Consider the following 230,686-nt stretch of genomic DNA (forward strand, 5'->3'; position numbering starts at 1 on the left):
TATCGTATCAGTTGGATAGATAATCAGGCCGCCTTTTTTCAGCACTTCAACCACCTGTTCAATGGCCTTTTGATTGGGGTTTTCGGGATAAATCTTAATAAGCATAGTGTAAAAATAACAATTTAATACGTTTGTTGTTTAAATAACATTAATCTTAAACATTCTAAATATGTACAAATAATTGTACAGTTTTTTTATTATCTTTAATTTTGAATATTATTGATATCATATGGAAATCACAAATTATACCTCATTCAGGCAAAGTTTAAAGTCTTATTTAGATAAGGTTTTTACGAACCATACCCCCTTATTTGTTACGCGGGCAAAAGGAGAAGATGTTGTTGTGCTATCTAAAGCAGATTATGATAGTATGCAAGAAACCTTTTATTTGTTGAAAAGCCCAAAAAATGCCATTAGGCTTGAGCAAGGACTAAAAGACTACGAGAATGGTTTAGCCAAGGAGCAAGACTTGATCGATAATGATTAAATTGTTTCTCGATGGTGCATGGGAGGATTATCTCCATTGGCAATCGGTCGATAAATCGGTTTTGAAGAAGATAAATGCCCTGATAAAAGAAATCGAACGCACACCTTTTGAAGGTACCGGAAAACCCGAGCCACTAAAACATCAATATTCCGGATGGTGGTCGAGGAGGATTAATTTAGAACATAGACTTGTTTACAAAGTAGAAGATAACAAAATTATCCTCCTACAGTGCAGGTATCATACTTAACATTAACAACATGAGAAAAGCTTTCGTTGCCATTGCGGCATTTTTAATTGCCCTAACCATTATGCTGGGCCTTTATCATCCTTTTTTATGGTGGACTTTCATTTTTACGGGTCCTTTTGTATTGCTCGGTATCTACGATTTATACCAGCCTAAACACAGTATTGTAAGGAACTACCCTGTTTTTGGCCGCTTAAGGTATTTTATGGAAGAGTTAAGGCCTAAGGTATATCAATACTTTGTAGAAAGTGATACCAACGGAACGCCTTATAACCGGTTAAACCGTTCGCTGATTTACCAGCGGGCCAAAACCGATAATGATACGATTCCATTCGGAACTCAGTTAAATGTATATGAGAACGGTTATGAGTGGTTAAGTCACAGTATAGCGGCTATTTCGCACCACGAATTAAATTTAGATCCGCGGGTTACGGTTGGCGGACCGGATTGTAAGAAACCGTATTCTGCCAGTATTTATAATATTTCGGCCATGAGCTTTGGTTCATTAAGTCAGAATGCCATTCTGGCTTTAAACGGTGGCGCCAAAATGGGCAATTTTGCCCACAATACGGGCGAAGGTGGCATCAGCGATTACCACCGCCAGCCCGGGGGCGATTTGATCTGGCAGATTGGTACGGGTTATTTTGGCTGCCGTAATGAGGACGGTACTTTTAATTACGATGCTTATGCCGAGCGGGCACAAACTGATCAGGTAAAAATGATCGAGATTAAACTTTCGCAGGGGGCTAAACCAGGACATGGTGGTATGCTGCCAGCCAAAAAGGTGACACCAGAGGTGGCCAGGATCCGTTTGGTGCCTGAGGGTAAAGATGTATTATCTCCACCGGCACATTCGGCCTTTAATACCCCTATTGGTTTGCTGGAATTTGTCAAGAAACTGCGCGATTTATCTGGTGGTAAACCTGTAGGATTTAAACTGTGTATCGGCCGTAAAAGCGAATTTTATGCCATCTGTAAAGCTATGGTAGAAACCGGTATTTATCCTGATTTCATCACCGTTGATGGGGGTGAGGGTGGAACAGGTGCCGCACCGCAGGAGTTTTCGAATTCGGTAGGTATGCCATTGCGCGAAGGTGTGGCTTTTGTGTATGATGTTTTAAATGGTTTTGACCTTAAAAAGCATATCAAAATTATTGCCTCAGGTAAAGTGGCCACAGGTTTCGACCTGGTTAAAAATATAGCCCTTGGTGCGGATATGTGTAATGCGGCCCGCGGAATGATGTTTGCCCTGGGCTGTATCCAGGCTTTGGAATGTAACAGCAATACCTGTCCAACTGGGGTAGCAACGCAAGACCCCAGCCTGATGAAAGGTTTGGTAGTGGAAGATAAAGCCGTTCGCGTTAAAAATTTCCATAATCTTACCGTGGCTAGCGCAGTGGAGCTGCTCGGTGCTGCAGGTTTAAGAGAAACACATCAGTTAACCCGGGCTTATATTAACAGGCGCGTAAGCCCGAGTGTGATGCAAAGTTATCTGGAGACTTTCCCGTATATTCCGGCGGGTAGTCTGTTAAAAACACCTTATCCAACGCGTTACGAACTGGGCATGGCGCTAAGTACGTCAAAAAGTTTTGCGCCTACCGATTATAAGGTTTCGGCGGTAGATTATTCGCATGCCAATCCGTACGGAGATACCATGCATGAGGATGGAAGATAGGTTCTTTGGCAAAGTTTTAAAGGGCATAAGGCTATGTAAACCGGAACGCCAGCGTTTGGTACAGGCATAATTTTTTTTGAAAAGCAGGGGCAGCAATACTTAGGATGGTTCAGCTCCTGCTTTTTGCTGCAAGTCCTCACTACGCTCCGGGCTTTTCGCGTCAATCAGGTTTAGGTGGCTACAATAGATGGGGGATTAAAGGTTTAAATCACCAAACGTTCCTACGGAACGAAACGCCAATTTTACAATTGGCTACCCGTGAGGTGTGCCGATGAGACGGCCATGATTAAATTCCAAAGGTAAAACTGTTTAACCTGAGTTCGATTAATGTTTATGTATTCAAGTATTTAGCTATAAATACAGTTTTGTCAGCCTAAATATTCGAAGATTTGCAATAGTCAACAATAAGAATTTTTAATTAAAAGCTTGCCCATTACAGCTGTTAAAATCAGCGTCATCTAAAGCGGAGCAACGCATCCTGGAGAGATCTTTAAACATCTTTGAAAGATCTCTCCGCTACGGTCGAGATGACGATTTATATTAAGTTTATTCAACTACTTAATTTTAACTAAAACTGTTGCGTTTCCCTGTAGTCTGGAAGTAGTTGGTTAGTGACATTATACAAAAGGGTTCAAATTATTATAATTCAAACCCGTTAGTGGTACAATTTGTTTACCCTAAACCCTAAACCCTAAACCCTAAACCCTAAACCCTAAACCCTAAACCCTAAACCCTAAACCCAAAGGCTAAAATTCTGCGTTTTTCGGGAATCTCGGGAAAGCAATCACGTCGCGTATATTGGTCATTCCGGTTACGAACAACACTAAACGCTCAAAGCCTAAACCGAAACCGGCGTGTGGTGCCGTACCAAAACGACGGGTATCTAAGTACCACCACAATTCATCTTGCGGAATATTCAGGTCTTCCATGCGTTTGGTTAAGCGGTCTAAACGTTCTTCACGTTGCGATCCGCCGATCATTTCGCCAATACCGGGGAATAAGATATCCATTGCTGCCACTGTTTGTCTGCCTTCTGCATCCTGCTCATTCTGGCGCATGTAGAACGATTTAATATCAGCTGGATAATCCGTTAAGATTACCGGTTTTTTAAAGTGTTTTTCTACCAGGTAACGTTCATGCTCACTCTGTAAATCCGCTCCCCACTCATCAATCAGGTATTTAAACTGTTTCTTCTGGTTTGGTTTAGAAGATTTTAAAATCCTGATGGCTTCTGTATAGGTTAACCGTTCAAAATCATTCGCCAAGCAAAAATCAAGTTTCTCTAATAAACTCAGCTCGCTGCGCTCGTTTTGTGGTTTTTGTTTATCTTCCTCAACTAAGCGGTTATTTAAAAACTCCAATTCCTCTTTGCAGTGATCCAAAGCATATTTGATCACATACTTCATCATGTCTTCTGCAAGCTGCATGTTGTCTTCCAGGTCGGCAAAAGCAAATTCCGGCTCAATCATCCAGAATTCGGCCAGATGGCGTGTGGTATTTGAATTTTCAGCCCTGAATGTTGGTCCGAAAGTATAAATTTTACCAAAAGCCATAGCTGCCAATTCTCCTTCTAACTGACCCGATACGGTTAAGTTGGTGGCGCGGGCAAAAAAATCCTGCGAGAAATCAACTTTACCATCTTCCGTACGTGGCGGGTTGTCGAAATCCAAAGTGGTTACTTTAAACATTTCGCCTGCACCTTCCGCATCACTGGCTGTGATTACCGGGGTGTGCATGTATACAAAGCCGCGTTCGTTATAAAACTGGTGGATGGCGAAAGCCAAAGCGTGGCGTACCTTAAATACAGCATTAAAAGTATTGGTACGGAAACGCAGGTGCGCGATTTCGCGTAAAAACTCTAAGCTGTGTTTTTTAGGCTGCAAAGGAAATTTTTCAGGATCGCTATCGCCAAGGATTTCTACAGTGGTAGCTTTAATCTCAACCGTTTGGCCTTTGCCCAACGATTCGATCAGTTTGCCTGTTGCAGAAATGGCTGCACCGGTTGTGATTCTTTTTAACAGCTCATCTGGTAAATTATTAAAATCGATCACCACCTGGATATTGCTCATGCAAGATCCGTCGTTTAAGGCAATAAACTGATTATTGCGGAAAGTTCTCACCCATCCCATAACCGTTACTTCTGTGTCAAATGCTGTCGACTTTAATAAATCTTTAATTTGCTGTCTCTTAATCATATTGTTATTTGTAAAAGGCGCAAATTTAGAAAAAAAAAACGTATCAGTTGGCAGTTTTCAATACACAGTTTTCAGTTTTTTAGTGAGTAGTTTACGCCAAACTCCAAACGCTCCACTCCAAATTACTGTTGCTGTTGTTGCTGTTGCATGGCTTCCATATATTGCTGATAGCTGTTCTTTGTTCTGGCGCTGCTTATGGTTGCTGAAGGTTTGCTGTAATTCACTTCTTTTGGCTGGAAGTAGGTTTCCTGATCGTTTAAATCTTCATCATTATAACCTACCGATACATTAACTTCCATAACGTGTTCGAAGCCTCCTTTATAAACCCCTTTTACGGGTGAGCAATCGGCAAAGTTGCGGCCTACGGCCAGGCGGACATGGTTCTCGTTAGCGATGCAGTTATTGGTCGGATCTAAGCCCAGCCAGCCGTATTCGGGTAAATAGGCTTCGGCCCAGGCATGCGTAGCACCTTCACCGCGCATGCCATCTCTGTTGGGACAGATATAACCGCTTACATACCGTGCAGGGATCCCGGTTAAACGCAGCATGGCGGTCAATACATGGGCAAAGTCCTGACAAACACCTGCTTTAAGGTTCAGAATTTCATCAATGGTGGTATCAACTGCTGTTATGCCTTTAATGTATTCGAAATTGTTGAACACGTGGGCGCAGTATTTTATAGCGGTTTGGTAAGGGGTATCGTCAGTTCCTTTTATATCCATAACTGTTTCCTTTAACTGGGTTATGCCGTCAAAACTTTCCTGCCGTAAATAATCGATATAGGGTACTTCAAATTTTAAATTGTTTAAACTGTTCCATTGCTCGCTACTGAACATATCATCCTGTGGCAAGGGTTTTGGAAAAGTTTCTACGCTTACTTTCGAGTAAATTTTGAGTTGGGTATGCGGTTCGTTTTGGGTAAAAGTACCCACCTCGTTCCCATAATAGTCAATAAAAATTTCAATTTCAGGGCTGCCGGATATATTCAGGTCGTGTTTAATTACTTTCTGAAAATCGTCTTTAATCGGAAATAAAATAATCTGGTTCGCACTATCCCGGACAGGCGATTCATATTTGTAATTGGTGATATGTTTGATTTTGAAAACTGGCATATGGGTTGTAGTTATTTATATGTTATCGCAGCTAAACAGGATAAACACAGATGTGAAATCAGTAAAAAATGGTTGTGTTAATCTGTGGGTAAACATTTAGTTTATGAATTTGCGAAATAATACTCATTTAAAAGATTTCCGATCCCGAAGAGTTCGGCCCTGATTTCGGTCAGGTAGTGGTGTAACTGCTCCTCGTTCATGGTATTGACCGAACTATATGTAATCATACTCTTCAGGCGCCCGATTTTGAACGACAGGCTGTTATAATGTTCGATATTGCTTTCGCTCTTTAGCCGGTTAAAGTATCGTTCTATATTATTCATAGCATACAATGCCGAACGCGGAAAATCGTTGTTGAGCATTACCAGTTCGATGATATTTTTTGCATCAAACCCTTGCCGATAGGTTTTCAGGTATAATTCATAGCCGCCTAATGACAATAACAAATGTTTCCAATAGGAAATATCGGTTAAGAGATCGGGGTTGGTGCTCACCGAACTGAATTTAATGTCGAGGATATCAATAGATTGGATACTTCTTTCCAGGTGCTTGCCGATTTTCATAAAACTTCTGCTTTCTCCACGTTCCATTACACTGTCGGCCGTTCCGTGATAGAGCATTATCTGTTTGATCAAAATGTCCAGTGCGGTAATGGGATCATCCTTTTGTACGTACCACAATAATTTCTCGTCTTTAACCGCATGGTAATATTCATTTAAACATTGCCATAAATCTTTTGGGATGTGTTCCTGAACGCTCCGTGCATTCTCACGCGCAAGCGTAACGATGTTTAAGATCGAATTTGGATTTTCCCGGTTTAACAAAAGGTATTCGATCACCGCGCGGCTATCGTGCTGGATATTCAATAGTTCGTTTTCGTCATCAGAAGAAAAAATCCTGATTACGGGTTTCCAGGTAAATTCCTGTATCGTATCCTGTGAGGAAGCGTAATTTATTTTCAACATGCGCAGCATACCGTCGCTGCGCTCAACATATCTGCTTAACCAATATAGGCTTGATGCTACTCTGCTTAACATATTGTATATTCTAAGAAGTTAAAACCCAGGTATCTTTACTGCCGCCGCCCTGCGAGCTGTTTACCACCAGCGAACCTTCTTTTAAGGCCACCCTGGTTAAGCCTCCCGGTACAATTGAAATACCATCTGGTCCGTTTAACGCAAACGGGCGGAGGTCAATTCTGCGCGGAGCCAGTTTTCCATTGATAAAGCAGGGCGCGGAAGACAGACTGATGGTAGGTTGGGCAATAAAGTTGCGTGGATCTTTTAAAACCTCAATTTTGTACGTTTCAATTTCCTGCTCGCTGGCTGCGTGGCCCATTAACATGCCGTAGCCACCACTTCCATTGGTTTTTTTAATGACCATGGTATTGATGTTTGCAAACACGTAATCAAGCTCATCCTGATCGCTGAGCTGGTAGGTAGGTACATTCTTTAATATAGGTTCTTCATTCAGGTAATACCTGATCATATCGGGTACATAGGTATAAACGGCCTTATCGTCGGCTACGCCATTGCCTACCGCGTTGATAATGGCTACATTGCCTTTTCGGTAAGCACCCATCAGGCCAGCTACTCCCAGTACGCTGTTCGGATTAAAAACCAAAGGATCAAGATAGTCATCATCTACACGGCGATAAATCACATCCACCTGCTGCAGCCCGGTAGTGGTTTTCATAAATACCTTTTGATTTTTAACTACCAGGTCGCGGCCTTCTACCAGTTCTACCCCCATGAGGCGGGCGAGGGTAGTATGTTCATAATAGGCTGAATTATACATTCCCGGACTTAACAGTACAATGGTAGGATTGGAAACTGCCCTTGGTGAAAGGGCCATCAGATTTTTGTACAGGATGGCAGGATATTCGGTTACACTCCTTACACCACATTGCGGAATCAGATCGGGGAATAACCTTTTGGTAATTTCCCTGTTTTCGAGCATGTAACTTACCCCCGAAGGCGTACGCAGGTTATCTTCGAGTACATAAAATGTTCCGTCATGATCTCTGATCAGGTCTATCCCTGCAATATGGATGTAGATATCGTGCAGTACATTCACATTATGCATTTCCCTTAAGAAATGTGGACATGAATAGATAACATTTATGGGGACAATTTTATCTTTTAAGATAAATTGATTGCTATAGACATCTTTTAAGAAGAGATTGAGCGCTTTTAAACGTTGTTTTATTCCTTTTTCTATAAAACTCCATTCAGAAGAGGTGATTATCCTGGGAATAATATCAAAAGGGAAGATTTTTTCGATTCCTTCGCCACTATCATATACAGTAAAGGTGATGCCTTGACTCATAAATAACTTTTTAGCAAGTTCTTCCTTTTTGTTTAAGTTTTCGAGAGACTCTTTAGAGAAATTATTGATGAAATTTGTATAGTGATTTCTGTAATTTTTACCATCTAAGAACATTTCATCGTATGTTTTAGGGTGGTTAAAGTAATTTTTTATAAAATCTTCTATCATTTCGGTTAAATATTTCTTTAAATTATCATTTTTAGTATAAAATAAACAACTTTTTCATGTTAATATTTAATATTCATGCTATTTCTGTCTGAATTTATTGCATTTTATGTCTAAAATTTAGTTTTTTAATCCTTTTTTGATGAAAAAAAAATATTTTTTACTCAAAATACTTGCTATTATGGATAAATTTTGTACTTTTGTAATGCTCGTTAATTATTATTATATATTTGGTTTAAAAAAAGCGCTGGCAACGGCGCTTTTTTTATAAAAACTACAAGACTTATTCATAATCAACATAAACCAAACAACCTAAACCAAGAAAGCTCCGGAAAACCGGAGCTTTTCTTTTTTAAAACTTTCCTAACTGATAAATGGACTGAGGTTAAAGGGAGAAATATTATTATTTCGGTATAGGGATATCGTCATCCCCGCGAAGGTGGAGATTTAATACCATAAGCTAATCATCACTTTTAAAGCTTTCTCTCCGCCTGTACGGTCAGACCTGTCCGCACAGGCGGCATTGGGACCGGAATAACGAAACTTCGGAATTATAGCAATCGTGATCCTCGCATATTCATTTGATTATGATGCTTTAGCATATCATTGCTATTGAAAAAAAATGAAATAAAAAAAGCTACCCAATTCGGATAGCTTTTTAATATATGTTTTGTTGTTGTTATTCTTCTGAATAGGAGATTTTATTAACATGTTTATCAATTTCCCATCTTCCGGTACCTTCTTCACCGATTACTTCGAACAATTCTAAGGCTCTGCGTGCTTTATATTCTTCTTCGCGTTGCTCTTTCAGGAACCAGTTCAAAAATTCCATGGTTACGAAATCCTGTTCTTTGTGGCATCTGGCTGCAATATTTTTGAAACTCTGAGTGATCGCGATTTCTGCTTCCAACGCATCTTCGAAAACTTCTCTGAAACTTGCGAAATCTGTTTTGATTCCACTAACCTCCGGAGAGACGGCGTTTCCGCCCATGTCCAACACATATTTGAACAATTTAAGTTGGTGTACCCTTTCTTCTTCAGATTGCTTTAAGAAATAATCTGCCGAATAATCGAATCCATTTTGGTCACACCAAGATGACATGGATAAATATAGTGATGAAGAATGAGCTTCTTTTTTGATTTGCTGATTTAATAATGTTTCGATATCCTGGGATATTAAACATTTGATACGCATTAGATCTTTCATATTTCTGTACTTTAATAACAATACAAATGTAAACTGAATTTGTTCTGAATGCTAATTTATTTGCAATATGAAATTAGTCTAAATTGCTGATAATTAGTTATTTGTAATCAGTTTAAATAACAGATTAGTGAAACGAGATTGGCCGTATTAATGACGGGATAACGCCAAACGGATAATGGCTGGAAATCAACAGGATGACAGACGGTTTTCAGTTGGCAGTTTCAAATGCAGTTTTCAATTTCCCTTGAGGTCGTCATCCTGAGTTTAGTTCAGGATCTCTTTATACAGATACTGAAGCAAGTTCAGTATGACATGCTGAATGAAATTGATCGAAAACGGATGTAATTGATACAATACAATTTCCAATTGGCCATATCCAGTACAAAAACATCTTTTTCCTCTAATTTATCATCCCGAATGCAATGATGAATCTTTTATGATGCCAGAAAGATCTCCTTATTATCGATCATTAACAATTAAACAAGTCATTTTAACTCAGCAATCAAATTCAGGAGGAAGTGATGTATAGAAAAATCAATTAATGGTTAACTTGATATACCAATAAACAAATGACTAATGAACCAATAACTAGCAAACCAGTCTATAAAGACAGTCGCTAATGATGTGATTAAGCTTGAACATGGTAAAGGTACCTTGCAGTAAATCTTTTAAAGCAATAATTTCGAGTGCACTTAATAAATAGATGTGTTCGCAACCGTTAAAGGTAACCAATTCGAAATCTGCTTTATGGGTATTTAAAAGGAGAGCTTCAACATCAATCTGTTCTACTACAGCTTTTAATTTTTGAAGCGAAAGGCAATTGTAACGTGCAAACTTGCCGCCAAAATCTACATAAAAACAGTTTAATCTATCTGATTGATAAATTGAACCATGGGTATTTGAGAATACGTTAACGAGTTGATTAATATCTATACACGCTTTTTCCATCGGTTACAAAAATTGGTATTATTTAGATTAAATACAAATAAAATGCGAAAAAAATGTTTAGTTTTTGGTGGGTAGCGTCTGGTGTTAAGAAAAGCGTGATCGATAATAATAATGTTGATTGCGATAGGGGGAAAGGTTTGCGTGGACTTTCTCAAGTTTAATTTCAGCTATTTATGATTTTTGCGATCTGTGAATTGTTTTCTTCTGACTTTTAGTTGAGTCTGGATTGATAATTCGCTTGCGGTTTAAATATCAGGTGATAATAAAATCCGCCCATAAATTCTTTTTCATTTTGGATTATAAAGCCCATTTGCTGGTAGAGCTTCAGGGCACGCCCGTTATTTTGTTCAACCAATAAAGCAATCTTTTGATGGCCTGATTGTTCTCCCCAGGCCAGGCCTGCTTTAATGAGTTGTTTGCCTATGCCTTTGCCCTGGGCACTGGCATTTACACTTATGCTATCGAGATAAAACTCGCCAATTTGAGTTTCTGTGCCTGAATCGGTAACATCCGCATCAGGCTGATTCAGATAAGATAAAAAGGGTTTTCTAAGTTCAATCAGTTTTGCGCCATCATAAGCGGTTATTGAACCAAGTACTTTTCCTGCTTCTTCAAAAACTAAGGTATTTTCATAGCTATACTGGTTGCCCTGCTGTTGAAAGAAATGCTCAAAGATGTCGTATATGGTTTCCTGATCTTTGGTTTGGGTTAACTTTGGTGCGAGCTCGCCCATCGCCTGGAGTAACAAAGGAACAACTTGCGAGGCATCTTCCGGTTTGGCAGGCCTGATCATTATATCTCACTTAGTTTAAAAGTTTCTGCCACCCGAATGCCTTTTTCCGTACGTTGTAAGGTACAGCATTCGTTAACGGGATCATGCTCAAGATACAAGATGTAATTGTTTTCTACCGCTTCTTCCAAAAAAGCTTGTTTTTCGGTTAAGGTTTTTAGCGGAAACATATCGTAGGCCATTACATAGGGCAGGGGCAGGTGACCTACTGACGGTAAAAGATCTGCCATATAAACAATGGTTTTACCTTTATAATTGATTTTAGGCAACATCATGGCATCGGTATGGCCGTAAGCGAAAGTGATATTGATATCTTTCTGCCATGCTATATTCTCTTGTTCAGCCACAAAATTAAGCTGTCCGCTTTCCTGAATGGGTAAAATATTTTCCTTCAAAAATGAAGCTTTTTCTCTTGCATTGGGTTCTACCGCCCATTGCCAATGTTTTTCATTGCTCCAATATTTAGCATTTTTAAAAGCTGGTGAAAGTTTTTCGCCTGCTCTAACAATGGCACCTCCAACATGGTCAAAGTGGAGGTGTGTCAGGAAAACATCAGTGATATCTGTCGTTCCGAAGCCCAGCTTTGCCAGTGATTTTTCCAGGGAATCGTTGCCATGCAGGTAGTAATGGCTAAAAAACTTCTCATCCTGTTTATTTCCGATTCCGGTATCCACTAAAATTAACTGATTGCCTTGTTCTATCAGTAAACAGCGCATGGCCCAGGTGCAAAGGTTATTTGCATCAGCCGGATTGGTTTTTTGCCAGATGACCTTGGGTACAACGCCAAACATGGCACCACCATCTAATTTAAAAAAACCGGTATCTATAGTATGTAATGTCATCGCCGTTGATATAATAATAGTAGGCGCTAAATTTATGATGTTTTAGGCGAAGGGCGAAATTGTTCTGCTAAGATGATTTGTCTGGTGTGACCAGTTTTAAACCTACAATAGATAAAATTAAAAGGCCGATGAAGAAAATCCGCCAGAAATTAGCGTCTTCTTTAAAATAAAATATGCCGACCAGAACTGTTCCGACGGCACCGATTCCCGACCATATGGCATAAGCGGTACCTAACGGAATTTGTTCAATCGCTTTGGTTAGAAAAACAAAACTGATGATAACACAAACCACGAATCCTGCAGCCCATTTCCAATTGGTAAAACCATCTGATAATTTTAATGATGTGGTGAAACCCACCTCGAAAAGCCCGGCAATAACTAGTAAAATCCAATGCATAATATATCCCTTATTTAAATAATCATTTATTAGCTAATTACCGAACACATAGTCGCGTTAAATGTTTTAGGAATATAGTAGGTCGTATTTATATTGATCGGCAGAAAGGTCGCAGCAGACGGTGCCCAGCCATAAAATTGTTTAGTGGCTGCAACGAAAAAAGCCCCAAAATCTTCGGGGCTTTTCAAATTTTTGTTAATTATAATTACAAATGGATCACTTCTCCGTAAGCATCAGCTGCAGCTTCCATAATCGCTTCGCTCATGGTTGGGTGAGGGTGAACAGATTTGATCATTTCATGTCCGGTAGTTTCTAATTTACGGGCCACAACAATTTCGGCGATCATTTCGGTAACGTTGGTGCCGATCATGTGTGCACCTAATAATTCTCCGTATTTAGCGTCGAAAATTAATTTGACAAAACCATCTTTGGCACCGGCAGCACTTGCCTTACCTGATGCAGAAAACGGAAATTTACCGATTTTTAATTCATAACCAGCTGCTTTAGCCGCTTTTTCGGTATAACCTACCGAAGCAATTTCAGGTGTGCAATAGGTACATCCCGGGATATTGTTGTAATCTAAAGGCTCAGCATGCTGACCGGCGATTTTTTCTACACAAATAATTCCTTCTGCAGAAGCTACGTGTGCCAGTGCCTGGCCACCTACCACATCGCCAATGGCATAGTATCCTTTAACAGAAGTATTATAGAACTCATCGGTAACAATTTTACCTTTTTCGGTTTTGATACCTACTTCTTCTAAGCCAATGTTTTCGATATTGGCCACGATACCTGCTGCAGAAAGGACAATGTCGGCTTCAATGGTTTGCATGCCCGAAGCTGTTTTAACAGAAACCTTACAGCCCGCACCGCTGGTATCAACAGATTCAACACTTGCCGAGGTCATTACATCGATACCAGTTTTCTTTAAACTGCGTAACAACTGTTTTGAAACGTCTTCATCTTCAACCGGAACCACGTTTTCCATAAACTCTACAATGGTTACTTTGGTACCCATGGTCGCATAGAAATAAGCAAATTCTACGCCGATGGCTCCAGAACCTACCACCACCATGCTTTTTGGTAATTCAGGAAGTACCATGGCCTGGCGGTAGCCGATAATCTTTTTACCATCCTGTTTCAGGTTAGGTAATTCCCTTGAACGGGCACCGGTAGCAATGATGATATTTTTGGCACTTAGTTCTTTCTGGGAACCATCTGCACCCCTAACTTCTAATTTGTTTCCTGGTTTTACCTTACCGGTACCCATAATTACGTCAATTTTATTTTTTTTCATTAAAAATTGAACGCCTTTGCTCATACCATCGGCCACACCCCGGCTGCGTTTTACCACAGCAGCAAAATCTGCCGTTGCACCGGCCGTTGTGATTCCGTAATCAGCAGCATGATTAATATATTCGAAAACCTGAGCACTTTTTAAAAGTGCTTTAGTAGGGATACAGCCCCAGTTTAAACAAATACCACCTAATGATTCACGCTCAACAATGGCAACTTTTAGTCCCAATTGAGAAGCTCTGATCGCAGCTACATAACCACCGGGGCCGCTGCCTAAAACAATAACGTCGTAATTCATCTGTTTTTTTTAATTTGTTATTTATCTTTCAGATGGAGTTTGCCATTACATCATGAATATTAATTGTAGGCTGTAATTCCGTTCTGCTTAAAGATATTTGTTTCTTAATGTTCTGTATTTATAAGTGATGTAGGTAATCTGTATATTTCAATCTTAATCCCTGACCTGAACTTTAACATTACCAAAAATTAACGGAGACTGCTCCGTTAACCATCGTCCAAAACTAAAAAAAAAATGTCAATTGGCTAAGTCAATATGCAGATCGCTGTTAAAATTTACAATGGTTGAATATTGTTTGGGTTTCCCGCCAAAAAATGAAATCTAAAATTATGTCAATTTGCAAAATTATATATGGAAAAGCAGATTAAAAGTTGAATAATATCGATGTTATTGTTCAAAAAATAATTGTTGATATGTATTATTAGAAAAATACCAATGTTAATTTAATTTTTATGTTGAAATAATAAGCAATTATTGGTTTTGTTGTTAAAAATTTAGTTTTCCAATCAATGTGTTGATAAACTGAAAGTTGTAATTAGTACCTGATGTGTTAAATGTTGAAAAATTATGGCCGACTTAATAATTATTTAACATTGAATGTTAAAATGTGTTAAATTTTATTAGGACATTTGCAGCTATAAAATCCCTTTGAATTATCATTTTAAAAAAAAACATTTAAAAATCAAAGTATGAAGAAATCTTTACTTTTAAGATTAGTACTGGTTATTGTTGCATTCGTAGGTATTACTTTTGGTGCGGATGCACAGGTAACCACATCATCAATGACGGGAACAATTAAGGATGCCAAAGGCGCTTTGCCTGGTGCTAGTGTTAAAGCGACCCACACACCTACGGGGACTGTTTATTCTGTTTCTACAAACAATGACGGTCGTTTCACCATCGGTGGAATGCGGGTTGGTGGTCCTTATACCATCGAGGTTAGTTTTGTTGGTTACAGGCCTGAAAAACAAACTGAAGTTTATTTGAAATTAGGTGAACCTTATGTTCTAAATTTAACGCTAACCGATAACAGCTCAACTTTAGCAGAAGTTAAGGTAGTGGGTCAAAGTGCAAGTGCCATTTTGAATTCTAATAAAAATGGAACTTCAACAGTCATCAATAAAGATCAGATTCAGTCTTTACCAACTATTTCACGTAGTGTTAACGATTTAACACGTTTAACACCGCAGGCTAATGGTACGGCGATTGGTGGTGGTAACTATCGTTCTAATAACTTTACGGTAGACGGTGCTAACTTTAACAACCAATTTGGTATTGGTCAGAACATTCCAGCTGGTGGTTCACCAATATCAATTGATGCATTGGAGCAAATTTCGATCAATGTAACGCCTTATGATGCTCGTCAAACTGGTTTCACCGGAGGTTCTGTTACTGCTGTGACGCGTTCTGGTACCAATAATTTTTCAGGTAATGCTTTTTATACTATGCGTGGAGAGGAGCAGCAAGGAAAAAGAATTGGCGAAACTTATAGAATTCCTGTTTTACAGAAATTGGATGAGAAAAATTATGGTTTTAGCTTGGGCGGTCCCATTGTAAAAGATAAATTGTTTTTCTTTGTTAACTACGAAAAGAAACATACCATTCAGCCTGGTACTCAACGTGTAGCTGCAACCGCAGCAGTGCCTTATAGTTCTGCTAATCCAAATACCGTGCAGGCTACGGAAGGCTTTTTAAACCAGGTAAGTTCTTACCTTCTATCAAGATATAATTATGTGACCGGTCCTTACCAAGGTTATTCAAATATCAGCGACAATGAAAAAATGTTTGCTCGATTAGATTGGAATATTACTAAGAACCATCGTTTCAGTGTACGTTATAATCAGGTTGAAAGTAAAACTCCTGCTTCTGCTAGTACATCAACCGGTGGTTCACCAATTGGAACAGTTACTGGTTATTCATATTTGAATTCTAGATCTGGAACCCTTAGAAATGCTGGTTTACCTTTCGCAAATACCAATTACTATCAAGCAGCAAATTTATATTCTGGCGTTGCTGAGTTAAATTCCAATTTTGGCAGCAAAGTAACTAATGTTTTAAGGGCTACTTATTCTCATCAAAACGATCCCCGAACTACAGATGGATCTCCATTTCCTTTAGTTGACATCCTTGATGGTACCGGGACAAGCGCAAACTTAGGTAATGTTTTAACATCTTTTGGTTACGAACCATTTTCTTATGGCAATTTAAGAGATGTAAGTTCTTATACCTATAGTGATGATTTAAGTTTAGCTTTAGGTAAACACAACTTAACTTTAGGTGTTCAGGCGGAATACAGCACGACCAAAAATGGCTTTCAACGTTTCGGAACAGGTTTTTATACCTTTAGATCATGGAATGATTTTGTCACAAATCAGAGGCCTGCTCAATACACCGTTACCTATCCTTTAACTGCTGATGGTTCTCAGGCTTATCCAAGCTTTAAGTTCGCGCAATATTCTGCTTATCTTCAAGATGAATTTACTGTTTCAGACCGCTTAAAGTTAACCGCAGGTTTAAGGGTAGAGCGTGCCAGTTATCCTGATGTGACTGAAATTAAAACTCATCCTTTAGTGGCGGGATTAAATTTTGCAGGTCAAAAAGTGGATACAGGAGTTTTACCTGAAAATAAAATTTCTTTCTCACCTCGTTTCGGTTTCAATTGGGATGTGATGGGCGACCGCTCATTCCAAGTACGTGGTGGTACAGGTATTTTTACAGGGCGTATTCCATTTGTTTGGATTGTTTCTCAATCGGGTGATGCTGGTTTATTGCAATATACTCAAAGTTATGTGGGTAACGCAACTCCGTTCTTTAACCCGAGCATTGCTCCTCAATTAACTACCACCGCTCCTCCGGCAGGAAGCTCTATTCCATCTTCTGGAGTTAGTGTGATGGCTCCAAATCTTAAATTTCCACAAACATGGAAATCAAGTTTAGCATTTGATGTTAAACTACCATGGGGAGTAGTTGGAACCATCGAAGGTATTTACGGACGTGATCTTAATGTCGCTTTTGCTAAAAATTTAAATTTGGTTAACCCAGCTATACAAATTACAGGTTACGGGGATACTAGATTATTCTATCCGGCTGCAAATACAGATAAATATTATAATCCTATCAACGCCTCAGGTTTACCAGTTGCGCAAGGAACTCCAAATGGCGGTGCTAATGGTAACATTACAGGATTTAATGCAATTCAGATGACCAATGTTAAAGGTGGTTATAACTGGATGGCTACGGCTCAGTTAACTAAACAGTTTAGAAGTGGTTTATCGGCGATGATCGCTTATACCCGTTCAGATCAACGCAATTACGGTGATCAAAATGGTGACCAGCTAGCTAACTTGTGGTCGTTGCCACAAACTTCTGTTAATCCTAATACTCCTACACTAAGTTATTCAAGTAACTTAAATCCAGATCGTATAGTAGCCAATATTTCATATAGAAAGGCATATTTTGGCAATTTGGCAACATCATTCTCGCTTTTCTATGAAGGAACTCAACAAGGAAGGTTCTCTTATACTTATAATGGAGATTATAATCGTGATGGTGTATCTGGAAACGATCTAATTTATATTCCTAAACAGGGTGAATTTACTGCAAGTGATTTTTCAGCCATACCTGCAAATACCAACGGCTATGCGAGAGCATACAGCGCACAAGAGCAAGCTGATTTATTTGAAGCTTATATCAATCAAGACAAATACTTAAGTCAGCATAGAGGTGAGTATGCAAAACGCAATGGTGGAACTTCTCCTTGGAGAAATCAATTCGACTTTAGGTTAACACAAGAGGTTTTCAAAGATTTTGGAAAAACTAAGAACTCTTTCCAATTCACAGTTGATATTTTTAATGTTGGTAACTTGTTAAACCGTAAATGGGGAAATCAAAACTTTGTAAACAACGCTGCAATTCTTGTTCCTCAAAATATTTCATCAATTGCTGCTGGAACGAAGCCATTATTTAGATTGGCTAATTCATCAGGCGATATTGTTAAAGAAACTTTTGGGACAACTCAAACTATATTATCTACTTATTATATGCAGTTTGGTGTTCGTTATAACTTTAATTAACACTTAAACGGTAATAAATATTAAAGCCCCGATCAAAGCGATCGGGGCTTTTTTTATTTTATAAAAACCATTTCCACCTGAACGCGATTTTATTGTTAGTCTATTTATTTAAAATTAAATTATAAAACAATGAGCGGTTCAAAACAAACCCATAACCATGCCAACATTAGAGCATGGGCTGAAGAACATGGTGGTGTACCTGCTATAGTTGCAGATACAGATAAAAAAAGCGGAGGAGGTGTTTTAAGGATACATTTTCCTAAACATAGCGATAACAAATCCGATTTAAAAGAAACAGATTGGGATACTTTCTTCAAAACTTTTGATGAGCACAAACTTGATTTCCTTTATCAGGAAAAGAAAGCTGATGGAGAAGAAAGTACCTTTCATAAGTTCGTAACGAGAGATTAAAAACAAGAAGCCTGATCTATAAATCAGGCTTCTTGCTTTTAATAGTAAAATTTTACTTGGGTAATTTTTTATTTCGCTGGCTCTATTTTACCGTTATGGCAGGTTATACAGGCGATTTGGGTAATCGTTTTCCCTTCCTTCATGGTATTGTGAAAATATTTTTTATTGATCTTGGCGGTCATACGCATCATTTCGCGGGCAGTTTCCTTTTCAGGTTTTTCATCGCTGGCAAAATCCAGCTTTCTGGGATTGTCTTTCATTGGCGCATGGCAATGGCTGCATCGCACACCTAATGCAAGCTTAAAATCGTCCATTACCTTATCCAGTTCTTCCTTACTGATATTTTTTGGCAACACCTTCAAATTCTTTGCTTTCGGTTCTGGTTCGGGTTTAGGCATAAAGGCACTGAGGATTAATATCAAGCAAGCCATTAAGCCCATTACTATGGTCTTTTTATCATTCATGTTCTGTTAATTGGTATAACTAATATAAATCTTTTTTCAGGTGGAAAATGATTTTTACAGATTGTAATAAATTTATTTCAATCATACTCATAAAAAGAAACCCGTTTAACAAAAAAAGCTTCGGATTTTTTATCCAAAGCCTTTTATATTTAATATGACGAAGATATTTAATGGTAAACAAATGTGCCTTTTTCGCTTTCAATGGTTACCTGTTTCTGATTACCTTTTTCTACGCGGCCAATAATCTGGGCATCGATATTAAAACTTTTTGAGATTTCGATAATCTTCCCGGCAATTTCCTGTGGCACATACAGCTCCATTCTATGTCCCATGTTAAACACTTTGTACATTTCCTTCCAATCGGTACCCGATTGTTCCTGGATCAGCTTAAATAGTGGCGGAACAGGAAATAAATTGTCTTTTATGACATGGATATCATCATTAATGAAGTGAAGCACTTTTGTTTGTGCACCACCGCTGCAGTGTACAATACCACTAATCTGATTGCTGTATTGCTCCAAAATCTGTTTAATTACCGGGGCATAGGTACGGGTAGGAGAAAGTACCAGTTTGCCTACGGTTATTTTACCGTAACCTTCGATTTCGATTTCATCGGTTAATTTTTTGCCACCCGAGAAAACCAGATCAAACGGCACCGCCGGATCGAAGCTTTCCGGGTAGGTATTGGCGATTGATTTTTCGAAAACATCATGACGGGCGGAGGTCAAACCATTCGAGCCCATACCGCCATTGTATTCGGTTTCGTAAGTAGCTTGTCCCGAAGAGGCTAATGCTACAATGACATCGCCAGGTTTAATGTTATCGTTGCTAATAATGTCTTCACGCTTCAAACGACAGGTAACTGTAGAATCGACAATAATGGTACGTACCAAATCGCCCACATCGGCTGTTTCGCCACCTGTTGAATAAATGGATATGCCTTGCGCGCGTAAATCGGCCAGAATTTCTTCTGTACCGTTAATTACCGCTGCAATTACATCGCCCGGAATGAGGTTTTTATTGCGGCCAATGGTTGATGACAAGAGGATATTATCGGTAGCACCAACGCAGATCAGGTCATCAATATTCATGATAATGGCATCCTGCGCAATACCTTTCCAAACCGAAATATCGCCGGTTTCTTTCCAGTAGACATAAGCTAAAGATGATTTGGTGCCGGCACCATCAGCATGCATAATATTACAATATGCCTGATCACCACCTAAAATATCGGGAATGATTTTGCAGAATGCTTTTGGAAAAATTCCTTTATCGATGTTTTTGATGGCATTGTGCACATCTTCTTTTGAGGCAGAAACGCCACGTTGATTGTACCTGTTATCACTCATGTTGCCGCAAAGATAGTTGTTTAAGGTGGAAGGTAAAAGGGGAGAAGATAGAAAGTCTGAAGTCGGGAGTCAGAAGTCCGGAGTCTAAAGTCTAAAGTCGGGAATCGATTGTGCAAAGTAAATAATCAGATGTGGTTTTGGAAGTGAACGGTCGCTTTCCATGGCGGTTTGCTGTCCCGCTTTCTTGCTGCCGTTTTAAAACTGTGGAATAGAAAAAAATAACGGATGAAACGGCATTCGTACATCCGATACCTATCGGCTGGGGCTTAGGGTACAGCGTTTGGTTCGTTTTTTTGGGGGGCTTGCACCGTCTTTTGTTAAATAAACCTGATTGAATGGATGCTGTGGAAGATGAATTTAGTTTAAGAAAAATTTCACAGCAGGAAGGAAAGCAGGACTATCTTAACCGAGGAGCAGGGGTATTGCTTTCTAGAAAATAGACGTAGTTGATTATTATGGACTGTAAGATCCTCCGGTCGGTCGGGTGTATCAGGATGACGATAAGATGGGAGTTTATAGTTTTTAATTACCAGGTTTCAGTTATCGACTTTAATACCAAGGAACCAATGATAAATAAACCAATGAATTAAGAAGCAAAAAAAGGGCGTAAAGTTAAACCTTACGCCCTATACTTAAACCTTATGGCTTAAAATCTATTTCATGAATAATAACTCTCTGAATTTTGGTAAAGGCCAAACGCTATCGTCAACAATTTGCTCTAATTTATCTGCGTGGTAGCGGATGGTATCGAAGTAAGATTTAACCTTCTCATCGTAAGCAATCGCTTTTTCGCGGGTATCTTCCAATTTGTTGGTTACTTTACGTTCTTCCAACATCGCATCGATATTGGTTTTCACGATATCTAAGTGCTCAGATAGTTTTTTAGCAATTTCTAAAGAAGATTTACTTTCTATACCAAGCTCTTTTAATCCTTTAATGTTTTCGATTAATGAGTTTTGATAAGCAATTACAGCAGGAATGATAGATGTATTGGCTACTTCGCCCATTACACGTGCTTCGATCTGTAATTTTTTGTAGAAGTTTTCCAACATGATTTCATGACGGGCATGAATTTCACGTGAACTGTAAATACCGGTTGTTGCAAATAATTCAGCTGATTTTTCAGTCAGATAAGCGTCTAAAGCTTTTGGTGTGGTTTTGATGTTTGATAAACCGCGTGTTGCAGCTTCATCTTCCCACTCCTGGCTATAACCATTACCTTCAAAACGGATTGATTTAGACTCTTTAATGTATTTTTTGATCACTGTTAATAAAGCAATGTCTTTTTTATCACCTTTTTTGATCAATTTATCTACCTCAGCTTTGAATTTAATCAACTGCTCAGCCATAATCGCGTTCAAGATCGTCATCGGAGCAGAAGAGTTTGCAGAAGAACCTACCGCTCTTAACTCAAATTTGTTACCGGTAAAGGCGAAAGGAGAAGTACGGTTACGGTCGGTATTATCCAATAAAATCTGAGGGATTTTAGGGATACCTAACCAAAGCGCGTTATCTTCTTTGATTTTTTTGCTGATACGTGAGTGTTCAATCTCATCTAATACATCGTTCAATTGTGAACCCAGGAAGATAGAGATAATGGCTGGTGGCGCTTCGTTGGCACCTAAACGGTGATCATTGCTTACCGATGCAATACTTGCACGTAATAAATCGGCATGCTCGCTCACTGCTTTAATGGTGTTCACAAAGAAAGCAAGGAACATTAAGTTGTTTTTTGGCGTTTTACCAGGTGCCAATAAGTTTTTCCCGGTATCGGTAATTAACGACCAGTTGTTGTGTTTACCTGATCCGTTGATACCTGCATATGGTTTTTCGTGTAATAAAACACGGAAGTGGTGACGACGGGCAACTTTTTCCATCAAATCCATCAGCAATTGATTGTGATCGATAGCTAAGTTGATTTCTTCATAAATCGGTGCGCACTCAAATTGAGAAGGGGCAACCTCATTGTGACGGGTTTTTAAAGGAATACCTAATTTCAGGGCTTCGTTTTCGAAATCTACCATGAAAGTGAATACACGCTCAGGGATAGAACCGAAATAGTGATCTTCTAATTGCTGACCTTTGGCAGACATGTGTCCGAATAAAGCACGACCGGTTAACAATAAATCCGGGCGGGCATTAAATAACGACTCATCAACAAGGAAATATTCTTGCTCAATACCTAAAGAAGCATTTACTTTAGTGATGCTTTTATCGAAATACTGGCATACATCAACGGCAGCTTTATCTAACGCAGCTAATGCTTTTAATAAAGGTGCTTTATAATCTAAGGCCTCGCCTGTATAAGATACGAAAACGGTAGGAATGCAAAGGGTTTTACCTGCTTTACTTTCCATAATGAAGGCTGGAGATGAAGGATCCCAAGCCGTATAACCACGTGCTTCGAAAGTATTACGGATACCACCGTTAGGGAAACTCGATGCATCTGGTTCTTGCTGAACTAAAGCGCTACCTGAAAATTTTTCGATTGCACCTTCACCGCTAGGCTCAAAAAACGAATCGTGTTTTTCGGCTGTAGTACCGGTTAAAGGCTGGAACCAGTGTGTGTAGTGGGTTGCTCCGGCAGCCATTGCCCATGATTTCATGGCAGTAGCAATCTGGTTCGCGTCGTCTGCATTAATTAACTCACCTTGGTTGATAGATGAAATTAATTTCTCATACACGTCTTTAGATAAGAAATCTCTCATTTTTTTCTTATCAAATACATTAGCGCCAAAAAAGTCAGAAATTTTATTAGAAGGAGATTTAACTTCAGGTGAAATTCTGTTTTGAGCCTCTTTTAATGCGATGGTTCTTAAGCTTTTCATTAATTCGTTATGTTTTTTGTCAAAAATAGCATATTTTATCAATTCAAATAAAATAATAGCAAAATTTATAGCAATTTTATTGAAAATGAAATAAAAAAATGTTTTTCGGAAGGAAAATTTCATTTTTTGCAATAAAAATAGATTTTTTGGTAGCGTTATGGAATTGCAGATTTTGTTGCATCATGGTATAAAAATGAAAGCTATGTTCAACTCTTCAATTAACGTATACAAGACCGAGTGGCTCGATCTTGTATTTGCAGACCGCAACAAAAACTACGGCGCTTATGATTTAAGATCCAAATCATCGTCGATTATGACCAGGGTGCTTTTTATATCCGGTAGTTTATTTGTGCTCGCCTGTTTCTCCCCTTTAATTTATAATAAGTTGGTCCCTAAAGAAAATGTGGTTGAAGAAAAAGCCAAGGTTATTGATTTAACTCAGGTGATCCACCAAATGAAACCAAAAACGCCTGAACCGGAGAAAAAGATTGAACCTGCAAAAGCTGATCCGGTTAAGGTGAAAACAATTGCGCTTCCATCACAGGTGGTTGTGGTAAATAAAGTAGATCTTCCCGATCCGCCAACCATTAAAGAAATTGAAAATGCAGTGATCAGCGATCAAACACAAGATGGTGTTGTTGCACCTAATCTGGTCATCAGCGATAATAAAGGCAGTGGAGATGGTACAGGTACAGCCCAAAATGGCGAGGGTACCGGCGATCCGAGTGCGGTTATCGATCTGGGCGGAGTGGATGAATACCCGGAATTTAACGGGGGTGCAAAAGCCTGGTCTAAATATATGGAGCGTAACCTGAGGTATCCGTATCAGGCACAGGAAGATGGGATACAGGGTAAAGTATTTGTGAGCTTTGTGGTGGAGAGAGATGGTTCGGTTACCGATGTTAAAGTGCTGAGGGGGCTGGGTTATGGCTGTGACGAAGAAGCCATCAAAGTGATCAAAAAATCACCGCTGTGGAAACCTGGCAAAAACAAAGGTGTTCCGGTAAGGGTGAGGTATAATATGGCGATTAATTTTCAGATTGCTAATTAAATTTAATTGCGATATCCATGAAAAAGTATGCTTTAATTTGGTTAACGCTATGTTTGATTTCTGGACACTTAAGTGCGAAACCATTTTTAATTGCTGATGGTATTAAAACAGAAAGCGTTAAACAGGCCAATGCCGATATTAAAAATGGCAGGCTTAAATTCCTGATTCGGGGCGGGATTGTAGCCACCCGTGTTAAAGGGCAAGAGCTGTTTGAGCAAAAATACGGCGTGGTGTATTATGATTTTGGTTGTGTAGGGCCTTCAGCCATCAGGATTGAAGATTACAATAAAGTAGTCGCCTCTTTTATGGACAAAAAATATGGTAAGGGCTGGAGAAGAGAAGTGAGAAAGGATGTGCAGGGGATATGAAGAGATGAATGATGTTGGATGGAAAATGGATGACGGGAAATTACAATAAAGAGATTGAAAATGGTGATGGTTATCCTTCCATCTTACCCTGTACCATCTTCAACTATTAACGCTCTTGGTTTTTAGGTAGATGTAGGGTTAGGTAAAACGGTTTGGGCATTGCTCAGGCCGTTTTTTTTGTTCGCCTTGCTGCCGATAATATCCGGATATATACATCCTGATCATCTTTTGGAAAGCAGATACAGTGCTTTTCGGTTCCGGTTGCCCCGCCCTTTGTTTCAAATCCTCGCCCTCGTGCCTCTGGCTGCGGGTTTTCCACTTCGGTCGGGTTTAGTTGGCGTGGCTGGTAACCGTATTCATGGTATATCGCCAACGCACAAACAGGTTTTGTATCAGCTAACCGGCTTTTGTTCAATAAACCCGACAGAGCGGTTAGCCCGCAGTGGAGTGCAGCGAAACGAGGACTATGAGCGATGGCGGGAGTACAGTTGCGATGAAAAGCAAAACGCTCATTTCCTAATAAAAAAAATAGGATTTAGTGTTAGCAGATGATCTCCAGATTTTTATCAGTATTGAGCATCTTTGGGCCTAATCATCTTTTGGAAAGCAGATACAATGCTTTTCGGTTCGGATTGCCCCGCCCTTTGTTTCAAATCCTCGCCCTCGTGCCGTTGGCTGCGGGTTTTCCACTTCGGTCGGGTTTAGGTGGCGTGGCTGGTAACCGTATTCATGGTATATCGCGAACGCATAAACAGGTTTTGTATCAGCTAACCGGCGTTTGTTCAATAAACCCGACAGAGCGGTTAGCCCGCAGTGGAGTACACCGAAACGAGGACTATGAGCGATGGCGGGAGTACAGTTGCGATGAAAAGCAAAACGCTCATTTCCTAATAAAAAAAAATAGGAGTTAGTGTTAGCAGATGATTTCCAGATTTTTATCAGTATTGAGCATCTTCGAGCCTGATCATCTTTTGGAAAGCAGATACAGTGCTTTTCGGTTCCGGTTGCCCCGCCCTTTGTTTCAAATCCTCGCCCTCGTGCCGCTGGCTCCGGGTTTTCCACTTCGGTCGGGTTTAGGTGGCAGGGCAGGTAATGGACGAAGTTAAAGTTTTAACGCTTGTAGCTGTTCTGCAAGTGCCGGGTCTGATGGCCGTTTGGCATTATTGTCAACAATTAAACCATCAGCATCAATCAAAATAAACCTCGGAATTGAATTTACTCCAAATTTTTTAATAAAATCAGATTCAAAATCCTGATCAGCCATTAGCTGAATACCTGATAAATTATTTTTTGCGACGAAATTTAACCAATCCTCCTTTTGCGCCTTCTTATCCACAGAAATGCTAACAAAATAAATGTTCTTATTCCTGTATTTTTCCTCCAGCTTTTTTAGTTCAGGTATCTGTGCGATACAAGGTGCGCACCATGTTGCCCAAATATCGATGTAAACGTATTTTCCTTTAAGGCTCTTTAAACTGACCATGTTGCCGGTGGAAGATATAAAGTTAAAATCTGGTGCCTGAACATGGTTTACGGTGGCTACCAAGTTTTGGTAACTGGAAGTTATCTCGGAAATATATTTTTGGTTTTTTGAATTCTTTACGAACGAATCATATATAAAGGTAACTTCAGCGGGCTGTTTTGCTTTTCTGATAGCCCCATTGCTATAGATATATGTGAAATATTCTTTTATGAAAGTGTTATTTATTAAATTATTAGTGATTTTTAATTTAATAAGATCACCATTTTTTATTGAGTCCCTGATATTTTGATACGCTGGCTGGGTGGACAGGTAATCGATCCGATAGCTGATCATCGTTTTGTAGTAGTTTGAGTTTTTATAAAATATTTCATTGTTTACATCCCAGCCATCATAAATAGTTTTGTTTAATAATTCTTTTTCTTCAGCAGATAACCTTTTAGAGAATTGAGCTTGGTAAGCAGCAAAAAGGTCTTTTTTATAATTCTCGTTGCGTTCTGCAATTGGAATAGTCAGCACTTTTCTCAAAGTAGCCATTCTTGACGAGTCCAGGCCGTAAAATCTTGAGTAAGCATACAGTACGTATCTCTTGCTAAAAGCCGCTTCTGACCGAATAAAGTCTTTAAAAAATTTATTATTCGATTTTTCTGATTTTGTACTGATCACTTGAACGTAGTCATCAAGCATTGGTATAAAAGTAGCTGGTTCGGTTATCAAATATTTAAAATTAACATCATAGCCCGGATTGCCTAAAAAGGTTTGCAGTCTTTTTCTTAAGTCTGTCAGAATATTATTTTCCAGGGCACCATCACCTTTTATCTGATACCTTTCATCAACGAAATCGACGGTGGTTTTGTACGCCGGGGCCAGAAAGATTTCCCCCATGTCGCCAAAATTATAGATGCCAGGCTGCAGGTTGCTTATATCCAAATTGAAATAGCCATTTTTATCGCCTTTTATTTTTAGATTGACGCCTGCCTTGTTGCTTAAAGTCCATGCCGTATCAGCGAGCGATGGGATTTTACCCTGTAGTTGTGCATTTGTTTTGAAGGCAATCAGTACCAGCAAAAACAGAATAGTTTTCCTTAGATTTTTCATTAACTAAAAATTTAGTTAAATATACAAAATAACTAATTAAATAGTTTTATTTATGAAAAATATTTGAAGCAAACGGACTATTTATGGTTTGATCAACAATAGACACGAGGTCTGTAAAGACTAAACTCCGCTTATTTATACCCGGCGATCAGTACTTTTAAATTTCAAGGGTTTAGCTGTGAGATGTATTTTATGGTCTCCGATTTGCTGAGACCATTTGAAATGGAAGTAGTTTTAACATCGCAAAAAAAATGGATGACGGTTTTTTAATTCCATCATCCATTTTATATCTTCCATCCAAATATTACCCTTGGTTTTCAATCCATTTACGGGCATTTACAAAGGCTTCCATCCATGGCGAAACTTCGTCTTTACGGCCTGCCGGATAATTTGCCCAGTGCCATTGGAACAATGAACGCTCAATATGTGGCATCATCACCAGGTGACGGCCGGTTTCATCGCATAACATGGCGGTGTTGTAGTCAGAACCGTTAGGGCTGGCCGGATAGGTTTCGTAAGCGTATTTGGCTACAATTTTGTATTGATCTTCTGCATAAGGTAAGGAGAATCGTCCTTCACCGTGCGATACCCAAACCCCTAAAGTGCTGCCGGCGAGACTCGATAACATCACCGAATTATTTTCCTGTAGGGTTAGTGAAGTGAAAATGCTTTCGTGTTTGCCACTTTTGTTGTGTAGCATTTTAGGTTTATCAGCGTGATTTTTATTAATTAAGCCCAGCTCGACAAATAGCTGACATCCATTGCAAATCCCTACTGATAAAGTATCCGGGCGGGCGAAGAATTTTTCTAAAGCAATTCTCGCTTTCTCGTTATATAAAAATGCACCTGCCCAACCTTTTGCCGATCCTAAAACATCAGAGTTAGAGAACCCACCCACCGCACCGATCAACCGGATATCTTCCAAAGTCTCTCTGCCGGTAATTAAATCGGTCATGTGTACATCTTTTACATCAAAGCCGGCTAAATACATGGCGTTTGCCAGTTCCCGCTCAGAATTACTTCCTTTTTCGCGGATGATAGCTGCTTTTGGTCTTGGTTTGGTTTCGTCGATTACCGGTTTTTTACCATCAAAAGTAAGCGGGAAACTGTAATTTAAAACGTGGTTTTTATAATTATCGTAACGCTCTTTGGCTAACCCGTTACCGGTTTGTCTGCTATCTAACAAGTACGAAGTTTTAAACCAAACATCGCGTAGATGGTCGATATCAAAACTAAAGCTGTCGCCAGCATTTTTGACTTCAAGCGTAGCTGAAGGGGTTACTGTACCGATTTTATGGAAAATAACGCCATTTTCGGTCAATGTAGCTTCAACAGCAGCATCAGCCTGGAAAACAATGGCAATATTCTCGGCAAAAAGCAATTTTAGGCTATCCTGCTCTGCCAAGGCCGATAAGTCGAGTTGAGCACCTAAATCGCGGTCGGCAAAACACATTTCCAGCAGGGTTGTAATTAAACCACCGCTACCAATATCGTGTCCGGCCTGGATCTGGCCTGCTTTAATTAATTGTTGTAAGGTATTGAATGCCTTTTTAAACTGTGCTGCATCTTTTACGTCGGGTGTTTCGGTACCTACCTTATTTAAAATCTGTGCGAAAGATGAACCGCCTAATTTATAGCTGTCGTTTGATAAGTTGATGTAGTAAATGGCACCACCATCTTTTTGTAATACCGGCTCCACTACCTTGGTGATATCATCACAGTTGGCGCCAGCAGAAATGATCACTGTTCCGGGAGCAATCACATCGCCGTTGGCATATTTCTGTTTCATCGATAAGGAATCTTTCCCGGTTGGAATATTAATGCCCAAGTCGATTGCAAAATCAGAACAAGCTTTTACGGCTGAATATAACCTTGCATCTTCGCCTTCATTTTTACAGGCCCACATCCAGTTGGCAGAAAGTGAAACACTTTTCAAGCCATCTTTTAAAGGTGCCCATACGATGTTAGAAAGTGATTCGGCTATGGCGTTACGACTACCTGCAGCCGGATCTATCAGTGCTGAAACTGGCGAATGGCCAACCGAAGTGGCAATACCTTCTTTACCCTGAAAATCTAATGCCATTACACCGCAGTTGTTTAACGGCAATTGTAACGGACCCGCGCACTGTTGCTTGGCTACGCGGCCACCCACACAACGGTCTACTTTATTGGTTAACCAATCTTTAGCAGCTACGGCTTCTAATTGAAGCAATTGTTCCAAATAAGTATTCAACTGGCTGGCATCGTAATTCAGCTCGCTATATTTACGGTCTACCGTATGATCTTCCATTACAATTTTCGGTGAGCTGCCAAACATGGCTGCCAACTCCAAATCCATGGGTTTTAAACCGCTATTGGCCGATTTAAAAGTGAAACGGTGGTCGCCGGTAACTTTGCCAACGGTATACATCGGTGAACGCTCGCGGTCGGCAATTTTTTGAAGGGTCTCGATATGCTCGTTACCGATTACCAATCCCATTCTTTCCTGCGATTCGTTACCGATAATTTCTTTGGCCGAAAGGGTAGGGTCGCCTACCGGAAGTTTATCCAGATTAATCAAACCACCGGTTTCTTCAACCAGTTCTGATAAACAGTTTAAGTGACCACCTGCACCATGATCGTGAATGGAGATAATCGGGTTGTGATCGCTTTCTACCAAACCACGAACGGCATTTGCCGCACGTTTTTGCATTTCAGGGTTCGAACGCTGAATGGCATTTAACTCAATGCCGCTTCCGTGCTGCCCTGTATCAGCGGACGAAACTGCTGCACCACCCATTCCAATTCTATAATTTTCGCCACCTAAGATCACGATATTATCACCTTCCTGTGGTTTAAGCTTCTGCGCCTGGCTGGCTTTGCCATAACCAATACCGCCGGCCAACATAATTACCTTATCAAACCCCAGGGTGCGGTTATCTTCTTCGTGTTCGAAAGTTAAAACCGAACCGGTAATGAGCGGCTGACCAAATTTATTACCGAAATCTGTAGCACCGTTTGATGCTTTGATCAGGATATCCATTGGCGTTTGGTACAGCCATTGTCTTTCTTCCACACCTTGTTCCCAGGGGCGGTTTTCTTCCAGACGGGAAAGGGCAGTCATATAAACTGCCGTTCCGGCCAAAGGTAAAGATCCCTGGCCACCCGCCAAACGGTCTCTGATTTCGCCACCTGATCCTGTTGCAGCACCGTTGAAAGGTTCAACAGTAGTTGGAAAATTATGTGTTTCTGCTTTTAAAGAAATTACCGAATCGAAATCACTTAAGGCATAAAAATCAGGCTGATCGGCACGTTTTGGTGCAAACTGCTGTACTTTAGGCCCTTTAATAAAAGCGACATTATCTTTATAGGCTGAAACAATATCGTTCGGGTTTTCTTCAGAAGTTTTCCGGATCAGCTTAAATAATGAAGTAGGCTGCTCTACACCATCAATTACAAATTTTCCGTTAAAGATTTTATGGCGACAGTGTTCTGAGTTGACCTGCGAGAAGCCAAAAACTTCTGAATCAGTTAATGGTCTTTCTAATTTTTGCGCTAGAGTATTTAAATAGTCAACTTCTTCATCACTTAAAGAGAGTCCTTCCTGTTTATTATAAGCGGCAATATCCGTAATTTCTAAAATTGGTTCAGGCTTGATGTTGATGGTATAAATATCCTGGTCAATTTTATCATATTTTTGAGAAAGCATCGGGTCGTAATCTGAAAAGGCTTCGTCAACCTGTTTAAATTCTTCGATCCTGATGATGCCCTGCATGTCCATATTCTGGGTGATTTCTACTGCATTGGTACTCCAAGGGGTGATCATAGCTGCCCTCGGACCTACAAAAAAGCCCTTTAGCGCTGTTTCCTGCGAGATTTTGGCCCCACCAAATAACCATTCGAGTTTAGTAATATCAGTTGTAGAAAGCGTTTTGTCTGTTTGTAAAACAAAAATCGTCTGCGATTGCCCTTCGACAGGCTCAGGATAACTAGAGAAGAAATGAATCATGCTTTTTTTTTGAAGTCGCAAATTTAGCGTTTTTAAATTTAATGAGTGAAGGAATGAAGGATTGAATGATAGAATTTTGAACGATTTTAAAATAATGGCCGAATGATAGAATTTTGAATTAGAGAATGCAGAACTTTGCGAATCATTCAATAATACACTCATTCTTCAATTCAATCATTACTTATGCTACGAATCCACCACATTGCCATTATATGTTCTGATTACGAAAAATCAAAAGATTTTTATGTAAATAAACTGGGCTTCACGGTGCTTGCTGAGGTTTACCGGGCAGAACGGAAATCGTACAAGCTGGACCTGGCTGTGAATGGCATTTATCAGATCGAACTTTTCTCTTTCGAAAATCCACCGGCAAGGCCATCGCGGCCCGAGGCACAGGGGTTGCGCCATCTTGCCTTCGAGGTAACCGATATGGAGCAGGAGATTGAGCAGTTAAATAAACAGGGGATTATCACCGAACCGATCCGCATTGACGAATTTACGGGTAAGCGTTTTACCTTTTTTGCCGATCCGGACGGTTTACCATTAGAATTGTACGAGGTTTAGCATGAGTATTTTTAAATTCAAGCAGTTTAAGGTCGATCAAGACGGTTGTGCCATGAAAATTAATACCGATGGCGTTTTGATAGGCGCGACTGCCAATCACCATAATCCTAAAAACATCCTGGATATTGGGGCAGGTACAGGTGTGATAGCCCTGATGTTGGCGCAACGTTTTCCTGATGCAAAGATACATGCGGTAGAAATCGATGAACAAGCTGCGAAAACTGCGGAACGGAATTTTCAAGAATCGCCATTCAATCGTCGTTTAAACATTAGCAATATAGCAATTGAACAATATCATTCTCCCGAAAGATTTGATCTGATTGTCTCCAATCCACCTTTTTTTGTGAATGATCTTAAAAATGAAGAGATTCGGAAAGGCATTGCCAGGCATGCCAAAGATGGTTTTTTTAATCTGCTGGTAAAAAAGATCAGTGAGTTATTGACTGCTGATGGCCAGGCCTGGCTGATCCTTCCGGTAAAACAGGCCGATGAGGTGGTTGTACAGGCTGGGTATTATGGAATGGAGTTGCTGGAAAAAATACATGTTCATTCCGATCGTTCTAAAGCTGCTTTCAGGCAGATGATAAGTTTAGGGAAAATTAAAACGGCAATACAGGAAAGTGATTTCTATCTATATCAAGATTTGAAAGTGCATACAGCTGAATATAAAATACTACTTAAAGATTTCTTTTTAGCCTATTGATTTAATGTTGAAATAGATATCAAGATTGTACGTTCAAAATAGGGTATTTTGCCAGGTGATTAAAAGCTTTTTGCAACTATTTTTTGCTCCTATGTAGTTGTTTATTAAATTTTATGCTTTTACTGTGGAGATTATCCTGTAAAATAAACACACCATTAAGTTTGCCTGATGAAAAAAATAGGATTGATTTCAGATACCCATGGTTTTTTAGATGATGCAGTTTTCAAACATTTTGACGACTGTGATGAAATATGGCATGCTGGCGATTTCGGACCCGGCGTTGCGGAGCCGCTGGCTGCATTCAAACCCCTGCGTGGGGTGTATGGAAACATCGATGATGCCGCGATCAGAAACGAATTTCCCGAACACAACCGCTTTAACTGCGAAAATGTACCGGTCTGGATGACACACATCGGAGGTTATCCCGGAAAATATTCAGCTTTGGTAAAGCCGGAAATTTACACTAACCCTCCGAAATTGTTCATTACAGGGCATTCGCATATTTTGAAAGTGATGTTCGATGAAAAGCTAAAATGTTTGCATATAAACCCTGGTGCAGCAGGGAAACAAGGTTGGCACAAAGTACGAACGTTGATCAGATTTTGCATTACTGACGAAAATATTCATACCTTAGCGGTCATAGAATTATCAGGTAGATAATGTAAAATATACACTAAGTATGGTTTGTGGCGTCAAGACATTAGGACAATTTATTATTGAAAAACAGGCGGATTTTCCCTATGCAAAGGGTGAATTATCCAGGCTGCTGCGCGATATTGGCATTGCCGCTAAAATCGTAAACCGGGAAGTAAACAAGGCGGGGCTGGTTGACATTTTAGGAGACGTCGGAAGCACGAATGTGCAGGGAGAAGAACAAAAGAAACTGGATGTTTACGCAAACGAGCAGTTTATTGCTGCCCTGGCCAGTGGTGGGGAATGTTGTCTGGTTGCTACAGAAGAAGAAGATGATGTGATCCACATCGAATCTGCGGTGTCGCAAAATGCAAAATACATTGTCTGCATCGACCCCCTCGACGGTTCATCCAATACGGATGTAAATGTTGCGGTGGGTACCATCTTTTCGATTTACAGACGCAAATCGACGGAAGGCCGGGCAAACCTGGACGATGTGTTGCAGAAGGGCACCGCCCAGGTGGCCGCTGGTTACATCATCTATGGTTCGTCGACCATGCTCGTGTACACCACAGGCAAAGGCGTAAACGGTTTTACGCTGGATCCATCGATAGGGGAGTTTTGTCTGTCGCACCCTGAAATGAAAATGCCCGAAACAGGTTACCTGTACTCTATCAATGAGGGAAATTATGTGCATTTTCCGGATGGCGTAAAGAAGTACCTCAAATACTGCCAGGTAGAAGATGATGCTACCCGGCGTCCTTATACTTCACGGTATATTGGTTCGATGGTGGGCGACATCCACCGGAACCTCATCAAAGGCGGAATTTATATATACCCGACCACCTCCAGGTCGCCAAAGGGTAAACTAAGGCTTTTGTATGAGTGCAACCCCATGGCCCTGATCATTGAACAGGCGGGGGGAAAGGCCTCAACAGGCTTTGAACGCATCCTCGACATTAATCCTACCGAACTGCACCAGCGGGTACCCATTTTTATTGGTTCTAAAAATATGGTGGAAAAAGCGGAGGAAATGATGCGGTTATATACTGTCGTACCGCAAGCTGATGTGGAAAGTATTGAGGCAAAACTGGAAGGCCTCGGCATTATCAGTGGAATAGATTGATTTTAATGATTGGCGACCAACATCGCATCAGCTATTGTACCTAAAGTAGCTAATGTACGTTCAAGGAGTTTTTCATCCGCATGTTTTTCCGGAATTCCCTCGCTAACCAAGGCGCCAGCCAGCTGGTGATTATTAAGAATCGTGGCCGCAATGGTACCTGATATCACAGTATAAAACATGAATACATCTATCTCTTTTTTAAAGTGTCCTTTTTGTTGACCTGTATTGATAATTGCCTGGATATGATTGAAAATACTAACCCTCAGTTTATAAAAGTCTTTAAGTAAATCATCTGCCGCATTTGAGGTTTCGAGCTGGATCAGCAGTTTGTGGAAATCCTTAAATTTGAATGCTTTATTCACAAATGTATCCAATATCTGGCATATTTGCTCAAAAGGGGTGTTATTCTGGTATACCTTATTGAGCAGTAGTTTTTCCAGATCTGCAGTCCGGTAATTTATAATCGCACGCAGGAGATTTTCCTTGGAATTAAAATAATAGTTTACCATTGATGAGTTGCTGCACACTTTTTTGGCGATATCGCGGATGCCGGTTAGCTGATATCCATTATCTGCAAAGAGTGCCTCTGCTTTCTCTATCATTTCGATTTGTTTCTCCTTTAACATCATAATTGCTTTATTTCAGTTTAGGTATTTCATCTGTTAAATTACTGCTGCTCCGATTTCGAGCAGTTCGCCAGATTTTTTGTCAGGTATCCGATAACCGTCCAGGAGCTCTCCCTTAAACCGCTTGCGAAAAATAATCAGTTTTCTATGCGACATCCTTTCAAAAGGATGTAAAAGCACGAAAAACAGTATCATTATGCCTGCCAGGGCAACATAACCGAATAACTCTTTGATGGCGGCCAGTATGGCTTGTGGCTGTGTGGCTGAAAACAGCTGTATTCCTGCTCCGCGCAAATTAATTAATGCGTCGTTTGCATCCATACCTCCCGATAGGGTATTGAGACTGTCCCATTGTAATTGGTAAGCTGCCCAGGACAGCAATGCGGTAAAAAAAGCTGAACCGATAAATGATCGGACACACACGGCAATACCAATGGTTGACATCATTTGTCCGGGCGAAAGTTTGCTGGCAAAGTAGAATGAACCACCGATATATACCAGGCACATTCCGGCACCTTTTAGTGCCTGAGGCAGTATCAGGTCGCTTATTTCAATTACCGGCGCGATTAAAAAATACATGATCAGCGTGTTTGCCAAGAAACACGAAAATGCAATGAAGAGCATTGATTTTATAGACCAGTTTCGTTTAAACCATTGTGAAGCAATTACCGCCCCAAGCAGCACACCGGGTATCATGGCCAGGTTTAAAGCTGCATTGGTTGGTGCATCGTATTTCAAAAGTGCTGTGAAAGTGGATTGCAATGCCGAAGTTGCCAGAAAGAGGCCCATTAAAAAAATCACTATAAGCGCTGATATGACACTTCTTTTTTTGAAGATCCTGATATCGATAAATGGTACTGCCAGGGTAAGCTGGCGCAGGATAAACAAGAGCCCGCAGATAAGAAAGCCCAAAGCAGAAAATACGATAGTTGATGAGCTTAACCATCCTTGTTGTTTGGCATAAACCAGTACATAATTTGCCAGAAGGAGGGAGGTGGTTAACAATAGGATACTTATCCAGTCTGGTTTACCGAAAGATTGCTTTTTGCCTGCTCTTTTGTTATGCATCACCACCAGGGCCAGTAAGCTGCAAAACAGTAATAGTATTATTATTAGGGAATATATTTCCTGCCAATTGTACTGGTAAGCTATATGGGCTGCCAAAAAACCTGATAACTGACCCAGTATGATGCTTAAGGGATAAAAAACAGCATAAAATTTACCCCTGTCGCCTGTGGGAGAAATGATAACCATCAGTGGTAATAACAATTCGACCATCCCAATTAATTTGATGAACCCTATGGCAGTGCTTAGTATGGTTATCCAGAAAATATTTTGTGAGATAGAAATAAGCGCGATACAGCTTGTAAGCAGCAAATAAGCGGTTATCAAAATTTGTTTCCCGGTAAAGCAACCCTTAAACTTAAACACAAAACTGATGGCCAGTACCATTCCTATTACTGATGCATTATTGGCAAAAGACAAATCTTCCGACAAGACGCCGATTCCAGAAAACATATCGCCCAGCGTGGTGGTGTAGATCGGACTAATTCCCAACAAAGGAAGTGTCATTACTGCCATCAGCAACAATCGTAGTTTTTTGGGTACCCTATCTTTGAACAAACCTTGGTTGTATAGCATGTTAAATGATTTTTATTTCTACATTCATACCGGCTCTTAATTGTTTAACCGCTTCAGTTGAATTGTTTTTGGTAAATTCTATCCGCACCGGAATACGTTGCTGTACCTTGACAAAATTCCCGGTAGAGTTATCAACAGGTATACTGGAATACTTTGCACCGGTAGCTTCGGATATGGCTGTGATTTTACCTTCATAAGCCTTTCCGTCCAGCGCATCAACAGTGACTTTTACTTTTGATCCAATTTTAACTGCATGCATTTGTTTTTCCCGGAAATTTGCAACTACCCACTTTTTGTCATCGGTTACCAGTGTCGCAATTTGTTGCCCGGCCTGTAAAAGCTGGCCTTCGTTAATTGTTCTTCTACCAAGTACACCATCATTTGCTGCGGTAATTACCGTGTACGACAGGTTAAGCTTTGCCATTTCCAGTGCGGCAGCAGTTCTTTTGATTTCTGCTTCATTGGATTTGATCCTGGAACTGGCTTCTACCACAGACAGACCGGCCGTTTTGCGTTGCCTAAGCAGTGACTGATATTGTGCATTTTGTGCATCATATTCGGTTTTAACCTGGTCATATTGCTGGCGGGTTACCGCCTCATCTTTAAGCAGTGTTTTATACCTGTTATAATTCTCTTCGGCATTCCATAAACGGGCTTTAGCTGCGGCAATATTCGATTCCATAACGGCCATATTATTGCTGATTGTGTTTACTGTAGCGGAACTGACATTTTTACCTGCCAACGCATTTAAGTAGGCTGCTTCGGCCTGCTGTACCTGGGTGGCGATTTCCCGGTTATCCAGAATAACGAGGGTATCACCTCTTTTTACCTTCTGATGTTCTATGAACCTGATTTCTTTAATGTAGGCTGATACCCGCGTATTGACAGGATTAATGAAGGATTCTATCTGCGCATCATTCGTATAGGTTTGCTCTCCAATGTGGAGGTAGCGGAGCAGACTCCAGATTAGGGCTACGGATACCAGAATAAATATTATACTGTTTATTAATACTAATTTGCGGTGGTTTTTGCCACCTTTGCGTTGTGTTGATTTTTCTGCCATTTTTTTATTTCATTGTAAGATTACAAAGTGCCCACTTCTTTTTGTAGCTGATAATAGGTGTAAAGTATATTGATTTTTGAATTGATAAGCTGCAGTTCAGCATCGAGTTTGGCATTGGTTGCATCCAGCACATCAATAAGTAAAGCGAGTTGATTGAGGTATTTTTTTTCCGTTATCCGGTAGTTTTCGCCGGCTAGGCGTACGTTTTCTGTTAACGTTTCACTCAGGCTGATAGCCTCCTGGTGTTTTATAAAAGCCGCATTTACGGCAATATTCCTATTGTCTCTTGTAAGCTTTTCGTTTTCTTCGGCCTGTTTAAGCTGAATTTTGTTCAACCTGACCGTTTTTGGAGCGGTGTAAATAGATGCAATATTAAAAGATAAACTAAGTCCGGCTTGCCAGCCATTGGTATATTTATCGAGTGGTGGCAGCGCTGTTGTAATGGGACGGGCAAGATTATTGCCTGCATAAGCCGAAAGTGTGGGAAGGCGGTCGGCCTTTGCCATTGCCACACTGTGTTGCGCAATAGTAACTCCTGTTTGTGCTGCGCGAATAGCCGGGGCGTTATTTTGTGCCTGGTCCCTGTATACAGTATAATTGTTCAACACTGGTTTCCTTTCCAGGATGCTGGTATCCGGTAGAATAACCATATTTTCATTTAAGCCGGTTATGGTGGTGAGCTGTTTATTGATGATGTTATAATTATTATTTAGTATGGTGATGGCCATGCGGATATTCGCAATCTGTAGTTCGGTACGAATCACATCATTTTTAGTTACCATACCTTGATGATATAGCACTGTGATCTGTTTAAGCCGCAGTAAGGCCAGGGATAGGTTTTTTTCATATACCTGACGCTGGTTGTATAGTTTAAAGATGTCGAGGTAGTTGCCAATGACCAATAATTTTGCTCCCATGAGGTTTTCCTGGAAGCCAATCACCGATAGCTGTTCCTGTAAGGAAGTTATGCCAATGGCATTGTTAATGGCATTTCCTTTGAAAATAACCTGGCTAGCCTGTAAAGCAAAGGTATTGCTGAAGTGCGGCATCGGAATTGTTTTTGCGTTACTGAAGTCGGGATCCAGAATGGTGGCGTTACCCAGATAGCCACCCATAACCGTCGCGGAAGCACCCGGAAGGCGTTGAAGCTTTGCCACTTCGACCCGCTGACCAGCCAGATCTACGGCGAGTCTGGATACTTTGAGTGCCCGGTAATTTTCTTCGGTCATTGTTAAAATCTCCTGGATGCCTATTACCCTGTGAAGCGTATCCTGGGCTTTTGAAGAGGTTATCTGTAAAAGGGTTATTAATATGACCAGCAATCGTTTATTATTTTTCATTTTATGGTTAAATATTATACGGTTAAATATCAAACTAAATAGGCAAAAAATATCAGCTGATATTGTTCTGCATTTTTTTTAACAGTATAGTTACCTGTTTTATTTCCTTACCACTAAGGCCCGTATGCAAGGTGTGATAAAATTGATTGAGCAATGGAAAAATCTGACCTTCCTGTTGTTTACCCTCGTCGGTTAAGGATATGATTTTATTTCTTCTATCAACAGGGTCTTCGGTTCTGATAATAAAGTTTCGTTTTGCAAGGTTATCAAGCAAGGAAGTCAGGCTGGCTTTATTTTTCTGAATTTTATCTGCAATATCCTGCTGATTCATTTCTCCACTCGTCCACAGTACCGCTAATACCTGGAGCATTTCATAGGTGAGATCGATCTTATCTTCTCTGATTTTTTTTTGCACATATTGCTTCATGCTCATCCGAAGGTTTAGAATGGCATCAACAAACTGTTTCAATTCTTCTGAATTTTCCATTACGTTCACAAAGATAAAAGTAAAATAGTTAAATATCAAACTATTTTTGAAATATCGGACAGATCATATAGGTTATCGTTATTTGATGACATGTAAACGCTTCAGTTCATCCGTCATGTTATAATGTTATCAACATTTTCAGTTCCAGAAAAGGTGATGATGTGTTTTCTTTTTTTGTGATTGCAGGGGCTATTAAAGGAGTTTATTTCGCTCCGCTTCAAAAACACTATCTATCGCTAAGTTTTGCTTGTCTTGAGAGGCAAATACTGCCAGTCGGTCGCAACGCTCGTTTTCCGGATGGGCGTTGTGGCCTTTAATCCAAACGAATTTCACCTTGTGGAGTTTGTAGAGTTCGAGGAACCTCAACCAGAGGTCTTTGTTTTTCTTGTCTTTAAAACCTTTGTTCACCCAGCCGAAAACCCATTTTTTCTCTACTGCATCTACCACATATTTCGAATCTGAATAAACGGTTACCTCCTGGTTTAAACTCTTTAATGCTTCCAATCCTTTTATTACAGCCAATAGCTCCATACGGTTGTTAGTGGTCATTCTAAAGCCTCCACTCAATTCCTTATAGTGTTGCCCAGCCCTCAAAATGGTACCCCAGCCACCTGGTCCGGGGTTGCCGCTAGCTGCTCCGTCTGTATAAATTTCGATCATAAACGGGGTAAAGTTATGTTTTTAGGTTTAAAATCGCCCATTTTATCTATTGTCGAATTTTTTTTTTCAAATTCAAATAATTGAATGTTAAGGAATTAAAAATTTGTTATCAAAACATTAAAAAAAATATTTGCAGGGAATGTTAAAAGTCGTACTTTTGTGACATCAAAAAATACGGTGGATGTAGCTCAGTTGGTTAGAGTATTGGTTTGTGGTGCCGAGGGTCGTGGGTTCGAGCCCCATCATCCACCCCGTGAGTCCTTTAAGATATCTTAAAGGACTTTTTCGTTTTAGTGGTTTTTTAAATCGTTGAATTTAGGATCAAGCGGAAAAGTTGGGGGCTGGGATTAAATTTTTAGTTTAGCCTTTTTTAGCAGAATTGCCTTGGAGACCGAACTACTTAAATTATTATTACCTACTGATCTTATAGCTCAATTTGAACTTATCCGTATTAAAACAATGGACGATGGTTACCACTTATTTTTAGATCAGCGGAACCAGCCCACTCTGGAAGAACGATCTCTATTTTCGATAAAACCGAAGCTAATTGATTTCTTCTCGCCAAAAATATTTTGCTTGTAGCGACTTTTTATTAATAAGCTTGCAGATGATTAGAGATTGGCGAGAAGAGATCAAAAAAGTTGGTTTGTCAAGTTATACCATACCTCTCCAAATAGCCGTTATCATTAAGTTAAATCTTGATGTTATGAATTCATTTATTAAATCTGGAAATATCAACGAATTGAAGAGTTGGGTGCCAAAAACTTTGGCTACAGTACCCTGTTTGGCACAAGATCCTTTCGTAACCCATTGCTATCACAGCGGATGTAGATTTTTGAATAGCTATCCTATAAATTATTTCGAGCGAAGGAGCGAAAGGACTAACAGGAGGAGAGATTTTACCCACTTTAAACTAACAAAATCGGGATGGCTCTTGCCTGTTAATCCATATCAAGAGGAAACACCTGAGAGAAGTAGTTTTGAATTATTCAGGCAAACCTGGGGGGAGATCAAGTTTGTTGGCAATATACCTTTAAGAGATACCTACCATAGGGATGAAATATCATTTAAGTATATTTCTATTTTAAAGCTTTGGATCGATCCCGAAAAAGATTTGGATGCTCTGGAAGTTACGAAATATGAGGATATTGATGAGGTAGCGTATTATAATGGGCCAATCTGACCTCTCAACTCTTCAACTCAAGTATTTAAATAACACCACAGTTAATAAAAGATAAGTAATGAGCCTTACTTGTGTATTTCGGGAATACTATCCATCCCTATAAGTTCCAAACTGTTCAGTAGATACTCCGGATTTGCGGCCTAACGCTTACCCCTCGGATCTGCTCAGAGATTACCAGATTCCACTTTCTGAATTAGGTTTTTCCCAATCCCTTTGTAATTTTATTTAATTTCTGATTTTTTCCAAGAAAGGCTATGAACTCCGGTAAATTTTCTGGATTGAAAAACGCACCACACACGACCGCTACCCAATGAAAAAAAATGCTGACTAGTCGTCTGGTTTCGGACATTGGAGAAAATAATTTTGAGCAAAGCGATTAAAGATTTATCTTTCCTACAATTATGTTTTTTCAACTGTTACGCTCAAACACATGGTAGGAACCCTGGCTCAGCTCATCGCAATGGTCGGATATGGAAATCAGTGCATCGAAAACCCTCGAAGCCATCCCAATTTCTTTAAACAGAACAGCACTTTTCAGTATTGCAATCAGGTCTTTTTTACCGCTGAGAAACGAAAGACCTTTTTTCCTTCGACAAAAATCACCACCGTTGCTGAAAATCCGCTGGAATGGTACACTTACTTAAGCCATGAAGGCTGCCAGGCACTTCGGTTGTATTATGAAGGTTCAGAAAGCAGTTCGAATAACGCTGACTACCAAATGGCTGGAATGGTCGGAGGCGGAGGAACCTGGGGCATCGAAACAATTTATCCTAAATACTCAGATATGTGGTATGCTGGCTGGAAGGTAACCAAAGAACCAGGCGGCGATAACCGGATCTGGTCTGTGGAATACCGAAAGGTTGAGTACAAGATTCAGCTCAGAAACCTTCAGCTCGAACTGGAAACCCGGCGGAAGCTACTTTCCGGAACGCTACTTGCCATTACGGATTTTGCAAACCGTATTGGTCGGGAAAACTATGTGTCGGTTTTTCTTAAAGCCCTGGAAACATTGAACGATCCAAATCCGGAAGCTAGCTTTTATCATCCTGACCTCTTGCCTGAGCTAGTATATAACCTGGAAGAACGGCAATTGCTTTTTGCCGCCAGCCGAGCATGGGTATTCGGGGGCATGGGATCATGGAATGATATGGTAATGGATGACGGGGAGCTGGACAAGGAATATCAACACCTGTCTTCCGCATTATATTCTGCTATCAACCAAGCCATCATTGCTGCCTTGAATGCCCGATAGCCTCTCTAATAGGTCATTAATTCTTTTTAAAAAAAGTTCAAAAAAATTAGCTCAAACCCATCGTGAACCACTATCAAAAAATCAACAACAAATATACCGTGAAAAAAGCGCTACTAATTATTGTGCTGATACTGTTTGCCAAAGTTATACTGGCACAAAGTTTATATTCCGAAAAATTCGAAGACTGCAAACTTTCCTCATTTTGTCTTGACTGCGGCGACCCGCAGGCCCAACCGCCAAAAACGGTCATCCAGAATATTCTTAGGGGTATAGGACAACAGCAACTGGCCACTCTAAAAGGAAGCCTCGAAATGCAGATCCTTATCAGCCAGGATGGCAAACCCTGCCTACTAAGTGTGGAAAATAAGACCGGGATCAGTTCTGAATTGCTGAGCTTAAAACGCTCGATCAATGCCACAGAAAACTGGACGCCCGCCATGAACGGCAATAAAAAGGAGAGCAGTTCAATATCACTTATCCTGGAGTTCGAAGATGGCAAGTTTCGGGCCAAGCGCAGGATATTTAATTTTGCCAACCAGTCCAATATGAAGGCTGCGGGCACACCCGACAAAAAGGGAAGCGAAAAATCCCAGCTGAGCGAAAGTTGGAAAGTTTATACCCAAAACAATTCAGAACTCCCTTGGGACATGTCGAGGGCAGTAGCTTGCGATAAAAAGGGAGATGTATGGATTGGCACGGACAATGGCATTGTAAAAATCACCGATGGCAAGTGGTCACATTTCAATGCTTCCAACACAGCAATAGGCGCAACCTCATACAACAAGAACCAGACGCAGTCCGTGAGGGATATGGAGGTTGACCGAAAGGACAACAAATGGTTTGTGATCGGTTATGATGTTTACCGCTATGACAACAGGAGCTGGACCAAATTCGACTCTGTAAACTCGCCCATCAACTGGGCCAGAAAGATTTTTGTCGATCGGCATGATAATATACTTTTTACTTCCTGGGAAGGGGTGATTAAGTTTGATGGTCGTGGATGGTCAGTGATGAACAAGAAGAACTCCAAACTTCCGTCAGACAAGACATTGGGCGCGTTCGTGGACAGTAAGGACCGCACGTGGATTGGTACTTTCGAAGGAAACGTCATGATAGAAAAGGGAAAAACAATTGTTCTGAACGATACTACCTCACCGCTTTCAAGAGCATATATATCCAAAATGCAGGAAGATAAATCAGGAAACCTGTGGTTTTCGTTATACAACGAAAAAGGTACAGCAGCCGGAATTTATAACTACACTCCTGATGGAAAATGGCAACGCATGTGGCAGGAGGACGAAAAGATGTTTGCAGCCAATAGTATTAACGACTTCTTTCTCGATGAAGAAAAAAATGTATTGTGGCTCAGCCAGAATAATGTCGGCATCATTAGATATGACATTTCTTTAAAAAAGACAGAAATATATACCACTGAAAATTCCAGCGTACCCAGTGTAAACGTTGAAAGGATTGCGAAAGACAAGAATGGTGCGATATGGGCAGCAACTTTTGCAGGCGTCATTAAGACCGAACTAAAATGACCCTACTAAAGAGAGTATTAAAAGATCTCTACCAGGGTCTACTAAAAAAAACAGTAGAGAAATGACAAAAAATCCTAGCATACCTGATCGGTAAGCTCCGGTGCTAAGTGAGTTTTGGAAATATTGGGATCTACCATCATTAGTTTGTCATGAAGAGTGGCTAATAGCGCTAAATCAGCGTTGAAGGCTTCTTAAATTTGAATCTCGATTTAACCCGGGTTTTAAAGCAGTTCTGAAAAGAGCTGCTTTTTTTTAAGGGATTTTCCGATCTGCCTCAGGTGGCTATTCTTCTGACCTGGCCGTTCAACAATTTTTCTATTCAACTTGTTTAGTTAATATGGACATCGCTTTTGAGAACTATTACTCGGGTACCAGCGGATTACTGTTGCCCGTTCCCAATAAATTGCACTACCCCAAAGAATTTCAAGAGAAGAGCAGGCTGTGCTATTACGCCTCGCTGATGGATTCTATCGAGATCAATTCTTCCTTTTATAAAATACCGCAGGCTTCCACGATGAAAAAATGGGCTGCTGATGTGCCTGAGAAATTTCGGTTCACTTTTAAGCTTTTTAAGGAGGTGACCCACAATAAGGACCTGGCCTTTGATCCGGAGGTCGTATCCAGATTCTTTTCAGTTATTTCGCATGTGGAGGAAAAAAAGGCCTGTCTTTTGGTGCAGTTCCCCCCGAGCGTCAGGATTTCTCATTTTGCGCAACTGCGCTTTCTCATGTCGGTGCTTAGAACTCATGATCCTTTTTTTGAATGGAAGATCGCTTTTGAATTTCGGCATCCCTCTTTATATATAGATGAGGTGTATGAACTTTTGGAAGAGTTTGGGCTTGGTATGGTGATACATGATAAGTCGCCAGCCAGTTCTCCGGTAAGGGAAAGCCATCCTGGTTTTATCTACCTCAGGTTTCATGGTCCGGGAGGAAACTATAGGGGAAGTTATGCTGACGACGTATTGTACGAGTATGCAAGTTATGTGACCGAATGGCTGTCAGAAGGCAAAAAGGTATTTGTGTATTTCAATAATACGATGGGAGAGGCACATGCCAACCTGAATATGCTGCGCCAGATCGTTAGGGATACCTATTAGTATCTGCTGCGGAGCAGGTCTAAACTTTTCGGGCATGAACAATGTTTCAATCCTGCAAACCCATCACTGAGTTCGGTAAGAAGTATAAAAATGGGCGTGTTTAATCTTAAAAAATGTTATGGCTGAACTACCAGACTTAGAAGTGTTTGCGCAGATCCTTTCTCGTCGGTTTAAAGGGAAAACCCTAAAGGAACTGGAAGTAAAAGTGACCAAAAAGCTAAACGTGACTGCTACCCAGCTCCGGGCCAAGCTCGAAGGAAAAAAACTTTCGAAGGTTTTACGCTACGGAAAAACTTTGCACTTTCATTTCGGTAAGGAAATTCTACAGGTTCATCTGATGCTTAGGGGCGAACTGGAGGCAATGGATAAAGATTCGGAGCTGCCAAAATACACTATACTTGCTTTTCATTTTTCAGGGGGTGAAGGCTTTGCTATACTAGATAGCTTGCGTGCGGCAACACCTACCTTAAATCCCGACGCTGCAAAGGCACCAGATGCGCTTGAAATGGATGAAGATTATTTTGCCGGGGTGCTGTGCAAGAGCAAAAAAATGGTTAAGGAGTTGCTGATGGATCAGAAGAAGATGCGAGGCATCGGTAATTCATATGCAGATGAGATCCTGTGGGATGCCAGAGTATCCCCGTTTTCGATCAGCTCGGCCATACCGGAAAAAATTGTCAAAAAATTGTTCCATAGTTTGAAGTCTGTCTTGCAGGAAGCCATTACAGCTATCGCAAAAGAGAACGGAGATGAGCTTCGCGGCGAGCTGAGCGACTTTATGAAAGTACATGGGGCAAAGCTGGAAAAATCTCCTTCCGGAGCAGTAGTGAAGTCAGAAAAGATCAAAGGAAGGGCCAGTTATTATACCGATGAACAGCGACTATATTCCTAAAAAGCAATCCTGAAATCTTACCAGACAAATTTTGCTTTAATTCTGGCGACATTTGAATTTGCTATCCCAGCCGTTTTTTCCAGTCTGCCTTCATCGATTTGTAAATCGGATGGGCCTCTGCTAATTTATAGGTGGCGTAGAATATTGCTGCGGATTTTGCTTTCTCTGCGGATCCGGTGCCACGTTCAAGTGGCGTATAATCCTGGTTTTTATCGTATTTCTTCCCACCTTTATAATTGGCGTATCGCCTGGCGCGGGTGTAACCCATCTGCAGGTATTTTCTTGCCATGTCTGCCCCAACAAAATCATTTTCTCGTGTATAGTTAAGGAACATTTTAAATATCTTTTCACTGCTTTCTTTTGCAACCTCTGGTGTCCTGAACCTCCAGAATTGGCCAATCTCAGACTTATAGGGCTCGCAGATCAGAACGCCTTGTTCTCCCTTGCCAACCCGGTATTTTTCAGGATAGTCTCTATAATCGACATCCCGCTTCCATGGATATGCTTCGTTATCAAAATCAAGATAAGATGGTTTTCTTGCTGCCGGCATAGCTAAGCAACATATTGGCTTATGTTTATGTTTTATCGCTATGGGATTTTGCTGTTATCAGGTGGTTGGCGGTGTTAGCGGCAATAAGGGGCTGTTCAGATTGGATTGATCTTATCGCTTTTTTCAAGCCTGGGTTGGGTAACGGCATTTTGCTTACGTTTTTTTTCAGCAGCTGTTCTTTTTGACGATTTGTTTAAGGGCTTTTCTAACGAAGCTTTCTTCTTTCGTACATTTTTGATACGGTATTCAAGCAGATACAGCCTGGTTTGCCATTTTTCGACGGTGGCGTCATGGTTTGCTGGAAGGCCCGTTGGTTCTAAAATACCTAATATATGGGCCAGTTCCCGTGTGCTTTCCGCCTTGTCCTGGTTTTTTTGAAGCCAATCTTGTTGTTTAGTTTCGTATGATTTCCGGTATTCGGCTATGGCCGTTTTGATGAGCTTGGCCTCATCTTCTTTTGATTTAGTTTTGCGAAAAAGTACCATCTGCCTGTTCCAAGCGTGGGAATTAGCAGGATCTGTCGTGGCAGATTTCTGGTAAAGTTTTAATGCGGCAGCGTGATCACCCGCTCTTTCCAGCTCAAGCGCAGCAGCAAACTGCTCTTTTGACCGTATCTGTTTTCTTTTTGACATGACTGATTTGGAACAATCAGCTCGGGCTATTGTTTGCTAAAGGACAGTAGTGGTTATGACTACAGGATGACCCTTGCACTTTACGAGTAATGCTAACTTTGGATTTCGTAATCAATAAAATGAAGAAGATAGGATTTTTATCGTTCGGGCATTGGGCCGAACATCCCTCATATCAGGCACGTACCGCTAGCGATACCTTGCTGCAGTCCATTGACCTGGCTGTTGCGGCCGAAGAGATCGGTCTTGACGGAGCATATTTCAGGGTACATCATTTTGCAAGGCAATTGGCATCACCCTTTCCGCTGCTTTCGGCCATTGGTGCAAAAACTTCGAAGATCGAAATCGGAACAGGCGTTATCGACATGCGCTATGAAAACCCTTTATATATGGTTGAGGATGCTGGCGCAGCCGATCTGATTTCTGGTGGCAGGTTACAGCTGGGCATTAGCAGGGGTTCGCCTGAGCAGGTGACGGAAGGCTGGCGGTATTTCGGTTTTTCACCAAAGGATGGTGAAAACGATGCTGATATGGGCAGGCAAAAGGCTTTGGAGTTTCTGGAAAGATTGAATGGAGAAGGTTTCGCAAGGCCGAATCCAAATCCAATGTTTCCTAATCCTCCTGGACTGTTAAGGCTGGAACCCTATTCGGCAGGACTTCGCGAACGCATCTGGTGGGGAGCTGCTTCCAATGCTACCGCGGTTTGGGCGGCAGAGAACGGCATGTACCTGCAGAGTTCCACTTTGAAATTTGACGAGAATGGCAAGCCCTTCAGTGTCCAGCAGGCTGAACAGATTAGGGTGTATAAGGAAGCCTGGAAAAAAGCCGGACATGATCGCGAACCAAGGGTGTCTGTCAGCCGGTCTATATTTGCGCTGATGAACGATCAGGACAGGTATTATTTTGGACAGCAAGGGAAGGCGGCGGATAGTTTTGGTTATATCGAGCCCACCCAACGGGCGGTTTTCGGTAGGGGATATGCCGCTGAACCCGATCAGCTGATCAAGGAATTGGCTGCTGACGAAGCCATACAGGAAGCGGATACAGTATTATTGACCATTCCTAATACCCTGGGTGTTGATTATAATATTCATATCTTAACCGCCATCCTGGAACACGTTGCACCGGGGCTTGGATGGAGATAGATGAATCTGGATTTTTTTTTATTGCGCCAAACATATTGCCGGTAATGGTGTTTATATACTGAGAGCGTTAATTTAGATAAGCGGGAAGAGCCTTTGGTTTTTTCCGCTTTTTTTATGCTAACCGCCATTTCATATACCGTAACTTACCAAATCTGTTTGTTCTTCATCAACAACCTGCTGTTTGATAAAAAGGATATTTTATCGGCACTTTAAACTGAATTGTATAAAGTTCTCGGAAATCGGAGTCTCAATTTCATTAAGAATTCCCACTCTGATAAAAGCCTGTGAAAAGTAGGCCTTGTACTATTGCTTACGACCATGAGCATGTGGAGCTGACTTATCCTGCTAAATCTTAAAACTTTCAGCCGGTTTAATTGGTTGTAACACCATGCAGATTTTATCCTCCACGGCTGCGCATGGGTCAGCAAAAAAATTATATCCCTATCAGCAGTATGCGATAGAAACCTTGTTTCAAAAAATGCAGACCGGCACTGATCAGCTGCGTTTGCTTTTCCAGTTGCCTACAGGCGGTGGTAAAACGGTTATCTTTTCTGAAATTGCCGATCGTTTTATCAGGCAATACGGAAAAAAGGTCATTGTGCTTACCCACAGGCAAGAGTTGTGCAAACAGACTTCACTTGTCATGAAAAATGCTGGCGTTTTTAATAAAGTGGTAGACAGTAAAGTTAAACGGATAGCTAAAAAAGACTATTATCAATGTTATGTAGCCATGGTCGAGACCCTTAAACATAGGATAGATGATGGTCTGATTGATACTAAAGGGGTAGGCCTTGTAATTGTAGATGAGGCCCATCACAATTCCTTTCATAAACTGCTTAAAAAATTTCCGTTCGCCAGGATAATCGGCGTTACGGCCACACCTTTTTCGGCAGATGCAGCGCTGCCGATGAAAAGCTTTTACACCGAGCTGGTGCTTGGAGAGCAGATCAATTCACTGATCGAAAAGGGCTTTTTGGCAAAGCCAAAGAGTTTTGCCTATGAGGTAGAACTCAACACGCTGAATAGGGGCATACATGGTGATTTCACGGTGAGCAGTTCCGATGAGCTGTATTCATCAAAAGTAATGCTCGATCTTTTGGTCCACGCCTACAGGGAACACGCTCTTGGGAAAAAAACCTTGATTTTCAATAACGGCATATTTACCTCCCGAAAGGTATTGGAAGTTTTTCAGCAGGCTGGTTACCCCATCCGCCATTTAGATAACCAGACAGAAAATGCGGAACGGATTGAAATATTAAAATGGTTTAAAAAAACAAAGGGAGCAATATTAACCTCAGTATCTATTTTAACTACAGGTTTTGATGAACCGTCTGTGCAGTCGGTTATGCTCAACCGTGCTACTACCTCACTTACGCTTTATCACCAGATGATCGGGAGGGGAGCGAGGCGTTTGCCCGGTAAAAAGACTTTTACTATTATAGACCTCGGCAATAATGCAGAAAGGTTTGGAGAATGGGATGAGCCGGTAGACTGGCAGCATGTATTCGAAAACCCTGAAATCTATCACCAGATACTGGCAAAGGCCAGCGATGATATTCACCAGATGCCTGCGGAAATGAGAAACAGTTTTCCAAACAGCACGGAAATCGCATTTGATGTACTGGCCGCCTATCAAACAGCAATGGATAAAGGGGAAAAAGCAAAAACTGTGCTCCGCAATTCCATCAGGCAACATGCCACGATGTGCATTGACAATGCTGACACGGTGAGCAACGCCTTGGCATTGGCAACTGAACTTGATAAAGAAATCGATTGGAGGATAAAACAATACAGTAAATGCCTGGGTTCGGTAACCAAAAACTATATCAAATGGTTGGGCAGCGACTACCGGAGCCGTTTACACGGCCTGATCGAGAAAATAATGTCGAGGCGGGCGGCAATGCGTACTGCAGTTTAAGTTTAAATGATAAGATTTATTAGATGGGTTCCTTTTAAAGTTAACTTTTTTGAGTTCAGATTTTAAAAAACGAAGCCCCGGCTTTTCAAATCCGGGGCTTGTTTTTATATTTTCACCAGTAGCTGTTCCGCAGGTTCCGGAGAAATATGGGTAGGCTGCTTCGTCAAAATTTTTCCCGGTTTCTTTTTCTTAAACTTTCGGCCATACCATACCAAAAATCCGGTAATCGGTAAACTGGCGCCGATGAGTGAGGCGAGGAAGGCCAATACCTTTCCCGGAAATCCTAAAATACTGCCTACATGGATATCGTAATTCATCTTTCGCAATTTCTGCCCGAAAGAAGCTTGCGCATAGGCCACCGAATAGGCATCGTCCCGCTTTAGTTCTTTCAGGTTGTGCTGGTCAAACGTGTAACCCTGGCTATTGTAAAACTGCCCTTTATTTGGGTATACGGTGATGTTAATGGCGGCCTTGGCATCAGCCGTATCGGCAAAGTTATAATAAAAGCCCATTGATTTAGGGTGTCGGGCAATGACCTTGTTCCAGGCGATGTCCATCGCTTTTTCCGGCATGTAGCCCGTTCCTTTTCGCGTCGAGTCTGAATCCAGGCGTTTGTATTCTGCCAGCTTTTCGCCGCCTGATGTAACCCAGTACATACCCTCACTATACCATTTAATACCATATACCATCCCCGTAAGGGCGATGGCCAGTAAAAATAATAAAGCGTAAAAGCCGAGTACGTTGTGCAGATCGAGATTTACCCGTTTAAAAGATGCACCCCATTTGATTTTAAAACTTTTATCACGCGTGGATTGATTCCATTTTTTGGGGTACCACCAGATCAGCCCGGTAATCAGCAAAACAACAAAAATCAGGGTGCCATAGTTAACAATTGGCCGACCGATTTGAGGCGACATCCAGAGAAAACGGTGTCCGTTTAAAATAAACCTGAAGAAATCTGATTCGCCCGGTTTATGCACCTCAGTACTGATCACTTCGCCCGTGTAAGGGTTCACTTTCAGGATGGTATTGCCCGTACGGCGATCCTTTGGACCAGCATGAGCAGCCCGTAAGTTTAAATTAATGGCCCGGCCTTGCTGGTAGTTGGCATACGAGGGTACTTTCTCCGGGTAAAGCTTCGCTGCAATCTGCATCAGTTCAGAAGGTTTAACCACAGGCTTATTCTGCCAGGCGACTTTTGTGTCTGGCTCCAGTATTCCGGTGATTTCCTCATTAAATACCCAAATGCAACCCGTGAGGCACACGATGAGTACAATGACGCCAGATATCAATCCTAACCACAAGTGTAGCCAATTGTTGATGCGCTTTAAAAGCGTGTCTTTTTGCTTCTTTTTTCCTTGATTTCGGGTCTTGGTCATGGTGCCTGTTTTATTGATCGGATATTGATTATTTAAACCGGTAGGTAATGCTCAGTCGTGCATTGCGCGGAACCTCATAGATATAGGTATAATACGAAACGGATGTTGCTGTTTCAGTAGCCAGCTTCGTATATGATCCCTGTGTCAGCAGTCTGCGGTCTAACAGGTTATTCACTAACGCGGCAATGGTAATTTTACCTTTTTCGTACGAAACGCCTGCATCAAAACGATAATAAGCCGGTAACATCAACGGAACTGTAGTAGACCCGGCATAACGATCCAATTGGATCTGATATCCTGCACTTAATCCAAAACCGTTTAACAAGGCCCCTTGCTTCTGGTAGCGGTAAGACAACCAGCCATTGGTAATGTGTTTTGCCGAGTTAGGGGTATGTCTGCCTACCAGTTCTGGTTTAGCATCTTCACTTACTGTGGCATCCGTTAACGCATAATTTAATACCACATTTAATCCGGGAGTAATTTCGCCGTTAACGTCCAGTTCAATACCTTTTGAGATGATACCCCCTAATTGGATCTGTGCGTTAGGATTCATGGCCAGGTGTGCTGGATCGAGGTCGGCAGTTAACACATTTTTCTTTTTGATACGGAAGGCGGCAGCGGTGACGTTCCATTTACCGTCAAAGAAATCTTTTTTAAGGCCCAGTTCGATATTATTGCCTCGGATTGGTTTAAACGGATTCCCGGCATAATCCTGACCGGCAACAGGCAGGAAGCTTTGGTCATAGAGGGTATAGGCACTAAAATCTTTTGCCAGGGTTACGCTCAAACCGGCCCTTGGGCTAAAAACATTATCAGAGATCTGTGTGAGGTTAGTTTTGCCCACAGTTACAGCATGTGTAAAACGGCCGGCTAATGTTAAACGAACCCTGCCATCCAGCATGCGGAGCTCGTCTTGTAAATAAGCGCCGGTATAGGTGAGGTTAGTGGCATATACATTAGATCCTGAACGGTTCTGAATGCTTCGCGAACGATCAAAGAAAGGAATATTGTTAAAGGGAATGCCATAAACCGGGTTATAAATATTAAAGGTAGCATCGTTTGCCAATTGCAGATCTGATTTCGTTACGCTGGAAAAATCGCCCCAGGTTTTCAAATTGCCCATATCAAGTCCGCCAAGTATACGGTGCATGATCGGCCCGGTAGTCAGGTCGCCCATTAGGCTTACCTGGATGTTTTTATTAATGGCCAGTTCTTCGCTGATGTTCAGATAACGGCGCATATCACCATTTGCTGCAATTTTCGATGGCCATGGAGTTCCGCCATCTAAACCATAACGGAGATAAGCCGCCTGGGCATTGATTTTCCAGTCATTATTTAAACGGTGGCTCACATAAACGGTGGCATTATGGTCATAAAGCTTTGCGGGGTCAAGTGCCGGATCGCCAAGAAAGAAACTGGGATCGGTATCTCCAAATCCTTTTGGCGAGAATCCGTATGAACCTAACGCCTGTGCTTCTACATGCTGGGTAGTATATTCAGCGGTAATTACGGTATTGCTATCTATCTGGTAGCTGATTACGGGAGCAATAATGTATTTATCGGTGTAGTTGTATTTGTTGTAACTGTCTTTGGTTTGTGCAGCTACGTTGAGGCGGAACAGTAACCGGCCATCGCGACTTAATTTACCATCCAGATCAGCAGCTATGCGGCCCAGGTTGTAACCTCCGCCAGCTACACTTACCGAACTGCGGTTTTGACCGGTAGGCTTTTTGGTTACCACATTATAAATACCGCCGGGTTCACCGTTGGCCATCATAAAGCCGGATGGGCCTTTTACAAATTCAATGCGATCGATAGTTGCGGCATCATCAGCCAATGGCCCCCAGGGCATTTTTTGGTTCATGCCGTTCCGGAAGGCCGGAATGCTGGTGCCACGCATAAAAATATTGGCATATTGGGCATCCCAATGGCCTACGCGTATGGTACCACTCACATTTCTGGTTACACCATCAACAATATCAAATACCTGTTGGTCTGCCAGTATCTTGCCGGTTACCACCTGGATATTCTGCGGTACCTCAATCAGGGGAGATTGCAACCGTAATGAAGGAGACACTTTATCTACCTTATATCTTTTTTTATTCGTGCTGATCTGTACCTCATCTAATTCAGAACGGTTTTCTTTCAAAGAAAAATCAGCAATCACGGTACCACGTGCTGACACCTGTATCTGCTTTTCTTTTGGATAAAGGCCAACCGCCGAAACCACCAATGTATAATCGCCAACCGGCACACGCCTGATCTGGTAAAATCCGTCTTCGTCAGTTACCGAGCCATAACGAGTGCCTTTCAGCACAACACTTACACCAGCAGCTACACTACCATCGGCAGTGGTGATTCTTCCTCTCACTACACCCGTTTGTTCGTCATTGCGGTGTTGAACAAGGCTATCTGAAGGATTTGTATAATTTCCTTTTAGTGAAGTAACAGAACTGGCGTGAGCTGCAAATATTCCGGTGCAGCACACACCTAAGAATAAAATTTTCTTAAATTGCATTTACTTTTAATTAGACGTTAAAGGTATCCGGATTAAATCCGGTAATGCCACACGGAGTTCAGGTCCCGCTGTGGCATTTTTTTTGCAAAGGTATATTTATTTAGAATAAATCCAAATAGATTTAATCATTTGATGTTTTATCATGAACGAAAGGTATACCTGCCTTAGGATTTCATGATTACCGTTCTGCAAAACGGGCGCAGGTTCTGCAACTAAACGCTTATCAGTGGAAGCATTCCTGGCGCGGTCACTCAGGTTTGATAATGAAATAATTGTTGCCACAAGAATTAAGCATTTTTACCGTTATGCCTATTTACTGATGTACGTTTAATTTTTTCAGCATAATCAAATGGACGCAATTTAGTATTGGCCAAGCATTTTCCCGTATTTTTATGAAAACCCCGGCTCTGGCAAGGAATGCTTCAATTGTACCAGCAGGTTTCTTTAGGTTAAATCCGTATCGGACTTTTTCGCTTCGAGCGATGATTTGATGGTAAAAGTTGTATTACATTATCAAACAGATTGCAGATTGAAAGTTCGATCCCTAAATTTATTCCCGCAAAAAGATAATCGAATATCAAGATCTGAAATTATCGGAATTTAGAAAATCTATGTCAAATGCAGTTTTATTTGGCCTTCGCCAAATCCTATCTGAAATACTTCACCTTTCTGGATTTAATCAATCAAGTCCTGATATCTGTTTTGCACTTTCAGTTTTATTACAAAAAAAGACAGGTAGAAAAATCAGCGAAACCACGCTCAAACGGCTTTTTGGGTTTGCAAAATATAATTTTCGGACATCACGATACACTTTGGATACCTTAGCCTCGTATTGTGGTTTCGAAAACTGGAGTTTATGGCAGGAACATGTTCGCCAGGAACAGCAAGGCCATCATTTAAGTTTGGGGGAGCAGTCCTCTCCATTCAGCAAGCTTTTTTATTATAGCTTTGATCCCATGTGGGTGTTTCAAATATCAACTTTGAGTTTTCTCGAAGTGAATGATGCTGCATGTAAGATTTATGGATATTCAAGGTCTGAATTTTTAAACATGACTATTGTTGATATCCGGCCGGAAGAGGATTATGCTTTGCTCGTGCAGACCCTTAATAGTGCAGGTGAATTTTGTATCCATAGTCCTTTCCGTCACATCTTATCGAATGGAGAGGTGATTATGGTAGATCTCCGTAGTTACGAGATCAGGTGGAACGGTGTTTCGGCCCGGTTGGTAACCGCATTTCCACTAAATGGAACAGGCTATAGTGCTAAAATATTGAAGTAAGTATTTTTTAAACGAAATTTACTTCATTTTTCAGGTTTAGTCGGGGCCAATATGTTCCCATTTGATGATTCGTGCAGTTCGCTGTTAAGAAAGCAGCTATGGCAACGGCTATATCCTGATAATCGGATCTGATTATCTTAATTAAAACTTCCGGTATTTACCCTGTAATTTCTAAATTTGGAACACGGCTTTCAAATGATTAATGTTTATTAATAAAATCTACTAATTTGTAGACTATGCGTGTTGTCAAAGATTCAGAAGCTGAACTGGTGCTTAAGTTGAAAAACGGCAGCGAGACTGCTTTTTCTCTTCTTTATGAAAGACATGTAAAAAGGACTTACGCATTTGCACTCAAGATTTTAAAATCTCCTGTACTTGCAGAAGATGTTGTTCAGGAAGTATTTGTAAAATTATGGGAAACCGCTGCTAAGTTGGAACCTAATTTACCCCTCCAGTCTTATTTGTTTACCATCGCCAGGAACTTATCATTGAATGTGATCCGTAAAGCAGCGAAGGAAACCATGATTACGGAAGAGATAGCCAGATATGCGCTGGACCGGGATGATAATGGACTTGCTTTTGCGCAGTATAAGCAAACGAAGGAATTTGTTTCCCGTGCTGTAGAGTTGTTACCCCCACAACGTAAAAAAATCTATGAGCTTTGCCATGGATCGGGCTATAGTTACAAACAGGCAGCTGAAGAACTTGGCTTAAAAGATGCAACCATCAACAGTCAAATGGTTAAAGCCATCCGCTCGATTAAAAAATACCTGCTCAGGAATGGAGCGCTTCTGTCCTGGTTTTTCTAGCCCGGTCTAAATTTCAATCGATATTTTCCTTTTTTGCGGGATATCAGAAAAAATAAAAAATATTTTCTTTTCGGGTAAATGTACCATGGGCTTTAAGTGTTATGATATAAACAGCAAGCTATTTTGGAACAATCGATCAAGCAACTTTTTTTAAAGTACATCCGAAATCTGACATCACCTCAGGAAAATGAGCAGGTGCTTTCGATGATGCAGGACGGTAGCCATCAGGAAGAGTGGAGACAGGCTTTAACGGAATTTCAGTCTGAATTTGAAATGGCTATTGAAGAAGCTGAACTGGCTGATCAGCAGGCAGTTTTTCACCAAATAAAAAATCGCACAACGTTAAAGCAGGCAAAAAAGCCTTTATACTGGATTGGGTATGCGGCATCGGTGCTATTAATTTCTACAATTGCATTTCTTGTGTTTAAACCGGTAACCAGGCCTGTTATCGCGGCAAAAAATAAAACAGCTAAACCAGCCAAAAATGCTGAAGGGCATCAATGGATCAAGTTGCCAGACGGAACTTCTGTGCAGTTGAACAACAATAGCCGTTTGGTATATGATCAGAATTTTAAAGGAAAGAAAAAAAGAGAGGTAACCTTATTTGGTGAGGCCTTTTTTGATGTGGCACATGATGCAGCACATCCCTTTGTTATCCATGCCGGCAAAATCACGACAACGGTACTGGGTACCGCCTTTAATATTTCTGCTTACGATGATCAGAAAGCGGTAACCGTAACGGTTGCCAGGGGCCGGGTTATGGTACAACGGGCCGATGAAACCCTGGCCATATTAACACCAAACCAGCAGCTGAGCTGGAAGCTGGGCCAGGTTGATCAGGGCAAGCAGACGGTAAATGCCGAAAAGGTAACCGCCTGGAAAGAACAGGATCTGATTATGGACGATATTACCCTGTTGCAGGCTTCGGAGCTGATTGCAAAGCGTTACGGCATAGAAGTTTCGTTCAAAAGTGATCAGGTAAAAACATGCCGTTTTACCGCTGCTTTCTTAAGGCGCAATAACCTGAGCGAGGTTACAGAAGTGCTTAGCGCGATTACCGGAGCTTCTTTTGAACGCAAAGGCAACCTTTTGCTGATTGACGGTGCAGGATGTGAAAATTAATAAACCAACCAAAAAATAAAAATCTGATGAAGAAAAAAGTATCACCAACATGATATAGGAACGAAATTAAGTAAACCCCGGCCGCCACCGGGGCTTACAACAGTTTTAAATTATATATCGAACAACCTAAAACTATTGCAATGTATTATAAAAATACACCTTTTGCAAGTCAATTCCTATTGACTTATCACTACACTATTATCCAAAAATTAAGATTTTTCATGAAGGTAAACGCGATCTTATTGGTTATTTCATTATTTGCGATCAGTAGCCTATATGCCGTTAATAGCTCAGCCCAGAGCCTGCAGGATGTCAATGTTTCTTTAGGCTTTTCTAAAGAGAACTTACAGGCGGCTTTTGCAAAAATAGAGAAACAGACCGATTTTCGTTTTGCTTACAAAAAAGAGGTTATCTCGGGGATAAAAGCACCTCGGCTTGAAATTAAAAACAGGAGCGTAAAACAGACCCTTGATGAGCTTTTGCAGGGCAGTGGGTTAAAATACAAACTGCTCAATAACAGCATTATCATTTTTAAGGAAAAAAGTGCTCTTACACCAGGCATTAGCTTAAGAGAAGAAATTAATGGTGTGGTAAAGGATGAAAAGGGCAAGGAAATGCCCGGCGTTTCTGTTAAGGTAAAAGGCAAAACCATTGCTGCCATAACCGATAACAATGGTGCATTCAAGATCCAATGCTCAACAGATGATATCCTGATCTTTAGTTATATCGGTTATGCTACTATAGAGCAACCTGTGCAAAGTGCTAAACCGATGGAGGTATTCCTGGAGCTGCAAAGCGGAACATTGGATGCTGTTGTGGTTATCGGGTATGGAACTACGACCAAAAGAACCAATACGGGTTCGGTAACCACGGTCGGTGCTAAACAGATTGCCAATCAGCCTGTAGGAGATCCGGTTGCTGCCTTGCAGGGCAGAGTGGCTGGTCTGGATATTTCGTCGGTAACCGGTTATCCAGGGTCAGCTTACAATGTGCGTTTGAGAGGCCAAAATTCGATTTCGGCAGGTACCTCGCCCTTATATATTGTTGATGGTGTTCCCTTTATTTCAGAAAGCCTGAGCCAGTTTTCGGGTGCAAACGGGAGCCAAAGTCCGCTGGCCAGTATCAATCCTGCCGACATTGAGCAGATTGATATCTTAAAAGATGCAGATGCAACGGCAATATATGGTTCGAGGGGAGCAAACGGAGTGATTTTAATTACTACTAAAAAAGGAAAATCGGGCAAGCCGGAATTTACAGCGAATGTATATTCCGGAATTTCTACAGTTGGTAAGCGTGTGAAGATGCTAAATGGTGCAGCATATCTGGCCATGAGACGTGAGGCTTACGCCAAGGACGCGGTTACGCCCACAGAAGCGCAGGCACCTGACCTTTTATTATGGGACCAGAATCTTGAACAGAACTGGCAGGACCTGTTGATTGGAAATTCAGCCAGTCTTTCTGAACTTCAGTTGGGGTTAAGCGGCGGTACCGAGCAAACCAAATACCTGATCAGCGGAACTTACCGGGACGAGAAAATAGTTTTGCCCGGTAATTTAGGGTTTAAAAGAGGGGCATTGAACATGTCGCTCAATCATAACTCGGTTGATCAAAAATTTCAGTTCACCAGCTCTTTTAAATATACGCTCGATGAAAACAACACCTTACAGAGTGATGTAACCGGCTTTTTCAACCTGGCGCCAAATTTTCCGATTTATGATGCACAAGGCAATTATTACTGGATAGGAAACGAGCAGAACCCCATGGCTTATTTTGAACGTACAAATGTGAGCAATACCAACAACATTTTTGCCAATACCACTTTGAGCTATCAGTTTTTGAAAGGTCTTACCGCTAAAGTAAGTGCAGGTTTTAACAGGATGGATATGAAACAAACTCAAACCCTTCCGAAATTAGGTTTCAACCCGGTCAATTATACCGGGAGCAGCGCGAACTACGGAAACGGAAATTTAAGTTCATACATTGTGGAACCTCAGTTAACCTATAATGTAAAACTGGGAAAAGGTAGTTTGTCTGCATTGTTGGGCGGAACCTGGCAACATAGCCTGAGAGAAGGACAAGGTGTAACCGGAAGCGGTTATATCAGCGATCTGCAACTGGATAACATTAAGGCAGCTACATTGATCACGCCAAGAAGTTATAGTTATACCAAATACCGTTATACATCAGTTTTTGGAAGACTTACCTATAACTGGGACGAGAAATATATCGTAAACGGTACTTTCAGGAGGGATGGCTCTTCGAAATTTGGTCCGAATAACCGTTTTGGTAATTTCGGTGCCATGGGGGCAGCCTGGCTGTTCAGCAATGAGACTTTTATCAAAGACAATCTTCCTTTTCTGAGTTTTGGTAAACTAAGAGGAAGTTTTGGTACGGTAGGGAATGACCAGATTGGTGACTACCAGTTCCTGGACAGCTGGACGCCCACCACTTATCCATATGGTGGCATAGGAGGAATATCGCCTAGCCGTTTTCCAAACCCCAATTACAGTTGGGAAGTGAACAGGAAGCTGGAAGCTGGTTTAGATCTTGGTTTTTTTAATGAAAGGCTATTACTCACTACAAATTTCTACCGCAACCGATCTGATAACCAGTTGATCGGAAGCACACTTTCCTCGCAATCTGGATTTACCAGCTACCAGGCCAATTTACCAGCCTTGGTAGAAAATAAAGGCTGGGAGTTTGAGCTGAATTCGATCAACCTCAGAAAAAAGGATTTTTCATGGAATACTTCCTTTAATCTTACCGTGGCCAGAACCAAACTGCTGGAATATCCAGACCTGAAAAATTCGGCAAATGCGACCAGGTATGTCATCGGCCAGCCTTTATCGATCGTGATGGGTTTTGATTTTCTTGGGATAAATCCACAATCAGGTGTGCCTGAATTCAGGGATCTCAACGGAGATAAGGCCATTACCGATCCAGCGGATCTGATCGTGATTGGAAATACGATGCCTAAATTTTATGGAGGCATTCAGAACAGTTTAACTTACAAAAACTTTAGTCTTGATTTTTTCTTCCAGTTTGTAAAACAGGAAGGACCCTTATTAAACTATGGGTATTTAAGTTATGCCAATGGTTATGCGCTCAGAAACAAGGATCTTAGTGCGCTGGAAAGATGGACGACACCAGGTGTTCCGGCAACGATACCGGGAGCAAGTGCCACTGCAGGTAAACCCATCTATACCGCATACCAGAACAATTACAGGCTTTCTAATGCGGTTTGGGGCGACGCTTCATTTATCAGGATGAAGAATGTTTCGTTGAGATACAACTTCAAAGACCTGCTCAAAAGCTGGAAATTTAACAATATCACCATGTATGTTCAGGGGCAGAATCTCTTTACTATAACGTCGTACGATGGCTTTGATCCCGAAACAAAAGGGTATTCAATGCCTCCTGTAAGTGTTTATACCGCAGGTTTACAGCTTTCATTTTAAATAAATTAATTCCGATGAAAATTATCTATTATATATTATCACTTGCCTTGATGAGTACAGGTCTGTCCTGCAAAAAATATGTAGAAATCGAAGATCCCAAAGATCAGCTGGCTACGGGAACGGTTTTTACCACCGATGCTACCGCAACTGCCGCAATGGTGGGTATTTACAGTGATATGAATGCATCTAATTACCAGTTTGCTAATGTGCTTACCAGCTTTACCTGTGCCATGGCGGCTGATGAGTTTGTGTATGCTTCTGTATTGGCCAACTTTGATGAATTTAAGAACAATGCCCTGACATCTGGAAATACCTATGTAGGGATCATGTGGGCTTCGCCATATAATTTTATTTACCGGTCTAATGCTGTTATAGAAGGTGTTACGGCTTCCACAACGCTTACACCGTCGGTTAAAAACCAGCTATTGGGCGAGGCCAAGTTTATGCGTGCCTTCTGCCATTTCTATCTGGTCAATTTATTTGGCGATGTACCGCTTATCCTCAATACCGACGTGTTGAACAACAGCAGCAAGGCCAGAAGCCCCAAGAGTGAGGTTTATGCTGCAATTATACAGGATTTAAAAGATGCAAAAAGCTTATTGGTAGCCGCTTACCCCGGAGCGGGTGAGCGCACACGGCCTAATAAAACAGCAGCTACATTGCTACTGTCTAGAGTCTATTTATATACTGGAAACAATGCTTTGGCAGAGGCAGAAGCCAGTGAAGTAATTGCGAACTCCACGCAGTATTCCATTTTAAAAAATGCCGACCCAAATGACGCCGGACACATGAACAAGGTGTTTCTGAAAAATTCAAACGAAGCCGTTTGGCAGCTTCAGGTAGTGAATACGCTTGGCGGTAGAAATACATGGGAAGGTAATACCCTGGTGCCAACAGCATCTCCACTTTACAGGCTTACAAAGGGAACATATGGTCTGGAAACTGGTTTCGAAGCAGGAGATAAACGTTTTAGCAATTGGGTAGGCAGTTACAGTACCGCTACGGCACCTGTTGTAACGCATTATTATCCTTTTAAATATAAAGTTAGGGTTGGAGCGGCCGGTGCTGCAGTAACCGAATATTCCATGATATTACGATTTGCCGAAGCCTACCTGATCCGTGCAGAAGCAAGGGTAGGACTAAATAGGCTGGCTGAGGCTAAAGATGATCTTAATGTACTTCGTGCCCGGGCCGGATTGACACCGCTGGCGGTTGCAGCAAGCCCGGCACTTGCCATGGCACAGGTTGAACAGGAAAGAAGGGTGGAACTGTTTTCGGAATGGGGACACCGTTGGTTCGATCTTAAACGTTGGAAAAGCCTTTCAGGAGATCCGTTAAAATCCCGTGCAGATGATATTCTTCCATTAACCAAGCCGGCCTGGAAATCCACCGCAGTGCTTTTTCCTATTCCTGTTGAGGCCATGCGCACCAACCCGAACATGGTGCAGAACCCAGGTTATAATTAATCGACTCCCGATGAAAAAAATAATATTCAGCTATATACTCCTCGTATTTGCCGTTATGCAGGTACGGGGACAAAGTGTAACCATTAAGCCAGAAAAAATAAAGAGAGGGGATACCGTTACCATCAGTTACGACCCTGCAGCTACCTATGCTAAAATAACACCAGACGCCCCTTCTCTTACTATCGTTTTTAGTTATTCTACTTTTTACGACCTGCCCTGGAAAATGCCCATGGTAAAAAAGGGAAAAATATGGACAGCTTCTTTTGTGGCCGGTAGGTTTGCAACATTTGCAGCCTTTTATATTCAAAGCGGAGAACAGATTGATCAACCTGCTGTCGATCAGCATTATGCTTTACGTGTATTTGATGATGAAAAAAGAGTAAAAAGTAGTTTTTTGCATGAATCGTATAGCCTGTCTGCCCAGATGCCTAAGTCTGCAGATCTTCAGGCCAAAAAACTGGCGCTTATTGGTGAAGAGCTCAGAAACAACCCGGATAATTATGAGGCCAAGATAGCACAGCTTAATACGAGGATGACCATGGCTAAAAGCCCTGAAGAAAAATTGAAGTTAAGGGAGCAAGCCAGGAAAATCATTGCTGCGAAATTTGAAGAAAACCCTACCATACCGGGCAATGTGAACCAGGTTACAATGGGTTATCTGATGATTGGCGAAAAGAGCAGGCTCGATTCTTTGCGGAGGGTAATTATGCAGCGTTTCCCCGATGCAGATATTTCCCGAGACCTTCGCGCGACAATGATCGCTAAAGAGCAGGATACTGCAGTCAAAATTGCAAAACTGGAAGCGATGTTAAAAAAAAGTGATCACACTGGCGAAGAAGGATCTGAAAGTATTCATAAAATGCTCTTTGATCATTATGCTTCGGTAAGAGATTCTGTAAAAGCATTGTTTCATGCCTCAAAACTGAATGTAAAAGTTAATCCTTACACAGCACAGGCATTTAAGGAAATTGCAGCAACGCTGACCAAAAATAAAATTGCTCCGGCTGCGGCTATTAAGTATGCAGACCGATCGTTAAAAATATCGGGTACCTGGCCGGTAGGGATTATCCGATATTTTCCTGAATTCGGTTACATTCCATCTTATGTTCCGGATAGTACCAGAAAACAGGCTATAGCAGAAGCCAGGTCTGCGCTGCTTTCTATCAAAGCACTTAATTATTTCGACTTACACCAAACCGATTCGGCAAGACTACTGGCGAACCGGGCGGTAAAACAATCAGCGGGAAGGGAAGGTTTGATCAACAGTGCCGAAGTTTTTGCCAGGCTTAATGAAAATCAGCAGGCTTTTGATATCCTCTGGAAGCTGCTGATCAAAAATCCAACAGATTCAACTGTAATCAAAAGCGCAAAAATCAATTTTTTAAAATATAATCCTTCAGAAGCCGCTTTTAGCGCAAAACTGGCAGCGCTGGAAGCGTTGGAAATCGCCCGGCTAAGGGCTGAAACTAAATTGTTGATGATGGATAAACCCGGTCCGGAATTATCGGGACTGGTTGACCTGGAAGGCCGGCCGGTTACCGCAGAAATGATGAAAGGAAAAATTGTGATCCTTGATTTTTGGGCAACCTGGTGTGTACCCTGCATGCAGGAAATGCCTTATTTCCATCGAGTTTTCGAGAAATACCGTCATAATAAGGACGTGATGTTCATGGTGGTAAACAGCGGTGCCAATAACACCATTGAAGACGCAAAAAAATGGGCAAAACAGAATCCACAGTATCAGTTTCCTGTTTATTTCAACAACGACAAAAATATAGGCGAAAAAGTAGGCTTCACGGTAATTCCTACCATTGCCGTTCTCGATCAGCAGGGAAAAATGCAATTCAGGACCATTGGATTTGAGGGAGAAGTTCTTCAGAAAAAACTTGACGTAGAAATCGCCATTTTACTTGAGCGAAAGCAGAATGGCAAATAGTTTGCCAGTTAGAATTTTTTGTCGCCGCTAAATTAAATCCCTGTCGCTAACCTTGCCTTACCTAAAATGAGGCTGTTTTCTTTCTTTGGGCGATAACGGCAAAACATCAGAAATACCATATCACATCAGCTACCTGGTCTGGGTTAAAACCGGACCAGGTGTGTTGATGAATTTAAGGGTTCATCAATAATTGCTCAGGGCAGTAACTGCGGATAATGCGACACCCGCCAGGTAGCTTACATCTGGCGTCTGGCTAGGTCAACCACTTTTTGTTTATTTAAGCCTGTGGCTACGGTTAAAAAAAATCAGTGATTTGGTTAATTTGTACAAAACTGAACCATTTCCGTACAAAACTGAACCCCTCCTTAAGCACAAGTAGCTAGTTTTGGAATCTCCAAATATGACAGCTATAAATTATGAGATCAATGGGCGGTATTCTCCGCAAAGTTTTTTGGGTAACCTTCTATCACAGGGGATGCCGATAGCAATCTTTGCGAAAATTAAAGGTAATTTAACAGGGGGAGTTTACGCTTTTTTACTGATGATTTTGCTCCTGGCGGCTAATATACCTTGCTCCGCTCAGGATGGATGCTACAGTCGCCTCGATCAGGACACCCTGACCATAGGCAATCAATTTATCGAGCGCAAATTTATATGGAATAAGGGGAATGTGATTACCCACAGCCTAAGCGATAAGAAAGGCGGGAAAATTTGGCTTAACAAACTCAAGAACCCCGATTTTTACATTCAAGCTGGCACTGCCACTCAAAATGGGCATTATGAAGTGTTGGTCAGGAAAGAAGATGCCATTCGCATTGCTACACAGGAAACCATTATTTCTTTCTCTACAGGCGCACTTGATGTCAGACGGATTTACCGGATAAATGCTCAAAGCGCTTCCATCGCCTGTGAAACCTATCTGAAAGGGCAGTTAGCTGGGATCGCAGGGGGACAAGCAACCAACGTCGCTGATCAAAAAAATATTGAGTTTGCTGAAGATATGAAGGTTGGTGGTGCCGCCGCGGTTTTAGATCAGTTCAAGCTGGAGGGTTTCCACTGGCAGGCTAAGGCGGTCGAGTTTTTTGACGTAACCGATTGGAACAACAATCTGGTGCTGGAAAATAAGTTTATCCCCTATAGAAAAAAAGGTTACCGGGGCAACCTGCTTTTTGCACATAACCAGGAAAAAGATGCCGGTTTTTTCTTCTTAAAGGAAGCGCCAGGCGCTGCTACCCAGCTTGCTTACGGCGGTCAGGATTTTACAACTGAATTTGGCCATTTTGCCGTGAACGGATTGGGACTGAATTCGGTCGATATTCGTAAAGACGAATGGCGCAAAGCCTATACGGTGGTGTTGGGTGTTTACAGTGGGCAGACATTTGAACAGCTGCAAGCCTTACGCACCTACCAGAAAACCATCCGTAAAAATGAGCCACGGCGGGATGAAATGGTGATGATGAATACCTGGGGTGATAGGAGCCAGGATGCTAAAGTGAATGAAAGGTTTAGCCTATTGGAATTGGAAGCTGCAGCCAAGCTCGGTATTACCCATTTTCAGATCGATGACGGATGGCAACAGGGAAAAAGTCCGAATTCTGCCTTGGCCAAAGGCTCTTTTACCAATATTTGGACTAACGCTAATTATTGGAAACCCGATACAGTAAAATATCCGAATGGACTCGGTCCGATCGTAAAAAGGGGCAAAGCAATGGGTATTGAGATTTGCTTGTGGTTTAATCCAAGTATCCAGCATAACTATGCAGACTGGGAGAAAGACGCTTCGGCAATGGCCGAATTATACCGGATGTACGGAATCAGGACATTTAAAATTGATGGTCTCTCCATTCCAAATAAGCAATCGGAGATTAACCTGACTAAAATGTTTAATAAGGTATTGAATGAAACAGGAAACCAGGCTGTTTTCAATCTCGATGCCACTGCGGGCCGCAGGGGTGGCTACCATCTCTTTACCGAATACGGTAATATTTTTTTGGAGAACCGTTATACCGATTGGCAAAACTACTATCCTTACTGGACACTCCGTAACCTATGGCAACTTTCTAAATATGTACCGCCGGAAAAATTGCAGATCGAATTTTTAAACAAATGGAGAAATACAGACAAGTATGGCCATGATCCTTTCGCTCCTTCCTGCTATACTTTTGAATATTTATTTGCCACTACCATGGCTGCCCAGCCACTGGCCTGGTTTGAAGGCACGGGGCTACCTAAAGCAGCATTAGCACTGGGAACATTGATTAACAAGTATAAAGAGGTGCAGCACGACTTCCATCAGGGAACCATTTTACCGATTGGTGAGGAACCTTCGGGCAAATCATGGACAGGTTTTCAATCGATTCAAAAAGATAGGGGTTATTTTATCGTGTTCAGGGAAAACACACCTGATGAAACGGGTGTACTGGAAACCTGGTTACCCGAAAAGGTCAAAATACAGTTAAAACCGCTACTGGGTAGCGGGAAGCAGGTGATTCAAACAACAGGTAGGAAAGGCAGTCTGAAAGTAGCTTTACCTGCTGTAAATGATTTCGTGATGTACAGCTACACCATTATAAAATAAACCAATGAAGCAACATATATTAAATTTATTACTGTTAACGTTTCTAAGCATCCCCGCAATCGCCCAAACGAGGCTGAGTGTGAAGTCTCCCGATGGGAGGTTGCAGGTGGATGTAAGCATTGCTGATAGTATCCGTTTTCAGCTGGCACATGATGGTGAAAGGGTACTCCATTCTGGCGCCATAGCGATGAAACTAGACAACGGTAAAACCTTTGGCATCAGATCTCACTTGAAACAAAGCAAAACCATTACCGTTAAACAGGAAATCCCTGCCTATTTTTATAAAAGAAACCATATCAATGATGAATATGCAGAATTGATAATGGATTTCAGGGAAGATTTTAAACTCATTTTTCGAATTTATAATGAAGGCATGGCTTACCGATTTGTATCTATGGCTAAGCAGAATTTCATCGTAAATGAAGAGCTGGCCACTTTCCATTTTTCAAAAGATTTTAAAGCGTACATTCCTTATGTAAAAACCAAAGAGAAAACAGTTGAAGGACAATATTTCAATTCGTTTGAAAATACCTATACCTATGGGCCTTTGACTAAAATGGATAAGCAGAAGCTTGCTTTTTCTCCATTGGTGGTTGAATTGGATCAAGGTAAAAAAGTATGTTTGGCCGAAGCTGATTTGCAAAGCTATCCGGGTATGTTTCTTTTCAATCCTACCGGAGGAACTCTTCTGGAAGGCAACTTTTCTACTTATCCAAAAGCTACCTTGCAGGGTGGACATAACCAACTGCAGCAAATCGTCACCTCGCGCCAGCCTTACCTGGCTAAAAGTAAGGCAAAAGCCAGATTTCCCTGGCGTATAGCCATAGTAACCACCAGCGATAAAGCCCTGGCTGATAACGATATGGTTTACAAGTTGGCCGAGCCTAACCGATTAAAAAATATTTCGTGGGTAAAACCAGGGAAAGTGGCCTGGGAATGGTGGAATAACTGGGGCCTGAGTAAGGTAGACTTTGTTTCAGGTGTGAATACGGAAACCTATAAGGCTTATATAGACTTTGCCGCCAAAAATAAAATTGAATATGTAATTCTGGATGAAGGCTGGGCGGTAAGCCTTAAGGCAAGTTTGTTTGAGGTTGTACCAGAAATTGATCTGAAAGAACTGGTTGCTTATGGGAAATCCAAACAGGTAGACCTGATATTATGGGCAGGCTACTATGCCTTTGCACGCGATCTGGAACAGGTTTGCAGGCATTATTCTCAGCTGGGGATAAAAGGCTTTAAAATCGATTTCATGGACCGAGATGACCAGGAAATGGTTGATTTTCATTACCAGGCAGCAGAAACAGCCGCTAAATATAAGCTGATGGTTGATTTTCATGGTACTTATAAACCCACCGGGCTAAACCGGACTTTCCCGAATGTCATTAATTACGAAGCCGTAAATGGCCTGGAGCAGATGAAATGGACCGGGCCGGAAATGGACATGGTTACCTACGATGTGACCATGCCTTTTATCAGGATGATTGCCGGGCCGGTAGATTATACGCAGGGTGCCATGCGTAACGCCACCAGGAGTAGCCATAGGGGAATAAATGATGAACCCATGAGTCAGGGGACGCGCTGCAGGCAACTGGCAGAATATGTGGTCTTTGAGTCGCCATTAAATATGCTCTGTGATAGTCCGGACAGTTATGCGAAGGAGCAGGAATGCACCGATTTCATCAGCGAAATACCAACGGTTTGGGATAACACCATTGTGCTTAATGGTGAGATTGGGCAATATATTACCACCGCCCGTAAAAAGGGCAATAACTGGTATTTGGGTGCTTTAACCAACTGGGAGGCGCGCAAACTTGATCTCGACCTCAGCTTTCTTGGCAGCGGGGATTATGCTGCAGAAATTTATCAGGACGGCATTAATGCCAGTAAAATCGCTACCGACTACAAAAAGAAGCGGATAGAGATCCCTGCCGATCGAAAGTTATCTGTCAATATGGCTCAGGGTGGTGGTTTCGCGATGAAAATCTTTAAAAAGTAAACACAATAGGCTATGAAATCAATCAGAACTATTTTTAATTTGCTTGTGCTGTTGTGTTGCTTTTCGTCTGAGCTTTCGGCACAGGAGACTTTGATTAATGTATATGGCAGAGCGATACAATCCCTCAACGGTAAATGGGAAGCGATTATAGACCAGTACGACCAGGGGCGGAAAAATAAAATTTACCTCAATAAAAAACCAGCCGGAAAGACAGATTTTTATGAATATGCCTTTGATGGCGGCTTAAAACTGAACGTGCCTTCAGACTGGAACAGTCAATTGCCCGAACTCAAATACTACGAAGGGACGGTTTGGTATGCCAGGCGTTTTGATGCACCCAAAGCACATCATGGACGGCTGTTTATTTACTTTGCTGCGGTAAGTTATCGTTGTAAAGTTTATCTTAACGGAAAAGAAATTGCGGCGCATGAAGGTGGGTTTACACCTTTTCAGGTTGAAGTAACCGATCTGGTGCAGCAAGCAGACAATTTTTTAGCCCTGGAGGTAAACAATACCCGGACTGCAGATGCCATTCCGGCGAAATCATTCGATTGGTGGAATTATGGGGGCATTACCCGTGATGTAATGCTGGTATCAACCCCAAAAACATTTATTCAGGATTATTTTGTTCAGCTGGATAAACAGCGCAGTGATCAGATCAATGTGAGGGTTAAACTGACTGATATTCAGAATCATATTCCGGTAACCATTGAAATCCCGGAACTGAATATCAGGCAAAAGCTTATTACCGATGGGCTGGGGATGGCGAGCATGTCGATCGCGAAGGTAAAAAAAATACAGCGTTGGTCACCGGTTTCTCCCAAACTTTACCAGGTGGTCATATCTACCGCGACAGATCGTGTAGAAGAAAGGATTGGTTTTAGAAACCTGATGGTAAAAGGAACTCAGATTTACCTGAACGGGCAGCCGATTTTTCTAAAATCTATTAGTTTTCATGAAGAGATTCCACAGCGCAAAGGCAGGGCTTTCTCCGAAGTAGACGCCATGATGCTTTTATCTGAAGCGAAGGCACTGGGCTGTAATATGATCCGTTTGGCACATTATCCGCAAAATGAATATACGGTGCGTGCAGCCGAAAAAATGGGTTTTTTATTATGGGAGGAGACACCTATATGGCAAGGCATCGATTTTGAAAATCAGGAAACCAAACAGAAAGCCGGAAATATGATCAGGGAGATGGTGATGCGGGATAAAAACCGATGTGCCATCTCTTTCTGGGGTATGGCCAATGAAACGCAGCCATCTGCTGCCCGGAACGATTTCCTGAAATACCTGATCAGATGCACCAAGGATATTGATAGCACCCGTTTAATTACGGCTGCATTTGATCTGGTTCGCTTTAATGCAGATAAGCAACGCTTTATAATGGACGATCCGTTTATTAACGAAATAGACGTGGTAGCCATTAATAAATATATGGGTTGGTACCATCCCTGGCCCGTTACACCAAAAAAAGCCATTTGGGAGGTAGCCAGTCATAAACCTTTGATCATTTCAGAATTTGGTGCGGAGGCTTTGTATGGTAAAACCGGTGATGGTGATGTAGCCGGTTCATGGAGTGAAGACTATCAGGCCCAACTGTATAAGGATAACCTCGAAATGTTTAAAAACATCCCAAATCTCAATGGAATCTCGCCATGGGTACTGTTCGATTTTCGGTCGCCATTCCGCTTTCATCCCACCTATCAGGATGGCTGGAACAGAAAAGGACTGGTTTCTGATCAGGGATTTCGTAAAAAAGCCTGGTATGTGATTGCAGATTATTACAAAAACATCAAATAAAATTTATGAGGAGATATTTTTTAGCACTGTTGTTAACAGGGGTATTATGGAGCAGCTTTGCAAATGCGCAGCAACTGAAAACCGTTGTTGATAAAGCCCTGGCTTTTGCCGAACAGCAAAGTTTATTGATGGCCAGGAAATATGAGCATCAGGCTGGCGTATTACCAAGGTCATTCGAAGCGGGAAAAAGTACCGTATCTGATTCACGTTGGTGGTGTAGCGGATTTTTTCCGGGTTCGCTTTGGTATGTTTATGAGCATAGTAAAAATCCGGAACTGTTAGCCTTCGCCAAATTATACACGGCAAGGGTAGAACGCGAAAAATTTACCACGGATAACCACGACGTCGGTTTTATGCTCTATTGCAGTTTTGGCAATGGCTTACGTTTAACCGGCGACGCCGCTTATCAGGCTGTTTTGCTCAAGGGCGCGCAATCGCTGGCTACCCGTTTTGATCCTAAAGTGGGTTTGATCAGGTCATGGGACCATAATAAAGCCATCTGGCAGTATCCGGTCATTATCGATAATATCATGAATCTCGAATTATTATTATGGGCCAGTAAACAATCAGCAAATCAGCAGCTAAAAAAAATGGCACTTTCGCACGCCGATAAAACCATAGAACATCATTTTAGACCCGATTTCAGCTCATACCATGTGGTTTCCTATAACAGGCAGACTGGCGTTCCACATCAAAAGCAAACCCATCAGGGTTATGCTGATGATTCTGCATGGAGCCGGGGACAAGCCTGGGGTTTGTATGGTTATACTTATCTCTATCGTGAAACCAGCGAAAAACGCTACCTGGATCAGGCCATGCATATCGCCAACTTTCTAATCAATCATCCAAAAATGCCCAAAAATTTTATTCCGTATTGGGACTTTGATGCGCCAATACGGGCTAATACACCCAGAGACGCTTCGGCAGCCTGCATTATGGCCGCTGCGCTTACTGAATTGAGTGACTTTGTAAATACTGACATCAAAAAGAAATACATGGAGGTGGTAGAGAAGCAAATCCTGACACTCGCCTCTGATGAATACACGGCAAAGTTGGGCGAAAACGGAAATTTTATCCTGATGCACAGCACCGGTGCATTCCCGTTTAACTCTGAAGTAGATGTACCATTAACCTATGCAGACTATTATTACCTGGAGGCGCTGAGTCGTTTGAAGAGAAGATTGTAAGCCTGGTATTAGAAGATATGGGATTGGCATTCTGATGAATAACTTGTTGCCTGAACTCGATTAATAACATGCCCTAAAGATTTTCTGCAGACATTTTAAACTCGCCATCGTCACCCTGAATTTATTTCAGGGTCTATCTGGCAGGAAAGATGCTGAAACGAGTTCAGCATGACGATCGTGTTAAGAAAAAGAGACAAAAAATGATCATTAGCGTGCAAATATTAATCGGACTAAAGTTTACTGGACAAAAATTAATATGAAGAACAGTAGCACTTAATGGAAATACCCCTGGAAAGTTCGTCATCGCGAGAAGTCTTTTTCAGCCGACAGCTAGCCCCGACTTTTCGGGGAAGTAATCTTTATATTAAGAATCACTTACACTATAGATTGCAACCTGTTGCCGGTAGGCTTTGCCGTCCCTCCTCGCAGTGACAATTTTTTTGAAAGTCTGTTTATGGTAATTATAGCTAAACTCAACGTAACAAATTCGAAATGGATGGCAATTTATGAAAGATGCGCGTAACCGTGGCGATGAGAACCCTTATTTTAGCTGAATCACTGTGGCTATGGATATCCATCAGATGGAAATGGAAATAAATTGATAGAAAATTTAAATGATGTTTAGAAAACCTGTTTATGCATTTTAACCTTAGGGATATCCGGAAAACGGCTTATTTGCTGTTATTTTGTTGTGCATTTTTGCTGAAAAATGCGGCTGCGATTGATATTTCCAGGTATCGCTTCCATGTTATGCCTGAAACATCGTATTACAGCGGTATTCAGAGTATCACCAAAGACAGTTTGGGGCGCATGTGGTATACCGGGCCAGATGCTGTTTTTATGTATGATGGCAATAGTTTTTATCAGTTAAATGAACTGGCCTCCAGGAGTGACCCCAAAGTGAAATGGGCTTACGGTACGCTGGTGAGAGATAAAAGGGGTGGATTATTTGTGGCCACTAATCACGGCTTATTAAAGTTTAACTATGGACAATTTAATTTTGACCTTGTTCTTCCCGGAAAAATCCGCTCCATCTGTCTACATGATGACGGCAAGCTTTACATGCTCTCAGGCGACAGCCTGTATATATCCGGACGGGAAAAAAAGGTTTTTAAGCAAATCAAGCTTCCCACCAACAGGTATTTCGATAGTGTGATCAGCTTAAATGGAAATATTTATTTATCTCAGGAAAATTTACTTTACAGGTTCGATACCAAAACAGCTCGCTTTGCGGTTTTTACCAATCTGGGCCAAACTTCCTTTGTGGTGAATGACGCGGTAGCCTATCATGGTGATTATTATTTCCTTACCCAGCGGGCGGGCATTTTCGTGACGGATGCCAAAGGTGTCATCAAAAAAAATATCCCGATTAACGGTCCGGGCGTCCAGACTACGATGGCCAAAAAAATCTTTATCGATCAGGCGGGCATCATGTGGGTAGCTACACAAGCTGGACTGTTGCTCTATGATCCGCAAACCCGGACCAGCAAGCTGCTCAAAATGAATCCGAACGATGCGTTTTCATTGCCTAACAACTCGATATGGACCATTTACGGCGACCCAGACCAGGGCGCGTGGATTGGCACTTATGGGGGTAAAATTGCTTATTGTTCACTTTATGATGCCTATGTCCGCTATTTTACAGCTAGCCCCGGTGGACTTAATCATCCCATAGTAAGTGGTTTTCAGGAAGATGATATGGCTAATGTTTGGATTGCTACGGAAGGTGGTGGACTCAACTATTGGAACCGGAAGGATGATAGCTTTCGCCATTTTACCAAGGCCGAAGCCAATTCCATCAATTCTAACATGGTTAAACGCTTAAAATTTGATTCTGATCGGAAAAACCTTTTTATTTCTTCATTTAATGGAGGTATTTCTGCCTATGAAATGGCTACAAAGCACTTTAGTAACCTCAATATCCTTTTACCGGGAAGCAGGCAGCCTTTAACGGTTTATGATTTTGTACGGGATGCCGGAGGAACCTGGTGGATGACCGATCCTGATAAAAACTTTTTCCACCGGAAGAAAAACCAGGCAACAGAAACAGAAATGGTTAAACTGATCGCTGCAAACGGACAGGCGCTGGATGTGGAGATAGAGGCCATTTCACTTGATCAGCAGCAGCATCTTCGTTTGGTTACCCATCAGGGGCTCTATATCGCAGATCCCCTGACGCTTAAAGTACTGCAGCACTATGTGATCAAAAATGGGCCTTACGCGGTTAATCGCCTTGGTTGTTATTACGAAGCCTCAAATGGAGATCTCTGGCTGGGTACGTCGGGAAGAGGTGTCAACCTTTTAAAGAAGGATGGTCGCTACCTTAATTTCAACAGCACCAATGGTTTTGCTCCTAAAATCGTTTTTGGCATTCTTGAAGATGACATTTCAGGAAATATTTGGTTCAGTACAAACGACGGACTTTACTTTTTCGATCAGAAAGCGCAAAAGTTTGCAAAAGCCAGATTTTATAAAGAAAATAGTTGTGGCTCATTTTATTTAAGGTCGGCCTATAAAACTAAAAAAGGAGAGATGTTGTTTGGGGGGACTAACGGATTTGTACTTTTTGATCCGCAATACCTCAATAAAAACATCCAGAAGCCGAGGGTGTTTTTTACCAGCTTATTAATTAACAATCAATTGGTAAGCAATGTAACGCAGGATTCACCTTTAACCCAAGATATTTCTACATTAAGCAATCGCGATGAGGGTAAGATCACACTTTCCAGTGACCAGTCGAATATCGAAATCCGTTTTTCTTCAAACAGCTATTTATCGGCAGATAAGAATCAATTTTCTTATCGCATGCTTGGCTTAAACGATAAATGGATGAAGCTAAACTCCAATCAACATGCTGTTCAGTTTTTTAATTTAACGGGTGGCGATTATGTTTTTGAGATTAAGGCATCCAACAATGATGGGCTCTGGGGCGGCGAAATTTCAAGGCTTTATTTTCATGTCAATCCGCCATTTTTCTTATCCTGGTGGGCCTACTCCGTTTATACCTTAATTATACTAGGCTTGTTGTTTTTCGTGATGCGGTATTATACCAATAAAAAGGTTTTTAAAGAACGACTGGCATTAGAAGCGCTCAAAGAACAGAACATGCGGGATTTAAACCAGGCAAGGACTGATTTTTTCACCAATATTTCCCACGACCTGAAAACCCCGCTCACCCTGGTGCTCGAACCGCTGAAGCAGTTAAAAGAAACCGTTCAGAAAAATGACCATGCGGCGGGCTATATGCAATTAATTGAGAAAAATGTGGCCCGCATACAGCGTTCAATTAGTCAATTACTGCGTTTTAGGGAAATAGAAAGCCAGAAAGTTACCCTCAACCCACAGGTTGGCGATTTTATCAGTTTTGTACATGATGTTTTTGGGCTTTTTGAATTATATGCAAACAAAAAAGAAATAGAAACCAATTTTACTGCTCATGCCGACCATTTGTTTGTGGCTTTCGATTATGATATTATTGAAAAAATTCTGACCAATCTTTTTTCGAATGCCTTAAAATATACCTCTAACAAAGGTTATGTGGGGGTCAGGATTTATCAGTCTTCGGCCGGGGAACAATCGAGGTTGACTATTGAACCCGATCATCTTGAAAGGGAGTACATTTCGGTAGAAGTGTTAAATACCAGTATAGGTTTTTCTGAAGAGCAGATTGCCACATTATTTACATCTTTTAACCGCTTATCGTCTTATCGGCCAACTTTTGAAGAAAGCTCAGGCCTTGGACTTGCTATAGTAAAGGAACTGGTAGACGCCATTGGAGGAGAAATATGGATGGTAAATAAAACCAATAAAGTTTCTTTTACCATGATGCTCCCGTTAAAAAAAGAAGCCGGATCGGGCGATATGCAGTCGAACATATACGATTATACCATCTCCGAAATTGACGAAATCCTTTTAGAAGCTGAAGAACCCGATCTTTCACCAAAGCATGCCAGAAAATCGACCAGTATTTTATTAATTGACGATGACCCTGACCTTCGGAACTATCTGGAACGGCGCTTGTCTGAAAAGTACAATGTTTATTTGGCCAGCGATGGTCAGGAGGGCATTATTAAAGCTGAAAAAATATACCCTCAACTGATTATTACCGACCTGATGATGCCGAATACCAATGGATTTGAGGTATGTAACCACCTGCGGCAAAACTTTAAAACCAGCCATATTCCCATCATCATGATTTCGGGCATGGGCGATGTAAACCAGAATAAAACCAGGGCGCTCGAACATGGTGCAACAGTTTTTATTGATAAACCTTTTGAAGTGGAATACCTGATTCAACAGATAGATACCATTTTAAAAAACCAGCAGGAAATGAGGGAAATGTACAGCAAACGACTGGTGGTTGATCCCGCTAAGGTAACCATTACTTCGATGGATGAGGAGTTGCTGGTTAAGGCCATGAAATTTATTGAACAGCATATGGCTAACCCGAATTATTCGGTAGACGATTTTGTGTCTGATATGAATACCGGAAGAACCATTCTGTATCAAAAGATTAATGATATTGTAGGCATGTCTATCAAAGAATTTATTCTAAACATCAGGCTTAAAAGAAGTGCCTACTTATTGGAACATGCAGATTTAACAGTAGCAGAGGTGGCTTATCAAACCGGATTTAACAACGCCAAGTATTTTAGTGTATGCTTTAAAAAACAATTTGAAACCAGTCCGTCTGAATATAAAAAGCGGTATAGTACAGAAATTTAATTAAGCCGTAACATTAGTTTATCTGTAAAGGAAGCAGTTGCGGCATTAAAACGCACATCATTAACCAAATAAATCTATGAGCCATTTGAAATTCTTTCTCATCATTTTATTTACAATTGCCCTTTTGTGTTTAATGCCAGGGCAGCAAATTTTTGCTCAGCATCAGCTTAAGGGAATGCACCCGCAACAGCAGATTGATTTTGTTACAAAGCAAATCAAAGCTAGAAAAGAGCCGTATTTATCAGCCTATAAAGCCTTATTGGGTAAGGCAGATTCGGCACTGTTGATCTCACAACATGCGGTGGAAGACTTCAGTATTCCCGGTTTTTATGTTGATAAAGAAACCCACCGCCGAACTTCACGGGCGCTCCAGGTAGATGGTTTTTCGGCGTACAGTTGTGCCCTGGCTTATCAGTTGAGTGGCAAAACAAAATATGCAGAAAAAGCCATTTATTTTCTCAATGCCTGGGCATCGGTCAATAAAAAATATTCGCAACTGGATGGCTCACTGGTGATGTCTTATGCTGGTACCGCTTTAATGATCAGCGCAGATTTGCTTAAAGGTTATAAAAGGTGGCAGCCCGAAGAGGTAAAGCAGTTTAACTGGTGGACTAAAAATGTATTTCGTGCGGCTGCAAACAGCATCAGGTACCGTAAGAATAACTCTGGCGATTGGTCTCGTTTGGCTTCTATCCTGGTCGATACTTATTTGGAAGACGAGGAAGATATGCAGCAGAATATTAGCCTGATTAAAAAAGATCTTTTTGATAAGATTGCAGCAGATGGCCACCTGGTTGAAGAAGTAAAGCGGCAGGGGAAAGGCATTTGGTACACCTATTTTTCTTTAGCACCACTTACCGCTTCCAGCTGGATTATTTATAATCAGACTGGTGAAAACCTCTTTACGGCATCCCGGGATGGGGCATCATTTAAAAAGGCGCTGGATTATTTATTTTACTATAATCAACATCCCAAAGAGTGGAAATTTTTTAAAAATCCGGATACAGGAAGTGTACATACCGCAACAGGTTTCTGGCCAGCCAACTTGCTGGAGGCGATGAATGGCATTTATCCTTCTCCGCAATTTAATGATTACCTGGCACCCTATCGTCCCATCATGTATACCACACATGATTATGCCTGGACATTTCCAACGCTCATGCCTTTACGATTAAATGGATATCAATAAATTTTTCCGCATGAAAAAATATGTATTCAAATTATTATTGCTGGCCTGTGTTTTATGCATCAACTTATCCGGAGCAGCCCAACAAACAAGGCATTCCAAACCGCCGGCCCTTTATTCAGGTGGTTACAAACTGGTATGGGCAGAAGAATTTAACAATGACGGTGCAACCGATCCGGCTAACTGGACGTATGAGCTCGGCTTTGAGCGCAACGAAGAATATCAATGGTACCAACGGGAAAATGCGAGGTGTGAAAACGGAAAGCTAATCCTGGAGGCCAAACGAGAAAAAAAATCAAATTCTGATTTTAAGGAAGGAAGCAGCGACTGGAAAAAGAATAGGCCGGAAGCGGATTATACTTCTGCCAGTATCAAAACACAAGGATTGCACAGCTGGCTTTACGGCAGGTTTGTGATGCGCGGTAAAATTGACATCCGGGATGGCATCTGGCCAGCCTGGTGGACCTTGGGAACCAAAGGATCCTGGCCGGCAACTGGTGAAATTGATATGATGGAATATTACCGGAAAAAACTGCTCGCCAATATCGCCTTTATGGGAGCAGACCGAAAAGACGCCTGGTTTAGTACCGAGAAAAATATCGATTCCATGGGTGGTAAGGCCTGGGCAGCACGGTTTCATATCTGGCGAATGGATTGGGACGAAAACAGCATTGCGCTTTATGTAGACAACAAGCTTTTAAATCAGGTTCCATTAAACCAGCTGGTAAACCAGAATGGAACAAATATTAATCCTTTTAAACAACCACATTATATGTTGCTCAACCTGGCCATTGGAGGCAAACAGGGGGGAGATCCCTCTAAAACTACCTTCCCGGCAAGGTTCGAAGTAGATTATGTGAGGGTGTATCAAAAATAATCAGTTAAGAAATGAACAATATGAATTTAAAACAACTGCTTTTGGTTTTACTATTGAGTAACTATAGCGTACTGAATACTTTTTCGGCTCAAACACCATTGAAAAGAGATTCCACTTTGGCAACCGCAAATATTTTTAAAACGATGCAGCGGGTTGCAGACTGGCAGCTGAATACCTGGAAGAACAAAGGCTTTAACCATCGGAAAGCGGATTGGACGAATGGTGCCTGTTACACCGGTATTTTCGCTTTTGGCAATTTGCGGGGCAACGAACGCTACCTGAAAACGCTGATAGATATTGGAAACGAGCTGGGTTGGAATACCGGACATTTGCGCTCTTATGCCGATGATTATTGTGTAGGACAAACTTATGCGCAGCTTTACAGCAAATTTAAGCAGAAAAAGATGATTGCTCCTTTTATTTTACAGGCCGATAGTATCATCAGCCAGCCACACGACGAACCTTTGAACTGGAAAAATAATATCCAGAAAAGGGAGTGGGCCTGGTGCGATGCACTTTTTATGGGTCCTCCATCCCTGGCTTATCTGAGTACGGCGACGAAAGATGAGAAGTACCTGAATACTGCTATCAAGTTGTGGTGGAAAACAACCGGATTTCTGTATGATCCCGAAGAAAAATTATTTTTCAGAGATGAGAGTTTTTTTGCCAGGCGGGAGAAAAACGGACAAAAAATATTCTGGTCGAGAGGCAATGGATGGGTGCTGGCCGGACTGGTAAGGGTATTGGAGAATATGCCAGAAAACCACCCAGACAGAAAGAAACTGATTGCGCTTTATCAGGATATGGTATCAAGGGTAGCCGGATTACAGCAACCAGATGGCAGCTGGCATGCCTCATTATTAGATCCTGCAAGTTTTCCGGTAAAGGAGATGAGCGGAACCGGCTTTTTTTGCTACGCGATGGCCTGGGGCTTAAATCACGGTATTTTAGAAAAGCAGCAATACCTTCCTGTGATAGAAAAATCATGGAAAGCTATGGTTTCTGCTGTGCATGAAGATGGTATGCTGGGTTATGTACAGCCGATCGGCGCAAGTCCGGATGCGGTAAATGCCAGCAGCACCGAGGTATATGGCGTTGGTGCATTTTTGCTGGCAGGAACCCAATTGTTTGAATACCTTAAAAAGCAAAAATAAACGAATTAGAATAATAAAAATGAAGATTAATATTAAATTACAGTTCCAGAATTTGATTAAGCTGAGCATTTTTTGTCTTTTGCTGCTTGGCTTCGCTCTGGATGTTTTTGCTCAAACTGGTCAGGATACCTTACGTTTGTTTATTATAGGAAATAGTTTTTCTCAAAACGCATCAGCCTTTTTGCCACAGCTGGCAAAAGAAAGGGGGAAAACGCTCATTATCGGACGAGCTGAACTCGGCGGGCATTCTCTTGAGCAGCACTGGAATTATGTGGAAAAAGCAGAAGCTAATGCTAATGACCCCGCCGGGAGACCCTACCATGGAAAATCATTAAAAATGTTATTAGGGCAGGAGAGATGGGATATTGTTACCATTCAACAGTATTCTTACCTTTCAGCAGATTCCTCAAGCTATTATCCTTATGCCAATAAACTCGTCGCTTATGTTAAATCATTGCAACCCCAAGTGCGTATCGTTGTCCATCAAACCTGGGCTTATCGTGCGGATGCGAAAAAGTTTGGGCGTACCGCCGAAGGTAAAGTTGCAATAAGTCAGCAGGAAATGTGGCAAAAATCACGTGCGGCTTATCATCTCCTGGCAAAGCGGATCAACGCCCGTATTTTGCCTGTTGGTGATGCTTTCCAGGTTGTAGCCAAGGATAGGACATATGGTTATAACACCGATCTTTCTTTTGATTATGAACATCCCACAGCCCCAAATCTGCCCGATCAGACCCACTCCATCAATATCGGTTACTACTGGAATAAAAAAGAACTTGTATTCGATCCTAACCATGCCAATGATGCGGGGAAATACCTGGGCGGACTTATCTGGTATGGCATCCTGTTTAATGATTCTATTAAAAATATCAGATTTAAACCTGAAACGGTCTCTGAAGCGTTTGCCCAATACCTTCGTAAAGTGGCTGCTAAAACGATAGCAAAAACGAACCGATAAAATCATTGCAGATGCTAAACTTTAGTCCTCACGGGCTATTTTGATTTGTAAAATACAGACTTTCTTAAAATAAACTGCAAATATCGGCCATCCGTACAAAAACAAACCATTTCCGTACAAAAGTGAACCCTCTGAAATAGATAAGCATATAGATTTGTGTTAACCAAATAATAAACCTAAATATTATGACAACCTATTTCTTAACCATTCCTTTTATTGCAAATCAGGGAAACACAAAAACCGGATTACGAGCGATAACATTAAAAATGCCTTTCTATTCAATAGGAATTTCTCGGAATCAGGTTTAACTTAAAATCTTTAAACCAGACGCTTTTTGATGCTTTCCCATCTCCATTTTTAATTCAGCCGTAAAACCTACACCCTTTCTCGGGAATTGATGAGGACACCTGCGCGGTGACCTGGAGACCTGTTATGCGCAAAAAATCAGAAATATCTAAAATATTATAACTCTAACCATATCCCAGATAGATGATAAAAAAAATAAACCTAAGGTCCAAAGGCTGGCTTCTTGTGGTTGCAGCATTTTGGTGTAAGGCACAGGCATTGCCGGCCAGGCCGATAAAAATCGCCAGCAGCTTCGTTGCCAAACACCCTATGTTACGGTTTCAGGAAATAACCGGAACCGTTAAAGATGAGAAAAATCAACCTATACCTGGTGCAACCATCAGAATAAAAGGTACCCCTACGGGCGTTCAGACTGATCTGGACGGAAGATACAAAATCAATGTTAACCCTGGTCAGGTGCTTGTTTTTTCGACCATTGGTTTTGAAAGCAAAGAAGTTACCATAGGCGCTGCCGGCGTGATCAACATCACGCTGGTCTCTGCAAGCAGCTCGTTAAGTGAAGTTGTGGTAAACGGTTATTCTACACAAAGAAGATCGGCCGTAACCGCTGCCATCAGTACCGTTTCTGGTCAGGATTTATTGAAGGCACCCGTTACTAATGTGAACAATGCATTGGCCGGCCGCGTACCTGGCCTGGTGGTTCAGCAAACCTCCGGTCGTCCGGGAATTAACGGTGCCGCTTTATATATCCGCGGACAAGTTTCGCCCTCCGCCACAGCGCTTATCATTGTGGATGGTGTGGAACGGACTTCTTTCGGTGATATTGATCCCAATGAAATTGAAAGTATAAACATACTGAAAGATGCCTCATCTACTGCGCTATATGGGTTGAAAGGTGCAAACGGCGTATTTGTAGTGACCACTAAAAAAGGAGTGGAGGGACCGGCAAGGGTAACATTTTCCGGTAATCTGGGCATCATCAGTGCAACCTCCCGTCCAGAGATCCTTGGTGCCTATGAGAGTGCCATGCTGTTAAGCGAAGGGCAGCGCAACGTGGGTGAATCCCGGACCTTTACCGATGAGGATTTGGCGATCTTTAAGGCCGGAAACGGTAATCCATTACTTTATCCGGACGTGCAGTGGTACGATGAACTGGTTAAAGATCATTGGATGCAGAACCAGCAAAACCTAACCATATCAGGCGGTAGTGACAAGGTAAAATACTTTACTTCATTTAGCCACATGCGTGAGGAAGGAAATTTTAAGGAGTTTAAAACGCCGTTGGATTATTCTACCTCCCCGAGCTACAGCCGTTACAATTTCAGGGCCAGGGTTGGCATCGATCTGACTAAAACCACCAATTTTGAGGTTAACCTTGCAGGCAGGAACGAGCACCGTTATAGTCCGGCAGGTATGAGCGAATATAATGATCCTGCGGGGGTAGTGAGTAACGGTATTGAAGGGTTGGTGGGCCGTGCGTTGAAAATGCCATCATGGGCAGCCCCGTTTTTTAAAGAATACATCAATTCTGATGATCCCAGGATTATTGCGCTGGATGGAAACTATAACCATATCGTAAACTATGGGCTGGGCGGGGTAAATGCTTTCAATCCTTACGCGTTACTCACCTATGGCGGATATGCCTTTACCGATAATAATATTGCCGAATCAATTTTCACTGTAAAGCAAAAACTTGATTTCTTAACCCAGGGCCTCAGTTTTAAAGCGCAGTTTGGTTACGATGCCACACAACTATCCGGAAAGTTGCAGCGTGGAAGTATCGGCTACCTCGAACTCAACAGGGCCACTCTGGCGCTAACACCTGTGGGTGGTACCTATAATGATTTTTTTGGGGCGCCCGCCTATTCCAGAAGTGGCTTTACCAAAACAAATCTGCAGTTGTTTTTAACCTATGGCAGATCATTTGGAAAGCATAACATCAGTGCCAATCTAATCGGTCAGCGCGAACTTCAGGGCTCGGCTGCGGCTGCCGCTCCTTACGCCAACCAGGGCGTCATTTCGGAAGCTACCTATAACTACGGAAATAAATACTTTTTAACAGCCAGTGCAACTTACAATGGTTCAGAAAATTATGCCAAAGGTTATCGTTACGGGTTTTTTCCGGCAGCAACGCTGGGTTACAACCTGGCCAACGAGGAATGGATGAAAAAATTTACCTGGATCAGTATGTTTAAATTCCGTGGCTCAATTGGAAGGGTAGGGATACCCAGTCCGGGTACAAGCCGTTTCTATTACCAGAACAGGTTCGGAGCGGGATCAAACGTAGTATTTGGAAACCCGAACAGCAACTTCAGCGCACCAACTTATACGCAGTTACAATATGGCAATCCGTTTATCACTTTTGAGGTATCATTAAAACGAAATATCGGACTTGATCTTTCTTTATTCAAAGATAAGCTGAACATCACCGCTGACCTTTTTGATGACGAGCGCTCAGATATTTTAACCACCCGTTCGGCGACGAGTTTTGCAACCTACGGTGCTACAGTGCCAAGCACCAATTATGGCATTAATTACAACCATGGATATGAGCTTTCGGTAACTTACCGGGATAAAATTAAAGATTTTACCTATTCCTTTACGGGTAACCTGAGTTATGCCAGAAACGAGCGGAGGGTACTGGATGAAGCACCTGGTCTTGCAGAAAACCTGCGGGTAACAGGCAAGCCGATCGGTACCTATTTCGGATACCATGTGCTTGGTTTTTATACCGATCAAAAAGATATCGATAGCAGTCCGCTGAACAAAATTACGGCCTACCCATCTATACCAGGCGATTTTAAATATCAGGATGTTAATGGCGACGGCATAATTAATAACCAGGATGTAATCGCTATCGGGCATCCTAATATTCCGGAATACAATGCAAGCCTTAATATGCAATTTGGGTATAAGGGATTTCAATTATCGGCACTTTTTAATGGGGTGACAAATGTGAGCTCCAATGTCGTATTTCAAAGCGGTGGCCTCAACCAGTATTATGCACCAATGTTAAATAGATGGACACCAGGTAATACCAATGCAAGCTGGCCGGTAATTCGTCCGGGCCTGAATGCAAATCCTAATGAAAGCCTCAACGATTTCATCTTGCAAGACGCATCTTATATCAAATTACGAAACGTGCAGCTTAGTTACAGTTTGCCTAAAAAATGGGTAAACAGGCTCCGGTTAAATGGCCTTACCGTATTCGTTAGCGGCCAGAACTTAATTACCTGGACAAATTTTTATGGCATAGATCCTGAAAACAGCTTATCGGGAAATGCTTATGCCTCATCTATCGCCACTATACCGACTACTAAAGTTTTCAATTTTGGCCTCAATTTATCACTCTAATTAATGGTTACCGTCATGAAAAAAATCATATATCTTTTGTTTTTATTTATTGTCTGTATGGCTTATTCCTGCAAAAAGGATTTTTTACAGCGTGATGTGGGCATCCAGAGCAATCTTGAAGAAGTTTTTAAAGACCCTTTAACGGCTTCCCGTTTTGGCGACTTTACCTATACTTTTTCTATCTCAGATTATGGCCGCCTGAGCGGATATAAGGGAATGACCTCGCAGTTTACTGATGAGTCTATTGCCAATAATGGCCAGATTGAGGTGGCGGCCATGAACAGCGGTCAGTTTTTAGATCCGGGGGCTGCTGACGTTGCGGGCATTTACACCCAGATGTACCGAGGAATCAGAAATGCAAACCTGATGCTGGCCAATATGGATAAGGTGCCCTGGACCGATCTTTACAATCCCGGTTACATTAAAGGTGAGCAACTTTATCTCCGTGCTTACTTCTATTTCGAGCTGTTGAGACGCTTTGGAGGAGTAGTCCTATTAACCAAGCCACAAGACTTTACAGAAGCTTCTACAGATCTTCCACGCAGCAGTTATGCAGAAACATTTACGTTGATTTTAAATGATCTGGAACAGGCCTTTACGCTATTGCCATTAACCAATGCCGACTGGCCTAACCCGGCAGCACAATCTAACCGGGCTACGGGGGCTGCAGTCATGGCGCTTAAAGCAAGAGCATTGCTCTTCGATGCCAGCCCGTTAAATAATCCTGAAAATGATTTGGCAAAATGGAAAAAAGCCGCAGAGGCATCAAAGGCAATTATAGATTTGAATAAATTTTCACTGGAGCCAAACTATGCCAATGTACTCACGGTAGCCAACTCTAATGAATATATCCGGATCTGGCCCCGTGGCGGCCGTGGATTTATTGGTACCTACTTAAGCGATTTTTTGATTCCTACCAGCTATGGAGGGGCACAATCTAATCTTTCGCCTGTTCAGAATCATGTTGATCTGTATGAAATGGCCAATGGCAAACCCATTACCGATGCCACCTCGGGATACAATCCGCAAAATCCTTATCTCAATAGAGATCCACGCTTTTATATTAACATTTTGTATAATAATGCCACCTGGCAGGGGCGGGCAGTACAAACCTGGCAATCTGAACCCAATGCGCAGGGTATTATCACCTATGGAACGGATATCAGTACGGCTACTTCCATAACCAAAACCAGTTATTACCTGAAAAGACTCTGGCCAGAGGCTTCACGTTCGGGCTCAACTGCATCGGCCCTGCTGAACTATGTTTTTTACCGATATGCAGAAGTGCTGATCAATTATGCCGAAGCTTTAAATGAAGAAACAGGGCCGACTGCCGAAGTGTACAATGCCGTAAATGCCATTCGTGTGCGGGCTAAAATGCCGGTTTTGCCAGCTGGTCTCAGTCAAGCTGAAATGCGCGAACGCATCAGAAACGAAAGGGCCGTCGAGTTCGCTTTCGAAGATATGCGCTGGTGGGACATCCTTCGCTGGAAAAAAGGGCCTGAAATTGTGGCCCAGCCGATGAAGGGCATGAAAGTGATTAAAAATGCCAACGGCACTTTCAGCTATAACGTGATAGAATTGCCGGCATTTAAAAAAGTATTCCATAACAACATGTATTTGTACCCTATTCCACGGGCAGAAATGAATAAAACCAGTGGTGCATTGAAACAGAATCCGGGCTGGTAGTGATTGGGTTGTATATAAATTTAAAAGATAAGAAATGACAAGATATATTAAATGTTCAGGCGTTATGCTGTGCATCATCAGCTATCTGTTAACCTGCACGGCTTTCGCACAAACTACTGGTAAGCAGGATACCGTTAGAATTGTGAAAGCTAACCATACAGACTCTACAGATAAATTAATAGAAATTCCTTTTGCTACGCGAAGCAGAGAAGAACTGAATTATGCCCAGAGTTCGCTCCGTTACCATCAGCTTACACAGGTACCGATCAGCAACCTGTCGGGTTTACTCGCCGGAAGGTTAAGTGGCTTTTTGTTCAGATGGACAGGCAATCAGCCAGGTGGTGGAAACGTGTCCTATCAAATCCGCGGAAAATCATCTTATGCGCAAGGTGCTACGCCAGCTTTTCTGGTAGATGGAATTGAACGTGATTTCGAAGATATGGATATCACTGAAATAGAAAGTGTAACGGTATTAAAAGATGCTGCCGCTTTAAACTGGTACGGCTTAAACGGGGGTAATGGTGCAATCCTGGTCACCACAAAAAGAGGTAAGATAGGGCGGAACCTGATTTCTTTTGATGCGCAGGGTGGTTTTCAATCTGCCAGCAACCTGATCAAACCTTTAAATTCATTTGATTTTGCCACTTTATATAATCGGGGTTTAACCAATGTGGGGCAGGCACCGGCTTATAACGATGCAGCGCTTGAAGGTTATAAAAACCATACCAACCCTTACCTCTATCCAGACAATAATTACTTGGATCGCTTTTTGGGCAAAAGGGCAGCTACACAAAGATATGCACTTACGTTTAGCGGAGGGAGCAACAGGGTGCGTTATTTCAGTTCCGTGAGCTACTTTAATCAGCAAGGGCTTTTTAAGGAAACAGAAACGCCCAACTACGATTCTAATTATGGCTATAAACGTTATAATTTTCGCATCAATTTAGACTATGATGTGACCAAAACACTTACGCTGACCTTGTTGGCAGGTGTAAGGAGTGAAGTACGCAATGATGTTGGTGATGGCACCAGCACGGTTTTGAGTAACTTGTACAACTTACCGCCAAATGCCTTTCCGATTTTAAATGCAGATGGATCTTACGGCGGAACTTCACTCTTTCAAAGTAATCCCCTTGGCCAGTTACAGGCTACAGGATTTTCGAGAACCACTACTAATATTTTGCTGGCCAGTATCATGGCCGATCAGAAAATGGATTTCATCACCAAAGGCCTTTCGGCTAACTTATTCTTTTCTTATGATGGCTATGGTAATTATGGCGACGGGTTATCTCAGAATTATGCCGTTTTCAATCAAAACGTCACGCCTGTACAAACTTATCGTACACCTGCGGTTATTGCCTACCGCACTGCAGCTTTCCAAACCAATACCAAAAATAACGAGCTTTGGTTTGGCTTAGATTATAACAGGACTTTTGCTACAGATCACCAGGTAAAGGCAAATGTACGGGCGCAGCAATATGTAAGTGCTGCGGTAGATCGGCTGGATTACCGTTCCCGGATGATTGTAGGGCGGGCAGATTACAGCTTTAAGCAACGTTATCAGTTGGGATTTACAGGGAGTTACTCCGGATCTGAGAATTATGCGCCTGGAAGACGTTTTGGCTTTTTTCCGGCAGTTTCAGCCGGCTGGTTAATATCCAAAGAAGATTTTCTGAAAGATGCTTCCGTGATCAATTACCTGAAATTGCGTGGATCCTATGGTCGCTCGGGCAATATTGGTCCCACTTACGATGCTAACGGTAATGTGGTCAGGTTGCCATACCGTACGTTGTTTACCAGAGATGCCGGACCATTTCTAGGATCAACTTTTTCCACTTCAACCACAGCCAGACTGGTGAGCCCTGCCGGTAATCCTTTAACCACCTGGGAAAAAATTGACCGGTTGAACCTGGGTACAGATGTAGATTTTTTTAAAGGTACACTTTCTTTCTCTGTTGATTATTTTGACGAAAAACGGATGGACATCCTTGGCCCTGCAAACCTGCCAGGCATCGTTGGTATTGCGATTGCGCAGGTAAACTCGGGCAAAGTAAGCAGTAAAGGATTCGATGCCAGCGGAACTTTCAACAAAAAAATAGGTGAAGTGCTGATCGGTACGAATGCCAACTTCACCTCTGCTAAAAATATTATTTTGGAAAGAACGGAAAACGTATTGCCCAATCAATCTACCATAGGCCGGTATGTGAATGGCGGAAATTATTACATTGCTGAAGGTATTTTTCAGAGCCAGGCAGAGATTAATGCCAGCCCGAAGCAAACCCTTTCGAGCCTTGTGGTGCCGGGAGATCTTAAATACAGGGATGTGAACAATGATAACATCATCGATGCAAACGACGCTGTTTCCAGCAATTACACTGATATCCCGAAAATATATTATGGCTTTGGCTTTAATATCCGATACAAACAGTTTGATCTCGGGGCGCAGTTCCAGGGCGTTGCTGGCAGAACAGTAGATATCTCTGATATTGTATATGCAGGTCCGAACGGGTTAAATCAATTAAGCTTAGATACCTGGACGCCTGCCACAGCGGCTACGGCAAAATATCCCCGTATCGGGATATCAGATAATGGCAACAATACGGCCAACTCTACCTTTTGGTTGTATTCAGGAGATTTTTTAAAACTCAGATCTGCGGAGATTGGCTATAGTACGCCACAAAGCTTGAACCAACGCTTACGCTTCAAAGGTGCCAGGATTTTTGTAAGTGGTAATAATATCTTTTCAATCTCAAAACTCAATGAGCTCGATATTGATCCGGAAACACCCAATGCAGGTCGTTTTTCGTCTTACCCTTATGTAAAAACCTTTGCAGTAGGCTTAAATGTTAAATTTTAATTCAAAATGAAGATGAAAAAGAATTTATATGGTATGTATATCGTTCTGGCGATTTTGCTCCTGAGCATTAGCGCTTGTAAGGACGAGTTTTTCGAACCTTCATACAGTGAAGGTCCTGTTAATGAAGAAGCAATATGGAATACCGACAGGCGTGTTCGGGAGTATTTAAACAACGGTTATAATTATATGCTGGCCAGGTATAATATTGATGGCTCAGGTGCATTAATGGCCAGTGGAAGTGATGAAGCGGTAAATTCGAACTTAAACAGCAACGTAAACCTCTTTAATAATGGTAACTGGAGCAGTTTAAGGACTTTTGATGAGCAGTACACCAATCTTTATAATGGTTTGTGGGTAGTCAATACGTTTCTGGAACGATCGCCCACGGCGGTCATTTTTCCGGCAAGTGATCTTCGCGGATTAAGAGGAGAAGCATTTTTTCTGAGGGCTTTATTCCACTATGAGTTGTTTAAAAGATATGGGGGCATCGTTCTTGCCACCCGCTCCTTTTCGCCGGTTGAAGACCTGAATATTCCCCGAAATACTGTTGATGATGTTGTTAAACAAATTGTTAAGGATTGCGACTCGGCCATCAGTCAGATTCCTGCAGCCTCCACAAAAGATTGGGATGCTTCAAATTACGGCCGTGCCACAAAGGCTGCAGGAATGGCATTAAAAGCCAAAACCCTGTTGGTTTATGCAAGTCCTTTATACAACACGGGCAATGATCTGCAACGCTGGCAAAATGCTGCCAATGCAGCGAAAGATTTAATCGACTTAAATAAACATAGCTTGTTGAGTACCGCCTTATTTCCAAACTTGTGGGATTATACCAATGCTGCAACCTCTTATAACAATGAGGTGATTTTCGCCACGCCTGCAAGCAATACCAACGCTATTGAAGCCAATAATGCGCCCATTAGTTTCACCGGTGGACTGGGCAGAACAAACCCCACGCAGAATTTGGTAGATGCTTTTGAAATGACCAATGGCAGGCCTATAACCGACCCGGCATCTGGCTACGATCCGCAAAACCCATATGCGAACAGAGATCCGCGTTTAAATCAGTTTATTGTGTTTAACGGCGCAAATTTTAAAACCGGAAGCCTAAGCAGGGCGGTAGAGACTTACGAAGGTGGACGTGATAATGTTCCTTCCAACGTAAACAGTACAAAATCTGGTTATTACCTGCGGAAGTTTTTAAGCGGTAATGCTACTTACAACATCACAGGTACCACGAGTGTGAGAAGACCCTGGGTATTGTTTCGTTATGCAGAAATTTTACTCATTTATGCAGAAGCGCTTAACGAATTTGGAGGTCCGAATACGGAAGTCTATAACGCGATAAATGCGGTACGCAACCGCGCCGGAATGCCTGCACTGGCCGGATTAACACAATCGCAGATGCGCGTTAGAATTAAAAATGAACGCAGGGTGGAATTGTGTTTTGAAGAACAACGGTTTTTTGATGTCCGCCGCTGGAAGGATGGCGAAAGTAATTTTAACGGAGCGATTAGGGGAATGAAGATAACAAAAGTAGGCACTGCGTTAACCTATAGCCCTTTTGTAATTGAAAACAGAACCTTCACCAGTAAAAACTATTGGTATCCTTTTCAGCAGTCAGAAATTAATAAGGCCAATAAACTCATTCAAAATCCAGGTTATTAAGTATGAGGAAGAGATTAAAATCCTTTGTTCAACAATGCTCATGCTTTAATAATTGCATGAAAAGCGCATTGGTCTGCTTAATTGGTCTGGTTTTTTTATCGGCCGGATTATATGCGCAGAAAACAGATCGCTTTATGGGAGAAATTGTCAATTATGATGAAAGTGCCGTGCCCGCTTATATATTGCCCGATATATTGATTACTGCAAAGGGCAAAAAGATTAAAAATGTCTCCAACTGGCAGAAGCAGCGCCGACCGGAAATTTTAGCCCTGTTTGAAGAATATGTGTACGGAAAAACACCAGCTCGTTTTGATAGTTTAAAATTTGTGGTAACCAATGAAAATGCGGTTGCCATGGCGGGAAACGCACATTTGAGACAAATAACAATCACGGCCTGGAACGGCGGCAATTCAGTATCTTTTCCGGTAGTGCTCTTCATTCCCAACAAGCGGACAAAACCTGCCCCGGTATTTTTACTCATTAACAACCGCAGTAGCAGAAATACGGATCCGACCAGAATAGAAAAAAGTACTTTCTGGCCAGCCGAAATGGTCATCGACAGTGGTTATGCCATTGCTGCCTTTCATCATTCAGATGTGTCGCCAGATCGTAAGGACAGCTACCAGAACGGCGTGTTAAAACAGCTGTTTCCTGCAGAACTCGAAAAAGATAATGGCATGAAAGCTATTGGCGTATGGGCCTGGGCGGCAAGCAGGGTCATGGATTATTTCAAAACGGATAAAGACATCGATTTTAACAAGGTAGCGCTGATAGGCCATTCACGGGGTGGTAAAACAGCCTTATGGGCGGCCGCCCAGGATCAACGTTTCGCAATGGTGTTGAGCAGTTGTTCTGGCAGTACAGGTGCATCGCTGGCCAGGCGTAAATATGGAGAAACGATAAGCCTGATTAATAAGCAGTTTGGTTACTGGTTTAACAATAATTACAAAAAGTATAGCAATGATGTAAACAGCTTGCCTGTTGATCAGCATATGCTTATCGGCTTGATTGCGCCAAGGCCGGTTTATACCACCAACGCTACTGAAGATCGCTGGGCAGACCCTTATGGTTCTTTTTTGTCGTTGCTAAATGCCAAACCTGTTTATGATCTATACGGCAAGACAGTAACGCTTCCTGAAAATATGCCTGATGTGAACAGGCCCTTCATCCATTCGGCTATGGGTTATCATTTCAGAGAAGGAAAACACGACCTCAATGTTTATGACTGGACAAATTTTATCCGCTTTGCCAATCTCCATTTTAATCTTTGAGTTTTTTTTGCGCATGGTTCTCAGTTTCAATCAGGTGCTGAATTAGCTAAAAACATTTAATCTAAAATTTAATCTAACATTTAATATTTATTACTATGAAAAAACTCATTTTCGGGTGGACCGGGAAGGTAACGCTGCTTGCTCTTCTGGGTCTGCATTCACTTTCCTGTTCCAAAATGGTGGAAGAAAATCTTTCAGAAACCTTTAATAAAGGTCCCCAAAAAATGGCTGTTATCGCCAGTAATGTGGTGATTAACCCTGTATATAACAGTACGGCGGTGTTAAGGAATCCACTAAACGGGTGGGTAATGTATGGTAAACGTGACGCTACTGAAACGTATTGGGATAGTCAGTTTTTTGTGCCGGAATTGGGTGCCAATGTAAAGGCGATCGATTATGCCTCAGCCTGTTACATTAGAACCAGCTGGAGATCACTTAATCCAAGCCCTGGTGTTTATGCCTGGAGAGATCCCAATTCGCAAATCGGTAAACTCATCAACGGTGTTAAAACCAGAGGTTTACCTATTGCATTCCGGATTGTGGTAGATGGACGCGACCAGGGAGAAAATACTCCTTCTTTTGTATTTACGGCGGGTGCTCAATATTGGTTATCGAACCCCGCAGTACCAGCGCAGAAAACCCCTTTTCCCCAAGACCCAATTTTCAGGCAATATTATGCCACATTTATTGAAGAACTTGCCAAAGACTTTAATGATCCGGTCCGCACCTCTTTTATTGATGCCTATGGTTTAGGCAAATGGGGTGAAGCCCATAATACCGTGTATGCTGCTCCCGGGGTATTAACGGCCGCACAAACAGAAACCGTAAAGGAAGAGGTACTGGATTGGATCATGGCGCTCTACAACAGGACTTTTACTAAAGTTCCGCTGGTGATCAACTATCACAGGCTAATCGGCCATCCAACGAGCTGGGGTGCAGCCAACCCAAACAGCAATCAGTTACTGGTGAAAGCAATCAATCAAGGGTATAGCCTGAGGCATGATGCTTTTGCAATGACCGATTATTACCAAAGCTGGGAGAAAAACTTTGCCGCAACCTGGAAACATAAACGCCCGATTATTATGGAGGGAGGATGGATTGTAACCGGTACACATCGCTATTGGATCGATTCAAGCGGCCAATACCGGGAAGGGCATCCTGAAGACGTGAGAAAAGCTGAATTTGACAGGTCAGCAGAAGCTGCCGTAAATATGATGGATTTTAGGGTTGGCGAAGTGGCTTCCTGGTTTCAAACCAGTTTTCCGTTGGTACAGCGTTTCAATGCAGAGGGAGGCTACCGCCTTTATCCTGATCAGGTATCATTACCCAATGAAATCGCTAATGGGGCCACCGCTACACTGAGCCATCGTTGGAAAAATATGGGCTGGGGCTACTGTCCTAATAACATTCCGCAGTGGAACTATAAGTATAAAGTAGCTTTTGCCATCCTGGACAGTGCTGGTGCGGTTAAAAAACTTTTTATTGATGAAAATGGTGAACCTTCTAAATGGATAAAAGATAACCCTATGAGTTACAACTTTACCACAACGGCAATTAACCTACCGGCTGGCAGTTATAAATGGGCGGTGGCCATCATCGATAAAACAAATGCCAACAAACCTGGTATTGCACTTGCCGTAACCGGGACTTTTAAAAACGGTTGGCTGGAATTGGGTAATCTGCAAATACAGGCCGAACCTCCTATTGGTCAGATGATTAAACTAAAAGGTTCCAATAACCTGTTTGTGTCTGGCGAAAACGGTAAAGTAGCCATGAGGTGTAACCGTGCGAATGGCTCTGACTGGGAAACCTTTACCGTTGTTGATGCAGGCGGGGGAAAAATCGCACTGAAAAGTAAGGACAAATATGTATCTTCAGAAAATGGCGCTGCAACCGGGATCACCTGCAACCGCTCAAGCATTAGCGATTGGGAAAAATTTGACTGGGTGGTAAATGCTAACGGAAAAATTTCCCTTAAAGGAAATAATGGCAAGTACATTTCTTCAGAAAACGGGCAATCGGCCATGAAATGCAACCGGGCTACGATTTCTGGCTGGGAAACTTTTTCGCTGGAATAATTACTGAGGAAATGCTTTCAGGCAGCTGAAAGTTTAAAGATAACAGGGTTGCTCTTGCGGGGGCAACCCTCATTAGATTTTTTTGGAAGTTTGAAAACTATTTTCAATCAATTCATCCACGAAATGGTTCGAATTACGTAATGGGACTAACCCGTAACAGGGCAAGACTATTAAAAGAAATATATATAATAATGCTTAGATAAGTGTCATTTTTGATGGGAAAAAGCATAAAAATGGAAAGATTTTTGTGATGCTAAAATAAATAGATTTATATTTGTATAGTAACAAATTAGTATGGCAGATTATCACAAACAGGCACCGAAAGGTGTTAGATTAAAATGGGCTCCATTGAAAGATGCGAGAAGTGTCAGCTTTTCCCGTGATTCTGTGCAAGGCACTTGGGTAGTGCGATCATCTGAAGCGGAGCATCTTGTAAAACAGTCAGATACAGCAAAATATTCTGTAACAGAGTCGTCGAATAAAAACTATTTAATTCCTTGAGATTTGACGTTCCCGGATATCCATTAATTTTTATTCAAAAGGAACTTTGTAAAGACACATCAGCTCACGAGTTTACATACATTTATAAATTTCGTTCACCAGCTACAAGGTATAATTACATTCTTCGTGCAGATTACCACAACGAAGATGTATTCGGTATTAAATTTTACGCACAGCCGCATAGGCATAGCGATCTGAAATATTCCAAAATTACCAATAGAGGTGATGTACCGAATATCCTAGTGAGTTGCTTAAGTGTGGTGCCTATTTTGTTAGCCCAACATCCAACAGCTTCCTTTGGCTTCATAGGTGCTAGAACTGTTGACAAGGCGTCGCAACGCATTGAAGGTCATCAAAATACACAACGCTATCGAATCTATAAAGAATTGGTCAAGGAGAAAATTGGAGAATTAACTTTTGAACATGTTGATTATGAGCAGCTCAGTGGTTACTTATTACTCAACAGAGCGGCAGGAAATCTAAAAATAAAAGAAGCAGCAATTATTGATATGTTTACTGAAACATATAACAATCTACTGGATGTTTAATCCTTATCAATAACTGGCAGGAACTTGAATTATCCGAAGGCTTGAAATAGCGAAGCTATGGGGGGTGTATATTTTTGAAAAACGGCCAGTTTGCAATCAAGTTGTTAACCGATGATTTGGCCGATACGCCCTATATAAACTCATACGTCTTTACGCTCCTGAATAATCCTGTACAATTCCGGCCAGATATTTTCTGCCGCGATCTGGTAGCCCTCTTTAAGCGGGTGAACACCATCGTACATATTCAGTGTGCGTATGCCTGCTACATTTTTTAAAAATGACGGCACCAGTGAAATTGCGTTTTTTTCAGCCAATGCCGGAAAGATACCAGAATAATCACTTTGATGCCAGCCGGTTGCCCAGTTTGGTAATTCGATGCCCAACAAGAGTATGGATGCCGACGGACAGTTAGATTTAACTTTGTTGATGATGAGCTGTAAGTTAGATAGGATCAGCACCGGACTCATGCCTCGCAGGAAGTCATTGGCGCCCAGTTCAAGGATAAAAATCGCTGGTTTTTCGTTCAGGACCTGGTCAAGTCTGGCCAGGGCAGAAGCCGTAGTGTCACCACTCACGCCGGCATTGATTACGCTGTAATTTAGGTTCAGCTGTTTTAGTTTCGCACCAATGAGTGCCGGAATAGACTCGTTTGAAGGGTCTTTGAGTCCATATCCAGCCATCAGGCTATCCCCGAAAAAAACAATTTTGTGCACCATTTACCATTTTCTTTTAATGAGTAATGCACTGAGCAGCAGACCTGCCCCTAGGGCCACATATTTACGGTGCGCTTTGGGTTTTCCGGGAATTCCCCATCCTCCATGAACCGAATTACCATAGGCTACCGGACTGAAAATATTGCCATTTGTAGGGGCAATAGCTTTTGCATGTTTGAGGTAGGTACGGATCACGCTTCCTGCGATCGCAGTGGTCAGGCTCGGGAATAGGACACGGGATAAGCGCATCAATATCGAAAAACTGCCCACCATTTTTTCAGATTTCGGATTTAGCGAGAGTTTGAAGATTTCATGGGCAAGGCGGTTAGGGTCATAAACTACAGGCCCTGGTTTTAGCACTTTGCCCGTATAATTGGCCGCATGCTGCATGCCTGGTGTATCCAGAAAGCCGGGGAAGGCATCACATACATGAATGCCTGGATATTCCCGAAGCTCGGATTTTAATGAGGCAGAAAAGCCGCGAAGACCAAACTTAGCGGCAGAATAACCCGCACCAAAGGGTACAGGCAGGAACCCGCCGATAGAGATATTGTTGATCAGGATTCCGAAACCCTGTTTTTTAAAATAAGGTATTACCGCGTGGGTACCATGCATATAACCTAAAAGATTGGTTTTGATTACCTGCTCACTAACTTCCATGGGTGTTTGGTCGAAACTGCCAATAGCGAGTACACCTGCATTATTGACCCATACATCAATACCGGTACCAATATTTGCAGCTGTTGCCGCCAGGTTGAGTACCTGGTGATAATCAGTGGTGTCACATGCAACGCATTCTGCCACTCCGCCAAGACTTTCGCATTCTGCCCCGAGGTCTTTCAGCGCATCGATATTCCTCGCAGAAATCACTACCTGGTCGCCGTTTGCGGCAAAAGCCAGTGCGATGGCCCGTCCGGCACCACTTGATGCACCAGTGATAACGACTGTTCTGGCCGCTGTTTTTACATTTTGATCCTGTTCCATATCTACCAAACTTTCTTTAAAAGGTGAATGTTTGCGTAGATTTCATTTTTGGCGCGAATTTTTTTTCTATTCTCTATCAGTGGCAAAAGTTGTCAGTATAAATAGGGAACAGTCGTTATGACTGTAACTCCTCGGTTTCTTTCCTTATCTATTGATCTGCTATGGTAAAGTCCGCACATTTATCAGCATACCTAAAAAAACTCATTTCAGTATCTTTTGAAAGGAAAGACTTTTACTGTTGCCGAATACAACTTTTATTCGTTCGATAACAGGCAGAACGTTCGATATCGGGCATTTTAAAATTTGTTTAAAAACATAATAACCTGATTTTTAGTTCTTTAAGACTGGCATTCCGCTTGTAAATGCTTGTCCAAAAAATGTTTAAATGGACAAACTTATTGAAGAAGAAGTTTTAGCTAAAAAGAAGAAAAAAACCTATTTCCTGATTTCTATCATCCTTATTTTGCTTATAGCTGGTATCTGGTTTGTACGGTTTTATTTTAAAGCTTCGCTTACAGCAGCTGATATCACGACGGCAAAAGTGGAAACCGGAATAATCGAAAATACGATTAATGCTACGGGTGAAGTGTTACCTGAATTTGAAGAAGTATTAACGAGTCCGATAAGTGCATTAATTAAAAATGTATTGATGGATGCCGGAAAGAAAGTGAATAAAGGACAATCGATTCTGTTGCTGGATAAATCAGTAAGCCAAACCGATTATGGAAAGCTACAATTCCAGATGGAGTCCAAACAAAATGAAATAAGTAAGCTGAAGCTCGATTTAGAAAAAAGCTTTTTCGATGTTAAATCGAGCAACAGCATCAAACAGTTACGGATCAGCAACCTTAAAGATGCTGTTTCATCGGCGAAACGATTACTTAAAGCCGGTGGTGGAACCAAGGAGGATGTAGAGCGGGCTGAGCTTGATTTAAAGGTTGCCGAACTGGAGAAGCTACAGCTTGAAAATGAAATTAAAAGTAAGCAGCAGACCATGAAAATCGAAATCAGGGAGGCTGAAATTGCACTGGCCATTCAAAAAAATGATCTGGATGCATTGAAACGGAAACTCGATCTGGCTGAGGTAACTGCAACCAGGCCCGGGGTAATTACCTGGGTAAATAAAAATATTGGCTCCAGCGTACACGAAGGTGATGCCCTGGTGCGTATAGCCGATTTAAGCGGCTTTAAAGTCGCAGGTAGCATGTCTGATAATCTACTGGATAAAATCCACCATAATATGGCCGCTATCATCAGAATTGGTGATACGCAACTGAGGGGTTCAGTGGTAAACATTTCGCCCGCAGTAACCAATGCCACAGTCTCGTTTGATATCCAGTTAAATCAAAAAGACAGTAAAGTATTAAGGCCTAATCAAAAAGCTGATGTTTTTTTGGTTACTGATACCCGAAATGGTGTTTTAAGAGTGGCAAACGGACCGGCATTTAACGGCTCCAATTTGCAGGAGATTTTCGTATTGAAAAACGGTATTGCCGAAAAGCGTACCGTGAAAACAGGTTTAAGCAACTTTGATTATGTTGAAGTTTTGAGTGGATTAAAAGCTGGAGATGAAATCATTACCTCGGATATGGGCGATTTTAAAAACTCGGAAAAAGTAACAATAAGCCATTAAGATGAAGAAAATTATACTTATTGGATTAGTAATTTCACTTAGCTCAGTAAATGCGGTATTTGCGGTTGCCGATACGCTTAAACTCAGTCTGCTAAAGGTAGTTGAAATGGCCAGGGCCAATTCTATTGCGGCAAAACAGGCCGCAACGGTTAAAGAAACGAAATACTGGGAGTGGCGTACTTTTAAATCAAATTACCAGCCGCAGTTGGCTTTAGAAGGTGTTTTACCCGGCTATACCAAAACTTATACCCAGGTACAGCAACCTAATGGAAGCATTCTTTTCCAACCTGTACATTATGATAATTCCTCCTTAACACTAAATTTTAGCCAAAGTATTGCCGCAACTGGCGGTACCATTTACGGAACTACCCAATTGCAGCGGTTTGATGATTTTGATAGAAACAGTGTGCTCTATAATGGTATTCCTTATGGAATTGGTTATACACAACCGTTATTACAGTTTAACAGCTTAAAATGGGACAAAAAAATTGAACCGTTAAAATACAGTGAGAGTAAACAGGTTTTTATCGAAACGCAGGAAAAAATATCAATTACTGTTACCGAATATTTTTTTGATTTACTGTTGGCACAGGTTAACCTCGATATTGCCGATTTAAATTACGCGAACACCAAAAGAATTCTGAGTATTGCAGATACCAAATTTGAATTAGGAAAGATTTCAAAAAATGAGATTCTCCAACTTCAGCTGGAGGTACTTAATGCCCAAAAAGCTGTTGGAACGGCTAAAAGAGATGTAGAAGTGGCCACGCTGAACCTTCGCAGTTACACGGGCATTGAGGGAGATGACAGGATAAAGTTGGATATGCCACAGGCGGTTGCGCAGATGACGGTGGCAACCGACAAGGTTTTGGCCGAAGCCTTTGCAAATCGTTCTGATGCGATTGGTTTTGCCCGCCGGTTGGCAGAAGCCAGAAGAGATGTGGCCAAAGCAAAGGGCGAAAACGGACTGAAAGCCACATTAAGGGCAAATCTGGGTTTTTCCAATGCCGGATTAAGCGCTTTTGATGTTTACCGGAATCCGAAAAATCAGCAAACCGTAGAACTGCAGTTATCTATTCCGGTGATGGATTGGGGCAGATCTAAATCGAGAACAAAAACGGCACAAGCGAACGAGCAATTGGTAACTTATGCAGTTGAGCAGGATAAGCAAACTTTCAAACAGCAGATTGTAACGCAGGTAACGCTTTTTAATATGATGAAAGAACAGATTAAGCTTACAGATGCCGCCGAAAAAATTGCTGCTGAAAAATATAAGATAGCTAGCGAACGGTACGTTTTAGGCAACCTGAGTATTACCGATTTAAGCATTGCCTTTCAGGAAAATGATGCTGCAAAACGCGATTACGTTTCTTCGCTCCGCGATTTTTGGGGCGCTTATTATCAGCTTCGCTATCTTTCTCTTTACGATTTTGAAAAAAACACTAAAATAACTTATTAATAAATCTTAATTACTATTTATACATGATGATACGCTTAAAAAATATTGAAAAAGTTTACCGTACGGCAACTGTGGAAACGCTGGCGATAAACCGTATTAACCTCGACATTGCAAAGGGCGAATTTCTTTCCATTATGGGGCCATCGGGCTGCGGAAAAAGTACTTTGCTAAACATTATGGGCTTGCTCGATGAACCATCTAAAGGGGATATTACCATAGATGATCAGGACATTCGCAGTTTTTCTGATAAAAAGCTGGCCAATTTCAGAAATGAGAAGCTTGGATTTATTTTTCAGAGTTACCACTTGATTAATGATCTGCAGGTGTTGGATAATGTAGAACTACCTTTATTATACCGCAATTCATCTGCGAGAGAAAGAAAGGCCCTGGCAACCGAAGCCCTGGAAAAAGTTGGTCTGAGTAACCGTTTAAAACATTTCCCTACGCAGCTCTCAGGAGGGCAACGCCAGCGTGTTGCCATTGCCAGGGCCATTGTCGGGCGCCCTCAGATTATCCTCGCTGATGAGCCAACAGGAAACCTTGATAGTGCCATGGGGAATGAGATTATGGATATCCTCATCAATCTGAACAAAAATGAAGGTACAACAATCGTGATGGTTACACATGACGAAAGCATGGCCCATAAAACACACCGATTGGTTCGTCTCTTTGATGGTTCACAGGTTCAGTAAATTTCAGCTATGTTAAAAAATTACTTCAAAATAGCCGTAGCTGTTTTAAAAAGGCGGAAATTTTTCACCTTCATCAGCTTATTTGGCATCAGCCTTACGCTCACCATCTTAATGGTAGCCACTGCACTTGCAGATAAAATGTTTAATCCGGGATATCCTGATTACAACCAAAATCGTTCGCTTTATGTAGAACGTATAGAAATAAAAAACACCAGGGAAGGCTGGATGAATATGAGCAACCTGTCGTTTTATTTCTTCGAACATTATGTTTCCAGGTTGAAAACGGTTTATAAAATGGCCATTTCATCCGCGCAGAAATCATCAAATGCTTATTTGAACAATAAAAAGCTGGTAATAGGTTACAAGTACACCAATGCAGATTACTGGAATGTTTTATCATACAGGTTTTTAGAAGGCAAACCTTATGGTGAAAGGGAAATTAAAAACGCAGAACGTGTTGCCGTGATTTCTAAAAAAACAAAAGAGGCTTACTTCGGTGATAAAAAATCGGTAATCGGTTTATACATTTCTGCAGACAACATTAATTATCGTGTAATTGGAGTGGTTGATAATGTTTCAGGTGCTGCCCGCAATTTTGCCGGCGATATGTATCTGCCTTATACGCTTGCTAAAGATAGCAAAAATACAGAATTAATGGGTTCCTATAATGCGGTGCTTTTAGGCCGTACGGCAAATGATGTGCCCAGGATGAAAAAAGAATTTATGCAAATGGTTAATAAACTGCCAATCCCACCAGATTTTGATAAGATTTATTGTAATGCAGATGGATTTAAAACCAGCATTGCCCGTAGAATGGCAGGAGATTCGACCAATGACGGGATCACAAAAGTAATCACAATAGGCGGAATTTTTGTACTCCTGTTTTTATTGCTGCCAACCATGAATTTAGTCAATATCAATATTACCAGGATCATGGAGCGTTCATCTGAAATCGGCGTCCGTAAGGCTTTTGGTGCGTCATCAAAAACCCTGGTTTACCAGTTTATCATAGAAAACCTGATTCTGACTTTTATTGGTGGCGTGATAGGAGTCTTTTTATCCATGCTGGTTATTTACCTCATCAACGAATCAGATTACATCTCAAGCTTCGATCTCACGATGAATTTAACGGTATTGTTTTTTAGTCTGATTACCTGTTTTTTCTTTGGGTTAATATCAGGAGTTTACCCCGCATGGAGAATGTCGAAATTAAATATTGTTAAAGCATTAAAGGCTTAACGCCTCAAAATAAAATACGGTTATGTATAAACATCTGTTTAAATTAATATGGAATAAAAGGAGACAGAATATCCTTTTTCTGTCTGAGATTTTGATTTCTTTTCTTGTTGTATTTGCTGTTTTTTCTTATTTAACCTATTATTATAAGAATTATATCAAGCCACTTGGATTTGATTATGATAGGGTTTGGGCAGTTAGCTATAATAGTGATCAATTATCAAAAAATGCTGATTCCCTGAGCATCTTTTACGACAATCTGAACAAGGCATTAAAATCAATGCCTGAAATTGAAGCCATAAGTTTTTCCAGTTCGAATTATCCCTATTCATCCAGTTTTATGAGTACCGGATTAACACAAGGAGGAAAGAAATTTAATCAAATCAGCGATTTCAATGTCGGAAACGATTATCAAAAAGTTTGGAATATCAAACTCATTGACGGGAGATGGTTTTCTCCGGAAGACTTAATCAGCAAAAATAAAGGAATTATTATTAACGAAACCTTTAGCAAAGAGATGTTCGGAACCGCAAAGGCTGCAGGCAAGCTGATCGGCGATTTTGACGATAAGAGAAAATTTAAGATTATTGGTGTCGTTAACGATTTTAAGGCCAACGGCGATTTTGTTCCTGCCAACAATCTGATGTTTAGCCAGCTGGATACAACAAATTTGAAGTGGGCGAGTACACTTTTAATAAAGGTACGGGAAACTGCCGGTGCCAGTTTTGAAAGCAAGCTATATAAGTTTATGGCCACAACGATGCGCAGTGCAGTCGAAATTCAGCACGTTGATGAAATGCGCGATGCCAGAAACAAGGAAACTATTATCCCGATGTTATTGTTCATCATCGTTGCGGGTTTCCTGATTATTAATGTTGCCCTTGGTCTTTTCGGTGTGTTATGGTACAACATTAATAAGCGGAAAGGCGAAATTGGCCTGAGGCGGGCAATTGGTGCAAGTGGCGTTTCCGTGTCTACGCAAATGGTACTCGAATCGGTAATCTTAGCTACAATATCCGTCCTCATCGGCTGTTTCTTTGCTGTTCAGTTTCCTTTATTAAATGTTTTTGACGTTCCGGCAAGTGTTTATATCATCGCAATACTGCTAGCTATGCTTTTTATTTATGTTTTAGTATTTATATGCTCCTTATATCCGGGCAGGCAAGCTGCTGCAATTCATCCGGCCGTTGCTTTGCATGAAGACTAATTGATTAACTTCGTATATGATTTTAGTAGTTGATGATGACATTGCCGTTAGAACTTCCATTTCGCTTCTCTTAAAAGGGGCGGGTTACGAGGTGGTAGCTGTTGATAACGCTGTGCAGGCTTTTGAAGAGGTAAAAAACCAAAAGCCTGCACTTGTGATACTGGATTTAAATTTTTCTATCGATACCTCGGGGGAAGAGGGCATGAGTTTGCTGAAAAAAATCAGAACTGTTGATAGCGGTGTCCCGATTATTTTAGTTACCGGCTGGGCGAGTATAGAACTTGCTGTTCAAGGGATGAAACTCGGTGCAAACGATTTTATCAATAAACCCTGGAACAATCAATATCTACTGCAGTCGGTAGCAACTTTATTGGAAATAAACGGTAAAAAACCGCGTTCAGGCAGCAGAAAGGAACTGGATAAGAAATATAATTTTAAACAGATCATCGGTGAAGATCCGACCTTGATCAATATACTGGAAACCATTGGCCGCGTGGCTTCAACAAATGCATCAATATTGATTACCGGCGAAAGCGGAACGGGTAAAGAACTGATAGCAGAGGCCATTCATGCAAACAGTAACCGCTCTGGCAAACCTTTTGTCAAAGTAAATCTGGGCGGAATCTCTTCTTCGTTGTTCGAGAGCGAAATGTTTGGTCATGTTCGCGGAGCTTTTACTGACGCCCGTTTCGACAGGGCCGGCAGGTTTGAAATGGCGAATAAGGGAACCATTTTCTTGGATGAGATAGGCGATCTGGAAGCATCAGGTCAGGTGAAATTATTAAGGGTTTTACAAGACCGTACGTATGAAGTTTTAGGCAGTAGCCGTACTAAAACAGTAGATACCAGGGTGGTTTGTGCAACAAACAAAAACTTAAACGAAAGGGTAGCCTCTGGCTTGTTCAGGGAAGATTTATTGTACCGCATTAACCTGATCACTATTCATCTGCCCGCGTTAAGGGAAAGACCGTCTGATATTCCATTACTGGTTAACTTCTTTATCAATAATCTGAAAGAAATTTACGGCAGGGAAGCGTTATCAATTGCACCCGGTGCCTTACGTTGGTTACAGCAACTGCCTTTGCCCGGTAACATCCGCCAGCTTAAAAACCTGGTTGAGCGAACGGTTTTGATCAGCAGTACAAATGAATTAACGATTGATGATTTCCAATCACAGTTAAATTTATCACCATTAAAAAACGATAAGGTCAGATTGCCGGGGGTAGGTACCATGACTTTAGACCAGATGGAAGCGGAAATGGTTAAACAGGCCATGAATTTCCATAAAAACAGAATTACAAAAGCTGCGGCATCATTGGGAATTACCAGAAATGCCCTTTATCGCCGTTTGGAAAAATATCAAATTCCATTTCATGAAACTGAAGACTAAGTATATCCTGTTTATCGTTATTCTTCACCTGGTCTGCCTGGTGATGAGCTATTTTATTTTTGAAAAAAACAAGCTCATATTTATGCTGGCGGAGGCATTTATAATCATTTCTGTTGTTATATCAATTAGCCTCTATAAGCAGCTGATCAGCCCGCTTACTTATTTAAAACAAGGCATTGCAGCCATAAAAGACAGGGATTTTAATGTTAAATTTTTATTGACCGGAAAAAAAGAGGTAGATGAGCTGGTAGATGTTTATAACCGTATGATTGAGGAATTAAGAACCGAGCGAACAAAACAGGAGGAACAGCATTTTTTTCTCGAAAAGCTTATTCAGACTTCGCCAACGGGAATTATTATTCTTGACTATGATGGGCAGCTCAAGCAGATTAATCCAAAAGCGTTGGAAATTACAAAAGAGAATCCTGATTTGCTCGAAAATCAGATCCAGGGTATGAAAACCGGAACTTCAAAAATGCTTCGGACGGATGGACTGCATACCTACAAAATTCAAAAGTCGAGATTTATGGACAGAGGTTTTGAGCGGATTTTTATCATGATGGAGGAGGTAACGGCAGAAATTTTTTCGGCGGAGAAAAGCGTTTACAGTAAGGTGATCAGGATGATGGCACATGAGGTGAACAATACAGTTGGTCCCGTAAATTCAATCCTTAACACGGCGTTGGCTCAGGATAATTTATGGCTGAGAGAGGAAGAGCAACTATTGAAAAATGCCATGAAAATTGCTGTTGAACGTAATCAGAACCTAAATGTATTTATCCGGAATTTTGCCGATCTGGTGAAACTTCCGGCAGCGAACAGGAAGAAAACAGATTTGGCAGAACTTCTCAGATCGGTATCAGAATTAATGTATTTCGCTGCAAACGAAAGAGAAATCAGGTTTGAACTCGACTTACCAGCGTCATCATATTTTATTTCTGCCGATGTTGAACAAATGGAACAGGCCCTGATAAACATTCTTAAAAATTCAATTCAGGCAATAGAAAAAAGTGGTGTTATTCAGATAGAACTGAATGCTGCTAAACATCAGCTCAATATTTACGACAACGGAGAAGGTATTTCTGAAGAAAATGCATCACAAATTTTTAGTCCTTTCTTCAGCACAAAAAAAGATGGGCAGGGGATTGGTTTAACGCTGGTTAGAGAAATACTACTCAACCATGGTTTCGATTTTTCTTTGAAAACAACTAAACCATCTACCGTATTTACCATTCAACTTGCTGGATAATCGTTAGGCCTATCAAAAATAGTTACATTCCCCGAACAGCACTGTGAACAGGCCTATGTAAAATTTCGACTAATTGATACAGGTCTGCTAAAACCTGAATTACTTGTGCTGAACTTCCAGCGGCGAAACCTGACAAATTCAAGGTGGATTACGATTAAGGAGGCAGATTTTTTCTAGCCAACATCAACGGCCGGCTTTTCCAAATAGGAAAACTTCATCGGTCATAAAATATCAAATTATATTTATCCTATCTGTATGGTACGCTAATAATGTATTGATATCATTCATTTGTAGTTCAAAATCGCCCATTATAAAATAAATTCGGTATGGATTGATCAAATTCAAAACAATCATCCTGTTTAGCAGGTATATCCACTACTAAATTCATGAAAAAAATGAAAAATCATACAATGTTACAGTACTTCGAATGGTACTATCCTAATGATGGCAGCCTTTGGAAGAAGGTTCAGCAAGATGCTGTTAAACTAAAAGAAATGGGGATAGATGCCATTTGGCTGCCACCAGCGCACAAGGGCATGGATGGCAAAGATTCAACCGGTTACGATTCTTACGATTTATACGATCTTGGCGAATTTGATCAGAAAGGAAGTATTGCAACAAAATATGGTACCAAAGAAGAATATCTCCAGGCAATAAAAGCTGCGCAGGAGGCCGGTATAAATGTTTATGTAGATATTGTGCTGAACCATCTTGGCGGAGCAGAAGATCATGAACCGGTTATGGTACGCAAGGTAAACCCAGAGAACAGAAATGAATTTATTTCAGAACCTTTTGAGATAGATGCTTATACCAAATTTACCTATCCGGGCCGCGGCGGAAAATATTCTGAATTTAAATGGGATTTTCAATGCTTTACCGGTGTAGATTACGACGCCCGTACCCAGGAGTCGGCTGTGTATAGCATTCAGAACCAATATGGATCAGGATGGGAAAATGTACTTGATACTGAAAACGGAAATTATGATTACCTGATGCTCACCGATATTGATTTTCGGAATCCTGCTGTAAGAGAGGAACTTAAACGATGGGGGATATGGTTTTATCAAACCACTGGTTTTGATGGACTGCGTTTGGATGCCATCAAACATATGCCGGCTGATTTTTATAATGAATGGCTAGACTATCTTCGGGCTGAAACAGGCAAAGAACTGTTTACAGTGGGAGAATATTGGTCGCCATACGATCCGCAGGCGATGCTGGATTATATCGATGCTACGCAGGGCCGTATGTCGTTATTCGATGCCAGCCTTCAGGCTAATTTCTCCCGTGCCAGTAAAGAGGGCGAACAATATGACCTGAGTACCATATTGAATGGATCACTGGTTTCATCCAGACCGGAACTGGCTGTAACATTGGTTGAAAACCACGATACCCAACCACTCCAATCGCTGGAACAGACAGTAGAACCATGGTTCCGGGCACATGCTTATGCAATCATTTTACTTCGAGAAGCTGGTTACCCTTGCGTTTTTTATGCAGATGTATATGGATCGGCCTATACCGACAAAGGGGATGATGGAAAAGACCATGAGGTGACTATGGCCGCACTTCCTCAGCTGGAGGCATTGTTACAATTGAGGAAAACATTTGCCTATGGTTTTCAACGTGATTATTTTGATCATTCGAGTTGTATTGGCTGGACACGCTCGGGAGATGAGGAACACCAGGGGTCGGGCCTTGCGGTGATTTTATCAAACGGTGAAGCGGGAAATAAGCGTATGGAAATGGGCGTTGAGTTTGCCGGCAAAACTTTTAGCGATTATCTGGGACATTGCGACAGAGAAATTACGATAGACCAGGATGGATGGGCAGAGTTTTACTGCGAAGCAGGTTCTGTGTCAGTTTATACCCTGAAAGCAGATTAATAAATCTTCAGATCTGAAATTTCTCATTGATTTAAAATCTAATAATAAATTACAGCATGAAGTGTTTTACACCCCTCCTTATTGAGGAGGGGTGCCCGTAGGGCGGGGTGGTTAATTAGTTTTACATTTTGTGTTTATGAATCTTCAGATCTGAAATTTCTCATTGATTTAAAATCTAATAATAGATTACAGCATGAAGTTTTTTACTCCCCTCCTTATTGAGGAGGGGTGCCCGTAGGGCGGGGTGTTTAATTAGTTTTACATTCTGTGTTTATGAATCTTCAGATCTGAAATTCTTATTGATTTAAGATGTAGGAATAGGTTACAGCGTTTTACGCCCCTCCTTATTGAGGAGGGGTGCCCGTAGGTCGGGGTGTTTAATTAGTTTTATAGTCTGTTTTTATCACAACTAATCATCTTTAAACGTGTAATTTTTAACATCTTAATTTCCACATTGTGAAGTGATCATAAAGATCCATTTTTAACTTTCTCCTCCAGCATCTGGCCTCCCGCACGCCATTGCTCAAATGCTTTTATGGCTTCTCCTGGCATAATCCTTTCAAATGATACCGGTTGTTTCTCTATTGGTTCCTGTAAGGCGTCTAAAATGAACTGATCACCAAAGCCTGCCCATTCCGCATCTGTTCTGGTATTTCCATAGTATACCTGCTTAATATTGGACCAGTATATGGCACTTAAGCACATCGGGCAGGGCTCGGCGCTGGTATAGATCGTACAGCCTGAAAGGTCGGCTTTTCCGATTTTTTTTGCTGCCTGCCTGATTGCATTTATTTCTGCATGGGCCGTCGGGTCACAGTCCTGCGTAACTGAATTTGCCTCAGCACTCAGGATTTTACCGTCGCGGACAATTAATGCCCCAAACGGTCCTCCTTTCAACGATCGCAGGTTCTGCTCCGATAGTGCAATGGCTTTAGCCATAAACTTTTCATGTATTTCCATCCTTAAACAACAGTGATTTTAACTATTGGTTTTGGCTGTCATATTTGTCGTAACACATACCGATAACCTTCCTGCCTGCAAATGCTGTATAAAGCTTTAGATACGGCTGTCAAACGCTCTGACTGATCAGCAGAATTCTGTTCAGATTCCCGGTTAAAAGCATACATGCTGGTTGCTAACTGTTCATTTTATTCATTAAGATACTTCAGCAATCCATGCCAAACTTTGTTCCGTTGATACACCTTTCAAACCAAACTTCAAGCTTATCATAATGAAACAAGTACTCTCTTTAATTTTTTTAATCTTATGCTGTTCATCGTTATACGCCCAGATTCCGCCTGCCGGAACAGGATGCTACTTTAACGGAAGGCTCTATTATCATAATGTCCAGGCCACTCCAACCTTCGGTTTAAATTACCGCTACCAATATGATTCCAATTATTATTACGAGTTGACTTGTACGGATAATCAGTATGCAATTCTTGGAGGCGCGCTGACCACAGGCTTTTTTAATACACCGGTAAACTGTGGCACCAGCAGCAGTTATTTTGCCAATACCGGAGTGATGTATTATTACAATGTGGTAAACTGTGGGCTTGATTATCTTATACCATTTTTATTGCTCCCGCTTTCGGTAGCTGGAGCGGTTTTTATTAAAAGAAGTGTCAGCGTAACGGTTCCTGTGGGGAGCTAGGCTTCCTCTAACCTTCGGTGCGGCTAAATTTTATAGCTCAACAACAATGACGTCCATGTTTTTTTCTTTACAAAAAAGTTATAAGGTAATTGCCAAAGTTGAGACAAATCGACAAAATATTGAACAGATAATAAAATCAGTAATCCTTTACTTTGATTTCAATTAACCAAATAACAAACCTTACTGCAATTCTTCAATAGGCAACACATGCTTTTTGCAGTTTCAACATGTATTATGAGAAAACAGATATTTATTTCAGACAGCTGATCATCAATACCTTAATATATTACTAACCAGGGAAAGGAAAATTAAATTGATATGATGCTCAACACTTACCTATTTATTCTAAACACGTTTATTGTTCTGTAAAACGAAAACCTCATCGGCTAACCACCAATGACGTCGGTTTATGGCCTAAACAAATCATGCTAAAATTATTTCCAGGCGCAAGTCAATGTTAATTTTTTGATCATTATCAAGTGGTAATTCTCATGTGGTAACGCAAAGAGTTTGTTTTGTAAAAACGTTTTAGTGCTTTTTGAGATTCCTGCTGCAGTATAGTCATCATACTGTAGCAAGATGCAATCATTATCAGGCAAGATCAGCAGGTTCAATTTATACCTGCCATCGGCACCGTATGGATGGCTGACAGGGATTTCTTTGTCCCAAATTTCAGCCATGCAGTTTTAGGCTGCTTCCTGACCGGCTCTCAGTAATATTAAACAATAGTTTCCTGAAATCTCCCTGGTAAAGGAGATAGCTAGCATCCCTCAATCTATGGAACCCATGTACCAAAAGTGGTTAACAATTTAATTATGCAAGCCGGTTTAATCCGGAAAAAGCGATAGGTATATATGAAAACAAAAAAAAATGTAAAAACCATGCACTGGCAGATCCAATGGATATTGCTCGGGCTGATTGCACTTTCGTTAACGCGGTGTAAACAAGAAAAACTGCAGCAGGAGGATGTTTATGATCCGTCAAAGGAAGTGCTGATTAATGATTTTTACCCAAAACAAGGTGGAGTAGGGAATAACCTGGTTATTTATGGCTATAATTTCGGAAATGATATCTCAAAAATAAAGGTTACCATTGGCGGAAAAGTGGCTAAAGTGATCGGGGTAAATAACAATAGTATTTATTGTGTTATTCCCGAAGAGGCTTACGATGGCGATATCAAAATCACCATCCTTGATGGAAACAACCAGCAGCTCGCCCAGGCCATATCAAAAGAAGCCTTTTCCTATACCCGTAAATTGCTGGTTTCTACATTTTTAGGTAAGTACTATCAGGTGGCTTCAAATTTTGAGGAAAAAGAAGGCCCATTTAATGATTGTGGGGCGTTTAAAGGCATTACCTGGCTTACCCTTGACCCGAAAAATCCAAATCGCCTGTACTTTTCAGCCGATGTGAACAGTTGCCGTCTCGTCGATTTCGAAAAGAAATATGTGAGTTATTTCAGGACAGATCTTGACAGGGTATCCATCATTAATTGGAGGATTGATGGCAATCAGGACATGATTGTTTCGCACAATCACTCCAGTGATACCAAATATGGTAATTATATTTTTAGCCGCGAATCCAGCTTTCTGCAAAAGAAGGCTATCGAAGTTTACGCCCGCGGGGTAAATGGTACTATGATACATCCTCAAAATGGCGAACTCTATTATTCAAGGTTCAGGGCAGGGGATATCCGCAGGTACGATTTTAATACCAAAGAGGATAAACTGGTCTTCTCCAATCCTTACAGCGCTGTAGCCGTTTACATGGTAATGCACCCTTCGGGAGATTATGCCTATCTGGTTGAATACGATAAGCATTTTATTATGCGTACCGATTATGACCGCACCACCAGGACTTTTAAAACCCCTTATACCATTTGCGGTGCTGCAGGTACTGCCGGATATGCCGATGGAATTGGCACCAATGCCCGGTTAAATAACCCGGTACAGGGTGTATTTGTAAAAAATCCAGATTATGAAGCTACCGGGGGAGATCAATACGATTTCTATTTCTGCGACAAAGCCAATCATGCCGTCCGCACTTTAACGCCACAGGGGAGGGTAAGCACCTTTGCCGGGCGCGGTAACAACGGCACAAGCGGTTACGCGGATGGTGATTTACGTACAGAGGCCCGTTTCAATAATCCACAGGCTATTACCTATGATGAAAACAGGAAATGCTTTTATATCGGCGATACAGGCAACTGGCTGATCCGCAAAATTGCTAAAGAAGAATAACTGATAAATACACAATATAATGATGAGATTTATTTTATTGACCTACCTTTTGGTGCTTGGGATTTCCTTTAATATCCTTGCCCAGGAGTTGATCGTTAAAGGTACCGTAACCGATGAGAAAAAGCTGCCGATTCCGGGGGTGAGCATCTCGGTAAGTAACCTGCCCGGATTAGGGGCCATTACCGATGGAGATGGAAGATACACCATTAAAATGCCTGCCTATCAAACCCTTGTGTTTTCTTACGTGGGTTACGAAAAGAAAGAAGTTCTGGTGAAAGAGCAACGCCTGGTAGATGTTACCTTAAAAGAATCGGATGCCAGTGTACTTAACGAAGTGGTGGTAACGGCTACCGGTGCCGAAAAAAAGATTGCCATTACAGGTGCCATTACCACCGTAAATGTTGATCAGCTCAAGTCCAATCCGTCCACATCAATGGCCGATGCCCTGGCCGGCGTGGTACCGGGTATACAAGCCATGCAAACTTCGGGGAGGCCAGGCAGTATTTCCGAATTTTGGGTGCGCAGTATTTCTACTTTTGGAGCCAGTAATGCTGCTTTGGTATTGATTGATGGTTTCGAGCGTGATATGAACGAAATCAATGTAGAGGATGTAGAATCCTTTTCGGTATTAAAAGATGCTTCCGCAACTGCTATGTATGGCAGCAGAGGTGCCAACGGGGTAATCCTGATCAAAACCAAAAGGGGGAAGGAAGGTAAGGTGAATATTAATGCCAAAGTGGAAGGTTTTTATAACACACTCACTAAACTTCCACAGTTTGTAGATGGCTATACTTATGCCTCAATGGCCAATGAAGCCAAGATTGTACGTAATCAGGAACCGCTTTTCTCGCGTTCGGAACTCGAAATACTACGTTTAGGGCTTGATCCGGACCTGTTTCCGAACGTAGATTGGATGGATGTAGTTCTTCGTGATGCGGCCAGGAGCCAACGAAGTATGCTTAACCTGAGCGGGGGCGGAAAAACGGCCCGCTATTATTTATCGGGCAGTTACCAGAACCAGCAGGGGATGTACAAGGTAGATGATGCTTTAAAAGATTATAATACCAACGCCAGTTTCAATAAATATACCTACCGTTTAAGCGTAGACATGGACATCACCAAATCTACCCTGTTAACCGTTGGAGTATCTGGCTCACTGCGTAAACAGAACGACCCTGGAGTGGGCAGTGATGCCATCTGGACAGCGCTTATGGGTTATAATGCCATCACTTCACCGCTTCGGTACTCAGACGGAAAAATCCCTGCCAGTGATGACGGCGACAATAATCCGGATAATGATATGGATCGTTTCAACCCTTGGGTACAAGGTACCATGACAGGCTACAACGAAAGCTGGAGCAACAATATCCAAACCACACTAAACCTGAACCAGGGACTCGATTTTATTACCAGAGGACTCCGTTTTGTGGGCCGTTTCGGGTATGATACCTACAACAACAATTACATTAAACGTTATAAATTTCCTGAATTATGGAGTGCCAACCGTTACCGGAATACTGCAGGCGAACTGGTATTCAAGCGGATTAAAGAAGAACAGAAAATGACGCAGACCGCTGGTTCTGATGGTAACAAAAATGAATTTTTTGAATGGGAAACCCATTATAACCGAAGCATTGCCTCGCATAATTTTGGTGCTGTAATCAAATACACGCAGGCCTCCAGGGTATTTACCCAGAATATTGGTACCGATCTCAAAAACGGAATTGCCCGCCGCAACCAGGGAGTTGCAGGTCGTGTGAATTACAACTGGAATTCACGCTACTATGTAGACTTTAACTTCGGCTACACCGGTTCTGAGAATTTTCATAAAGATTACCGGTTTGGTTTTTTTCCTGCCATTTCGGGTGCATGGAATGTAGGCGAGGAACCCTTGGTAAAGAAATTGGGCTGGGTAGATATGTTTAAAATCCGTTATTCATATGGAAAAACCGGGAATGATAATTTAGGTAATATCAGGTTTCCTTATCTCTACAGTTTGGAACAAATGTCGGCAGGTGGTTACAATTTTGGGGATTTCGATTCTTCGAATCCCTGGACGGGGATCCGTTATTCTTCTGTAGCGTCCCCAAATGTAACCTGGGAAGTAGCTACCAAACAGGATTTAGGGATAGATTATGCTTTATTTCATGATAAAATCAGCGGGACGGTGGATTATTTCAGGGAAAGACGTGACGGCATTTATATGAGCCGGAATTTCCTGCCGGGGTTTGTAGGCCTGGAGAACAATCCATCAGCCAATGTTGGTGAGGTAAAAGCCCATGGATTTGATGGCAGTTTTACTTTTAAACAGAAGATCAATAATGTCGATTTGACCCTGAGGGGCAATGCCACCTATAGCAAAAATGAAATTATTGAACGGGATGAAGAAAACACGATTTACAGCTATAAACTTCAGGAAGGACATCGTGTAGACCAGGCGCGGGGACTGATCGATTTAGGCCTGTTCACTGATTATGATGATATCCGTAACAGTCCGCGGCAAAGCTTTGGCGAGGTGATGCCGGGCGATATCAAGTACAAAGATGTTAACGGGGATGGTATAATTGATGATAACGATATTGTGGCCATCGGTGCAACCACCCGCCCTAATTTTACCTATGGTTTTGGTATTTCAACAAGCTGGAAAGGACTGGATATCAATGTGCATTTTCAAGGAGTAGGAAAGTCTACTTATTTTATCAATGGCTCTTCGGTGTATATGTTCAGCTTAGGCCAGAACTGGGGCAATATCTTAAGTGATATTGCCGATAGTAACCGTTGGATGTTAGGGGTTAACGAAGATCCCAATGCCGATTATCCGCGTTTAACGTATGGTCCGAATGCCAATAATTACAGGGCATCAACATTCTGGCTAAGGGATGGTTCCTACCTGCGTTTAAAAACATTAGATATTGGTTATTCATTACCCAAAACGCTGGTCAACAGGGCACATTTAAACAATGTCCGGTTCTTTTTGATCGGTACCAACCTGCTCACTTTCAGTAAGTTTAAACTCTGGGATCCGGAGTTAGGAAGTTCAACCGGGAAAGTATATCCATTGAGCAAAACATTATCATTAGGTGTATCAGTTAATTTATAAGCAATGAAGAATTTGAAAAAAACGGTGATGGCATTAAGCCTACTGATCGCTGTTACCATCATTAACGGATGTAAAAAATTTCTCGATTCCGATTATCTTTTTGATGAAAGGCTAACCACAGAAGAGGTTTTTACCAACCCCGATTACGCAAACCGGTGGCTTGCACAGGCATACTCCTTTTTAGGCAGCAACTACATGCAGGATGTAAGCAGCAAAAAAGCCGTTCCTTTTAATTTTGCAGATGATATGTATTATGGTGACGAAAGTGACGGATACAAAAGATGGAAAAACGGACAGTATACCGAAAACGGGCTGAACGGTGAAAGCAAGGAAATATGGAATACCGCTTATAAAGGAATCAGGCAGGCTTCTATTTTTATCAATAACATTGATATCAACACCAAATTTACAGCAAAAGAAATTGCGGATCTAAAAGGGCAGGCCCGCTTTTTAAGGGCTTATTTTTATTGGATATTGCTGCGTACCTATGGCCCTGTACCCATTATAGCCAGCGAAGGCATCGATTATACCAAAGAGTATGATGATATTGCCCAACCACGAAATTCTTACGAAGAATGTGCGGTTTACCTGGCTAACGAGCTGGCCGAGGCCGCCAAAGGGCTGTCGGTTCAACAGGGTATACAACAGATTGCCAGGCCTACCCGTGGTGCCGCTTTGGCACTGCGGGCCAGAATATTGTTGTACGCAGCAAGTCCGCTTGCTAACGGAAAAGCGCCTGCAGAAGTAGCGGCGGCAATGGTGACCAAAGATGGGAAGCCCTTACTTTCGCGCAGTTACGATGAATCAAAATGGGCAAGGGCAGCTGCCGCGGCAAAAGATGTGATGGATTTAGGGCAGTACCGCTTATATGTGGCCTATAAAAAGGCAACGGGTGATGCCGCTTACCCGGCAACGGTAACCCCACCGTTCGATAGTAATTTCTCTAACAGTGCCTGGCCTTCCGGCTGGAGCGATATTGACCCTTTCGAATCTTACCGCGCATTGTTCAACGGAACGGTTCCGGCTTACCAAAATCCGGAACTGATTTTTACCCATGGTCAAAACCAGGGCGGGGAAGGGATTAATGTACTCGTATTGCACCAGTTACCGCGCCTGGAGGGGAAAGGTTATAACTCGCACGGCATGACGCAAAAACAGGTAGATGCCTATTATATGAACAATGGTAGTGATATACCGGGTATGAATAGCATGTATGCCGGCAGGCCGGGTTACGAGGGGCGTTACAATTCGGCACCGAGGGTATCGGGTTATGTAAAACAGGAAGAACTGGCCAGTTACCCGGAATTAGGTCCGCTGGGCGTGGGTGTAAACAAACAGTTTGCCCGTCGTGAACCCCGGTTTTATGCTTCGGTTTCGTACAACGGCTCTACCTGGAATTTATTGAATGCCGAGAGCGTAAAAGACGAAAAGAGTAATATGCAGATATTTTATTACAGGGGCGATCCTAACGGCTACAAAAATACTTCTTACTGGCCCCGTACAGGCGTTGGCATCAAAAAATATATACACCCGGACGATATCAGTAATGTAGCTGTTACTGCTTACGATCAGAGCAGGATGAAGCAAAAAGTTGATCCTGCCATCCGTTATGCAGAAGTATTGCTGATTTATGCAGAAGCCTTAAATGAGCTGAATGGTTCTTACAATATCCCGTCATGGGATGGTAGCCGGACACATGCCCTGTCGCGCAACATTTTAGAAATGAAAAAAGGGATACAGCCCATCCGTATCCGGGCAGGGTTGGCTGACTATACCAGCCAGGTATATGCTGATCCGAACCAGTTCCGCATAAAATTAAAAAGAGAACGGCAGATCGAATTTTTTGCAGAAGGGCAACGTTATTTCGATTTGCGCCGCTGGACGGACGCTCCTTCGGAAGAATCTGCACCGGTTTATGGATACAATGCTTATGCCACCAAAGCACAGGCAGACCTTTTTCATACGGTTGTAGAAACGCCATCTCTGCCTTCCATCTTTACGCTTAAAATGTGGTTCTGGCCTATTCACTATGATGAATTAAAACGGAATAAATACCTTACGCAAAACCCTGGCTGGACAAATCCTGAATAACCGATTAGCATTTACAACAATGAAACGTATATATCAATTAATTTTCATGGTAACAACAGTAATATGCTGTTTATCATGCAGTGATGAGTGGAAAGAAGAGCAATTCGTCCAGATGGCATCATTTAAATCAAACCCAACTGCCCAGGGCGTAACCTGGTGTTACATCCGTTATAATGCTCAGGGGAGATTAAGATTTAACTTACCGGTTATTATCAGCGGCTCTACCGCAAATGTTAAAGACCGTACAATCCACATCGGTTTGGATCCTGATACCCTGGCCAAACTGAACCAGGAACAATATGGCCACCGGCAGGAACTGTATTTTAAGCAACTGGATAAAAATTATTATACTATGCCACAAAGCATAATGGCACCTGCAGGGGTAAGTACGGTAACCATACCGATTGATTTTACTTTGGGCAACCTCGATCAGGCGGATAAATGGGTTTTGCCGTTGCAGATTTTAAGCGATCCTTCTTATGATTACCAGGCGAACCCAAATAAATATTACAGAAGAACAATGCTCCGCATTACCCCATTTAATGATTACTCCGGCGAATACGGCGGTACCTTGTACAAAATATTTTTGGAGGGAGATACTGAACCTTTAACCTTGAATACCCACAGGACGTTTGTGGTAGATGATAAAACTGTTTTTCTCTACGCAGGGATCAGGGATATAGATTACCTCGACCGCAAAAACTACAAGGTCTTTATCAAATTTACTGATGAAAAAATAGATCTTCAAAAGAAAAAACTGGAAATCTGGAGCGACAACACGGTGAATAATAAATTCAAGGTAGGGGCAACACAATCTTATTACACCAGGGATGAGGCCATGGATCCGAAACTTCCTTATTTAAAGCATGTTTACACTACCCTTTACCTGTCGTACGAGTTTGAAGATTACACTACCGTACCTGGACAACGACTGAAATATAAAGTAGAGGGAACTTTGTCCATGCAGCGTGACCTGAATACGCTGATACCGGATGAAGATCAGCAGATTCAGTGGTAAACTACCTTAATTAGGTACATCTGGTGGTCGGTGTGGCACCGACCACTATAAAAAAATATATCTACTGGTTGTTTGGTGGACACCAACCAATAGAAAGCATAACTAATTATTGATTAGCTTAAAGCTACTAAAAGTCCCTGTCTGAGAAGGGTCTCCCTTCACCACAATGCCAGCCCGGTAGCCCATTCCCCAGGGTACATATTTGCCAGCTAAAAAATCCGTACGATAAAAACTAAGCCACGCTGTTGCCGGTTTTTTATAGAAAAACTCGATCTGTTTGCCATCATTACTGATCTGCATTTTCAACTGAACCGCTCTGGTTAAACTTTCTGTCGATGCTTTAAGAACGTTGTAAGTACCTTCAAAATTATCAAAAACAACAAATCCATCTTTCGAGGCTGTAATGCCTATGCCGCCAAGTTCGCCAGGCCATTTACTTTTAAATATGGCTCCCCCAAGGCAAATGCCGGTTTTTGCTTCCCCGGGATTTACCTCTGCACTGATGCTGAAATCTACCGTTTTAATGTACTGACCTAAAAAGGTGCCAAGTGCGTGGTTTTCATCAGATGCCGACAATTTCAGGCCTTTATCTAAAAACATCAATGGTCTTTGCGATTTGGAAGGCCACTGCCAGGCGAGATCAAGTGTTTGATCCTTTTCAAAATTATCGGTAAAATCAAGATCAGCTTTTGGACGGTTGGGGAGGGTGGCATTATGCAATACGGGCCATCCATCAGCCCCTACAATCAATTCCTCAATAATGCCTTCCCGGCCAACAAAAACATCATAGTTTTTGTTAAAAGCGTGGTAAAGCATAAATAGCCTGTCATCGGCAGTTTTTACTACTGTGCCATGGCCGGGGCAGTTCCAACGATCATTGCTTACCATAATCGGGTTTTTGCCGTATTTCTCCCATATGCCGCTGTTTAAATCTTTTGTTCTGGCAATGCCGGTTTTATAATTGCATTTTGCATCACAACAACCTCCAACCGAATACAGGCTATATACATATTCTCCCAAAGTAAAAAAACAGGCCCCTTCCACAAGTCCTGTTTCCCATGGCTGGCTATTGGTAAATACTTTGCTTTTTTGCCCCAGCAATTTGGTACGGCTCCCGTTAATTTCCTGTTTCCAGATCCAGCTTTCTTTGCCGCAACCATTACCATCGTTTTTCCAGAAAGCATAAATTTTGCCGTTTTGCTGTAATTCAAATGCATCTATGGCACCGCATTCATCTTCAATAATCACAGGGCCATTGTCGGTAAATTTACCCGTTTCAATTTTATCTGCATCAATCCATGCCGTTCCGCACTGTAAACCCGGGTTACCTTTTGTTTCCCTGTTATGTGCTGTATAATAGGCATAAATCCGGTTCTGTTTTTGATCATAAACCAGTTCCGAAGCCCAGAAGTTATTCTCACCCCACTGATTTTTCATATCCTTAAATCCATCCGGGAAAACGTGATTAATCAGTTTCCAGTTCTTAAGATCGGTTGATTTATAAATGGTGAAATACGGAGCCCACTCGTTGGTGGTAGAAGTAGCATAATATGTTCTTCCGATCCTGATGATAGAAGGATCCGGATTATCGCCGGGTAAGGCAGGATTTACCAATACGTGTTGTTGAAGTTCGGTATCCGGACTAACCGATTGCGTTTTTTTTAATCCGCAGGAAAAGAGGCAAAAGCTGATCAGCAAAACAGCCAGACAGGTGCCAAATGGTTGAACCATAAAAGTATAAGGCTCTTTTGAAACTGGATTTTCTTGATTTGGTATGTGCTCCATACCATTTGGATATGGATTAAAGAAGGTAGATAATCGAAAATTGAGCATGTATATAAGGGTATAAATTGTCTTGTTGCTTATTTGGTTATTTGTCCGAAAATAAACAATTATATGATGACAGAAAGGTTGCTGTAATGGAATGAATATGGTTAAATGCATCATTTCTTATTGGTGAAAGCCACATTATTTATCCTTTTTTAATTTCTTTTTAAGAAGATTTTTTTATTGTAACAAATTGATTTTTAGGTTGTTGATTTTATTTGTTAGCATTTTATTATATTTTGTGTAAGCCGTTTTTAAACCGGATACTTTGCTCCATTTCTGTTTTTTTAACAGGCAAAATGAGACGAATCAACAATAAATTGAACATATTTTACAAAGTTCATTGGCTTACTTTGGCAATAGAACCAATTATAAACCTATCCAATGCATCAACTGTAAATATTTATGGCCATTATCAAGGATAATTATGACGTCGGCTCACCTGGCTGGCTTCATTTAGAATAGGCATCAGATCTGCCCTCAAAGCTAACTACTATAAACACATCAATAAATACAATAATTCAATTCAATGAAAAACTACAGGTTAATTTACATGCTAATATTAGGCATTTTTGCCATAAACCTAACTTACGCTCAAAATGTACTGAGCGGAAGCGAAAAAAAAGAGGGCTTTAAATTGCTATGGAACGGTAAGGATGCACATGGCTGGCGTGCCATATTCAAAGAGCAGTTTCCATCCAAGGGCTGGGAAATGAAGGATGGAGTGTTAACGGTATTGGCGTCAAACGGGCAGGAGCAGGGTTCCGGGGGCGATATTGTTACCCGTGATGAATTTTCGGCCTTTATTTTAAAATTTGATTTCAAACTTACCCCAGGTGCAAACAGCGGGATCAAATATTTTGTAACCGAAGAAGAAAAAACAAATCTTTCAGGCATTGGTCTCGAATTTCAGGTATTGGATGATGAAAAACACCCCGATGCAAAACTGGGCAAAAACGGTAACCGTAAACTGGCCTCTCTATACGATCTTATTCCATCTAACAAACCTGCTTCGGTAATTAAACCGATTGGCGAGTGGAACAGTGGCGAAGTGCGGGTTTATCCGAACAACCATGTAGAGCATTGGTTGAACGGCGTAAAAGTAGTGGAGTACGAACGTGGATCAGAAGACTTCAGAAAACTGGTGGCCGGAAGCAAGTATAAAACATGGAAAAACTTTGGCGAAGCTAAAAAAGGCCATATACTCATTCAGGATCATGGCAACACAGTTTCTTACCGAAACATCAGAATCAAAACACTTTAATAACCGGAAATGATGGAAGAATCGAGAAGAAACTTTATAAAAAAGGCTGCAATTGCGGCGGCGGGTACTTATGTTGGTACCTTAGGGATGTCGGCCAAGAGTTATGCGAATATCATTGGTGCCAACGATCGGGTTAGGGTTGGGGTGGTAGGGTTTTCCGACCGTTTTAAGGATACGCTTTTTCCCTGCTTTTTAAACCACCATAAGGAACTGAACTTTGATATTGTTGCCCTTTCCGACCTCTGGAATTACCGCCGCGCCTTAGGTGCTGAGCATATTAAAAACAAAATTGGCCATGGCATTACTTCCTGTAAAAACAATGATGAGCTTTATGCCCTGAAAGATCTTGATGCCGTAATTATCAGCACGCCGGATTTTGCACATGCCTTGCACGCCATTGAGGCGGTTAAAAATAAAAAGGATGTGTATTGCGAGAAACCTTTTGCTGAAACCATGGATGATGCCCGCGCTGCTTTAAAGGCGGTAAGGTCTTCTAAACAGATTCTCCAGATCGGTTCACAACGCCGCAGTGGACAGAATTATGAAGCCGCTGCCGATTTTATTAAGGAAGGGAAGTTTGGTGATATTACCATGGTAGAACTGAGCTGGAATGTAAACCAGCCGGGCCGGTGGCGCCGTCCTGATCTGGTAGCCAAATTGAAAGAGGAAGATACGGATTGGAAACGCTTTTTGTTGAACCGCCCATACGAAACCTTTGATCCGAGGATTTACCTGGAGTACCGTCTTTTCTGGCCTTATTCTTCCGGTATGCCCGGCCAATGGATGAGCCATCAGATAGATACGGTGCATTGGTTTACGGGTTTGCCGCACCCGCGCAGCGTAACTGCCAACGGCGGCATTTATCAATGGAAAGATGGTCGCCGAAACTGGGATACCACCACCGCTGTTTTTGACTATGGCCCATTAGATGACCTTACCAAAGGTTTCCAGGTGGTATTTAGTTCCAGGATGCACAATGGCGACGAAAAACCCGCAGAGATTTATTATTCCAACGGCGGTGAGCTGAACCTGATTACCAATACCATTTCGCCACATGGGGGGTTAACTGAAAGGGCTGCAGCGGCGATGAGAATGAAACCAAACCTATTGCCTCAAATCAAACTTGCAGCCCCATCTGCTGCTGCCGCATCGGCCAATACAGGTGCCGATGTGTTAAGCTCCAACCACATGCGTAACTGGCTGGAGTGTATCCGAAGTAGAAAAGAACCTAATGCCCCGGTAGAAGCAGGTTATCAGCATTCCATTGCAAACATTATGACCAATGCCGCAGTACGAACCGGGGGGAAAGCCACCTTTGATGCCACCCGCCAGGAAGTAATGGTTGGAGGGAAAGTTTTTAAATATTAACAGCCTCAACAACAAAGTTCCAAGGTCTGTGTCTCCACAGACCTTAATTAAACTATTTGCCTTTAGTTTTTACCATATCAGACATTTAAAGGGGCAAATAAGCTGGTATGTTCTCATATTTCTTACATGGCGAAATTGCGTACAAAATCTGTCCTCAACACTATTGCTGAAAAAGCCTTTTCGTGATCACCAAATTAGTCACCTAAGCTTGGTAAGTCAGCGAAGGTCTGTGTCCTCACAGACCTTTCACATAAAACTTTAAGCTTATTAGCTACTCCAATACCAGATTTTATTCCCTGGTATCTTTACTCAGCGAATTCATGTACTCTTGTGGCGTTACCTTAAAATACCTTTGAAAATTTTTGTTGAATAAACTTTGAGAGCTATAACCCACCATTTTGGCAATCTCAAAAAAAGTGAATTCGTTTTGGGCAATCAGCTTGGTTGCTTTTTTGAGCCGGGTTACATCAATGAGTTCTTTAGGCGATAGCGCAGAAATAGCTTTTATCTTACGGTAAAGGGTTGGACGGCTCATGTGCATGTGTTCGGCCATCTGGTCGATATCCAGATAAGGATCCTGAATGTTTTTACGGACATATTCATCCAGCCTTTTTAAAAAAGCTTCTTCAATTTTAGAATTGGCTACCACCCTTACATCCTCAAAAGGAGAACTGGCAAAGTGGGCCTTTATTTTTAAACGGTTCTGAAGCAGGTTTGCTACCTGTACCCGTAACAATTGTGGCGAAAATGGCTTTTTAATGTACAGATCTGCACCCACTTCCAATCCTTCAATATGCGCTTTATAGGTATTTTTTGAGGTCAACAGGATAATGGGGATGTGGCAATATTCTACATTCGATTTGATGAGCCTGCAAAGTTCAAAACCATCAATGCCGGGCATCATAATATCCGAAATAATCAGGTCAACGATTTCATTATCCAGAATTTCCTGAGCAACCTCGCCGTTAATGGCCAGATGCAATTTATAGGTGTTTCCGAATACCTGCGTTAAAAACTCGAGGATATCTTCGTTATCGTCGATAATTAAAATGCTTTCCATCATGGCTGTTTTATCTTTTTCCAACTGCTCAATTTAAATTCAAACTTTTGGTGTATAGGTAAGGTCAATTCAAAAACTATCTTGTCTGCATCGCTTTCCGATAAATGCAGTGAGCCATTATGCAGTTCTGCCAACGATTTTGCCAGCGAAAGCCCAATGCCTGTACCTGGTTTATCTTTGCCGTATAACCTGAAAAATGGTTCGAAAATCTGAGAACGGTACTGCAGGGGGATTCCTTTTCCGTCGTTACTGAAAGTAACTGTAAACTGGCCGTTGATTTCATCGGCGTTCAGGCGCACGGTTACCTCACTTGTTCCATATTTTATGGCATTAGAAATTAAATTGTTATAGATCTTGATCAATGCTTCACGATCGGCAAATGCAATGATATGGGTTTTAGGCAGTTCGAGATCAAGTGAAATATTGCTTTTCAAGGCTTCCTGTTTAAAAGCATTCACCTGTTCTTTTAAGAGCTGGTTAATATCAGTATTCACAAAGTTTAAGCCGAACTGGTCCATCTCCGTCTTACGAAAATCAAGCAGTTGATTGGTGAGCTTGGCCAGGCGGTTTGCATTTTTTTCAACCATCAGCAAACTGCTTTTGAGGGGCTGTTCCTGTGCTTCTTCCAGCATCATCTCCACCGGACCTAAAATCAGCGTAAGTGGCGTTTGTATTTCATGGGCGATATTGGTAAAAAACTCAATCTTGGCCTGATAAATCTCTTTCTCCTTTTCATGTTCGAATAATTGTAATTTATTAAGGTTTTTGCGCCCGATATAGCGATGATAATACCGAACGGACAGAAACAGGCCTGTTGCAATCATCAGCAGGTAACAAATATAAGCCGTAGTACTTTTCCAAAATGGCGGGAGAATCTGAATAAAAAGACGACGTTCTTTACCCGTCCAGCTATCTATATTGCTTTTTGCCCTAACCGAAAAAATATAGTTGCCCGGAGATAAATCCGTAAAATAGGCTTTTCGGTTATTGTTAAGATAGGTAGTGGCCTGGTCTACACCCTTCATTACATATTCATATCTGGTAACCTCTGGAGAAGAAAAGTTGAGCGCAGCAAATTCGATACTAAAATTATTCTGATTATGGGCCAATACAATGGTATCAGTATAAGAAATGGATTTGCTCAGCGGGCTGTTTTCAACATTGGGAAGAACTTCCTGATTATTGATCTGAAAACCGGTGATAAAGGTAGGGGGGGCAGGGTCTTTGAGTTCAAAATCTTTGGGGTCAAAAGAAATCATTCCCCTTACCGATCCAAAATACATTCTGCCGTTTGGCGCTTTATAGGCCGAACTGAAGTTAAACTGATTGGTAATCAATCCATTTGATTTGGTATAGATTCTAAATTTTTCGGTCTTCAGATCGAAACAGATCAACCCTTTGAGCGAGCTGATCCATAAACGTTTTGAATTGTCTTCTAACGCCCTGAACAAGATGTTGGTGGGTAGTCCGTTTTCAGTTGTAAATTTTTTCATTACTTTACGGTCTGCACTTAACCTGATCAGTCCACCGCCCTCTGTAGTAAACCACATGGCATTATTGCTGTCTTCCATAATGCCGCATACCGGAAAATCATGGATTGTCTTATTGTTAACCTTTTCGCCAAAAGAAATGTTGCCATGTTTACCCGTTTTAGGGTGAAAATAAAATGCCCCGCGTGAAACGCTGCCAGTCCAGATATTGCCTAGCCGATCCTCCCAGACATCGTATACATATGAGTTAACAGGAATCTCTTTAATCCTTCTAAATGTCTTCTTCTTTTGGTTAAAAATAAATAGTCCCGAACCCATATTATAGCCTGTACCTACGTAAATGGTGCTATCTTTAGCTTGGTGGATGGAAAGTACAAAATCGCTCGTTTCTTCATTTTCTTCGCCAATGGTTTTAAAACGTTCAATTACTTTTCCCTTATCCATATCCATAATTTCCATGCCGTGTAAAAACGGCCCAACCAGCAATTGATTACCCAAAGCGAGCAGACCGTGAATATTTGGGTACGATAGATTGCCGTCCTTGCCGTTGGCTTTATAATTGGTAAAAAGCCCGGTTTTTGGGTTGAATTTGTTTACACCAGCATCTTCAGTACCGATCCATAAATTGCCTTTCTGATCAGGGCAGATTTCCCTCACTGCATTTCCGGAAATAGAATTGGTACCCAACAGCGGATAATATTTTTCGAACCGTGCATTGTTCCGGGAGAAATAACCCAGTCCCCCGAAATAGGTGCCGGCCCACATGCCACCTTCATTATCCTTACAAACCGTATATACAGCGTTATCAGGAATGGAATAGGGATCACCCGGTTGTTTACGCAGATTGATATTGGTATTGGTGGCCAGGTTATAGATATAAATACCCGATTCTGTGGCAATCCAATACTCGTTTTTTTCACCTACGGTGATGTCACGTACATAAATATCTGTATTGTCGCTATTTTTAAGGATCAGCGATCTGATCTTACCGGTTTTGGTATTATAACTTTTCAATCCACGCTTAAAACATCCTACCAGTATATTATCGTTGTCTGTTGGAAATATTTTACTGATTGACCGAAGGTTTGCCGGTACATGCTCTCCGATAATTTTTACAAAGGTCTTTGATCCATCCCCTGGGTTGTAGGTAACCATTTCACCATTATCAGTGCCAACCAGAATGTTCCGATGTTCATCAATGGCCATGCAGGCTGCACTTATTTTTAAGTCTATGATCTTATTATCTTGCTGTACATATTTAAACAGGGCTCTGTTTGCTAAAAAGTAAAGGTTGTTTTCATGATCGACCAGGATGGCATTGATGTATTTTTTTACGTCGGGCTTGAGCGGCGTAAACAACTCTTTAATGGGGTCATATTTAAAAATACCACGACCGGTACCTACCCATAATATGCCGTTTTTATCTTCAGCAAGGCTAACAATAATGTTGTTGCCGATGTTTCCGAACCTGCTTTTTTCATCTTTAAAGGTTTTAAAAGTATAACCGTCAAAGCGGTTTAAACCGCCCCGGGTACCCACCCAGATCATGCCTTTTTTATCCTGTATAACCGTATTCACTGAATTATGCGCCAATCCATCATCGGCCTGGTACTGCCTGAAATAATGGGATTGCCCCTTGCAGATAGAAATTGCAAAAAACAGATTCACTGACAGAAAAAATAATACAAATCGCATATTCAAGTAATCTCAAATATATATAAATCCAATTGTGGTGTAATCCATATTTAGGAACCTTTTTACCAGTTTTTGAAAAGCTGGTTTTCTAATATCTGATTATCAGTTGTTTGTGTAGTTTGGTAAAGATGATTTGAGACATATCGACAAAAAGATGAACAAATTTTACAACTATCATTTCTTTACTTTGATAGGATTTAACCAAATTAATAACCTTACTGCAAATCCTTCTACCGGCTTACCACGCCTTTGCAGTTCTAACATTTTACTATGAGAAACAACTTATTGATTCATCTGGCAACCGCGCTGGTTGTTTTAACCACTTCTTGCCAGAAAGGTCCGTCAACCGAAGGTGCTGATGTAAACCAAATCGAAAAACTGTCTGCCTTAAATGTAATTGCCGCGGCACCGCCACTGGGTACTTTGATTGATGGGGCAATATACCGCATCCGTGGCACTTCATCCTTGCCCAACGGGCCTGTGGTGGAAGTTACCGGTAACTCCACGGCAGAAAATGCCGCTATTCAGCAATGGTCGTGGTTTCCCAACAATGGCCAAAAATGGAAACTGGTAAAAATCGATGCCACTTATTACAAACTGGTGAATATGACGAGCAGTAAATGCCTTAAATCGCCATCGGCTACATCGGGCGATATTTTGCAACAGGGTACTGATGATGGAAGCGATGCGCAGCAATGGGCTATTGCTTATACCGGCAGTAACAATGTATACACGCTTACCAACAAGGCCACCGGGATGAAAATGGCTGTCGATCCCGAAAGCAGTACGCCTGGTACCAAAATCAGGCAGAAAACCACGCTAACCGGTACACAGGGGATGTTTAATTTTCATGATACCAATTTCCAGAACCCGCTTATTAATGCGAGCAGAGCCGATCCTTATGTTGCTCAAAAAGATGGTTATTATTATTTCATGTATACCCGTGGCAGTAATATTGGCCTGAGGAAAACCAGAACCATGTCTTTGCTTTCTACGGCAACTGAAACAGTGGTATGGACTCCTCCGGCAGGTGCAGCTTATTCTTCTAATATCTGGGCACCCGAATTGCATTTCCTCTCCGGAAAATGGTACCTCTACTTTGCCGCAAATGATGGGGGCGATGTTACCCATCGCATGTATGTGCTTGAAAATTCCAATGCCGATCCTACTACGGGTACCTGGACATTTAAAGGGAAAATCAGCGATCCCAGCGATCAATGGGCGATTGACGGATCAGTTTTAACCGTTGGAACTTCAAACTATTTCATTTGGTCGGGATGGGAGAACGTAGCTACTAAATACAAGCAATACATTTACATTGCTCAGATGTCTAACCCATGGACAATAAGCAGCGACAGGGTAAAAATATCATCGCCAACCAATAATTGGGAAAAATATGAACCGAGTGGCGCTTTGGGTGCGGGTGTTAACGAAGGCCCCATTATGCTCAGAAAAGATGACAGCAGTCCGGTATTTATTATTTATTCTGCCAGCCGCTACAGCAGCGATAATTATTGTTTGGCGCAGATCCAGCTAAAAGATGGGGGCAACCCGATGGTAGCAGGCGATTGGATCAATAAAAAACAGGTGTTTGTTAAAAGCGATGCCAATGGCGTTTATGGCCCTGGTCACAATGGTTTTTTTACCAGTAGCTACACTGACCCTAATGGTGTGCTGCATAGCGAAAACTGGTTTATTTACCATGCCCGCAGCGTAGCCAATACCAGCAATGGATCAAGAACACCAAGGATGCAAAAACTGACCTGGAATGCAGATGGCTCACCAAACTTTGGAACGGCCACAGCTACAGGGGTGAATATTCCGGTACCGGTGGGCGAATAAGAGGTTTGAACAATACCCATCATGCTCATCATCCCTATCATTTTGAGATAAAACGACAAAGGAATGAACATTTTTTGTAAACAGCATTTTTTTACTTTGATACCAGGAAACCAGATATAAAAACCTTGCATCACCGCTTTGTTGATTTCGCTAAGCCAATAATGCCCATTTACAATGGTTTCGTACATTCAATAATTTTAACCAAATATGAGATATAGAATTCTACCCAAAAGAATTATAGCCATCATTTTTTTGCAGATCCTGGTATTGGCCTTTTCCACAACAGCAAACGCCAGCATTGCAACTGTGTTGCTAAATAAAAAACCTGAACTTGCTGTCCTCAGCCAGGTCGATATCAGCATCACAGGCAAGGTAACAGACGAAAAAACGAAATCACCGATACCCGGAGTTTCGGTTAAGGTAAAAAATGGAACCACCACTGCTGTAACCGATGAAAACGGTATGTACAAAATCAGTGTACGTGATGCGCAAACGGTGCTGGTATTTTCTTATATCGGGTACGACGTACAGGAAGTAGCGGTAGGTAATCTTAAAAATATCAATGTGGTGTTAAAGTCGGCACAGGCCAATCTGGAAGAGGTGGTGGTGGTTGGTTACGGAACACAGAAAAAAGCAGATGTGACCGGATCGGTTGTGCGGGCAAATCTCGACGATTTCAGAAATTCACCTACTACCAATGTAGCCAACCTTTTGCAGGGAACGGTACCAGGATTAAATGTGGGGCAGGTAAACCGTGCTGGTGCCACACCAGGTATCAGCATTAGGGGGCAAAATACTTTGGGCGGCAACCAGAACGTATTGATTATTTTGGACGGGGTACAATACAATGGCTCCTTAACTTCTATCAATCCGGATGATATTGCTTCTATTGATATCTTAAAGGATGCAAGTGCCACTGCGGTTTATGGTGCACAGGCCGCGAATGGTGTAATCCTCATCACCAGCAGAAAAGGGGCCATCGGCCGGACGAGAATTTCTTTTTCTACTCAATACGCCACTCAAAAACCTAATATCGATTTAAAGCCCATGGCGAGGGATGAATATTTAGATCACATTAGATATTTATATTATGATGAGGCTTTTCTTGCCCCAGATTTTACAAAGCCTAATCCGGCCTTCGATCTGGTGAGCAAGGTAGATGCCTCTATGAAAGATGCACAGGGAAACCTGTTGCCAAACGATTTTAGCTGGTATGATGAAGCGACTAAAACGGGTTCGATAGTGGATAATCAGCTCAGTGTATCAGGTGGAACAGACAAAATTAATTACTTGTTATCGGGCAGTTTAACCCGGAATTCAGGTTTTATCAATAATGATATTTTTAAAAGGAAAACCATCAGGGCGAATATCGAAACCAAAGCCACAGACTGGCTTACCATTGGCCTGCAATCGTTTGGTACTTTTGTAAATGAAGATGGCGTAGAACCAAATTTTGTAGATATCAATCTCATGTCGCCGTTAATTTTGCCCTGGGACAATAATGGGAACCTGAAAATCAATCCTTTCAATACCAATGTGGTAAACCCCTTACTAAATTACCAGGCAAAAGATTACGACCGCCACAATTATTTCTTTGCCAATGTTTATGGTAACGTTCAACTGCCTGTTAAAGGCCTGAGCTATAGGATCAGTTTTGGCAATAATTACCGCCTCGATTTTAAAAACATTTCAAATATGTACGATGCCAACCTTACCGGGCAGGCTTCGAAAGAAAATACTACTTATTATGATTATACTTTTGATAACCTGTTAACTTATAATAAGGTGATTGGTAAACATAATTTTACCGGAACTTTGCTTTACGGTGCTATAGAACGTGATAATAGTTATACCAGGGCTTACTCCACAGGTTTTTCGAGGTTAACCCTGGGTTACGATAACCTGCAGCAGGGCACCAACCGTTTTGCGATATCCAATGCCTGGAAAGAAACCCTGAATTATCAGATGTTCCGTCTCAATTATAATTTCGACAGCAAATACCTGTTTACCGGTACCATTAGGAGAGATGGGTTTTCAGGCTTTGCAGAAAACAATAAATACGGTATTTTCCCGTCGGTATCAGCGGGTTGGGATATTTCTAAAGAACCTTTTTTCAAAGTTAACTGGGTAGATAACCTGAAGCTGAGGATAGGGTATGGCGTTGCCGGAAATCAGACGACCAGATATTCATCACTTGCCAACGTGGGCGTAAGTGCCTCTTATGTTTTTGGAGATGGCGGTTCTACACAGTTTGGCCAGCAGGTAAATTCCTTATCCAATCCGGATTTAACGTGGGAGCGAACTACAGGCGCCAATGTGGGTCTTGAATTTACCCTGTTTAAAAACAGGTTATCGGGTGTAGTTGAGTATTACGATACCAAAACAACCGATCTTCTTTATTCGGTAAACATTCCGGTAATTACCGGTTTTAGCAATATCCTCACCAACATCGGCCAATTGAACAATAAAGGCCTGGAAGTTTCTTTAAACTCAAAAAACATCAATAGCGGTGAATTTAAATGGACATCTTCGTTAAATTTCGCAAGGAATGTAAACAAAGTGGTAAAGCTGTTAGGTGATCGTAACGGTGATGGTGTGGAAGACGATCTCCCTCAGAGTGGCCTTTTCATCGGTCAGCCTACTGCTGTAATTTACGATTACCAGGTAAATGGGATCTGGCAGGTAGGCGAGAAAATTCCAACCGGTTATTCTCCGGGCACTTTCCGTATTGTAGATCAAAATGGCGACGGGGTGATCAATGCAAGCGACAGAGCGGTATTGGGGTCATCAGCCCCGGCCTATAGGATTAGTTTGCTGAACAATTTTCAGTACAAAAACTTCACCTTAAGCATATTCTTAAATTCAGTTCAGGGGGGAGATAAATCTTACCTTGCCGGCAATACCCCAAGACTGATCAGGGATGATAATTCCATCCGGAACAATTACCTCAGCGGCATAGATTTCTGGTCGCCAGATAACCCCGATGGTAAATATCCCCGATCTATTGTTTCTGCAACTTTAAACCCGCCACTTTTCCAAAACCGCAGTTTTGTGCGGTTACAGGATGTTTCACTTTCCTATAAATTCAGCGGGAAGCTGATTGAGCGTATGAAACTGCAGAACCTGAATGTATTTGTAAGTGGAAGAAACCTGGCTACCTGGACCAAATGGGATGGTTGGGACCCGGAAACAAACCAGGGATTGACCAATGATGGGAGGCCTGTATTCAAAGGCTATTCTTTAGGTCTCAATGTTACATTTTAAATCAAAAACAATGAAAAAGATAACCTTTACGATTATAGCTGCTGCTCTGGTCATGACGTTTTTCTCCTGTAAAAAATCTTTTCTGGATGAAGAACCACTGGATTTTTTAAGCACCACAAATGCCTACAATAATATTAAAGACTTTAATGCTGCCGTAAACAATTTATATAGCCGGGTTAGAAGCGAGTTCTATAACAGTGGCGAGCAACGGCCTTTCGATTATGTGTTTGGTTGCGACCTGGTTTTTGATGGTCAGCCGTCCACTACCAGGCACACCAATATGGTTGCGGCCTATTCGCCGCTGAGTACCGAAATTCCTTTAATTCATTGGACGTCTCTTTATAAAATTGTTGCGGAGTCGAACACCATTATCGATCGTATTCCTGCTTCTGCATTGTCTCCAGCAGATAAAACCTTAATGGAAGCCAAAGCTAAATTTTTCAGGGGAATGGCTTTCCGTACACTTGCCTATCTATACGGTGGTGTACCTTTAAACACAACCGAGGTGGTATCGCCCAAAACAGATTATGTACGGGCACCGAAAACCGCGGTATTGGAGCAGGCCATCAGCGATCTTAAATTTGCATCATCCAACCTGCCTGCCATCAATGTGGTGCAGGACGGGGAAATTAATAACCTTGCCGCATATCATCTCCTGTCGGAAGTTTACCTGGCGGCAGGGCAGTTTCAAAATGCGGCAGATGCCGCTTCAACGGTGATCAGTAACCCCAATGTTGGCCTGATGACGACCAGGTTTGGGGTAAAAGCGTCGGATGCAACAAAAAATGTGTATTGGGACCTTTTTCAGCGCGGTAACCAAAACCGGAAAAATGGAACGAACCGGGAGAGCCTCTGGGTAATCCAGTTTGAAACTGATGTACCTGGAGGTGGAGCTGTTTCTACAGGAATTGGCGGTTCTTACCAGATGGAGCGGCATTTTGCCCCACAATTTCTTACATTCAGGCTTGCTGGAAGCAGTATTCAGCCATTTTTATACCCCATCAGCGATTATACCGGCGGTAGGGGAATCGGTTGGGCAATACCCACCAGATATTTCTCGGACGTAATCTGGCAGAGCGATTTTAATAACGATCTCAGGAACGCACCATTCAACTTTGTGCGCGAATTTAAAGTAACCAATCCTGCGCATCCACGCTTCGGTCAAACCATATCCACCATAAACCCTCCTGCAGGTATTACCGTACCAAGAAGAGATTTTTATGCTTTTCAATCAAAGGTAACTACCCCTGGCGATCACCCTGATGGCATGTTCCAGGATAAATCGCAGCTGTTGCTTAAGGCAAGTGCAGGCGGAACCTATGCCGACCAATACATGTTCCGATTGGCAGAAACTTATTTGCTCAGGGCCGAAGCCTATCTGGGTTTGAGTCAGTTGGATAAGGCTGCGGCTGATATTAATGTGGTACGCGGGAGATCAAATGCATCTCCTGTATTGCCAGCGAATGTGAATATTGATTATATTTTAGACGAACGGATGCGTGAGTTGGGATCGGAAGAAAAAAGAAGAATTACCCTCATGAGGCTCGGCTTAGTTTATGATCGCGTAAAGAAATGTAATCCTTATTATAACGATATACTAACCACTTATAACCTATGGCCTATTCCTGCTTCCGAAATTGAACGTAACAACGGTGCTAAGTTGGAACAGAACCCTGGCTATTAAGCATTGCTGGTTCATTGTAGAAAAATATCCTGAAGGCAGGACAGAAGTGTTTATAATCAAAGCATGGTATCTGATTTCATTTTTTTAACCAAATTTTTCCACTGAACATGCTTTTAATCAAATTACAAATCAATATGTATAGAAAATCAATTATCTTATTTTTATTCTTAATTCCCGGTAAGTTTCTGTTTGCCCAGAAAAATCTGCTAAAAGATTTTCCGGCAGGTTTTGGACCAAAGGAAGTGGGAAAACGCCTGGCATACCGCTTTCCTGACAGAAAACACATGCTCCATGCAGGTAAATGGATCAGCTATCCTGAAACTTTTAACTGGGCAGGGGCGCTTCGCTACGCCAAATTAACAAAAGATAAAAAGCTCCTATCACTTTTGGAAGAAAGGTTTAAGAAACTTACTTCACAGGAAAAACAGCTGTTACCGGTTATGAACCATGTTGACCTGAACATGTTTGGCAGTTTACCATTGGAACTTTATCAGATTACCAAAGACAAACGTTATTTCGATCTGGGTATGCCTTATGCGAATACGCAGTGGACGCTCCCTCCTCGTGCTGATCAAAAGCAGAAAGAATGGGCAGATAAAGGATTTTCATGGCAAACCCGCCTATGGATCGATGATATGTACATGATTACCATTGTGCAGGCACAGGCTTATAAAGCCACCGGCGACCGGAAATACATCGATCGCGCTGCCCGTGAAATGGTACTTTATCTGGATGAGCTACAGCGACCGAATGGCCTTTTTTACCACGCACCCGACGTACCTTTTTATTGGGGACGTGGCAATGGCTGGATGGCTGCAGGCATGACCGAACTGTTACGTTTACTGCCTAAAGACAATAAAGACCGCCCTCGGATCCTGAAAGGTTATGAAATAATGATGAGAAGTTTGAAAGATTATCAAAGGCCCAGTGGCATGTGGAACCAGTTAATTGATGAACCAGATTGTTGGGCGGAAACATCGGGATCGGCCATGTTTACCTATGCGCTGATCAGCGGGGTAAAACAAGGGTGGCTGGATAAGCAGGAATATGCACCTGTGGCCCGGAAGGCCTGGCTGGCATTAGTGCCTTACATCAACGAAAAGGGTGATGTTGCAGAAGTATGTGTAGGTACAAATAAGAAAAATGATAAACAATATTATTACGACCGCCCTAGAAACGTGGGCGATTCGCATGGGCAATCTCCATATTTATGGTGTACTGCTGCCCTTTTGGAAAAGTAAAGTTTGGTGTGCCGTATTTGGTAATATACAGCCCCTCTCATAGGCTGTTTGGTGCACATTCCGATAACCCTGGGGCCTAGTCTCCAGGGTTCTTTATTTGGATTTTCCATCATCAGTTCCGGTTTTTCCCGCTTTCAGTAGATTGGTAAAGCTGAAGTATGATTGGTATTATTAATGCTGTCAACCTGAAACTATTTAAAATTCCTGGCTCGAGGGAATACTGTTCCATCTGCCTGCTCTCTTTTCTGTGTACGTTTGTTTTCTGTAGGATAGGGCATGCGTTCGTCTGACCTTGAAAGGGTTAATAAAGGGAGTTCTTCCTGTCCTGTATCGGTAAGTCCTTTCAACAGTTTGGTCAGATCGAAACAGCGTTTAACGATGATGTGCACCACCTCACCCTCACGCTGTAGTTTTCCTTCTACCATCAGAAGCCTTGCACCCAGAATCTCCTTTCGGTACTTTTCAAAAAGATGTTGGAAAACAACCAGGTTAGCTACACCTGTTTCATCTTCAACCGTAATAAAACAGACTCCACCGGCAGTTCCAGGTCGCTGGCGTACCAGCACCAGGCCTGCAACTTTCACCAATCTGCCATCCCAGGATGCTGCGGTTTCTTTGGTAGAAAGGATATTAAGTAAACTCAGCTTTTCACGTACAAAACTCACGGGATGTGCTTTGAGCGATAGTGCCGTTGTGGCATAATCATGTACTACATGTTCAGAATTACGCATTAGCGGGAGTGATAATTGTGGCTCTTTTTCACTTTCAGAAGCTTGTTTTTCGAATAAGCCAACAGGGCGGTCTGCCAATGCCGAAACTTCCCAAAGGGCCTGCCGCCTGTCCATTCCAAGTGAACGAAAGGCATCAGCATCAGCCAAAATTTCCAGCGTGTGCTGTGATACGCCGGCATCCATAAGTTCATGTATCATTTTATAGCAGGCCGTTCTTCCTTTAATAAGCTGTTTCATTTCTTCTGTGGCGATCCCCTTGATCTGGCGAAAGCCCAGGCGAATGGCATGGTATTTTCCAGTTTTTTCCTCAAGTATATTGTCCCATTCCGAATAATTAACATCTATCGCACGAACCTCCACGCCATGGTTCCTGGCATCAATCACAATCTGTGCCGGCTGATAAAAGCCCATGGGCATGCTGTTGAGCAATGCTGCCCCAAAAACATCCGGATAATAACATTTCAGCCAGCAGGACACATAAACTAATAGTGCAAAGCTCGCGGCATGGCTCTCCGGGAAACCGTAACTTCCAAAACCCTCTAACTGTTTGAATATGCGTTTGGCAAAATCTTCACTATAGCCGCGTTCCAACATCCCATCGATGAGTTTTTTTTCAAACTGGTTTACCAGACCCTTAAATTTGAAAGTGGCCATGCTACGCCTTAAAGCATCTGCTTCGGCCGGCGAAAAACCTGCTGCTACAATGGCAATTTTCATCGCCTGCTCCTGGAACAAAGGCACACCTTTTGTCCTCCACAATATTTCCTTCAGTTCGGGCGAAGGGTATTCAACAGCTTCTTCATTATTCCTTCTCCTTAGATAGGGGTGCACCATATCTCCCTGAATAGGCCCCGGACGTACAATGGCCACTTCGATTACCAGGTCATAAAAACACTTGGGGCGTAAACGTGGCAGCATCGACTGTTGTGCACGGCTTTCGATCTGAAAAACACCAATGGTATCTGCATTGCTGATCATCTCATATACCTTGGGATCATCTTTTTCATTGATATTGGCCAGGGTTAAATCGAGGTTGTAATGCTTTTTCGCCAGTTCAAATCCTTTCCGGATACAGGTGAGCATGCCCAATCCCAGCACATCAATTTTCAGAAAGCCCAATGCATCAATATCGTCTTTGTTCCATTCTATATTGGTGCGGTCTGCCATACGTGCATTGATGATGGGGCAGAGGTCTGTCAGTTTTCCTTGTGTAATCACAAATCCGCCAGTATGCTGGCCTAGCTGGCGGGGAAAGCCCATCATTTGTCCGGTGAGCTGCAATACCTTTTTTAAAAGCGGATCCTTTGGATTGAGGCCCGCTTCCAGTATCCGCGCTTCTTCAAACCATTCATCGGTAAACTCCCAGATTGCACCAGATAATTTAGCCAGGGTATCTACCGAAAGTCCCATGGCCTTACCCACATCACGTATCGCACCTTTTTGATGCTGCTGGGTTACGGTAGCCACAATGGCTGCCCGGTCGCGGCCGTATTTCTGATAAATATACTGGATCACTTCTTCTCTACGTTCATGTTCAAAATCCACATCGATATCCGGCGGTTCATTTCTGGCCGAAGAAATAAAGCGCTCAAATAGAAGGTCGAACTTGGTGGGATTAACCGAAGTAATGCCCAGGCAGTAGCACACCGTAGAATTGGCTGCAGAGCCGCGGCCCTGGCATAGAATACCCTTTGAACGCGCAAACCTGACAATATCATATACAGTAAGAAAATAGGAAGCATAGTTCATTTCTTCCATGAATTTAAGTTCATACCGAATGTTGGTTGCAATTTTTTCGGGGATTTCTTCACCAAACATCTCTTTGGCACCTTTCCAGGAAAGATAGCTAAGTTCCTCCTGCGGCGATCTTCCATCCGTAGTAATTTCTTCCGGATACACATATTCTAAACTATCGAGTGAAAACTGGCAGGATTCAGCCAATAAAATACTGTTATTTATAGCTTGTGGATATTGCCTGAAAAGCCTCATCATTTCTGCCTGATCCTTTAAATGCCGCTCTGCATTTTGATGGAGCAAAAATCCGGCGTTCTGGACCGTGCATTTTTCACGGGTACAAGTGAGTATATCCTGCAGTTCACGGCGATCAGGATGATGGTAATGTACATCATTGGTGGCAATGAGCGGAATATCCAGCACCTGCGATAACTGGTTTAGCCTGAACAGTCTTTTGTGGTCATCTCCGGTATAACCCATGGTTGCAGCTAAAAACAGATTACCGCCCAGTTTTTTTCTGAAATCTGCCAGTTGAGCTTTAAAGTTTTCCTGGTAATCGAACATGGAATTCATTTCATCAGGGGGAATTACAATAAACTTTATTCCCTCGCTGTATTCAAACACATCAGCCTGATAAAGGTGGCAACTGCCTTTTTCTGCCCGGCTATTGCCCAGGCTAAGCAAAGCAGAAAGGCGGCAATAGGCTTGTCTGTCTGTTGGATAAGCCAATAACGATGGCCCATCCAGTAAGTCGAGCCTGCAGGCTGGTATCAGCTCGATAGCGTGGTTTCTGGCCGCTACATGTGCACGCACAATCCCTGCCAGGGTATTGCGATCGGTAATAGCCAGCTTGCGGTAACCCATGGCTGCCGCCTGATCGATCAGTTCTTCCGGGTGTGAAGCCCCCCTGAGGAAACTAAAATTACTGGTTACCTGAAGTTCTATATATTCCATTTCACTAAGCAAAAAAACCGTGTATAAACCACTGAGAGGCTTTCTCTGAACTATAATGTCCCGATCTGAAAAGCCAGTAGCGTTTTCCTTGTGCATCTTCCAATTGATAGTAATCCCGGTGCTCACCTTCCTCCAGCCACCATTCACGTTCAATTCGCTCCGGCCCGTCTGCCTTTTTCACCTGATGGGTAACGCCCTGATAGCGAAAGAGCATGGGCGGATAATCAGGGATAGGTGCAGTAACCTGTACAGGCTCTGGTACTTTAAGTAGCTGTACCGGGCGCAAGCGGTCGGTACGCCAGGGTAAAGAAAGCGGCTCGGTAATTGAATCCACTTTTTTGAAGGATCGCTCCGGCCAGTGATGAGGCTGTGGCAGATAGCGCTGAATAGCCTGTGCACCCAGTTTCCCGGCTAACCTGTCCAAAAGTTCAATGACCTTTTGATTGCCCATATTTTTTTCTGTTATCCATAAAGATTCCTGGCCTGGATCCAGCTGATCAAAGCTTACCGCATCCATGGTGAAAAGTTCGATGCCCATTTTAGGCTCAATGTTATCGATCTGGAGTGAAAACAGCTTAAAAAGATGGCTCGTATTAGTACTTGGGCAATTGGTTCCGATCTGGGTTTTAATTACCCGTCCATCTATCCGATAGCTCTGCAACAGGGCCGAACGGAGGCCCATTCCATCCCTTTGTAGTTTGGCACAAAGCAGCAACAGCAGTTTTTCGATGGCGATTTCAATTCCTTTTCGTGTTCTGATCGGCTCCAAACTGGCCAATCTTTCGCTATAAACTTCGGGGACCGTAATCGGTAGAAAAAATTCTTCCTTTTGTCCTAAAACCTGTTCTATTCTTTCCATACTGTCTTCGCCAATCCTTCTGCGCAGTACCGATCGTGGCATGGTAATAAAACTGCCGATGGTCTTTAGCCCGAGCTTGATCAATTTTTGACTGGCCATATGCGAAATGCAGAGCGCCATTGGCGGTAGGGGCAGAAGCGCATTCAGCTCTTCGCCGCTTTTAATGATGGGAGAAACCCTGCCATAACGCGATACGGCCCAGGCGGTACCCATGGTATCTGAAATCGCAGCCCTGACCTGATAGCCAAGCCCTCGTAGGCGGTTAACGATTTCGCGCAGATATTCCCTTTCACCTCCCCACAGATGGACACATCCGCTGATATTCAAAATCAGGCCCTGATCTTCTTCCACAGCCACTAATGGCGTATAACGGATGCACCATCTGCCAAGTGCCTCTAGTAGTTTTTTTGATTTGTGATATTGGTTTTCAATCACTTGCAAATCAGGGGCAATCGCTCTGGCATCAGCCAGCGGCATTCCCAAATGGATGCCGAGCAAAGTAGCTTCTTTACTGGCAGCGGTAATCACCATCCGGTTACCGGCCTTATCTGAAAAAACAAGCGGCAAATCCCTTAAGGCTGGTCGCTTGATGCGGATCCAGTCGGTAAGCAAGGTAGAAAACCATATAGACATATATCTTTTTTGCATCACACCGCCTTTCTGATTTTCAGATCGTTAAAAGGTACTTCTTTTACCGGTTTAAAAACTCCGGCTGCATATTCGATCATCCAGCTGCCCGGTATTCCATTTTTAACCTTAAGCAGTTCAACGTGCCACCTGGCGAAGCCTAGTCCGGGTAATCCATCAATGGTCCCACTGGGCATGGCAGATATGCGCCACCTGGCGGCTGCCAGGGTAGAGCTGAGTTTTTCAGCATTTTTTCGGATCACAAAGGCGGTAACCCTGCTTTTTTCGATCACCAGTTGGAGCCTTCTGCTTTGCGCAAAACTCATTTCATCCAGTTCGGTTACTACTGCAGCCAGGCTTTCGCACTTTAGAGCCTCCTCACTTGCCCATAATACATCCTTTTCTTTTTGCAGATCAATAAAAATGATACGTTCTGGCGACAGGCCAAAAGTGATGAGTGAAGGTGGAAATATTTTGCGTTGTGCACTGATCCACAGGCAAACACCATTCTTTTTCATCAGGGTAGAAAGCAGTACGGATATAAAACCGCCGCTTGCAGCTGCATCTTCCGGATTTGTGGCTAAAAATTCGTGCAGGGCAGCCAATGGAAATACATTACCCGGGAAAGCACTAGAAATTATGCCCAGTCCAAAGTCTATCGCATGAGCATTCCTTCCAGGCTTAACGCCCTGAAGATTCAGGATCTGTTCCTGAAGTTTGCCTATAATATCCTTTTTAACAGCCGCCATATCCTTTTGCCAGAGCAAGGGAAAATAATCTCGCTACCACCCTTGCAAAAGTAATACTAAAAATATTAGTATTATTAAATTGTGAACAAATTTATCTGATTGTGGTTTTAAATAATTCCAATTGCACTTTTGCAATCAAAAAATGTTAATAAATGCTAATTTATTTAGTATAAATAATTATATTTGATCTTTAAAAAATAGAAAAGGATCTTTTTTATGACGGAGTTGGAATATTTTTTTGAGGATGAAAATGGCATATCAGTGGTTTATCAATTGATCCGTTTTGGGGTTGGAGAGCCTTGGAAGATTGTGCTGGATGGTGAACTGATTGGCAGTATGAAAAAATGGGAAGGTACATGGAAGCTACAAAGCGGTGATGAACTTAGCGAGGATCTGCTGATCGGTCTTACCGGTCATATTGACGCACAGCATTTTAACTGCCTTCCCCAGGAGATCAGTTCGCGTTGGCCAAATCTGGTAGAAAAAGTGGTATTAAGGTCTGATACTGCTTATATGATTATTTGCAAAGAGGGGATTAATTTTAACAGCTTTCAAGGCATATTTTCGAGATTTGTGCCAGGTCTGCTTAAGGATGAGTGGGCGGTAAACTTCCAGGTATTCAACCATGATTTTTCGGATGATTTCTCCTTGCATGCAAAGCCACTGGTTTATAAAAAAGAATCATTTGGATGGGAAGAGGTGAACAGGTAACCGAACAATTGAGTTTTTTTGCTCCTAGCGGGCAATCTGCTGGACTACCGCAAGATGTGCTCGAATACCGTGCAGGTTTTATCGATCAGGATCAAAGCGATCTCTTGCTTACTGTGCTTATTCAAAATACACCATGGCAGCAAAGGCTTGTAAAAATGTACGACCGGGAAGTACTTACACCCAGGCTTACTGTCTGGTATGGAGATATTGCGGGCATCAACTATGGAGCGCTTGGCAAATCTACGCCGATGGAATGGACAGCCTCACTTTTGGAACTTAAAAGATTGGTAGAACCCATTGCTGGAATTACCTTTAATAGTGTTCTGCTCAATTATTATCGTAATGGCAATGATTCGGTTGCCTGGCATAGTGATAAGGAAACGGTGATGGGATCGCATCCGGTTATCGCTTCTGTTTCCTTTGGCGCAGTGCGGAGTTTTGATATCCGGAAAAAAGAAAACCACCGCGAGAAATATGCCGTAAGGTTAGAACATGGATCTCTTTTGATCATGAAAGGTGATTTGCAGGCAAAATGGGAACACCGGATTGCCAAGACCGCTCAACATATCGGACCAAGGGTAAACCTGACTTTCAGGCGAATCATCAGTACATCTGTGTGATATGATTATATAGGTAGTGAAGTTTAAGATTTAAACAACCAAATCTGTGTGTTCGATGTTTATTGCTTATAATATCCACAAACACTTATTATAGTACCTGGGCAAGATAAATTTTGAAACTTAAAAATACCGAACGTTACATCATCAAAACAGATCAATTTAGTTATGCCGCAAGAGTTACCCCCGAAAAATATAGAAGCTACAAGACGCGTTTTGCCCATGATACTGGCAACTGCTATTTTTATGCAGATGCTCGATTCAACCATACTCAATACATCGCTGCCGGCCATTGCAAAGGATCTTCATCAATCTCCATTGAATATGCAAAATGCCATTATCGGTTATGTATTAACACTCGCGGTGTTTATGCCGGTAAGTGGTTTCCTGTCTGATAAATTTGGGACCAAAAAAGTTTTTATTCTTTCATTAGTACTTTTCAGTGCGGGATCACTTTTTTGCTCGCTCTCTGGAAATCTGACTCAACTCGTCCTTTCAAGAATTATACAGGGGGTGGGCGGAAGTTTGATGACACCGGTTGGTAAATTAGCACTGGTGAAGAGTTTTTCAAAGAAAGATTTATTGAAAGCGATGAATTTTGCGATTATACCTGCGCTCATCGGGCCAGTTTTAGGTCCGCTCGTTGGAGGGTATATGGTAGACTATTTATCATGGCATTGGATATTTTTAATTAATATACCAATGGGAGTTTTAGGTATTGTGCTCAGCTTGCGTTATATGCCCGATTACCGATCTGATGTAATTGATTTCGATTTACATGGTTTTCTAATATTTGCTGCTGCATCATTATTACTCTCCATTTCTCTGGAACTCCTTGGAGATGCAGTTTACACTACGCCCGCCCTGGGTATTTTATCACTTGGTGTATTGATGCTTTATTTTTATTATCGACATGCCGTAACTGACAATAATCCTATTTTTCCACTTAATTTATTTCAGGTAAGAACATTTAGGGTGGGTATACTTGGCAACCTTGCCACCCGGTTAGGTATCAGTGCAATACCATTATTGTTGCCCATGATGATCCAGATTGCTTACGGCCAATCTGCAGTAGTTTCGGGTTGGATCATCGCCCCTATGGCACTAACTGCTATTATTGCTAAATCGCAGGTCATAAAAATCCTGAACAGGTTTGGTTATAGAACCACATTAATGGCCAATACTTTTATCATCGGATGCCTGATCTGTTCGATGGCGATACCTGCCATCAGTTCGTCCATTTATTATTATGTACCAATTATTGTGGTGATGGGCTTTTTTAACTCCATTCAATTTACGGCAATGAACACCATTTCAATTGCCGATCTGCGCGAGTATCATACCAGCAGTGGTAATTCTTTAATCTCCGTCAATCAGCAACTGGCGATTGGTTTTGGTGTTGCCTTTGGACTTATCATTTTAAAAATATTTCGTGGAGATGTGAAACTCATCCATGATGATATCCATAATGCATTCAGATATACCTTTCTTGTAGTGGGTGTTTTGACTATACTGTCGGGTTTTGTATTTAGGCGGTTACATTTCAAGGATGGTGAAAATTTAAAATAACTGCAATAAGAGAATTTATACGGGGCACCTTTTTAAAGATTAGTTTTGACTGACAGATGCTGATTTCAGTTCAGAGATAATTTCACTGACCTTGCTTTCAGAAGATTTATCTAAAAATCTGTTATTGTACCAGCATTCCAGTTTTCGATCATCTGATGGAGATAGATAAATGAACGATTTTATTGATGCTATTCGATTTTTTATATCTTCTGCATCGGTATCGTAGATTTCAGCTTGTTTTGCCCCAACCGTAAAACATGAGGCTTATAGGATATGGTTTTGAGAAATCATTAACCACTGGATGAGTAATGATTTTGGTAAACATGAAGACTTATTAACGCTTTTTTGTGTTTAGTTAGTTGATTGCCAGTTTGATGGCTTTTAGGCTATTGAATTGTTAATATTTTTTCGAGGCAAGGGGTCAAACAAAACCCCCGTCAGATAAGTTTGCTATGGTAAAATCATAACGCTATGAATAAAATGACACAAACATCTGATATTGAAAAATTCATTGAAAAATTTGAACCTTCTAAGTTCAAACGCTTATCGAGGGGAATAGAGATCCGTGGGATAAAGGATTTAAATAAAAGCATCATTTTTGCAAATGAGGTGATCGAAAAGTTAAAGCTAAAGCTTTCAGTAGCTCATAGTGCTGAAATGGCCATGTACGGAAGTTTCGAAGTGGTGTATAAGAATGCGGGTTAAAAAATAAATCTATCCTTACCATTTTTAGTACCACTAGCAGCATAAAAACGTCTGTCGATTTTTCGGCAGACGTTTTCGTTTATAGAAGTTTATTTATCGATTTACAGCAAATATGGTGTCATATATCGACTCTTTATTTTTCAACGATTTCCAAATCGTTGCGAACGTTAATTTTTTTTGATCTGATTGTAAAAGTAAAGGCGCTCCCTATGCCCGGGGTAGACTGAACACTGATCTGTCCACCAAGTTTCTCAACCAAAAGTTTTACAGTAGCAAGGCCGATTCCTGTCCCGCTCTGGGCGAAACGGTCAGATGTATTTAGGGTTACATTTCTCTGGAAAATACGCTCCAGCTCTTCTTTTCTGATACCCATCCCGTTATCAATAATGGTGATTTGGGCCAGGTCGTCGATAATTACACAATCGATGTGGATCAGGCAAGTCTGTTTGTCATTGTACCGCACAGAGTTGGTTAACAGGTTGATCATGATCTGCTGCAATGCGATTGACGAAGTGCTGATCTCGATCTTTGCTTCCGGATAACTGATGTTTACATTTTCCGGGATGCTGAGCATAGATACCGTTTTGCGCAGAAAGCTATTAAGCTCGATGAGTTCGTGTTGGACTGTCAGAATTTCGGGCCTGATGGAATAATCGAGCATATCGTTAATCAGCTTTCTGAGGGCTTTTATACCATTAAGGCTGGTTAATGCTAATTTATGTCCTTTTTTATCACCGCTATTGTCCAGGTGTCTGGTTAACAATTCGGCACTCATCGAAATGGTCGTTAACGGATTTTTAATATCATGGGCAGCAGTTGTGGCAAACTGCTGCATAAACTGATTGGTCTCAGCAAGACGTCTGTTCGTTTCACAGAGCAGCGATAGTTTTTTTCTCAGTTCCATTTGAGCAATCACCTGTTTGCCCAGTACCTTTAGCGACCATAGCTGCTGCTCGTCCAGCGTTCTAGGAATGGTATCTATCACGCATAGCGAACCTAGTGGCATCCCTTCCGGGGTCAGTAGTGAAATTCCGGCATAAAATGCAATGTTTGGATCGCCGGTAACCAATGGGTTTTCTGCAAATCGTTGGTCTTCCCTGGCATTACTCACTACCATTACACCGGTTGGATCAATAATGGTATGTGCACAGAAAGCATGTGTCCTCGGGGTCTGCTGTACATCGATGCCCAGTTTGCTCTTAAACCACTGGCGCGAGCTGTCTACCAGGGTAATCAGCGCAATCGGCGTTCCACAGATCTGCGAAGCCATTTTGGTCAGCTCATCGAAATCCTCTTCCGGCAGGCTGTCCATAATCTGATAAGATTCTAAGGCCTCTAGCCGCTGCTTTTCGTTTTCGGGAAGTTTTGCTATATCGTTCAAATCGTTTTAAATGTAGCGTTAATTTATTGGTATTAGTTTCTTATTGCCTTGAGCTTTCCGCTTTTTTGATACTGCTGTGTTTTAATGTTTTCCCACATAATCAGCTTATCCTCGATTCTGGAAAATACACGGATATCTCCATCCTGGGAAATCACGATGCCCAAACTGCCCGTGTGTGCCCAGCAGTAGGCAATCATGGAGCGGTGCCGGGTACCAAAGTGTTTAGGATCTGTCGGGATCAATGATTTAGGGGTTGCAGTGGCCGTGGATGAAATATAGATTTTTCCTGGCATCTTTTTCGAGCGGATTACGCCTCCAAACCCCCTTGCCACCATATCCTGGCCAAATAACACCACACCATCCACGCAGCTTTGAGAGGCGATGAAACTCACCGAACCTTTAATTTCATTGGCCACTTCCGTTTTGGCAAGCAGGGCAATAGTTTCCTGCTCATAAAGTGATTTTGTTACCGTTTGTTTGCCAGCCGCCAGCCGCTGGTCGATCCTGTTTTCTGTAACATAGCTGTTGATGGCTTGCTTCAGGTAGCTACTGATGGCCAGTAGCAATCGTTTATAGTTCACCGCATATTTGATATCAACATCAGTGCTATCTTCTGAGATCAGCACCGCCCCGCCATGATGGTAGTTTTGGATTTTTAACAATAACCTGGACAGTGTCTGGGTCCATATACTATCTACAAATTCTTCCCAATCTGCAAAATCCTCCTCAGGATGTGATACAGATAGGAACTCTTTGATTTCTGCCCTGATTGCACCGGCATTTTTTCTGATGATTTTGGATACCGGTCCGATGGTAAACACATCCAGGTAGCGCGTAACCAGTACGTTTTGTTTTAAAGTAGCCAGCAGTTCGTAGTCGAACATCACTTTAAGTGTGGCAATATCATCAATAAATACCTGAAACAGGCCGGGCTGTTCGGATCCTGATTCGGATTCGTAATTCAGAAAACTCTGGTAGTGCATGGCCTGATCAATCATTCCCCAGATGAAGAGTTTTCCATCCTGATCATAATAAACGGCAAGAGAGGTGCCGGATGGATCGGCTGCTTTTGAGAGCTTGGCCAAAGACCTGATATCAAGAGAAAGATGTTGGGCAAATTCTACACAGCTCCACCTTTCAGAAACAATTTTCCTTGGCGGAGTGGGATCTGGATTGGCAGGATCAATGAGTGTTACGGCTACCTTGGTCAGCTCGCCCTCTTCTGTTCTCATAGAGGTGTAGAAAAGACACTCGAAAAGTTCTTCGAGAACGACTAAAGGGGGAGTAGCCATCGCCAGTCTGCTGTGATTCAGCTTGGCATGGATATGCGCCGCAAGGTCCGTTGTTTTTGATTTTTCCTCAATCATTGCCTGATAGCGCTCGTTATGTGGTTGGATTTAGAGTATACAACAGTAAATGGATGTAATGTGTTTTTTTTAATGACGCTTTTTTTTATTTTGTTGATATCCAGTTAATTTTTTTTTCGCTTCCGGGCCTGCGATGTGATACGATTCACTGATCAGACTTTTTCATCAATTATTCCTTTCCCCGGAAAAACAGGTATTGTTGAGCATCCCGTCAGAAGCTTAATATAGCGTTAACATGCACGCTGTATTTTTGTATAAATATTTTTGGCCAATCTAATTCTTCATGGTAAAGCATCAATTTCAAAACGACCCGTTGTACAATAGGGATGTTTTCGATCAAATTTACAAGGAGTACCATAGGATAAATGACAGGATAGGTGGGCGGCATCCATATTGTGATCTGTTTAGGACAGGTACAGCCATTTCGGTCATGAATGCCTGGTTTGCCACGCAAAATATAACTATGGAATTAATGAACGCGACCTCCTGCCACCTCTTCCGCAAGACCAGATTGATACAGATCCGGCAATTAAAACAAAATCCATAATCATTATCTAAATCTTAAATAAAAACGAAATGAAAACTATTATGCTGCAAATGTCCATCTTATTTATTGCTTTAAGTGGGTTTGCTCAACCAGGACCAGAAGCTAGCTTGAAAGAAGTATTTAACCCGGATAGTAAAAGGGTATTGGTTACTGCTCATCGTGGAGACTGGCGCAATACGCCGGAAAACTCTATTCAGGCGCTTAAAAACTGTATAGCTTTGGGCGTAGATATTATGGAACTGGATCTGAAAAAAACAAAGGATGGATATCTGGTTATTATGCACGATCAGAACATTGATAGAACTACCACTGGAAAAGGCAAAGTTTCTGACTATACGCTGGCCGAGATCAAAACATTTTTCTTGCGCTCAGGTACAGGACACCCGACTAAACACCATGTGCCTACCTTTATGGAGATACTGGCCATCGCGAAAAATAAAATTATTATTGATGTGGATAAAGGTTACGATTATTATCCGCAGGTAATTAAAGAACTGCGCGAACAGGGAATGATCGGGCAGGCTATTGTGAATGTAAAGGGAAGCACACCTCTTTCCGTAATAGAACAGGAGGTAGGTAAAATTGAAAAAGACATCACCATTATGCCCATAGTGGATATGAAAAGAGCCGATGCTTCAGACATTATTGCAAGTTATAAGATTCATCCGAAAACCATTATCCAGGCCAACTTTAGTACCGATACCTTGTCGGTTGTAAAAAATATCGCTAGCCTGAGGAAAAACTATGGCTTATGGATCAACAGTTTATGGCCAGAGCAAAATGGTGGTCATGATGATGACATGGCTGTTGAAGAAAATAAAAAAGATGAAAGCTGGGGTTGGCTGATCAGCCACAAAGCCAACCTGATCCAGACCGACCGGCCAAAAGAACTGATTGAATATTTAAGGATCAAAAAACTTCATCATTAGTTTTGGCCGGCTCTTTTGCTTATGGTTGTACAGCAAGGGGCAGAAATTCTGCCTCTTGCTTAACTCAGATTAACTTTTTTTATCCAATTTGGATATGAAGAAAAATTAATTTCTTTTTAATCCTATACTCATTGAGCGCAAGTATATTTACCGCATAAATGTGGTAATTTTTTAGACTGAACCAGCCACCAGATGATTACTTCGTATGCCAAACCAGCGCTTTCTATTTTTAATAAGGATATTTCCGGCTTATTTGATGGTTGTGACCTGTTTTTGCGCGTCAGTTTATGGTCAAACCTGTCCGGAGAATATCGGTTTTGAAAAGGGCAGTTTTTTCAACTGGAAAACGTTTACGGGTTCGGTTTCACTCTCCGGAGGGAAAAATACGATGGTGTTAAGGCCGTCGGCTGTTATGGAGGGGCGGCATACAATTATGACGTCGGCTACCTACCGTGATATGTACGGAGGATTTCCAGTATTATCGCCCAACGGAAGTGGACATGCCGTTAAACTGGGCAGTAATACCAATGGTAAACAAGCCGAGGGTATTTCCTATTTAATCAATGTTCCCGATCAGGTAGATCATTTTACGATTACTTATCAATATGCAGTCGTTTTTCAGGCACCCAACCATACCGACGAACAGCAGCCCCGGTTTGATGTAAAACTACTTGATGTGAGTAGCGGAGCATATATCGAATGTTCCTCGTTTAAATACATCGCAACATCCGGAATCCCGGGTTTTAAAACCTCCACCATCGATCCAACCGTTATTTACAAGGGATGGACACCGGTTACCATAGATCTGAGCAGTTACAAAGGTAAAACGTTATCGCTGGAGTTCACCACCGCAGATTGTACCGAGGGCGGACACTTTGGTTATGCCTATGTGGATGTGGATGAGCGGTGTGAAAGTGTTATTGTCGGAAATGTAAGTTGCGAAGGCGCACAGTCAACCAGGTTGAAAGGGCCAAGTGGATATCAATATTACAAGTGGTATAACGAAGATAAAAGTACATTATACGGCGAGGGCGAAATATTAGAAATGAACCCGGCATTGCCTTCAGGGACGAAAGTATTGCTGGATCTAAGCCCCTTTGCGGGGTTTGGTTGCCCTAATACCGTAACCACTACCATTTCTACCTATAATTTTCAGCTTGATTTGGTACCAACGATCAATTCCTGCGAAAATGAAGTGGTCGATTTAACAAGTAGCCAGTTCATACTGAACAAATCTGATCAGGTGAGTTATGCTTACTATGCTGATGATGCCCTGCAACAGGAGATTGCTGACCCTCAAAAAATTGATGTTTCCGGAGTATATTATGTGAAAGCAATATCCCAGGATGGGTGTATTTCTACAAAAAGTGTAACCATCACTTTTCATCGTTTAGGTGCATTAGAGGTATTGCCGGAGTTTTCTGTCTGTGGTAAAACCCTTGATCTCACCTCAGACCAGATTCAAAAAAAAGTGCCCGAGAATGCCAGCGTATCTTATTTTAGCGATATATCGCTGCAAACACCGGTTACCGATCCCAGGCAGATATCAACATCCGGTGACTATTTCATAAGATACCAGTTTCCGTATTGCGTAATTATTAAAAAAGTTGCTCTGGAAATCAATCCTTTGCCCAATTTAAAAATTACTAATCCCGCTGTGGTATGTTTGCCGGAAGGCATTGATTTAACAAAAGCTATAATTACGGATGGGAGCGACCCTGGTCTGACCTTCAGTTATTATATGGACGCAGATTGCACAGAAGCGATCGCAGATCCTACTAAAATCAAAAAAAGTGGGGTGTATTATATCAAGGCCATAAATGATAGGGGCTGCAGTGTTGTTTCAGCGGTAAAAACGATCGTTAACCCCCCATTAATATTAATTGTTGCCAATCCTGAACCCGTTTGTGAACCAGAAACAATTGATATCACAGATTTAAATCTATACCAGGGGAGTGATGATGGGTTGAGCTATCAGTTTATGGATGCTGCCGGTGCAGTTGTAAATGATGCCCGACATGTGGCTAAAGGCGGTACTTATTACATATCTGTTAAAAATGATGAGGGCTGTACTCTTACAAAACCGATAGAGGTAATCATCCATCCAATGCCTAAGTTAGTGATCACTCAGCCCGGAAAAGTATTTATCTCAGAAAATGTAGATCTCACAAACCCAGGCATTTTAAAAGGAAGTAGTGGCTATACCACGATTTCCTATTGGAAGAATGCAGCTTTAACGGAGGCTCTTGAACACCCCGAATCGATATCCCAGTCAGGCAGATATTATATCTCGTTGCATAATGCTTCAGGATGTTTCAGCTTTGGGGCCCTGGATGTTGTAATGGTGCCAAGGCCAAAGGTTGATGTACCCACTGTGTTTACCCCGCTCAAAGAAAAAAATAATACGCTTTTTCCTTTTTATGAGGGAATAAAAAGACTAAATAGCTTTAAGGTGTTTAACAAGTGGGGAAATCTGGTGTTCGAAACCAATTTGATGGACATGGACAAAGGATGGAATGGAACCTATAAAAACCAGTTGCAACCATTTGAAACCTATACCTGGTTTGTTGATGCCATCAACGAATTAGATGAACGTTTTACCAAAACCGGGAAAACAATATTACTGCCATGAGGAGAAACTATCTGTTGGTTTTGTTGGTGGTATTCGGAAAAACGGTGTTTGCACAAGACCCTAAATTTTCACAATATTTTGCGTCGCCATTAACCTTGAACCCGGCAATGACCGGCTATTTTGACGGAGATTACAGGTTGGCCATTAATAGCCGCCAACAATGGGGGAATATTGGAAATCCCTACAATACCTATAGTGCCTCAGGCGAAATAAAGTTGCAGGATGAATATTATTATAATGATATTTTCACAATTGCGGTAGGAGGATTGCTGGAGGAATCTTTCCATAAATTCATTAAGTCTTATACTTATTCTGCCGGTATTTCCTATTACCGGTATTTTGATGCTGATCATAAATTCAGGTTCGGACTTTCGCCCCAGCTTTCTTATGTTTCAAGGCGACTTAATTACAATGCCCTAACGGTTGCATCACAGTATCAGGATGGCGCTTTTAATACAGCACTGCCAAATGGTCTTGATTTGCAGTCAGGTCATTTTTCCTATCTTGATTTAAATTTAGGGATAAATTTCGGTATCACATTAGATCAGATCGCTGCAAATATCGGCTATGCAGTATATCATTTAACACGTCCGCAGGATTCCTTTTTTAAGAACAATCAGGTGACTTTGCCTTATCGGCATACGGTTAACGCTGGGTTCAGGTACGAATCAAATGATCTCCTGGACCTTAACCTGAGTGCACATTACCTGATCCAGGCAGGAAGCACGGATTTGGTGGCGGGTGCTGTACTGGGCTTTAAACCACATGTCGAATCAAAGCTTAAGTTAAGTTTTGGTTTGTGGAACCAGACTAACGAAAAAGCATTTATTCCGTTTATAGGTTTTGATGTAGATAATATTGCCATCGGAATGAACTATTCTTTGTTTACCAATAATATAGCCACTTATAAACCGCGTACCTTTGAAGTTTCACTGATCGTTAGGGATAAAAACTTCACTAAATTTAAAAATACCTGTAAGTTTTAAAGTTCGTTTGCTCATTCATCACTGGTTATCAATGTTTGCAATTGTTGCTTTTTTTGGTGAGTTTTATTTCTGGCTTAAATTTAACTGCTTTCCATTATCTTTGCCGCTGATTTAATATTCCCGATTCGTGATCAATGTAAATAATATCTCCGTTTCATTTGGCGGAACTACGCTTTTTAGCGATGTAACTTTCTCCATAAACGAGAACGATAAAATCGCCCTTATGGGTAAAAATGGTGCAGGTAAATCGACCATATTGAAAATAATTGCTGATGTGGCCAAGCCTACTTCTGGAAGCGTAACTGGTCCGAAAGAGGCTGTAATAGCGTATCTGCCACAACATTTGCTCACGCAGGATCATGTTACCGTTTTTGAGGAAACCATGAAAGCCTTTGCAGAGGTAAACCAGATGCAAAAAGAACTCGATGAACTTAATGAACAGCTCACCATCCGTACCGATTACGAAAGCGATGATTATATGAAGCTTATTGAGCGTGTATCGGAATTGAGTGAAAAATTTTATTCCATTGAAGAAACCAATTATGATGCAGAAGTAGAGAAAGTTTTAAAAGGTTTGGGTTTCGAGCGCAAAGACTTTAACCGTCAAACTGCTGAGTTTTCAGGTGGATGGCGTATGCGCATTGAATTAGCGAAGATTTTATTAAAGAAGCCTGATCTGATTCTATTGGATGAGCCTACCAACCATATGGATATTGAAAGTATCCAATGGCTCGAAGATTTCCTGATCAATTCGGCTAAGGCTGTAATGGTCATCTCACACGATCGTACCTTCGTGGATAACATCACCAACCGTACCATTGAGGTAACTATGGGAAGGATTTACGACTATAAAGCTAAATATAGCCATTATCTTCAGCTACGTGCTGACCGTCGGATCCATCAGTTAAAGGCCTACGAAGAGCAACAACGTTTTATTGCCGATAACCAGGAATTTATCGATCGTTTCAGGGGAACTTATTCTAAGACTTTACAGGTGCAATCTCGCGTAAAAATGTTAGAGAAACTTGAAATAATCGAAATTGATGAAGTAGATACCTCAGCATTGCGATTGAAATTTCCACCCTCGCCACGTTCAGGTCAATATCCGGTAATGGTAGAGGAGTTAACTAAAACCTATGGCGATCATGTGGTTTTCGAAAAGGCATCCATGGTCATCGAACGTGGAGAAAAAGTGGCATTTGTGGGTAAAAATGGCGAAGGTAAATCGACTATGATTAAAGCCATTATGGGGGAGATTGATTTTGAAGGGAGTTTAAAGGTTGGGCATAATGCTAAAATTGGCTATTTTGCCCAAAATCAGGCTGCTTTACTTGATGAGAACCTAACAGTTTTCGAAACCATCGATCAGATTCCGTTAAGCGATGGCTCCATAAAAATTAAAGACCTTTTGGGTGCCTTTATGTTCAGTGGCGACGATACCACTAAAAAGGTTAAAGTGCTTTCTGGTGGCGAAAAAACGCGTTTAGCTATGATTAAACTGTTGTTAGAGCCTGTAAATGTATTAATCCTGGATGAACCGACCAACCATTTGGATATGAAAACCAAAGACATTATCAAAGATGCATTGAAAGATTTCGATGGAACCTTGATTTTGGTATCGCACGATCGTGATTTCTTAGACGGACTGGTACAAAAGGTATTTGAATTTGGCAATAAACGGGTTAGGGAACATTTTGAGGATATCAAAGGATTCTTAGCTTATAAAAAAATGAATAGTCTGAAGGAAATTGAGCAAAGCTGATCAGGTTTCCAAATACTGAAATTTTAAAGAGACTGTATCATCAATTGTATTGCAATAAAATTTAGTCGTCATCTCGAAAGGAGCCACGCGAATTGACTGCCCGTACAGGCGGGGGGGCTTTGTACTAAATTATCGAAATCAGAAAGATCTGGATTAGCCGCGCCTTTGGGTTCTACACTGTGCTATAGGCGGTGTTTCGGGTCCATTTAGCTTTTTTATCAATTTGTTGATATGCAATAAATTATGCCTGAGATGACAATCCGGTATGATGATACAGCCTTCTGTTGATTTAAAGAACAATCGCGGTAATTTCTTCCGGGGCTGTTTCTACGTGTCTGACAACTGTTTGGGCAGAAGCAAAACCATCGATGGTTAACCTAGTGGCTTTACCCATAACCAAAGCATGATGATCGGTACTTCCTTTTAATTTTAATGTACTGCTATCAAGAATTTCAGTATATAAACCCTCACTACTGGTGTCTATAGCTGCGAAGGCGTTGTCTTTAAGGATAATCTGGAGAAACCTGGTATTCAGCTTCGCTGCTGTTTTCACTACTGCATTTCCATTCGCCTCAATGCGATAGAGATCTTTTACATAAATGACCAGTTTACATTTTTCTTTACCAGAGTTGGTAATGTGTAGTGCTTCACCTTGTTGGGTAACTTTCACATTTCCGGTATTATCATCTGCATAAGATACACCAACGGTTGGTTGCTGAACCAGCATCACTTCTACATTGCCCTCGATCATGATCTTTCTAAAGTTTTGAATCTGATGAAATATCGTTCTGTTTTTTTCTGCAGCCCTTAAATGGTTTGGGTAGGTAAGTGTTAAAGTTATGGCTCCGCATACCATGGTGATCAGTGTTTTAATAGCGTTTTTCATCTTTTGTTTTATTAAATTAAATGTTAAATTTTTTAGTTTAAGTTTAATCGCTAATGCGAATCAGTTCGCAACCGTGTTATTCTGCGGTATGCTTAACCAAGCGGATGCCAAAATCTAAAAGTGCCTTTAATCGGTTTTTAAGCAATGTTTTTGCCTTTTACTCGTATGGAGCTGTTCATTTCCGAACAGTAGCTGTGCAACAGCGAACAGTTTTAATTAAAAAATCTTTTTAATGTTTTGACGATTTTAAACAGCGGGAAATTGGCATGAAGAATGTTTGCCATCTTAGCTTGAGCCAATCAATTTACCCCTACAGCATTGCTCAATGGTCAGATTTTATCTTATCTTTAACAGGAATACCCAAAATAATCCGAATGGTAATTTAACTTTATGGCGACCGCAGGGAAAATTTTGGAATTTGATTTTCTAACCCAATATTTCAAATAGCATGAGAAGCAGGAAACACAGTTGTCAAACTTTTTTAATCTGCCTGATTTATTCCCTGTTTTGTGGTTTTATTTCAGATAAACAGGTTTATCCGCGTTTAGGTATTGTATCTGGTTTGGCACAAGATAGTTTAGCCTATGCTTCAGGTTTTAACATAATTGGCGAATCGGTTCCCAGGTTACTTTCGCCTGCAGTAACAGCTGAACAATTCGATGCCATCTTAAAAAAACTTAGAACGGCAAAATGTAAGGTGTTGAGCTGTAATCTTTTCTATCCTTCGGATATGAAAATTGCTGGTCCTGAGGTAAATGAAGCAAAAGTTTTAGCCTATACCGAAACGGTGCTTTCAAGAGCGGGACAAGCAGGGGTTAAGTTTATTGTTTTAGGCAGCTCAGGTGCGAGGAGCATTCCTTCAGATTATCATATGGGTAGGGCAAAATCCGATTTTGTTGGTTTATGTAAAAAACTGGCTCAAATTGCTGGGAAATATAAGGTTACGATTTTATTGGAAAATCTGGAAACTACCGAAACCAATTTTATCACTTCGTTAAAGTCGGCAGCAGAGATCGTAAGGAAGGTTGACCATCCGAATTTCAGACTCAATGCTGACATATTTCATATGATGCGTGAAGGAGAATCTCCCGATGAAATTGTTGAGGCCGGTAAATTGATTGGATTTTCGGAAGTTGCTGAAAGAGAAAACAGATCATTGCCTGGGGTGATGGGCGATGATTTTAAACCTTATTTAAGGGCATTGCACAAAATAAATTATAACGGTTTTATTTTTATAGAAGGCAGCATCAAAAATGCGGCTACCGAAATGCCTCTTGCTTTTAAATACCTTTCTGCTCAGATTGCCGAAGTATATTCAGAAAAGAAAATAAATTGATAATTTTTCGCCGCTTACCAATAAACCTGGTATTATTTCGATAATGATACCAGCGATTGCATATCTGATTTTTTTACTGCTTTATTGATGTTTGGTAAACGCATTTTAGCCACATTTGCTTCAATTGCTAATGCTGGGTTTTCGCTTTTGGTAAATGCAGCTATATCTCTTACCGTGCTCGTTAGCATTTTAAGTGTAAGCATAAATTGACGGTCTATGTACCAGGCCTTTTGAAGATCAGTGCTTGGATTAAGGTATTCATTATTTAAACGCTCAGTTTGATTGAACTGGATGCTGTCTAAAAGAACCAGTTTCGCTGTAATTTGGTTCAATACGGAATCTGAAAGATTTAGGCCTTTGATGCCGATTAAACGGTTATTTTTTACATAGTAATCTAACCCATTAAAATTAATGATGGTGAAATTACTTCTGTTGATGATATATTCTGCTTTTGGAAGATTATTTTTCGAAGGGTTTTTGTTGAATGAAATCCGCTGATCCGCGAGTCGTGCAATCACATCATTCTCATTTATTTTTTCAGTCTCTACACTGGAATCCGATGGTCGTGTTTGTTTTTGCTGGGCATTAACAACTGAAAATATTGAATATGAGATGATTATCAGGAATAAAAGAACAATTGATTTGCCGGTTTTCATGCCGCAAAGGTAAAAAAATATTTCGAAAAATATTTTTTTTGTCTGTTTAATATTACGTTTTAAAGATGCTTTTGATATTTATTAGCTGGTAAATATCAATTTTGTTTTTACTGTTATCACAGATGGTTTGGTAACACAACTCCAGCGCAGGAATGAAAAGCGGTTATCATCCTAATTCAGAAATGGTCATTTTTATTGATTAGTCTGATTTTTATACGTTTCAAAGAAGTTTGATTATAAAATAGTTATTCAGCCGGGATAGTGTGTTCAGTTTTTTTAATTTTAGGCGCTTTGCTCAATGCGTTTAAAGAAATGCTGATATTTAAAGTATAAAAACCTTCCTCATCCATTCCAGCAATCATTTCGGCATCTTGATGGTAAGCATATTTTAACCGGTTGCTGATGTTATCCATCCCTGAGCCAAAGCCTGCTTTGCTTTTGATCAATCTCGGTAAATTACGGCTTTCAATATGCAGTTTGCCATCAAAGGTGTAAACAGCAATTGTTGCTTTATTTTCTATATCATGAAGATTTCCATGTTTAAACATATTTTCAAGAATGGTGAGCAAAACCAGTGGGATTAGTTTAATTTCATCAAGATCAGGTGCGCTGGCCAGTTCAATATAAATTGTACCCTGAGTTATCTGGTGCAGAGCAATCAGGTTTTCGCACTGCAAAATTTCCTCACCCAGATATACAAATCCCTCATTATGCTGTGTATTGGCCGCAAAACGCATCATATCTGAAAGGTAGAGCATTACTTTGGCATCTTCCGGAGCGTAAGTATTTAATTTTTGGTGCACAAATTCAAATGTATTAAAAAGCAGATGTGGATTGATCTGTGCTTTCATAAAGGCGTTTTTAGACATGGCAAGTTCCTTCTCCATTTTTTCCTTCTCCAGAAGCGTTTGAAAACGTTGTTTCTCTATACGGGATTTCTCCGTTTTTTCTCTAATGAAACGCTTTAAGAAATAATAACCTGTAGAAAAAATGAGAAAAAATGAGCCTCTGTAAAGCACCTTGGCTATTCTGATTCGAAGACTTGGCAGTTCTCCAGGTAAAATATTGGTGTATGTATTTAGTAAAATATCGACGCCAGTAACTATGCCCAAATAAATAGAGATGGAGGATATCACAACTATTGGAACCTTCCATAACGCTCCTTTAGGGAATCCTGTCGCTTTTTCCAATAAGAAAGCATAGGTATAGAAAAAGGTGATATTAATTATATAATGAATGGCATAGTTACCAAATGTACCGAGCATACCTACCCAGTAAACAACCACCACTGTTTCCCAAAATATAAATACAGACCAAGCAATTATATGTATCCGGTAAATATATAGCCGGTTTTGCAAAATTCTCATGCTCCTTTTTAATCTATTCATAAAGACTTATTTACTATCTGTGTAACAACTAAAGTTATAGGGTGCCGCCGCCGCTAGTTTTCGAAAAAAAAACAATATGAAGACTCAAAAACTAGCTAAAAGAACACTTTTTGTATTTAAAAAAAAACTTGGTAGAGAGATTAATACCCCAACAACGGTTTCTGATCCAACTACTGTAACAGTTTCTACAAGTACGGGTGTTATTTTATAATTGAATGTTGTTATCGGTAGCCGTTATTTTTTGCGGCTACTGATGATTAACCTTTCTGAGATAAAACTTTTAAATTCCTGATGATAAATATCACCTACGGTAAAGCTAAGGTGGTTATTCATCGTGATCCTATTGCCATCTATGTACAAAATCTTATCAATCGCCACAATATAACCACGATGTAATTGTATAAAACCTTTTTTAATACTAAGCTGTTCCCGAACATCTTTTAAACTTAAATAAGCAATAATTACTTTACTTACCGTATGTAATTTAATGTAATTATGAAAACTTTCAAAGGCAATAATATCTTCATATTTAACCATTACCGCACGGTGTTCCTCTTCCTTATTTTTAACCAAAAAATAATCTTCGTTGGCACCACCCGTCATTTCATGCCCAAAAAGCCTGGTAATGGTTGTAGCAAATTTAGCATAGCTATATGGTTTAAGCAAATAAGCGTCGCCTGCGGCCTCAAACGCGTCAAAAGCGTATTGCTGATGTGAAGTGGTAAAAATGAGTTTTCTGGTTCTGAAGCGGATGGCTTTGGCCAGTTCCAGTCCGGAAATTTGTGGCATTTCCACGTCCATAAAAATTACATCAACCGTTTCCAAACTGGCCAGTTCCCTTAAAGCAGTAATGGGATCGGTAAATTGCTGCACAAGCCGCATGTTTGGCGTATCTTCTATATATTTTTGTAGCCCTGCTAAGGAACTGTACTGGTCATCTATGGCTATGCACTTAATCATCTTCAAAATATCTGGTTCTCTTATAACGAAATTACGCCTTTTTGTAACGAAAACGGTACTATCTGTACGCAATAATTTTAAGTCTTGTTCTTATTTATTAAACTAACGTAAATGTTTGTCAATTAGGTTTAATTGATGCGTGTAATAGCTATAATCCATAAAACATTCTAGAATAAGGGTATGCGCAACTATTGATTTTCTAATCAATATATAATTTTAATTGAATTAAGAGCATATGCACATCTGTTTTGTTACCAGAATATACAAACTCCTACGGCCGTGTAATAAGGACTGTCTGATTAGGCGAATTGTCTTTTATGTTGGCTAAGCGTCATATGTATTCATTTAAAGCAGACTTAGGTTTTATTAAAGATATTTTTGCAATACACTTTATCCTTTTAACTTATGTCACATCCCTTATTGAAAAATATATCTTATTCCGTACTCGATCTTGCAACCGTTTTAGATGGGTTTACTGCAGCAGATACCTTCAGAGCCAGCCGTGATTTAGCTCAACAGTCTGAAGCTTTGGGTTATACCCGTTATTGGTTTGCCGAGCATCATAATATGGCTGGTGTGGCCAGTTCGGCAACGGCAGTGCTTATTGGTCATATTGCCGGTAACACCAGCAGTATCCGTGTAGGTTCCGGAGGCATTATGTTGCCGAATCATGCGCCCTTAATTGTGGCAGAACAATTTGGCACATTGGCCTCACTTTATCCTAACCGTATTGACCTGGGTTTGGGCAGGGCGCCCGGAACCGATCAGGTAACTGCAATGGCCATCCGTGGCGAAAATTTTAATGCCGCTCACAATTTTCCGAGGGATATTGAGAAACTACAACAATTTTTCTCTTCCGGTAATAACCGCGCCAGTGTAAGGGCCATACCAGGAGAAGGCCTGGATATCCCAATCTGGATTTTGGGTTCCAGTACCGATAGCGCACGCTTAGCAGCAGAAAAAGGACTTCCTTATGCGTTTGCCAGTCATTTTGCCCCAACTTATTTCGAACAGGCGGTTTCGATTTACAAAAATAACTTTAAACCATCTCAATTTTTGCAGGAACCTTATGTAATGGCTTGTGTAAATGTGGTTGCTGCAGATACCGATGAGGAAGCAGAACGTTTATCGAGTTCGGTAAAACGGATGTTCCTCGGGGTAATAACCGGTAAAAGAGAAATGCTCAAACCAGCTGTTGATGATGTGAATGTATATTGGGACCGTATGGAAAAAGAAGCCGTTGAGCAGATGTTATACTACTCTTTTATCGGTAGCGCCGAAACCATTAAAGAAAATTTAGCAGCTTTCGTTTCAAAATATGGTGTAAATGAGGTAATGAGTACCTCGCATATATACGATCATCAGGCAAAAATGCGTTCAAATGAAATTTTTGCAGGTTTGTTTAAAGATTAACTCAACGCTGTCCGTAGTGTTAAGCGCAGCGTCACTGCGGACTACTTATATTAAATTTCAACAGGGAGTCGGAGACTTTTTTCTTTTAGCTAATCCGTAGAGCCCTTTGGAACTCTACGGATGGATACGGTTGCAGTGTGCACTGACTTTTGTTCCTAAACCCGATTAGAGTGAAATAGCCCGGATCCCGATTTCATCGGGAGAGGACTATAAGCGGAAGCGGGGCTGCACACCGCCAGGAACCACCGGGCGTTCATTTCCTAATTCTATAAAATTATTCCTATCGGTTGGTGAAACAACAATTAATAGGACAATTAACATATAAAAGATACTGCTGACGGGCCTGGTGACTGATTCAATTTTCCGTCGCCCATTTTACATTTCCCATCATACATTGTCCATATTACATCTTCTTCTTTCTTTTTCTGTTTAAGATTTATTAATAATAAGGGAATATTGAGCTGGTAGCTTTGCTGCGAAAAAAGCAGTATCCCTTGAGCGAAACTTTACTTTCATCTTTACGGTGCGGAAGCCATCAGGCCATGGCAGAAATCTACCAGCTATATTGGGAAGATATTTTTGACGTTGCGCTAAAAAAAACGGGTGATGAAGCCCTTGCACAAGATATTACCCAGGAGATTTTTATTTCGCTATGGGAAAACCGTAAAACGATTAATCTTTTATCAGGTTTGGGTGCTTACCTGCATGGTGCTGTAAAGTATAAAGTAATCAACTCTTTCAGATCAGGTAATCTTAAAGCGCACCACTATATGGCGCTTAGCGCACTAACGGATGAAAAAGATACCATTACTGCCGATAATAAACTGATGCTAAAAGAGCTTCATCTTGAAGTGGATGCTGCTATTGCATTACTGCCCGAAAAAATGCAACAAGTTTTTTCCATGAGCCGAAAACAGGATAAATCGATCAAAGAAATCGCTTCAGAAATGGATATCTCTGCCCAAACCGTAAAAAACCAGATTTCTGCTGCTTTAAAACTGCTCAAAAAAAGCCTTTCTTATATCTTATTAATGGCTGTATTGATCGGCTTAACATAAAGTTAATTTACTGATAACATTTTTGGTTAGTACCGATCTGCTTTTCAACTGACATGTATTTAAATGACAGAAGAACAGGCAAAAGAACTGCTGCAGAAATATCTCGATCAGCAGGCGAATCAGGAAGAACAAAAAAAGGTTGAGGAGTGGTATGCCACACTCCATGTAAAAGATACGGCCATACCGGCAGGCCGTAAAGCCGCGATTGGGGCAAAAATGTTTGCACATCTTCAGGTTGCTATGCGCAATGAGCCGAAAACAGGCCAGGTATTGAAACTCCGGTCTTTTATCAGGACGGCCGCCGCTGTACTCTTCATGGTTGCCGTAGGGATAACGATTTGGATACTGAACCCTAAAATGCCGCCTGATAATCAGCTAACCCTGGTTACCGGAAGCCAACAGAAGCGAATCATTTTATCTGATGGTTCTGTGGTGTTGTTAGGTCCGTCAGCAAAACTCTGCTATCCTAAAGTATTCGCTTCAACTAGCCGTCAGATAGAGTTAAAGGAGGGAGAAGCATTTTTCGATATTGCCCATCAGGAAAAGAGACCATTCACCGTGCATACCAGCGCTGGAGTTACCATTAAAGTTTTAGGTACCGCTTTCAAAGTTAAATCTTATCAGGCCAGTAAACAGCTTGAAGTTGCCGTGGTTACGGGTAAAGTTGCGGTAAGCAATCAAAAAGGTAACCTGGGTACACTGGTTAAGGATGAGTCTTTAACTTATGATAAAAATGCCGGCAGTGCCGCCATCCGTAAAATCAAAGCACCTGCTTTTATCGAATTTACTTTTGATGGAGCAAGACTGGATGAGGTTATTACCAAACTGCAATATGTTTACAGCATTAAAATTCTATTAAAGGATAGCGTTTTAGGTAAACTTAAAACTACAGGATCTTTCAGTAGCAGGCAATCGCCTGAAGAGATTTTGGATATTATCTGCAGTCTGCATCACCTCAGGTTCAATGCATCAAAAAATCATAAAACATTTAATATATACCGATGAGATAGAGATAGGATATAGAAATTTTCTGCGGTACCGATCAGATCGGTTGCTCCAATTTTTCTTCCTGGCATAAGGCCAGTATAATTAAAGCTTTACAAAATAAAATCAAACAAATTAAGCAATGAAAACAACCTCCGCCAAGCGGACACCAGCTCTTTACAAAATCATGAAATACTCATGTTTAACATTTACCATCCTCTGCATTTTTTGCAGCTCTATCCTCGCTTCAGCAGGTATGGCCCAAAAATTAGAGAAAACCACCGTTAGCATTACCATCAGTAAGGGCCGTAAGCTGACCGAGATCATCAAAGAGATCGAATCCCGTACCGGACTCAGTTTTGTGTACAATCCAGATCAGTTGCAACAAAAAAATATGCTGGTAAGCGGCAATTTTACCACCGAGCCTGTAAGATCACTTTTAGATCGGCTTGGTTTACAGGTACTGGAGAAAGGCGGATATGTAATTTTGAGTAACGCCGTAATGAACAAACCAGATCGTATTGTTACGGGTATCGTGCGCGATACCACAGGCTTGGTTCTTCCGGGTGTTTCGGTAAAAGTATTGGGTACACAAAGTGGAACCATTACTGATGGAAACGGCGCTTATCGAATCGCAGTTGGCGATGATGCTGTGCTTTCCTTTTCGATGATCGGTTACCAGACCAGGGAAGCAAGAGTGGGTGAAGAGCAGGTGATCAACATGGTTTTAAAAGAAGAGCGCTCTACACTTGCAGATGTAGTGGTTGTGGGTTACGGTACACAGAAAAAAGAAACCTTAACCGGCGCAATCAGTATTGTTGGCCTCGATAAACTTTCTTCACGTTCATTAAACAGTGTTGGTGAGGTACTGGCCGGAAAGTCACCAGGAGTGATTGTAACTAATGAGGGGGGCGATCCAACTTCTGCACCACGTATCAACATCCGTGGTGCTGGCGGTATTAATGGAGAAAATGTACTTTATGTAATCGACGGATCCATATTTTCAGGTACGCCACAACTTAACCCTAACGATATTGAATCAATATCCGTACTCAAAGATGCGTCTGCGGCCATTTACGGTGCAAGGGCTTCGGGCGGTGTGGTATTAATTACCACCAAAAAAGGCAAAAGCGGAAAAATGCAGATCAGTTTTGACGCCAAAGCGGGCCAGCAAAGCGCCTGGAAAAAACTGGAGCCTTTAAATGCACAACAACGTGCACAGGTGGCGGCAACTGCTGCAAAAAATGGCGGTACTAATCTGTTGCCGGCTTTTGACCCTGTAAAATATCCCGATGGACAAATTACCCGTACCAACTGGATGGACGAAGTGTTCAGAGATGGATTATTGCAGGATTACAATGCAGCGATAAACGGTGGTAGCGAAAAATCTAACTATTACCTCAGTTTTAACTACCGTAACGCGGAAGGTATCGTCTTAAATACCAAAACCAAACGTTATAATTTCAGGATCAATACTGACCATGAGGTAACCAATTGGTTAAAAATAGGCGAAAACCTTTCGTATAGCAGCACCAATGGAAATGGAGCTAACACCAGCAGCGATTATACAGGTGCTTTACTTTCTGCCATTTATTATCCAACCAATGGTACACCTTATAATGCCGATGGCAGTTTTGCAGGTTTGCCAGGACCATATGCCGGAGATTACGGGGATATTATTAACCCGGTTGCAGAATTAATGCGTATTGATGTCAACCATCCGGTAAATGTGCTGGTGGTTAATCCTTATGCTAACCTTAAATTGGCCAAAGGTCTAACTTTCAGATCGAATTTAAGTGTTACCAAATCAGATGCTGCCTTTAAAAGCTTTACACCAAAAAGACCAGAGGTTGGAAAACCGGTGTTAAGCAATAGTTTGGTAGAAAGAAGCGATAAAGCAACAGACTTTTTAGCAGAACAGGTTTTAAATTATAAAACATCTTTCGCACAGCACCAGTTAGAATTTACCGGTGGTTATACTTTTCAGAAAACGAAAAGCAGCGGTTTGTATGCGTCAGCTTCGGGTTTTGATGACGAATCAAAACAATACAGGTATTTGGCCAACGGAACAATACCACAACCTTCTTCCAGTTATTTTGATGCAAAAGCGCTGTCATCATTGTTTTTCAGGGCGAATTATAACTATGATGAAAAGTATCTTTTATCGTTGATCGGTCGCCGCGATGGATCATCTATGTTGGCCAAAGAAAACCGGTTCAGAAATTACGGATCTGTTTCTGCAGGGTGGTTAGTGAGTAAAGAAGATTTCTTAAAAGATACACGCTGGTTAAATGAGTTTAAACTAAGGGCCAGTTATGGTATTTTAGGGAATCTGGGCAGTCTTTCACCTTCTGCAGTAAATCCGTTATTAAATCCCACACAGAGTTACTTCGGACAATCGCCCGCTTTACAGAACGGCTATATACAGACTGTTCTGGCCAACAAAAACCTCACATGGGCCGAATCCAAACAAACCAATATCGGGCTTGACTTAACGGTTTTAAACCGATTGAGTTTAGTGGCTGATTATTTTATTAAAGAAACCGATAAAATGATCTTGAACAGAACCCTGCCTGGAACAGCTGGTTTAAACATCCAAACCATTAATGCCGGTATAGTAAAAGATAAAGGTATTGAGCTGGGTTTAACCTATAACAGTGATAAAAAAGCAGCTTTTACTTATTCTGTAAATGCTACCTTAACAAAGGTTAACAATAAGATACAGGAGCTTATCCCTGGTATAGAAAACCAAACGGTATCTACTAATTTCAGAAATGAACTTGCCCCTTTAACCAATAGGGTAGGACAGCCGTTGTATAGTTATTTTGTATTAAAAACTGATGGTATTTTCCAAAGCCAGGCAGAAGCCGATAACTACAAAAATGCTAAGGGACAAAAGATACAGCCAAATGCAAAAGCAGGCGATTTTAAATTTGTAGATATTAACGGCGATGGATCAATTGACAGCAAAGACCGTTATTTTGCAGGCAGTGCTTATCCTGATTTTTCATACGGATTAAGTTTCAATGCAAGTTATCAAAACTTCGATTTCAATATTTTTGCACAGGGCGTACAGGGCAATAAGCTGTTTAATGCCGTAAAACGTACTACCTACAGTGCTAGTGGTCCTTCATATAATAAATTGGTTGGCATTTTAGATGCATGGTCGCCAGAAAATCCAGAGGGCAAAGTGCCGGTTATTTCAACCAGCGATGCCAACGGAAACTTTGCAGCTTCTGATTTTTATATAGAAGATGGTTCTTACCTGCGTATCCGTAACGTAACCTTAGGTTACAGTTTGCCAAAACCCATCGCTAATAAATTAAAAACAGGTGGTGTAAGGATTTATGCTACGGCAAACAATCTTTTCACCATTACCAGATATTCTGGTTTTGATCCCGAAATCGGAATGGACAACAACGGAGTGGATGTTGGTCGTTATCCTCAGGCCAGAAGCTTTATCCTTGGTTTAAGCGTAAATTTATAATCACAAAAACAATGAAAAAGAATTTAAAATATATGGCATTTGCCGCCCTTGCTGTTTTCTCTTCCTGCACAAAACAGCTTGATATTATACCGGAAGGCTCTCCATCGGCACAGAATTTCTGGAAAACCAAAGAAGATGCCTTGAAAGCTGAAGGCGGAATGTACGAACTCTATAATGCTGAAGATTTTTATGGACGTGGGATGTTCTGGTTTATCAATGCCAGCGATGATATGGTTACCGGCCGTAATAAACCAGAGGCCGATAACATTAAAAACTTTAACCGCACTTATATAGGTGGCGGTTATACCGAATCGCAATGGAGTATGCGTTATGCCGTTATCAAACGTGCCAACGATATCATTACCAATGTGCCCAACATCAACATGGACGAAAGTTTAAAGAAACAGATTGTTGGCGATGCTTATTTTAATGCCGGTTTGGTGTATTTTCAGCTGGCGGCCAATTACGGAAACGATAAAGCGGGTGTACCGATTGTTAAGCCCGAAACCGATGCGTCACAGCCCATTCCCCGTGCTAACAATGTAAACGAAAACTACGATTATATTATTTCGCTTCTTTTAAAAGCTGCAGATAACCTTCCGTTTTTTTCGGCAATGAAACCTGCTGATTATGGTAAAGCGCACAAAACAGCTGCATGGGCTTATTTATCTAAGGTATACCTGTTCAAAAAAGATTATGTCAATGCCGTTAAATATGCCGATATGGTCATTAATTCAGGGCAGCATGATTTAATCAGTACGGGTTTTGCCGATGTTTTTAAGGCTTCAAACAATTGGTCTAAAGAATATATCTGGTCGGTAGTTTGTACACCAAGCGGTGGCGGAACAGGATGGGGAAGCAAGCTTCCTGGCGTAATGTTAACCAATAAAGCATGGGGTATTTATAATGGATGGGGTTATTATCTGCCAACAAAAGAACTTTACGATTCTTACGAAGCCGGAGATCAACGCCGGGAAGCCACTATCCTGAAACCTGGCGATAAATTTATGTTTTTTGGTGCCGAGCGTAGCTTTACCAAAGATGGAGGCGCAACTTCAAATTACCAGTTTAAAAAATACATGGAGCCGTTTTCTTACGCTAACCCGATTCCAACACATGTTAATCCAAACGGGGATAATGGAACGACTGATTTAAATGTGCCATTAATGCGTTATGCCGAAGTATTGCTGATCAAAGCAGAAGCTGCCATCAACCTGAGCGGTGCAGGCGCGGGCGATACCGAACTGAACAAAATCAGGCGACGAGCCGGTTTAGGTGCTAAAACCGGAATGACTATCGATGACCTTAAACGCGAACGTAGAAATGAGCTTGCCGGAGAATGGGCAGATCGTCACCGCGATTTAGTGAGATGGGGCGATGCGCAAGCCACATATGCCAAACCTTTGCACGATTATGATGGAAGTGTGATTTGGCCCGCAAGAACTTTCAATCCTCAGGTACATGACGTTTGGGCCGTGCCGCAAAGAGAAATTGATAACAGTGCAGGTGTAATTAAACAAAATCCAGGATGGTAAAAAAAATAGGGATCAACTTTGCGGCGCTGGCCTTTGTGCTGGGGCTGCAAAGCGCATCTGCCCAGGTAAAGCTAAATGCAAATCATGGGCATAGCCATAACGATTATAAACAGGAAATTCCGCTTCTTACCGCATATTATGCCGAAATGGGGTCAATTGAGGCAGATGTGTTTTTAAAAGATGGCGAATTGTATATTGCCCACGAGGCATCAGAAATTAAACCGGATTTTACACTTAAAAAAATATATCTTGATCCGTTAGCCCGGTTTTTTAAAGCAAAAGGAAATCACCCTTATACCAATCCGGCTTTAAAACTTCAATTGGTGGTTGATGTAAAAGAAGATTACCAGCATGTACTGCCTGTATTATTAAAAGAACTTGGAGCTTATGGAGAGGTGTTCGATCCAAAAAAGAATGCCAATGCCATTAAAGTGGTGGTGAGTGGAGATATGCCTGCTCCGGCCAATTTTAAAGATTACGATGCGCAATTATCTTTTGATGGCAGGCCCGCAACGGTTTATACCGATGCACAATTGGCAAGGGTAGCGATGATCAGCGATGATTTGAAAAATCATACCGTATGGAATGGCAAAGGCAACCCGACCAAAACCGATGAAGCGAAGATGAGAGCCACGATAACACAGGCACATCAAAAAGGCAAACCTTTTCGCTTTTGGGCTTCGCAGGATAGTCCGAACACCTGGATTGTACTCGAAAGGCTTGGTGCAGACTGGATTAATACGGACCAACCCACCAAATTGAGAGATTTTTATCTGCATCAGGATAAATTGATTTACACCAATCCAAAACCCTATACACCTTATACGCCAACTTACAAAACCGACGGACAAAACAGGGCGCCAAAAAAAGTCATTCTGTTGATCGGCGATGGGATGGGACTAGCTGCCATCCACGCGGGTTTGATGGCCAATTATGGCGATCTGAACATGGCAAAGTTCCATTACATCGGCTTTTCTGAAACCGCTGCTGCGGATGCCGGAAATACCGACTCGGCTGCGGGTGGCAGCGCAATGGCCATAGGTTATAAAACCAATAACCGTTACATCGGAATTGGACCAGATGATCAGAATAAAACCAATTTGGTTGATACTTTATCCACCTTCGGTATCAAAAGTGGTATTATCACTGCGGGCGATCTGACCGATGCGACACCAGCCGTATTTTACGCGCATCAGCTCGATCGTTCTTATAATGGCGCAATTGCGAATGATCTGTTAAGTAGCAAGGCCGAAGTTTTAGTTGGCGCTAACCGCAAAGCTTTCGAGCAGAATAAAAATAGCAGGCTTTTGGCAGATCTAAAAGCTAAAGGTTTTCAGATAACCCATAATTTAACTGATTTTGAAAAGCAGCAAGAAGGTAAACAACTGGTTTTGCTGGATGATTCGGCTACCAGACCGTTTATAAAAGGCCGGGGCGATATGCTTAAAAAATCCTTATCTCATACCCTGCAGATTTTATCAAAAAACAAACGTGGTTTCTTTATCATGGCCGAAGGTGCCCAGATTGATTATGGTGGTCATGCTAACGACCTGCCTTATCTGATTACCGAATTGCTTGATTTCGATCGTACCATTGCTGAAGCACTCCGCTTCGCCGATCAGGATGGAGAAACTTTGGTTATCGTAACCGCCGATCATGAAACAGGCGGATTGACGCTTTTAGACGGTGCTGCCGAAAAAGGAATGGTAAGGGGCGAATTTAGCACCAACGATCATACGGGGATCATGGTTCCGGTTTTTGCCTATGGCCCAGGTTCGCAAAATTTCAGTGGCACTTATCCTAATAATCAAATCTTCCATAAAATCATTAAAGCTTATCATTTGTTAAAGGCTCAATAAATAAAGCGAATATACCTGTATAGCGGCGCCTGGACATGCCACGGCACCGCTATATTTTGTTATGTTGTGTAATAATGAGGGTATAGTTTCCATTTAAGTTAAGGATGAATGAACACTAATTCAGATCAGGTTATGTATCTATTTGTGTAGCCGTTGCCTTTGTCATCCTGAACGCAGTGAAAAGTCTTTTCCGGACAGACAACGCATATAGGAAATGTTCAACTAATTTGGTGAACCAACAAAGTAGATTTAACTAAAACTATGGAGAAATTAAGTCACTGATTTCAATAGGTGATGTGTTTGTATCTTATCAACAAATACATAAGTCAGCGTTACTGTCTGATTAGTAAGTTGAATGTTACCGTAATTTTACCTTTTTTATGTCTTTTTGTATAGATTCAAATTAAGATATATTAAGTTTGGTGTAACCTATCTATATCCGCTTATGTATTACAGTTGTGCAATTGTTGACGATGAACAGCATGCCATTGATGTACTTCATGATTATATTGAAGACACCCGTTTTTTAAAGCTGTCTAACACCTTTGATAATCCCGTTGATGCATTAAAAACAATTAGTGCCGGCGATCAAATCGATTTCCTTTTTTTAGACATCGACATGGATGGAATGAAGGGGACTGAACTGTCTCAGCATCTCCGCTCCAAAGCCAGATTTGTGATCTATGCATCCTCCCATCTTGAAAATGAGGTGAGGAAAATAGATTCCAACTTTGAATGTTACCTCGGCAAACCGATCTCAATGAAGCGTTTCGCTGGTATAATCGATAAACTGATACGACTTAATAATCTGCCGATAAATAATTGAAGTACCCTATGATCCAACTTAATTATCGCTTTGAACAGGAATTTTCAGCAGATATACCTTATCAGCTGATGCGTGCAGGTATGACCGATCCATGGTTGGTGCTGTCTGGATGTAAGATATTAGGTATTATTGATGAAGTTGAAGGGATCTGGACCCAGATTGTTGGTGAAGATATTCCCCCCGTAGCTATTGGAAAGATGGGTGATTTAATTAATATGCAGCAGTTTAGCTGGTTGCCAGATCTGATTAAAAAGCAATGGCCAAAGTATGTGCTTGACGTGATTGTAGAAAACATGCATCGTTATGAAATAATTTGCCATAAAGAAGCTTGTACCAAGCGATTTAAACAACGCTTTACATTAGGAATACACGCCTTGGCTGAGCGGGAATCCGCCCTTGTCTTTAATGTACGGTGCTTTCAGCAATCAGAATCATATGAGGTAATCAAAGCTCGGGCAATTGACCGCTATGCTTAACATCTCATAATATTTTCACCTGTAGACCTGAACTCGAGAATGATATAACTAAAATACTGTCTTACTTAATGATAAAGGATGCGTCCCTGGCCGATTCCGAGTCTATCGGATTTATTTTACCAATAGAAACAACCGTTTCAATGGCGTTGTAGCAACTCGTGGCTGGCATCTTATTAACAGGAAAACCCCTCAAATGGCATTACCTGCGGTGAACACGCTAAGGCGCTGTACAGGGTAAAGGCCGCTTGTTAAAAGCCTGTATAAGCCAGACGCAATATTGATAATCCAACTCAGGTTAAAGAATAATAATTTCTAATGCTGTAGCGGCTCTGGTAGTGTCGTGCTTTTATTGATTCTGGTTTTGACAAAAAATAATCTAAACATCATGTATTAATCCCGCTTTGTTTTAAGATGTCAGTGTAATATTTAAATTTGACCCGATAAAACAAATTCTGACATGACCTTTGTAGAAAAATTGCAGGCCCTACGCCAGTTAATGCTTGCTCAACAAGTAGATGCTTATATCATTACCGCTGCAGATCCGCATATCAGTGAGTATTTACCTGAACATTATAAGACCATTCCTTTTGCTTGCGGATTTACAGGTTCAGCCGGTACACTGGTCATTACTCAGGATTTTGCAGGTTTGTGGACAGATTCGAGATATTTTACACAGGCCGAAGCACAATTGATCGGTACTGGTTACGAATTGGTAAAGCTGAAAGTGCCGCACACACCAGAATATATCAGTTGGTTATCCGAAGTGCTGCCAAGGGGAGCAAAGGTGGGTTTTAACCACAAACTCATTACAGTGGCATTGGCACAGGAAATGCAGCATAATTTAGCCCAGCATGAAACAGTAATAATTGATGTTGATTTTATCGGTACCATCTGGCACGATAGGGTAGGGCTACCTGTAGAAAATGCCTTTTTAATTGATGAAGAAGCTGCAGGACTTAGCATTTCGGCTAAAATAAGTGAGGTAAGAAAAGTTTTAGAAATAAATAAAGCTGACTATCATTTTATTTCATCACTTGACGACATTGCCTGGCTATTTAATTTAAGGGGCAAAGATGTAGACTATAATCCGGTAACGCTAAGTTTTGCTTTAATAACACCTGAAGAGGTAAAACTCTTTATAGACGAACAAAAGCTGTCGCAAACAGATATAAGGACTTTAAATCAGCAGGGAGTAACACTGCATTCCTATGCTGAAGTGGCTAAAACACTAAAAAATCTACCAGAGGATATACAGATTTTTATCGATCCAAAACGTACCTGTTTCGGCCTGTTTGAATGTTTGCCAAAAAGTGCTGCAACAATTTTCGGTACCAATCCAAGTACGCATTTGAAAAGTTTAAAGAATGATACTGAAATAAATCATATCCGCAAAGCGATGTTGCATGATGGGGTAGCTTTAACGAGGTTCTTTAAATGGATGGAAGAGTGTTTGGGCAAAGAAAAGATTACGGAAAGGTCTGCAGCAGAAAAATTGGCTGCGTTTAGAGCGGAACAAAAATCTTTTGTGGGTTTGAGTTTTAATACCATAGCGGGTTACAATGCCAATGGTGCATTGCCACATTATAGCGTAACAGCCGAAAGCAATCAGGAAATTTTAGGAGATGGTTTGTTTCTTGTCGATTCAGGAGGTCAGTACTTGTACGGTACAACCGATGTAACCAGGGTAATGCCTGTTGGCAATTGTTCTGCAACTCATGCTGATGATTATACTTTAGTGCTAAAAGGCTTAATCGAAGGTTCTAAACTTGTTTTTCCTGAAGGTACCAAGGGTTATCAGATCGATTCCATCTGTAGAAAACCGCTATGGGAACACACCATAAATTTTGGCCATGGAACAGGACACGGCATAGGCTTTTTTCTGAATGTACATGAAGGACCTCAGAATATTAGTCCGGCTAATGTAGATGTAGCTTTTAAACCAGGTATGGTAACTTCCATAGAGCCTGGAATTTATCGTCCGGGCAAACATGGTGTGCGTATTGAAAATCTGGTTTTGTGCGTGCCTAAAGGAAATAGTGAATTTGGCAATTTTCTCTCTTTTGAAACCCTGACTTTATGTTTTATCGATACTGCAATCATCAATAAAACACTTTTAGTGTCTGATCAGATTGTATGGCTAAATCAATACAATCAAATGGTGTTCGAGAAGCTTCAACCGATGTTAACTCAGGAAGAAGCTAAGTGGTTAAAAGAGAAATGTGAACCTATTTAAAATTCAGATGAATAAATCTGATTTTTAACGGTAGCGCGTTCAATAAATCTCCCAAATAATTGTCATCCGGTATCGGATGCGGGGGGGCTTTTTCAGCTGGCAGCCATCTCACTCTAGGGGGAGCAATCTTTATTGCAAGGCTAAAACTATCACATTAAGATGGCACCGTACCTCGCCATGATTATCGTTTTTTGTTACGATTTATCATTTTTTGGGCCTGTTTGCTTTATACGTTATTAATCTGCGGTAAATTTGCATCAGGTTGTGCTAAAATATCATCTTTGCCAGTCTGAACCAGTCGATGACATCACTGAATATAATCTGAACTTAAATAAGTTTGTTTCGATTGTATGGGAATAGCTGATATAACTAACTGTTTCTCTTCACTAGATCCCACTACTGACATTTTATTCGACTTCCCATAAATACACCAATTCTTTACCGATTTTGCGCAATTGTTAACTTCAATGCCCGCTTTGTCTTTTAAATTTTATTTTTGATTTCACTAGATACATAAACCCTTTTGTCGCGATGATCATCAAATCAAAAAAGAATATTGCTTTATACGTAATAACTTTTAAAGCAATATTTTGCTGTATTTTAACTTTAGTAAATATACAGGTTGCCTATGCCCAGTCACCGTGGCTTGCCTTAAGTAAAAGGCCCTCAACTTTAGGTTTAGAAAATGGTTTTTCAACCTATGATGCCGGTGCCTTTAATCTAAAGCTTGTTAAATCGTCCCAAACTGTGGCAGGGCTCCAGCCTAAAATGGTTAAAGATTTTGATTTTGTGCCCAGTGATAGTTTAAAGGTGCGTAGTTCGGACGGCTTGTATCATTTAGGTGACATCAATTTAAAACTACGCGATGTTGGAGAAGCAAGCTGGAAAAGCTATAGCACCGCGGCAAAACGAAGTCCTGTGAAAAATATCGCAATGGGCAAAAAAATACTCGCTGCTGCTGATCTCGCGGCAACACTTCCAGCCGATATTCCACTACAGGTTAAACGGATATGGGAAATGGTGAACGGAAAGCTTGTACTGCGCTTTGAACTGAAAAATAAAACCAATAAAAATATAGAAATCGGCGCATTGGGGATTCCGATGATTTTTGACAATATTTTAGAAGGTCGTACATTGGAGCAAACGCATGCCAAAAATGTTTTTTATGATCCTTATATCGGTAAAGATGCCGGATATCTGCAGGTTACCCGCTTAAGCGGACATGCGCCTTCTTTATTGGTTGCACCACTTGAAAATACACCATTTGAGGCTTACAACCCGCTTAACGACGATCGGACACCACGAGGAATTGCTTTTGAAGGCTTTTATGAATGGATGGTGTATAGTAAAGCTTATGCTGAAAACGAATGGAAGAATGCCGAGCAATGGAACACGCCGACTTCAACGGTATTAAAACCGGGCGAAAGCCGTAGTTATGCCCTTCAGTTTATCCTCTCAGGTACAGCTAGAGATATCGAAAACAAACTGATTGAAAATAAGAAACCAGTAGCGATATCGGTTCCAGGATATGTACTGCCTAAAGATGTAGAAGGAAAACTGTTTATCAATTATCCCAAAAAGATTAAAACCATTCAGGTTCAGCCCGAGAATGCTTTGAAAATAGTTACATCAGGTTTAACCAAAAACGGTTGGAAAAGTTACTTGATAAAGGGCAATACCTGGGGAAGGGCAAGATTATCCATTACTTATGAAGATGGTTTGGAGCAAACTATCAATTATAAAGTGATTGAAGCGGAGAGTGATGTAATTGCGAGTTACGGTAATTTTTTAACCACCAGGCAATGGTTTAACCAGCCCGATCCTATTTTTAAAAGAAGTCCTGCTGTGATCACCTATGATAATGAAAAGCATCAACAGGTAATACAAGATAACCGGGCCTGGATTTCGGGTTTAAGTGATGAAGGCGGTGCAGGCTCGTGGTTGGGCGCTATGATGAAGCAACTGGTGCAACCCAAAAAAGAGGAGGTTGATAAGCTGAAACAATTTGTAGATAGCGTAATGTTTGGGAGGATACAAATTAACAGCGGCCCGCAAAAGTATGGCGTAAAAAAGAGTTTGTTTTATTATGCGCCAGATTCTCTTCCTAAAGGTACTTATGATGCTAACATCAACTTTAAAGTATGGTCTGCATGGCCAAAAAAAGAAGCTGATAACCTGGGCCGATCTTATAATTACCCGCATGTTGCTGCAGCCCACTGGGTAATGTACCGGTTGGCCCGTAATTACAGGGGCCTTATGGAAGAACAACAATGGAAACAACATCTTATTGATGCAGCCGAAACAGGTATGGCGATGGTTAATATTGCACCTTACTATGCAGAGTTCGGCCAAATGGAGGGTACAGTGTTCTATCTTATCTTAAACGATCTCAAAAATGAAGGCTTAACAGAAGAAGCTACCCGTTTAGAAAATGAAATGAAAAAACGGACCAACCACTGGCGCTCCTTGCAATATCCCTTTGGCAGTGAGATGCCTTGGGACTCTACAGGTCAAGAAGAAGTTTATGTATGGTCGAGTTATTTTGGTTACCAGGATAAAGCCAATGTAACACTTGATGCCATCCTGGCTTATATGCCTGTAATGCCACATTGGGCTTATAATGGGAATGCCCGTAGGTACTGGGATTTTCTTTATGGAGGTAAACTTTCCCGTATCGAACGCATGATCCACCACTACGGGTCAGCGCTTAACGCCATTCCGGTATTGATGGATTACCGTAAAAATCCTGGCGATTTTTACCTTTTACGTGCTGGCTACGGAGGCTTATTGGGTGGGATCTCTAATATCACCCGGGAAGGTTTTGCGCCGGCAGCATTTCATGCTTACCCATCAACCTTAAAAAATGACGGTATTACCGGCGATTACGGATCTGGCTTTTTTGGCTATGCGGTTAATACTTCCACCTACATCGTTAAGCATCCTGAATTTGGCTGGTTAGCTTTCGGAGGTAATCTGAACAAAACTGGCCAGGTGATTAATGTTAAATTGACGACGGCAGCAAAATCATCCGTTTACATCGCACCTGCAGGGCTCTGGATCAGTCTTGATGCCGGAACCATTGACCAAGTAGCTTATAATATTACAACTGGTGAAATCCGGTTACAGTTAGCTAAAGCAAATGAATATGCCCCTAATGCTTTGTTAAGGTTGTCGCAACCTGCAAAAGTTAATGGAGCTACTGTTTATTCAGTAAAAAACAAAGCAATGGAGAAGAGGGGAGGGTACGAGTTCCAGCTTTCAAAAGCTCATACTACTGAAATTGTTCTTCAAAAGTAATATTGATCTGTCTTCAATCTACTTCAATCTATCCGTAGAGTTCCGGAAGGCTCTACGGATTTTTAGAATACGGGCAGCATCTGCCGCTCATTATTCAGTCTTAAAAATCAATACGATTTCGTAATCCGTAGTCCCGCTGCACTCAACATCACAGATAGAATAATACTAAATCACCAGTCGAGATATTGACAATTTATTTAATAAGAAAAACTTATTTAAATTCATGATATTTTGATTAACAATATATTATAAGTATTACATCTCAAATTAATTTATAATTATTAGTTATAACTACTGTAAATCAGTTCGTTAATTTATCTATTCGTATTTTTTATTAATAAAAAAGTGTTTAATAGTTTGTTTCTTATCTTTATAAATAATTTAAATAAATTTTATAATTGTCTAAATAAAAGAGATATATATTATAATTTATAAATTTTATCTTTGAAATATTAATAAATTGAGCTTGGTAAACAGATTTTATATTCTTTTTCGTTAAAATGAAATTTATTGTGACTTTTATGCCGCATTAGTAGCTTATAATTTGCAGATACCTCCCATATTTTAGCTATTACATTTAATTATTGTCGAATAAAATTAGCTTTTGGGATATTTGCTTAACGATTAAAAATATGTTTGAAAAGAAAGTTTACCTCCAGAGAAGAGCAACATTAAAATCAAAGGTAAATTCAGGAATATTACTCTTTTTGGGTAATGAAGAAAGCCCGATGAATTATAAGGATAACACCTACCATTTCAGGCAGGATAGTACCTTTTTATATTATTTTGGTATCAGTGAACCATCTTTAGGTGCTATTATCGATTTGGACGAAGATGATATAATACTGTTCGGTGACGAAATGGGAATTGATGACATTGTATGGATGGGCCGACAGAAAACACTCGAAGAAAAGAGTTTGGATGCTGGCCTGACCAAAGTTCTGCCCTATGCACAACTAAACACTTATATTAAAGAATACTTAGACAAAAAGCGTGAGGTTCACTTCTTACCTCCTTACCGTTCTGAGAATAAAATTAAATTGGCCAGCTGGCTTAACCTGTCCATTGATCAACTTAAGGAAAAAGCGTCCTTAAGTTTTATTAAGGCGGTAGTATCACAACGGTCTGTTAAATCTGTTGAAGAAATTGAAGAATTGGATCGTGCAGCAGCAATATCTGCCGATATCCATTTAATGGTTATGCAGCAGGCAAAACCAGGTATGTATGAGCGCGAACTCGCTGCTAACATTCAAGGTGCTGCATTGGCTTCGGGTGGTAATCTGGCCTATCCGGTTATTTTAACAGTTCGCGGAGAAATTTTGCATAACCATTATCATGGCAATCAACTCCGCGAAGGGCAACTGGTTTTAAACGATTCTGGTGTAGAAACTGCTTTGGGTTATGCCGGCGATCTAACGCGTACTTTTCCTGTAGGCAAGAAATTTACTGCGGAGCAAAAAGATGTTTATGATATTGTATTGAATGCGTATACCCATGGCAAAGATATGCTGGCGCCGGGTGTAAGGTATTTAGATGTGCATTTGGCCTCGTGTAAAATGCTGGCGCAGGGTTTAAAGGATATTGGCCTGATGAAAGGTAATATAGATGATGCCGTACAGGCGGGTGCGCATGCCATGTTCTTTCAATGCGGAACCGGACATATGATGGGCTTGGATGTACATGATATGGAAGATTTAGGAGAGCAATATGTAGGCTATACGGATGAGCTGACTAAAAATACCACTCAGTTTGGGCTAAAATCTCTAAGATTGGGCAAAGCGCTGGAAACCGGTTATGTATTAACGGTAGAACCAGGTGTCTATATCATTCCGGAACTGATAGATCGCTGGAAAGCCGCCAACCAGTTTGCCGAATTTATTAACTATGATAAACTGGAGCAGTTTAGAAACTTTAGCGGCATCAGGGTTGAAGACGATTTTCTGATAACCGAAAACGGAAGCCGGATGTTGGGAAAACATTTGGCCATTACTACTGAGGAAGTAGAAGCGGTTAGAAGCGAAGCTTATTAGCAAGCACAGTTATTGAAGGTCTGTTTTTTGGAGCGCAGGTCTACCGCTTTTCTTAAAGCCGGTTCCTGCCATTCGCTTTATTCCGATCAAAACCTGTGAAACAAATAAGCATACCAAAGTACAATACAAACAGGTGCTTAATGGGGATGCCCGCTCCTGTCAGGGCTAATAACGATAGGCTGATACACGGAATGAAAACCGGATAGTCAGCAGGAAACCAGGTTAACTGATCCCCCGCCTTGCAACGGGCAGGTGATAGAACGGATGCTCCCGATACTTCATCGGAGCAGGAGGGATAGCAGGACTGCCTTAAACGATGAAAAGCTGTATTTGCTTTGCAAATTATTGATATGCTATTACAAAATAACCAGCAAAAGAAATGAAAAAAATAACCTCCTTAACCCTACTATTCTCAATATTTAGTATGCTGCTTTTTGCGCAGTCAGCAAAAAAGGTTTACACCTTGGCCGATACTTTAAGGGGAAGCCTAAATGCCGAACGGAACTGGTGGGATGTACAGCGTTACGAACTCGCTGTTAAGCCTGATTATAATGATAAAAGCATAACCGGTTCAAATAAAATCGTTTATAAAGTAGTGCAGCCCAATAATGGTAATACCCGCATGCAGATCGATTTGCAGGAACCCTTAATTATTGATAGTGTTGTATATAATGGCCGTTCAAAGTTAAAATTTGAGCATGTTGGCAGTGTTTGGTATTTACATGTACCGGCACAAAAGTTATCGGCGTTAAATAATGTCCATATTTTTTACCATGGAAAGGTTCACCAGGCCAAAAAAGCCCCCTGGGATGGTGGTTTTATTTTTACTACCGACTCGCTTTCGCGCCCATGGATGACAGTGGCCTGCCAGGGCTTAGGTGCCTCAGTATGGTACCCAAATAAAGATCATCAAAGCGACGAGCCTAATCTGGGAGCTTCTTTAACCATGACTGTTCCGGATACTTTGGTAGCGGTGGGTAATGGACGCCTGGTATTTAAAAAAGATAACCATGATGGGACGACAACCTACCAGTACAATGTTAAAAATCCGATCAGTAATTATTGCATCATACCTTACATTGGCAAGTACGTAAATTTTAAGGAGAAATATGCAGGCGAAAAAGGCCCGCTTGATGTAAATTATTGGGTGCTTGATTACAATTATGCAAAGGCGAAAACTTATATGCCCGATCAGGTGCATAAAATGATGAAAAGTATGGAGTACTGGTTTGGACCTTATCCTTTTTATGAAGACGGTTATCAGTTAATAGATGCTTCGCATTCTGGTATGGAACATCAATCGGCAGTTTCTTATGGCAATGGATATAAGTTTGGTTATAGAGGTAGAGATATGTCGGGCAACGGTTGGGGGCTGAAATGGGATTTTATCATCATTCATGAAAGTGGACACGAATGGTTTGGCAATAACATTACCAGTAACGATCTGGCCGATATGTGGGTGCACGAAGGATTTACGAACTACAGCGAAACACTTTTTGTAGATTACACTTTTGGTACCAAAGCCGGAAACGAATACAATTTTGGCATTAGAAAAGGCATCAGAAATGATAGTCCTATTATTCCACCTTACGGTGTAAATGCGCAAGGCAGCGGCGATATGTATCCAAAGGGTGGCAACATGCTGCATGCTATCCGGCATAGTTTAAATAACGACCAACTTTTTAGGGCTATATTGCGCGGACTAAACCAAACCTTCTATCATCAAACGGTAACAACTGCACAGATTGAAAATTATATTTCTAAAAAAGCGGGTTTTAATTTTTCAAAGGTTTTTGATCAATATCTGCGTACGGTGCAAATTCCCGTTTTTGAATATTACCTTAAAAACGGTAAAGCTTTTTACCGGTATAGCAACTGTATCAATGGGTTTAATTTGCCCTTAACGCTGAAAAAAGAAGGTGTTAAAACACTTAAAATTGTGCCTTCACAAAACTGGCAGGAGGTTACTTTGGCCAAAGGGCAGGATACACTTTTTACAAAGGAGGATATTGAATTTATGTATTACCTCCAGGTGAAAAACACCAGATAAATTATTGCAAAATTGGATCGGTAGTAGCTTTTTCTATCTGACTGATTCAGAGGTGTTCTTATTGTTAGTAACACCTTTTTTACTGATGTATGTTCACTTTAACACATGGATTTTGCTTTTTCAGGTCAGATTTGTCGGTTCGATTGGCGTATTTACGACCAATATCGGTTAAAATCCAACAATATTGCTGCTTAGTGATTACCTAACTTTGAATATCTTTTATAGGCATTTATTACCGGTAACTGAATAGATGATGTCTGCCAGTGGATCTCAGCTTATGGGAAAATGGCCGGATAAATTTTTGAAAATATTTATAAACATAACATTACAATGAGTATCAAATGGACTGGGGTTTTCCCGGCTGTAACCACTAAATTTACAGCAAACGATGAGTTAGATTTTCCAGCTTTCGATTTAAATATCGAAGCACAACTAGAAGCAGGTGCTGAAGGAATTATATTAGGTGGATCGCTTGGCGAAGCCAGTGTACTAACCGATGAAGAAAAATTTGGTTTGTTATCACACACCTTAACCGTGGTAAATGGCCGGGTACCGGTTTTATTGAACATTGCAGAATCGACTACAAAAAAAGCAATTGAAGTGGCTAAAAAAGCCGAATCACTTGGTGCGCAGGGCTTAATGTTGTTGCCGCCAATGCGCTACAATGCGGCTCCTGATGAAACTCTAGCCTTTTTTGGTGCTATTGCAGAAAGCACAAGCTTACCGATCATGATTTATAACAACCCTGTTGATTATAAAATCGAAGTAACCCTGGATATGTTCGAGGTTTTAACCAAATACGATAACATACAGGCCATTAAAGAATCAACAAGAGATGTATCAAACGTAACGAGATTGATCAACCGTTTTGGCGACCGTTTCAAAATCTTTACCGGGGTAGATCCATTAGCGATGGAAAGCATTGTGATGGGCGCACACGGTTGGGTTGCGGGTTTAGTTGATGCTTTCCCAAGAGAAACTGTAGCTATTTTCAGATTGGTTAAAGAAAACCGCATTGCGGAAGCGTTAAAAATTTACCGTTGGTTTTTACCTGTGCTTGAATTGGATATTCATGCAAAATTGGTACAATACATTAAACTGGCAGAGGTTGCAACCGGATTAGGAACCGAAGCGGTTCGTGCACCGCGCTTACCATTAAGTGGTGCAGAAAGAGAAAAAGTGTTGAAAATTATTAACGATGCACTAGCTGTTCGCCCGGAATTACCTGCAGGTAGCTGGGGCAAATAGTTTAAAAACCAAATATGAACGGAAAAAATATTGTAGCCAGCACTTATGTTGAAGTTAATGAAGGAAGCCTTAAAGCTGTTAATCCCGCAACGGGATTAACGCTTGACGGTGAATTTTTCAAAGCTAACGAAAAACTGGTTGATGATGCCTTAACAGCAGCAACATCGGCTTTCCAAAGCTATAGAAACCTAAACAAAGATATTAAAGCCACTTTTTTGAATGCCATTGCCGATGAAATTGCTAATCTTGGCGAGGAGTTGGTAAACAGGGCTTCAGCAGAAAGTGGCTTACCTTTAGCGCGTTTACAAGGCGAGTTGGGCAGAACAACCGGACAATTACGGTTATTTGCCAACTTAGTTGCAGAGGGCTCCTGGGTTGATGCCATTATTGATACGGCATTACCTGATAGACAACCTTTGCCTCGACCAGATATCAGGAGAATGCTGATTCCCATCGGACCGGTAGTGGTTTTCGGGGCCAGTAATTTTCCGCTTGCATTTTCAGTTGCAGGCGGCGATACCGCATCAGCACTAGCTTCTGGTTGTCCGGTGATAGTTAAAGCACATCCTGCACATTACGGAACCAGTGCTTTGGTAGGCGGTGCCATTGTTAAGGCTGCAGAAAAAACGGGAATGCCTAAAGGTGTTTTCTCTTTGTTGTATGATGATGGTTATAGCATTGGTGCCGGCCTTGTTCAACACCCTTTAACCAAAGCCGTAACTTTTACAGGTTCTTTTAAGGGCGGCATGTCCTTAATTAATCTGGCTCAACAGCGCGAACAACCTATTCCGGTTTTTGCTGAAATGGGTAGTATTAATCCGGTAATTTTTCTTCCGTTAGCCATAGAAAACCAGGCAGAAGAACTGGCCAAAAAATATGCTGCATCTATAACCCTGGGGGCGGGGCAGTTTTGTACCAACCCGGGCTTATTGTTAGCCGTACAATCGCCGGCGCTCGAAAATTTTAAAGCCGCGTTAAAAGAGGCCATTTCAACTGTTCCATCAGCAACAATGCTTACCGAAGGTATTGCCAATAACTATGGCAAACTTTCTGCTGAAGTGGTAAACGAAGACGGTGTTGTACTTTTATCGGCATCAACGGTGAAAAATACGGAACTTCAAAATCAATCGGAGGCAAAAATAGCTCAGGTAAGTGCCGGCGATTTTATTAAAAATCCAACACTTCGTGAAGAAATTTTTGGCCCATACTCGTTATTGGTTGTTGCAAAGGACCATGCTGAACTGGAGCAGGCCATTGAAGTGCTTGAAGGTCAACTTACCGTTACCTTAATGGCCGAAAAGCAAGAGCTTAAGCATTACCAGACCCTGGTAAACAAATTAACCGATAAAACCGGAAGAATTATATTGAATGGTGTGCCTACAGGTGTAGAAGTTTGTGCAGCCATGCAACATGGCGGGCCATTTCCGGCAACCAACGATAGCCGTTTTACTTCTGTTGGTTCTAACGCCATTAACCGTTTTGTCAGGCCTTTGGCTTATCAGGATTGGGAACAGGAATTATTGCCAGATGAATTAAAAGATGGTAATCCATTGGGTATTTTCAGAATGGTCAATCAGAAATTAACGAAATCCCATGAGTAAGACTTTTTTTTGTGTAGATGCACATACCTGCGGAAATCCGGTAAGGTTAGTGGCTGGTGGAGGGCCTCAGCTCATTGGCTCGAACATGAGCGAAAAACGCCAGCATTTTCTGAAAGAATTTGATTGGATCAGAAAAGGCCTGATGTTTGAACCACGTGGGCATGATATGATGTCGGGCAGTATTTTATATCCACCTCACGATCCGGCTAATGATGTAGCGGTACTTTTTATTGAAACCAGTGGCTGCCTGCCAATGTGTGGGCATGGTACCATCGGCACCATTACCATTGCTATCGAAGAAGGACTCATCCAGCCGAAAGTGCCAGGGCAGATCAGAATGGAAGCGCCAGCCGGACTGGTGCTGATTGAGTATAAGCAGGAAGGAAAAAAAGTAAAGTCTGTTAAGCTGAAAAATGTGGCATCTTACCTGGCTGCTGAAAATCTTCAGGTTGAATGCCCTGATTTGGGTATGCTTACTTTTGATGTAGCTTATGGAGGTAATTTCTACGCCATCGTAGATCCGCAGGAGAATTTTGCGGGTTTGGAAAACTATACAGCTTCGCAATTGATTAACTGGAGCCAGATCATCAGAAAACGGATCAACGAACGGTATAGCTTTGTTCATCCACAAGATCCTACGATAAATGGATGTAGCCACGTTTTGTGGACGGGAAAAACCCTGGATCCTACATCAACTGCCAGGAATGCGGTTTTTTATGGCGATAAAGCCATTGATCGTTCACCTTGCGGAACAGGTACTTCAGCCCGTTTGGCACAGTGGTTTGCCAAAGGAAAACTAAAACAGGGAGAGGATTTTATCCATGAAAGTTTTATTGGCAGCAAGTTTATTGGAAAAGTAGAAGAAGTTGTTGACCTGAACGGAACACAGGCCATTATACCGAGCGTAGAAGGCTGGGCAAAAGTTTATGGGTATAATACCATTAAAATTGATCCTGAAGATGATCCATATGCATATGGTTTTCAGGTGATTTAAGATTTTTTTAAAAAAAGATATCAGCAGTATAAATAAAAAGCATGTCGAAAGTATTAATTATAGGTGGTGGAATAGTGGGGCTAACGTCAGCATACTATTTACAGAAAAGGGGCTACGAAGTAACAATTTTGGATAAGGGAGATATTACCGACAACTGCTCATTTGGTAACGCAGGGATGATTGTGCCAAGCCATTTTGTCCCTTTGGCAGCACCAGGGATGATACAGCAAGGGATCCGTTGGATGTTCGATAGCAAAAGTCCTTTTTATGTTCGCCCTTCTCTAAATGCAAACCTGATTAGTTGGGGCTTAAAATTTATGAAATATGCCACTGCAAAACATGTAGACCAAGCGGCAGTGCCATTACGTGATTTATCTTTACTAAGCAAAAAACTATATGAAGGCCTGGCCAAAGAGCCTGATTTTGATTTCGAGTTAACTAAAAATGGCATTCTCGCATTTTATAAAACCGAAAAAGCTGCGGAAGAAGAAGGACATTTAGCTGCAAAGGCAATAGAACTTGGCCTGGACATGGCTGTACTAACTGCCGATGAATGCCGTGCTTTACAACCAGATTTAAAATTAGATGTTTTAGGAGCGGTACATTATCGTTGCGATGCGCACCTTTATCCAACAAAATTGATGAATGCTTTACTTACGTATTTATCAAACAATGGTGTTAATATTGTACGTAACAAAGAAGTGGACAAAATTGAAACCTCAGGTAATCGCATTACAAAGGTTTTTACAGGGAATACCGCCTGGGAGGCAGATGAGTATATTTTAGCGGCTGGTTCATGGTCGCCGGCAATAGCCAAAATGGCTGATGCTAAAATATCTTTAATGCCCGGTAAAGGTTACTCTTTTATGGAACCTGAACCTCAACAGCGTTTAACCATCCCGGCATTACTATGCGAAGCCAGGGTGGCCATCACACCAATGAATGGTCAGCTTAGGTACGGCGGCACAATGGAGTTAGATAAGATTAACACCCGCATTAATATGAAAAGGGTTAAAGGCATCGTAGAATCGGTTCCGGCATATTTCCCCGATTTAAAGCCAGCAGTTCCTGTAGAAAAAGATATCTGGTATGGTTTCCGCCCTTCGTCACCTGATGGTTTGCCATACATTGGCAGATGCAAAAAAAGAGAAAATCTGATTATCGCAACCGGCCACGGCATGATGGGGTTAAGTTTAGGGCCTGCAACAGGTTTGTTGGTTAGCCAGATTGTTTCTGGTATAGCAACTGATATCAATATACAACCATACGCATTGGTTCGATAATTTAATAAATATTTGGTTTCTTTGCCCAGTGCCGGGATTTGTAATCCCGACACTGGGCATTCTCCTATGGTTTACTAATCCAGACCAGCCATTCTGTTAGCCGTAATTTGTAATCCCGGCACTTTTTAAGTACTTAGGTTGCTTACCAATCCAGACCAGTACCTTCCTAGGCAATTGTTTTTTCTCCTCTTCCGGTATATGGTTATAATCTTTATAACTATATTGATAGTAGCCAGATTACTGATTAAATCCGTCATATTTTATCAAATTATAGCAGTATTTTAACCTTATATAGAATTTATTGGTTTATTTGAGTTAATATTCATATATTCAATTCATAATCAACAACCAAACTTAACTAACTGGATTATGAAAGTATTACCATTTACCATGCTTGTTCCTGATGATAAAAGTGTGATATCGGAACAAATTGAATCGCCTTATTTTTATCAATACCTGCACCGCCACGATGAATGGCAGATCACGTATATAGAAAAAGGAGAGGGGACGTTACTTGCAGGAAATGATATGCATGCCTTCCGGCCAGGAGATGTTTTTTTAATTGGAGCCAAACTTCCGCATCTGTTTAAAAGCAATCCCGAATATTTCGCTGTTGATAGCAATAAAACCATTAAAGCATGTTCTATTTACTTTAATCCGAACGGTATTTTAGCTGCTTTATTTAATCTTCCTGAAATGAAGCTGGCCAGTGCGTTTTTAGCAAAAAATAAGCATGGTTTCAAGGTTCCGGATGCATTTGCTAAAAATATAGTAAGCAAAATGCTCAATGTACACCAGGCAGCGGGGGTTGATGTATTGTTTAACTTTCTAAAATTGGTTAACAGTCTTCAGGATTTAAATGAAAATGTGGAACCGTTATGTTCTGATATGTATTCATCTAACGTAACAGAAAATGAAGGGATGCGTTTAAGCAAAATCATCAACTTCATCACCGAAAACTATAATAGTCAAATTTCATTAGAAGATGTAGCCAATGCTGCATTTATGACGCCACAGGCATTTTGCAGGTATTTCAAAAAACATACCGGCCATACTTTCGTTTCCTTTTTAAATGAAGTAAGAATCAATGATGCCTGCAAAAGTCTGATATCAGGAGAAAAAGCCGATTGTATTTCAGGCGTGGCTTATAAAGCTGGTTTCAATAGCATTACCAATTTTAACAGGGTATTTAAAAGCATTATCGGTCAATCACCAAGGGCATATATCGATACCTACAATAATGTAAGCAGGGTAAGCTATATAGGCGCTTAAGCAGTAATTGTTTCATATAAAAAGTTAACCATTTTTTTAAATGGAGGCAATGCTATTTGCCTTTTTTAACCGAACCGCATGCCAAACAAATTAAACTTTTTTGCCCTTTTGTTATTAGTGGGCCTGTTATCCGGTCATTTTGTATCCGCCCAAAGTTCAAATGAAAGTTTGTACGAACAAACCAGCGAAATGGGTACGCTGATTGTAGGTTATCAAAGGGATGTTGATGCCATTAACGATTTTTACTACCCTTATTCCACCGGAGGTACATATTCTTATCCGATGGCCACTTTTAAAAGTCCGGCGCAAAGAAAACGCCTGCAGGATCTCAATAACGATTACCTAAACAAGTTAAAAACTGCCCGGTTTGAAAACTTTAGCATTCATGGCAAGGTAGATTATATTCTCCTAAAAAAAGAGATCGAATCGTCAGTCTGGCTTTTAAGTAAAGAAACAGCAGATTATAATGCCTTATCAAAATATTTTACTTTCGCCAATGCCATTTATGCGCTCGAAAATCTAAGAAGAAGAGGTACTTATAAAGATGGTGCTTTGTTGGCAGGAGAGATAGAAAACATTGCAAAACAAGTTGATTCACTAAGTCTGAATTTCAAAAAAGGAACACTAAAACCCGATCAGAATAAAATGGCAGCAGCCATCTGCTTGAGCTTGAAATATCGTTTAAAAGGCTTCTACCAATTTTATATGGATTACGAGCCGGGTTTTACCTGGTGGGTACCTAAACCTTACGAGAAGTTAGACCTTGCCTTAACCAGTTATGCTAAACTTTTTACTGACGATGGGGACGCTGTTCTTGCCGTAAAATCAAATAAATCTGAAATTAAAGGAAACCCAATTGGTAGGGAAGAACTCATCAGGCAACTGAATGCTGAACTTATTCCGTATACCCCCGAAGAACTGATCAAACTTGCCGAAAAAGAATTTAAGTTTTGCGATGAAGAGCTTTTGAGGGCTTCAGCCGCTATGGGTTTTGGCAATGACTGGAAAAAAGCACAGGAAAAAATCAAAAATAGCTATGTGCCATTGGGCAAGCAGCCAGAATTGATTGTGAAATTACAGGATGATGCCTTGAATTTTATTAAAGCTAACGATCTGATCAATATCCCTGAACTGGCAGAAGAAACCTGGGGAATGGTGATGATGTCGGCCGAGCGGCAATTGGTGAATCCCTTTTTTACCGGTGGGCGCGAAATCAGTATTTCTTATCCAACCAATACGATGGAGGAAGATGATAAGTTAATGAGTATGCGTGGTAATAATCCGTATTTTTCAAGAGGAACGGTACAGCATGAACTCTTACCCGGTCACCATTATCAATATTTTATGAATAGCCGTTATAAAAGCTATCGAGATCCTTTTAAAACGCCTTTCAGCATAGAAGGTTGGCCTTTATATTGGGAACTTCTGCTCTACGATAAGGGTTTCGCCAAAACACCGGAAGAAAAAATGGGCATGCTTTTCTGGCGGATGCACCGTTGTGCCAGGATTCTTTTTTCGCTGAACTTCCATCTGGGAAAATGGACCCCTCAGCAGTGTGTTGATTTTTTGGTCGACCGTGTAGGGCACGAACGGGCCAATGCAGAAGGCGAAGTACGCCGGTCTTTCAAAGGCGACTATAGTCCTTTGTATCAGGTGGCCTACCTTACCAGCGGTCTTCAGCTTTTTGCGCTTAAAAAAGAACTGGTAGAAAGCGGCAAAATGAGCTTTAAGGATTTTCATGATGCCATCATTAAACAAAACCTCATACCCGTAGAAATGATCAGGGCTACCTTAACCAATCAGCCTTTAACCCGCGATTTCAAAACCTCATGGCATTTTTACGATCAGCTTAAGTAGATAAAACCAATAAACACCTTCGAAACACCAAGCAAACACAACATGACTGAAAAAGAAACCACACAATTTAAACCCTCGCTTAAACTGATGGACGCAACGATGCTTGTAGCCGGCAGTATGATCGGCTCGGGTATTTTTATTGTAAGTGCCGATATCACCCGAAATGTAGGCAGCGCGGGCTGGCTATTGGTGGTTTGGCTGATTACGGGCTTTATGACGCTCACTGCCGCATTAAGTTATGGCGAATTAAGCGCCATGTTCCCAAAAGCAGGTGGACAGTATATTTATCTGAAAGAAGCATACAACCCGCTGATTAGTTTTTTATATGGCTGGAGTTTCTTTACAGTAATCCAAACGGCAACCATTGCTGCTGTAGGTGTTGCATTTGCCAAGTTTACGGCTTATCTCCTGCCTGCCTTTAGTGAAGATCTGGTTGCCATTGATTTAGGCTTCTTTACTATCTCACCAGCACAGCTATTGGCTATTGGTGTAATTGTTTTACTTACCTACATCAATAATAGGGGCGTAAATGGCGGTAAAGTCATTCAAACTACCTTTACCGTGGCCAAACTGTTAAGTCTGTTTGGTCTGATTGCTTTTGGACTGTTCTTTCTAAACAAGGGAATCTGGAAAACCAATTGGGAGAATATGTGGGTTTTAGGACCATTATCTTCAGATGGAAGCATAGGTTCTTACACCACGTTGGCGGCCTTCGGTGCCATTGCTGCAGCAATGGTAGGTTCGATATTCAGCAGCGATTCCTGGCATAACGTTACCTTTATCGCTGGCGAAATTAAAAACCCTGCACGCAATATTGGTTTAAGTCTGGCACTGGGAACCATTATCGTTACAGTACTTTACCTCCTCACCAACGTGATGTATACCGGCGTACTTTCATTACACGATATAGCTTACGCAGATAAAGACCGTGTGGCTGTTTCTGCTGCCAACCATATTTTTGGTACCGCTGGTACCTTCATTATTGCCTTAATGATTATGGTTTCAACCTTCGGTTGTAATAATGGTTTAATTATGGCTGGGGCCAGGGTGTATTATTCTATGGCCAAAGATGGACTTTTCTTTAAAAAAGTGGGTACGCTGAACAAAAATGCTGTTCCTGGATTTGGATTGTGGATACAGTGTATTTTTGCTTGTTTATGGTGCATCAGCGGAAAATATGGCGACCTGTTGGATATGATCTCCTTTGTGGTGGTAATGTTTTATATACTTACTATTTTTGGAATTTTTATTCTCCGTAAAAAACGCCCCCATGCCAATAGACCTTACAAAGCCTTTGGATATCCTGTATTGCCAGTCATTTATATCGTAATGGGCCTTGCCTTTTGCCTGTTACTGATCATGTTTAAACCTAAATTTACCTGGCCGGGATTGATCATCACTTTAATCGGGATCCCCGTTTATTACCTGATTAAAGGAGGTATAGCCCGTCATGATCTGAAAACAAAAGATCAGCTTGTGTAAAGGGTTAAAATATTGACGTTATTCATTAAAATCCATAAGAAACCTGCAAAACAGCAGTATTATATTTATAAAAAAAAAACGTAATGAGCATTTACGCCAACACTAAAAAATCAATAGTCTTCATTTTACTCAGTTTTGTTTCCGTTCAATTGCTGGCACAGCAGGCAATATTACGGCCATATGCGCCTACTGCCGCTGAAGTGGCCGATGCTTACCAGTTATCCTTAAGAATGGATACTACGTTACGTAATATCCCAACCAATAATGATATCGTTCCTTTCTGGAAAAAAGACGGAACGGCGTTTTGGTATAAAAAGAATCTTCCCAACAAAACATGGGAATATTATTATGTAGATGCCGCAACAGGTAAACGCCGTACTGCATTTGATCATGATCAACTTGCGCAAAATATAGAAAAGGTTACCGGTAACAAACAGAATCCGTTAAGAATTCAGCTTTCAGAACTATATTTTGCCGATCAGGGCAATACTGCAAAATTAAAAATAGCAGATAACTGGTACCAGTTAAACCTGAAAGATTATCGTTTAACCAACACAAATGATAGCACTATTTATCGTTACAATGCCAAACGGCCTTTACAGCAACGCAGATCGCGCTGGCAGGGAAACCGCACATTAAAAAAATCACCGGATGGCAAAAGTGAGATCCTGATCCGCGGTGGCAATCTTTTTGTGGTCGACTTGGCGACAAAGGCAGAAACCCAGTTAAGTACTGATGGTAGTGCCGATAAACCTTATGGTGAATTTTCATGGTCTCCCGATGGGAAAAACATCGTTGCCTATAAAATCGATCCGAAAGAAATTAAAAATGTATATTATGTACTAAGTTCTATTCCCGGTACTACGCGCGGACAATTAAAAACGCGGGAATATGCGCAGCCTGGTGATGACTTTACCGCTTATCAGCCCTATGTTTTTAATGTAGCAAACAAAACGGCCATTAAAGTAGATGCAGACCCGATTGATTTCTTTGGTGCCCCGGAACTGCATTGGCGCAGCAATAACAGCAGGTATTATACCTACGAGAAAGTAGATCGCGGCCACCAGCGTTTCAGGGTAATCGAAGTGGATGTTTTAACCGGGAAAACCAAAAACATTATCGATGAGAAAACCAAAACCTTCATTTATGAAAACCGCATTTATACCAGATACTTGCCTAAAACCAATGAAATATTGTGGACGAGCGAGCAAGATGGCTGGCAACATCTTTATCTGGTAAATGCCTTGACAGGAAAGCAGCAGTTAATTACAAAAGGAAATTATGTGGTTAGGGATATCGATAGTGTAGATGTGGTAAAACGCCAGGTATGGTTCAGGGCAAATGGTATGCATGCCGGTGAAGATCCTTACTTTATCCATTACTACCGGATTGGCTTTGATGGAAAAGGATTGGTAAACCTGACGCCCGAAAAAGGTAACCATAACCTCAGCTTTTCTCCCGACCGCAAATATTATATCGACACCTACTCGCAGGTGAATGTACCGCCAATAACTGAATTAAGGCTTACTGAGAATGCAAAAAAAGTAAGCGAAATAGAACATGGTAAAACAGATGCTTATCTGGCTACAGGGGTTAAACTGCCCGAAGTGTTTGTAGCCAAAGGAAGGGACGGCAAAACCGATATTTGGGGCATTGTTTGTTTGCCTTCAAAAATGGATCCGAACAAAACTTACCCTGTTATCGAAAATATTTATGCGGGTCCTCATGATAGTTTTGTGCCTAAAAGTTTCCTGCCGGCCAGTGAAATGCAGAGCATTGCCGAATTGGGTTTTATTGTGGTACAGATTGATGGCATGGGTACGGCCAACCGCTCCAAAGCTTTTCATGACGTTTGTTGGAAAAACATTGCCGATTCCGGATTTCCTGACCGGATATTATGGATGAAAGCCATGGCACTTAAGTATCCAAATGCGGATATTTCGAAGGTAGGGATTTATGGTACTTCGGCAGGGGGGCAAAGCTCAACAGGTGCATTGTTATCGCACCCTGAGTTTTACAAGGCTGCCGTTTCTGCCTGTGGCTGTCACGATAACCGAATTGATAAACAATGGTGGAACGAACAGTGGATGGGTTATCCGGTAGGGCCGCACTATGCCGAGCAATCTAACATTACCAATGCAGCCAAACTACAGGGTGATCTATTTTTAATTGTTGGTGAAGCGGATGAAAACGTACCACCAGAATCAACATACAGATTGGCCGATGCATTGATCAAAGCGAATAAAAATTTCGATATTTTAAGCATTCCGGGCATGGGACATAGTGATGGGGGAGTTTATGGGCGTAGGCGTAAACGCGATTTCTTTGTGAAACATTTACTCAATGCCGAAGCTCCAAATCCAAATCTTTCAAAATAAATGATTACTTTGGCAACTTGCATTAAATATTATTTAACCATGTTGCCAAAAACTAAAATATTTTCATTGTTTTTATTTGTACTGTTATCTGGTGCATCTGTTGCTCATGCATCAGTAGATTTTTATCAGATTAAAATTTATCACCTGAAAAACGATGCCCAGGAAAAAACAGTAGATGATTATTTGCAAAAAGCATATCTGCCGGCATTACACCGCAGCGGAATAGCTAAAGTGGGTGTGTTTAAACCAATTGTAAGTGATCAGACCGCAGTTTCCGAAAAGCTGATCTATGTATTTATTCCTTTAAAATCCCTTAACGGAATTCTGGAACTCGATAAAAAGCTGGCAAAAGATCAACAATATGCTATTGATGGCAAAACCTACCTGGATGCAGTTTACTCAGATGCCCCTTTTGAGCGGCTGGAATCTATTGTATTGAAAGCGTTTGAAGATGCACCTCACTTTATGTTGCCTAATCTAAAATCACCGATGAGGGAACGGGTGTATGAATTAAGAAGCTACGAAGCACCAACGGAGAAATATTTTCAGAACAAAGTGCAAATGTTTAATAAAGGAGACGAGATCGGTTTATTTAAAAGATTAAATTTCAATGCCGTATTTTATGGCGAAGTAATTGCCGGAAGCCATATGCCTAACCTCATGTATTTAACCACATTTGAAAATAAAACTGACAGAGATGCTCATTGGAAGGCTTTCTCGGCTGATGATTATTGGAAAAAGCTATCGGCTATGCCAGAGTATCAGCACAATGTTTCTAAAAACGATACCAGATTTGTTTACCCGACAGACTATTCTGATTTTTAGTAAAAAGAAAGCTTAAAGCCTAAAATCAAAGGTGAACTGAATTTCAGTGTCAATCTGTGTTTCCGTGGCAAAAAAAAAAATACCAACCGGATAAATCCTGCGCCACCCGTCCGACTGGCCGCGCAGAAGTTCAGGATGACGATCGCACGGGCTTGGTTGGAAATCTTAATTTACTTCACTATGTGTAAATAGGTAAAGTATTGCGGATAGGTATATTCAGACAGAACAATAATGTGGTAAATCGTATCTTTACATCAGTTAACTCTTTTTTAGCTATCCTATCGATTCGCCTTTCTAATCATGAAATTCATGGAAGCATTTCGTTTTATTATGCAATATGGTAAATCGCAGCAAACCCCTGATTATTTTAATCAATAGAAATTAAATTTTTTATGTCAAAGTTATCCTCGCGTCTTAACCGTTTTTTGATCTGTCTGGCTTTATTTTTATATGGCAGAACAACTCTTGCACAAGAAAAGCCGCTACAAATAGAAATAGATCCTGCCGTCACTTTCCAAACCATCGAAGGTTTTGGCGCTTCTGATGCATGGAGCTGTCAGTTTGCAGGCTTATGGCCGGAAGAAAAAAAGAATAAAATGGCCGATTGGCTTTTTAGTACCCAATCTACACAAGCAGGGCAACCGCTTGGTATTGGGCTTAACATGTGGCGTTTTAGTATTGGTGGCGGTAGCGCCGCCCAGGGTAATGCAAGCGATATTGGCGACGAATGGCGCCGTCAATATGCTTTTTTACAGCCGGATGGTAGTTATAACTGGAACGTAATGCCAGGGCAAGTTTGGTTTTTAAAAGCAGCCAAAAACCGTGGGGTAAAGCAATTTATCGGATTTGTGAATAGTCCACATGTGTTGTTTACCAAAAATGGAAAAGCCTACTCTACGGATGGCAATTGTAATCTGAATTTTGATAAACTGCCCCAATTTGCCGACTACCTGGTTAAGACCATTAAGGGAATAAAAAAAACAGCCGGAGTAGAATTGAATTACCTTAGCCCTGCAAACGAACCACAGTGGAAATGGAATGGACATGACCAGGAAGGCTGTCCGTATAACAATACCGAACTGGCCCAACTTTACAGGGGTATTAATGATGCTTTAGTTAAAAACCGGGTTAAAACTAAAATACAGATAGGAGAAGCGGGACAGCTCGATTATTTATACAATAACGGGAACAGTACAAAGGGAAACCAGGTAGATCAGTTCTTTAATCCTGCCTCGCCCAATTATGTAGGTAACCTGTCCAATATCGATCAATCTGTTTCGGCTCATAGTTATTTTACCACCAGCCCGGAAGAAAAATTTATTGCTGTCCGTAAAAAAACGGCCGAGGCAGTAGCACAGATAAAAGGCTTAAGGTATTGGATGTCTGAATATTGTGTGCTGGGTGATGAGGTGCTTAAAGGCGAAAAGCGCGATCTGGGGATGGTTACAGCGCTTTTTATCGCAAGGTTAATTCATCATGATCTGGTTTTATCAAATGCTACTTCATGGCAGTGGTGGCTGGCGGTGTCGGCCAGCGATTATAAGGATGGCCTGGTTTATATCGACAAAAACAAAACAGATGGACAGGTTTACGATAGTAAAATGTTGTGGGCCCTGGGTAACTACAGTCGTTTTGTTACTGCCGGCAGTAAGCGCGTTCAGGTGAAAACCCTAAGTACAGGTGTGCCTCAGGTTGATGTATCCTCCTATATGCAAGATAAAAAGCTGGTAACCGTAGTGGTTAACCCTACAGCAAACGATCTCAATCTGGATATTGAGGTTAAGGGAAATAAACAAAGTACTGTAAAAACCTATGTTACCTCAGATCAATACAATTTATCGCCCTATAAACAATATCAGGATACCAAACAGGTACGTATTCCTGCTAAATCTGTAACTACCGTAATCAGTTATTAAATCTGAAAAAATTGAAACTATAATTTGCTAATTTTTAAGTCCACCACAATAAACAGCTTTTACAATGCTATTTTAAATGAGTCGAAAAGTAAATAATATTCCGGTTTGACGACAAATTAAAGGTGAAATTAAACTTATGATACAATTTACTTTGGTCACCATTATGGCCTGTTCCTGATTCTGCTTAGTGTTTCCAGCCTCATGCCTACAAACGAGGCTATATATTTTAATGGTACACGGTTAATGAGGTATGGATATGAAGCCAAAAACCTTTGATAGCGTTTTATGGCAGTTGGAAGCCTGCAGATAAAAGCCCTTTCAGATGCCCCCTGAAAATAAATTTCGGTCATCTTTCTGCCTATGTAGTTTGCTATTGGGAAATTTTCGTAAAGCAGTTTCGTCATCTCATGTGGAATGGCAATCGCAAATACCGGATCTATGGTTTCAATGTATTCATCAGACGCTTCATTCTCCCACAAATTCCTGATCGTGCCTGCCAGTTCATTTTCTGCAGCAATCCAGGTAGTAATTTTTTTATTTCCCATTTTCAGGTAGCCATGAACTGCCCCCTCCAAAATCAGAAAAATGTACCGGTTGCGTTTTAGTGGCGAAGCAATATGTTTATTTTTGGCAAAATGCACAGGGAATGTATCACGGTTAATAATATCTTCCATTTCTGGAGTGAGTGCATGGAAAGACCGGAAGACTGAGATAATTGGCGAGAAACCACCCAGTTTAGCCCATTTATCTTCACCATAAATATTTTCAATATTCATTAGAGAAAGTGAGTGTAATTGTAAGTGTGAAAATAAGTATGGAAATAGAAAAAACAACAATTTTTTTACAACCAATAAGAATGTTGTTTGCCGCTGCTTACAAAACTAAAAAAAATAGGGGGGAGACTTCAATTTCGGGTCGATTTCAACGTTAAGTATGTTTGTGTAAAAGGTTCTATGCCCAACTTAAAATATGTTTCGTCTTCAGATTGATTGATTTTCAATTAAACCATTTAATAAAAAATAAAAAAAAAGGATTTTTAGGTTTTAATTAACCAAATGAATAATAAACATTTAACTTAATCTTATCCTGTTGATCGTCACTTTCTGTTAAGTATTTTAAGTTTATCATTTGCAGGATCGAATTAAATTCCTAACTTCGCAGCCTCTAAAGGGAGAAAATGATTCCGTAGCTCAGCTGGTAGAGCATTACACTTTTAATGTAGTGGTCCTGGGTTCGAATCCCAGCGGGATCACGAAGAGCCTCAACGAAAGTTGGGGTTTTTTTGTTTTCATCCCGCCGGGGTTCGAACAGAAGGGTAGGCCGGGTTCGATTCTGGAAGGCTCAGGCATTGCGTCCGGGCCTGGAGCGACTGAGCCAATCCCAGCGGGATCACAAAAACCTCACAGCACTGTGAGGTTTTTGTGTTTTTATACCCGTCGGAGTTCGATTTGGGAAGGCCCAGGCCATGTATGTTCTACGATTAGCAAATAGAAAAGAGTCTATAACTCGATTATATTTGAGTTTATAAGTTCTCTAATATCCGTATACGCTATGCTTAACGCTAACGGACAGAGGGGGCAGTCAGAGAAAAGCAACCACCATGAATATCTATTGGGTGATCACTTTAATTGCCCGTTCAAGCACTTCGTCTTTTCCATTTTTTATACTTTTTATGGTTGGTCTTACCACAATGTCAGGCACGATACCCACACGTTGTGTTTCCTTTCCGTTTGGATAGTAAATGCCAATGCCGGAGATCATGGTTCTAAGCCCACCAGGTAGAAAGATAGTCGAAACGTTGCCATCGGCTCCAGCTGTCGTACTTCCAATTATGGTTGCATTTTTTACCGCACGGAACGCCATTGCCGTATATTCCGCTTGACTTTGCGAATTCTCATTGACAAGTACGACAAGCTTTCCCTTATATTTGTTACTGTCACTGGTAATTTTATCCCCTTCCCGAAAAACAAATTCTCCCGGGTTATCTGGATTTCCCATTGAGAACTTTGCAAATGAGGTTGGCTTAGTCACGAAATAAGAACCAAGGGAAAATGGAACAAAAGTATTTGGATAATTACGGATGTCTATGATAATACCTTTTGTTTCTTTAAAAGTCTTTTTTATTTCCGGAATGTCTTCCTGTTTAATATTGGCAAGCGTGACATAGCCAATATTTCCAGGCAATAACTTATAACATTTTTGGATGCTGTCTACCTTGTACCAATGGTACATGCGCAGATTCCGCCGCTCATATGTTGGCACATTAACTTGCCGTTTCTGACCGTCAGAGAGGTAGTTTAAGGAAATCGTATTATTTGGGCTACGTAGAAGGTCTATAGACATATCTCTAAGCCTGGCCGCGCTATTAGAGGCAGGATAATAAGGTTTTAAACTATCAACCAATGAATTAATTGTCTTACCATTAACATGTGTGATTACATCGCCGATTTTCACTTTTGCCAATTCTGAAAATTCTGGATTAAAGTAATCGACAACCACCAGTTGGTTCTCCACAAATTCCGCCTTGAAGGCTGCAAATTTGGTTCCCCTTAGCGCATTACTTTTTTCCCGTCCTCCCCATAAGTTTGCGTGGGTGTCGTTAACTTCCCCAATCAGCTTTGCGGCTATAAGTTCATACGAAAGTTTGTCGTTGGCATTCAGGAACTTTGGGATATACTCCTTCAGTACACTATCCCATTTTTTATCTGTAATATGCCTGTATGGGAAAAAATAATTAATCATGTTCCAGTAACGATAGAGAGATAATAACCTAAAGCCCGCATCCGGATTGGTCGATCCTGAATAAGGATTTTCATTGGAGAAGTTCGGATTTCCTATACCAGGTTCAAATGAGATATAGTAGTTCTTGCCTTGATTTCTATTGTTGTAAAGATCGTTAAGTTTATTTTTTAAGTTAACTGATAAGCCTGTATTATTGATCCAGGATAAATCTGGTTTTAATACGGCATTGGCCGGGGCGGCTTTGCAGGTTTTACACTCCGACAGCACACCATAATTTTTAATCCAGTTTGTAAGAAGGTTATCCCGCTGTTGTTTGTCTTTAATTTTTATATAATCAGGCAGGAACCTAAAAAGTTCGTAGTCCCAGTTATATTTTCCTTTTGCAATTTCTGGATGATGATACTTTATAAATCCCCAAACTTTTTCCAAAAGCTCAAGATTATCAATTAAATCTTGATTTAATGTGGGGAAAGTAACTTTCGAACCATCATCAAAAGTTTTATCTGCTTGGGCAGCAATAAGTTCCTTTTGGAAGGTCTTTATTTTTGGATCGCCTAATGCTGTTCCATCAATGGTGATCTTTAGATCGTCTAACCACATTTTTCCTTTACCTACCAATAGGCCGCCAAGAACTATTTGTTTGGTTTCTTTTGGATTAAGTGGCAGATTTATTTCAAAAGGAGCCCAGTCGGTACTTCCTGTAACACCTCTGTTAGACATATTATCGAAAGCTATCTGTGGATCTATACGGAGCCATAAGCCCGCATATCCCTCGGTTACGTTCTCTGTTTTTATGAAACCCGATAAACGAATAGATTTGCCCTCATAGTTGGCGGGAAGGGTTATCGACAGCGCTCCAAAATTCTTTGTGCTACCGGTATTCTCAATAACAGCAGAAAATTTTCCGCTTTTCTTCTGCACCGAGTCTACGTAAACTTTGTATGCCGCATCTCCAAATCTTGTCCCCAGCTTGAATCCTTTTCTCCTTGACTCTATCAATAACATATTGTTCTATTTCGGTAAGTTGCGCCATTTAAAGGCTAAGTAAGCAATAAATAAAAAATATTTGCCGTGCTATAGCATGGTAATTGTTTTTTGTTTATATTAGTATCGAAATAACAATAGTAATTATAAGAGTCTTGCGGTTACAAAATCTGAAGCCGTCAACGCAAGACAGCAGAAAAATACTATATCTATGGCTGGATGTGCTATATTTGTATATCCGCATAGATGTGGGATCTGCTGTAAATCCATGTTGACGTAAGGCTTCAGAAACTTTTATGTAACCATGGTTGGCAGATCCCACATTTATGATTCTGCTAATCCTAAGGCTCATTTGAAAGAAATTTAAATGAGATCAATATGGAACCAAAATTATCACCAGAAGCCGAACACGCTGTTCATTTCAGGGCGTTTATCCATCGGCTCGCCCGGAAGTTCGAACCATTAAAGATCTTGAGCTTTTCGCAGCACAGCTACACGCAGATGTCCCGGGGCTGCTTTAATGACAATCAAAGTTATTTCAAATGCGACTATTGTCTGTTGGCAATTACCGAAACGGCAACACGAATAGATTATGAAATGCAGGATTTTGCCAATGCCGATTATCAGCATGGAACAATAACCCTAATCGGCCACGGCAGGCAATTGGTTATCGAGGCATTACAGCAAAACAGCCGCTTTTTTATCAGCGTGCTTAGCCGTGGGGAACTGCGCTATAGTAAAGATGGACTGTTAGACCATGATCCAATACCTGCGTTTATCCCCACAAAGGGCGCTATCAAGGCAATAAGACATTATGAACACCGCATACCGCTGGCCGACGGATTTCTGATGTGCGCATCTGAATGTTTGGAGAAGGAAAAGTTTGGAATATGTGCCTTTATGCTCCATCAGGCCGTCGAACAAACTTGTATCTGCCTGTTGAGGGTTCATATTGCCTACCGTTCTGAGTTTCATAACCTTTACCGCCTGCTCCGTTTGTGTACTTGCTTTTCCGAAAAGCCTTTTCAACTTTTCCTATCCACTCCCGAAGATGAAAGGCTGTTTGAGATCATGGCAAAAAGTTATTCTGGTTCCCGTTATAAAGATGATTTTACGGTTTCCAGGCATGATGCCGAATTTCTCTATCAACGGGTGGCTTCTTTTCTGTTGTTGGCAAAAGTGATGTGCAACGAAAAAATAGCACTGCTTGCCAAATCGGCATCAGATTTTGCAGCTTTAAAAAACACCGACCAGGTACAGACCGAAAAAATATTACAGATCAACATTTAAGGTGATGAAAAAGCAGCCAAAAAATACATCCGATAACAAGGATCGTTTATCTTAACCATGATGAAACAGCAGATCCGATAAAAGTGTTACGCGAGTTTTTCAGTCACGCTTGGTTGCCCGATCATTTGAAGATGCTGAAACACCGGCGAAACGATGCCGCGTTTGAATCCGAAAAATCAAAAAAATGTAGCCCAGTCTTCCTGCTGTATCATTACGAACTGACCATAAAGCTGATAGAGGCGGCCTGGCTCTTAAAAAACCGTAAGCCTGGCAAACTTGACTTTGATCACAAACAGAAAATTGAAATTGCAAAATGGTATATCAAAACGGAAAAGAAAAAGCTACGAAACTACCCTGCAAACCTTAGCATTCGGGAAATCGTAAAGCCCTCATCTGTACTCCAGAAAATGTTCAGGATTTATCAACTGGATGTGTACAAAAAAATCCTGCACACCTGGCTGCACGATGCGCTGAACACCTCTTTCATGGAAGAAAGGCTGAGCAAATTTGAAGTCATTATGTTTACGAGCAATTGGTGAAACTGTTTGAGGCTACGTGGTTAATCAGGGAGCGGGTAAAAGAGGGGAATTGAAAAATTATATGGTTCAAAATTTCAGTTTGTTATATATGTTGGTTTTGTTTTCGAAGGCTTAGGCAAGGTATGTGACCTAAATTAACTGAACTAGGCGGGTAGGATCACAGAAAACTTTTAATGAAATTTATGGGGCATTTTCTTTTATACTCACTGCGGTCGAAAGACCATACCAAAAGTTAATCAGCAAAAAAGTTGGGTACTTGGTATTAACTTTTAATTCTAACTAATTTACATAGAATTGTCTTAAAGAACCTCAATGAAATATGTATAGGTAATTATAATAACACTATCAGAGTTTGAGGTGTTTGAATAAAAAAATAAAGTTTCCATATTTGGAAACTTTTGGTATCTTTGTTATTGTTGTGGATCGTTCTTTAAATATGAATCAAACAAATTAATCTAAAACGTGATGAAACATTATGAAGTAGAAATCACAGAGGAGGCAGAAGCCTTTCTTGAGGGGCTCAAGGAGTCGTCAAGAAAAAAGTTTGTAAAGGTTTTTTCAAAGGTTGAAATGGGGATCATATCCAAAAATGACTTCAAAAAACTGAGTGGTACTGATGGACTTTGGGAATTCAGGGTTCAGGATAATAATACCTAGTATAGGTTATTTGCTTTCTTCTTACGAGAAGATGGCAAGGAAATCGCCACCATATTGGCGATAAACGGTTATAATAAAAAGGATGATAAGGCTCCTCCTAGTGAAATAAAGAGAGCCGAAAGATTGAAAAAAGAATACAGTCAGAAATAAATCGTAAATAACGATGCGTTACAAAAGTTACCTGCCTTTGAGCAGGTAACCTGTAATCGCACATACATATAGATATACATATATAAATTGAAGAAAATGAAAAAACAAAAATCGACCGGTCCAATGATAGATATGTCAGACGGTACGATTGTTAACCTTCCCAACAATCGAAAAAGGGGAAAATCATTAGATCAATACAAAGATGAACAACTGGGCAAGGAAGGTACTCCATCAAGGGATCTTTTTGAGCTGGAACTCAAAATGGAGCTAATCCAGGAGTTTATTAGAGATGCCAGAAAAAAGCGTAATTTGTCCCAACAGGAACTAGGTGACATTATTGGTGTGAATAAATCACAGATTTCCAAATTGGAAAAAAAATATGACAATGTGAGCATTTCATTAATATCAAAAGTTTTCAAAGCCTTGAATGCGCGCGTTAAAATTTCCATTCAGATGGATCAGAATGAATTTGAATTGGCTTAATTTTTTTTAAGCAACATAATAATGTAAAAGGCCTGCAATTGCGGGCCTTTTCTTGTAAAGGAAGAATTTTCTTTGTATCTGCTTAAAAACTCGGTCGGATCTAAAGCTTCACTTTTGTTTTAGTAAATTAATAAGCTATCCCAAATTGACCAGTTCTTATGTTAACTAGGCCTTGGCTAATGTTGTCGCCTTTTTTGACCCGATAACGGAAACCAACGTTTCCATCAGCGACCAGGATAAAATGTTTGTTTAATCGATCATCCTGAATACGCTTTAAACGGCCAGAAAGAGGAGTCGTTTTACGCACGAACAAAACAAACTCACTGAACTAACAGCGAGCACCATTAAATTTGGGTGGGCAACATGTGGCCCGATAAGCGGGTAAACCGTGCCAGCAGCCGTGAGGCCGACAACGGTAGCCAACCCAGGCAAAGCCTCAATACCGCTTTGATTAACAAGGCCGACAATAAAGGCGCTAGCGTCAAATTTGCGTATTACAGCAAGGTTGTTGCTGATCTCCGTTTCTGCAGATACGTGTTTCTAAATAAATGTTTTTATATAATAGTTGACTTAGTCAACTATTATTACTAGTTTAGCGTTCTTTATTGATGAACATATTTTATGCAATGGAAAAATCGATCATAAGCCAGGTGCGTGCATTCAATCGTTGCTATACCCATCTGATTGGATTATTGGATAGGGGCTATCTGGAAACGCAGTATACCTTAACCGAAGCCAGGATATTGTTTGAAATAGATACCGGTAAAACAAATGCTGCTGAGATCATAGAGGAGATGCACATTGATAAGAGTTATTTAAGCCGGGTATTAAAAAAGTTTGAAAAAAATAAATTGATCACTAAAGCAAAATCAGGAAGAGATGCCAGGGCAAGCCAGATCGGTTTAACTGATAATGGAAGGGTGGAATTAGAGGCCTTAAACACATTAGCCGATAAGCAACTCGAAAAACTGCTAAAAGATTTATCGGCTAAAGAGATTAAACAACTTGCCTTGCATATGAACTCGATTATGGAAATTCTGGATCAAAAACCTGCAAGCCGAAATAAGTAAATAAAGCGAAATGACGAATTAAAAAATGATTTGAACAGATGATGATACGACCAGCTACCTTTCAGGATATTCCGGAACTGAAAAAACTTTTAGATGATTCTGTTCGGGGTTTGAGTAAGGGGTATTACACGACCAGTCAAATTGATAGTGCCCTGAAGTATATATTTGGGATTGATACTCAATTGATTATTGACGGAACCTATTATGTTGTTGAAACAGATGGGAACATTGCCGGCTGCGGTGGATGGAGCAGGCGAAAAACTTTATATGGAGGTGATCAGCATAAAGAACTGCATGATACGCTGCTCGATCCAATAAGCGAACCGGCAAGAATCAGGGCGTTTTTTGTTCACCCAGATTATGCCAGAAGAGGAATCGGCCGCCAGATCATGGATTTTTGTGAGGGTGAAGCCCGAAAACATGGATTTTCCAGCTTAGCCCTCGGTGCCACTTTACCCGGTGTTCCGCTCTATAAGGCGATGGGCTTTACGGAAATTGATCAGGTGGCAGAACCCTTGCAGGATGGCGAAAAATTAGAACTGGTTAGAATGATTAAAAATATCTGATGTAGTGTAGGCAATGGTTTCCAGTGATTTTATCATTTAACGTTCAAGCCTCATTACGGTTTCTTGGTAAACTCAAACCCGTACAAACCGTTTTGGTAAAGGTACGAAGCCATTTGATAATTAGATATCGCTTCATCAATCAGTTTCTGGTTTGCCGGTACCGCTACGGCACCTCCGTTGGTAAAATCGGGCTTATAAGTAGCTACTTTTTTATGCGGATTCAAAATCACCAGGGTTTTATTTTTGATGTATCCCAAACTCTGGTAAGTGCTGATGAAAGCCCTTTCCTCATAGTCTTTCATTTTAAAAACATCCTGACCAAAAAACTTGCTTTCGTAACTGAAATTCAGGTAACCCAGAATGGTAGGGCCGATATCAAGCTGCGCCGTAAGTTTTTCGAATTTGCCCGGAGTAATGTGTCCCGGGCTGTAAAAAATCATCGGAATATGGTATTTATCAACGGGTAACTCAACTTTACCCGCGCTTGATGCACAGTGATCGGCGACAATAACAAATAGTGTGTTGGAAAACCAGGGTTTCGGTTTTGCTTCCCGTATAAACTTACCAATCGCATAATCGGTATACTTAACCGCACCTTCTCTGCCGGTGTGTGAGGGTATATCAATCCGGCCATCAGGATAAGTGTAAGGGCGGTGGTTCGAAACCGTCATAATCTGTGCGAAAAAAGGCTTTTTGTTTTCATAGTCTTTATCCAGTTCTCTTAACGAAAGCGTAAACAAATCTTCATCGGCCACACCCCAGATATTCGAGTAATGGATTTCTGAATCCTGAAGCGCACTTCTATCTGTTACCTGGTAGCCGTTATTAGAGAAAAACTCGTTCATGTTATCAAAATAACCATAACCACCATAAATAAACCTGCTGTTATAGCCTTTAGAACGAAATATATTACCTAAGGTAAACAGATTTCCATTGTCCGGCCGCTTTACAATAGATTGGCCCGGGGTAGGTGGTATACAAAGCGAAAGGGCCTCTAAACCACGTACCGTGCGTGTTCCGGAAGCATATAGATTAGTAAAGAGTAAACCTTCTTTAGCAAGCGAATCAAGCTGGGGCGTAATACGCTGTTTATTGCCAAATGAGCCTAAAAATTCAGCGCTTAAACTTTCTACACTGATCAGTACCACATTCATCTTGTTTTCGATGCCCGGGCTACTGATGTTTCTGGACGTATTTTTAAATGCTCCTCTTGCAGTTGAATCTTGTTGAAGTAAATGGTGCAGAATACTCTCTGCCTTTTTGATCGGCAGTGTTTTGTAAAAAGTATTATAGTCAAGCTGATTATTCCAGAAAGCAAATCCAAAGTCGTACATGCCATTGCCCGAAAGCTCATTCACATATTGGTTTTTGCTCAGGTATTTTAATTTGTGACTTACACCAAAATAGGTGATTACAGGCAGGCACAAAAGAATGAGGGCCGTTTTGCTGCGTTGAGCAAAACCTGTTGCATTTATAGTGGAGGCGGTAATCGGTTTTCTCAACCCATAAACAACTAATGAGGTCACTAGCACCAAACCTGTTATGATGCTGTTTATCGGGTATGATTGTCGGATATTTCCAATAACTTCTGTCGTATACACCAGGTAATCGACTGCTATAAAGTTATAGCGGACCGAAAATTCTTCCCAAAAGAACCATTCTGAAATGGCATTGAAAATAAGCGTAAAAACAACGAAAAAGAAGTAAATGAACAATAATACCCTGTTGGTTTTGCTGGCATACCATTTAGAAGACAGCAGCCATAGGTAAATCACAATCGGAATGATGGCAAAAGATGCTGCTGCAAGGTCATAAAATAAGCCAATAAACAGAATTTTAAGAAGATTCAGAACCGACCAATCAACAGCAGCTGCACTATAAATTAACAAAGCTACTCTCGTGATCAGCGAAATGACACATAATAATGCGGTTACTAAAAAAACTGGTCCAAATCTATGATGTAGTAATTTATTGGTTTTTTCTTTAATGCTCATAATTAACGATGGATCAAAACAGGAGTTTACCTGGCAAATTGTTAAGTAATTGGCGAAGGTAGTTTTCAATTCTGAAGAAATCCTGAAGGTTTGGTTAGACTTGAAGATATTATTAAATGAATTGATTTCATTAGTTTATTTAAGGCTTGTTTTATTATTTTTTTAAAATAAGATCCTCCGATATCGGATGATGGAAACGGATCGGGCTATGCCAAAAAATAGTTAATACGGTATAATTTGAAATGATTTTTTCTATTGGCAAAGTGCTTAAGCGATTCCTGATATACATTAGGTTCAAAAAATCAGAATTTCATCATACTTCAGAATTCCTCCATAATTGGATTATAGTTTTAACTAAAATTTAAATGATGAAAAGAATTTTTTTGATACTATTAATGTTGAGCGGCTTAACTCAAACTTATGCCAAATTCGTTTTTGAACCCCTGCAAACTATAGATTCGCTTAAAAATGTTCCTGCAGATTCGACGGGGCAATGGTATGCCGGTCATCTGATCCCGAAAAACAGATTTAAGGCATCAGCGTTTATTGCACCTGTTCTGTTTGCCGGTTACGGCTTTGCGTCCACCTACGATCATCGTGCATTAAAACAACTTGATATCAGTACCCGCGCCGAGTTGCAAGAGGATCATCCTTTATTTGCTGCACATGTTGATGATTATCTGCAATTTGCGCCAGCTGCTGCAGTTTATGCGCTAAATTTATCGGGTATAAAAGGGAAACACAATTTATTTGATGCTTCCATGTTATATGTAACCTCTGCTGCCATTATGGGCATTTCTACCCATCTGGTAAAGCAGGAGGTGGGCAGGGAACGGCCAGATGGGTCGGGATTTAATTCTTTCCCGTCCGGACACACTGCTTCTGCATTTATGGCAGCAGAATTTCTGCGCCAGGAATATAAAGATGTTAATCCATGGATTGGTTATGCAGGTTATTTTGTTGCCACGGCAACCGGAACATTGCGGATGTATAACAATAAACATTGGTTTAGTGATGTGGTGGCCGGTGCCGGATTTGGGATTGCTGCCACAAAAATATCGTACCTGGTGTATCCCTGTATCAAAAGCCTTTTTACCACAAAAAAAGAAGGAAATTTTACGTTCATTCCCTTCCATCGGCAAGGTGGAACAGGTTTAATGCTTTCAGGCAGGTTTTAATGTTGATCTGATAATAAAACATGCTTAAACTAAATTAGTCAATCGTTTGCGCAGATATTGATCTTGTAATGCTCAATTGCTTAGGCTACTTTTAAAAATACAAATTAGCATGACCAATAAAACAAATACGTATTATCCGTTTGCTTAACATACAACCAGTTCAATCAAAACCTAAACCATCATTTAAAAAAAACAATGGAACGTAGAGAATTTATCAGAAATGGCGCATTTACGGTTGCAGGCTTAACCATCCTGCCCACCGGAAGTTTATTTGCATCGTCAGACAATGGAAGAGTAAGATTAGGTTATATCGGCGTAGGGGCACGTGGGATGAGCCATATCGCTGAAGGTGCTTTAAGAGAAGATGTTGAAATTGTGGCCATTTGCGATACCCAGGAAAGTTCACTTAAAATTTGTCGCAGTTTTATAGCTAAAAAAGGCAGACCTGCTGCCACAGAATATACCGGAAGTTTAGATGCTTATAAAAAACTGTTAGACCGTAAAGATATTGATGCCGTAATTATTGCAACACCCTGGCAATTTCACCGCGACCAGGCCGTTGATGCCATGAAAGCAGGAAAATATGTGGGCTGCGAAGTAATTGCTGGTTTAACGGTAAAAGATCATTGGGATATTGTAAATACTTCTGAAAGGACCGGAATGCCTTACATGACTTTGGAGAATGTTTGCTATCGTAGAGATGTTATGGCGGCTTTAAATATGGTTAGGCAGGGCCTTTTTGGCGAGTTGTTACACCTGGAGGGTGGCTACCAGCATAACTTAAGAAACGTATTGTTTAACAATGGTAAAGATTACTACGGGGGCGGGGTAGAGTTTGGCCCTAAAGCCTTGAGCGAGGCACAATGGCGTACGCAGTTTAATATCGATCAGGATGGCGATTTATATCCAACCCACGGCGTTGGACCAATCATGCAATATGCCAATATTAACAGGGGGAATCGTTTTACCAGTCTGGTATCGTTCAGTTCTAAAGCCAAAGGTTTGGCCGCCTATGTAGAAGAAATGTCGCCTGGCCACCCCAATGCCAAAATCAATTATAAAAATGGAGATGTGACCACTACCATGATCAACTGTGCAAATGGCGAAACCGTTTTGTTGAGTCATGATACACACCTGCCACGTCCGTATTCACTTGGCTTTAGGGTGCAGGGCACAAAAGGGCTTTGGATGGATGTAAACAAATCGATTTATATTGATCACAAATCAAAGAAAGATGATGTTTGGGACCCTGCTCAGGAATGGTTTGCCAAATACGATCACCCGCTTTGGAAAAAATATGAAGCAGAGGCAGTAGGCGCAGGTCATGGAGGCATGGATTGGTTTGTGTTTAATGCATTTATCCAGGCCGTAAAACAGAAAAAGCAAACACCGATTGATGTATACGATTCCGTAACGATGAGCGTGATTACCCCACTATCTACTAAATCATTAAAAGAGGGCAATAAGCCACAGAAATTTCCTGATTTTACCAAAGGAAAATGGAAGGACCGTAAAAATACTTTCGCTTTAGACGATAGCGGTTTTTAGTCTCGGTTTCGGGTATTGCTTATGGCTTACCCGCATATTTTAAATATGTAATTTATTTAGGTTACAGCTTAAATGGTTTTCCCAAAATAATTTTCACTTTAATATATTATCGTCTTATGTTTCAGGCAGTTTTAGGTGCATATGGGCTTCATGCAGAAAAATGTAAAATTGAACCTTTTGGCTCGGGTTTAATTAACCATACCTGGAAAATTTACCACGATGGCTTAGCCTATATCTTGCAAGAGGTAAATACAATGGTTTTCCGGCAGCCTGAGCATATTGCTCAGAATATCAAAGCGATAAAAGCATATCTGGATCAAACAGCTCCCGATTATTTATTTGTTGCCCCGGTTAAGGCATCAAATGGAGATGATTTTGTGGTTATCAGCGATCACTTTTACAGGATTTTTCCATTTGTGGAGAATTCCTGCACGATCGATTTTGTACTACGGCCCGGACAGGCCTACCAGGCTGCCAAACAGTTTGGTCAATTTGCCTGCATGCTCAGTGATTTTGATGTTCAAAAACTAAAGCCTACCATCAAAGATTTTCATAACCTGCCCTTACGTATAGCGCAGTTTAAAAAAGCATTAACACAAGCTGGTAACGAAAGAATTAGGGAGGCAAAGTTTGCAATAGGAGAGATTATCAGGTATTACGATATAGAAGAACAGTATGTACAACTGGTAAGTAGCGGTGCACTTCATTTACGGGCGGTGCATCACGATACGAAAATAAGCAATGTATTGTTACAGGCCGAAACCGGTAAAGGTTTATGCGTAATTGATCTGGATACCGTAATGCCGGGATACTTTATCAGCGACGTGGGTGATATGTTACGTACCTATCTTTCCGAAGCTAATGAAGAAGAAAAGGATTTTGATAAAATCGCCATTAGAGCGCATGTTTTTGCTGCAATTTATAAGGGATACATGGAAGAAATGGGCCATGTTTTGACGCCGATCGAGAAGCAGTTCTTTCTCTATTCAGGCAAATTTATGATTTACATGCAGGCAGTGAGGTTTATCACTGATTTCTTAAACGGTAACATTTACTATAAAACAAACTATCCCGGGCAGAATTTGGTAAGGGGCTTAAACCAGATCGATTTATTGAATAAGTATGTGGCCAAACAACCGGAATTTGAAGAAATGATCAGGGGGATTGACAGGATTAGGGAAACTGCGCATCCAATCCCCGGCCCGTTACGGTCAACATAACGATTTCTCTTGGCAGACTTTCCTTTGAACATCCAGTAACTGCAGCCCTTACTCCGGGCTTATTTTTACGCTAACGATGCGCAAACGTTTGACTGGTAAAATTAGCATGCTGGTGAAAGACCAACCCCGGTCATCAAATCTGCTGTTTGCCAAATCTTTCAATGTAATCTTCTTCATCAGTTTCTGCATCACTTAAGTTATTTATTTTAAAAACCCAGTATTTCATTAACGGATAATTAAAACCGTAAGAAACGATACTGTCTGTTAAAAGCCTGCCGATTTTATAATCAATACGCAAGCTTTGCTGCAACAAATAAGTACCTGCTGATTTTAATAAAATACTGCCCAGAACCACGCTAAAAAAGCGAAAAAGCTGACTACGGGTAGAGCGGGAATACCCATCATTGCTTTTAAAAGCCCAAAAACGGTTGATGCAAAAATTAACGATGCCACCGAGCGTGCCCGAAATCAGAATTGAAATGGTAAAGTGGATATGCAGCCATTCGGTGAGCAGGATCATTAAGCCATAATCAGTAACTCCTCCGGAAAAAGCTGATACCTGAGCTTTTAGAAACACTTTTACAGATGCCCAACTGATCATGCCTTTTCCTCCCGGTCTCTGGCATCGCCTGCTTTTAAAAGTTTTAACGTATCGATCACATTGATGACCAGTAACAAAATGCTGATTGCTATAGCAAAGTAGGTAATGCTGCCTGCGAATAATGTTTCGGTAATCAGAATAAGCGCAATGATTACCCGTAACTCAGTTGGCCCTAAATATCCTGAATCGATCTGATAGCAACCTGTTATTTTATAGCGGATTTGACTCGTAATCATTGACCAGCCATATAAAACCACAAATAGAAAAGCAAAAATCTGCGTGGTTCCGTTAGCATAAAAGTAATAGCCTAATCCAATGAGGATAATACTGAGCCAATCCGTCACAATATCAAGCGCAAATCCATACCATTTTCGCGCGATCTTGCGGTAATAAGCTAACCTGCCGTCAAGTGAATCGCCGAGCCAGTTGATGATCAAACCTAAAATACCGATCAGTAAATCATATCTGGAATGAAATCTGCCTAAAATAAAAGCCAGAAAAACAATTAATGATCCAAACAGACCGATCGCCGTCATGATATCAGGCGTGATCCATCCCGGTGCTTTTTTAAGCAAGGATAAGATGAGCCTCTGCTCGCCTTTATGTAAAACATTGGTACGTTCCCGATCTGAAAATATCCCAGTATTGTTATCTTTCTCTTTAATAGTATCCTCCAATTTAATAGCTTGCCAATACCAGGCCAAATAACATCACCGTTTCTGATCGATAAAATTTTAAACTCATTCTTCTCGGTAAACCCTTTGAAAAAACAGCCATCCGTTTTAGTTTCCCTGATCTGACCAGGTAACTGATTGCCAGTACAAATAACATGCCTATTTAACGATGCCTGCAAAGCGCTGGTAAAATACGGTTGGACTATTTTCATGCTTTGGCGCGTATTTACCCGCAATAATCGGAATATAGATTACACGCCTTCTGCTTTCCTCCCCACGAACAGAAGATTCTGCCACCCGGTGCCAAAGCCTGCCGTCGTGAACGGTTAAATCGCCAGCTTCAGGTAATATAGCTATCTCTTCGGCATCAGGTTTATTATCCAGGAAATATTTTTTGCGAAAAAGCATTTGGTAAATACTTTGCTTATGGGTGCCCGCAATAATTTTTAATCCGCCATTTTCAGGTTTCAGCGTGCTTAAATGAATCCCTACATTCAACATCGGATTGAGTTTTGTTCCATAGAAAATATCCCTTAAGCCATCGGTATGCCAACCCATTTTGCTGAATTTGCTTTCTGGTCCGTTTATATAATGGTTAAATACCATTCCATCTTTTTCTTCAGTACCTAAACGTGCACCATCTCCAGCCAGCTGGAGCAGGGCATTAAACCTGGGGTCTAACAGCAGGCCACTTAACGTTTGATGCTGTTGATTGATAAAGGCAAAACGCTGTACAATTGGCGAGCCATCGAGATCCTTTCCGTATTTAATGGGTACTCCGTTTATTTTTTTGATATCTTGTTCTATCCATTTTTTTTCAACCTGTTTTGACGCCTTAATGATCGAAGAAACCGTTTCGGGTTTGATAAAATTTTTGAAATGGATAAAGCCATGGGTGTTAAAAAAGTCAAGCTTTTCTGATGTTAAACTTTCAGATAGGGTAAAGGTTGGATACGATGTTGCCATGTGTAAAAAATTTAAAAGATTTAGGAAAAAGATAAATTGGAATCCGAGTTATGCGCAGCAACAGCACATTCGCATTCGCGAGTGGTTCGGTACTGAAGGAAAATAAAACAAGGAAGTTTTATTATACATAATCTATAGATTTAGTAGTATTTAATACAAACGTAACATATTTTTAATGTTCTGAAGAATTTAATTGAAAATATTTTAAAATTTAAAGGTTGCAGGGTACATAAACCCTTGTTCCTAAACCCGATAGCAATGTAAAGCCCGGATCTCGATTTTCATCGGAGCAGACTTGAAATGAATAGCGGGACCAGACATCACTCGGAACCATAGCCTGGTCATTTCCTAATTCTACTCCGGTCGGCGTGACACCAACTGATAGAATAATCATATTTCAATCTGTCAGGTAACAGCTGACGGTACATTTCCCCTGCTTATAGATGTTACATCTTACACTCATGCATTGAAGAACTTAGGTCTTATAAATGCCTGCAGCCATTTTTTCGATAAATCCTTTAGGCAACATCCTGTTGGCATATACACTGATGATATTGGTGAAACCTGGAATAATCTCTGCTTTTCCGGCTAACAATCCCTTAATGGCAATTTCGGCCACTTCATCGGGTTTCATATTAAACTTCTCGGCCATTTTGTTAAAAGCATCCAGTCCGGCACGGTGTGCAAAACCGGTATCAACAGGGCCGGGACTCAGGCAGCTAACGGAAACCGGACCATATTTGAGTTCGAATCTCAATGCCCGGGTAAAAGATAAAATGAAGGCTTTAGTTGCTGAATAAATGGCAAGGGTGGGTACAGCCTGATAAGCTGCGGTACTGCAAACGTTAAGAACATAGGCCTTTTTTTGTGTGGAAAGGACCGGAAGCAATAAATGGCATAACGCGGTTACGGTAGTCATGTTTAATTGACACATTTCTAACTGAGCATCCAGACTCAATTCTGCAAATTTCCCCCACAATCCGTAGCCTGCGTTATTGATCAGGATCTGAATAACATAATTATTTTCTGTTATCCAGTTATATACAGCTTTGGGGGCTTCAGCCAGACTAAGATCAATGGACATGATGTGCACTTCAACCGCATATTCATTTTTAATAGCCCTTTGTAAAAGGCCTAATTCATCGGCCGAGCGTGAAATGAGCAGCAGATTGATTTTTCGTTTGGCCAGTGCAATGGCCATCGATTTGCCGATGCCTTTGCTGGCTCCGGTTATTATTGCGTACGTATTCTTGGTGTCCAACATCTTAGCAAATATGAGATAAAATAAATGTTTTGCCTTATTTATTTTAAAAAGGTGCATGATTAAACACCAGTTCAGCAACTTTTTTGAATTATTATTTTTAACAAGTCTAAATAATATTAGATTTGCCGAAATTTTCAGATTACATGAAGTATCTATACCTAAAACTTTTTGCTACAGCACTCATGATGCTGTTAACAATTACCTTATTTGCACAAGGGGGAAAAGGAACCATCAAAGGTAAAGTAGTCGACTCCCTGGGGAACGGCATCCCTTTCGCCAATATCCAGGTTAAAAAGCAGAACCTTAAAACCACTTCTGACCAAAGGGGTGCCTTTAAATTAAATGCTGTTCCGGTAGGCAATCAGCAGATTAAAGTTTCGATTACGGGTTACGATCTGCTTGAACAGGCGGTGTCTGTTACTGCAAATGATACCATTTTGGTCACATTTGTTTTGAAGGAGCAGGCTGAAGGGCTAAATGATGTCATTGTTTCGGCAAGCAGAAGACCTGAATCATTATCTCAAACCCCATCATCGGTAACGGTGCTTACAGCGAAAGAATTAAATACACAATCGACCATTAGTCCGAATTTGGCTAATATACTCTCGTATAGCGTACCAGGATTAGGTTTTTCAACCAATCAAACCGGTAACTCTGGTCAGACTTTACGCGGTAGAAGTGTTTTGGTTTTAATTGATGGTATTCCGCAATCAACTCCTTTGCGGGCAGGCGGAAGAGACATCCGCAGTATAGACCCTTCTGTTATTGAGCGCGTTGAAGTGATTAAAGGTGCCACGGCCATTTATGGTAACGGTGCAGAAGGCGGTTTAATCAACTATATTACTAAAAAAGCCGATCAGGGGAAATCATTTGGAGGTTATTCGCAGGCTGGAATTACAGGAAACTTAAAAGGCGATAGCACTATTGGTTACCGTTTTTCGCAACAGCTATATGGTAAAACAGGTAAATTTGATTACATAGTAAGCGGGATGTTTGAAAAAACCGGTGTTTTCCGGGACGCAGCTGGCCTGGTTTTATCACCGGAATATGGTTTGGGCGAAACCAGATCTTACAATGGTTTTGTAAAATTAGGGTATAACTTTACGCCTAAACAACGTTTACAGCTCATGTATAATTATTTCAGCTCCAGACAACGTTCTAAATACATTACCAAAGAAGGTGTTTACGGTCAGTCACCAGCTATAGGTATTTATGGTAAGAGATTGGGTGAAGATGAAGGCACAAGGTTTAACCATAATGCAAATTTACAATACACCAATCAGCAGCTATTTGGTAAAACAGATTTAACAGCAAATATATATTACCAGGATTTTTATACCATTTATTCTAATTCGGCATCATTTTTTGGTGGCGGCCAATCGGCTATTACCTCTACAAAAAAGGGCGCCAGGGTAAACCTGAACACACCTTTTAATCTGACAGATCGGGTACCCATGCAATTGAACTATGGTTTGGATTTAATGAACGATAAAACGGCTCAAAGTTTAACCGATGGGCGTTTATGGGTGCCTGATATGAATATGGTAAACTTTGCACCTTACTTACAGGCCGCTGCAACTTTAATAGATGATTTAACCATAAAAGGCGGGTTAAGGGTAGAGAATATCAACATTGATGTAGATGATTTTAATACACTGGCAACCGGTGCAAACGGTGCGGGAAGTATTGCGGTACAGGGTGGCAAACTCAATTATAATGCTTTGGTGTTTAATGCAGGTGCGCGTTACTCCAAATTCAAATTTTTTAACCCTTTTATCAGTTATGCACAGTCGTTTTCCGTATTTGAGCTAGGTAGGGTGTTAAGGGCAGCAAAAAGTAATACCTTATCGCAACTGGAAACCAAACCCATCATTGTAAACAATTATGAAGCAGGTTTTAGCAGTAGTATAGATAAATTTAATTTTAGTGCAGCTTATTACTACAGCACTTCTAAATTGGGGGCCAATCTTTTGGAGGTAAACGGTACCTATATTTCTCAACGTATTCCTGAGCGGGTTTACGGATTTGAAATACAGGCTGATTATCAGTTACTAAGAGAGTTGAGTATCGGCGGTAACTACGCACAGGTAGAAGGAAAAGGAGATGTAGATAATGATGGAGATTTTAATGGACCGAAAGATGTATATTTAAACACAACGCGTATCCCGCCATCAAAAACTACGGTTTACCTGAAGTATTCAGGCATTAAAAACTTAAGTCTGGATGTAAACTGGATGCGGGTAGGAAACCGCGATCGTTTTAAAACCAACGCTGCGGGGAAATATTTAATCGGTGAAGGGCCGGTGAAAGCTTTCAACCTATTTAATGTTGCAGCGGTATACCAGGTTACACAGCCGTTAAAATTATCTTTGGGAATAGAAAATTTGTTGAATAAAGTTTATTATCCTGCCATTTCTCAGTTTTATGGCAGCAATGTAAATTATGTGAGGGGAAATGGGCGCAGATTTAACCTGTCGCTAGGTTATGCTTTTTAAGCAATGAAAAACAGGAAATTTAAAAATACCATCAGGAACATTCACCTCTGGCTAGGCCTGGCAACTGGACTGGTGGTATTCATAATTAGTGTAACGGGCGCTCTGTATATTTTTGAAGAAGAGATCAGGAATTTTACACAAAAAGATTTTCGTTATGTAAGGCTTCAGGAGAAGCCTTTTATAGGTTTGGAGAAGTTGATCTCAGGATTTGAAAAACTTTCGCCCAAAGATGAATTAAGGCTGGTGAGAATCGAAGATGCACAGCCAGATGCAACAGTAGAACTGACCAGTAAAAAAGGAAAGGTTTACTATTTCAATCCTTACGATGGTACTTTAGTAAAAAAAGGTGGAGAAGATTGGCTTCAGGTGGCAGAGCATATCCATATTTCGCTATTGTTAGGTGAAACCGGGAAGTTTATCATACGGTGGTCGGTAGTGATTTTTGTACTGATGCTCATTACCGGACTGATTCTCTGGTTTCCGGGCCAAATGCGGTTGTTAAAACAATCGTTCACGATTAAAAGAAAAGCATCATTTAAACGGTTGAATTATGATTTACATAATGTATTGGGTTTTTATGCGTCGTTTGTGCTGTTGATTACCGCCTTGAGCGGTTTATACTTTGCCTTTAAAGAAGTAAAAAGTGCAGCCAGCTTTTTTACCGGCAGTAAATTGAAGCAGGGTGAAGCTGTCCTTTCGGCCAAACCAGCATCGATCGATCCCTTGCCTGTACGTTACCATAAAATTTATACCGAAGCTAAAATCAAATATCCCGGGGCTATTTCTACTAGTCTTTCGCGTCGGGGCAAGGGCGAATTGAGGTTGAGGATGATTTATCCGTACCGATGGGCACGCAAGCAGAATACCTTTTTTTATGAAGAAGGTACCGGAAGAATGATCAGGGCGAAGTTGTACAAAGATTATAACGGGGCCGACTTGATAGAGGCCACCAATTACGATCTGCACACGGGCAGGCTTTTTGGCCTTCCGAATAAAATTCTTTCACTTATGGCGGCATTGGTATCAGCGAGTTTGCCCGTAACAGGTTTTATGATCTGGTGGCAAAAAAGGAAAAAGCACAAAAAGAAGTAACCGCATCCGCATGGTTGCTATAGTTTAAACATTTCTTAAACAACTTATCAATTACAGATTTGTTCCCGTTTATCTTTTAACCTGAGTTCGGTTAACATTTAAATCACAGTGGGTGTTTTAAAGCCACCTGATCTCACGTGTTCGTGAGGTTGTCGCGAAGATTCGCGATCGGCATTTTTCATTTTATTAAAACCCTGAAATGAATCCGATAGTATCCGATCGGGGTGACGAAAACAATGCTGAAATTCTTGAAAGAGTAGCTCTAAAAACCACATTAATAATCGAAACGTAAGTTTTTATAAATCTTTTTGCTTAATCTTTAAAAGATTGGGCATTCTTATTGCGATTAATTGCGATCATTCTTCCCGATACTTCAATTTAATCACGATCAAAGAAGGTAATGTTTTTAACCAAACGCAGGTTGTTGGAATTGGTATTCATTGTCGAGGTTTGATAATTAATTGAAAAATTATCTGATGATTTGTCAAAAAAAATGTAATTTTCTTTCCGTATTGGTCACCGTATAAATACGTGTTTAAATGGAGCCTATACCCAAAAGATAAAGAAAAAACGCTGTCATGATCTCTAAATTAGGCTTTACCAAACTAAGCATTTCCGAATTTGAACAATGGATTGCCAACTTAAAAGTGGCCAAAACCATTTTATATATTCAACAACACCATACGTGGAACCCAAGTTATATCTCTTTTAAAAATGATAATCATTTTGAGCTGCAGTTAGCCATGAAAAATTATCATGTTAATAATAATGGTTGGATGGATATCGGGCAACATTTTACCACTTTTCCTGATGGCAGTATTTTAACCGGAAGGAGTCTGGAGCATACGCCAGCCTGTATTTTTGGTTTTAATGCCAATGCCATCTGTATAGAAAACCTGGGCAATTTTGATTTGGGTAAAGATGCCATGACGGCTGCGCACAAAGAAACCATTGTAAGAATGACGGCCGCTTTATGTAAAAAATTCAGCATTCCTGTTAACAGCCAAAAAATTGTGTATCACCATTGGTTTAACCTCTCCACCGGCGAACGCAATAACGGTACCAAAAACAATAAAACCTGTCCGGGTACCAATTTTTTTGGAGGAAATAAAGTAGCCGATTGTGAAAAAAACTTTTTACCGCTTGTTGCCAATAGTTTAAGGGCTGCTGCTCCCTCAGCAAATGTTCCGGTATTAAAATATGTTTATGTTACTGCTGATACCTTAAACATAAGGGAAGATGCAAACTCAAAAAGCAACAAAGTAAAGGGCAGAGATTCCGCTACCTTAGGTGCTATCCTGAGGGTTTACGAAATCAAAAACGGCTGGTACAAAATATCTTCCTCTGATAATCACTGGGTAAATGCTTCTTATACAAAAGACGTGAAACGCTATATCGTGAATGCCAATGTGCTCAATGTACGCAGTGGGCCCGGTACCAACTATCCCAAAGTTGCTTCATTATCCGAAAATCAGGAAGTATTTGTAATGGAAGAAAAAAATAACTGGGTTAAAATTTCATCGGATAATAAATGGGTTAAAAAAGAGTTTTTAAGTATAGCAAAGTAAATTAAAACTTTACAATAAGACTTTATTTGCGCTGATAGGGTATGTTTATGATCTGTTCCATCTACTTTATTTCAGTTTAATTAACATTTTATCGCGCATTTTAGCTTGGTTGTAAGTTGGTTGAAACCCACATTTTTTTTACCTTTTCAGTTTTTAAAATTAGTCGTCGATACATTTAACAGTGATGTTTATACTTGGTAACCAGCAAGTGAAATGACTTGTACGCTATTTTTAACCTATTTTATGAATAACACAATAATGAAAAACCTATAATCGATCACCCACTATGCGCTCTACAAACTCCCCTGTTCAAAAACTGATCATCTCGAACAGTGATTACATCCATGTAGTACAGTTTGACGAAATTGTTTTCTGCCAATCGGATGGATGTTATACCCATATCAATCTCCATAACGGACAGAAACATACACTGGCCAAATCCTTATCCAAAATCTGCATGCAGCTTTCATCCAGCCAGTTTATCCGGATCAGCCAGACCTATCTCATTAACAAAACTTTTGTGAATAAGATCGACAGGAAAAAGAAAAACCTTTACCTGTTAGACCGTGCCATTGTTCCGTTTACCATTTCCCTTAAAAATCTGATGGAACTCATCAGCGATTCCATTCATCCCAAAATTGCTTTGACAGATGCAGATAATGGCTAGAAACAGATCAATACTTAACGGTTAGCCATAAATACTTAAACGTTGCTTTTCGCATTTCGGTTTGGGTACATTTCGGTCTATTTTTAACTGTTACTTTAAGCTAAAAGCTTAAAAATGTAAAGTTAATCCAGAAACCGATGCCTGATCCTTTTTGCCTGTACGGACCACCGTTTACCTTAACTGGTGAAGAATATTTTAGCGATAATACTGTTGGTTTTCAGGTTGTTTTCGGCACGCCTGAAGATCAGCAGCTTGTTTTGGCCTATCAATGGTACCTGAACGGTACCCTGATGATCAATGAACGGGGGGGGAGCCTGGCCGGGAAGATCTATTGCGGTAACCATACGGTGGGGGTAAGGGTGTTAAGCAGTGAGGGTTGGTCGGGCATAAAAAGCCGTAGCTTTTATACCTGTAAGGTGCCAACAGGTTTGGAATTAAACGGTCCGGATACGATCAACGAGGGCGATTCGGCAACCTACAGGGTCTTACGCCACTTTTCTGACGGAACCGTAGAAGATTTGACCAACCAGTATACCTTTACCGTTAATGGAGGAGCTAGTTTTAATGGCAATGTATTAACAACCATTAAAAATGATAGCAGTTTCAGCGATGAAACCCTTAACATTACGGCTACTCCGGTTACAGGTAATCCGGTTACTAAACAGGTAACTGTTAAAAATACTACTCAGTTTAATTCTGCTGTTCTGGTAGTGGATTTGTTTAATGATACCAGTCTGAATGTAATCGGACTGATCGATAATCCCGAAATAGCAGTGAACCACCAGGCTGCTAATTCCGGAAATAATTTTTTGCCTGCTTCAGTAGTAGCCGAAAATGCCTATATATTGGCATCCGATCTGATGAACGGGGCAAACTGGCGTTTTGAGTTTAACCTGGCTAAATTGATAACAGAATATCCGGGAACAACCGATTTTGTGTTTTATATCAAAGGCCGTGGCGCATCAGATCAAAACTTAAGTGGTGCTTTCAGCTTAAAAACCAAAGAAGCTAAAATGGTAATGACGGGTGATGCCGGTAGTTATGTGCCAAGTGTAACCGGCGGTGATACAGTCAATTATACCAACTTTAATACTTTTGTGGTAAAAGGGGCAAATGGAAGTTATTCAGAGGCTGATCTACGGAATATCATCCGCTTCAATTACCATGTACCGACTGATACTTTAACATTTACCACTGCAGAACAGATCGTTATTGCAGATTTTGATCACGTGGCGGTCCGCTATCATTGGCAGCAGGGTGCCGGACAGGATCTGGATATATTTGTTGGTTTTGAACAGACCGGAACGGTGTTCGACGGGATTTACGTAGGTTTTGGTGGACCGAACCGCACCGTGCCGGCCGATACGGTTCCGCAAAGCGATGCTTATCTCTGGTGGGCATCAGACAATACAGGTGCATCGGGCATTGAGGCCGTGCTTATTGGTATGGAAAAATTTGTGGCTGCACACCCCAATTCGGCAAATATTATAGAAGTTGGTCTTTATGCCATCTGGTTCGGCACGCCTGCCTCGGGCGATTTTACTATCGAACTGGTTACATACAAAGGTGGCACCATGCAGCTGGTGGGCACCAACTTCGTTAATGAGGGTGGAGTACAGGTTTCAAACCATACCATTCCGCTAAATACAATGAAACATAAACAGGCAAATGGTACGATAGCCGATTACTTCAAACTTGGAAACCTGGCTTATAATAAGACAACCAAAACCGCCACATTGAATATCAATTCAGTCATTGATCAAGGTTCGTAATCCGGTACCCACAATTTTATCCTAATAGTTTATCAAGATATTTTAAGCATGACCCCATTTGTTCCGAAATCGCATTTTTTTACCGATCCCGCCACGATTAACCAAACGGCAGCCCAGGCTTTTGGTCCGGTTTCCGAAACCGAATTTAACCTTACGGCCAAGTTTACCAGCACCGGCGGGCAGGCCCTGGCCATTTGTAAAGGTGTGGTATTAATACAGCCACAGGCGGCTGGTAGTAATGTAGTTAATTTAATATTACGCCCTTACGAGCAGCCCATAAATGGTTTAAATATCCGCTATTTCATTTACCGTGGTTTGCAGAAAGGCGATTTCTTTAATGATAATCAGGTATTGGCCGATGGTAATGAGGTATCGGGTTTTATCAAAAAAATCAATAAAAGCTTTGCAGGTTTCTATAAAAACGAAAACGTACCGCCCTTTCTGGCCAAATACATTGGTTTCGATCCTACAAACCAGAATGCTAATTTACCACTCGATCAGTTTTTCTTTAAAGAGACTGAATACGTAAATAATGCCGGCCAGTTTATAGAAAAAGAAGATACTGCTTTCGAACTGCCCATGGTTGCCAAAGGTACCTCATTAGGTCGTTTTATAAACGGTGAATGCGGTATTGATGTGGTACTCAACTATGGCGACTACCAATTACCTGCTCCTAATACCGAATATAACTTCGACCTGAATTATGCCAGGGCAGCATCGGCAAACATTAACCTGGCCGGTATTACTGATGAATTCCGTAAGAAATTGGTGAGGGAGCAGATCACGCAGTTTTTAGATGTGGCTGCTTTTTATGGTTTTCATACCGCTAACGGATCGGTAAATGTTAATGGTGTTGAAATCAAAGGCGAAGCCATTTATAATGCAGCAGTAAATAAATTTAGCACCAAAAACAGGCTTTACCTCTATATCCAGAGCGATAGGTGCCGTTCTTATAATTTTTATAACAACTATTTAATTGACAATAGTGGTTTAGAAAGCCTAAAGTTGGGTACAGTAGAAGAAGCTTTAAACGAAGTGATATATGCTACCAATGGCTGGCCTTTACTCATAGATGAGGCTGCACACACGCCTGCTACCGCAAACAACTCCTTGTTTTTGCAACTGATTACCGATAATGGTACAAATAGCATTTTCTATGGACAAGTAGCCACAGTGGTTGCTGCGAAAGAAAACTTTTTAAATGCAGAAGCTTTAAAAGCACCCAACGCTACCGATGGTACGCCAAGTTTATTTACCAAAACCATTACACTCAATAATCCGGCGGTAGCCAACGGCAATAACAGCTTGAATATAGCCAGTTTTAATATCCTTATTTATCAGGGATCTACTTACCCATATATTTTAGGACAGGAAACCGACGACCAGAATGTGACCACCAATGTATTGGGCTTGCCCAATTTCTTTGATGACGTATTCGGTCAGCTTAATGCTACGCCATTGTTAAAAGCAACAGAAAATAGCGATTATGCGGTGCTTTCTTCGCAAAAGGTAAAACTGATTAGCCATTACCACGACAAGGCGCAGCTGGGGATTTCTGCTGTACAAACCTTAAACATTAACGATGTAATTGAAACCGGAGATTCACTTACGCCGTTGTTAAAACGTGTAACTTACATTACCGAAGCGGTTGCTGTATTGAATTCGGCACTTTCAGTAACGGGAACATTGACACCCGATACCAAATCCAACCCATCGGTATCTGGGGCGGTAAGCAATAGTAAGACCTATCAATTACCCGACGCCTTTTATTATAATTTACAGCTCTTTACCGATAGTACAGAAACCATTACCGGGCTGCAGTTATTGGCCAAAGATGGCAGTACGCCGAATAAGATTATTTTAGGACTTACCCAGGCAGAGAATGATTTGTTGAAAGCACTAAACACCACCAATAACTTAACTAATGCCAGGCTTTTCTTAATCGATCTGTTTGAAGATGGAAATGAGCTTATTTCTGCCGAAAATATTACCTATCAAAAATATAAGGCAGGTGTAGTGGGGGAGACAGCTACTGGCGAACTGAAATTATATTTACCAGCAACTGATCTCATGGTGTATTCAATAGATCGGAAATATCATTTTACTAGCGCGTACAGTAAGTATGTGAAAGCGGAAATAGATGGAATAAATGGTGATACTAATAATGAAATAATAAATTAAGGTATGAGTAGCTATGCTGTTGTTCTTCAAAAAGGAAATTTAGTTGTAAAAGCATCCAATTTCGGTGATGTAGTAAATATTAAATTTACGAAAGATGGTAAGGTAGATGAATTTGTTTATGCAGGGAAAGCCTACTATGCTCTTTATCAATATAGCTCTACTGTTTTTATAGATTATGTTGAAAAGGAGAGATTTAGCATATTAAAGAAAAACGAGATAGAAAAAGAAAAAGATAAATACGACGGTGTTGATATCAGTTTATGGAGAGATCTAATTTTTAATCAGTATAATGCTCTAGATAAGGCTGTTGTTAATGATGATATTTTCGGAGTATTAAGGGACGATACAGGGTTATGTTTTTATTATTATACTTGGAAATATACTGATGATTACAAGGAGCCGATTGGTGCAGTTAATGCATTTTATCCTCCCCGTAAAGCCGATTATTCATGCGATGATTTTGGAGGCAATGTTACAGCCACAACTTATTACAATAGTTTAAAAGATCAAGAGTTTTATGATTTAGAAACCGGTACATCTAAAAAAGATATAAGGCTTGTTGCTGAGGTAGCCAATTTGATAAGCAAAGTTGACAAACAGATGCTCGATGCTTTTGATAAGTTTACAACAATTGTAGGTGAGCACGGTGAATTTAAGATTATTGATAATCCTACAAATACTTACACGAGAAGTGTACTTTTAGGTTATCGAGATGGATTGAAAAAATGGCTACAATTATATGAAAAATACAAAAACGAACTTAAGAAACTAGATGATCCAGCTCAACTATATATAATATGTGATATTTTGTATCGATATAATATGTTAGGGACATTAACGGTTGATCAAAAAATCTCTATACTTTTAACATTTTGTACCAAGCCATTAATGGATTGGTATTTCGTTAATTTTAAAGATGGTTTTCAGCAAAGGGAAACCTTAGTAGTTCGTGTTATTGATTCGGTAAGAAATGATCAGTCTTCAGAGTTCTTAAGCAAGTTGATCAATACAAAACTTTTCCTTATTAAACCATCTTATTATTTATCAGCACTACCTTTAGGAAGTCTTATTTCTACGCCTCAGTTTACCGAAATGAATCTTTACAGGGTGTTGTTTAAGAAAATTGATGACTATTTTGGACCTGATAATTTTACAACATTTATTAAAACACTTCAGAGACTTGTATTAGCAAAAAATGGGATTATATTGCCTAATAAAGTAAATAAAATAGATTATGAACTGGATGAACTAAAGGCTAAAACCGATAAACTTTTTATGTGGGGAAACATAAGAAATGAAAATAAAGTAAAGTATTCAGTTAAGAAAAAAAATAATGAAAACATAGTTTTTGTCGAAAGAATATGCTCAAAAATTAATAGAGTCGAAATACAAAATTCAAATAGTTTAGGGATTCCTACCAATAATAGTTTTACGGTTGCAATATGTGATGATTATGTGGAGAAAGAAATTGAAGTTAAACATTTCGATCTGGTAGCGATTGCTTTTTTTGATAATCCTTCTTTCATTGACCTTGGCGAGGCAACGAGTTTTGTTGATCAGCGCTTTTTAACCTTTGGTGGTTTTGTAGATTATCTTTTAGAAAAAGAAAATACGAAACTGGTAGAAAAGGTAATTGTAGCAGGATTAACAGTTTTATCTATGGCTATCGGCGTAGGTGAAATAGTGGCTTTTATGCGAGGAGCCAGTTACTTAAGATTACTTGCTGGAATAGGGATTCTAGCTGGAGATACTTCTGCATATCTGGCTCAAGATACTGCATTTAGGAATTATATAATTCAAAAATATCCTCGAGATTATAACACAATTTTGACCCTTATGTCGTACGGTGGATTAGTCTTAAGTTTAGGAGGAACCTCAGTTGTTGGTTCTGGAATACTTAAAACTTATTCAGCTTCAGAAGCTGCTGAATTTATAGGAATAGGAAAACAAGTACTTGCAGATGCCGAGGCTTTATCAAAATTGACTGTTAACGAAAGAAATATTTTGGAAAATGGTATTAAAATATTCGAAAATGGTTTATATCGAATTAAATATGAACCAGAATTAGCTAAAACGGTAAATAGAGCGAGAACAACTATTAAGTTCAATGACAATATTGCTTTAAGAACAGAAATTTTTGCATTGGAAGAATCGGACAGATTAAGATTTTTAGATGATTTTTATGATGCTTCAATAGAGACTACGCAATTATTAAAGGACAATCCTGGGTATATTAACAAATGGCTGAATTTTACAGAACAAGAAAAAAGAATCGCAAAAATAAACCAGCTTAGCTCAATCGAGAAAGAGGTAAATGCATCACTTAGATTCCAAAAATTATATGTTAGACCTGATGGTTTACTTCCAAAAATAGGAGAATTAGCATTGACCGAAAAGTATGGGCCTCACGCTGTAAGTTTAGTTAATAAAGTTGAAAATAAGGCCCAAGCTCTTATAAGTACTATTAAAAGAAAAATCCTAGGGAAGAATGAACAGTTGGTATCTGCAATGGCTGATAAGGAAGAAGGAGTTATTTCAGATGTATTTACTAATTTTACTCTAAAGGAGTTAGATAATGGAACATATAGTGATTTTATAAACAACGGTCTTCATCCAAATTTAAAATTGAGATATAATCTTACTATGGATGCGAGAAATGCAGGTAGATATAATATGTTAAATCCAGATCATATTAAATATACAGGTTTAAATATGGCCGCTCATGCAGAAGTAAGAGCTCTAAATCACCTAGCATTGGAAACATGGGGGAATACTCTAATTGATCCTTATGTGTTTGATTCCTGGTTAAAAAATAATGTTTTGGGATATAATAGGAATATCGTTACTAAGAATATAGACAATATAATTATGCCTCCTTGTGCTGATTGTTTTTATTTAACAGATTTGGTTACCTTTATTAAATAGATATGAGAGTAAATATGGATGATGATAGCATACAATATGCTGGTATAGACGAAGGAGGTGGTAATATGTGGAATTACAATGGGGTTCCTTTTACAGGAATAATTGAAGAATTTTATGATAATGGAAATTTGGTTGGAGAAATAGAGTGTAAGAATGGTTACACTGATGGCTTACAAACAGAATATTACGAAAATGGACAAATTAATGAAGAATACTATCTAAAGTATAATAGAAGGTATGGTACCTATAAACACTGGGATGAAAATGGCGTCTTACTTGTACATCTAGTTTTTGATAATGATGGAAATATAATCAACAGAATTTTAGGATAGATTCATTTATTAGATGGTTCTTGCCCTTGATGTGCATTACAAAGATGATGCTTCAGCTAAATCAGTTGGGATTTTATTTAATTGGAATGATGTTCAGCCAAAAGAGATTTTGATAGAATATGTTAGAGAAACAGAAGAATATATTCCTGGTGAGTTTTACAAACGAGAACTTCCATGTCTGTTAAAAACTATCGAAAGGGTAAATTTAGCTGATTTACAAGGCATTGTTATTGATGGATATATTTACATCAATAATGAAAAGGGATTTGGCTTGGGCGGACATCTTTGGCAAACGTTAAATAAACAGATTCCAATAATAGGGGTGGCAAAGAACTTTTACCATGGCAATACCAAAACAGTTCAACAGATATACAGAGGGGAGAGTAAAAAGCCGTTGTATATTTCATCAGTGGGTATTGATTTGGAACTTGCATCAAATCTTATTGAGCAGATGAAGGGTGAATTTAGGATACCAGATTTGTTAAAGCAATTAGATGTGATAACCAAGCAAGAATAAGATTTCCGATTTTGAAATACACATGATATTCCTTAATAGCTTAATAAATAAGTTAAACTTATTTATGGCTGGGCCCATCGCTGGCGCACGCGCAATGTCGTTAAGTTAAGGAAAAACATTACAAAGAAAGGATTTAACCAGTATCTTTATGTCAGCCCTTATAAAGGAAGGCGAACTTTTTCCAGTTTATAGAAGGGCTTTTTTTACACACTATTAATCACATTGAAAATGAAGATTTTAGAGTCTCCTCTAAAACTGTTTCTAGTGATTTTACAAGGAAGCGTAAGTTTTCCTTTAAGGACCTTGTTGTCAATATCCTGGGCTTTAGCCGTGCCTCCGTCCGAACCGAACTTGACAGGTTCTTCAAATCCCTTTCCGGTACAGGTTCAGAAATCACCACCTTTTCTAAAAGTGCGTTTACTCAGGCTCGGCAAAAATTAAGGCCAGAGAGTTTCATCTGTTTAAACCAATCTCTTTTAGATTATTTTAAAAACAATAGCCCTTCTCAAAGAAACTGGAAGGGCAAGAGGGTTGTCGCTATTGATGGAAGTTTTCTTGTACTGCCAAACGAAAAATGCTTAATAGAGAAATTTGGTAACTTTTCGAATCAAAACAAAACTATTTCTGCAGGTGCCAGGATATCAATTGCTTATGATGTCTGCAATAATATTATCCTGGACGCGCTGATTGGCCATACACAGCACGATGATGAGAAAGAGATGGCCAAAAATCACTTAAAGAATTTAAATAGTGAAACTGATATTCTTGTTTTTGACCGGGGATATCCCAGTCTTTGGCTAATTTCTTACCTAAAGAAAGAGGGGTTTGATTTTTGTTTCAGGTTGAGTACAGCATGGAAAACTGCCCATGAAACTCTAAATTCAAGCATAGAAAAAGATATTGACTTTGAGCTAAAAAAGCGTCCCTCGCAAGAATACGGGAAATTGAGGAGCTACAACCTCCAGACCAAAGTTGAGGGGCTAAGGCTGCTATCGGTAGATTTACCTGATGGTGAACAGGAAGTTCTACTTACCAGTTTGTGTAACAGAGATGTATACCCAGTCCAAGCAATCAAAGAACTATACCACATGAGATGGGGAGTGGAAGAATGTTACAAGCGCATTAAACAGGTAGCACAAATGGAATATTTTTCAGGGAGAACGGTACATGCTATTCAACAGGATTTTTATGCAAGGATAATTTTATTAAATATTTCAGCAATGATAGGAGTGCAGATCGAAAAAGCCGGACAAAAAGATAAAGGACACAAGCATGCCGTACAAATCAATAAAACTCAGGTAGTAACCAAAGTTAAAGACTTTTTGATTGACATATTTTACAGAAACGACATAGTCTGTTCGGTCCAGAAAATCCTAAAGTTATTAAAGAATTGCACGGATATAGTTAGATCCAATAGAAGCTTCAAAAGAATTAAGGTCTATAAAGAAAAGAGAAAACCTTTGATGTACAGAGGGATATAGCTTAACTTAACGACATTGGACGCACGCGTGCCGCGTGTGAAAATAAAAGCTACAACATTTTAAAAGACCGCCGTTGCCGCGGTCTTTTTGATTTTAAGATATTTATACGGATACTAAGTGGCTAAATATCATATTAACTATATGGAGTACAGCTGTTATTGAGCAAAAAGCAGAATTCATGTTTTGGCTTATGTGATTTATCTTACACCTACCCATCAATAAATCAACATTATAGCTTAAAAAATAAGTTAAACTAATTTATAGCTGGATCCATTGCCTAAATAAATAATATACCGGTATTCTACCCTAAGCAAGGCCATTTGTTAATACCACCGGCTGTCAACATTGTAACGTTGGTCCAACAATCGGTCAACCCAATTAAAATCTTAGTAATGGGTATTTATTTACCCGTAATTAAGCCGTAACTTGCTGCTGTTGCTTTGCTGAATTGGTGCTTCAACATTACGCTAAACCCAAACGCCTTAAAACATGAGTACAGATCTGGTTAAAACCTACATCCTGAACAGAAGTTCAGAAGATATTAAATTGAGCCTGGTTATTGGCGGTATAGAACAAACCGGCGCCAGTTTAATTACCCTGGACGATGACCTCATTTTAAAAGATCACCCGGGAGATCTCCATCAATATGTTATCGGACAAAATAATAACCTCCACAAAAAGGTATTAAATATTATTACGGTAATTACCGATACCTCCCCAAACCATAACGACACCGATTTATATATGTTATTAGAAGGGGGCTTTGTAACCAAAGGTTATAAAATGCAGGAAAATGTACAACCCGGCGCCTCAGCAGTTTATACTGCAGAAATTACCTTTTATCAATTTTAAATGCGATGAAATATCCGATATTAATTGCCCTCGCAACATTAACCGCAACCGCTTTTGCGCAGACAAAAGAAATTAAGGAAGTAAAACTCGATTTGCTTAAGGCACCAAGCTCTCCCGCTTCGGCATTATTGGGTTTTGCCGTGACCGATATCGAAAAACCGACTGATCTGAGCGATTTTATGCTTTCGGTACAATCGGCCAGTTCATCTTACACCAAACTCCCCTCCAGTTATGCGGTAGATCTCGCCCCTTTTTACCTGTTCCGCAATAAAGGTGCAGATTTTAGCACTACCGGAAAAAACGGATTACAATCAACCCGGTTCAAAGATTATTTCAGGCAGAGTTTTGTGGTATCGTTAGCCTTGCGCAATCCCGATTCGGCGTTCAATAATTTTAAACCAACCAGTACCTATGGTGCACTGGGTTTAAAATTTTCTATCATCAGGCCGCAATACAATACCGAAACCAAACAGAAATTAAATTCCATATACGAAAAACAGCTTGCATTGCTGATGATTTATAAAATTGGTTTGGACGAAAAAAGGAAATTGGCACGTTACGAATACCTGGGCATCAGAAACATTTACCTGCTCGATTCGATTTCGCGATTACCATACCTCACCGTAGCAGAAAAACAAGCACATGCGCTTACCATGATGGAAGATCCCTCCAGTGAGTTTGCTAAAAATGAATTGGAGAAAAGCGAACTGAGCAAAGTTTTTAAAAAAGAAATACAGGCCGAGCTGGCTAAGCAATCTAAACTCGAAGCCGATTTGCAGGCCGAAGCTAAAACTTTCACCGGTAACCGCGAAGGGCTATCGGTTGATATTGCCGGTGGTGTAAGTACCGAGTTCAGGAAGAAAAGATTTAATAATTCAAAAATATTTAACTCAGGCGTATGGACAACCTTTGGTTACAACTGGGCCAACGGCAGTTCTGTTTTAGGGCTGGCACGGTACCTCTATAACCCGGATGAAGTATTTGCGCTTGATAATATGAAAAACAGTATCACCAACCTGTCTACCTTTGATACCGGTTTGCGTTTTATTTTTACCAAAGGCAGATTTGGCGGGGGTGCTGAGGCACTTTACCGCAGTATACTCACATCAGGTACAGCAAAACCTTCTTGGCGGCTGGTAGCCAATGCCGATTATGCACTTGCTGATAATCAGAAAATTATTTTCTCCTTCGGCCGCAATTTCGACGGAACAGTAACCAAAAACGGAAACCTCGTAGCTGCATTAACTTTGCTATTTGGTTTTGGAACCAACAGATAAGGCAATTGCTTCATTAGTCATTTGTTCATTGGTGCTGTCAGTTGAAAACCGCCAACTGAAAAGTGCTTACATGTTCATTGGTACTGTAAATTGCAAACTGAAAATTGTCAATTGTGCATTAGTCATTGGTGAATTGGTCATTAGTTTATTCATTATTGGTAAATAGTATACTCGATTATTCGGCGTTGACCTCCAGACTGCCGACTCAGCACTATTTTAACGTCAATTTGTTCACTGGTTTATTGAATATTATAGTGTTTGGTTAACTGAATCTTGCTTCGGATTTAAGACTTTGGATTAAATTGAAATCGGTGTGCAGACTCCAAGCTCCCAACTCTCCACTCCAGACTAACTTAAGACTAAACTCTAAATAATGGCTCAGAATATGCCAATACTTAACGGTTGCTTGCAAATACTTAAACAATGCTTTAGGTACTTTCTTTTAGAGGGCATTCAGAGTATTTTTAACTATTGTTTTTGTAACACACCGATCTTCAATTACTGGTAAGATAGATGAAGAATACAATAGCATGTATTAAAAAGTAAAACGCACAAAAATTTAATTGCATGCCAACCGCTAAAAAAGCCGTAACCAATAGATATTATCCAGCCCTTTCCGAAGTGATTACCGTAGATGACCTGCCGGAATTTTTGCACTTCGCCGAGAATGGTTTAAATCTGCTATTAGATAAAATCCATTACAAAAACCTGCAGTATTCTAAAAGTCAGCGCGGCGATTCGGCATTTTACAGTCTTGATATTGTAAGCAATAATATAGGTCTGGATTTGCCTTTTGGCATGCGGCTGGTACTTAATCCTGATCTGGAAGGCGATAGCAGTATTTCTGCCTTTCCGGTTTCCTTACAGTACCAGTGGGAAATGCTGGCTTTTTTACGTGCTTTTAAAGTACAGAATTTTGCCTTTACACCGGAAGCATTTTATGAGCTGGGCCTTCAGATTTTTAGAATTACTGAAGATGAGGTCGTCGCACACATCCTGAATTATTTTGTGGAAGATACGGAGACCGAAACCAAGTTTGAGCAATTACTGAATTCGGTAAATGTTGTTTATAGAACTAATTTAAGCCTCCCGACAGGTGAAGAGCCAACGGTTGATAAGGTGGTTGCCGTGATTAATAACGAGGTAAGTATCCCTAAAAGTGTTTCAGCTGTGATGTTTGAGATCTATATTTCACAGGCCGGAGAGGAGGAAACACGCGGGCGGTTGCAGCAATTTTACAACCGCCTGGTACCGAATGGAATAGAAGATTA

Annotated in this window: 161 protein-coding genes and 2 tRNA genes (2 of these 163 only partly in view); 114 read left to right on the forward strand and 49 right to left on the reverse strand. The window is 41.0% G+C overall.

Annotated elements, in window-relative coordinates; translation table 11 throughout:
- On the reverse strand, positions 1–105 hold the 5' end (the start) of the coding sequence (locus ACK1I8_RS04875) for an L-threonylcarbamoyladenylate synthase (protein ID WP_412468216.1). The gene continues 516 nt to the left of window position 1, outside the view; 105 of the gene's 621 nt are visible here — the first part of the coding sequence; it begins with the start codon at positions 103–105; its stop codon lies beyond the left edge, outside the window.
- 124 nt (positions 106–229) lie between these two features.
- Between ACK1I8_RS04875 and ACK1I8_RS04880 the strand changes: the two genes are divergently transcribed.
- From ACK1I8_RS04880 to ACK1I8_RS04890, 3 genes are read left to right on the forward strand one after another with little or no spacing between them, the layout of a single operon-like run.
- Positions 230–487, forward strand: a complete 258-nt coding sequence (locus ACK1I8_RS04880) for a type II toxin-antitoxin system Phd/YefM family antitoxin (RefSeq protein WP_412468217.1) — start codon at positions 230–232, stop codon at positions 485–487.
- Complete coding sequence (locus ACK1I8_RS04885) at positions 480–734, forward strand: Txe/YoeB family addiction module toxin (protein WP_412468218.1); 255 nt, start codon at positions 480–482, stop codon at positions 732–734. The genes ACK1I8_RS04880 and ACK1I8_RS04885 overlap by 8 nt, the downstream gene beginning before the upstream one ends.
- Before the next feature lie 10 nt (positions 735–744).
- Positions 745–2,406 (forward strand): FMN-binding glutamate synthase family protein, encoded by a 1,662-nt coding sequence (locus ACK1I8_RS04890; protein WP_412468219.1) that lies wholly within the window; start codon positions 745–747, stop codon positions 2,404–2,406.
- A 746-nt stretch (positions 2,407–3,152) separates the two neighbouring features.
- On the opposite strand, the gene asnS is transcribed toward ACK1I8_RS04890, so the two are convergent.
- The 10 genes from asnS to lpdA form a co-directional block, all read right to left on the reverse strand.
- Complete coding sequence (asnS, locus tag ACK1I8_RS04895; protein ID WP_412468220.1) at positions 3,153–4,601, reverse strand: asparagine--tRNA ligase; 1,449 nt, start codon at positions 4,599–4,601, stop codon at positions 3,153–3,155.
- Between the two features lie 122 nt (positions 4,602–4,723).
- A complete protein-coding gene (locus ACK1I8_RS04900; RefSeq protein WP_412468221.1) occupies positions 4,724–5,713 on the reverse strand; it encodes a transglutaminase family protein in 990 nt (329 codons plus the stop codon).
- 101 nt (positions 5,714–5,814) lie between these two features.
- Positions 5,815–6,750, reverse strand: a complete 936-nt coding sequence (locus tag ACK1I8_RS04905; RefSeq protein WP_412468222.1) for an alpha-E domain-containing protein — start codon at positions 6,748–6,750, stop codon at positions 5,815–5,817.
- 10 nt (positions 6,751–6,760) lie between these two features.
- Positions 6,761–8,209, reverse strand: coding sequence for a circularly permuted type 2 ATP-grasp protein (locus ACK1I8_RS04910; protein WP_412468223.1), 1,449 nt, complete (start codon positions 8,207–8,209; stop codon positions 6,761–6,763).
- Positions 8,210–8,885: 676 nt separating this feature from the next.
- Positions 8,886–9,413 (reverse strand): ferritin, encoded by a 528-nt coding sequence (locus tag ACK1I8_RS04915; protein WP_412468224.1) that lies wholly within the window; start codon positions 9,411–9,413, stop codon positions 8,886–8,888.
- 588 nt (positions 9,414–10,001) lie between these two features.
- Positions 10,002–10,361 carry a hypothetical protein gene (locus ACK1I8_RS04920; protein ID WP_412468225.1) on the reverse strand — a complete coding sequence of 120 codons (360 nt, stop codon included), beginning with the start codon at positions 10,359–10,361 and terminating at the stop codon, positions 10,002–10,004.
- A 211-nt stretch (positions 10,362–10,572) separates the two neighbouring features.
- Positions 10,573–11,154, reverse strand: a complete 582-nt coding sequence (locus ACK1I8_RS04925; RefSeq protein WP_412468226.1) for an N-acetyltransferase family protein — start codon at positions 11,152–11,154, stop codon at positions 10,573–10,575.
- Positions 11,154–11,993, reverse strand: coding sequence for an MBL fold metallo-hydrolase (locus tag ACK1I8_RS04930; RefSeq protein ID WP_412468227.1), 840 nt, complete (start codon positions 11,991–11,993; stop codon positions 11,154–11,156). The genes ACK1I8_RS04925 and ACK1I8_RS04930 overlap by 1 nt, the downstream gene beginning before the upstream one ends.
- Positions 11,994–12,060: 67 nt before the next feature.
- Positions 12,061–12,390: a DMT family transporter gene (locus tag ACK1I8_RS04935; RefSeq protein WP_412468228.1), complete on the reverse strand. Its 330-nt coding sequence runs from the start codon at positions 12,388–12,390 to the stop codon at positions 12,061–12,063.
- A 205-nt stretch (positions 12,391–12,595) separates the two neighbouring features.
- Positions 12,596–13,984 carry a dihydrolipoyl dehydrogenase gene (gene lpdA, locus ACK1I8_RS04940; RefSeq protein WP_412468229.1) on the reverse strand — a complete coding sequence of 463 codons (1,389 nt, stop codon included), beginning with the start codon at positions 13,982–13,984 and terminating at the stop codon, positions 12,596–12,598.
- 689 nt (positions 13,985–14,673) lie between these two features.
- Between lpdA and ACK1I8_RS04945 the strand changes: the two genes are divergently transcribed.
- The gene (locus ACK1I8_RS04945) at positions 14,674–18,057 is read left to right on the forward strand and encodes a TonB-dependent receptor domain-containing protein (RefSeq protein WP_412468230.1); all 3,384 of its coding nucleotides are present in this window, start codon (positions 14,674–14,676) and stop codon (positions 18,055–18,057) included.
- A 129-nt stretch (positions 18,058–18,186) separates the two neighbouring features.
- The gene (locus ACK1I8_RS04950; protein WP_412468231.1) at positions 18,187–18,468 is read left to right on the forward strand and encodes a hypothetical protein; all 282 of its coding nucleotides are present in this window, start codon (positions 18,187–18,189) and stop codon (positions 18,466–18,468) included.
- Between the two features lie 68 nt (positions 18,469–18,536).
- Here the strand turns inward: ACK1I8_RS04950 and ACK1I8_RS04955 are convergent, their stop codons facing one another.
- The 3 genes from ACK1I8_RS04955 to ACK1I8_RS04965 form a co-directional block, all read right to left on the reverse strand.
- Positions 18,537–18,932 (reverse strand): c-type cytochrome, encoded by a 396-nt coding sequence (locus ACK1I8_RS04955; protein WP_412468232.1) that lies wholly within the window; start codon positions 18,930–18,932, stop codon positions 18,537–18,539.
- A 167-nt stretch (positions 18,933–19,099) separates the two neighbouring features.
- A complete protein-coding gene (locus ACK1I8_RS04960; protein WP_412468233.1) occupies positions 19,100–20,281 on the reverse strand; it encodes an AIR synthase related protein in 1,182 nt (393 codons plus the stop codon).
- Positions 20,282–20,934: 653 nt separating this feature from the next.
- Positions 20,935–23,109: a glutamine synthetase III gene (locus ACK1I8_RS04965; protein ID WP_412468234.1), complete on the reverse strand. Its 2,175-nt coding sequence runs from the start codon at positions 23,107–23,109 to the stop codon at positions 20,935–20,937.
- A gap of 202 nt (positions 23,110–23,311) precedes the next feature.
- Here ACK1I8_RS04965 and ACK1I8_RS04970 point away from each other — a divergent pair, with 202 nt between their 5' ends.
- Both ACK1I8_RS04970 and ACK1I8_RS04975 read left to right on the forward strand, forming a co-directional pair.
- Entirely contained in the window at positions 23,312–24,160 is an 849-nt protein-coding gene (locus ACK1I8_RS04970) for an energy transducer TonB (RefSeq protein ID WP_412468235.1), read from the forward strand.
- 17 nt (positions 24,161–24,177) lie between these two features.
- Positions 24,178–24,528, forward strand: coding sequence for a hypothetical protein (locus tag ACK1I8_RS04975; RefSeq protein ID WP_412468236.1), 351 nt, complete (start codon positions 24,178–24,180; stop codon positions 24,526–24,528).
- A 1,102-nt stretch (positions 24,529–25,630) separates the two neighbouring features.
- On the opposite strand, the gene ACK1I8_RS04980 is transcribed toward ACK1I8_RS04975, so the two are convergent.
- Together ACK1I8_RS04980 and purL are read right to left on the reverse strand one after the other, a co-directional pair.
- Positions 25,631–27,106, reverse strand: a complete 1,476-nt coding sequence (locus tag ACK1I8_RS04980; RefSeq protein ID WP_412468237.1) for a TlpA family protein disulfide reductase — start codon at positions 27,104–27,106, stop codon at positions 25,631–25,633.
- A gap of 304 nt (positions 27,107–27,410) precedes the next feature.
- Positions 27,411–31,094 (reverse strand): phosphoribosylformylglycinamidine synthase, encoded by a 3,684-nt coding sequence (gene purL / locus ACK1I8_RS04985; protein WP_412468238.1) that lies wholly within the window; start codon positions 31,092–31,094, stop codon positions 27,411–27,413.
- Positions 31,095–31,277: 183 nt separating this feature from the next.
- On the opposite strand from purL, the gene ACK1I8_RS04990 reads away from it, so the two are divergent.
- The 4 genes from ACK1I8_RS04990 to fbp all read left to right on the forward strand — a co-directional run bounded on the left by ACK1I8_RS04990 (position 31,278) and on the right by fbp (position 34,120).
- Complete coding sequence (locus ACK1I8_RS04990) at positions 31,278–31,658, forward strand: VOC family protein (protein WP_412468239.1); 381 nt, start codon at positions 31,278–31,280, stop codon at positions 31,656–31,658.
- A 1-nt stretch (position 31,659) separates the two neighbouring features.
- Positions 31,660–32,361, forward strand: a complete 702-nt coding sequence (locus tag ACK1I8_RS04995; RefSeq protein ID WP_412468240.1) for a tRNA1(Val) (adenine(37)-N6)-methyltransferase — start codon at positions 31,660–31,662, stop codon at positions 32,359–32,361.
- Between the two features lie 168 nt (positions 32,362–32,529).
- Positions 32,530–33,021: a metallophosphoesterase family protein gene (locus ACK1I8_RS05000; protein WP_412468241.1), complete on the forward strand. Its 492-nt coding sequence runs from the start codon at positions 32,530–32,532 to the stop codon at positions 33,019–33,021.
- A gap of 19 nt (positions 33,022–33,040) precedes the next feature.
- Positions 33,041–34,120 (forward strand): class 1 fructose-bisphosphatase, encoded by a 1,080-nt coding sequence (gene fbp, locus ACK1I8_RS05005; RefSeq protein WP_412468242.1) that lies wholly within the window; start codon positions 33,041–33,043, stop codon positions 34,118–34,120.
- Positions 34,121–34,122: 2 nt separating this feature from the next.
- On the opposite strand, the gene ACK1I8_RS05010 is transcribed toward fbp, so the two are convergent.
- From ACK1I8_RS05010 to rnhA, 6 genes are all read right to left on the reverse strand, one after another.
- Positions 34,123–34,749 carry a TetR/AcrR family transcriptional regulator gene (locus ACK1I8_RS05010; protein ID WP_412468243.1) on the reverse strand — a complete coding sequence of 209 codons (627 nt, stop codon included), beginning with the start codon at positions 34,747–34,749 and terminating at the stop codon, positions 34,123–34,125.
- Between the two features lie 33 nt (positions 34,750–34,782).
- A complete protein-coding gene (locus ACK1I8_RS05015) occupies positions 34,783–36,387 on the reverse strand; it encodes a hypothetical protein (RefSeq protein ID WP_412468244.1) in 1,605 nt (534 codons plus the stop codon).
- A 1-nt stretch (position 36,388) separates the two neighbouring features.
- Positions 36,389–37,450, reverse strand: coding sequence for an HlyD family secretion protein (locus ACK1I8_RS05020; protein ID WP_412468245.1), 1,062 nt, complete (start codon positions 37,448–37,450; stop codon positions 36,389–36,391).
- A gap of 20 nt (positions 37,451–37,470) precedes the next feature.
- Positions 37,471–38,790, reverse strand: a complete 1,320-nt coding sequence (locus ACK1I8_RS05025; protein ID WP_412468246.1) for a TolC family protein — start codon at positions 38,788–38,790, stop codon at positions 37,471–37,473.
- Between the two features lie 52 nt (positions 38,791–38,842).
- A complete protein-coding gene (locus ACK1I8_RS05030; protein ID WP_412468247.1) occupies positions 38,843–39,277 on the reverse strand; it encodes a MarR family winged helix-turn-helix transcriptional regulator in 435 nt (144 codons plus the stop codon).
- A gap of 192 nt (positions 39,278–39,469) precedes the next feature.
- Positions 39,470–39,937, reverse strand: coding sequence for a ribonuclease HI (gene rnhA, locus ACK1I8_RS05035; protein WP_412468248.1), 468 nt, complete (start codon positions 39,935–39,937; stop codon positions 39,470–39,472).
- A 177-nt stretch (positions 39,938–40,114) separates the two neighbouring features.
- On the opposite strand from rnhA, the gene ACK1I8_RS05040 reads away from it, so the two are divergent.
- The 6 genes from ACK1I8_RS05040 (at position 40,115) to ACK1I8_RS05065 (ending at position 45,904) form a co-directional block, all read left to right on the forward strand.
- Positions 40,115–40,188, forward strand: a tRNA-His gene (locus tag ACK1I8_RS05040).
- Positions 40,189–40,643: 455 nt separating this feature from the next.
- Positions 40,644–41,120, forward strand: a complete 477-nt coding sequence (locus tag ACK1I8_RS05045; protein ID WP_412468249.1) for a hypothetical protein — start codon at positions 40,644–40,646, stop codon at positions 41,118–41,120.
- A 430-nt stretch (positions 41,121–41,550) separates the two neighbouring features.
- Positions 41,551–42,372, forward strand: coding sequence for a hypothetical protein (locus tag ACK1I8_RS05050; RefSeq protein WP_412468250.1), 822 nt, complete (start codon positions 41,551–41,553; stop codon positions 42,370–42,372).
- A gap of 62 nt (positions 42,373–42,434) precedes the next feature.
- The gene (locus ACK1I8_RS05055) at positions 42,435–43,913 is read left to right on the forward strand and encodes a two-component regulator propeller domain-containing protein (protein WP_412468251.1); all 1,479 of its coding nucleotides are present in this window, start codon (positions 42,435–42,437) and stop codon (positions 43,911–43,913) included.
- Positions 43,914–44,250: 337 nt separating this feature from the next.
- On the forward strand, positions 44,251–45,012 hold the full coding sequence (locus tag ACK1I8_RS05060) for a DUF72 domain-containing protein (RefSeq protein ID WP_412468252.1): 762 nt from the start codon (positions 44,251–44,253) through the stop codon (positions 45,010–45,012).
- A 118-nt stretch (positions 45,013–45,130) separates the two neighbouring features.
- Entirely contained in the window at positions 45,131–45,904 is a 774-nt protein-coding gene (locus tag ACK1I8_RS05065) for a DNA-formamidopyrimidine glycosylase family protein (protein WP_412468253.1), read from the forward strand.
- Positions 45,905–45,965: 61 nt separating this feature from the next.
- Here the strand turns inward: ACK1I8_RS05065 and ACK1I8_RS05070 are convergent, their stop codons facing one another.
- Together ACK1I8_RS05070 and ACK1I8_RS05075 are read right to left on the reverse strand one after the other, a co-directional pair.
- The gene (locus tag ACK1I8_RS05070; protein ID WP_412468254.1) at positions 45,966–46,454 is read right to left on the reverse strand and encodes a DUF4385 domain-containing protein; all 489 of its coding nucleotides are present in this window, start codon (positions 46,452–46,454) and stop codon (positions 45,966–45,968) included.
- Between the two features lie 95 nt (positions 46,455–46,549).
- The gene (locus ACK1I8_RS05075) at positions 46,550–47,086 is read right to left on the reverse strand and encodes a hypothetical protein (protein WP_412468255.1); all 537 of its coding nucleotides are present in this window, start codon (positions 47,084–47,086) and stop codon (positions 46,550–46,552) included.
- Between the two features lie 119 nt (positions 47,087–47,205).
- On the opposite strand from ACK1I8_RS05075, the gene ACK1I8_RS05080 reads away from it, so the two are divergent.
- Both ACK1I8_RS05080 and ACK1I8_RS05085 read left to right on the forward strand, forming a co-directional pair.
- Positions 47,206–48,228: an LLM class flavin-dependent oxidoreductase gene (locus ACK1I8_RS05080; protein ID WP_412468256.1), complete on the forward strand. Its 1,023-nt coding sequence runs from the start codon at positions 47,206–47,208 to the stop codon at positions 48,226–48,228.
- Positions 48,229–48,616: 388 nt separating this feature from the next.
- Positions 48,617–50,146 (forward strand): DEAD/DEAH box helicase, encoded by a 1,530-nt coding sequence (locus ACK1I8_RS05085; protein ID WP_412468257.1) that lies wholly within the window; start codon positions 48,617–48,619, stop codon positions 50,144–50,146.
- 104 nt (positions 50,147–50,250) lie between these two features.
- Here the strand turns inward: ACK1I8_RS05085 and ACK1I8_RS05090 are convergent, their stop codons facing one another.
- Positions 50,251–51,525, reverse strand: a complete 1,275-nt coding sequence (locus ACK1I8_RS05090; protein WP_412468258.1) for a PepSY-associated TM helix domain-containing protein — start codon at positions 51,523–51,525, stop codon at positions 50,251–50,253.
- A gap of 28 nt (positions 51,526–51,553) precedes the next feature.
- A complete protein-coding gene (locus ACK1I8_RS05095) occupies positions 51,554–54,043 on the reverse strand; it encodes a TonB-dependent siderophore receptor (RefSeq protein WP_412468259.1) in 2,490 nt (829 codons plus the stop codon).
- Positions 54,044–54,654: 611 nt separating this feature from the next.
- On the opposite strand from ACK1I8_RS05095, the gene ACK1I8_RS05100 reads away from it, so the two are divergent.
- The 22 genes from ACK1I8_RS05100 to ACK1I8_RS05205 all read left to right on the forward strand — a co-directional run bounded on the left by ACK1I8_RS05100 (position 54,655) and on the right by ACK1I8_RS05205 (position 94,853).
- Positions 54,655–55,323: a PAS domain S-box protein gene (locus ACK1I8_RS05100; protein ID WP_412468260.1), complete on the forward strand. Its 669-nt coding sequence runs from the start codon at positions 54,655–54,657 to the stop codon at positions 55,321–55,323.
- A gap of 236 nt (positions 55,324–55,559) precedes the next feature.
- Positions 55,560–56,132, forward strand: coding sequence for an RNA polymerase sigma factor (locus ACK1I8_RS05105; RefSeq protein WP_412468261.1), 573 nt, complete (start codon positions 55,560–55,562; stop codon positions 56,130–56,132).
- Positions 56,133–56,255: 123 nt separating this feature from the next.
- Entirely contained in the window at positions 56,256–57,254 is a 999-nt protein-coding gene (locus ACK1I8_RS05110; protein ID WP_412468262.1) for a FecR family protein, read from the forward strand.
- A 221-nt stretch (positions 57,255–57,475) separates the two neighbouring features.
- Positions 57,476–60,712, forward strand: coding sequence for a TonB-dependent receptor (locus tag ACK1I8_RS05115; RefSeq protein WP_412468263.1), 3,237 nt, complete (start codon positions 57,476–57,478; stop codon positions 60,710–60,712).
- Positions 60,713–60,726: 14 nt separating this feature from the next.
- Entirely contained in the window at positions 60,727–62,178 is a 1,452-nt protein-coding gene (locus ACK1I8_RS05120; RefSeq protein ID WP_412468264.1) for a RagB/SusD family nutrient uptake outer membrane protein, read from the forward strand.
- Positions 62,179–62,188: 10 nt separating this feature from the next.
- Entirely contained in the window at positions 62,189–64,114 is a 1,926-nt protein-coding gene (locus ACK1I8_RS05125; RefSeq protein WP_412468265.1) for a redoxin family protein, read from the forward strand.
- A gap of 400 nt (positions 64,115–64,514) precedes the next feature.
- Positions 64,515–66,692, forward strand: coding sequence for an alpha-galactosidase (locus tag ACK1I8_RS05130; RefSeq protein ID WP_412468266.1), 2,178 nt, complete (start codon positions 64,515–64,517; stop codon positions 66,690–66,692).
- 4 nt (positions 66,693–66,696) lie between these two features.
- Entirely contained in the window at positions 66,697–68,691 is a 1,995-nt protein-coding gene (locus ACK1I8_RS05135; RefSeq protein WP_412468267.1) for a glycoside hydrolase family 97 protein, read from the forward strand.
- A 12-nt stretch (positions 68,692–68,703) separates the two neighbouring features.
- Complete coding sequence (locus ACK1I8_RS05140; protein ID WP_412468268.1) at positions 68,704–70,494, forward strand: glycoside hydrolase family 2 protein; 1,791 nt, start codon at positions 68,704–68,706, stop codon at positions 70,492–70,494.
- 5 nt (positions 70,495–70,499) lie between these two features.
- A complete protein-coding gene (locus ACK1I8_RS05145; RefSeq protein WP_412468269.1) occupies positions 70,500–71,681 on the forward strand; it encodes a glycoside hydrolase family 88 protein in 1,182 nt (393 codons plus the stop codon).
- A 636-nt stretch (positions 71,682–72,317) separates the two neighbouring features.
- Positions 72,318–76,406, forward strand: coding sequence for a response regulator (locus ACK1I8_RS05150; RefSeq protein ID WP_412468270.1), 4,089 nt, complete (start codon positions 72,318–72,320; stop codon positions 76,404–76,406).
- Positions 76,407–76,482: 76 nt separating this feature from the next.
- Positions 76,483–77,595, forward strand: coding sequence for an alginate lyase family protein (locus tag ACK1I8_RS05155; RefSeq protein ID WP_412468271.1), 1,113 nt, complete (start codon positions 76,483–76,485; stop codon positions 77,593–77,595).
- A 10-nt stretch (positions 77,596–77,605) separates the two neighbouring features.
- Entirely contained in the window at positions 77,606–78,469 is an 864-nt protein-coding gene (locus ACK1I8_RS05160) for a family 16 glycosylhydrolase (protein ID WP_412468272.1), read from the forward strand.
- A gap of 20 nt (positions 78,470–78,489) precedes the next feature.
- Positions 78,490–79,623: a glycoside hydrolase family 105 protein gene (locus ACK1I8_RS05165; RefSeq protein ID WP_412468273.1), complete on the forward strand. Its 1,134-nt coding sequence runs from the start codon at positions 78,490–78,492 to the stop codon at positions 79,621–79,623.
- Between the two features lie 19 nt (positions 79,624–79,642).
- Positions 79,643–80,581, forward strand: coding sequence for a DUF4886 domain-containing protein (locus ACK1I8_RS05170; protein WP_412468274.1), 939 nt, complete (start codon positions 79,643–79,645; stop codon positions 80,579–80,581).
- A 489-nt stretch (positions 80,582–81,070) separates the two neighbouring features.
- Positions 81,071–84,241 (forward strand): SusC/RagA family TonB-linked outer membrane protein, encoded by a 3,171-nt coding sequence (locus ACK1I8_RS05175; RefSeq protein ID WP_412468275.1) that lies wholly within the window; start codon positions 81,071–81,073, stop codon positions 84,239–84,241.
- A 15-nt stretch (positions 84,242–84,256) separates the two neighbouring features.
- Positions 84,257–85,930 carry a RagB/SusD family nutrient uptake outer membrane protein gene (locus ACK1I8_RS05180; protein WP_412468276.1) on the forward strand — a complete coding sequence of 558 codons (1,674 nt, stop codon included), beginning with the start codon at positions 84,257–84,259 and terminating at the stop codon, positions 85,928–85,930.
- A 34-nt stretch (positions 85,931–85,964) separates the two neighbouring features.
- Entirely contained in the window at positions 85,965–88,787 is a 2,823-nt protein-coding gene (locus tag ACK1I8_RS05185; protein WP_412468277.1) for a SusC/RagA family TonB-linked outer membrane protein, read from the forward strand.
- A gap of 12 nt (positions 88,788–88,799) precedes the next feature.
- Positions 88,800–90,455, forward strand: coding sequence for a RagB/SusD family nutrient uptake outer membrane protein (locus ACK1I8_RS05190; RefSeq protein ID WP_412468278.1), 1,656 nt, complete (start codon positions 88,800–88,802; stop codon positions 90,453–90,455).
- 56 nt (positions 90,456–90,511) lie between these two features.
- Positions 90,512–91,726 carry a prolyl oligopeptidase family serine peptidase gene (locus tag ACK1I8_RS05195; RefSeq protein WP_412468279.1) on the forward strand — a complete coding sequence of 405 codons (1,215 nt, stop codon included), beginning with the start codon at positions 90,512–90,514 and terminating at the stop codon, positions 91,724–91,726.
- 95 nt (positions 91,727–91,821) lie between these two features.
- Positions 91,822–93,804 (forward strand): DUF4832 domain-containing protein, encoded by a 1,983-nt coding sequence (locus tag ACK1I8_RS05200; protein ID WP_412468280.1) that lies wholly within the window; start codon positions 91,822–91,824, stop codon positions 93,802–93,804.
- A gap of 497 nt (positions 93,805–94,301) precedes the next feature.
- Positions 94,302–94,853: a hypothetical protein gene (locus tag ACK1I8_RS05205; RefSeq protein WP_412468281.1), complete on the forward strand. Its 552-nt coding sequence runs from the start codon at positions 94,302–94,304 to the stop codon at positions 94,851–94,853.
- 140 nt (positions 94,854–94,993) lie between these two features.
- On the opposite strand, the gene ACK1I8_RS05210 is transcribed toward ACK1I8_RS05205, so the two are convergent.
- Together ACK1I8_RS05210 and ACK1I8_RS05215 are read right to left on the reverse strand one after the other, a co-directional pair.
- Positions 94,994–95,569, reverse strand: a complete 576-nt coding sequence (locus tag ACK1I8_RS05210) for an arylesterase (RefSeq protein ID WP_412468282.1) — start codon at positions 95,567–95,569, stop codon at positions 94,994–94,996.
- Complete coding sequence (locus tag ACK1I8_RS05215; RefSeq protein WP_412468283.1) at positions 95,570–96,550, reverse strand: SDR family oxidoreductase; 981 nt, start codon at positions 96,548–96,550, stop codon at positions 95,570–95,572.
- Between the two features lie 385 nt (positions 96,551–96,935).
- On the opposite strand from ACK1I8_RS05215, the gene ACK1I8_RS05220 reads away from it, so the two are divergent.
- From ACK1I8_RS05220 to ACK1I8_RS05255, 8 genes are all read left to right on the forward strand, one after another.
- The gene (locus ACK1I8_RS05220; protein WP_412468284.1) at positions 96,936–98,183 is read left to right on the forward strand and encodes an efflux RND transporter periplasmic adaptor subunit; all 1,248 of its coding nucleotides are present in this window, start codon (positions 96,936–96,938) and stop codon (positions 98,181–98,183) included.
- A gap of 1 nt (position 98,184) precedes the next feature.
- Positions 98,185–99,642: a TolC family protein gene (locus ACK1I8_RS05225; protein ID WP_412468285.1), complete on the forward strand. Its 1,458-nt coding sequence runs from the start codon at positions 98,185–98,187 to the stop codon at positions 99,640–99,642.
- 26 nt (positions 99,643–99,668) lie between these two features.
- A complete protein-coding gene (locus tag ACK1I8_RS05230) occupies positions 99,669–100,334 on the forward strand; it encodes an ABC transporter ATP-binding protein (protein WP_412469347.1) in 666 nt (221 codons plus the stop codon).
- Positions 100,335–100,343: 9 nt separating this feature from the next.
- A complete protein-coding gene (locus tag ACK1I8_RS05235) occupies positions 100,344–101,573 on the forward strand; it encodes an ABC transporter permease (RefSeq protein WP_412468286.1) in 1,230 nt (409 codons plus the stop codon).
- 22 nt (positions 101,574–101,595) lie between these two features.
- Entirely contained in the window at positions 101,596–102,777 is a 1,182-nt protein-coding gene (locus ACK1I8_RS05240; protein ID WP_412468287.1) for an ABC transporter permease, read from the forward strand.
- Between the two features lie 16 nt (positions 102,778–102,793).
- A complete protein-coding gene (locus tag ACK1I8_RS05245) occupies positions 102,794–104,167 on the forward strand; it encodes a sigma-54-dependent transcriptional regulator (RefSeq protein ID WP_412468288.1) in 1,374 nt (457 codons plus the stop codon).
- Positions 104,151–105,416 (forward strand): sensor histidine kinase, encoded by a 1,266-nt coding sequence (locus ACK1I8_RS05250; RefSeq protein ID WP_412468289.1) that lies wholly within the window; start codon positions 104,151–104,153, stop codon positions 105,414–105,416. Before ACK1I8_RS05245 ends, ACK1I8_RS05250 begins: the two co-directional genes overlap by 17 nt.
- A 395-nt stretch (positions 105,417–105,811) precedes the next feature.
- Positions 105,812–107,302, forward strand: a complete 1,491-nt coding sequence (locus ACK1I8_RS05255) for an alpha-amylase (protein WP_412468290.1) — start codon at positions 105,812–105,814, stop codon at positions 107,300–107,302.
- Between the two features lie 465 nt (positions 107,303–107,767).
- Here the strand turns inward: ACK1I8_RS05255 and ACK1I8_RS05260 are convergent, their stop codons facing one another.
- Positions 107,768–108,262, reverse strand: a complete 495-nt coding sequence (locus ACK1I8_RS05260) for a nucleoside deaminase (RefSeq protein ID WP_412468291.1) — start codon at positions 108,260–108,262, stop codon at positions 107,768–107,770.
- Between the two features lie 271 nt (positions 108,263–108,533).
- Between ACK1I8_RS05260 and ACK1I8_RS05265 the strand changes: the two genes are divergently transcribed.
- Positions 108,534–108,956 carry a hypothetical protein gene (locus ACK1I8_RS05265; protein WP_412468292.1) on the forward strand — a complete coding sequence of 141 codons (423 nt, stop codon included), beginning with the start codon at positions 108,534–108,536 and terminating at the stop codon, positions 108,954–108,956.
- A gap of 434 nt (positions 108,957–109,390) precedes the next feature.
- Here the strand turns inward: ACK1I8_RS05265 and ACK1I8_RS05270 are convergent, their stop codons facing one another.
- Complete coding sequence (locus ACK1I8_RS05270) at positions 109,391–109,636, reverse strand: hypothetical protein (protein ID WP_412468293.1); 246 nt, start codon at positions 109,634–109,636, stop codon at positions 109,391–109,393.
- A gap of 174 nt (positions 109,637–109,810) precedes the next feature.
- On the opposite strand from ACK1I8_RS05270, the gene ACK1I8_RS05275 reads away from it, so the two are divergent.
- The 4 genes from ACK1I8_RS05275 to ACK1I8_RS05290 are packed head-to-tail and all read left to right on the forward strand — an operon-like array spanning position 109,811 to position 117,405.
- On the forward strand, positions 109,811–111,196 hold the full coding sequence (locus ACK1I8_RS05275; RefSeq protein ID WP_412468294.1) for an IPT/TIG domain-containing protein: 1,386 nt from the start codon (positions 109,811–109,813) through the stop codon (positions 111,194–111,196).
- A 19-nt stretch (positions 111,197–111,215) separates the two neighbouring features.
- Positions 111,216–114,296: a SusC/RagA family TonB-linked outer membrane protein gene (locus ACK1I8_RS05280; protein ID WP_412468295.1), complete on the forward strand. Its 3,081-nt coding sequence runs from the start codon at positions 111,216–111,218 to the stop codon at positions 114,294–114,296.
- Between the two features lie 3 nt (positions 114,297–114,299).
- Positions 114,300–116,387: a RagB/SusD family nutrient uptake outer membrane protein gene (locus ACK1I8_RS05285; protein WP_412468296.1), complete on the forward strand. Its 2,088-nt coding sequence runs from the start codon at positions 114,300–114,302 to the stop codon at positions 116,385–116,387.
- A 46-nt stretch (positions 116,388–116,433) separates the two neighbouring features.
- A complete protein-coding gene (locus ACK1I8_RS05290; RefSeq protein WP_412468297.1) occupies positions 116,434–117,405 on the forward strand; it encodes a DUF4973 domain-containing protein in 972 nt (323 codons plus the stop codon).
- Positions 117,406–117,507: 102 nt separating this feature from the next.
- Here the strand turns inward: ACK1I8_RS05290 and ACK1I8_RS05295 are convergent, their stop codons facing one another.
- A complete protein-coding gene (locus ACK1I8_RS05295; protein WP_412468298.1) occupies positions 117,508–119,190 on the reverse strand; it encodes a glycoside hydrolase family 43 protein in 1,683 nt (560 codons plus the stop codon).
- 571 nt (positions 119,191–119,761) lie between these two features.
- On the opposite strand from ACK1I8_RS05295, the gene ACK1I8_RS05300 reads away from it, so the two are divergent.
- Both ACK1I8_RS05300 and ACK1I8_RS05305 read left to right on the forward strand, forming a co-directional pair.
- Positions 119,762–120,496: a DUF1080 domain-containing protein gene (locus ACK1I8_RS05300; protein WP_412468299.1), complete on the forward strand. Its 735-nt coding sequence runs from the start codon at positions 119,762–119,764 to the stop codon at positions 120,494–120,496.
- Positions 120,497–120,508: 12 nt separating this feature from the next.
- Complete coding sequence (locus ACK1I8_RS05305; RefSeq protein WP_412469348.1) at positions 120,509–121,864, forward strand: Gfo/Idh/MocA family protein; 1,356 nt, start codon at positions 120,509–120,511, stop codon at positions 121,862–121,864.
- Positions 121,865–122,153: 289 nt separating this feature from the next.
- Here the strand turns inward: ACK1I8_RS05305 and ACK1I8_RS05310 are convergent, their stop codons facing one another.
- Together ACK1I8_RS05310 and ACK1I8_RS05315 are read right to left on the reverse strand one after the other, a co-directional pair.
- A complete protein-coding gene (locus tag ACK1I8_RS05310) occupies positions 122,154–122,948 on the reverse strand; it encodes a response regulator (protein ID WP_412468300.1) in 795 nt (264 codons plus the stop codon).
- The gene (locus ACK1I8_RS05315) at positions 122,924–126,082 is read right to left on the reverse strand and encodes a two-component regulator propeller domain-containing protein (RefSeq protein ID WP_412468301.1); all 3,159 of its coding nucleotides are present in this window, start codon (positions 126,080–126,082) and stop codon (positions 122,924–122,926) included. Before ACK1I8_RS05315 ends, ACK1I8_RS05310 begins: the two co-directional genes overlap by 25 nt.
- 297 nt (positions 126,083–126,379) lie before the next feature.
- Between ACK1I8_RS05315 and ACK1I8_RS05320 the strand changes: the two genes are divergently transcribed.
- The 4 genes from ACK1I8_RS05320 (at position 126,380) to ACK1I8_RS05335 (ending at position 134,140) form a co-directional block, all read left to right on the forward strand.
- Entirely contained in the window at positions 126,380–127,951 is a 1,572-nt protein-coding gene (locus tag ACK1I8_RS05320; protein ID WP_412468302.1) for a family 43 glycosylhydrolase, read from the forward strand.
- Between the two features lie 207 nt (positions 127,952–128,158).
- Entirely contained in the window at positions 128,159–131,215 is a 3,057-nt protein-coding gene (locus ACK1I8_RS05325) for a SusC/RagA family TonB-linked outer membrane protein (RefSeq protein ID WP_412468303.1), read from the forward strand.
- Positions 131,216–131,225: 10 nt separating this feature from the next.
- On the forward strand, positions 131,226–132,899 hold the full coding sequence (locus tag ACK1I8_RS05330; RefSeq protein WP_412468304.1) for a RagB/SusD family nutrient uptake outer membrane protein: 1,674 nt from the start codon (positions 131,226–131,228) through the stop codon (positions 132,897–132,899).
- A 134-nt stretch (positions 132,900–133,033) separates the two neighbouring features.
- Entirely contained in the window at positions 133,034–134,140 is a 1,107-nt protein-coding gene (locus ACK1I8_RS05335; protein WP_412468305.1) for a glycoside hydrolase family 105 protein, read from the forward strand.
- A 191-nt stretch (positions 134,141–134,331) separates the two neighbouring features.
- Here the strand turns inward: ACK1I8_RS05335 and ACK1I8_RS05340 are convergent, their stop codons facing one another.
- Genes ACK1I8_RS05340 through ACK1I8_RS05350 form a run of 3 tightly spaced genes read right to left on the reverse strand, consistent with a single transcriptional unit; the run spans position 134,332 to position 139,794 of the window.
- Positions 134,332–137,559 carry an error-prone DNA polymerase gene (locus tag ACK1I8_RS05340; RefSeq protein WP_412468306.1) on the reverse strand — a complete coding sequence of 1,076 codons (3,228 nt, stop codon included), beginning with the start codon at positions 137,557–137,559 and terminating at the stop codon, positions 134,332–134,334.
- A 4-nt stretch (positions 137,560–137,563) separates the two neighbouring features.
- The gene (locus ACK1I8_RS05345; RefSeq protein WP_412468307.1) at positions 137,564–139,066 is read right to left on the reverse strand and encodes a Y-family DNA polymerase; all 1,503 of its coding nucleotides are present in this window, start codon (positions 139,064–139,066) and stop codon (positions 137,564–137,566) included.
- Positions 139,066–139,794, reverse strand: coding sequence for an ImuA family protein (locus tag ACK1I8_RS05350; protein ID WP_412468308.1), 729 nt, complete (start codon positions 139,792–139,794; stop codon positions 139,066–139,068). Before ACK1I8_RS05350 ends, ACK1I8_RS05345 begins: the two co-directional genes overlap by 1 nt.
- A 216-nt stretch (positions 139,795–140,010) precedes the next feature.
- Between ACK1I8_RS05350 and ACK1I8_RS05355 the strand changes: the two genes are divergently transcribed.
- The 4 genes from ACK1I8_RS05355 (at position 140,011) to ACK1I8_RS05370 (ending at position 143,396) form a co-directional block, all read left to right on the forward strand.
- Entirely contained in the window at positions 140,011–140,505 is a 495-nt protein-coding gene (locus ACK1I8_RS05355) for a hypothetical protein (protein WP_412468309.1), read from the forward strand.
- Positions 140,484–141,125 (forward strand): alpha-ketoglutarate-dependent dioxygenase AlkB family protein, encoded by a 642-nt coding sequence (locus ACK1I8_RS05360; protein ID WP_412468310.1) that lies wholly within the window; start codon positions 140,484–140,486, stop codon positions 141,123–141,125. Before ACK1I8_RS05355 ends, ACK1I8_RS05360 begins: the two co-directional genes overlap by 22 nt.
- Positions 141,126–141,290: 165 nt before the next feature.
- Positions 141,291–142,691 carry an MFS transporter gene (locus ACK1I8_RS05365; protein ID WP_412468311.1) on the forward strand — a complete coding sequence of 467 codons (1,401 nt, stop codon included), beginning with the start codon at positions 141,291–141,293 and terminating at the stop codon, positions 142,689–142,691.
- 471 nt (positions 142,692–143,162) lie between these two features.
- Complete coding sequence (locus ACK1I8_RS05370; RefSeq protein ID WP_293789713.1) at positions 143,163–143,396, forward strand: hypothetical protein; 234 nt, start codon at positions 143,163–143,165, stop codon at positions 143,394–143,396.
- Positions 143,397–143,529: 133 nt separating this feature from the next.
- Here ACK1I8_RS05370 and ACK1I8_RS05375 read toward each other — a convergent pair whose 3' ends face one another.
- The gene (locus ACK1I8_RS05375) at positions 143,530–144,777 is read right to left on the reverse strand and encodes an ATP-binding protein (protein ID WP_412468312.1); all 1,248 of its coding nucleotides are present in this window, start codon (positions 144,775–144,777) and stop codon (positions 143,530–143,532) included.
- A gap of 32 nt (positions 144,778–144,809) precedes the next feature.
- A complete protein-coding gene (locus tag ACK1I8_RS05380; protein ID WP_412468313.1) occupies positions 144,810–146,144 on the reverse strand; it encodes a putative sensor domain DACNV-containing protein in 1,335 nt (444 codons plus the stop codon).
- A 576-nt stretch (positions 146,145–146,720) separates the two neighbouring features.
- Here ACK1I8_RS05380 and ACK1I8_RS05385 point away from each other — a divergent pair.
- The 4 genes from ACK1I8_RS05385 (at position 146,721) to ACK1I8_RS05400 (ending at position 153,000) form a co-directional block, all read left to right on the forward strand.
- Positions 146,721–147,620, forward strand: coding sequence for a glycerophosphodiester phosphodiesterase family protein (locus tag ACK1I8_RS05385; protein WP_412468314.1), 900 nt, complete (start codon positions 146,721–146,723; stop codon positions 147,618–147,620).
- A 262-nt stretch (positions 147,621–147,882) separates the two neighbouring features.
- Positions 147,883–150,252, forward strand: coding sequence for a gliding motility-associated C-terminal domain-containing protein (locus ACK1I8_RS05390; RefSeq protein WP_412468315.1), 2,370 nt, complete (start codon positions 147,883–147,885; stop codon positions 150,250–150,252).
- Complete coding sequence (locus tag ACK1I8_RS05395; RefSeq protein ID WP_412468316.1) at positions 150,249–151,238, forward strand: PorP/SprF family type IX secretion system membrane protein; 990 nt, start codon at positions 150,249–150,251, stop codon at positions 151,236–151,238. Before ACK1I8_RS05390 ends, ACK1I8_RS05395 begins: the two co-directional genes overlap by 4 nt.
- Positions 151,239–151,365: 127 nt before the next feature.
- Positions 151,366–153,000, forward strand: coding sequence for an ABC-F family ATP-binding cassette domain-containing protein (locus ACK1I8_RS05400; protein ID WP_412468317.1), 1,635 nt, complete (start codon positions 151,366–151,368; stop codon positions 152,998–153,000).
- A gap of 289 nt (positions 153,001–153,289) precedes the next feature.
- On the opposite strand, the gene ACK1I8_RS05405 is transcribed toward ACK1I8_RS05400, so the two are convergent.
- Positions 153,290–153,886: a GIN domain-containing protein gene (locus ACK1I8_RS05405; protein WP_412468318.1), complete on the reverse strand. Its 597-nt coding sequence runs from the start codon at positions 153,884–153,886 to the stop codon at positions 153,290–153,292.
- 448 nt (positions 153,887–154,334) lie between these two features.
- On the opposite strand from ACK1I8_RS05405, the gene ACK1I8_RS05410 reads away from it, so the two are divergent.
- Positions 154,335–155,222, forward strand: coding sequence for a sugar phosphate isomerase/epimerase family protein (locus ACK1I8_RS05410; RefSeq protein ID WP_412468319.1), 888 nt, complete (start codon positions 154,335–154,337; stop codon positions 155,220–155,222).
- A 32-nt stretch (positions 155,223–155,254) separates the two neighbouring features.
- Here the strand turns inward: ACK1I8_RS05410 and ACK1I8_RS05415 are convergent, their stop codons facing one another.
- Positions 155,255–155,878, reverse strand: a complete 624-nt coding sequence (locus ACK1I8_RS05415; protein WP_412468320.1) for a hypothetical protein — start codon at positions 155,876–155,878, stop codon at positions 155,255–155,257.
- Between the two features lie 245 nt (positions 155,879–156,123).
- A complete protein-coding gene (locus tag ACK1I8_RS05420; RefSeq protein ID WP_412468321.1) occupies positions 156,124–157,245 on the reverse strand; it encodes a sensor histidine kinase in 1,122 nt (373 codons plus the stop codon).
- 97 nt (positions 157,246–157,342) lie between these two features.
- On the opposite strand from ACK1I8_RS05420, the gene ACK1I8_RS05425 reads away from it, so the two are divergent.
- The gene (locus ACK1I8_RS05425; RefSeq protein WP_412468322.1) at positions 157,343–157,477 is read left to right on the forward strand and encodes a hypothetical protein; all 135 of its coding nucleotides are present in this window, start codon (positions 157,343–157,345) and stop codon (positions 157,475–157,477) included.
- A 23-nt stretch (positions 157,478–157,500) separates the two neighbouring features.
- Here the strand turns inward: ACK1I8_RS05425 and ACK1I8_RS05430 are convergent, their stop codons facing one another.
- Entirely contained in the window at positions 157,501–158,226 is a 726-nt protein-coding gene (locus ACK1I8_RS05430) for a LytR/AlgR family response regulator transcription factor (RefSeq protein WP_412468323.1), read from the reverse strand.
- Positions 158,227–158,631: 405 nt separating this feature from the next.
- Between ACK1I8_RS05430 and ACK1I8_RS05435 the strand changes: the two genes are divergently transcribed.
- The 22 genes from ACK1I8_RS05435 (at position 158,632) to ACK1I8_RS05540 (ending at position 194,330) form a co-directional block, all read left to right on the forward strand.
- Positions 158,632–159,639 carry an LLM class flavin-dependent oxidoreductase gene (locus tag ACK1I8_RS05435; protein WP_412468324.1) on the forward strand — a complete coding sequence of 336 codons (1,008 nt, stop codon included), beginning with the start codon at positions 158,632–158,634 and terminating at the stop codon, positions 159,637–159,639.
- A 494-nt stretch (positions 159,640–160,133) separates the two neighbouring features.
- A complete protein-coding gene (locus ACK1I8_RS05440) occupies positions 160,134–160,697 on the forward strand; it encodes an RNA polymerase sigma factor (protein ID WP_412468325.1) in 564 nt (187 codons plus the stop codon).
- A gap of 63 nt (positions 160,698–160,760) precedes the next feature.
- The gene (locus ACK1I8_RS05445; RefSeq protein WP_412468326.1) at positions 160,761–161,702 is read left to right on the forward strand and encodes a FecR family protein; all 942 of its coding nucleotides are present in this window, start codon (positions 160,761–160,763) and stop codon (positions 161,700–161,702) included.
- Between the two features lie 121 nt (positions 161,703–161,823).
- Entirely contained in the window at positions 161,824–165,168 is a 3,345-nt protein-coding gene (locus ACK1I8_RS05450; protein WP_412468327.1) for a SusC/RagA family TonB-linked outer membrane protein, read from the forward strand.
- A gap of 11 nt (positions 165,169–165,179) precedes the next feature.
- A complete protein-coding gene (locus ACK1I8_RS05455; RefSeq protein WP_412468328.1) occupies positions 165,180–166,703 on the forward strand; it encodes a RagB/SusD family nutrient uptake outer membrane protein in 1,524 nt (507 codons plus the stop codon).
- The gene (locus tag ACK1I8_RS05460) at positions 166,697–168,562 is read left to right on the forward strand and encodes an alkaline phosphatase (RefSeq protein WP_412468329.1); all 1,866 of its coding nucleotides are present in this window, start codon (positions 166,697–166,699) and stop codon (positions 168,560–168,562) included. Before ACK1I8_RS05455 ends, ACK1I8_RS05460 begins: the two co-directional genes overlap by 7 nt.
- Before the next feature lie 388 nt (positions 168,563–168,950).
- Positions 168,951–169,388, forward strand: a complete 438-nt coding sequence (locus tag ACK1I8_RS05465; RefSeq protein ID WP_412468330.1) for a LytR/AlgR family response regulator transcription factor — start codon at positions 168,951–168,953, stop codon at positions 169,386–169,388.
- A gap of 8 nt (positions 169,389–169,396) precedes the next feature.
- Complete coding sequence (locus tag ACK1I8_RS05470; protein ID WP_412468331.1) at positions 169,397–169,864, forward strand: hypothetical protein; 468 nt, start codon at positions 169,397–169,399, stop codon at positions 169,862–169,864.
- 457 nt (positions 169,865–170,321) lie between these two features.
- Complete coding sequence (locus tag ACK1I8_RS05475) at positions 170,322–172,097, forward strand: aminopeptidase P family protein (protein WP_412468332.1); 1,776 nt, start codon at positions 170,322–170,324, stop codon at positions 172,095–172,097.
- Between the two features lie 531 nt (positions 172,098–172,628).
- Positions 172,629–175,394 carry a DUF5695 domain-containing protein gene (locus ACK1I8_RS05480; RefSeq protein WP_412468333.1) on the forward strand — a complete coding sequence of 922 codons (2,766 nt, stop codon included), beginning with the start codon at positions 172,629–172,631 and terminating at the stop codon, positions 175,392–175,394.
- Positions 175,395–176,026: 632 nt separating this feature from the next.
- A complete protein-coding gene (locus ACK1I8_RS05485; RefSeq protein ID WP_412468334.1) occupies positions 176,027–177,424 on the forward strand; it encodes an aminopeptidase P family protein in 1,398 nt (465 codons plus the stop codon).
- A gap of 379 nt (positions 177,425–177,803) precedes the next feature.
- Positions 177,804–179,474, forward strand: coding sequence for a M1 family metallopeptidase (locus tag ACK1I8_RS05490; protein WP_412468335.1), 1,671 nt, complete (start codon positions 177,804–177,806; stop codon positions 179,472–179,474).
- A gap of 330 nt (positions 179,475–179,804) precedes the next feature.
- Positions 179,805–180,722, forward strand: a complete 918-nt coding sequence (locus ACK1I8_RS05495; protein ID WP_293782754.1) for a dihydrodipicolinate synthase family protein — start codon at positions 179,805–179,807, stop codon at positions 180,720–180,722.
- Between the two features lie 14 nt (positions 180,723–180,736).
- The gene (locus ACK1I8_RS05500; RefSeq protein WP_412468336.1) at positions 180,737–182,323 is read left to right on the forward strand and encodes an aldehyde dehydrogenase (NADP(+)); all 1,587 of its coding nucleotides are present in this window, start codon (positions 180,737–180,739) and stop codon (positions 182,321–182,323) included.
- On the forward strand, positions 182,316–183,317 hold the full coding sequence (locus ACK1I8_RS05505; protein ID WP_412468337.1) for a 4-hydroxyproline epimerase: 1,002 nt from the start codon (positions 182,316–182,318) through the stop codon (positions 183,315–183,317). The genes ACK1I8_RS05500 and ACK1I8_RS05505 overlap by 8 nt, the downstream gene beginning before the upstream one ends.
- Before the next feature lie 41 nt (positions 183,318–183,358).
- Positions 183,359–184,600: an NAD(P)/FAD-dependent oxidoreductase gene (locus tag ACK1I8_RS05510; protein WP_412468338.1), complete on the forward strand. Its 1,242-nt coding sequence runs from the start codon at positions 183,359–183,361 to the stop codon at positions 184,598–184,600.
- 369 nt (positions 184,601–184,969) lie between these two features.
- Complete coding sequence (locus ACK1I8_RS05515) at positions 184,970–185,872, forward strand: AraC family transcriptional regulator (RefSeq protein ID WP_412468339.1); 903 nt, start codon at positions 184,970–184,972, stop codon at positions 185,870–185,872.
- Between the two features lie 78 nt (positions 185,873–185,950).
- Complete coding sequence (locus ACK1I8_RS05520; RefSeq protein WP_412468340.1) at positions 185,951–187,729, forward strand: DUF885 family protein; 1,779 nt, start codon at positions 185,951–185,953, stop codon at positions 187,727–187,729.
- Between the two features lie 42 nt (positions 187,730–187,771).
- Positions 187,772–189,211, forward strand: a complete 1,440-nt coding sequence (locus ACK1I8_RS05525) for an APC family permease (RefSeq protein WP_412468341.1) — start codon at positions 187,772–187,774, stop codon at positions 189,209–189,211.
- Between the two features lie 83 nt (positions 189,212–189,294).
- Positions 189,295–191,589: a DPP IV N-terminal domain-containing protein gene (locus ACK1I8_RS05530; RefSeq protein ID WP_412468342.1), complete on the forward strand. Its 2,295-nt coding sequence runs from the start codon at positions 189,295–189,297 to the stop codon at positions 191,587–191,589.
- A 39-nt stretch (positions 191,590–191,628) separates the two neighbouring features.
- Entirely contained in the window at positions 191,629–192,414 is a 786-nt protein-coding gene (locus ACK1I8_RS05535) for an NIPSNAP family protein (RefSeq protein WP_412468343.1), read from the forward strand.
- 392 nt (positions 192,415–192,806) lie between these two features.
- Positions 192,807–194,330, forward strand: coding sequence for a glycoside hydrolase (locus ACK1I8_RS05540; protein WP_412468344.1), 1,524 nt, complete (start codon positions 192,807–192,809; stop codon positions 194,328–194,330).
- 161 nt (positions 194,331–194,491) lie between these two features.
- Here the strand turns inward: ACK1I8_RS05540 and ACK1I8_RS05545 are convergent, their stop codons facing one another.
- Positions 194,492–195,106 (reverse strand): Crp/Fnr family transcriptional regulator, encoded by a 615-nt coding sequence (locus ACK1I8_RS05545; protein ID WP_412468345.1) that lies wholly within the window; start codon positions 195,104–195,106, stop codon positions 194,492–194,494.
- A 403-nt stretch (positions 195,107–195,509) separates the two neighbouring features.
- On the opposite strand from ACK1I8_RS05545, the gene ACK1I8_RS05550 reads away from it, so the two are divergent.
- Positions 195,510–195,582 (forward strand) — tRNA-Lys (locus ACK1I8_RS05550).
- 356 nt (positions 195,583–195,938) lie between these two features.
- On the opposite strand, the gene ACK1I8_RS05555 is transcribed toward ACK1I8_RS05550, so the two are convergent.
- Positions 195,939–198,077, reverse strand: coding sequence for a S41 family peptidase (locus tag ACK1I8_RS05555; protein WP_412468346.1), 2,139 nt, complete (start codon positions 198,075–198,077; stop codon positions 195,939–195,941).
- A 357-nt stretch (positions 198,078–198,434) separates the two neighbouring features.
- On the opposite strand from ACK1I8_RS05555, the gene ACK1I8_RS05560 reads away from it, so the two are divergent.
- The 5 genes from ACK1I8_RS05560 (at position 198,435) to ACK1I8_RS05580 (ending at position 202,811) form a co-directional block, all read left to right on the forward strand.
- On the forward strand, positions 198,435–199,346 hold the full coding sequence (locus ACK1I8_RS05560) for a HEPN domain-containing protein (RefSeq protein ID WP_412468347.1): 912 nt from the start codon (positions 198,435–198,437) through the stop codon (positions 199,344–199,346).
- A 1,004-nt stretch (positions 199,347–200,350) separates the two neighbouring features.
- On the forward strand, positions 200,351–200,542 hold the full coding sequence (locus ACK1I8_RS05565; protein WP_412468348.1) for a hypothetical protein: 192 nt from the start codon (positions 200,351–200,353) through the stop codon (positions 200,540–200,542).
- Between the two features lie 246 nt (positions 200,543–200,788).
- Positions 200,789–201,175 carry a helix-turn-helix domain-containing protein gene (locus ACK1I8_RS05570; RefSeq protein ID WP_412468349.1) on the forward strand — a complete coding sequence of 129 codons (387 nt, stop codon included), beginning with the start codon at positions 200,789–200,791 and terminating at the stop codon, positions 201,173–201,175.
- Positions 201,176–201,783: 608 nt separating this feature from the next.
- Positions 201,784–202,245, forward strand: coding sequence for a MarR family winged helix-turn-helix transcriptional regulator (locus ACK1I8_RS05575; RefSeq protein ID WP_412468350.1), 462 nt, complete (start codon positions 201,784–201,786; stop codon positions 202,243–202,245).
- Between the two features lie 38 nt (positions 202,246–202,283).
- The gene (locus tag ACK1I8_RS05580; protein ID WP_412468351.1) at positions 202,284–202,811 is read left to right on the forward strand and encodes a GNAT family N-acetyltransferase; all 528 of its coding nucleotides are present in this window, start codon (positions 202,284–202,286) and stop codon (positions 202,809–202,811) included.
- Between the two features lie 53 nt (positions 202,812–202,864).
- Here ACK1I8_RS05580 and ACK1I8_RS05585 read toward each other — a convergent pair whose 3' ends face one another.
- Positions 202,865–204,805, reverse strand: a complete 1,941-nt coding sequence (locus ACK1I8_RS05585) for an LTA synthase family protein (protein WP_412468352.1) — start codon at positions 204,803–204,805, stop codon at positions 202,865–202,867.
- A 365-nt stretch (positions 204,806–205,170) separates the two neighbouring features.
- On the opposite strand from ACK1I8_RS05585, the gene ACK1I8_RS05590 reads away from it, so the two are divergent.
- The 3 genes from ACK1I8_RS05590 to ACK1I8_RS05600 all read left to right on the forward strand — a co-directional run bounded on the left by ACK1I8_RS05590 (position 205,171) and on the right by ACK1I8_RS05600 (position 208,751).
- Positions 205,171–205,983: a phosphatase PAP2 family protein gene (locus ACK1I8_RS05590; protein ID WP_412468353.1), complete on the forward strand. Its 813-nt coding sequence runs from the start codon at positions 205,171–205,173 to the stop codon at positions 205,981–205,983.
- A gap of 195 nt (positions 205,984–206,178) precedes the next feature.
- Entirely contained in the window at positions 206,179–207,531 is a 1,353-nt protein-coding gene (locus tag ACK1I8_RS05595) for a Gfo/Idh/MocA family protein (RefSeq protein WP_412468354.1), read from the forward strand.
- Positions 207,532–207,647: 116 nt separating this feature from the next.
- Positions 207,648–208,751 (forward strand): phosphotransferase enzyme family protein, encoded by a 1,104-nt coding sequence (locus tag ACK1I8_RS05600; RefSeq protein WP_412468355.1) that lies wholly within the window; start codon positions 207,648–207,650, stop codon positions 208,749–208,751.
- Between the two features lie 133 nt (positions 208,752–208,884).
- Here the strand turns inward: ACK1I8_RS05600 and ACK1I8_RS05605 are convergent, their stop codons facing one another.
- The 4 genes from ACK1I8_RS05605 to ACK1I8_RS05620 form a co-directional block, all read right to left on the reverse strand.
- The gene (locus tag ACK1I8_RS05605; RefSeq protein ID WP_412468356.1) at positions 208,885–209,352 is read right to left on the reverse strand and encodes a GtrA family protein; all 468 of its coding nucleotides are present in this window, start codon (positions 209,350–209,352) and stop codon (positions 208,885–208,887) included.
- A complete protein-coding gene (locus tag ACK1I8_RS05610) occupies positions 209,349–210,029 on the reverse strand; it encodes a CDP-alcohol phosphatidyltransferase family protein (protein WP_412468357.1) in 681 nt (226 codons plus the stop codon). The genes ACK1I8_RS05605 and ACK1I8_RS05610 overlap by 4 nt, the downstream gene beginning before the upstream one ends.
- A gap of 156 nt (positions 210,030–210,185) precedes the next feature.
- Positions 210,186–210,992, reverse strand: a complete 807-nt coding sequence (locus ACK1I8_RS05615; RefSeq protein ID WP_412468358.1) for a phytanoyl-CoA dioxygenase family protein — start codon at positions 210,990–210,992, stop codon at positions 210,186–210,188.
- A 475-nt stretch (positions 210,993–211,467) separates the two neighbouring features.
- Positions 211,468–212,256: an SDR family NAD(P)-dependent oxidoreductase gene (locus ACK1I8_RS05620; protein ID WP_412468359.1), complete on the reverse strand. Its 789-nt coding sequence runs from the start codon at positions 212,254–212,256 to the stop codon at positions 211,468–211,470.
- A gap of 143 nt (positions 212,257–212,399) precedes the next feature.
- On the opposite strand from ACK1I8_RS05620, the gene ACK1I8_RS05625 reads away from it, so the two are divergent.
- The 13 genes from ACK1I8_RS05625 to ACK1I8_RS05685 all read left to right on the forward strand — a co-directional run.
- Entirely contained in the window at positions 212,400–214,751 is a 2,352-nt protein-coding gene (locus tag ACK1I8_RS05625; protein ID WP_412468360.1) for a TonB-dependent receptor, read from the forward strand.
- A 3-nt stretch (positions 214,752–214,754) separates the two neighbouring features.
- Positions 214,755–215,843, forward strand: a complete 1,089-nt coding sequence (locus tag ACK1I8_RS05630; protein WP_412468361.1) for a PepSY-associated TM helix domain-containing protein — start codon at positions 214,755–214,757, stop codon at positions 215,841–215,843.
- Between the two features lie 578 nt (positions 215,844–216,421).
- A complete protein-coding gene (locus ACK1I8_RS05635; RefSeq protein ID WP_412468362.1) occupies positions 216,422–217,411 on the forward strand; it encodes an SH3 domain-containing protein in 990 nt (329 codons plus the stop codon).
- Positions 217,412–217,697: 286 nt separating this feature from the next.
- A complete protein-coding gene (locus ACK1I8_RS05640) occupies positions 217,698–218,078 on the forward strand; it encodes a LytR/AlgR family response regulator transcription factor (protein WP_412468363.1) in 381 nt (126 codons plus the stop codon).
- 137 nt (positions 218,079–218,215) lie between these two features.
- The gene (locus ACK1I8_RS05645) at positions 218,216–219,850 is read left to right on the forward strand and encodes a hypothetical protein (RefSeq protein ID WP_412468364.1); all 1,635 of its coding nucleotides are present in this window, start codon (positions 218,216–218,218) and stop codon (positions 219,848–219,850) included.
- Positions 219,851–219,898: 48 nt separating this feature from the next.
- A complete protein-coding gene (locus ACK1I8_RS05650; protein ID WP_412468365.1) occupies positions 219,899–222,031 on the forward strand; it encodes a hypothetical protein in 2,133 nt (710 codons plus the stop codon).
- Positions 222,032–222,034: 3 nt separating this feature from the next.
- Entirely contained in the window at positions 222,035–224,956 is a 2,922-nt protein-coding gene (locus ACK1I8_RS05655; RefSeq protein WP_412468366.1) for a hypothetical protein, read from the forward strand.
- A 2-nt stretch (positions 224,957–224,958) separates the two neighbouring features.
- Entirely contained in the window at positions 224,959–225,288 is a 330-nt protein-coding gene (locus ACK1I8_RS05660) for a toxin-antitoxin system YwqK family antitoxin (RefSeq protein ID WP_412468367.1), read from the forward strand.
- Positions 225,289–225,301: 13 nt separating this feature from the next.
- The gene (locus tag ACK1I8_RS05665) at positions 225,302–225,805 is read left to right on the forward strand and encodes an endonuclease V (RefSeq protein WP_412468368.1); all 504 of its coding nucleotides are present in this window, start codon (positions 225,302–225,304) and stop codon (positions 225,803–225,805) included.
- A gap of 221 nt (positions 225,806–226,026) precedes the next feature.
- Positions 226,027–227,286: an IS4 family transposase gene (locus ACK1I8_RS05670; RefSeq protein ID WP_412469349.1), complete on the forward strand. Its 1,260-nt coding sequence runs from the start codon at positions 226,027–226,029 to the stop codon at positions 227,284–227,286.
- 489 nt (positions 227,287–227,775) lie between these two features.
- On the forward strand, positions 227,776–228,138 hold the full coding sequence (locus ACK1I8_RS05675; RefSeq protein ID WP_412468369.1) for a hypothetical protein: 363 nt from the start codon (positions 227,776–227,778) through the stop codon (positions 228,136–228,138).
- 5 nt (positions 228,139–228,143) lie between these two features.
- Entirely contained in the window at positions 228,144–229,415 is a 1,272-nt protein-coding gene (locus ACK1I8_RS05680; protein ID WP_412468370.1) for a hypothetical protein, read from the forward strand.
- 567 nt (positions 229,416–229,982) lie between these two features.
- A protein-coding gene (locus ACK1I8_RS05685) for a hypothetical protein (protein WP_412468371.1) crosses the window boundary here: on the forward strand, positions 229,983–230,686 show its 5' portion. Its footprint extends 5,674 nt past the window's final position; 704 of the gene's 6,378 nt are visible here — the first part of the coding sequence; the start codon lies at positions 229,983–229,985; its stop codon lies beyond the right edge, outside the window.

It is taken from the genome of Pedobacter sp. KLB.chiD, assembly GCF_047040275.1.
GTDB lineage: Bacteria > Bacteroidota > Bacteroidia > Sphingobacteriales > Sphingobacteriaceae > Pedobacter.

Bases quoted from the DNA above. Each gene is read 5' to 3' on its own strand.
- ACK1I8_RS04880 (WP_412468217.1), top strand. From the start codon at position 230: ATGGAAATCACAAATTATACCTCATTCAGGCAAAGTTTAAAGTCTTAT.
- ACK1I8_RS04885 (WP_412468218.1), top strand. From the start codon at position 480: ATGATTAAATTGTTTCTCGATGGTGCATGGGAGGATTATCTCCATTGG.
- ACK1I8_RS04890 (WP_412468219.1), top strand. From the start codon at position 745: ATGAGAAAAGCTTTCGTTGCCATTGCGGCATTTTTAATTGCCCTAACC.
- asnS (WP_412468220.1), bottom strand. From the start codon at position 4,601: ATGATTAAGAGACAGCAAATTAAAGATTTATTAAAGTCGACAGCATTT.
- ACK1I8_RS04900 (WP_412468221.1), bottom strand. From the start codon at position 5,713: ATGCCAGTTTTCAAAATCAAACATATCACCAATTACAAATATGAATCG.
- ACK1I8_RS04905 (WP_412468222.1), bottom strand. From the start codon at position 6,750: ATGTTAAGCAGAGTAGCATCAAGCCTATATTGGTTAAGCAGATATGTT.
- ACK1I8_RS04910 (WP_412468223.1), bottom strand. From the start codon at position 8,209: ATGATAGAAGATTTTATAAAAAATTACTTTAACCACCCTAAAACATAC.
- ACK1I8_RS04915 (WP_412468224.1), bottom strand. From the start codon at position 9,413: ATGAAAGATCTAATGCGTATCAAATGTTTAATATCCCAGGATATCGAA.
- ACK1I8_RS04920 (WP_412468225.1), bottom strand. From the start codon at position 10,361: ATGGAAAAAGCGTGTATAGATATTAATCAACTCGTTAACGTATTCTCA.
- ACK1I8_RS04925 (WP_412468226.1), bottom strand. From the start codon at position 11,154: ATGATCAGGCCTGCCAAACCGGAAGATGCCTCGCAAGTTGTTCCTTTG.
- ACK1I8_RS04930 (WP_412468227.1), bottom strand. From the start codon at position 11,993: ATGACATTACATACTATAGATACCGGTTTTTTTAAATTAGATGGTGGT.
- ACK1I8_RS04935 (WP_412468228.1), bottom strand. From the start codon at position 12,390: ATGCATTGGATTTTACTAGTTATTGCCGGGCTTTTCGAGGTGGGTTTC.
- lpdA (WP_412468229.1), bottom strand. From the start codon at position 13,984: ATGAATTACGACGTTATTGTTTTAGGCAGCGGCCCCGGTGGTTATGTA.
- ACK1I8_RS04945 (WP_412468230.1), top strand. From the start codon at position 14,674: ATGAAGAAATCTTTACTTTTAAGATTAGTACTGGTTATTGTTGCATTC.
- ACK1I8_RS04950 (WP_412468231.1), top strand. From the start codon at position 18,187: ATGAGCGGTTCAAAACAAACCCATAACCATGCCAACATTAGAGCATGG.
- ACK1I8_RS04955 (WP_412468232.1), bottom strand. From the start codon at position 18,932: ATGAATGATAAAAAGACCATAGTAATGGGCTTAATGGCTTGCTTGATA.
- ACK1I8_RS04960 (WP_412468233.1), bottom strand. From the start codon at position 20,281: ATGAGTGATAACAGGTACAATCAACGTGGCGTTTCTGCCTCAAAAGAA.
- ACK1I8_RS04965 (WP_412468234.1), bottom strand. From the start codon at position 23,109: ATGAAAAGCTTAAGAACCATCGCATTAAAAGAGGCTCAAAACAGAATT.
- ACK1I8_RS04970 (WP_412468235.1), top strand. From the start codon at position 23,312: ATGTTCAACTCTTCAATTAACGTATACAAGACCGAGTGGCTCGATCTT.
- ACK1I8_RS04975 (WP_412468236.1), top strand. From the start codon at position 24,178: ATGAAAAAGTATGCTTTAATTTGGTTAACGCTATGTTTGATTTCTGGA.
- ACK1I8_RS04980 (WP_412468237.1), bottom strand. From the start codon at position 27,106: ATGAAAAATCTAAGGAAAACTATTCTGTTTTTGCTGGTACTGATTGCC.
- purL (WP_412468238.1), bottom strand. From the start codon at position 31,094: ATGATTCATTTCTTCTCTAGTTATCCTGAGCCTGTCGAAGGGCAATCG.
- ACK1I8_RS04990 (WP_412468239.1), top strand. From the start codon at position 31,278: ATGCTACGAATCCACCACATTGCCATTATATGTTCTGATTACGAAAAA.
- ACK1I8_RS04995 (WP_412468240.1), top strand. From the start codon at position 31,660: ATGAGTATTTTTAAATTCAAGCAGTTTAAGGTCGATCAAGACGGTTGT.
- ACK1I8_RS05000 (WP_412468241.1), top strand. From the start codon at position 32,530: ATGAAAAAAATAGGATTGATTTCAGATACCCATGGTTTTTTAGATGAT.
- fbp (WP_412468242.1), top strand. From the start codon at position 33,041: ATGGTTTGTGGCGTCAAGACATTAGGACAATTTATTATTGAAAAACAG.
- ACK1I8_RS05010 (WP_412468243.1), bottom strand. From the start codon at position 34,749: ATGATGTTAAAGGAGAAACAAATCGAAATGATAGAGAAAGCAGAGGCA.
- ACK1I8_RS05015 (WP_412468244.1), bottom strand. From the start codon at position 36,387: ATGCTATACAACCAAGGTTTGTTCAAAGATAGGGTACCCAAAAAACTA.
- ACK1I8_RS05020 (WP_412468245.1), bottom strand. From the start codon at position 37,450: ATGGCAGAAAAATCAACACAACGCAAAGGTGGCAAAAACCACCGCAAA.
- ACK1I8_RS05025 (WP_412468246.1), bottom strand. From the start codon at position 38,790: ATGAAAAATAATAAACGATTGCTGGTCATATTAATAACCCTTTTACAG.
- ACK1I8_RS05030 (WP_412468247.1), bottom strand. From the start codon at position 39,277: ATGGAAAATTCAGAAGAATTGAAACAGTTTGTTGATGCCATTCTAAAC.
- rnhA (WP_412468248.1), bottom strand. From the start codon at position 39,937: ATGATCGAAATTTATACAGACGGAGCAGCTAGCGGCAACCCCGGACCA.
- ACK1I8_RS05045 (WP_412468249.1), top strand. From the start codon at position 40,644: ATGAATTCATTTATTAAATCTGGAAATATCAACGAATTGAAGAGTTGG.
- ACK1I8_RS05050 (WP_412468250.1), top strand. From the start codon at position 41,551: ATGGTAGGAACCCTGGCTCAGCTCATCGCAATGGTCGGATATGGAAAT.
- ACK1I8_RS05060 (WP_412468252.1), top strand. From the start codon at position 44,251: ATGGACATCGCTTTTGAGAACTATTACTCGGGTACCAGCGGATTACTG.
- ACK1I8_RS05065 (WP_412468253.1), top strand. From the start codon at position 45,131: ATGGCTGAACTACCAGACTTAGAAGTGTTTGCGCAGATCCTTTCTCGT.
- ACK1I8_RS05070 (WP_412468254.1), bottom strand. From the start codon at position 46,454: ATGCCGGCAGCAAGAAAACCATCTTATCTTGATTTTGATAACGAAGCA.
- ACK1I8_RS05075 (WP_412468255.1), bottom strand. From the start codon at position 47,086: ATGTCAAAAAGAAAACAGATACGGTCAAAAGAGCAGTTTGCTGCTGCG.
- ACK1I8_RS05080 (WP_412468256.1), top strand. From the start codon at position 47,206: ATGAAGAAGATAGGATTTTTATCGTTCGGGCATTGGGCCGAACATCCC.
- ACK1I8_RS05085 (WP_412468257.1), top strand. From the start codon at position 48,617: ATGCAGATTTTATCCTCCACGGCTGCGCATGGGTCAGCAAAAAAATTA.
- ACK1I8_RS05090 (WP_412468258.1), bottom strand. From the start codon at position 51,525: ATGACCAAGACCCGAAATCAAGGAAAAAAGAAGCAAAAAGACACGCTT.
- ACK1I8_RS05095 (WP_412468259.1), bottom strand. From the start codon at position 54,043: ATGCAATTTAAGAAAATTTTATTCTTAGGTGTGTGCTGCACCGGAATA.
- ACK1I8_RS05100 (WP_412468260.1), top strand. From the start codon at position 54,655: ATGTCAAATGCAGTTTTATTTGGCCTTCGCCAAATCCTATCTGAAATA.
- ACK1I8_RS05105 (WP_412468261.1), top strand. From the start codon at position 55,560: ATGCGTGTTGTCAAAGATTCAGAAGCTGAACTGGTGCTTAAGTTGAAA.
- ACK1I8_RS05115 (WP_412468263.1), top strand. From the start codon at position 57,476: ATGAAGGTAAACGCGATCTTATTGGTTATTTCATTATTTGCGATCAGT.
- ACK1I8_RS05120 (WP_412468264.1), top strand. From the start codon at position 60,727: ATGAAAATTATCTATTATATATTATCACTTGCCTTGATGAGTACAGGT.
- ACK1I8_RS05125 (WP_412468265.1), top strand. From the start codon at position 62,189: ATGAAAAAAATAATATTCAGCTATATACTCCTCGTATTTGCCGTTATG.
- ACK1I8_RS05130 (WP_412468266.1), top strand. From the start codon at position 64,515: ATGACAGCTATAAATTATGAGATCAATGGGCGGTATTCTCCGCAAAGT.
- ACK1I8_RS05135 (WP_412468267.1), top strand. From the start codon at position 66,697: ATGAAGCAACATATATTAAATTTATTACTGTTAACGTTTCTAAGCATC.
- ACK1I8_RS05140 (WP_412468268.1), top strand. From the start codon at position 68,704: ATGAAATCAATCAGAACTATTTTTAATTTGCTTGTGCTGTTGTGTTGC.
- ACK1I8_RS05145 (WP_412468269.1), top strand. From the start codon at position 70,500: ATGAGGAGATATTTTTTAGCACTGTTGTTAACAGGGGTATTATGGAGC.
- ACK1I8_RS05150 (WP_412468270.1), top strand. From the start codon at position 72,318: ATGCATTTTAACCTTAGGGATATCCGGAAAACGGCTTATTTGCTGTTA.
- ACK1I8_RS05155 (WP_412468271.1), top strand. From the start codon at position 76,483: ATGAGCCATTTGAAATTCTTTCTCATCATTTTATTTACAATTGCCCTT.
- ACK1I8_RS05160 (WP_412468272.1), top strand. From the start codon at position 77,606: ATGAAAAAATATGTATTCAAATTATTATTGCTGGCCTGTGTTTTATGC.
- ACK1I8_RS05165 (WP_412468273.1), top strand. From the start codon at position 78,490: ATGAATTTAAAACAACTGCTTTTGGTTTTACTATTGAGTAACTATAGC.
- ACK1I8_RS05170 (WP_412468274.1), top strand. From the start codon at position 79,643: ATGAAGATTAATATTAAATTACAGTTCCAGAATTTGATTAAGCTGAGC.
- ACK1I8_RS05175 (WP_412468275.1), top strand. From the start codon at position 81,071: ATGATAAAAAAAATAAACCTAAGGTCCAAAGGCTGGCTTCTTGTGGTT.
- ACK1I8_RS05180 (WP_412468276.1), top strand. From the start codon at position 84,257: ATGAAAAAAATCATATATCTTTTGTTTTTATTTATTGTCTGTATGGCT.
- ACK1I8_RS05185 (WP_412468277.1), top strand. From the start codon at position 85,965: ATGACAAGATATATTAAATGTTCAGGCGTTATGCTGTGCATCATCAGC.
- ACK1I8_RS05190 (WP_412468278.1), top strand. From the start codon at position 88,800: ATGAAAAAGAATTTATATGGTATGTATATCGTTCTGGCGATTTTGCTC.
- ACK1I8_RS05195 (WP_412468279.1), top strand. From the start codon at position 90,512: ATGAAAAGCGCATTGGTCTGCTTAATTGGTCTGGTTTTTTTATCGGCC.
- ACK1I8_RS05200 (WP_412468280.1), top strand. From the start codon at position 91,822: ATGAAAAAACTCATTTTCGGGTGGACCGGGAAGGTAACGCTGCTTGCT.
- ACK1I8_RS05210 (WP_412468282.1), bottom strand. From the start codon at position 95,569: ATGGTGCACAAAATTGTTTTTTTCGGGGATAGCCTGATGGCTGGATAT.
- ACK1I8_RS05215 (WP_412468283.1), bottom strand. From the start codon at position 96,550: ATGGAACAGGATCAAAATGTAAAAACAGCGGCCAGAACAGTCGTTATC.
- ACK1I8_RS05220 (WP_412468284.1), top strand. From the start codon at position 96,936: ATGGACAAACTTATTGAAGAAGAAGTTTTAGCTAAAAAGAAGAAAAAA.
- ACK1I8_RS05225 (WP_412468285.1), top strand. From the start codon at position 98,185: ATGAAGAAAATTATACTTATTGGATTAGTAATTTCACTTAGCTCAGTA.
- ACK1I8_RS05230 (WP_412469347.1), top strand. From the start codon at position 99,669: ATGATACGCTTAAAAAATATTGAAAAAGTTTACCGTACGGCAACTGTG.
- ACK1I8_RS05235 (WP_412468286.1), top strand. From the start codon at position 100,344: ATGTTAAAAAATTACTTCAAAATAGCCGTAGCTGTTTTAAAAAGGCGG.
- ACK1I8_RS05240 (WP_412468287.1), top strand. From the start codon at position 101,596: ATGTATAAACATCTGTTTAAATTAATATGGAATAAAAGGAGACAGAAT.
- ACK1I8_RS05245 (WP_412468288.1), top strand. From the start codon at position 102,794: ATGATTTTAGTAGTTGATGATGACATTGCCGTTAGAACTTCCATTTCG.
- ACK1I8_RS05250 (WP_412468289.1), top strand. From the start codon at position 104,151: ATGAAACTGAAGACTAAGTATATCCTGTTTATCGTTATTCTTCACCTG.
- ACK1I8_RS05255 (WP_412468290.1), top strand. From the start codon at position 105,812: ATGAAAAATCATACAATGTTACAGTACTTCGAATGGTACTATCCTAAT.
- ACK1I8_RS05260 (WP_412468291.1), bottom strand. From the start codon at position 108,262: ATGGAAATACATGAAAAGTTTATGGCTAAAGCCATTGCACTATCGGAG.
- ACK1I8_RS05265 (WP_412468292.1), top strand. From the start codon at position 108,534: ATGAAACAAGTACTCTCTTTAATTTTTTTAATCTTATGCTGTTCATCG.
- ACK1I8_RS05270 (WP_412468293.1), bottom strand. From the start codon at position 109,636: ATGGCTGAAATTTGGGACAAAGAAATCCCTGTCAGCCATCCATACGGT.
- ACK1I8_RS05275 (WP_412468294.1), top strand. From the start codon at position 109,811: ATGAAAACAAAAAAAAATGTAAAAACCATGCACTGGCAGATCCAATGG.
- ACK1I8_RS05280 (WP_412468295.1), top strand. From the start codon at position 111,216: ATGATGAGATTTATTTTATTGACCTACCTTTTGGTGCTTGGGATTTCC.
- ACK1I8_RS05285 (WP_412468296.1), top strand. From the start codon at position 114,300: ATGAAGAATTTGAAAAAAACGGTGATGGCATTAAGCCTACTGATCGCT.
- ACK1I8_RS05290 (WP_412468297.1), top strand. From the start codon at position 116,434: ATGGTAACAACAGTAATATGCTGTTTATCATGCAGTGATGAGTGGAAA.
- ACK1I8_RS05295 (WP_412468298.1), bottom strand. From the start codon at position 119,190: ATGGAGCACATACCAAATCAAGAAAATCCAGTTTCAAAAGAGCCTTAT.
- ACK1I8_RS05300 (WP_412468299.1), top strand. From the start codon at position 119,762: ATGAAAAACTACAGGTTAATTTACATGCTAATATTAGGCATTTTTGCC.
- ACK1I8_RS05305 (WP_412469348.1), top strand. From the start codon at position 120,509: ATGGAAGAATCGAGAAGAAACTTTATAAAAAAGGCTGCAATTGCGGCG.
- ACK1I8_RS05320 (WP_412468302.1), top strand. From the start codon at position 126,380: ATGAGAAACAACTTATTGATTCATCTGGCAACCGCGCTGGTTGTTTTA.
- ACK1I8_RS05325 (WP_412468303.1), top strand. From the start codon at position 128,159: ATGAGATATAGAATTCTACCCAAAAGAATTATAGCCATCATTTTTTTG.
- ACK1I8_RS05330 (WP_412468304.1), top strand. From the start codon at position 131,226: ATGAAAAAGATAACCTTTACGATTATAGCTGCTGCTCTGGTCATGACG.
- ACK1I8_RS05335 (WP_412468305.1), top strand. From the start codon at position 133,034: ATGTATAGAAAATCAATTATCTTATTTTTATTCTTAATTCCCGGTAAG.
- ACK1I8_RS05340 (WP_412468306.1), bottom strand. From the start codon at position 137,559: ATGGAATATATAGAACTTCAGGTAACCAGTAATTTTAGTTTCCTCAGG.
- ACK1I8_RS05345 (WP_412468307.1), bottom strand. From the start codon at position 139,066: ATGCAAAAAAGATATATGTCTATATGGTTTTCTACCTTGCTTACCGAC.
- ACK1I8_RS05350 (WP_412468308.1), bottom strand. From the start codon at position 139,794: ATGGCGGCTGTTAAAAAGGATATTATAGGCAAACTTCAGGAACAGATC.
- ACK1I8_RS05355 (WP_412468309.1), top strand. From the start codon at position 140,011: ATGACGGAGTTGGAATATTTTTTTGAGGATGAAAATGGCATATCAGTG.
- ACK1I8_RS05360 (WP_412468310.1), top strand. From the start codon at position 140,484: ATGGGAAGAGGTGAACAGGTAACCGAACAATTGAGTTTTTTTGCTCCT.
- ACK1I8_RS05365 (WP_412468311.1), top strand. From the start codon at position 141,291: ATGCCGCAAGAGTTACCCCCGAAAAATATAGAAGCTACAAGACGCGTT.
- ACK1I8_RS05370 (WP_293789713.1), top strand. From the start codon at position 143,163: ATGAATAAAATGACACAAACATCTGATATTGAAAAATTCATTGAAAAA.
- ACK1I8_RS05380 (WP_412468313.1), bottom strand. From the start codon at position 146,144: ATGATTGAGGAAAAATCAAAAACAACGGACCTTGCGGCGCATATCCAT.
- ACK1I8_RS05385 (WP_412468314.1), top strand. From the start codon at position 146,721: ATGAAAACTATTATGCTGCAAATGTCCATCTTATTTATTGCTTTAAGT.
- ACK1I8_RS05395 (WP_412468316.1), top strand. From the start codon at position 150,249: ATGAGGAGAAACTATCTGTTGGTTTTGTTGGTGGTATTCGGAAAAACG.
- ACK1I8_RS05405 (WP_412468318.1), bottom strand. From the start codon at position 153,886: ATGAAAAACGCTATTAAAACACTGATCACCATGGTATGCGGAGCCATA.
- ACK1I8_RS05410 (WP_412468319.1), top strand. From the start codon at position 154,335: ATGAGAAGCAGGAAACACAGTTGTCAAACTTTTTTAATCTGCCTGATT.
- ACK1I8_RS05415 (WP_412468320.1), bottom strand. From the start codon at position 155,878: ATGAAAACCGGCAAATCAATTGTTCTTTTATTCCTGATAATCATCTCA.
- ACK1I8_RS05420 (WP_412468321.1), bottom strand. From the start codon at position 157,245: ATGAGAATTTTGCAAAACCGGCTATATATTTACCGGATACATATAATT.
- ACK1I8_RS05425 (WP_412468322.1), top strand. From the start codon at position 157,343: ATGAAGACTCAAAAACTAGCTAAAAGAACACTTTTTGTATTTAAAAAA.
- ACK1I8_RS05430 (WP_412468323.1), bottom strand. From the start codon at position 158,226: ATGATTAAGTGCATAGCCATAGATGACCAGTACAGTTCCTTAGCAGGG.
- ACK1I8_RS05435 (WP_412468324.1), top strand. From the start codon at position 158,632: ATGTCACATCCCTTATTGAAAAATATATCTTATTCCGTACTCGATCTT.
- ACK1I8_RS05445 (WP_412468326.1), top strand. From the start codon at position 160,761: ATGACAGAAGAACAGGCAAAAGAACTGCTGCAGAAATATCTCGATCAG.
- ACK1I8_RS05450 (WP_412468327.1), top strand. From the start codon at position 161,824: ATGAAAACAACCTCCGCCAAGCGGACACCAGCTCTTTACAAAATCATG.
- ACK1I8_RS05455 (WP_412468328.1), top strand. From the start codon at position 165,180: ATGAAAAAGAATTTAAAATATATGGCATTTGCCGCCCTTGCTGTTTTC.
- ACK1I8_RS05460 (WP_412468329.1), top strand. From the start codon at position 166,697: ATGGTAAAAAAAATAGGGATCAACTTTGCGGCGCTGGCCTTTGTGCTG.
- ACK1I8_RS05470 (WP_412468331.1), top strand. From the start codon at position 169,397: ATGATCCAACTTAATTATCGCTTTGAACAGGAATTTTCAGCAGATATA.
- ACK1I8_RS05475 (WP_412468332.1), top strand. From the start codon at position 170,322: ATGACCTTTGTAGAAAAATTGCAGGCCCTACGCCAGTTAATGCTTGCT.
- ACK1I8_RS05480 (WP_412468333.1), top strand. From the start codon at position 172,629: ATGATCATCAAATCAAAAAAGAATATTGCTTTATACGTAATAACTTTT.
- ACK1I8_RS05485 (WP_412468334.1), top strand. From the start codon at position 176,027: ATGTTTGAAAAGAAAGTTTACCTCCAGAGAAGAGCAACATTAAAATCA.
- ACK1I8_RS05490 (WP_412468335.1), top strand. From the start codon at position 177,804: ATGAAAAAAATAACCTCCTTAACCCTACTATTCTCAATATTTAGTATG.
- ACK1I8_RS05495 (WP_293782754.1), top strand. From the start codon at position 179,805: ATGAGTATCAAATGGACTGGGGTTTTCCCGGCTGTAACCACTAAATTT.
- ACK1I8_RS05500 (WP_412468336.1), top strand. From the start codon at position 180,737: ATGAACGGAAAAAATATTGTAGCCAGCACTTATGTTGAAGTTAATGAA.
- ACK1I8_RS05505 (WP_412468337.1), top strand. From the start codon at position 182,316: ATGAGTAAGACTTTTTTTTGTGTAGATGCACATACCTGCGGAAATCCG.
- ACK1I8_RS05510 (WP_412468338.1), top strand. From the start codon at position 183,359: ATGTCGAAAGTATTAATTATAGGTGGTGGAATAGTGGGGCTAACGTCA.
- ACK1I8_RS05515 (WP_412468339.1), top strand. From the start codon at position 184,970: ATGAAAGTATTACCATTTACCATGCTTGTTCCTGATGATAAAAGTGTG.
- ACK1I8_RS05520 (WP_412468340.1), top strand. From the start codon at position 185,951: ATGCCAAACAAATTAAACTTTTTTGCCCTTTTGTTATTAGTGGGCCTG.
- ACK1I8_RS05525 (WP_412468341.1), top strand. From the start codon at position 187,772: ATGACTGAAAAAGAAACCACACAATTTAAACCCTCGCTTAAACTGATG.
- ACK1I8_RS05530 (WP_412468342.1), top strand. From the start codon at position 189,295: ATGAGCATTTACGCCAACACTAAAAAATCAATAGTCTTCATTTTACTC.
- ACK1I8_RS05535 (WP_412468343.1), top strand. From the start codon at position 191,629: ATGTTGCCAAAAACTAAAATATTTTCATTGTTTTTATTTGTACTGTTA.
- ACK1I8_RS05540 (WP_412468344.1), top strand. From the start codon at position 192,807: ATGTCAAAGTTATCCTCGCGTCTTAACCGTTTTTTGATCTGTCTGGCT.
- ACK1I8_RS05545 (WP_412468345.1), bottom strand. From the start codon at position 195,106: ATGAATATTGAAAATATTTATGGTGAAGATAAATGGGCTAAACTGGGT.
- ACK1I8_RS05555 (WP_412468346.1), bottom strand. From the start codon at position 198,077: ATGTTATTGATAGAGTCAAGGAGAAAAGGATTCAAGCTGGGGACAAGA.
- ACK1I8_RS05560 (WP_412468347.1), top strand. From the start codon at position 198,435: ATGGAACCAAAATTATCACCAGAAGCCGAACACGCTGTTCATTTCAGG.
- ACK1I8_RS05565 (WP_412468348.1), top strand. From the start codon at position 200,351: ATGAAACATTATGAAGTAGAAATCACAGAGGAGGCAGAAGCCTTTCTT.
- ACK1I8_RS05570 (WP_412468349.1), top strand. From the start codon at position 200,789: ATGAAAAAACAAAAATCGACCGGTCCAATGATAGATATGTCAGACGGT.
- ACK1I8_RS05575 (WP_412468350.1), top strand. From the start codon at position 201,784: ATGAACATATTTTATGCAATGGAAAAATCGATCATAAGCCAGGTGCGT.
- ACK1I8_RS05580 (WP_412468351.1), top strand. From the start codon at position 202,284: ATGATGATACGACCAGCTACCTTTCAGGATATTCCGGAACTGAAAAAA.
- ACK1I8_RS05585 (WP_412468352.1), bottom strand. From the start codon at position 204,805: ATGAGCATTAAAGAAAAAACCAATAAATTACTACATCATAGATTTGGA.
- ACK1I8_RS05590 (WP_412468353.1), top strand. From the start codon at position 205,171: ATGATGAAAAGAATTTTTTTGATACTATTAATGTTGAGCGGCTTAACT.
- ACK1I8_RS05595 (WP_412468354.1), top strand. From the start codon at position 206,179: ATGGAACGTAGAGAATTTATCAGAAATGGCGCATTTACGGTTGCAGGC.
- ACK1I8_RS05600 (WP_412468355.1), top strand. From the start codon at position 207,648: ATGTTTCAGGCAGTTTTAGGTGCATATGGGCTTCATGCAGAAAAATGT.
- ACK1I8_RS05605 (WP_412468356.1), bottom strand. From the start codon at position 209,352: ATGATCAGTTGGGCATCTGTAAAAGTGTTTCTAAAAGCTCAGGTATCA.
- ACK1I8_RS05615 (WP_412468358.1), bottom strand. From the start codon at position 210,992: ATGGCAACATCGTATCCAACCTTTACCCTATCTGAAAGTTTAACATCA.
- ACK1I8_RS05620 (WP_412468359.1), bottom strand. From the start codon at position 212,256: ATGTTGGACACCAAGAATACGTACGCAATAATAACCGGAGCCAGCAAA.
- ACK1I8_RS05625 (WP_412468360.1), top strand. From the start codon at position 212,400: ATGAAGTATCTATACCTAAAACTTTTTGCTACAGCACTCATGATGCTG.
- ACK1I8_RS05630 (WP_412468361.1), top strand. From the start codon at position 214,755: ATGAAAAACAGGAAATTTAAAAATACCATCAGGAACATTCACCTCTGG.
- ACK1I8_RS05635 (WP_412468362.1), top strand. From the start codon at position 216,422: ATGATCTCTAAATTAGGCTTTACCAAACTAAGCATTTCCGAATTTGAA.
- ACK1I8_RS05640 (WP_412468363.1), top strand. From the start codon at position 217,698: ATGCGCTCTACAAACTCCCCTGTTCAAAAACTGATCATCTCGAACAGT.
- ACK1I8_RS05645 (WP_412468364.1), top strand. From the start codon at position 218,216: ATGCCTGATCCTTTTTGCCTGTACGGACCACCGTTTACCTTAACTGGT.
- ACK1I8_RS05650 (WP_412468365.1), top strand. From the start codon at position 219,899: ATGACCCCATTTGTTCCGAAATCGCATTTTTTTACCGATCCCGCCACG.
- ACK1I8_RS05655 (WP_412468366.1), top strand. From the start codon at position 222,035: ATGAGTAGCTATGCTGTTGTTCTTCAAAAAGGAAATTTAGTTGTAAAA.
- ACK1I8_RS05660 (WP_412468367.1), top strand. From the start codon at position 224,959: ATGAGAGTAAATATGGATGATGATAGCATACAATATGCTGGTATAGAC.
- ACK1I8_RS05665 (WP_412468368.1), top strand. From the start codon at position 225,302: ATGGTTCTTGCCCTTGATGTGCATTACAAAGATGATGCTTCAGCTAAA.
- ACK1I8_RS05675 (WP_412468369.1), top strand. From the start codon at position 227,776: ATGAGTACAGATCTGGTTAAAACCTACATCCTGAACAGAAGTTCAGAA.
- ACK1I8_RS05680 (WP_412468370.1), top strand. From the start codon at position 228,144: ATGAAATATCCGATATTAATTGCCCTCGCAACATTAACCGCAACCGCT.